This window comes from Curtobacterium citri, assembly GCF_030362955.1.
In the GTDB taxonomy this organism is placed as follows: Bacteria; Actinomycetota; Actinomycetes; order Actinomycetales; family Microbacteriaceae; genus Curtobacterium; species Curtobacterium citri.
In genome coordinates, this window is the sequence record NZ_JAUCML010000005.1 from 114043 (window position 1) to 318806 (window position 204764).

Annotated in this window: 182 protein-coding genes, 1 tRNA gene and 1 other RNA gene (1 of these 184 running past the window's edge); 58 read left to right on the forward strand and 126 right to left on the reverse strand. The window is 72.9% G+C overall.

Features of this window, described 5'->3' with window-relative positions:
• The 12 genes from trpB to QUG92_RS09410 all read right to left on the reverse strand — a co-directional run.
• Positions 1-661, reverse strand: the 5' portion of a protein-coding gene (trpB, locus tag QUG92_RS09355; RefSeq protein WP_289458821.1) for a tryptophan synthase subunit beta. The gene continues 554 nt to the left of window position 1, outside the view; 661 of the gene's 1215 nt are visible here — the first part of the coding sequence; it begins with the start codon at positions 659-661; the stop codon falls past the left edge of the window.
• A 61-nt stretch (positions 662-722) separates the two neighbouring features.
• Entirely contained in the window at positions 723-1523 is an 801-nt protein-coding gene (gene trpC / locus QUG92_RS09360) for an indole-3-glycerol phosphate synthase TrpC (protein WP_182047356.1), read from the reverse strand.
• A gap of 11 nt (positions 1524-1534) precedes the next feature.
• Positions 1535-1774 carry a DUF6704 family protein gene (locus QUG92_RS09365; RefSeq protein ID WP_182047340.1) on the reverse strand — a complete coding sequence of 80 codons (240 nt, stop codon included), beginning with the start codon at positions 1772-1774 and terminating at the stop codon, positions 1535-1537.
• Positions 1771-2532, reverse strand: coding sequence for a Trp biosynthesis-associated membrane protein (locus tag QUG92_RS09370; protein WP_289458822.1), 762 nt, complete (start codon positions 2530-2532; stop codon positions 1771-1773). The genes QUG92_RS09365 and QUG92_RS09370 overlap by 4 nt, the downstream gene beginning before the upstream one ends.
• Complete coding sequence (locus QUG92_RS09375) at positions 2529-4073, reverse strand: anthranilate synthase component I (protein ID WP_182047338.1); 1545 nt, start codon at positions 4071-4073, stop codon at positions 2529-2531. Before QUG92_RS09375 ends, QUG92_RS09370 begins: the two co-directional genes overlap by 4 nt.
• The gene (gene hisI / locus QUG92_RS09380) at positions 4070-4501 is read right to left on the reverse strand and encodes a phosphoribosyl-AMP cyclohydrolase (RefSeq protein WP_289458823.1); all 432 of its coding nucleotides are present in this window, start codon (positions 4499-4501) and stop codon (positions 4070-4072) included. The genes QUG92_RS09375 and hisI overlap by 4 nt, the downstream gene beginning before the upstream one ends.
• Before the next feature lie 25 nt (positions 4502-4526).
• Entirely contained in the window at positions 4527-5324 is a 798-nt protein-coding gene (gene hisF, locus QUG92_RS09385) for an imidazole glycerol phosphate synthase subunit HisF (RefSeq protein ID WP_223246477.1), read from the reverse strand.
• On the reverse strand, positions 5321-6160 hold the full coding sequence (gene hisG / locus QUG92_RS09390; protein WP_289458824.1) for an ATP phosphoribosyltransferase: 840 nt from the start codon (positions 6158-6160) through the stop codon (positions 5321-5323). Before hisG ends, hisF begins: the two co-directional genes overlap by 4 nt.
• Positions 6161-6235: 75 nt before the next feature.
• Positions 6236-6499 carry a phosphoribosyl-ATP diphosphatase gene (locus QUG92_RS09395; protein ID WP_058726551.1) on the reverse strand — a complete coding sequence of 88 codons (264 nt, stop codon included), beginning with the start codon at positions 6497-6499 and terminating at the stop codon, positions 6236-6238.
• 113 nt (positions 6500-6612) lie between these two features.
• Entirely contained in the window at positions 6613-7272 is a 660-nt protein-coding gene (gene rpe / locus QUG92_RS09400; protein WP_069710804.1) for a ribulose-phosphate 3-epimerase, read from the reverse strand.
• A 48-nt stretch (positions 7273-7320) separates the two neighbouring features.
• Positions 7321-8823 carry an RsmB/NOP family class I SAM-dependent RNA methyltransferase gene (locus QUG92_RS09405; RefSeq protein ID WP_289458825.1) on the reverse strand — a complete coding sequence of 501 codons (1503 nt, stop codon included), beginning with the start codon at positions 8821-8823 and terminating at the stop codon, positions 7321-7323.
• Positions 8820-9752, reverse strand: a complete 933-nt coding sequence (locus QUG92_RS09410; RefSeq protein WP_182047334.1) for a methionyl-tRNA formyltransferase — start codon at positions 9750-9752, stop codon at positions 8820-8822. The genes QUG92_RS09405 and QUG92_RS09410 overlap by 4 nt, the downstream gene beginning before the upstream one ends.
• 93 nt (positions 9753-9845) lie before the next feature.
• On the opposite strand from QUG92_RS09410, the gene QUG92_RS09415 reads away from it, so the two are divergent.
• Positions 9846-10301 (forward strand): DUF4383 domain-containing protein, encoded by a 456-nt coding sequence (locus QUG92_RS09415; protein ID WP_182047333.1) that lies wholly within the window; start codon positions 9846-9848, stop codon positions 10299-10301.
• Between the two features lie 106 nt (positions 10302-10407).
• Here the strand turns inward: QUG92_RS09415 and QUG92_RS09420 are convergent, their stop codons facing one another.
• The 14 genes from QUG92_RS09420 to QUG92_RS09485 all read right to left on the reverse strand — a co-directional run bounded on the left by QUG92_RS09420 (position 10408) and on the right by QUG92_RS09485 (position 26818).
• Positions 10408-12459, reverse strand: a complete 2052-nt coding sequence (locus QUG92_RS09420) for a primosomal protein N' family DNA-binding protein (protein ID WP_289458826.1) — start codon at positions 12457-12459, stop codon at positions 10408-10410.
• A 9-nt stretch (positions 12460-12468) separates the two neighbouring features.
• The gene (gene metK / locus QUG92_RS09425; RefSeq protein ID WP_069710800.1) at positions 12469-13683 is read right to left on the reverse strand and encodes a methionine adenosyltransferase; all 1215 of its coding nucleotides are present in this window, start codon (positions 13681-13683) and stop codon (positions 12469-12471) included.
• 5 nt (positions 13684-13688) lie between these two features.
• Positions 13689-13952, reverse strand: a complete 264-nt coding sequence (gene rpoZ, locus QUG92_RS09430; RefSeq protein WP_022906709.1) for a DNA-directed RNA polymerase subunit omega — start codon at positions 13950-13952, stop codon at positions 13689-13691.
• A gap of 61 nt (positions 13953-14013) precedes the next feature.
• The gene (gmk, locus tag QUG92_RS09435; RefSeq protein WP_069711360.1) at positions 14014-14907 is read right to left on the reverse strand and encodes a guanylate kinase; all 894 of its coding nucleotides are present in this window, start codon (positions 14905-14907) and stop codon (positions 14014-14016) included.
• Between the two features lie 59 nt (positions 14908-14966).
• Positions 14967-15863 (reverse strand): orotidine-5'-phosphate decarboxylase, encoded by an 897-nt coding sequence (gene pyrF, locus QUG92_RS09440; protein ID WP_259346263.1) that lies wholly within the window; start codon positions 15861-15863, stop codon positions 14967-14969.
• Positions 15860-19138, reverse strand: coding sequence for a carbamoyl-phosphate synthase large subunit (gene carB, locus QUG92_RS09445; protein WP_182047897.1), 3279 nt, complete (start codon positions 19136-19138; stop codon positions 15860-15862). Before carB ends, pyrF begins: the two co-directional genes overlap by 4 nt.
• Positions 19138-20337 carry a glutamine-hydrolyzing carbamoyl-phosphate synthase small subunit gene (gene carA, locus QUG92_RS09450; RefSeq protein WP_069710798.1) on the reverse strand — a complete coding sequence of 400 codons (1200 nt, stop codon included), beginning with the start codon at positions 20335-20337 and terminating at the stop codon, positions 19138-19140. Before carA ends, carB begins: the two co-directional genes overlap by 1 nt.
• The gene (locus QUG92_RS09455; protein ID WP_182047895.1) at positions 20337-20879 is read right to left on the reverse strand and encodes a PH-like domain-containing protein; all 543 of its coding nucleotides are present in this window, start codon (positions 20877-20879) and stop codon (positions 20337-20339) included. The genes carA and QUG92_RS09455 overlap by 1 nt, the downstream gene beginning before the upstream one ends.
• On the reverse strand, positions 20876-22231 hold the full coding sequence (locus tag QUG92_RS09460; protein WP_289458827.1) for a dihydroorotase: 1356 nt from the start codon (positions 22229-22231) through the stop codon (positions 20876-20878). The genes QUG92_RS09455 and QUG92_RS09460 overlap by 4 nt, the downstream gene beginning before the upstream one ends.
• A complete protein-coding gene (locus QUG92_RS09465) occupies positions 22228-23190 on the reverse strand; it encodes an aspartate carbamoyltransferase catalytic subunit (RefSeq protein ID WP_182047893.1) in 963 nt (320 codons plus the stop codon). Before QUG92_RS09465 ends, QUG92_RS09460 begins: the two co-directional genes overlap by 4 nt.
• Positions 23190-23816: a bifunctional pyr operon transcriptional regulator/uracil phosphoribosyltransferase PyrR gene (gene pyrR, locus QUG92_RS09470; RefSeq protein WP_182047892.1), complete on the reverse strand. Its 627-nt coding sequence runs from the start codon at positions 23814-23816 to the stop codon at positions 23190-23192. Before pyrR ends, QUG92_RS09465 begins: the two co-directional genes overlap by 1 nt.
• 57 nt (positions 23817-23873) lie before the next feature.
• A complete protein-coding gene (gene nusB / locus QUG92_RS09475) occupies positions 23874-24359 on the reverse strand; it encodes a transcription antitermination factor NusB (RefSeq protein ID WP_289458828.1) in 486 nt (161 codons plus the stop codon).
• Positions 24360-24369: 10 nt separating this feature from the next.
• On the reverse strand, positions 24370-24933 hold the full coding sequence (gene efp, locus QUG92_RS09480) for an elongation factor P (RefSeq protein ID WP_069710793.1): 564 nt from the start codon (positions 24931-24933) through the stop codon (positions 24370-24372).
• A gap of 196 nt (positions 24934-25129) precedes the next feature.
• Positions 25130-26818, reverse strand: a complete 1689-nt coding sequence (locus QUG92_RS09485; protein ID WP_289458829.1) for an ABC1 kinase family protein — start codon at positions 26816-26818, stop codon at positions 25130-25132.
• 125 nt (positions 26819-26943) lie between these two features.
• Here QUG92_RS09485 and QUG92_RS09490 point away from each other — a divergent pair, with 125 nt between their 5' ends.
• Positions 26944-27240: a hypothetical protein gene (locus tag QUG92_RS09490; protein WP_182048121.1), complete on the forward strand. Its 297-nt coding sequence runs from the start codon at positions 26944-26946 to the stop codon at positions 27238-27240.
• The gene (locus QUG92_RS09495) at positions 27237-27404 is read left to right on the forward strand and encodes a hypothetical protein (protein WP_182048120.1); all 168 of its coding nucleotides are present in this window, start codon (positions 27237-27239) and stop codon (positions 27402-27404) included. Before QUG92_RS09490 ends, QUG92_RS09495 begins: the two co-directional genes overlap by 4 nt.
• 38 nt (positions 27405-27442) lie before the next feature.
• Here the strand turns inward: QUG92_RS09495 and aroB are convergent, their stop codons facing one another.
• The 9 genes from aroB to QUG92_RS09540 form a co-directional block, all read right to left on the reverse strand.
• Positions 27443-28540, reverse strand: coding sequence for a 3-dehydroquinate synthase (aroB, locus tag QUG92_RS09500; RefSeq protein WP_289458830.1), 1098 nt, complete (start codon positions 28538-28540; stop codon positions 27443-27445).
• Complete coding sequence (locus tag QUG92_RS09505) at positions 28537-29058, reverse strand: shikimate kinase (RefSeq protein WP_182048122.1); 522 nt, start codon at positions 29056-29058, stop codon at positions 28537-28539. The genes aroB and QUG92_RS09505 overlap by 4 nt, the downstream gene beginning before the upstream one ends.
• Before the next feature lie 68 nt (positions 29059-29126).
• The gene (aroC, locus tag QUG92_RS09510; RefSeq protein WP_182048119.1) at positions 29127-30347 is read right to left on the reverse strand and encodes a chorismate synthase; all 1221 of its coding nucleotides are present in this window, start codon (positions 30345-30347) and stop codon (positions 29127-29129) included.
• Positions 30348-30391: 44 nt separating this feature from the next.
• The gene (mltG, locus tag QUG92_RS09515) at positions 30392-31903 is read right to left on the reverse strand and encodes an endolytic transglycosylase MltG (protein WP_289458832.1); all 1512 of its coding nucleotides are present in this window, start codon (positions 31901-31903) and stop codon (positions 30392-30394) included.
• A gap of 89 nt (positions 31904-31992) precedes the next feature.
• Complete coding sequence (ruvX, locus tag QUG92_RS09520) at positions 31993-32442, reverse strand: Holliday junction resolvase RuvX (protein WP_069710790.1); 450 nt, start codon at positions 32440-32442, stop codon at positions 31993-31995.
• A 2-nt stretch (positions 32443-32444) separates the two neighbouring features.
• Positions 32445-35102, reverse strand: a complete 2658-nt coding sequence (gene alaS, locus QUG92_RS09525) for an alanine--tRNA ligase (RefSeq protein ID WP_289458833.1) — start codon at positions 35100-35102, stop codon at positions 32445-32447.
• Between the two features lie 54 nt (positions 35103-35156).
• Positions 35157-35339, reverse strand: a complete 183-nt coding sequence (locus tag QUG92_RS09530) for a hypothetical protein (RefSeq protein ID WP_069710788.1) — start codon at positions 35337-35339, stop codon at positions 35157-35159.
• Positions 35340-35469: 130 nt separating this feature from the next.
• On the reverse strand, positions 35470-36099 hold the full coding sequence (rpsD, locus tag QUG92_RS09535) for a 30S ribosomal protein S4 (protein ID WP_066654559.1): 630 nt from the start codon (positions 36097-36099) through the stop codon (positions 35470-35472).
• Positions 36100-36322: 223 nt separating this feature from the next.
• Positions 36323-37738: a replication-associated recombination protein A gene (locus tag QUG92_RS09540; RefSeq protein WP_411469361.1), complete on the reverse strand. Its 1416-nt coding sequence runs from the start codon at positions 37736-37738 to the stop codon at positions 36323-36325.
• 108 nt (positions 37739-37846) lie between these two features.
• Here QUG92_RS09540 and QUG92_RS09545 point away from each other — a divergent pair, with 108 nt between their 5' ends.
• Positions 37847-38659, forward strand: coding sequence for a peptidylprolyl isomerase (locus tag QUG92_RS09545; protein ID WP_289458834.1), 813 nt, complete (start codon positions 37847-37849; stop codon positions 38657-38659).
• A 135-nt stretch (positions 38660-38794) separates the two neighbouring features.
• A complete protein-coding gene (locus tag QUG92_RS09550) occupies positions 38795-40027 on the forward strand; it encodes a DUF349 domain-containing protein (RefSeq protein WP_182046818.1) in 1233 nt (410 codons plus the stop codon).
• Between the two features lie 102 nt (positions 40028-40129).
• Here QUG92_RS09550 and QUG92_RS09555 read toward each other — a convergent pair whose 3' ends face one another.
• The 5 genes from QUG92_RS09555 to QUG92_RS09575 all read right to left on the reverse strand — a co-directional run bounded on the left by QUG92_RS09555 (position 40130) and on the right by QUG92_RS09575 (position 43460).
• The gene (locus QUG92_RS09555) at positions 40130-41095 is read right to left on the reverse strand and encodes a bifunctional riboflavin kinase/FAD synthetase (RefSeq protein WP_182046819.1); all 966 of its coding nucleotides are present in this window, start codon (positions 41093-41095) and stop codon (positions 40130-40132) included.
• A gap of 10 nt (positions 41096-41105) precedes the next feature.
• Positions 41106-41546, reverse strand: a complete 441-nt coding sequence (locus QUG92_RS09560; protein ID WP_182046820.1) for a hypothetical protein — start codon at positions 41544-41546, stop codon at positions 41106-41108.
• 79 nt (positions 41547-41625) lie between these two features.
• Positions 41626-41991, reverse strand: coding sequence for a hypothetical protein (locus tag QUG92_RS09565; protein WP_182046821.1), 366 nt, complete (start codon positions 41989-41991; stop codon positions 41626-41628).
• On the reverse strand, positions 41988-42947 hold the full coding sequence (truB, locus tag QUG92_RS09570; protein WP_289458835.1) for a tRNA pseudouridine(55) synthase TruB: 960 nt from the start codon (positions 42945-42947) through the stop codon (positions 41988-41990). The genes QUG92_RS09565 and truB overlap by 4 nt, the downstream gene beginning before the upstream one ends.
• Before the next feature lie 66 nt (positions 42948-43013).
• The gene (locus QUG92_RS09575; protein ID WP_182046823.1) at positions 43014-43460 is read right to left on the reverse strand and encodes a hypothetical protein; all 447 of its coding nucleotides are present in this window, start codon (positions 43458-43460) and stop codon (positions 43014-43016) included.
• A gap of 88 nt (positions 43461-43548) precedes the next feature.
• Here QUG92_RS09575 and QUG92_RS09580 point away from each other — a divergent pair, with 88 nt between their 5' ends.
• Entirely contained in the window at positions 43549-44466 is a 918-nt protein-coding gene (locus QUG92_RS09580) for an HhH-GPD family protein (protein ID WP_289458934.1), read from the forward strand.
• Positions 44467-44485: 19 nt separating this feature from the next.
• Here QUG92_RS09580 and rbfA read toward each other — a convergent pair whose 3' ends face one another.
• From rbfA to QUG92_RS09640, 12 genes are all read right to left on the reverse strand, one after another.
• Positions 44486-44938, reverse strand: coding sequence for a 30S ribosome-binding factor RbfA (gene rbfA, locus QUG92_RS09585; protein WP_289458836.1), 453 nt, complete (start codon positions 44936-44938; stop codon positions 44486-44488).
• Positions 44939-45031: 93 nt separating this feature from the next.
• Positions 45032-47872, reverse strand: coding sequence for a translation initiation factor IF-2 (gene infB / locus QUG92_RS09590; protein ID WP_069710780.1), 2841 nt, complete (start codon positions 47870-47872; stop codon positions 45032-45034).
• A gap of 75 nt (positions 47873-47947) precedes the next feature.
• Positions 47948-48265: a YlxR family protein gene (locus QUG92_RS09595; protein WP_069710779.1), complete on the reverse strand. Its 318-nt coding sequence runs from the start codon at positions 48263-48265 to the stop codon at positions 47948-47950.
• Between the two features lie 106 nt (positions 48266-48371).
• Positions 48372-49367, reverse strand: a complete 996-nt coding sequence (nusA, locus tag QUG92_RS09600) for a transcription termination factor NusA (protein ID WP_069710778.1) — start codon at positions 49365-49367, stop codon at positions 48372-48374.
• A 144-nt stretch (positions 49368-49511) separates the two neighbouring features.
• A complete protein-coding gene (locus QUG92_RS09605; RefSeq protein ID WP_289458838.1) occupies positions 49512-51266 on the reverse strand; it encodes a proline--tRNA ligase in 1755 nt (584 codons plus the stop codon).
• A 95-nt stretch (positions 51267-51361) separates the two neighbouring features.
• Positions 51362-52495, reverse strand: a complete 1134-nt coding sequence (gene ispG / locus QUG92_RS09610; RefSeq protein WP_069711351.1) for a flavodoxin-dependent (E)-4-hydroxy-3-methylbut-2-enyl-diphosphate synthase — start codon at positions 52493-52495, stop codon at positions 51362-51364.
• Positions 52496-52545: 50 nt separating this feature from the next.
• Positions 52546-53112, reverse strand: coding sequence for a cysteine hydrolase family protein (locus QUG92_RS09615; RefSeq protein WP_182046826.1), 567 nt, complete (start codon positions 53110-53112; stop codon positions 52546-52548).
• Complete coding sequence (locus QUG92_RS09620; protein ID WP_289458841.1) at positions 53109-54584, reverse strand: purine-cytosine permease family protein; 1476 nt, start codon at positions 54582-54584, stop codon at positions 53109-53111. Before QUG92_RS09620 ends, QUG92_RS09615 begins: the two co-directional genes overlap by 4 nt.
• A gap of 15 nt (positions 54585-54599) precedes the next feature.
• Positions 54600-55934, reverse strand: coding sequence for a M50 family metallopeptidase (locus QUG92_RS09625; RefSeq protein ID WP_182046828.1), 1335 nt, complete (start codon positions 55932-55934; stop codon positions 54600-54602).
• A 156-nt stretch (positions 55935-56090) separates the two neighbouring features.
• Positions 56091-57215: a 1-deoxy-D-xylulose-5-phosphate reductoisomerase gene (dxr, locus tag QUG92_RS09630; RefSeq protein WP_289458843.1), complete on the reverse strand. Its 1125-nt coding sequence runs from the start codon at positions 57213-57215 to the stop codon at positions 56091-56093.
• A 2-nt stretch (positions 57216-57217) separates the two neighbouring features.
• Complete coding sequence (locus tag QUG92_RS09635; protein WP_289458844.1) at positions 57218-58192, reverse strand: FKBP-type peptidyl-prolyl cis-trans isomerase; 975 nt, start codon at positions 58190-58192, stop codon at positions 57218-57220.
• Between the two features lie 6 nt (positions 58193-58198).
• Positions 58199-58675, reverse strand: a complete 477-nt coding sequence (locus tag QUG92_RS09640; protein WP_289458845.1) for an OsmC family protein — start codon at positions 58673-58675, stop codon at positions 58199-58201.
• Between the two features lie 92 nt (positions 58676-58767).
• Between QUG92_RS09640 and QUG92_RS09645 the strand changes: the two genes are divergently transcribed.
• Entirely contained in the window at positions 58768-59760 is a 993-nt protein-coding gene (locus QUG92_RS09645) for an asparaginase (protein WP_289458846.1), read from the forward strand.
• Positions 59761-59783: 23 nt separating this feature from the next.
• On the opposite strand, the gene QUG92_RS09650 is transcribed toward QUG92_RS09645, so the two are convergent.
• The 22 genes from QUG92_RS09650 to QUG92_RS09755 form a co-directional block, all read right to left on the reverse strand.
• Positions 59784-60503, reverse strand: coding sequence for a hypothetical protein (locus QUG92_RS09650; protein ID WP_289458847.1), 720 nt, complete (start codon positions 60501-60503; stop codon positions 59784-59786).
• A 117-nt stretch (positions 60504-60620) separates the two neighbouring features.
• Entirely contained in the window at positions 60621-62297 is a 1677-nt protein-coding gene (locus QUG92_RS09655; RefSeq protein ID WP_289458849.1) for a zinc-ribbon domain-containing protein, read from the reverse strand.
• Complete coding sequence (locus tag QUG92_RS09660; RefSeq protein WP_289458851.1) at positions 62294-64804, reverse strand: transglutaminase TgpA family protein; 2511 nt, start codon at positions 64802-64804, stop codon at positions 62294-62296. Before QUG92_RS09660 ends, QUG92_RS09655 begins: the two co-directional genes overlap by 4 nt.
• A complete protein-coding gene (locus QUG92_RS09665) occupies positions 64801-66141 on the reverse strand; it encodes a DUF58 domain-containing protein (protein ID WP_289458853.1) in 1341 nt (446 codons plus the stop codon). Before QUG92_RS09665 ends, QUG92_RS09660 begins: the two co-directional genes overlap by 4 nt.
• A 65-nt stretch (positions 66142-66206) precedes the next feature.
• The gene (locus QUG92_RS09670; RefSeq protein WP_182046837.1) at positions 66207-67178 is read right to left on the reverse strand and encodes an AAA family ATPase; all 972 of its coding nucleotides are present in this window, start codon (positions 67176-67178) and stop codon (positions 66207-66209) included.
• Positions 67179-67234: 56 nt separating this feature from the next.
• Positions 67235-73069 (reverse strand): Ig-like domain-containing protein, encoded by a 5835-nt coding sequence (locus QUG92_RS09675; RefSeq protein WP_289458856.1) that lies wholly within the window; start codon positions 73067-73069, stop codon positions 67235-67237.
• The gene (locus tag QUG92_RS09680) at positions 73066-74475 is read right to left on the reverse strand and encodes a serine/threonine-protein kinase (RefSeq protein ID WP_289458858.1); all 1410 of its coding nucleotides are present in this window, start codon (positions 74473-74475) and stop codon (positions 73066-73068) included. Before QUG92_RS09680 ends, QUG92_RS09675 begins: the two co-directional genes overlap by 4 nt.
• A 153-nt stretch (positions 74476-74628) precedes the next feature.
• Positions 74629-75450 carry a PP2C family protein-serine/threonine phosphatase gene (locus QUG92_RS09685; protein ID WP_289458860.1) on the reverse strand — a complete coding sequence of 274 codons (822 nt, stop codon included), beginning with the start codon at positions 75448-75450 and terminating at the stop codon, positions 74629-74631.
• Positions 75451-75496: 46 nt separating this feature from the next.
• Positions 75497-76282 carry an FHA domain-containing protein gene (locus QUG92_RS09690; protein ID WP_289458862.1) on the reverse strand — a complete coding sequence of 262 codons (786 nt, stop codon included), beginning with the start codon at positions 76280-76282 and terminating at the stop codon, positions 75497-75499.
• Between the two features lie 2 nt (positions 76283-76284).
• A complete protein-coding gene (locus QUG92_RS09695; protein ID WP_289458863.1) occupies positions 76285-76920 on the reverse strand; it encodes a DUF4192 family protein in 636 nt (211 codons plus the stop codon).
• An 89-nt stretch (positions 76921-77009) separates the two neighbouring features.
• A complete protein-coding gene (locus QUG92_RS09700; RefSeq protein ID WP_353062965.1) occupies positions 77010-77780 on the reverse strand; it encodes a YaaA family protein in 771 nt (256 codons plus the stop codon).
• Positions 77777-78040, reverse strand: a complete 264-nt coding sequence (locus tag QUG92_RS09705) for a F0F1 ATP synthase subunit epsilon (RefSeq protein ID WP_069710760.1) — start codon at positions 78038-78040, stop codon at positions 77777-77779. Before QUG92_RS09705 ends, QUG92_RS09700 begins: the two co-directional genes overlap by 4 nt.
• 1 nt (position 78041) lies before the next feature.
• Entirely contained in the window at positions 78042-79496 is a 1455-nt protein-coding gene (gene atpD / locus QUG92_RS09710; protein ID WP_182046843.1) for a F0F1 ATP synthase subunit beta, read from the reverse strand.
• Between the two features lie 46 nt (positions 79497-79542).
• Entirely contained in the window at positions 79543-80445 is a 903-nt protein-coding gene (locus tag QUG92_RS09715) for a F0F1 ATP synthase subunit gamma (RefSeq protein ID WP_069710758.1), read from the reverse strand.
• Complete coding sequence (gene atpA, locus QUG92_RS09720; protein ID WP_066654625.1) at positions 80446-82074, reverse strand: F0F1 ATP synthase subunit alpha; 1629 nt, start codon at positions 82072-82074, stop codon at positions 80446-80448.
• A gap of 109 nt (positions 82075-82183) precedes the next feature.
• Positions 82184-82978 (reverse strand): F0F1 ATP synthase subunit delta, encoded by a 795-nt coding sequence (locus QUG92_RS09725; protein WP_182046844.1) that lies wholly within the window; start codon positions 82976-82978, stop codon positions 82184-82186.
• Positions 82979-82980: 2 nt separating this feature from the next.
• Positions 82981-83535 (reverse strand): F0F1 ATP synthase subunit B, encoded by a 555-nt coding sequence (locus QUG92_RS09730; RefSeq protein ID WP_066654628.1) that lies wholly within the window; start codon positions 83533-83535, stop codon positions 82981-82983.
• A gap of 9 nt (positions 83536-83544) precedes the next feature.
• Positions 83545-83781 carry an ATP synthase F0 subunit C gene (gene atpE, locus QUG92_RS09735; protein WP_027465781.1) on the reverse strand — a complete coding sequence of 79 codons (237 nt, stop codon included), beginning with the start codon at positions 83779-83781 and terminating at the stop codon, positions 83545-83547.
• 62 nt (positions 83782-83843) lie between these two features.
• Positions 83844-84629: a F0F1 ATP synthase subunit A gene (atpB, locus tag QUG92_RS09740; RefSeq protein ID WP_069710756.1), complete on the reverse strand. Its 786-nt coding sequence runs from the start codon at positions 84627-84629 to the stop codon at positions 83844-83846.
• A gap of 179 nt (positions 84630-84808) precedes the next feature.
• Positions 84809-85312, reverse strand: coding sequence for a Cg1360 family ATP-synthase-associated protein (locus QUG92_RS09745; RefSeq protein WP_083263595.1), 504 nt, complete (start codon positions 85310-85312; stop codon positions 84809-84811).
• Positions 85309-86535: an MraY family glycosyltransferase gene (locus QUG92_RS09750; protein ID WP_069710755.1), complete on the reverse strand. Its 1227-nt coding sequence runs from the start codon at positions 86533-86535 to the stop codon at positions 85309-85311. Before QUG92_RS09750 ends, QUG92_RS09745 begins: the two co-directional genes overlap by 4 nt.
• On the reverse strand, positions 86532-87206 hold the full coding sequence (locus QUG92_RS09755) for an L-threonylcarbamoyladenylate synthase (protein ID WP_069710754.1): 675 nt from the start codon (positions 87204-87206) through the stop codon (positions 86532-86534). The genes QUG92_RS09750 and QUG92_RS09755 overlap by 4 nt, the downstream gene beginning before the upstream one ends.
• 37 nt (positions 87207-87243) lie before the next feature.
• Between QUG92_RS09755 and QUG92_RS09760 the strand changes: the two genes are divergently transcribed.
• Positions 87244-87891, forward strand: coding sequence for an HAD family hydrolase (locus tag QUG92_RS09760; protein ID WP_182046845.1), 648 nt, complete (start codon positions 87244-87246; stop codon positions 87889-87891).
• Positions 87892-87933: 42 nt separating this feature from the next.
• On the opposite strand, the gene prmC is transcribed toward QUG92_RS09760, so the two are convergent.
• The 9 genes from prmC to argS all read right to left on the reverse strand — a co-directional run bounded on the left by prmC (position 87934) and on the right by argS (position 100163).
• A complete protein-coding gene (gene prmC, locus QUG92_RS09765; RefSeq protein ID WP_434533045.1) occupies positions 87934-88809 on the reverse strand; it encodes a peptide chain release factor N(5)-glutamine methyltransferase in 876 nt (291 codons plus the stop codon).
• Between the two features lie 20 nt (positions 88810-88829).
• Complete coding sequence (prfA, locus tag QUG92_RS09770) at positions 88830-89912, reverse strand: peptide chain release factor 1 (RefSeq protein ID WP_069710751.1); 1083 nt, start codon at positions 89910-89912, stop codon at positions 88830-88832.
• 3 nt (positions 89913-89915) lie between these two features.
• On the reverse strand, positions 89916-92153 hold the full coding sequence (gene rho / locus QUG92_RS09775) for a transcription termination factor Rho (RefSeq protein ID WP_289458867.1): 2238 nt from the start codon (positions 92151-92153) through the stop codon (positions 89916-89918).
• Between the two features lie 178 nt (positions 92154-92331).
• Positions 92332-93288 (reverse strand): homoserine kinase, encoded by a 957-nt coding sequence (thrB, locus tag QUG92_RS09780; protein ID WP_289458937.1) that lies wholly within the window; start codon positions 93286-93288, stop codon positions 92332-92334.
• A gap of 32 nt (positions 93289-93320) precedes the next feature.
• Positions 93321-94400, reverse strand: coding sequence for a threonine synthase (thrC, locus tag QUG92_RS09785; protein WP_182046847.1), 1080 nt, complete (start codon positions 94398-94400; stop codon positions 93321-93323).
• A gap of 47 nt (positions 94401-94447) precedes the next feature.
• Complete coding sequence (locus QUG92_RS09790; protein ID WP_289458868.1) at positions 94448-95767, reverse strand: homoserine dehydrogenase; 1320 nt, start codon at positions 95765-95767, stop codon at positions 94448-94450.
• A 47-nt stretch (positions 95768-95814) separates the two neighbouring features.
• Positions 95815-97224, reverse strand: coding sequence for a diaminopimelate decarboxylase (gene lysA / locus QUG92_RS09795; RefSeq protein ID WP_289458869.1), 1410 nt, complete (start codon positions 97222-97224; stop codon positions 95815-95817).
• Positions 97225-97280: 56 nt separating this feature from the next.
• Positions 97281-98036 (reverse strand): DUF2993 domain-containing protein, encoded by a 756-nt coding sequence (locus QUG92_RS09800; protein ID WP_182046849.1) that lies wholly within the window; start codon positions 98034-98036, stop codon positions 97281-97283.
• A 456-nt stretch (positions 98037-98492) separates the two neighbouring features.
• Entirely contained in the window at positions 98493-100163 is a 1671-nt protein-coding gene (gene argS / locus QUG92_RS09805) for an arginine--tRNA ligase (protein WP_289458870.1), read from the reverse strand.
• Between the two features lie 72 nt (positions 100164-100235).
• Between argS and QUG92_RS09810 the strand changes: the two genes are divergently transcribed.
• The 4 genes from QUG92_RS09810 to QUG92_RS09825 all read left to right on the forward strand — a co-directional run bounded on the left by QUG92_RS09810 (position 100236) and on the right by QUG92_RS09825 (position 106526).
• The gene (locus QUG92_RS09810; RefSeq protein WP_289458871.1) at positions 100236-100805 is read left to right on the forward strand and encodes a hypothetical protein; all 570 of its coding nucleotides are present in this window, start codon (positions 100236-100238) and stop codon (positions 100803-100805) included.
• 134 nt (positions 100806-100939) lie between these two features.
• Positions 100940-101011 (forward strand) — tRNA-Arg (locus QUG92_RS09815).
• A 230-nt stretch (positions 101012-101241) separates the two neighbouring features.
• On the forward strand, positions 101242-105189 hold the full coding sequence (locus QUG92_RS09820; RefSeq protein WP_289458872.1) for a Pls/PosA family non-ribosomal peptide synthetase: 3948 nt from the start codon (positions 101242-101244) through the stop codon (positions 105187-105189).
• Positions 105186-106526, forward strand: coding sequence for a M1 family metallopeptidase (locus QUG92_RS09825; RefSeq protein WP_289458873.1), 1341 nt, complete (start codon positions 105186-105188; stop codon positions 106524-106526). The genes QUG92_RS09820 and QUG92_RS09825 overlap by 4 nt, the downstream gene beginning before the upstream one ends.
• On the opposite strand, the gene QUG92_RS09830 is transcribed toward QUG92_RS09825, so the two are convergent.
• Positions 106523-106837, reverse strand: a complete 315-nt coding sequence (locus QUG92_RS09830) for a helix-turn-helix transcriptional regulator (RefSeq protein WP_289458874.1) — start codon at positions 106835-106837, stop codon at positions 106523-106525. The two genes, QUG92_RS09825 and QUG92_RS09830, sit on opposite strands and share 4 nt — an antisense overlap.
• Positions 106838-106882: 45 nt before the next feature.
• On the opposite strand from QUG92_RS09830, the gene map reads away from it, so the two are divergent.
• Positions 106883-107653 (forward strand): type I methionyl aminopeptidase, encoded by a 771-nt coding sequence (map, locus tag QUG92_RS09835; protein WP_289458875.1) that lies wholly within the window; start codon positions 106883-106885, stop codon positions 107651-107653.
• Here map and QUG92_RS09840 read toward each other — a convergent pair.
• Both QUG92_RS09840 and QUG92_RS09845 read right to left on the reverse strand, forming a co-directional pair.
• Entirely contained in the window at positions 107634-108221 is a 588-nt protein-coding gene (locus QUG92_RS09840; RefSeq protein ID WP_289458876.1) for a 4'-phosphopantetheinyl transferase family protein, read from the reverse strand. The two genes, map and QUG92_RS09840, sit on opposite strands and share 20 nt — an antisense overlap.
• 35 nt (positions 108222-108256) lie before the next feature.
• Positions 108257-108460, reverse strand: a complete 204-nt coding sequence (locus tag QUG92_RS09845) for a hypothetical protein (RefSeq protein WP_058729997.1) — start codon at positions 108458-108460, stop codon at positions 108257-108259.
• A 204-nt stretch (positions 108461-108664) separates the two neighbouring features.
• Between QUG92_RS09845 and QUG92_RS09850 the strand changes: the two genes are divergently transcribed.
• The 5 genes from QUG92_RS09850 to QUG92_RS09870 all read left to right on the forward strand — a co-directional run bounded on the left by QUG92_RS09850 (position 108665) and on the right by QUG92_RS09870 (position 114262).
• Positions 108665-110686 carry a TPM domain-containing protein gene (locus QUG92_RS09850; protein ID WP_289458877.1) on the forward strand — a complete coding sequence of 674 codons (2022 nt, stop codon included), beginning with the start codon at positions 108665-108667 and terminating at the stop codon, positions 110684-110686.
• Positions 110687-110779: 93 nt separating this feature from the next.
• Complete coding sequence (locus QUG92_RS09855) at positions 110780-111505, forward strand: PspA/IM30 family protein (protein ID WP_182047462.1); 726 nt, start codon at positions 110780-110782, stop codon at positions 111503-111505.
• 45 nt (positions 111506-111550) lie between these two features.
• Positions 111551-112372, forward strand: coding sequence for an arginase family protein (locus tag QUG92_RS09860; protein WP_069710738.1), 822 nt, complete (start codon positions 111551-111553; stop codon positions 112370-112372).
• 127 nt (positions 112373-112499) lie between these two features.
• The gene (locus QUG92_RS09865) at positions 112500-113903 is read left to right on the forward strand and encodes a dihydrolipoyl dehydrogenase family protein (RefSeq protein ID WP_289458878.1); all 1404 of its coding nucleotides are present in this window, start codon (positions 112500-112502) and stop codon (positions 113901-113903) included.
• Between the two features lie 2 nt (positions 113904-113905).
• On the forward strand, positions 113906-114262 hold the full coding sequence (locus QUG92_RS09870) for a Fe-S oxidoreductase (RefSeq protein ID WP_289458879.1): 357 nt from the start codon (positions 113906-113908) through the stop codon (positions 114260-114262).
• Positions 114263-114412: 150 nt separating this feature from the next.
• Here the strand turns inward: QUG92_RS09870 and QUG92_RS09875 are convergent, their stop codons facing one another.
• Both QUG92_RS09875 and QUG92_RS09880 read right to left on the reverse strand, forming a co-directional pair.
• A complete protein-coding gene (locus QUG92_RS09875; RefSeq protein WP_220456262.1) occupies positions 114413-115222 on the reverse strand; it encodes an ABC transporter ATP-binding protein in 810 nt (269 codons plus the stop codon).
• Positions 115219-116130: a siderophore-interacting protein gene (locus QUG92_RS09880; RefSeq protein WP_289458880.1), complete on the reverse strand. Its 912-nt coding sequence runs from the start codon at positions 116128-116130 to the stop codon at positions 115219-115221. Before QUG92_RS09880 ends, QUG92_RS09875 begins: the two co-directional genes overlap by 4 nt.
• A 78-nt stretch (positions 116131-116208) precedes the next feature.
• On the opposite strand from QUG92_RS09880, the gene QUG92_RS09885 reads away from it, so the two are divergent.
• The 6 genes from QUG92_RS09885 (at position 116209) to QUG92_RS09910 (ending at position 122295) form a co-directional block, all read left to right on the forward strand.
• Positions 116209-117225 carry an alpha/beta fold hydrolase gene (locus QUG92_RS09885; protein ID WP_289458881.1) on the forward strand — a complete coding sequence of 339 codons (1017 nt, stop codon included), beginning with the start codon at positions 116209-116211 and terminating at the stop codon, positions 117223-117225.
• Between the two features lie 62 nt (positions 117226-117287).
• Positions 117288-118832, forward strand: a complete 1545-nt coding sequence (locus tag QUG92_RS09890) for an ABC transporter substrate-binding protein (protein ID WP_289458882.1) — start codon at positions 117288-117290, stop codon at positions 118830-118832.
• A 46-nt stretch (positions 118833-118878) separates the two neighbouring features.
• On the forward strand, positions 118879-119832 hold the full coding sequence (locus tag QUG92_RS09895; RefSeq protein ID WP_289458883.1) for an ABC transporter permease: 954 nt from the start codon (positions 118879-118881) through the stop codon (positions 119830-119832).
• Positions 119829-120698 (forward strand): ABC transporter permease, encoded by an 870-nt coding sequence (locus tag QUG92_RS09900; RefSeq protein ID WP_289458884.1) that lies wholly within the window; start codon positions 119829-119831, stop codon positions 120696-120698. Before QUG92_RS09895 ends, QUG92_RS09900 begins: the two co-directional genes overlap by 4 nt.
• Positions 120695-121516 carry an ABC transporter ATP-binding protein gene (locus QUG92_RS09905; protein WP_289458885.1) on the forward strand — a complete coding sequence of 274 codons (822 nt, stop codon included), beginning with the start codon at positions 120695-120697 and terminating at the stop codon, positions 121514-121516. The genes QUG92_RS09900 and QUG92_RS09905 overlap by 4 nt, the downstream gene beginning before the upstream one ends.
• A complete protein-coding gene (locus tag QUG92_RS09910) occupies positions 121513-122295 on the forward strand; it encodes an ABC transporter ATP-binding protein (RefSeq protein ID WP_289458886.1) in 783 nt (260 codons plus the stop codon). Before QUG92_RS09905 ends, QUG92_RS09910 begins: the two co-directional genes overlap by 4 nt.
• Positions 122296-122428: 133 nt before the next feature.
• Here QUG92_RS09910 and QUG92_RS09915 read toward each other — a convergent pair whose 3' ends face one another.
• Positions 122429-123868 (reverse strand): amidase, encoded by a 1440-nt coding sequence (locus QUG92_RS09915; RefSeq protein WP_289458887.1) that lies wholly within the window; start codon positions 123866-123868, stop codon positions 122429-122431.
• 11 nt (positions 123869-123879) lie between these two features.
• The gene (locus tag QUG92_RS09920) at positions 123880-124803 is read right to left on the reverse strand and encodes an NmrA family NAD(P)-binding protein (protein ID WP_289458888.1); all 924 of its coding nucleotides are present in this window, start codon (positions 124801-124803) and stop codon (positions 123880-123882) included.
• 119 nt (positions 124804-124922) lie between these two features.
• Between QUG92_RS09920 and QUG92_RS09925 the strand changes: the two genes are divergently transcribed.
• The 3 genes from QUG92_RS09925 to QUG92_RS09935 are packed head-to-tail and all read left to right on the forward strand — an operon-like array spanning position 124923 to position 127898.
• Positions 124923-125894: a type II CAAX endopeptidase family protein gene (locus tag QUG92_RS09925; protein WP_289458889.1), complete on the forward strand. Its 972-nt coding sequence runs from the start codon at positions 124923-124925 to the stop codon at positions 125892-125894.
• The gene (locus tag QUG92_RS09930; RefSeq protein ID WP_289458890.1) at positions 125881-127233 is read left to right on the forward strand and encodes a sensor histidine kinase; all 1353 of its coding nucleotides are present in this window, start codon (positions 125881-125883) and stop codon (positions 127231-127233) included. Before QUG92_RS09925 ends, QUG92_RS09930 begins: the two co-directional genes overlap by 14 nt.
• Positions 127230-127898, forward strand: coding sequence for a response regulator (locus QUG92_RS09935; protein WP_182047569.1), 669 nt, complete (start codon positions 127230-127232; stop codon positions 127896-127898). Before QUG92_RS09930 ends, QUG92_RS09935 begins: the two co-directional genes overlap by 4 nt.
• A gap of 13 nt (positions 127899-127911) precedes the next feature.
• On the opposite strand, the gene QUG92_RS09940 is transcribed toward QUG92_RS09935, so the two are convergent.
• Positions 127912-128502 carry an NAD(P)H-dependent oxidoreductase gene (locus QUG92_RS09940; RefSeq protein ID WP_289458891.1) on the reverse strand — a complete coding sequence of 197 codons (591 nt, stop codon included), beginning with the start codon at positions 128500-128502 and terminating at the stop codon, positions 127912-127914.
• A 103-nt stretch (positions 128503-128605) separates the two neighbouring features.
• On the opposite strand from QUG92_RS09940, the gene QUG92_RS09945 reads away from it, so the two are divergent.
• A complete protein-coding gene (locus QUG92_RS09945; RefSeq protein ID WP_289458892.1) occupies positions 128606-130270 on the forward strand; it encodes an ABC-F family ATP-binding cassette domain-containing protein in 1665 nt (554 codons plus the stop codon).
• A 125-nt stretch (positions 130271-130395) separates the two neighbouring features.
• Here QUG92_RS09945 and QUG92_RS09950 read toward each other — a convergent pair whose 3' ends face one another.
• The gene (locus QUG92_RS09950; RefSeq protein ID WP_289458893.1) at positions 130396-131721 is read right to left on the reverse strand and encodes a cytochrome P450; all 1326 of its coding nucleotides are present in this window, start codon (positions 131719-131721) and stop codon (positions 130396-130398) included.
• 115 nt (positions 131722-131836) lie between these two features.
• Here QUG92_RS09950 and QUG92_RS09955 point away from each other — a divergent pair, with 115 nt between their 5' ends.
• Positions 131837-132748, forward strand: coding sequence for a L,D-transpeptidase (locus QUG92_RS09955; protein WP_289458894.1), 912 nt, complete (start codon positions 131837-131839; stop codon positions 132746-132748).
• Here QUG92_RS09955 and QUG92_RS09960 read toward each other — a convergent pair.
• Both QUG92_RS09960 and QUG92_RS09965 read right to left on the reverse strand, forming a co-directional pair.
• On the reverse strand, positions 132741-133259 hold the full coding sequence (locus QUG92_RS09960; RefSeq protein ID WP_289458896.1) for a gluconokinase: 519 nt from the start codon (positions 133257-133259) through the stop codon (positions 132741-132743). The genes QUG92_RS09955 and QUG92_RS09960 overlap by 8 nt on opposite strands.
• Positions 133259-134800, reverse strand: coding sequence for a GntP family permease (locus tag QUG92_RS09965; protein WP_223246472.1), 1542 nt, complete (start codon positions 134798-134800; stop codon positions 133259-133261). Before QUG92_RS09965 ends, QUG92_RS09960 begins: the two co-directional genes overlap by 1 nt.
• A gap of 223 nt (positions 134801-135023) precedes the next feature.
• Between QUG92_RS09965 and QUG92_RS09970 the strand changes: the two genes are divergently transcribed.
• A complete protein-coding gene (locus QUG92_RS09970) occupies positions 135024-135734 on the forward strand; it encodes a FadR/GntR family transcriptional regulator (protein ID WP_289458897.1) in 711 nt (236 codons plus the stop codon).
• A 319-nt stretch (positions 135735-136053) separates the two neighbouring features.
• Here the strand turns inward: QUG92_RS09970 and QUG92_RS09975 are convergent, their stop codons facing one another.
• The 5 genes from QUG92_RS09975 to QUG92_RS09995 form a co-directional block, all read right to left on the reverse strand.
• Complete coding sequence (locus QUG92_RS09975) at positions 136054-136659, reverse strand: GNAT family N-acetyltransferase (protein WP_289458898.1); 606 nt, start codon at positions 136657-136659, stop codon at positions 136054-136056.
• A gap of 40 nt (positions 136660-136699) precedes the next feature.
• Positions 136700-137380, reverse strand: coding sequence for a uracil-DNA glycosylase (locus QUG92_RS09980; protein WP_289458899.1), 681 nt, complete (start codon positions 137378-137380; stop codon positions 136700-136702).
• A 4-nt stretch (positions 137381-137384) separates the two neighbouring features.
• Entirely contained in the window at positions 137385-138104 is a 720-nt protein-coding gene (locus QUG92_RS09985) for a Type 1 glutamine amidotransferase-like domain-containing protein (RefSeq protein WP_289458900.1), read from the reverse strand.
• Positions 138101-138634: a phosphoribosyltransferase gene (locus QUG92_RS09990; RefSeq protein ID WP_223246471.1), complete on the reverse strand. Its 534-nt coding sequence runs from the start codon at positions 138632-138634 to the stop codon at positions 138101-138103. Before QUG92_RS09990 ends, QUG92_RS09985 begins: the two co-directional genes overlap by 4 nt.
• A 140-nt stretch (positions 138635-138774) precedes the next feature.
• Positions 138775-139569: an SDR family oxidoreductase gene (locus tag QUG92_RS09995; protein ID WP_182047579.1), complete on the reverse strand. Its 795-nt coding sequence runs from the start codon at positions 139567-139569 to the stop codon at positions 138775-138777.
• 125 nt (positions 139570-139694) lie between these two features.
• On the opposite strand from QUG92_RS09995, the gene QUG92_RS10000 reads away from it, so the two are divergent.
• The 6 genes from QUG92_RS10000 to QUG92_RS10025 all read left to right on the forward strand — a co-directional run bounded on the left by QUG92_RS10000 (position 139695) and on the right by QUG92_RS10025 (position 147084).
• Positions 139695-140792: an acyltransferase family protein gene (locus QUG92_RS10000; RefSeq protein WP_289458901.1), complete on the forward strand. Its 1098-nt coding sequence runs from the start codon at positions 139695-139697 to the stop codon at positions 140790-140792.
• 168 nt (positions 140793-140960) lie between these two features.
• A complete protein-coding gene (locus QUG92_RS10005) occupies positions 140961-142292 on the forward strand; it encodes a bifunctional o-acetylhomoserine/o-acetylserine sulfhydrylase (protein ID WP_289458902.1) in 1332 nt (443 codons plus the stop codon).
• Positions 142293-142365: 73 nt separating this feature from the next.
• Positions 142366-143565, forward strand: a complete 1200-nt coding sequence (gene metX, locus QUG92_RS10010; protein ID WP_182047582.1) for a homoserine O-acetyltransferase MetX — start codon at positions 142366-142368, stop codon at positions 143563-143565.
• A 176-nt stretch (positions 143566-143741) separates the two neighbouring features.
• Positions 143742-144899 (forward strand): sensor histidine kinase, encoded by a 1158-nt coding sequence (locus QUG92_RS10015; protein WP_182047583.1) that lies wholly within the window; start codon positions 143742-143744, stop codon positions 144897-144899.
• A complete protein-coding gene (locus tag QUG92_RS10020) occupies positions 144896-146218 on the forward strand; it encodes a hypothetical protein (protein ID WP_289458903.1) in 1323 nt (440 codons plus the stop codon). Before QUG92_RS10015 ends, QUG92_RS10020 begins: the two co-directional genes overlap by 4 nt.
• 194 nt (positions 146219-146412) lie before the next feature.
• The gene (locus tag QUG92_RS10025; protein WP_069710716.1) at positions 146413-147084 is read left to right on the forward strand and encodes a response regulator; all 672 of its coding nucleotides are present in this window, start codon (positions 146413-146415) and stop codon (positions 147082-147084) included.
• 116 nt (positions 147085-147200) lie between these two features.
• Here QUG92_RS10025 and QUG92_RS10030 read toward each other — a convergent pair whose 3' ends face one another.
• Positions 147201-148466, reverse strand: a complete 1266-nt coding sequence (locus tag QUG92_RS10030; RefSeq protein ID WP_289458904.1) for an MFS transporter — start codon at positions 148464-148466, stop codon at positions 147201-147203.
• A gap of 382 nt (positions 148467-148848) precedes the next feature.
• Between QUG92_RS10030 and QUG92_RS10035 the strand changes: the two genes are divergently transcribed.
• Positions 148849-149844, forward strand: a complete 996-nt coding sequence (locus QUG92_RS10035; RefSeq protein ID WP_289458906.1) for an AraC family transcriptional regulator — start codon at positions 148849-148851, stop codon at positions 149842-149844.
• 30 nt (positions 149845-149874) lie between these two features.
• Here QUG92_RS10035 and QUG92_RS10040 read toward each other — a convergent pair whose 3' ends face one another.
• Positions 149875-150054: a hypothetical protein gene (locus tag QUG92_RS10040; RefSeq protein ID WP_182047637.1), complete on the reverse strand. Its 180-nt coding sequence runs from the start codon at positions 150052-150054 to the stop codon at positions 149875-149877.
• Between the two features lie 163 nt (positions 150055-150217).
• Here QUG92_RS10040 and QUG92_RS10045 point away from each other — a divergent pair, with 163 nt between their 5' ends.
• Complete coding sequence (locus QUG92_RS10045) at positions 150218-150397, forward strand: hypothetical protein (RefSeq protein ID WP_069710712.1); 180 nt, start codon at positions 150218-150220, stop codon at positions 150395-150397.
• A 70-nt stretch (positions 150398-150467) separates the two neighbouring features.
• Here QUG92_RS10045 and QUG92_RS10050 read toward each other — a convergent pair whose 3' ends face one another.
• Positions 150468-150776 (reverse strand): thiamine-binding protein, encoded by a 309-nt coding sequence (locus tag QUG92_RS10050; RefSeq protein WP_182047638.1) that lies wholly within the window; start codon positions 150774-150776, stop codon positions 150468-150470.
• Positions 150773-152050 (reverse strand): hypothetical protein, encoded by a 1278-nt coding sequence (locus tag QUG92_RS10055; RefSeq protein WP_289458907.1) that lies wholly within the window; start codon positions 152048-152050, stop codon positions 150773-150775. The genes QUG92_RS10050 and QUG92_RS10055 overlap by 4 nt, the downstream gene beginning before the upstream one ends.
• Positions 152051-152111: 61 nt before the next feature.
• On the opposite strand from QUG92_RS10055, the gene QUG92_RS10060 reads away from it, so the two are divergent.
• Positions 152112-152825 (forward strand): YceI family protein, encoded by a 714-nt coding sequence (locus tag QUG92_RS10060; protein ID WP_182047640.1) that lies wholly within the window; start codon positions 152112-152114, stop codon positions 152823-152825.
• A 229-nt stretch (positions 152826-153054) separates the two neighbouring features.
• On the opposite strand, the gene QUG92_RS10065 is transcribed toward QUG92_RS10060, so the two are convergent.
• On the reverse strand, positions 153055-153915 hold the full coding sequence (locus QUG92_RS10065; protein ID WP_289458908.1) for an ADP-dependent NAD(P)H-hydrate dehydratase: 861 nt from the start codon (positions 153913-153915) through the stop codon (positions 153055-153057).
• A gap of 24 nt (positions 153916-153939) precedes the next feature.
• Between QUG92_RS10065 and QUG92_RS10070 the strand changes: the two genes are divergently transcribed.
• From QUG92_RS10070 to QUG92_RS10085, 4 genes are all read left to right on the forward strand, one after another.
• Entirely contained in the window at positions 153940-154578 is a 639-nt protein-coding gene (locus QUG92_RS10070) for an HAD family hydrolase (RefSeq protein WP_289458909.1), read from the forward strand.
• On the forward strand, positions 154575-155657 hold the full coding sequence (locus QUG92_RS10075; protein ID WP_182047643.1) for an NADH:flavin oxidoreductase/NADH oxidase: 1083 nt from the start codon (positions 154575-154577) through the stop codon (positions 155655-155657). Before QUG92_RS10070 ends, QUG92_RS10075 begins: the two co-directional genes overlap by 4 nt.
• A 216-nt stretch (positions 155658-155873) precedes the next feature.
• Positions 155874-157259 (forward strand): hemolysin family protein, encoded by a 1386-nt coding sequence (locus QUG92_RS10080; RefSeq protein ID WP_289458910.1) that lies wholly within the window; start codon positions 155874-155876, stop codon positions 157257-157259.
• A complete protein-coding gene (locus tag QUG92_RS10085; protein ID WP_223246470.1) occupies positions 157256-158350 on the forward strand; it encodes a hemolysin family protein in 1095 nt (364 codons plus the stop codon). The genes QUG92_RS10080 and QUG92_RS10085 overlap by 4 nt, the downstream gene beginning before the upstream one ends.
• 84 nt (positions 158351-158434) lie before the next feature.
• On the opposite strand, the gene guaB1 is transcribed toward QUG92_RS10085, so the two are convergent.
• Positions 158435-159874: a GMP reductase gene (gene guaB1 / locus QUG92_RS10090; RefSeq protein ID WP_289458911.1), complete on the reverse strand. Its 1440-nt coding sequence runs from the start codon at positions 159872-159874 to the stop codon at positions 158435-158437.
• 209 nt (positions 159875-160083) lie between these two features.
• Here guaB1 and QUG92_RS10095 point away from each other — a divergent pair, with 209 nt between their 5' ends.
• On the forward strand, positions 160084-163824 hold the full coding sequence (locus QUG92_RS10095) for a multifunctional oxoglutarate decarboxylase/oxoglutarate dehydrogenase thiamine pyrophosphate-binding subunit/dihydrolipoyllysine-residue succinyltransferase subunit (RefSeq protein ID WP_289458912.1): 3741 nt from the start codon (positions 160084-160086) through the stop codon (positions 163822-163824).
• Between the two features lie 99 nt (positions 163825-163923).
• Here QUG92_RS10095 and QUG92_RS10100 read toward each other — a convergent pair whose 3' ends face one another.
• Genes QUG92_RS10100 through QUG92_RS10110 form a run of 3 tightly spaced genes read right to left on the reverse strand, consistent with a single transcriptional unit; the run spans position 163924 to position 165435 of the window.
• Entirely contained in the window at positions 163924-164364 is a 441-nt protein-coding gene (locus tag QUG92_RS10100) for a GNAT family N-acetyltransferase (protein ID WP_289458913.1), read from the reverse strand.
• Between the two features lie 55 nt (positions 164365-164419).
• Positions 164420-164662 carry a zf-HC2 domain-containing protein gene (locus tag QUG92_RS10105; protein WP_182047647.1) on the reverse strand — a complete coding sequence of 81 codons (243 nt, stop codon included), beginning with the start codon at positions 164660-164662 and terminating at the stop codon, positions 164420-164422.
• Complete coding sequence (locus QUG92_RS10110; RefSeq protein WP_289458914.1) at positions 164659-165435, reverse strand: sigma-70 family RNA polymerase sigma factor; 777 nt, start codon at positions 165433-165435, stop codon at positions 164659-164661. The genes QUG92_RS10105 and QUG92_RS10110 overlap by 4 nt, the downstream gene beginning before the upstream one ends.
• A gap of 126 nt (positions 165436-165561) precedes the next feature.
• Here QUG92_RS10110 and aroA point away from each other — a divergent pair, with 126 nt between their 5' ends.
• From aroA to QUG92_RS10160, 10 genes are all read left to right on the forward strand, one after another.
• Entirely contained in the window at positions 165562-166917 is a 1356-nt protein-coding gene (aroA, locus tag QUG92_RS10115; protein WP_289458915.1) for a 3-phosphoshikimate 1-carboxyvinyltransferase, read from the forward strand.
• A gap of 4 nt (positions 166918-166921) precedes the next feature.
• Positions 166922-168001, forward strand: coding sequence for a ribosome small subunit-dependent GTPase A (rsgA, locus tag QUG92_RS10120; RefSeq protein WP_289458916.1), 1080 nt, complete (start codon positions 166922-166924; stop codon positions 167999-168001).
• A 48-nt stretch (positions 168002-168049) separates the two neighbouring features.
• Positions 168050-169180, forward strand: a complete 1131-nt coding sequence (locus tag QUG92_RS10125; protein WP_289458918.1) for a hypothetical protein — start codon at positions 168050-168052, stop codon at positions 169178-169180.
• A 30-nt stretch (positions 169181-169210) separates the two neighbouring features.
• The gene (locus QUG92_RS10130; protein WP_289458919.1) at positions 169211-170002 is read left to right on the forward strand and encodes an inositol monophosphatase family protein; all 792 of its coding nucleotides are present in this window, start codon (positions 169211-169213) and stop codon (positions 170000-170002) included.
• 521 nt (positions 170003-170523) lie between these two features.
• A complete protein-coding gene (locus QUG92_RS10135) occupies positions 170524-173259 on the forward strand; it encodes a helix-turn-helix transcriptional regulator (RefSeq protein WP_289458920.1) in 2736 nt (911 codons plus the stop codon).
• Between the two features lie 396 nt (positions 173260-173655).
• Positions 173656-175488 (forward strand): glutamine--fructose-6-phosphate transaminase (isomerizing), encoded by a 1833-nt coding sequence (glmS, locus tag QUG92_RS10140; RefSeq protein ID WP_289458921.1) that lies wholly within the window; start codon positions 173656-173658, stop codon positions 175486-175488.
• Positions 175470-175601, forward strand: coding sequence for a hypothetical protein (locus QUG92_RS10145; protein WP_262982029.1), 132 nt, complete (start codon positions 175470-175472; stop codon positions 175599-175601). The genes glmS and QUG92_RS10145 overlap by 19 nt, the downstream gene beginning before the upstream one ends.
• Before the next feature lie 64 nt (positions 175602-175665).
• Positions 175666-176379: a M50 family metallopeptidase gene (locus tag QUG92_RS10150; RefSeq protein WP_083263581.1), complete on the forward strand. Its 714-nt coding sequence runs from the start codon at positions 175666-175668 to the stop codon at positions 176377-176379.
• Between the two features lie 119 nt (positions 176380-176498).
• Positions 176499-177887 carry an O-acetylhomoserine aminocarboxypropyltransferase/cysteine synthase family protein gene (locus QUG92_RS10155; protein WP_289458922.1) on the forward strand — a complete coding sequence of 463 codons (1389 nt, stop codon included), beginning with the start codon at positions 176499-176501 and terminating at the stop codon, positions 177885-177887.
• 2 nt (positions 177888-177889) lie between these two features.
• On the forward strand, positions 177890-179194 hold the full coding sequence (locus tag QUG92_RS10160) for an LLM class flavin-dependent oxidoreductase (RefSeq protein ID WP_289458923.1): 1305 nt from the start codon (positions 177890-177892) through the stop codon (positions 179192-179194).
• A gap of 39 nt (positions 179195-179233) precedes the next feature.
• On the opposite strand, the gene QUG92_RS10165 is transcribed toward QUG92_RS10160, so the two are convergent.
• From QUG92_RS10165 to QUG92_RS10195, 7 genes are all read right to left on the reverse strand, one after another.
• Complete coding sequence (locus QUG92_RS10165; RefSeq protein WP_289458924.1) at positions 179234-180022, reverse strand: hypothetical protein; 789 nt, start codon at positions 180020-180022, stop codon at positions 179234-179236.
• A gap of 175 nt (positions 180023-180197) precedes the next feature.
• Positions 180198-180575, reverse strand: a transfer-messenger RNA (tmRNA) gene (gene ssrA, locus QUG92_RS10170).
• Positions 180576-180706: 131 nt separating this feature from the next.
• A complete protein-coding gene (gene smpB, locus QUG92_RS10175) occupies positions 180707-181183 on the reverse strand; it encodes an SsrA-binding protein SmpB (protein ID WP_069710696.1) in 477 nt (158 codons plus the stop codon).
• A gap of 116 nt (positions 181184-181299) precedes the next feature.
• The gene (ftsX, locus tag QUG92_RS10180) at positions 181300-182214 is read right to left on the reverse strand and encodes a permease-like cell division protein FtsX (RefSeq protein WP_182047800.1); all 915 of its coding nucleotides are present in this window, start codon (positions 182212-182214) and stop codon (positions 181300-181302) included.
• Positions 182211-182969 carry a cell division ATP-binding protein FtsE gene (ftsE, locus tag QUG92_RS10185; protein ID WP_083263579.1) on the reverse strand — a complete coding sequence of 253 codons (759 nt, stop codon included), beginning with the start codon at positions 182967-182969 and terminating at the stop codon, positions 182211-182213. The genes ftsX and ftsE overlap by 4 nt, the downstream gene beginning before the upstream one ends.
• Positions 182970-183041: 72 nt before the next feature.
• A complete protein-coding gene (gene prfB / locus QUG92_RS10190; protein WP_069710694.1) occupies positions 183042-184151 on the reverse strand; it encodes a peptide chain release factor 2 in 1110 nt (369 codons plus the stop codon).
• A gap of 96 nt (positions 184152-184247) precedes the next feature.
• Positions 184248-185411 carry a cysteine desulfurase family protein gene (locus QUG92_RS10195; RefSeq protein ID WP_289458925.1) on the reverse strand — a complete coding sequence of 388 codons (1164 nt, stop codon included), beginning with the start codon at positions 185409-185411 and terminating at the stop codon, positions 184248-184250.
• A 61-nt stretch (positions 185412-185472) separates the two neighbouring features.
• Between QUG92_RS10195 and QUG92_RS10200 the strand changes: the two genes are divergently transcribed.
• The 3 genes from QUG92_RS10200 to glgB all read left to right on the forward strand — a co-directional run bounded on the left by QUG92_RS10200 (position 185473) and on the right by glgB (position 192381).
• Positions 185473-187542 (forward strand): glycogen debranching protein, encoded by a 2070-nt coding sequence (locus QUG92_RS10200; protein ID WP_289458926.1) that lies wholly within the window; start codon positions 185473-185475, stop codon positions 187540-187542.
• A gap of 127 nt (positions 187543-187669) precedes the next feature.
• Positions 187670-189670 (forward strand): alpha-1,4-glucan--maltose-1-phosphate maltosyltransferase, encoded by a 2001-nt coding sequence (locus tag QUG92_RS10205; protein WP_259346253.1) that lies wholly within the window; start codon positions 187670-187672, stop codon positions 189668-189670.
• On the forward strand, positions 189667-192381 hold the full coding sequence (glgB, locus tag QUG92_RS10210; RefSeq protein ID WP_289458927.1) for a 1,4-alpha-glucan branching protein GlgB: 2715 nt from the start codon (positions 189667-189669) through the stop codon (positions 192379-192381). Before QUG92_RS10205 ends, glgB begins: the two co-directional genes overlap by 4 nt.
• 105 nt (positions 192382-192486) lie before the next feature.
• Here the strand turns inward: glgB and QUG92_RS10215 are convergent, their stop codons facing one another.
• Together QUG92_RS10215 and QUG92_RS10220 are read right to left on the reverse strand one after the other, a co-directional pair.
• Positions 192487-193494: a tetratricopeptide repeat protein gene (locus tag QUG92_RS10215; RefSeq protein ID WP_289458928.1), complete on the reverse strand. Its 1008-nt coding sequence runs from the start codon at positions 193492-193494 to the stop codon at positions 192487-192489.
• Positions 193491-195230 carry a DUF8094 domain-containing protein gene (locus tag QUG92_RS10220; protein ID WP_182047881.1) on the reverse strand — a complete coding sequence of 580 codons (1740 nt, stop codon included), beginning with the start codon at positions 195228-195230 and terminating at the stop codon, positions 193491-193493. Before QUG92_RS10220 ends, QUG92_RS10215 begins: the two co-directional genes overlap by 4 nt.
• Positions 195231-195414: 184 nt before the next feature.
• Here QUG92_RS10220 and QUG92_RS10225 point away from each other — a divergent pair, with 184 nt between their 5' ends.
• Positions 195415-197271, forward strand: coding sequence for a coiled-coil domain-containing protein (locus QUG92_RS10225; protein ID WP_289458929.1), 1857 nt, complete (start codon positions 195415-195417; stop codon positions 197269-197271).
• Positions 197272-197371: 100 nt separating this feature from the next.
• Here the strand turns inward: QUG92_RS10225 and QUG92_RS10230 are convergent, their stop codons facing one another.
• The 9 genes from QUG92_RS10230 to rpsB all read right to left on the reverse strand — a co-directional run bounded on the left by QUG92_RS10230 (position 197372) and on the right by rpsB (position 204453).
• A complete protein-coding gene (locus QUG92_RS10230) occupies positions 197372-198115 on the reverse strand; it encodes an alpha/beta hydrolase (protein WP_289458930.1) in 744 nt (247 codons plus the stop codon).
• A complete protein-coding gene (locus tag QUG92_RS10235; RefSeq protein WP_069710687.1) occupies positions 198112-198417 on the reverse strand; it encodes an Rv1322 family protein in 306 nt (101 codons plus the stop codon). Before QUG92_RS10235 ends, QUG92_RS10230 begins: the two co-directional genes overlap by 4 nt.
• Before the next feature lie 13 nt (positions 198418-198430).
• Positions 198431-199450, reverse strand: coding sequence for an aggregation-promoting factor C-terminal-like domain-containing protein (locus QUG92_RS10240; RefSeq protein ID WP_289458931.1), 1020 nt, complete (start codon positions 199448-199450; stop codon positions 198431-198433).
• A gap of 60 nt (positions 199451-199510) precedes the next feature.
• On the reverse strand, positions 199511-200059 hold the full coding sequence (locus QUG92_RS10245) for a DivIVA domain-containing protein (protein ID WP_069710686.1): 549 nt from the start codon (positions 200057-200059) through the stop codon (positions 199511-199513).
• 99 nt (positions 200060-200158) lie between these two features.
• Entirely contained in the window at positions 200159-201169 is a 1011-nt protein-coding gene (locus QUG92_RS10250) for a phosphatidate cytidylyltransferase (RefSeq protein ID WP_259346262.1), read from the reverse strand.
• Positions 201169-201723, reverse strand: coding sequence for a ribosome recycling factor (frr, locus tag QUG92_RS10255; protein ID WP_069710684.1), 555 nt, complete (start codon positions 201721-201723; stop codon positions 201169-201171). Before frr ends, QUG92_RS10250 begins: the two co-directional genes overlap by 1 nt.
• Positions 201724-201768: 45 nt before the next feature.
• A complete protein-coding gene (gene pyrH, locus QUG92_RS10260; RefSeq protein WP_058742043.1) occupies positions 201769-202488 on the reverse strand; it encodes a UMP kinase in 720 nt (239 codons plus the stop codon).
• Positions 202489-202643: 155 nt separating this feature from the next.
• Positions 202644-203471, reverse strand: a complete 828-nt coding sequence (gene tsf / locus QUG92_RS10265; RefSeq protein WP_069710683.1) for a translation elongation factor Ts — start codon at positions 203469-203471, stop codon at positions 202644-202646.
• A gap of 79 nt (positions 203472-203550) precedes the next feature.
• Positions 203551-204453: a 30S ribosomal protein S2 gene (rpsB, locus tag QUG92_RS10270; protein ID WP_069710682.1), complete on the reverse strand. Its 903-nt coding sequence runs from the start codon at positions 204451-204453 to the stop codon at positions 203551-203553.
• Between the last annotated feature and the right edge of the window lie 311 nt (positions 204454-204764).

The following is a 204764-nucleotide window of genomic DNA, read 5'->3' on the forward strand; positions in this document are numbered from 1 at the left end:
GGACCTGCTGGCGCGCCTCTTCACCGATCACCTTGTGGAACTCGCGCACCATCTCCGGGAACGGGTGCGGGCCCGCGACGGTGCCGAGCAGGTAGTGCGTCGAGTCGACGTTCGCCACCCAGTCGCGGAGCGCGTCGTTGATGGCGTCCTTGAGCGTGCGCGACCCGGTCTCGACCGGGATCACCTCGGCGCCGAGCAGCCGCATGCGCGCCACGTTGAGCGCCTGGCGCTCGGTGTCGACGGCGCCCATGTATACGACGCAGTCCATGCCGAACAGCGCGGCGGCGGTGGCGGTGGCGACACCGTGCTGACCGGCGCCGGTCTCCGCGATGAGGCGGGTCTTGCCGAGGCGCTTGGCGACCAGGGCCTGCCCGAGCACGTTGTTGATCTTGTGCGAGCCGGTGTGGTTCAGGTCCTCGCGCTTGAGGATGATGCGCGCACCACCCGCGTGCTTCGCGAAGCGCGGCGCCTCGGTGATGATCGACGGCCGGCCGGTGTAGTCGCGCTGGAGCTCGTCGAGCTCCTGGCGGAACGCCGGGTCGGCCCAGGCCTCGCGGAAGGCGGTCTCGAGTTCGTCGAGCGCGAGCACGAGCGACTCGGGGACGAATCGTCCGCCGAAGTCGCCGAAGTACGGGCCCTGCAGGTCACGGAGTGAGGTCACGGTGGGTCTCCCGGGATGTGCGGCCGTGCCCGGTGCGGGACGGCCGGTGGGGACGGGTCGGTCAGGAGCGCGGGCGGCCGAGGCCGTCCGCTGCGGCGATGAACGACGCGAGGGTGGCGGCAGGGTCGGCGCCCGTGACGAGCGCCTCCCCGACCAGGACGACGTCGGCACCCGCTGCGCGGTAGTGGGCGACGTCGGCGGGACCGGCCACGGCCGACTCGGCGACGCGCACGACCCCGTCGGGGATGCGGTCGGCGAGCGAGCCGAACAGGTCCCGGTCCAGCGAGAAGTCGGTGAGGTCGCGGGCGTTCACGCCGAGGATGCGGGCTCCGGCGTCGAGGCCGCGCGCGACCTCGTCACCCGAGTGCGCCTCCACGAGGACACGCATGCCGAGCTGCTCGGCGAGCTCGTGCAGCTCGACGAGCTGCCGCTGCTCGAGCGCGGCCACGATGAGGAGCACGAGGTCCGCACCGGCAGCGCGGGCCTCGAGCACTTGGTACGGGTCCGCAATGAAGTCCTTGCGGAGCACCGGCAACGCGACGCGCGCCTTGACGGCCTCGAGGTCGGCGAGGCTCCCGAGGAACTTCCGTCCCTCGGTGAGCACGCTGATCGTCGAGGCTCCGCCACGCTCGTAGTCGGCGGCCAGGGACGCGGGGTCCTCGATCGCGGCCATCGACCCGCGCGACGGGCTCGCGCGCTTGACCTCGGCCAGGACCTTCACCCGGTCACCGGGGGCCAGGAACTCCAGGGCGTCGAGCGGCGAGGCCACCCGGTCGAGGTCGCGTTCGACGTCGGAGACCGGGCGGTCGAGGCGACGCGTGGCGGCGTCCTCGAGCGCGCCCGCGACGAGGGTCTCGAGCACGTTCGGCACGACTACTCCGCGTGGTGCTTGGCGACGTACTTCGGGCCGTCGACCCCGTAGCCGGCACGCTTCATGACCGCGCCCACGACGAGCCCGATCACCACGACGGCAGCCGAGGCCCAGACGCCCCACGCCATGTCGAACCAGAAGAACAGCGTCCCGGCCGCGAACCCGATCAGCATGATCACGACGGCGGTCCAGGCGGCGGGCGAGTGGCCTTCGCCGAGTTCTGCGGGCTCAGTGTTGCTCACGGTGCTCCTCGTTCTGCTCCGGCGCCGTCGTCCGATCGGCGCCGGTCCGATCCTACCGTGTCGGCCGTGGGCGACTCCCCCAGCGCGCCGTCCGGACCGGTGGTGCCCCCGACCGGCCGGGCAGCGCCCGGCCCGGTGTCGACGGTGCCTCCCGCGGTCGGGTCGGCTCCGGCGCTCAGGTCGTCCCAGTCGGTGATCGCGTCGCGGTGCTGCGGCGCGGCGGCCCGTGCGTCCGCCGCCGCTCCCGCCGTGGCGGCCGCGTACTTGCGCGTCGGGCCCGGCCACGACCGCTGCACGACGAACACGAGCACCCCGAGGAGCACGGCGAGCACCCCGCCCGCGATGCCGACCGCCGGCCAGACCGTCACGTCGACACGCTCGACCACCTGGCGCACCGCCGCGGTGTCGCTGACGCCGGCGACCTCGCCGACGGCGCCCTTCGACGCACCCACCGGGTCGGTCAGTGCCCCCACGCCGGTCGCGACGACCGCGATGCCGAGCAGCACCTCGACCGCGGCGAGCACGACGCGGAGCACCCGTCCGGCGATCGTCAGCGCCAGGAAGAGCGCCAGGCTCGCGATGGCGAGGGCCGTGTACTGCGGCACCACCGCGGCACCGTCGGCGACGACGCGCGGCACGACCGCCGTCCCCGCGTGCAGGTGCACGGTGAACCAGGTCTGCGTCCACGCGAGCATGACGATGCCCGCGACCGCCAGACCGGCGACGACGACGAGCGGACGGGACCGCGAGCGCTTCACGACCGGACCTCGCGCATGCGGTTGGCGGTGGCGACGGCCCGCAGCGGGGCGGCCGCCTTGTTGACGGCCTCGACGTGCTCGGTGTGCGGGTCCGAGTCGGCGACGAGACCGGCCCCGGCCTGCACCCGTGCGACGCCGTCCTTGATCAGGGCGGTGCGGATCGCGATGGCGAGGTCGGCGTCGCCGGCGAAGTCGAAGTACCCGACCACACCCGCGTACGCCCCGCGCTTCGCCGGCTCGAGCTCGTCGATGATCTCGAGCGCGCGCGGCTTCGGCGCCCCGGACAGCGTGCCCGCCGGGAACGTCGCCCGGAACACGTCGATCGCCGATGCGCCGGGACGGACCGAGCCCTCGACGCTCGACACCAGGTGCATGATGTGGCTGAACCGCTCGACGGTCATGAACTCGGTGACCGCGACGGTCCCGGGACGGCAGACCTTCTGCAGGTCGTTGCGCGCGAGGTCGACGAGCATGAGGTGCTCCGCGCGCTCCTTCGGGTCGGCGAGCAGCTCCTCGCCCAGGCGGACGTCCTCGACCGGGGTGCCGCCACGGGGCCGCGACCCGGCGATCGGGTGCGTGATCGCCCGACCGTCCTGCACCTTCACGAGCGCCTCGGGCGACGCGCCGACGATCCAGAACCGCTCGTCGTCGGTGTCCGCGAGCGCGAGGAAGTACATGTACGGGCTCGGGTTCAGGGTCCGCAGCACCCGGTAGACGTCGAGCGGGTCGGCCGTGACGTCGTGGTCGAACCGCTGCGAGATGACGACCTGGAAGACGTCACCGTCGCGGATGAAGTCCTTCGACCGGGTGACCGCCGCCATGTAGTCGTCGGGCGTGGTCCGGTGCCGGGGCGTCGGCTCGGCGATCTCGAACGCCTCGGCGACGGTCGCGGCGCTCGGCTGCACGAGGTCGGCCTGCATGCGGTCGAGCCGCGCCTGGGCGTCGTGCCACATCGTGTCGGACTCGTCCGTGCCGTCGTTGAGCACGCTCGCGACGAGCAGGACGAGGCCCGTGCGGTGGTCGAGCGCGGCGAGTTCGGAGACGAAGGCGAGCGCCTGGCCCGGCACGTCGAAGTCCGCGGGCGGCACGCTCGGCAGGTGCTCGAGCTGGCGCACGGCCTCCCACCCGATGAAGCCGACGGTCCCGCCGACGAGCGGCGGCGTCCCCGGCACGCGGGGGGTCGCCCAGCGCTCGTGCAGACGGGCGAGCACCTCGAGCGGGGCGCCGTCGAGCGAGTCGACGGCGCGGGACGCCGGGATCCCGGTGTCGATCCAGGCGGCGCGGTCGCCCTCCTGCGTCAGCACGCCGAAGCTCCGGACGCCGACGAACGACCACCGCGACCACAGGCCGCCCTGACCGGCGGACTCGAGCAGGAACGACCCCGGACGACCGTCCGCGAGCTTGCGGTAGACGCCGACCGGCGTTTCGCTGTCCGCGTAGAGGGCGCGGACGACGGGGACGACCCGGTGGTCGGCCAGCAGGCCGTCGAACTCCGGACGGGAGGTCGTGCGCGGCTCCTCGGAACGGGTCGCGGTGCTCATCGGGTCCCCTCCACCACTGCGGTCGCGTCCGCGGTGGCGGTCGCGTCCGGCGCCGCGCCGGGTGCGGACGCGGTGACGGGGTCGAGCGGGTCCACGTCGAAGCAGCGATGTGCCCCGGTGTGGCACGCGGCGCCGACCTGGTGCACGGTGACGAGCAGGGTGTCGTCGTCGCAGTCGAGCGCCGCCCCGCGGACGTACTGGGCGTGCCCGGAGGTGTCACCCTTGCGCCAGTACTCCTGCCGGGAGCGCGACCAGAAGGTCACCCGTCCCTCGGTGAGGGTGCGGCGGAGGGCTTCCCGGTCCATCCAGCCGAGCATGAGGACGTCCTTCGTGGACTCCTCCTGCACGATGGCGGGGAGCAAGCCGTCCGCACCGAACCGCGCGCGGTCGAGGACCGCGTCCGTGCTGGTGCTGGTGCTGTCGGTCATGAGGCTCCTAGCCTACGGCGGACGGTCAGCGGACCGGGTGCCCGGCCGCGCGCAGCGCGTCCTTGACGTCCCCGATGGTCATCTCGCCCCGGTGGAAGACGCTCGCGGCGAGGACCGCGTCCGCACCCGACTCGACGGCCGGGGCGAAGTGCTCGACGCGCCCCGCGCCTCCCGACCCGATGACCGGGACCGGGGACACGGCGCGCACCGCGGCGATGAGCTCGAGGTCGAACCCCTCCTTCGTGCCGTCCGCGTCGATCGAGTTGACGAGCAGCTCGCCGGCCCCGCGCTCGACGCCCTCGCGCGCCCAGGCGATCGCGTCCAGGTCGGACTCCGTGCGCCCGCCGTGCGTGGTGACGACGAAGCCCGAGGGCATCCGGTCGCTGCGCTTGACGTCGAGCGACAGGACGACCGCCTGCGCCCCGAAGCGGTCCGCGATCTCGCCGACCAGGGCCGGGCGCGCGATCGCGGCGCTGTTCACACCGATCTTGTCCGCACCGCACTGCTGCAGGCGCGAGACGTCGTCGACGCTCCGGACGCCGCCGCCGACGGTGAGCGGGATGAAGACCTGCTCGGCCGTGCGCGTGACCGTCTCGTACATCGTCGCGCGGTTCTCGACCGTCGCTCCGACGTCGAGGAAGGTCAGTTCGTCCGCACCCTGCTCGTAGTACCGGGCGGCCAGCTCGACCGGGTCGCCGGCGTCCTGCAGGTCGAGGAAGTTGACGCCCTTCACGACCCGGCCACCCGACACGTCGAGGCACGGGACGACCCGGACGGACACGCCGCCGGCGATCCCGGCGGCTCCCGTCGTCGGGGTGCTCACAGGCGGGCTGCGTGGATCGGGCTGACCAGGATCGCGCGGGCGCCCAGGTCGTACAGCGCGTCCATGATGAGGTTGGCGTCCTCGCGCGGGATCATCACGCGGACCGCCGACCAGTCGCGGCCGTGCAGCGGCGAGACCGTCGGTGACTCGATGCCCGACGCCACCGCGGTGGCCTGCTCGAGCAGGTCCGTCGGGATGTCGTAGTCGAGCATCACGTAGCCGCGGGCGACGAGCACGCCCTGCAGCCGGCGACGGAGGACGTCGATGCCGGGGATGGTCTCGTCGGTCGAGACGAGCAGTGCCGTCGACTCGAGGATGACCGGGCCGAAGATCTCGAGGCCCGCCGCGCGGAGGGTGCTGCCCGTCGAGACGACGTCGGCGACCGCGTCGGCCACACCGAGCCGGACCGCGCTCTCCACGGCGCCGTCGAGCTTGACGAGCTCCGCGGTGACCCCGTGCCGGGCGAGGAACTCCCCCACCAGACCCGGGTAGCTCGTCGCCACGCGCACGCCGTCGAGGTCCTGCAGCTCGGTGAACCGGCCGGGCGTGCCGGCGAAGCGGAACGTCGAGTCGGCGAACCCGAGCGCGTCGACCTCGTGCGCCGCGGACCCGGAGTCGAGCAGCAGGTCGCGGCCGGTGATGCCGACGTCGAGCGCACCCGACCCGACGTACGTCGCGATGTCGCGCGGCCGGAGGAAGAAGAACTCGACGCCGTTGCGCTCGTCGAGCAGGTGGAGCGCCTTCGGGTCACGGCGACCGGCGTACCCGGCCTCCCGGAGCATCTCGGAGGCGATCTCGGACAGCGAGCCCTTGTTGGGCACGGCAATGCGGAGCATCAGGGGGTCTGCTTCCTGTTGGAGGTCGGTGACGGCTGCGGGTCGCAACGGCGCCGGAGCGCGCGTGGCGGGTGCCTACAGATGTCGCCAGACGTCCGCCGGGGTGAGCCCCTTGGCGACCATGAGCACCTGGAGGTGGTAGATCAGCTGCGAGATCTCCTCCGAGGTGCGCTCGTCGCCCTCGTACTCGGCCGCCATCCAGACCTCGGCGGCCTCCTCCACGATCTTCTTGCCGATCTGGTGCACGCCGGCGTCCAGTTCGGCGACGGTGCCGGAGCCCTCGGGGCGCGTGCGCGCCTTCTCGGTCAGCTCCGCGAACAGGTCGTCGAACGTCTTCACGGGGACCAGGCTACCGTCCTGCTCGGGTCCGGCGGACGCACCGTCCGGACGGGAGGCGCTGCCCGACCCCGCCTCGTCGGTCGGGTCGGTCGTCGGTCGGCCTGCGACGGCGGTCACGCGCGGGCCGCCGCGGCCGCCTCGCGCAGGTCCGCGATGCGCTGCGCCGGCTCCCCGCCGTACACGGCGGAGCCGGCCACGAGCGTGTCGGCGCCGCTCCGCACGGCCTCGGGCACGGTGTCGACCGCGATACCGCCGTCGACCTCGAGCCAGACGTCGAGGCCCGAGGCGTCCACGGCGGCGCGGGCATCGGCGAGCTTGGGCATCACGGACGGCATGAACGACTGGCCGCCGAAGCCCGGCTCCACCGTCATGAGCAGGATCATGTCGTAGGCGTCGAGGTGGTGCAGGACCTGCGTGATCGGCGTGCCGGGCTTCACGGCCACGGCGGCGCGGGCACCGTTCGACCGGATCGCGGCGGCCGTCGCCACCGGGTCGTCGGCGGCCTCGAAGTGGAAGGTGACGCTCGAGGCGCCGGTCTCGGCGTACTTCGGCGCCTGCGTGTCGGCGTCCGTGATCATGAGGTGCACGTCGAGCGGCACCGGCGAGACCTCCTGCAGGCGTTGCACGATCGGCAGGCCCAGCGTGAGGTTCGGCACGAAGTGGTTGTCCATCACGTCGACGTGCACCAGGTCGGCGCTCTCGATGCGGTGCAGCTCCCGCTCGAGGTTCGCGAAGTCGGCGGACAGGATGCTCGGCGAGATGCGGATCGTCACCCGGCAACCCTACCGATCCGTCCCCTCGCAGGCCGCAACGGACGCGGGTCAGGCGGTCCGGCGGAACAGCGCGACGAACATCGCGTCCGTGCCGATCCGGTGCGGCCACAGCTGCACCGTCCGACCGTCGGCGACCTGCGGGTCCCGCGCCGCGACCGCGCGGACGACGCCGGCGGTGTCGAGCTGCTCGAGCACGTCGCCGTGCCGCGCCATCAGGGCGTCGACCTGGCCGCGGGTCTCGGCGAGGTGCGGCGAGCACGTGACGTACGCGAGCGTGCCACCGGTCGCGAGTGCCCGGACGGCGGCGTCGAGCAGCTCCGCCTGCAGCGCCGCGAGCTCTGGGACGTCCTCCGGCTGCTTCCGCCAGCGCGCCTCCGGTCGTCGGCGCAGCGCCCCGAGCCCGGTGCAGGGAGCGTCGAGCAGGATGCGGTCGAAGCGCGCGTCACCGGGTCTGCCGAACCGGCGGCCGTCGCCCTCGACGACGGACACGACGTCGTCGCCCGCCACGGTGGCGAGTGCCTTCCGCACGAGGCCGGCCCGGGCGGGGACGAGCTCGTTGGCGACGAGCGTCGCGCCGGCCTGCGCGGCCTCGGCCGCGAGCAGGGCCGCCTTGCCGCCGGGTCCGGCGCACATGTCGAGCCACCGCTCCCCCGCACGCACGTCGGAAGAGCGGGTGAGCGCGAGGGCCGCCAGCTGCGAACCCTCGTCCTGCACGCGGAGTCGACCCGCGGCGACGCCCGGCACGCGCGCGGGGTCGCCGGCCGTCCCGCGGATGCCCACCGGCGAGACCGGGCGGTCGTCCGGCTCGTCGTCGGCGGCACGGACGGGAGGCTCGTGCCCCGCCGCGTCGTCGGCGTCCGTGTCGCCCGCGGTCGGCTCGGGCGGCCGCACCGCGGTCCGCAGGTCGTCCTCCGTCGCGAGCCCCGGCAGCGCCACGAGCTGCACGCGCGGCGCGACGTTGTCGGCGGCGAGCAGCGCGGCGAGCTCGTCGCGCGAGCGTTCGGCGGCCAGGGCGTCCCGGAGCGCCGCCACGACCCACGCCGGGTGCGACCACCGGGTCGCGAGCAGGGCGTCGCCGCCGCGGCCCGCCGTGACGAGGGCGTCCCACTCGTCGTCGGTCTTCGCGGCGACCTTGCGCAGGACGGCGTTCACGAAGCCGGTGGCCCGGCGGGCGCCGACCTCACGGGTGAGCTCGACGGTCGCCGACACCGCGGCGTGCGTCGGCGTCCGCATGCCGAGGAGCTGGTGCACGCCGAGCCGCATGACGTCGAGCACGTCGGACTCGATGTCGTCGACCCGTCGGCCGGACGCGACGCCGACGATCGCGTCGTACCGGCCGAGCATCCGGATCGAGCCGTAGGTGAGCTCGGTCGCGAAGGCGGCGTCGCGGGCGGACAGGCCGGCACGGCGGATGCGGGTCGGCAGGAGCAGGTTCGCGTAGGCGTCGTCCACCTGCACGGCACGGAGGACGTCGAAGGCGACCCGACGCGCGCTCACCGTCCGTGGGCCGCGCTGGCGGTCGTCGGGGCGCCGGGCGTGCGTGCCGCTCACGAGAGGACCTTCCCGTCGAGCGGACCGAGCCCGCGGGCCCAGGCCGCGGCGTCCATCGGCTTCTTCCCCGCGGGTTGCACCTCGAGCAGGGCCAGGGGCTCGTCGGCGGTACCGACGACCAGGCGTCCGTCGACCAGGCCGAGCGCACCCGGGGCGAGGGGCGGGGCGGAGGAGGGCGTGCCTCCCGACCGACTGCTGCGGAGCAGCTTCACCCGCAGGTCGCCGAGGTGGGCGTACGCGCCGGGCTCGGGGGTGACCCCGCGCAGGTGCGCGTGGACGGCCACCGCGGGTCGGTCGAAGCCGACGTGCCCGTCGGCGATGGTCGTCTTCGGCGCGGTGGTCGGCTCGCCGACCTGGTCCGTGGCGACCGCGGTGCCGTCCGCGAGTGCGTCGACCACGCGCAGGACGGTGCCGGATCCGGTCTCGGCCATCGCGGCGAGGACCTCGCCTGCGGTGGCCTCGGGGTCGATGTCGAACGGGTCGCTGGCGTACACCGGGCCGGCGTCGAGGGCCTCGACGAGCTGGAACACCGTCGCGGCCGTGCGGGTGTCGCCGGCCATCACGGCGCGCTGCACGGGTGCGGCGCCGCGGTACGCGGGCAGGGCGGAGAAGTGCAGGTTGACCCAGCCGAGCCGGGGGGCGTCGAGGGCCGGGCGGCGCAGGAGCGCACCGTAGGCGACGATCACGCCGAGGTCCGCCCGCAGGTCGACCAGCTGCCGGGTCACGGCGTCGTCGACGCGGGTGGCCTCGACGACGGGCAGACCGAGTTCCTCGGCTACCTGCGCCACCGGGGTCGGCGTGAGCACGCGCTTCCGGCCCTGCGGGGTCGGCGGACGGGTGAGCACGGCCGCGATCTCGTGGTCCGAGGCCGCGAGACGTCGGAGGGTGGGGACGGCCGCAGCGGGGCTGCCGGCGACGACGAGGCGCATGGGTTCCATCGTCCCACGGCCCGCGCTGTCCGACCGACGCGCCGGTCGTGCGGCTGCGGACGGACCGCGAGGTTCCTGCGTATCGTCTGTGACATGAGTGACGTCACCACATCCACCAACCGCTACGCCGGGTCGTCGATCCAGAAGGTCGCGCTCGTCGTGGGCATCGTCTTCCTGCTCGTCGGCATCGCCGGGTTCGTCCCGGGCCTGACCACCGGTGAGCTCGGCGGCGCGGGACACGCGTCGATGGGGATGCTGCTCGGCATCTTCCAGGTCTCGGTGCTGCACAACATCGTCCACCTGCTCTTCGGTGTCGTCGGGCTGCTCGCGGCCTCGCGTGCCTCCGGGTCGCGCATGTACCTCGTGCTCGGCGGCGTCGTCTACTTCGTGCTCTGGGTCTACGGCCTGTTCACGGCCGGCACGATGTCCGGCGCGAACTTCGTGCCGCTGAACTGGGCGGACAACTGGCTGCACCTCGTGCTCGCGATCGGCATGGTCGCCCTCGGTGTCGTCTTCCCGCGGGAGCGCCGCCGGCCCGCCGGCGCCTGACCGCCGGTCCCCCTCCGCGACACGCAACGTGGGCGGTTCCCCGCAGCGCAGTACCGCTGCGAGGGACCGCCCACGTTGCGTCCTGCGAGACACGCGCTCGCGGCGGTCAGACCTCGGTGAAGGGCTCCGCGTCGTCGAGCCGCACGCGGAGCGTCGGTGCCGCCCGGCGACGGTTGCCCCCGGGGAGCACCCGTCGCGTCGACGAGCGCCGGATCACCTCGGCCTTGAGCGTCGCCGCGACCTCGGCCCCGTGCGCGTAGGGGAACCGCACGATGGCCCGGACGGTACCCGGCGTCGGGTCGTCCGGCACCGGCACGGGTCCGAGCACGTCGCCGACCGTCGCGTCGCCGAGCGCCTCGACCGCGGCGGTCACGGCCTCGTCCGTGCCGGTCAGCGTCGCAACCCGGACCGCCGGCGGGAAGTGCAGGGCACGGCGGTCGACGAGTTCGTCGTGCGCCGGACCGTCCAGCCGCCAGAGCGCCATCGCCGTGGCCAGCTTGCCGCCGATGCCGACGAGGTACACCTCGGCCCCGGGTGCGCCCTTCGCGGCGGCACCGGTCCAGAAGCGCAGGACGTCCTCCTGCACGCGGAGGCCCTCGCGCGCCAGCATCCGCTCGCCGTCGAGCAGGAGCACGCAGGCGTAGCCACCCGGAACGTCGGGCTCCGCCCCGCGGGTGGCGACCACGACGGACGGCCGCGCCGGCACCTCGTCGAGCGGTCGTGACCCGTCGGCGACGACGATCCGCGTGCCCGGGAAGGCCCGGCCGAGCTCGTCCGCGGTGCGCTGGGCACCCTGGCCCACCGGCTTCACGGTGCCGTTGCCGCACGTCGGGCAGCGGAAGCCGACCGCGAGGGCACCGCAGAAGCGGCACTGCGGTGTCGCGTCCCGGTGCGGCTGGCCGAGCGGTCCCCCGCAGATCCGGCAGTGCGCACGCTCCCCGCACTCGGCGCAGACCAGACCGGTGCCGAAGCCGGGGCTCGCGACCTGCACGAGGACGGGACCGTGCTGGCTGGCCTCGCGCGCGGCGCGCCACGCGGTGCTCGGGATGCGGGCCTGCGCGGCGAAGCCCTCGGCGCCGCTCTGCTGCACGGTCGGGATCACCTTCGGCGTCGCGACGCGGTACGGGGTCACGTCGTCCAACCACTGCAGCTCGACCAGGCGTTGCACGTCCGTGCTGCGCGCGTGCGAGACGAACAGGAGCGCCGCGCCCGACTGGGCGGCTCGGACGAGGGCCACGTCGCGGGTGTGCACGTAGGGCGCCCGGGGCTCGACGAACGACGCGTCCCCGTCGTCCCACACCGCGATGAGGCCGAGGTCGGTCGCCGGTGCGTACATGGCCGTGCGGTTGCCGATCGCGACGACCGCGTGCGAACGGGCCTGCAGCAGCGCCTTCGCCCGTGCGCCGTTCGTCTGCTTGGCGTCGAAGCGCACGACCCGCTCGGCGGGCAGCACGGCGAGGAGCGCCCGCTCGAGGTCGGTCACGTCGCGGAAGTCGGGGACGGCGACCACGGCGGACTGCTCCGTGGCGACGGCGCGTGCCGCCGCCTGCGCGATCGTGGCAGCCCAGCCGGGGACCCACACCGCGGCGGTGTCGTCGGCGGATCCGGCCGTACCGGCGGGACCGGCGGCGCCGTCCACACCGGCGGCACCGGACCCCGCTGCCGGGGTGAGCGCCACCGGGTGCGGCACGGCGGCGACCGCAGCGCGACCGCGGTCGGCGACCAGGGCCTCCAGGACGCCCTCGGCGTACCCCGTGACGGGCGGCGCGCCGACCGCCGGGAGCGACCACCCGGGGTCGCGGGCGAGCCACGCCTTCTCGGCGCGCACCTGGCGCGGCGGGACGGCGAGCCGCAGGACGTCGGATGCGACCCCCGCGGCGCGGTCGGCGACCGCCCGCGCGAGCGTCCAGACCTCCGGCGCGAGCACCGGCACCGGCGAGACGACCTGCTCGACCTGGCTGAGTTCGCCGGGCCAGTCCCCTTCGGAGACGACCTCGACGACGTACGCGTCGGACATCCGGGCGCCGGTGCGCAGCGGCACCTTGACGCGCACCCCCGGCACGCAGTCGTCCTCGAGCTCGGCCGGCACCCGGTAGTCGAACAGACGGTCCAACTGCGGGAGCGGCGAGTCGAGGACGACGCGCGCGACGGTGGTCACGCGGTGTGCCTAGACGGCGGCGGCGACGAGTCCTGCGGCGGCGCGGAGTTCCTCGACGCGGTCGAGCTGCTCCCAGGTGAAGCCGGGGAGCTCACGGCCGAAGTGCCCGTACGCGGCGGTCTGGGCGTAGCGCGGCTTGAGCAGGTCGAGGTCGCGGATGATCGCGGCCGGGCGCAGGTCGAAGACCTCGGTGATCGCCGCCTCGATGGTGGCGTCGTCGACGTGGCCGGTGCCGAACGACTCGACGTAGAGCCCGACGGGCTTCGCGCGGCCGATGGCGTACGCCACCTGCACCTCGAGCCGGTCCGCGAGTCCCGCGGCGACGGCGTTCTTCGCGACCCAGCGCAGGGCGTAGGCCGCCGAACGGTCGACCTTCGACGGGTCCTTGCCGCTGAACGCGCCGCCGCCGTGCCGGGAGGCACCGCCGTAGGTGTCGACGATGACCTTGCGACCGGTGAGGCCGGCGTCGCCCTGCGGGCCGCCGATCTCGAAGCGGCCGGTCGGGTTCACGATGACGTCGACGTGCGACGAGTCGAGGTCGACCAGGTCGAGCACCGGGCGGATGACGTGCTCGGTGATCTGCGCGGTGAGCTCGTCGAGCGTGACCGCCGGCGAGTGCTGCGTGGAGAGCACGACGGTCTCGACGGTCTTCGGCACGACGCCGTCGTAGCCGACCGTGACCTGCGTCTTGCCGTCCGGGCGGAGGAAGTCGAGCACACCCGTCTTGCGGACCTCGGCGAGCCGCTCCGCCAGGCGGTGGGCGAGCCAGATCGCGACGGGCATGTACTCGGGCGTCTCGTTCGTCGCGAAGCCGAACATGATGCCCTGGTCACCGGCACCCTGGCGGTCGAGCGGGTCGACCCCGGCGCCGGAACGGCTGTCGAGTGACTCGTCGACGCCCTGCGCGATGTCCGGCGACTGCGCACCGATCGACACCTCGACCCCGCACGTGCGGCCGTCGAAGGAGACCTCCGACGAGTTGTAGCCGATGCCCGTGATGACGTCGCGGACGAGCTTCGGGATCTCGACGTAGCCGGAGGTCGTGACCTCGCCGGCGACGTGCACCAGACCCGTCGTCACCATGGTCTCGACGGCGACCCGCGCGTGCGGGTCGGCCGCGAGCAGGGCGTCGAGGATGGTGTCCGAGATCTGGTCGCAGATCTTGTCGGGGTGCCCCTCCGTCACCGACTCGGACGTGAAGAGGCGCAGGTTGGTGCTCGTCACCGCGGTCAGTCGGTGGGCTGCTGCTGCTTGGTGACGGTCAGCTTGTCCTCGTTGATCTCGTGCAGAGCAACGGACAGCGGCTTGTCGTCGATCGTCGAGTCGACGAGCGGGCCGACGTTGTCGAAGAGCGACCCCTCGTGCAGGTCGGCGTAGTAGTCGTTGATCTGACGAGCACGCTTCGAGGCGAAGATGACGAGCGCGTACTTCGACTCCACCTTGGCGAGCAGGTCGTCGATGGGCGGGTCGATGATGCCCTGGGGGTTGGCCATGGGGTCCTCCTCGGTCGGCGGGCGTCGGGGCGCGCGGGTGCGCGCGACGCGGGAGCACCCGTCAGGGCGCAGAGAACAAGTCTACGACCTCGCGTGCCGCGGTGCCGACATCGGAGTTCACGATCCGCACGTCGAACTCGTCCTGCGCGGCGAGTTCCACCTTCGCCGTCTCGAGACGACGCGCCTGCTCCTCGGCGGACTCGGTGCCGCGGCCGATGAGCCGGCGGACGAGTTCGTCCCAGGTCGGGGGCAGCAGGAAGACCAGGACGGCCTCGGGCATGGCGTCGCGGACCTGGCGTGCGCCCTGCAGGTCGATCTCGAGCATCACCTTGTCGCCGGCGTCGAGCGCGCGGTCGATCGGCGGACGCGGCGTGCCGTACCGGTACGAGTTGTGCACGACCGCCCACTCGAGGAGCTCGCGGTCACGGATCATCCGGTCGAACTCGGCGTCGTCGACGAAGTAGTAGTGCACGCCGTCGACCTCACCCGGACGGGGCTTCCGGGTCGTCGCCGACACGCTGAGGTTGACGTCCGGGTACTGCTCGCGGATGTGCGCACTGACGGTGCCCTTGCCGACCGCGGTCGGTCCGGCGAGGACGACGAGCTTCGACGCGCCGCGCTTCCGGCCGCGGGCGGCGAGCCAGTCGGCCAGCGCGGTCCGCTGGCGGCTGCCGAGCCCACCGAGGCGCTTCGACGGCGCGATCCGCAGCTCGCCCATGACCGCCTCGGCACGCGCCGGGCCGATGCCGGAGATGCTCGTGAGCAGGTCGCGGACCCGCAGGGACTTCTCCGCCGGCAGGTCGGCGTCGGTCCAGGCCGCACGCGCGACCTCGAGGGCGCTGCGCTCCCCCGAGGCGACCTGCGCCTTCACGGCGGCGCGGGCGCGACGCGCGGCGACCGCGGCCCGGGCGGCGGCGACGCGGTCGACCTCCGGTGGGTTGCGGTGCGCCGGCAGGTCGCTGCGGTCCGGGACACCGGCAGCGTCGTCAGCGGGTCCGGGGGTCGTCCCGTCCGTCACGCGGCGGCTCCCAGCGCGGCGCGGATGCGGTCCGCGCGGTCCTGCACGAGGGCGGCGACGCCGTCGGGTCCGTCGGTGAGCAACCCGCGCGACTCGTTGACGAGCACCTGCTCGGCGCGCGAGCCGTACCGGGACCGCAGGTCCTCGATCCGGGCCCCCTGGGCGCCGAAGCCCGGAGCGAGCACCGGGGCGGAGCCGATGGCTGCCGCGTCGATGCCGAAGTCGTTCAGGTCGAGGGTGGCGCCGAGCACGAGCCCGACGTCTCCCAGCGGCTGCTCGCCGCCGGTCCGGTTGTCGTCTGCCACGTCCAAGACGATACCCGCCGCGACGGACCGCCCCGCACGCGGCCCCTCCGCGAGCACGGCGGTCTGCAGCACGCGCGCCTCGGGGTTGCTCGTCGCCGCCAGGACGAAGACACCGGCACGGTTGTCGCGCGCGACGTCGACCGTGCCCGCGAGCGAGCCGTAGCCGAGGTAGGGCGACACGGTCATCGCGTCGGCCCGGAACGGCCCGTCGCGGTCGAGCCACGCCAGGGCGTAGTCGTCACCGGTCGAGCCGATGTCGCCGCGCTTGACGTCGGCGACGGTCAGGAGGCCCGCATCGCGCGCCCGACGCAGGGTCGCGTCGAGCGCCCGGTAACCGGCAACCCCCGCTGCCTCGAAGAACGCGATCTGCGGCTTGACGATCGCGGCCCGCCCGGCTGCCGCGTCCACGAGGACCGCACCGAACGCCGTCAGGCCGGCTTCGTCGCGGCCCAGCCCCCACGCCGCCAGGGTGGCGGCGTGGGGGTCGATGCCGACGCACAGGGGGGAACGCTCCCCCATGGCGGCGGCGAGCCGGACGCCGAAGGAGGGCACGCCTCCCGACTGGGCCGTCGACACGTCGACGGTCACCAGGTGGCGCGCTCGAGCGCGTAGTCCTGCAGGCTGCGGACGCTGTGCGGCGTGCCGATCGTCTCGATGGCCGCAACCGCCGCGCCGAGCTGCGCGATGGTCGTGAACAGCGGCTTGTCCGCCGCGACCGTCGCCGCACGGATCTCGTAGCCGTCGGCGCGGCCGGCGGCACCCGAGGGCGTGTTGATGACGATGTCGACCGCGTCGCGTGCGAGCAGGTCGACGACGCTCTCGCCGCCCTCGCTGTACTTGCCGACGAGCGTGACCTCGATGCCGTTGCGCCGGAGCACCTCGGCGGTGCCCTCGGTCGCGGTGATCGTGAAGCCGAGCTGCTGCAGCCGGTGCACGGGCAGGACGACCTGGCGCTTGTCGGTGTCCGCGACGCTCACGAAGACCGTGCCGCTCGTCGGCAGCCCGCCGTACGCGGCGTCCTGGGACTTGAGGAACGCGCGCGGGAAGTCACGGTCGATGCCCATGACCTCGCCGGTGGAACGCATCTCCGGGCTGAGCACCGAGTCGACGACCTGGCCGTCGTGGGTGCGGAAGCGGCGGAAGGGCAGCACGGCCTCCTTCACCGCGACCGGGGCCTGCGGGGGCACCGACGAGCCGTCGCGCTCGGGCAGCAGGCCCTCGCCGACGAGCGCGTCGATCGACGTGCCGGTCATGATGCGGGACGCGGCCTTGGCGAGCGGGATGCCGAGGGCCTTCGACACGAACGGGACCGTGCGGCTGGCGCGCGGGTTCGCCTCGAGGACGTAGAGCACGCCGGCCCCGATGGCGAACTGCACGTTGAGCAGCCCGCGGACGCCGATGCCACGGGCGATCCGCTCGGTCGCCTCGACGACACCGCGGATCTCCGCCTTGCCGAGTCCGACCGGGGGCAGGGTGCACGCCGAGTCGCCGGAGTGGATGCCGGCCTCCTCGATGTGCTCCATGATGCCGCCGATGTAGAGCCGGTCGCCGTCGAACAGGGCGTCGACGTCGATCTCCACGGCGTCGTCGAGGAACCGGTCGACGAGCAGCGGCAGGTCCGGGCCGATGATCGCCTGGTCGGCCATCCGGTCGAAGTAGTCGGCCAGGGCGGTCGGGTCGTACACGATCTCCATGCCGCGGCCGCCGAGCACGAAGGACGGGCGGACGAGCACCGGGTAGCCGATCTCCTCGGCCACCGCGGTCGCGCTGGCGAGGTCGTGGGCGGTGCCGTTGCGGGGCGCGAGCAGACCGGCCTGCTCGAGGATCGCGGCGAACTGCCCGCGCTCCTCGGCGGAGTCGATCGCGCTCGGGCTGGTGCCGAGGATCGGGATGCCGGCGGCCTCGAGCGGCTTCGCCAGGCCCAGGGCGGTCTGGCCGCCGAGCTGCACGACCACGCCGACGAGCTCGCCGGACGCAGCCTCGGCCTCGATGACCTCGAGGACGTCCTCGGTGGTGAGCGGCTCGAAGTAGAGCCGGTCCGAGGTGTCGTAGTCGGTCGACACCGTCTCGGGGTTGCAGTTGATCATGATCGTCTCGAACCCGGCGTCGCTCAGCGCGAAGGACGCGTGCACGCAGGAGTAGTCGAACTCGACGCCCTGGCCGATGCGGTTCGGGCCGGAGCCGAGGATGACGACCTTCCTGCGGTCGCTCGGGGCGACCTCGGTCTCGGTGTCGTACGACGAGTAGTGGTACGGCGTCAGGGCCGGGAACTCGCCGGCGCAGGTGTCGACCGTCTTGAAGACCGGGCGGATGCCTGCGGTGTGCCGCGCGTCACGGGCCTCCTGCTCGGAGATCCCGCGCAGCGAGGCGATCTGCGCGTCGCTGAAGCCGTGCTCCTTCGCCCAGCGCAGCGTGTCCGCGTCGAGCGTCTCGGCGGCGGCCACCTCGGACGCGACCTCGTTGATGAGCACGATCTGGTCGATGAACCACGGGTCGATCTTCGTGGCCTCGAAGACCTCGTCCGCCGTGGCGCCGGCGACCAGGGCCTGCTGCACGGTCACGATGCGGCCGTCGGTCGGCACCTGGGCCTCGGTCAGCAGGGCGTCCTTGTCGAGCTCCGCCGCCGGGGTGTCCCAGTGGAAGCTCGATCCGCGCTTCTCGAGGCTCCGCAGGGACTTCTGCAGCGCCGTCGCGTAGTTGCGACCGATGGCCATCGCCTCGCCGACGCTCTTCATCGTCGTGGTCAGGGTGGCGTCGGCAGCCGGGAACTTCTCGAACGCGAAGCGCGGGGTCTTCACGACGACGTAGTCGAGCGTCGGCTCGAAGCTCGCCGGCGTGACGCGCGTGATGTCGTTCTCGATCTCGTCGAGGCGGTACCCGATCGCGAGCTTCGCGGCGATCTTGGCGATCGGGAAGCCCGTCGCCTTCGAGGCGAGCGCCGACGAGCGGGACACGCGCGGGTTCATCTCGATGACGATCAGGCGGCCGTTCGACGGGTCGACGGCGAACTGGATGTTGCAGCCGCCGGTGTCGACGCCGACGCGACGGATGATGTCGATGCCGATGTTCCGCATGTTCTGGTACTCGCGGTCGGTCAGCGTCAGCGCGGGTGCGACGGTGATCGAGTCACCGGTGTGCACGCCCACGGGGTCGACGTTCTCGATCGAGCAGATGACGACCGTGTTGTCGAAGTTGTCGCGCATGAGCTCGAGCTCGTACTCCTTCCAGCCGAGGATCGACTCCTCGAGGAGCACCTCGGTGGTCGGGCTCGACTGCAGGCCGTCGCCGACGAAGCGGACCAGCTCCTCCTCGTTGTAGGCGAAGCCGGAACCGAGGCCGCCCATCGTGAAGGAGGGCCGGACGACGAGCGGGTAGCCGAGGTCCTGCGCGTACTCCTTGGCCTCCTCGAGCGTGTGCGCGATGTGGCTGCGGGCGACGTCCGCACCGGACTCGAGGACGAGCTCCTTGAAGAGCTGGCGGTCCTCACCGCGCTGGATGGCGTCGACCTTCGCGCCGATGAGCTCGACGTCGTACTTCGCGAGGATGCCCTCGGCGTCGAGCTTGATCGCGGCGTTGAGCGCCGTCTGCCCGCCGAGCGTCGGCAGGACCGCGTCCGGACGCTCGATCTTGATGATCTCCTCGAGCGAGGCGCTCGTGATCGGCTCGATGTACGTCGCGTCGGCGAAGTCCGGGTCGGTCATGATCGTCGCCGGGTTCGGGTTGACGAGGATCACGCGGACGCCCTCGGCGCGGAGGACGCGGCACGCCTGGGTGCCGGAGTAGTCGAACTCGGCGGCCTGCCCGATGACGATCGGGCCGGAGCCGATGACGAGGACGGAGTTGATGTCTGCGCGCTTCGGCATCAGTTGGCTTCCTTGGTGATGTCGGCGGCCGGGGTGGTCGCGGTGGCGGTCGCGGGGTCGAGCGGCTCGCCGGCTCGGCGCTCACGCACGAGGTCCGCGAACCGGTCGAACAGGTACATCGAGTCGTGCGGACCGGCCGCCGCCTCGGGGTGGTACTGCACGCTGAAGGCGGGCACGTCGAGGGCGCGCAGGCCCTCGACGACCTGGTCGTTCAGCGAGTAGTGCGAGACCTCGACGCGGCCGAAGCCGGCCGGGGACTCGACGACCTCGCCCAGGGGCGCGTCGACCGCGAAGCCGTGGTTCTGGCTGGTGATCTCGACCTTGCCGGTGGCGGTGTCGAGCACCGGCTGGTTGATGCCGCGGTGGCCGAACGGCAGCTTGTAGGTGCCGAAGCCGAGCGCGCGGCCGAGCAGCTGGTTGCCGAAGCAGATGCCGAAGAACGGACGTCCGGTCTTCAGGGAGTCCTGCAGGAGCGAGACCTGCGCGTCGGAGGCGGCGGGGTCGCCGGGGCCGTTCGAGTAGAAGAGCGCGTCCGGGTCGAGCTCCTGCAGCGCCTCGGGCGTGATGTCCTGCGGCACGACGTGCACCTCGAACCCGCGCTCGGCGAGGTAGCGCGTCGTCGACGCCTTCACACCGAGGTCGAGCACGGCCAGCCGGCCGATCTGCTCGCCGACAGCGGGGACCACGTACGTCTCGGGCGTCGAGACGATCGACGAGAAGCTGGCACCGGCCATGCCCGCCTGGTCGCGCACCAGCTGCTCCTGCTCGGCGGCCGACAGCGCCGCGTCGGCACCGCTGAACACGCCGCCCTTCATCGCACCCGCGTCGCGGATCCGACGGGTCAACGCCCGGGTGTCGATACCGGAGATGCCGACGATGCCGTCGCGCACGAGGTGGTCGTCGAGCGTCGCGTTCGCACGGTGGTTCGACACGACGCGGCTGGGGTCGCGCACGACGTAGCCCGCGACCCAGATGCGTCGCGACTCGGGGTCCTCGTCGTTGACCCCGGTGTTGCCGATGTGCGGCGCGGTCTGCACCACGATCTGCCCGGCGTAGGACGGGTCGGTCAGCGTCTCCTGGTAGCCGGTCATGCCCGTGGCGAAGACGACCTCGCCCAGGGTGCGGCCTCGGGCGCCGTACGCCCATCCGTCGTACCGGGTGCCGTCCTCGAGGACCAGTACGGCCCGTTCGCGTGTCATCAGTTCGTCCCTTCGCCCGCGGTGTGCGGGGGTTCGTGCGTCGTCGTCAGCCCCTGCAGGGCGGCGAGTGCTGCTGCGCCGCCCTCCGGGAACCGGAAGTAGGTGTCGAGGTCCGTCGCTCCGGCGGCGCCGGTCGCCGTCCATCGCAGACGGACCAGTCCCCCGGGCTCGACCACCCGATCGATGGCCGTCGTCGCGCGGTCTGCCCCGCGGACGGCGTCGGCCGCGATCCAGCGGTCGTCGGTACCGGCGTGGTGCAGCACCACCCCGGTGTCGTGGACGGTCACGCCGCCACGGCCCCGGAACCCGAGTCCGCCCGCCGTGATCCGTTCGAGCGGCTGGTCGGCGCGGGTCGTCGCGACGGTGAACCCGTCCCACGAACCGGCCGCCGGTCCGAGCCCGGACGGGACCGGGACGGGAGGCACGGTGTCCGCCTGTCTCCTGGCCCGCGTCCGCCAGGTGCGCGCCATCGCGACGAACAGCAGTGCGACGAGGGCGAGGATGACCGCGCCCTCGAGCCACCGCAGTGCGTCGCCGGTCATGCGACCGCCGTCCGGGCCACCATGGCGTGCGCGGCGACGGTGTCCGCGTCGACCAGCGCACCGTCGAGGAGCGTCGGGTACCCCTGGTGGAAGGTCGCGACGACCCGGCCGGGCAGGCGCATGCCGAGGTACGGCGAGTTCTGCGACTGGCCGTACAGGTCGTCGACCGAGAACTCGCGCACGGCGGCGGGGTCGTACAGCGTCAGCTCGGCGGGGGCGCCCGCGACGACGCCGCGACCGTGGCCCTCGACCTGCCCGATGCGCGCGGGTGCCTCGGACAGCACGCGGGCGACGTCGGTCCAGCCGAGCTGCCCGCTCTCGACCACCGCGGCGTGCACGACGCTCAGTGCCGACTCGAGTCCGACCATGCCGTTCGCGGCGGCCGGCCACTCGCAGCACTTCGCCTCGGCGGTGTGCGGGGCGTGGTCGGTCGCGACGATGTCGATCGTCCCGTCGGCGAGGGCCGCGCGCAGGGCGTCGACGTCCTCGCGCGAGCGCAGCGGCGGGTTCACCTTGTACCGGGCGTCGTAGCCGGGGGCACCGTCGACTCCCGCGATCAGGTCCTCGGTGAGCACGAGGTGGTGCGGCGTGACCTCGGCGGTGACGTCGATCCCGCGGGACTTCGCCCACCGGATGACCTCGACGCTGCCGGCGGTCGAGACGTGGCAGACGTGCAACCGCGCCCCGACGTGGTCGGCGAGCAGGACGTCACGGGCGATGATCGCCTCCTCCGCGACGGCCGGCCAACCCGCCAGACCGAGCTCCGACGACAGCCGGCCCTCGTTCATCTGCGCGCCGACGGTCAGCCGGGGCTCCTGCGCGTGCTGCGCGAGCACCCCGCCGAAGCCCTTGATGTACTCGAGCGCCCGGCGCATGAGCAGCGGGTCGGCGACGCAGGACCCGTCGTCCGAGAAGACTCGGACCTTCGCACGGCTGGTCGCCATCGCGCCGATCTCCGACAGGTGCGTTCCCTGCAGCCCCTGCGAGACCGCGCCGATCGGTCGGACCGTGACGTACCCGGCGTCGTCCCCGAGCGCCTGCACCTGCTCGACGACCCCGGCCGTGTCGGCGACGGGCGAGGAGTTCGCCATCGCGTTCACGGCGGTGAAGCCGCCGGCGGCCGCGGCCCGTGAGCCGGTGAGGACCGTCTCCGACTCCTCGGCGCCGGGCTCGCGCAGGTGGGTGTGGAGGTCCACGAGACCGGGCAGGGCGATCAGCCCGTCCGCGTCGACGACCGTGGCGCCGGCCACGTCGAGACCGGACCCGACCGCTTCGATGCGCCGTCCCTCCAGGCGGATGTCGGCACGCGTGCCGTCGACCAGCTGCGCGCCGCGGATGAGGTGGGCGGTCATGCGACGGACTCCTTCGGTTCGTGCTCGCCGGTCAGGGCGAGGTAGAGCACGGCCATGCGGACCGACACGCCGTTCGCAACCTGCTCGACCACCGTCGAGCGGGGGTCGTCGGCGGCCACGCCGGCGATCTCGAGCCCGCGGTTCATCGGCCCGGGGTGCATGATCAGCGTGCGCTCGGACAGCGCGGCCGCGCGGGCGGCGGTCAGCCCGAAGTGCCGCGTGTACTCGCGGGGGTTCGGGAAGAAGGCGTCGTTCATCCGCTCCTGCTGGATGCGGAGGAGCATCACGACGTCCGGGTCCTCGGCGAGGGCCGCGTCGAGGTCGTGGTGCACGGCGGCCCCGAACGGCCGGTCGACGGCGGGCAGCAGCGTGGGCGGCGCGGCGAAGGTGACCTCGGCGCCGAGCGTGCGGAGCAGCCACGCGTTGCTCCTTGCGACGCGGCTGTGCAGGACGTCGCCGACGATCGTCACGCGGACGCCGTCGAGGCCCTGCCCGCGGCTGGCGCCCCCGTGCAACCGGCGGCGCATCGTGAAGGCGTCGAGCAGCGCCTGCGTCGGGTGCTCGTGCGTGCCGTCGCCGGCGTTCACCACGGGAACGTCGATCCAGTCCGCCTCCGCGAGGACCCGCGGGGCCCCCGACGCCGGGTGGCGCATCACGATGCCGTCGATCCCCATCGCGCCCAGGGTCTGCACGGTGTCCTTGAGCGACTCACCCTTCGAGACGCTCGACCCCTTCGCGGCGAAGTTGATGACGTCCGCGGAGAGTCGCTTCGCGGCGGCTTCGAACGAGATGCGCGTGCGGGTGGAGTCCTCGAAGAAGAGGTTCACGACCGTCTTGCCGCGGAGTGCCGGGAGCTTCCGGACCTCGCGGGTGTTGACCTCGGCCATCTCCTCGGCGACGTCGAGGATGCGGATCGCCTCGGAGCGGGAGAGGTCGGCGGTGGAGAGGAGGTGGCGCATCAGGCGTCACCCCCGGGCTGCCGCTCGGGCTGCTCGGCCCGGTCGGCCTGCTCGGCCTGGTCGGGCTGCTCGGCCTGGTCGGGCTGCTCGATCACGACCTCGTCGGCGCCGTCCGTCTCCGTCAGTCGGAGGGTGACCCGCTCGTCGGACGCGGTCGGCAGGTTCTTGCCGACGTGGTCGGCGCGGATCGGCAGCTGCCGGTGGCCGCGGTCGACGAGCACCGCGAGCCGGACCGCCCGCGGGCGCCCGATGCCCTGCAGGGCGTCGAGGGCAGCCCGGACCGTCCGCCCGGAGTAGAGCACGTCGTCGACGAGCACGACGACCTTGCCGTCGATGCCGCTCGTCGGGATGGTCGTGCGGTGCGGCGCACGACCGATGCCGTGGCCGAGGTCGTCCCGGTGCATCGTCACGTCGAGCGTGCCGAGCCGCTGGTCGCGGTCCTCGGCCCACTCGGGTTCGATGTCGGCCAGGACGCGGTCGAGCCGCTCGGCCAGGACGGCACCCCGTGTCGGGATGCCCAGGAGCACGAGGTCCGAGGCCCCGTGGTTGGCCTCGAGGATCTCGTGCGCGATGCGTGTCAGAGCACGCGTGATGTCGGGCTGTTGCAGGACCGTTCTGGTTCCCACGCCGACCTCCTTCCCCGCCTCACCGGACGGACTTAAAGGACGCTGACGTGGTCAACCCTACCGGGACTCCTGGTCCCCTGCGACCGTCCGACCGGACGGTGCGGCGCCGTGGTCGGCAGCCTTCGACGACGGTGCGCGGCCTCCGGCGACGGCACCGAGGACCCCGTTCACGAAGCCGGCCGAGTCGTCCGTCGAGAGCGACTGGGCGAGCTCCACCGCCTCGGCGATCGCGACCGCGTCCGGGACCTCCGGGTTGTACCGGAGCTCCCAGACGCCCATCCGCAGGATGCAGCGGTCGAGCACGGGCATGCGTGCGATGGACCAGCCCTGCGCGTGCTCGACGATGACCCGGTCGATCGCCGCACGGTCGTCGTCGACACCGGTGACGATCTGTCGCGCGTAGTCCCAGCTCGAGGCGCGCTCGGGCTGGTCGAGGTGACGGACCGTCTCCGTGGCGAGGACGTCCGCGATCGGCAGCTCGCGGACCTCCGCCACGTACAGCATGTCGAGGGCGCGCTTGCGGGCCTTCGAACGAGCACTCATCCGGCGTCGCCTAGTTGTTGACGCGGCCGAGGAAGCTGCCGTCGCGCGTGTCGATCTTCACGGTGGTGCCGTTCTCCAGGTAGAGCGGGACCTGGATGCGGTGACCGGTCGCGATGATGGTCGCGTCCTTCGTGCCACCCGAGGAGCGGTCGCCCTGGAGGCCCGGCTCGGTCTCGACCTCGGTGACGATCGACGTGGGCAGCTCGATGTAGAGCGGGTTGCCCTCGTTCATCGCGATGGTGACCATCGCCGACTCGAGCAGGAAGTTCTTGGCGTCGCCGACGACGGTCTCCGAGACGGGGACCTGGTCGTACGTGTCGGTGTCCATGAACACGTAGGACTCGCCGTCCTGGTACAGGTACTGGTAGTCGCGGCGGTCGACGGTCGCGGTGTCGATCTTCGCGCCGGCGTTGAAGGTGCGGTCGACGACCTTGCCCGAGACGACGTTCTTCAGCTTCGTGCGGACGAACGCGCCGCCCTTGCCCGGCTTGACGTGCTGGAACTCGACGACCGACCAGAGCTGCCCGTCGATGATGAGAACGGCGCCGTTCTTGATGTCAGTGGTACTCGCCATGGGTCTTCCGTTCGATGGTGTTGTGAAGGTCTCCCGGACGTGCGTCCGGTCCCGGCATCGGCGGGGAGGTGCCCCGGGCCGACGCCCCGTCGAGTGTAGCGGACCGGCGGCAGCGGGCCCGGCGGGAGCGCGCCCGGCGGGAGCAGACCCGGCGGCACCACCGCACGGCCGCCCCGGCGTCCAGGCGCCGACCGGGTCAGCGTCGTCGCCGCGCCCACCAGGCGTCGACGGCCGCCCAGACGAGGAGCACCACGGCCGTCCCGCCGAGGATCCCCCCGGCGGCGCCGGTCGACAGCACCGCGGTCGGCCGGACCGGTGCCGCCAGGTACACGATCGCCAGCACGCCGGCGCCGGAACCGAGCAGGACGAGCAGCACGCGGCGGACCAGGCCGGACACGACCTCGCGATCGCGGCGGTCCGAGAACAACCGGATGGCGACCGTGAGCTTGCCGGTCTCGATCGCCTCGCCGATCCGGTCGATCCGCCGCGGGAGCTTCCGGATGGTCGACACCACGCCGAAGAGTTCCCGCAGCGCGAGGTCCCGGACGGCCCGGGGCCGGAGCTGGTCCCGGATCTGCCGTCGGGCCAGGTCGCGGGACTCCTCGAGCAGGTCGAAGGACGGCGCGAGGCTCCGGAGGGTCCCCTCGAAGATCGCCAGGGCGCGTGCGGCGGCGACGAAGTCCGGCGGGGGCTTCAGCCGGTACCGGCCGAACACCGCGACGGCGTCGTCCACGGTCTCGACGCCGATGCGCGCGCCCGGGCCGAGCTCGTCGGCCACGAACGCCGCGATGTCCCGCCGGAAGTCCGGTTCGTCCTCGGCGTCGCGCACAGGAGCCATCCGCATCACCGCGTCGGCGATGCGCTCGGTGTCGTCCTGGATGTACCCTGCGAGCAGGTCCTGCACCGTCGAGCGCAGGCCGGGGTCGAGGCGCCCGACCGACCCGAAGTCGATGAGCGCCGGCCGACCGTCGGGCAGCAGCACGACGTTCCCCGGGTGCAGGTCGGCGTGGTAGATCCCGTCGAACACGACCTGCCGGAGGAACGCGTCGAGCACCGCCCGCATCGGCGTGTCGAGGTCCTGCCCGGTCCCCGCGGCGCGGAGGGCGCTGAGCGTCTCCCCCTCGAGGAACTCCATCACCATCACCCGGCGTCCGGACAGCTCGCGGTGCGGCTCGGGGAACGCGACCGCGTCGGGTCGCGCGCTCCGGGTCTGCGCGGCTCGGAGCGCCGTGAGGTTCCGCATCTCGGCCGTGAAGTCGACCTGGCGGACGAGGTCGTCGGCGTACTGCCGGGCGACGTCGGTGACGCCGACCTGCCGTGCCTCGGTGCTGGTCCGTGCCAGGAACCGGACGACACGGAGCGCGATGTCGACGTCGCGGCGCACCGCCACGTCGATGCCGGGTCGCTGCACCTTGACCGCCACCACGGAGCCGTCGCGCAGGGTCGCGCGGTGGACCTGCGCGATGGACGCGGCCGCGACCGGCTCCGGGTCGAACGTCGCGAAGACCTCGTCGACCGGCGCGCCGAGCTCCTCCTCGAGCAACGCCACGACCGCCGCGGGGTCGGCCGGCCGGACGCTGCGCTGCAGGTCGACGAGCCCGTCGGTCCACTCCTCGGGCAGCAGGTCGTCCCGCGTGGAGAGCAGCTGGCCCATCTTCACGAAGCCGCCGCCGGCCTCCTCGAGCGCCGTGCGCAGGTGGTTCGCCTGCCTGCGGCGCAGGTCCGCGGTCTCCGGGTCCCGCGAGAAGTCGAGTCGGCGGAAGGGCAGGAGTTCGTGGCGACGGGCGATGGCGAGCAGCTCGGCGAAGCGGCGGGCTCGGGAGCGCAGGCTGCCGGCGTCGACGTCCTGCCGGCCGAGGTCGCTCAGGCGGGGCGGGGTGGGCACCGGACCAGTCTGCTCCCCCGGCCTGCGGGGCACCCCGCTCCTGCACAGCCGGGAGGCGCGGGCTGCGTTCCACAGGTCGGCCCGCCGCGTGCAGGCGGTCGCGTCCAGCGCGCCACGCTCGTGGCATGGACACAGCACTGATCACCGCGACCATCGCCGCGGCCGCCGCGGTCTTCGCGGCGGTGATGACCTGGAACGCGGCGAAGCGGACTCGACAGTCGAGTGAACGGACCCACGCCTGGACCCGGATCGTCTGGGCAGCACAACTCCATCCCGGCGACCGCGGATACGACATCTCGCGGTCTGTGCTCAGGAGCATCGCGACCCTACGGTGGGCACCGGAGGACGATCGCGAGTTGGCCAGCGAGCTGTCCCAGGCCGTCGAACCCGTCGAACCCGTCAAACCGGAGGAGTACCCGTGAAGTTCCGACGACCGATCATCGTCCCGACCGACGAACACGCCCGTCGCGCCTTCCGCAACGGCGCGACCCTCGAGGAGTGGGCCGAGTTCCGCCGCACCAACATCATCACCGTGTCCATGCACGTGAAGTGGTGGTGGCGCCGAACCCTGCGCAAGCTGCGGTGACCCTGCGCGAGCTCCGGCGACCCGGGCGGCGGGACCGGCTAGACGCCGACCTCCTGGTAGGCCGTGAAGAGCAGGTGGTCCTCCGGCCCCTCGAGCGTGACCGGCTTACCGACACCGTCGAGGATGATGAAGCGGAGCATGCCGGCACGCGCCTTCTTGTCCCGGCGCATGGTGGCGAGCAGGCCATCCCAGCGGCCGAGCCCGTAGGTGGTGGGCAGCTCGAGCGACTCGAGGATCGAGCGGTGCCGGTCCACGGTCGCGTCGTCCAGGTGCCCGGTGAGCCGCGCGAGCTCCGCCGCGAAGACCATCCCGACGGAGACCGCCGCGCCGTGCCGCCACTGGTAGCGCTCGGCGTGCTCGATGGCGTGGCCGAGCGTGTGGCCGTAGTTCAGGATCTCGCGGCGGCCCTGCTCGGTGAAGTCGTCTGCCACGACCTCGGCCTTGAGGGCGATCGCGAGCTCCACCACGCGCCGGAACTCGGGTGTCGTCGGATCGGTCACGCGGGCGACGTCGGCCTCGATCACGTCGAGGATCTCCGGCACGGCGATGAACCCCGCCTTGACGATCTCGGCGAACCCGGTCAGCACGTCGTTCCGGGGCAGGCTGCGGACCAGGTCGAGGTCGGCCACGACGGCGCGCGGGTGGTGGAACGCCCCGACGAGGTTCTTCCCCTCGTTGGTGTTGATCCCGGTCTTGCCGCCCACGCTGGCGTCGACCATGCCGAGCACGCTGGTCGGGATCGCCACGAAGGCGACGCCGCGCAACCACGTGGCGGCGACGAACCCGGCGAGGTCGGTGACGGCCCCGCCGCCGAGCCCGATGACGGCGTCGGTGCGGGTGAAGTCGGCCTGGCCCATGACCTGCCAGCAGAACGCGGCGACCTCGACGCGCTTCGCGGCCTCGGCGTCCGGCACCTCGGCGATGAGCGCGTCGAGCCCGGCCTCGACGAGGACGGCCCGCAGGTCGTTCGCCCGCGCTCCGAGGGTCGGGGCGTGCACGATGAGGACCTTCGCGACGCGGGGCCCGAGGAGCGCCGGGACGGAGCCGAGCAGACCGTTCCCGACGGCCACGACGTACCCGTCCTCTCCGCCGACGCGGATCTCGGTGGTGCCCTCGGGCAGGTTCGACGCGGTCACGGTGTCCCTCCGGTGGTGGTGCCCCGGGCGGTGCCGGTGGCGCTGGTGGCCTGCTGCCCCGTGACCCAGGCGACGACGTCGCGGACCACGTGTGACATGGGCCGACGCGAGGTGTCGAAGGTCGCGTGCGCGAGTTCGGCGTAGGTGGCGGCACGCTCGTCGGCGATGGTCTGCCAGGCGTCGAGCCCGCCCTGCGCGAGCAGCGGACGGTCGCTCCCCGCGATCCGGGCGGCGACGGCCTCGGGCGACACCGTCAGCAGGACGATCCGGGCGCCGACGAGCGCCGCCCGCGTGTCCGGGTGTGTCACCGCTCCCCCGCCGACGGCGATGACGCCTGCCGTGGCGAGGGCGGACCGGACGGCCGCCGCCTCGAGTTCGCGGAACGCGGGTTCGCCCCGCTCGGCGAAGATGCCGGGGATCGGGCCGTGCTCGCGGGCGATGACGCGGTCGGTGTCGGTGAACGGCACGCCGAGCGCCTTCGCGACGCGCTTGCCGACGCTCGACTTCCCGGCGCCCATCGGGCCGATCACGACGACGGGGGCGTCGACGCCCACGCGGTCGGCGGACGTCGCCCCGTCGGCACCGCTCACGACGCGGTGGACGGCTCGGTCGCGTCGGTCCGACGGGAGCGCAGCGTCTCCGGGATGGACGCGAGGTACGCGTCGAGGTTGCGCTTCGTCTCGACCAGGCTGTCCCCACCGAACTTCTCGAGCACGGCGTCCGCGAGCACGAGGGCGACCATTGCCTCGGCGACCACGCCGGCGGCCGGCACGGCGCACACGTCGCTGCGCTGGTGGTGCGCGGAGGCGTCCTCGCCCGTGGCGACGTCGATGGTGTGCAGGGCGTGCGGCACGGTCGCGATCGGCTTCATGCCCGCACGGACCCGCAGGACGGTGCCCGTCGACATGCCGCCCTCGGTCCCACCGGCGCGGTCACTGGTCCGGACAATCTCGCCGTCCTCGCGGTACAGCTCGTCGTGGGCGGCCGACCCCCGGCGTCCGGCGGTCGCGAAGCCGTCGCCGACCTCGACGCCCTTGATGGCCTGGATGCCCATGATCGCGGCGGCGAGCCGTGCGTCGAGGCGACGGTCCCACTGCACGTGGGAGCCCAGCCCCGGCGGGACGCCGTAGAAGAGCACCTCGACGACGCCGCCGAGCGTGTCGCCGTCCTTCTTCGCTGCCTCGACCTCGGTGACCATGCGCGCCGAGGTCTCGGGGTCGGCGCAGCGCAGCTGGTCCTCGTCGAGCCGGTCGACGTCCTCGGGCAGCGGCAGCTCGGTGCCGTCGGGCACCCGCACGGTGCCGACCTGCAGCGTGTGCGCCACGGATCGGATGCCGAGCTCGGCGAGGAACGACTTCGCGACCGCACCGAGGGCGACCCGTGCGGCGGTCTCCCGGGCGGAGGCACGCTCGAGGATCGGGCGGGCCTCGTCGAACCCGTACTTCTGCATGCCGACCAGGTCGGCGTGGCCTGGCCGGGGGCGGGTGAGCGGCGCGCTCCGACCGCGGGACATCTCGGTCGACTCGACGGGCTCGGGGTTCATCACCTCGACCCACTTCGGCCACTCGGTGTTGCCGATGCGGATCGCGATCGGGCTGCCCAGGGAGTACCCGTGCCGGACACCGCCGGAGACGTGCAGCTCGTCCTGCTCGAACTTCATGCGGGAGCCGCGTCCGTAGCCGAGCTTGCGTCGAGCGAGGTCGGTGCGGATGGACTCGAACGAGACCGGGACGCCGGCCGGCAGGCCCTCGAGCATCGCGACGAGTTCGGGTCCGTGGGACTCACCAGCGGTCAACCAACGAAGCATGTCGACCATCCTCCCACAGCGTCACGCCGTGCGACGCGGGTCGGCTACTGGTAGTCGGGGTGGGCGCGGAGCCAGGCCTGGAACTGCGCGACGGCGACCTGGTGCTGCGCGTACGTGTCCGAGAACACCGTCTCGCCCGTCTCCAGGTTCACCGTGACGAAGTACAGCCACTTCCCGGTGGCCTCCTGCGTGACCGCCTTGATGGCCACGTCGCCCGGGTTCGAGATCGGCGCCGGCGGCAGCCCCTTGTGCACGTAGGTGTTGTACTCGTTCCCCGCGTCCGCACGCTCGGCGTCGGTCGTCGTCACGGTGTGCGTGTTCCCGGTGCCGTAGGCCACCGTCGCGTCGGACTGCAGCGGCATGTCGATGTCGAGCCGGTTCTGGAACACCCGCGCGACCTTCGGGTAGTCGGCCGCCAGGCCCGCCTCCTTCTGCACGAGCGAGGCGAAGACGACGACACGCTCCTGGTCGGCCTCGGCGACACCGGCGGCGGCCAGGCGCTCCTTCATCGTGTCGACCATCGACTGGAAGTACTGCTTCGCCGTCCAGCCCGGGTTGATCGGGTACGTCGCGGGGAAGAGCCACCCCTCGAGCGTCGTCACGTTGGCCGGCAGGCCGTACGCGCCGACGTCCTTCGCGGCCGCCGAGACCTCTGCCTCGGACAGCCCGGCCTTCGAGACCATGCCCGCCTCGATGTCCTTCAGCGCCGTCCCCTCGGGGATGACGATCGAGGCCTGGACCCGGTTGTCGCGGTCCTTGAGCGCCGCGAGCGCGGCCTTCGAGCTCATCTCCTTCTTCAGCGCGTAGGAACCGGGCTGGAACTGCACGTCCGGCGAGGTGAGCAGGAGCTTGTAGAACACCTGCGAGCTCTTCACCACGCCGCTGCGCTGCAGGGTCTTCGCGACGTCCTCGCCGATGTCGCCCTGCTTGATCGTGATCGTGACCTTGCCCGAACCGGACCCCGGGTAGTCGTCCGGTTCCTGCGACCCGCCGAACGCGCCGGCGAGCTGCTGGATCTTGGGCGCCGCGAACGCGTACGCGCCGACGCCTGCCGCGAGCACGAGCGCGACGATCACGATGCCCGCGACGAGCGGACCGCGTCGACGCCGCGGCCGCGGCTCACGCGGCGGACGGGAGGACCGGCCGCCGCCGCCACGCCGCCCGCGTCCGCCGTCCCCCGCGCCGCCACCGCCGTGGCCGGCCCCGTCGGACCCGTCGCCGTCCCGGACACCGCCGCCCGCCGCTGCGTCGCGGGGGATCTCGCCGGTCAGGAGTGCCTGGACCTCGGGGTGGAGCTCGTCGTGGTCGGCGGCGACCGGCGCGTCGGCGGGCGAGGACGGACGCTCTCGGCGTCCGGTCGCGGTCGGCTCTGCCGCGGTCGCCCGTTCCGCCGTCGCACGGGCGGCCGCCTCCTCGGCCGCGGCTGCTTCGGCGGCACGGGCGGCCCTGCGGGACTGCGGGCGCTGGTCCGCGGGCGGACCGTCGGGGTCGCGGCGTCGCCGCTCGGCGTCGTTGCCGGGCGCGATGATCGCGTTCCAGTCCAGGTCGTCTGCCACGGGATCCTCGGTCTCTCGGGTCGGGGGCTCCACCTGTGCCCCGTCGGTCCGGGAACGACGGTCTCGCGACCCGCTCCGGGGCCGGTCGGTCAGGGGAGCGTGGCGCCGGGTGCGGCGCTGGACGCTCGCTCGTGGTCGAGCGCGTGTTGCAAGATGATAACAGCGGCCGCTTGGTCGATCACGGCCCGGGACTTCTTCGTGTTCCGCCCCGCCTGGTGCAGCCCGCGCTGCGCCGTCACCGTCGAGAGCCGTTCGTCGACCAGCCGGACGGGTCGGTGCGCGGCCAGGCGCTCGGCGAAGGCCCGGGCGTCCGCCGTCGAGGGGGTGTCGTCGCCCGACATCGACAGCGGCAGCCCGACGACGAGCTCGAGCACGTCGTACTCCTCGGCGAGCTCGAGGATCCGGCGCACGTCGGTGGCCTCGGCGCGGGGCACCGTCTCGACCGGGGTGGCCAGCAGGCCGTCCCGGTCGCAGACGGCGACCCCGATCCGGGCGCGCCCGACGTCGATGCCGAGCCGGCGCCCCGGGCGGATGCCCACGGTCAGCCCGCCAGGCGCGCCGTCACGGCACGCAGTGCCGCCGGGAGCGCGGCCGCGTCGGTCCCGCCGCCCTGGGCGAGGTCCGGCTTGCCACCGCCGCCGCCGCCGAGGACACCGGCCGCCTCCTTCGCGAGCGGCCCGGCCTGCACGCCGGCGGCCCGAGCGGCGTCGTTGGTCGCGACGATGACGACCGGCTTGCCGCCGATGACCGAGCCGAGCACGACGACCGCGGCGCCGTCGCCGAGCTGTCCACGCACTCCGGTGGCGAGCGAGCGGAGGTCGTCGCCGGACTGCAGGCCGTCGACGGTCTCCGCGACGACGGTCGTCGTGCCCACGGTCGACGCCTGCCGGGCGATGGTCGGCACCCGCTGCTGCAGGTTGGCCGACTCGAACTCGGCGATGCGCTTCTGGGCGGTGCGGAGGTCCTCCATCAGGCCCTGCACGCGCGTCGGCAGGTCTTCACGCGGCGCCTTCAGCGCACTCGACAGCTGCGAGACGATGGTCCGCTCGACCGCCAGGTCGCGGAATCCCTCGAGCCCGACGAGGGCCTCGACGCGGCGGTTCGTCGAGCCGACGCTGGACTCCCCCACCAGGTTGACGAGCCCGACCTGCGCGCTCGTGGCGACGTGGGTGCCACCGCACAGCTCGCGCGACCAGGGGCCACCGATGTCGACCATGCGGACCTCGGCGCCGTACTTCTCGCCGAACAGCGCCTGCGCACCGAGCGCCTTCGCCTCGTCGAGCGGCAGCACGCGGGTCTGCACGGCCAGGTCGGAGCGGATCGCGGCGTTCACGACCTCCTCGATCTCGGACCGGGTCGCGCCGGACACCGGCTGCGACCACGAGAAGTCGAGCCGCATGTAGCCCGACTTGTTGTAGGAGCCGGCCTGCAGCGCCTCCGGGCCGAGCACGTCGCGCAGGGCGGCGTTGACGAGGTGCGTGGCGGAGTGCGCCTGCGTGGCGCCGCGGCGGTACTCCGCGTCGACCACCGTCGTGGCGGCGTCACCGACCCCGACCTCGCCCGAGCGCACCTGGACCGTGTGGCTCCACAGCCCGGCGACCGGGCGCTGCACGTCGAGGACCTCGAGGTCGAAGCCGTTGCCGACGATCGAGCCCTGGTCGGCGTCCTGGCCGCCGGACTCGGCGTACAGCGACGTCTCACCGAGGATCACCTCGGCGATGTCGCCGACGACCGCACGGTCCACGCTGACGCCGTCGACGATGATGCCGAGGACCGAGGACTCCGCCTCGAGTGCGTCGTAGCCGAGGAACACGGTCTCGCCCGCGGCGCGGAAGGCGCTGTAGACGCTGAGGTCGGCGAGGGCGGTCTTCTTGCTCTTCGCGTCCGCCTTGGCGCGGGCGCGCTGCTCGGACATGAGCGTCTCGAAGGCACCGCGGTCCACCTGGACCCCGGCCTCCTCCGCCATCTCCATGGTGAGGTCGATCGGGAAGCCGAACGTGTCGTGGAGCAGGAACGCCGTGTCGCCGCCGATCGACGGGGCGCCGTCCTGCTTGGCGCGCTCGACCGCGACGTCGAGGATCGTCGTGCCCTGCGCGAGCGTGCGGAGGAAGGTCTCCTCCTCCGCGTAGACGATCCGGGCGATCCGGTCGTACTGCTCGGCGACCTCGGGGTACGCGCCCTGCATCGCGTCGCGGGAGGCGGGGAACAGCTCCGGGAAGGTGGCGCCCTCGACACCGAGCAGTCGCATCGCCCGGACGGTGCGCCGGAGCAGACGGCGGAGGATGTAGCCGCGGCCCTCGTTGGACGGGGTCACACCGTCGGCGACGAGCATGAGCGAGGACCGCACGTGGTCGGCGATCACCCGCATGCGGACGTCGTCCTCGTGCACGGCGCCGTACTCGCGACCCGAGATCGCCGCGGCGCGGTCGAGGACCGGACGGACCTGGTCGATCTCGTACATGTTGTCGACGCCCTGCTTGATGAACGCGACGCGCTCGAGCCCCATGCCGGTGTCGATGTTCTGGTTGGGCAGGTCGCCGGTGATGTCGAAGTCGACCTTCGACCGCACGTTCTGGATCTGGTACTGCATGAAGACCAGGTTCCAGATCTCCACGTAGCGGTCGTCGTCGGTCGCCGGGCCGCCGTCGATGCCGTACGCGGGGCCACGGTCGAAGAAGATCTCCGAGCAGGGGCCGGCGGGGCCGGGCTGTCCGGTGGACCAGTAGTTGGTGTCCTTGCCGAGGCGCTGGATGCGCTCGTCGGGGAGCGAGGAGTGCGCCTTCCAGAACGCGATCGCCTCGTCGTCGTCCTCGTACACGGTGACCCACAGGTCGTCGGGCGAGAACCCGAGTCCGCCGTCCGACTCGGGGGTGGTGAGGAGCTCCCAGGCGTACTGGATCGCCTGCTCCTTGAAGTAGTCACCGAACGAGAAGTTGCCGTTCATCTGGAAGAACGTGCCGTGCCGCGGGGTCTTGCCGACCTCTTCGATGTCGTTGGTGCGGATGCACTTCTGCACGCTGGTCGCCCGGGGGTACGGCGACGGGACGAGCCCGGTGAGGTACGGGATGAAGGGGACCATGCCGGCGACCGTGAAGAGGAGCGACGGGTCGTCGGAGACGAGGGACGCGGACGGGACGACGGTGTGTCCGCGGTCACCGAAGAACTGGAGCCAACGGCGGCGGATCTCTGCGGTCTGCATGGTGCTTCCTGATTCAGGTCGGCGGGAGTGCGTGGAGCGTGGGTGACGCGGTGGTCAGCTGTCGGTGCGGAGTTCGGCCTCGCGCGAGCGGTACCCGTCGGCGACCGCGCCGGTGAAGGCCTTCGTCCGGTCGTTGACGTCCGCGAAGAAGCGTGCCCCGCCCGGGGTGTTCGCGATCCGGTGCGCTGCGGCGAAGCCGATCACGATGCCGACGGCGACGAAGAACAGCTGCTTCACGGTGCCTCCCCTGCTCGCGCACGCTGGCGGTGCGTGCCCAGACGAGTGTAGTGGCGCGACGACTCCGGGAACGCGGAACGGCGGGCCGCCCTCCTGAGAGGACGACCCGCCGTTCGGGGTGATCGGACGATCAGCGAGCTGCGTAGTACTCGACGACGAGCTGCACTTCACAGGTCACGGGGACCTCGGCGCGCTTCGGGCGACGGACCAGGCGGGCCTGGAGCTTCTCGATCTCGACCTCGAGGTAGCCCGGGACCTTCGGCAGGACCTCGAGGTGACCACCGGCGGCGGCGACCTGGAGGGGCTCGAGGGACTCGGAGCGCTGCTTGACGTGGATCATCTGGCCCTCCTTCACGCGGAAGGAGGGGCGGTCGACGAGCTTGCCGTCGACCAGGATGTGACGGTGCACGATCAGCTGGCGCGCCTGCGCGGTGGTGCGGGCGAAGCCGGCACGGAGCACGAGGGCGTCGAGGCGCTGCTCGAGGAGCTCGACCAGGTTCTCACCGGTCAGGCCCTTCGTCTTGCGGGCCTCTTCGAAGACGATGCGGAGCTGCTTCTCGCGGATGCCGTACTGGGCGCGCAGACGCTGCTTCTCACGGAGACGGACGGCGTAGTCGCTGTCCGCACGACGGCGGGTGCGGCCGTGCTCACCGGGGCCGTAGGGGCGCTTCTCGAGGTAGCGGGCCGCCTTCGGCGTCAGCGGGATGCCGAGCGCGCGCGAGAGGCGGGTCTTGCTGCGGGTGCGTGACTTGGTAGACACAGGGTCCTTTTCTCTGTCTGAACTGAATGACTCGACGGGCACCGTGCGCACGAGTACGCGCGGTCCCGGCGACGGGATCCAGAGGGATGAGCCTGTGGGATCGGACGGCTACAGTCCGAACCTCTGCCCCCGTCCCACCGGAGTGGGACTGTGTCCTCGGCGCAGCCGCACACGAGGACCAGGACGTAGGCTCGGCAATGGTAGCAGGATCTCGGGTGGGGACCTACTCGCCGCGGGTGATCTTCCGGAGCCGCTCGACCCGCGGGCCGAGCTCGCGCTCGAAGCCGTTGCCGGTCGGGGCGTAGTACTCGGTGCCCTCGAGCACGTCGGGCAGGTACTGCTGCCGCGCCACGCCGTGCTCGGCGTCGTGCGAGTACACGTAGCCCTTGCCGTGGCCGAGGCGCTTGGCTCCCGGGTAGTGCGCGTCCCGCAGGTGCGTCGGCACCACGCCCATCCGCCCGGCACGGACGTCGGCGATCGCGGTGTTCACACCGTTGTACGCGGCGTTCGACTTCGGCGCCGTCGCCAGGTACACCACGGCCTCCGCCAGGGGGATGCGCCCCTCGGGCATCCCGATGAGCTGCACGGCCTGCGCCGCCGCGACCGCGATCGGCAGGGCCTGCGGATCGGCCATCCCGATGTCCTCCGACGCCGAGATGATGATCCGCCTCGCGATGAACCGCGGGTCCTCGCCGGCCTCGATCATGCGCGCGAGGTAGTGCAGCGCCGCGTCGACGTCGCTCCCCCGCACGGACTTGATGAACGCGCTGATGACGTCGTAGTGCTCGTCGCCCTGCCGGTCGTAGCGCAGCAGGGCGCGGTCCACGGCCGCGGCGACCGTGTCCGCGTCGACCAGCGGAACCGTCTCGACGCCGTCGAGCGGCGCGTCGCCGTCCTCGTCGTCCCCCTCCGGGTCGCCGGCGCGGGCGGCGACGGCCGACGACGCGGCGGCCTCGAGGGCGGTGAGTGCGCGTCGGGCGTCCCCGGAGGAGAGCCGGACGATCGCCGAGCGTGCGTCGTCGCCGAGCACCACGGACCCGCCGAGGCCGCGGGGGTCCTCGACCGCGCGGTCGACGAGCATGCCGAGGTCCTCGTCGGTCAGGGGCTGCAGGGTGAGCAGGAGCGAGCGGGACAGCAGCGGCGAGATGACGGAGAACGACGGGTTCTCGGTCGTCGCCGCGATGAGGATCACCCAGCCGTTCTCGACGCCCGGCAGCAGGGCGTCCTGCTGGGCCTTGCTGAAGCGGTGGATCTCGTCGAGGAAGAGCACCGTGGTCGACCCGTAGAGGTCGCGGTGGGTGAGTGCCTTCTCCATCACCTCGCGCACGTCCTTCACACCGGCGGTGACGGCGGAGAGCTCGACGAACTCGCGACCGGACTGCCGGGCGATGGCCTGCGCGAGCGTCGTCTTGCCGGTGCCGGGCGGTCCCCAGAGGATCACGGAGACCCCGCCGGGGTTCTCGCGCGTCCCCGTGGCGAGCTGCACGAGCGGACTCCCCCGGCCGAGCAGGTGCTGCTGCCCGGCGACCTCGTCGAGGCTGGTCGGACGCATCCGCACCGCGAGCGGGACGGAACCCTGCGCCAGCCCGGCGCGACCGCCGGTGGTGGGCGCACGCATGCCCGATCTGTCCGCTGCCATGTGTCGATCGTAGGCCGACCCACCGACCTGCCGCGTGCCTCCCGGCCGGGCGCACGACCGGTTCCGCTACGCTCGTCGGCACAGTCGACGAGAGGTCCGATCAGCACCGTGGCACCGAAGAACCAGGCGCGTGACAACCGTGAGGCGCGTGAGCGTCTCCGTCTGTACCAGGCCCGTCAGGGCCTGCACGAGCGGCAGCGTCGCCGTCGTCGGCGGGACGACGTGGTCGGGGTCGGTGTGCTCGTGCTGGTCGCCGCACTCGCGACCGGGTCGCAGTTGGCGTTCGCCGGTGCGCAGGCCCCCCGCGACACCGATGCGTCCGCGTCGGCCACCTCGACGCCCACGCCCTCCGCCAGCGCCACGGCCGGCAACATGGGAGAGGTGCCGAGCAAGGACATCGCCGATGGGAAGCGCTGGACCGGCACGCTCACCCTGAACGAGGACGTCCGACTGGGGATCGAGCTCGACGGCGCGGCGGCCCCGCAGGCGGCGAGCGTCGAGATCGACCTCATCCGCAAGCAGTTCTACCGGGACACCACCTGCCACCGGCTCGCCGACAGCAAGGGCTTCCGGTTCCTCCAGTGCGGCTCGGCGAACGGCGACGGCACGGGCGACGCCGGGTTCGAGTACGGGCCGCTCGAGAACGTGCCGAGCGACGGGGAGTACCCGGCGGGCACGCTGGCGATCGCCCGAGGCGCGTCGCCGTACTCGCAGTCCACCCAGTTCTTCATCGTCTACGGGGACACCACCCTCGACGGGTCGACCGGCGGGTACACCGTCGTCGGCAAGGTCACCAGCGGACTCGACGACCTCGAGTCGCGGATCACCTCGAAGGGCATCCGGTCGGCGGGCTCGGACGGCACCGGGGAGCCGGAGGTCGCGACCACGATCACCGGTGCGACCATCCGGAAGGCCGACTAGCGCCCCGGTCGTCGGCGCGTCGTCCACAGGCCGCACGCGCCGCTGGTCCCGACCGCCCTCCTGTGCAATAGGCTGACGACCTGACCGTGCCGACGGGGACGTCGGCGATGCACTACCACGATCGAGGCGAGACCTGTGGGACCTGACGAAGCAACGACCTGGGGCCGGGTCGACGAGAACGGGACGGTGTACGTCCGGTACGAGGACACCGAGAAGGCGGTCGGTGAGTACCCCGATGCCACCCCGGACGAGGCCCTCGCGTACTTCGCGCGCAAGTACGCCGACCTCGAGGGGCAGGTGAAGATCGCAGAGCAGCGTGTGCAGCGCGGCGCCTCGGCGAACGACGTCGCCCGCACCGTGGAGCACCTCCGCACGCAGGTGTCGGAGGCCCGCGTGGTCGGCGACCTGCAGTCGCTCGAGAAGCGCGTGGCCGCCCTGTCCGAGCAGCTCGGCTCGCTCACGCAGGAACAGGCCGCCCAGGCCCAGCAGGCGCTCACCGACGCGCTCGCGTACCGCGCGGCACTGGTGGACGAGGCCGAGTCCCTCGCCGCCGTCGACCCGGCGCGCGCGCAGTGGAAGCAGATCACCGCGCAACTCGACGACGTGTTCGCCCGCTGGCAGCAGCACCAGCACGACGGCCCGCGCCTCCCGAAGAACGAGGCGAACGAGCTCTGGAAGCGGTTCCGCGCGGCGCGTTCGACCGTCGACCAGCACCGCCGTGCGTTCTACTCGGAACTCGACGCGCAGCACCGCGACGCCCGCAACCGCAAGCAGGAGCTCGTCCAGCAGGCCGAGGCGCTGTCGACCCGTGGGTCCGACGGCATCCCCGCCTACCGGGAACTGCTCGACGACTGGAAGCGTGCCGGTCGCGCCGGCAAGCGCCACGACGACGCCCTCTGGGCCCGGTTCAAGGCCGCGGGTGACGTCCTCTTCGAACAGCGTCACGCCGAGGTCGCGGTGGAGAACGAGGAGTACTCCGCCAACCTCGTCGCGAAGCAGGCCCTCATCACCGAGGCGGAGCCGCTCCTGCAGCAGCGGGACCGGGTCGCTGCCCGTCGCACCCTGACGGACATCCAGCGTCGCTGGGACGAGATCGGGAAGGTCCCGCGTGGCGACGTCCGTCGCATCGAGGACCGGCTCCGCGCCGTCGAGGACCACGTGCGCAGCCTCGAGGACGAGCACTGGAAGGCATCCGACCCGGAGCGCAAGGCCCGGCAGACGGGGCTCGCGAGCCAGCTCGAGGACGCCATCGGCAAGCTGCAGTCGGAGCTCGAGGCCGCGCAGGCATCGGGCGACGCGCGCAAGATCAAGGAGGCGCAGGAAGCCCTCGACGCGCGCAAGATCTGGCTGGACGCGCTCGGCGGCTGATCGGGCACCAGCGCACGCGGTCCGATCCGCTCCCGCACGACCGAAGGCACCTGGCACCACGTGAACACGTGGCGCGAGGTGCCTTCCGTCGTGCGGCGGGTGCTACTGGACCGGCGCAGCCATCCCGAGCAGCAGCCGGATGTCCAGGTCGTCCTGCCGCATCTGCGCCGCGAGTTCGTCCATCGACGAGAAGGCCACCATGCCCCGGACGTACGAGACGAACAGCACCGAGATGGTGTCGTCGTACAGGTCGATGTCGACGTCGAGCAGGTGCGCCTCGATCTGCTTCGCCGGCACACCCTCGAACGTCGGGTTGTTGCCGACCGACACGGCAGCCGGGTAGACCGTGCCGTCGTGCAGCACCCGTGCGGCGTACACACCGTCGGCGGGGACGAACCCCTCGCACGCCGGGTCGAGGTTCGCCGTCGGGTACCCCATCGCCCGGCCGCGCTGGTTGCCGTGCACGACCGTGCTCCGCACCGCGTGCTCGCGACCGAGCAGTCGCGCGGCCTCGGCCACACGCCCGCCACCGAGGAGCTCGCGGATCCAGGTGGAGGACACCCGCCGTTCGTCGGCCGCCCGGACGTCGTCACGCAGGTCCACGTCGTCGATGAGCTCGACCCGGAAGCCGTGCTGCTCGCCCAGCTGCCGCAGCAGGGCGACGTCCCCGGCGCCGCGTGCACCGAAGCGGAAGTCGCTGCCGACGAACACGAGTTCGGCGTGCAGGGTGTCGACGAGGATCTCGGAGACGAACGCCTCGGGTGCCCGAGACTGCAGGTCCTGGTCGAAGCGCAGCAGCAGCATCGCGTCGACGCCGATGCCCTCGAGCAGCTCCCGCCGCTGCGCCGTGCTCGTGAGCGCCGGCGGCACGCGGTCCGGGTCGATGACGCTCAGCGGGTGCCGGTCGAAGGTCACGACGGTCGACACCAGGTCGTGTTCGCGGGCGGCCCGTTCGAGGTGCGCGATGACCGCACGGTGACCGACGTGCACACCGTCGAACTTGCCGATCGTCACCGCGCTCGGACCGAAGCCCTGCGCCACGTCGGCGATGTCGTCGTAGAACTGCACGGCCCCGCCCCTACTCGCCGGCCGTGACGGTGGCGTGCGTCGGCTCCGCGGCGGCAGCGCGGTGGTGCTTGCGCAGCCACCACAGGCCGGCGATCGGCAGCACGAGCGGCGCGAAGACGTACCCGAGGCCGTAGTACGACCAGACGGTGTCGTCCGGGAACAGCTGCCGGTCGACCAGGGACAGCGTGCCGACGACGAGGACCCCCGCCATCTCGAAGCCGATCGTCACGCAGGCCACGCGGTACCACGCCCGCCCGGGCACGATGAGCGCGATCATGGCGACGATGTAGACGACGGCCGCCACCGCGCTGAGCGTGTACGCGAACGGAGCGAACGAGAACTTCTCGATGATCTGGACGACGCTCCGCCCGGTCGCCGCCAGGGCGAGGATGCCGTACACGGCGATGAGGACCCGGCCGACGCCGGTCGCGAGGGAGGATCTGTTCGCCACGGCGTCGAGTCTACCGACGGCCGACGACGCCCGCGGACGCCGGTGTCGTCGCGGACGGACGGCCGGCAGCAGCCGTGGATCAGTTCAGGGCGAACCAGATCTGGTACATGCGGTAGACCATCACCGCGACGGTGAACGCCCCGGCGCCGAGGACCACCGTGCTCCACCGCGTGCGGTCGACGAGCGCCCACAGGATCGCGGCGGGCGGCACCAGGAGCACCGACACCGCGTACACGCCGAACTCGAGTCCGTTGCCCTGCGGCGGGCTGCCGACCGCGGGGAGGACGAGCGAGACCACGCCCTGTGCGACGAGCAGCAGCTCGATGAGCGCGAGCGATCCGACCGTGTAGTCGTTCGGCTTCCACCCGATCAGCCCGACGACCACGGCGAACAGCCCTGCCACCACGGCGACGGTGAGCTGCACCCACATGAACCACTCGATCACGCGTCTGTCCCTGCGCTCGGCCCCGGCACGGACGGCGCCGGGAAGTTGGTGATGACCCGGAGGAGTCCGCGTCGGACGGAGACGAGGCCCACGAGGCGGTCCCCGCCCCCGGCGATCGCGGCCACCGGACCGTCGCTGTCCGGGTGGTCGGCGGCGACCCGCTTGCCGTCGGTCAGGTCCTTCGCGGCCGCCGCGTCGAGCGTCACGACGTCGAACAGCCGTCGGGCGACGTCGGCCGGTCGCTGGAGCGCCCCGGCGACGTCGACGTCGTCGTCCTCGAGGTCGACCGCGTCCGTCACGTCGAACGGCCCGACGGCCGTGCGCCGGAGCGCGACGAGGTGGGCGCCGGTGCCGAGCGCGGCCCCGACGTCACGGGCGAGAGCGCGGACGTAGGTGCCCGACGAGCAGTCGACGACCACGTCGAGGTCGACCACGGTCACCTCGGTGCCGTCCACCGTGATCGTGTGGTCGGTCCGACCGGTGACGTCGAAGCGCGACACGGTCACCGTGCGCGAGCGCAGCACGACCTCCTCGCCCTTCCGCGCGAGGTCGTACGCCCGACGGCCGTCGACCTTGATCGCGCTGACGGTCGACGGCACCTGGTCGATGACGCCCCGCTGGGCGGCGACCGCCCGCTCGATCGCGTCCTCGGACACGTCGGCGTCGAGGACGCCCGTCACGGAGGTCGGCGTGCCGTCGGCGTCGTCCGAGTCCGTGCCGATGCCGAGCCGGATCGTCGCGGTGTAGGTCTTGCCGAGACCGACCAGGTGCGTGAGCAACCGGGTCGAGGGACCGGCGCCGAGGAGCAGGAGCCCCGTCGCCATCGGGTCGAGGGTGCCCGCGTGCCCGATCTTCTTCAGCCCGAGCCGCCGTCGTGCGATCGAGACGACCCGGTGGCTGGAGATGCCCTGCGGCTTGTCGACGAGGAGGATGCCGTCAGGCGCGGTAGCGAGCACCGGACGAGGGTACCAGCGCCGCCCGCACCGGAGCGGGCGCGGGAGACCGCGTCGGGACCTCCTGCGTCAGCAGGCGTCGTTCCACTCGCGACGGGGGTGCTCCGGGTCGGTGACGTCGAGCACCGCGGACGCGGCGATCTTCACGTCGGCACGACGCTCGAGACGGCCGGCCTCCTGCTCGACCCACAGCGACCAGCGCCAGAGGCCCCGGGCGCCCGCTGCGAGGAGCCCCTGTCCGTGCACGACCAGGACGCCCTCGCCCGCACCCGTCGTCCGGAACGGCGTGACGACGTCCGAGCGCAGGACGTCCGCATCGGGCGACGGAGCGGCCGCGGCCATCGCGGAGACGCCGTGCTGCTGGAAGCCCGTGACCAGTGCGGCGGCGACGCGCTCGAGGTCGGTGCCCTCCTGCCCGTCGATGCCGACGACGGTGCGGTTCGTCCCGACCTGCGCGATCACCTCGCCCGCGATCGCAGCCATCGTGTCGGTCTCCTGCGGTGCCCAGCGTGCCATGCACCCACCGTAGGCTGTCGTGGTGAACGCGAGCGCAGCCTCCCGGCCGTCTGTGGACGACGCGGCAGTCGTGGACGACACGGCAGTCGTGGACGACGCGACGACCGCCGACGACACGACGGGCGCGACCCGCCCCGACCTCGCCACCCCGCTCGTCGCCTGGTTCCGCGCCGAGGCGCGGGACCTCCCCTGGCGCCGCCCCGGCTTCCCCGCGTGGGGCACGCTGGTGAGCGAGATCATGCTGCAGCAGACGCAGGTGGCGCGGGTGGTCCCCCGACTGGAGGCGTGGCTCATCCGCTGGCCGACCCCTGCAGACCTCGCGGCGTCACCCCCGGCGGACGCGGTGCGCGCCTGGGACCGGCTCGGCTACCCGCGGCGCGCCCTCGCGCTCCACGCGGCCGCGACGGCGATCGCCGAGCGGCACGACAACGTCGTCCCGCGCGACGTCGACGCCCTGCTCGCACTCCCCGGGATCGGCGACTACACCGCGCGGGCGGTGGCGGTCTTCGCGTACGGCGACCGGCACCCGGTCGTCGACGTCAACGTCCGCCGGGTGCTCGCCCGCGCGGTCCTCGGCCAAGCCGAGCCGGGCCCCGCGAAGGCGAAGCAGGACCTGCCGCTCATGGAGTCGGTGCTGCCGGCGGACCGTGCCGACGCCGCCGCGACGAACGCCGCGGCGATGGAGCTCGGTGCGCTCGTCTGCGTCGCCCGCTCCCCCGCGTGCGACGCCTGCCCGATCGCCGACCGGTGCGCTTGGCGGGCGGCCGGCTACCCCGAGCACGACGGGCCGCGGGCCCCGAAGCAGGCGCGGTTCGCGGGGAGCGACCGGCAGGTGCGGGGCCTGATCATGGCCGAGCTGCGGTCGAGCGACGTGCCGGTTCTGCGCTCCGACATCGACCTCGTCTGGCCCGACGACGCACAGCGGGAGCGTGCACTCACCTCGCTGCTCCGCGACGGACTGGCCGTCGGCGACGATGCGGGTGGGTACACGCTCCCGAGTGCGTGAACGAGCGAGTGAGTGAGGACTAGGCGCGCGCCTCGTCCTCGTCGTCCTCGTCCTCGTCGTCGTGCTTGTACGGGTCGGCGTCGCCGGCGTACTGGGCGCCGGCCGAGGCGGCCCGCACCTGCGCGTCACGGACCTGGGCCTGCGCGAGCAGGTCCTCCATGTGCGCGGACGTCTCCGGCAGGGCGTCGGCGATGAACTCGAGCGACGGCGTGAGCCGGGCCGTGATGTTCTTGCCGACCTCGCTGCGGAGCATGCCCGTCGCGGCCTTCAGCGCCGCAGCGGAGTCGGCGCGCTCCTCGTCGGAGCCGTAGACGGTGTAGAACACCGACGCGTGCTGCAGGTCACCGGTGACACGGACGTCGGTGATGGTGACGAAGCCGAGACGCGGGTCACGCAGGCCCTTGTCGAGCCGTCGAGCGACGACTTCCTTGATGCGGTCCGCCATCTTGCGTGCGCGCTGCGGATCGGCCATGGGGGTCCTCCTGTGGAGATGAACGTCGTGCGTGGAACGGGGACGGGCCCCGGCCTCCCGTGAAGGAGGCCGGGGCCCAGGGTAACCGTGGAACTAGTCGCGCGGCTTCTCGACGAGCTCGGTGGTCTCGATCTCGTCACCGATCTGGATGTCGTTGTACTTGCCCAGACCGATACCGGCCTCGAAGTCCGTGCGGACCTCGGTGACGTCGTCCTTGAAGCGACGCAGCGACTCGATGGCCAGGCCGTCGGCGAGCACCACACCGTCACGGATGACGCGCGCCTTGGCGTTGCGCGTGATCGTGCCGGAGCGGACGATGACACCCGCGATGTTGCCGAACTTCGAGGAGCGGAACACCTCGCGGATCTCGGCGACACCCGACTGGACCTCTTCGTACTCGGGCTTGAGCATGCCCTTGAGGGACTGCTCGATGTCCTCGAGTGCGTTGTAGATGACCGAGTAGAAGCGCACGTCGATGCCCTCGCGGGCCGCACGCTCGCGGGCCTTGACGTCCGGACGGACGTTGAAGCCGACGACGATCGCGTTGTCGATCGTGGCCAGGTCGATGTCCGACTCCGTGATCGCGCCCACACCGCGGTGCAGGATGCGGAGCTGGACGCTGTCGTCGACCTCGATGTCCAGGAGCGACTGCTCGAGTGCCTCGACGGCACCGGAGACGTCACCCTTGATGATGAGGTTGAGCGAGTCGACCTTGCCCTCTTCGAGTGCGCGGGTGAAGTCCTCGAGCGAGATGCGCTTGCGGGCCTTGGCCAGCTGGGCGTTGCGCTCGGCGGCCTCACGCTTCTCGGCGATCTGGCGGGCCGTACGGTCCTCCTCGGTCACCAGGAAGGTGTCACCGGCGCGCGGCACCGACGACAGACCCTGCACCTGCACCGGACGGCTCGGCGTCGCGGCCTTGACCGCCACACCGTTCTCGTCGGTCATCGCACGGACCCGGCCGTAGGCCGTGCCCGCCACGATGGCGTCACCGACGTGCAGCGTGCCGGACTGGATGAGCACCGTGGCGACCGCACCGCGACCCTTGTCGAGTCGGGCCTCGATCGCGACACCGCGGGCGTCCTTGTCGGGGTTCGCACGCAGGTCGAGCCCCGCGTCCGCCGTGAGCAGCACCGCGTCCAGGAGGTCCTGGATACCGACGTTGTTGCGCGCCGACACGTCGACGAACATGACGTCGCCGCCGTACTCCTCGGCCACCAGGTTGTACTCGGTGAGCTGCTGCCGGACCTTCGCCGGGTTCGCGCCCTCCTTGTCGATCTTGTTCACCGCGACCACGATCGGCACACCGGCCGACTGGGCGTGGTTCAGCGCCTCGATCGTCTGGGGCATGATGCCGTCGTCCGCCGCGACCACGAGGATCGCGATGTCCGTCACCTGGGCACCACGGGCACGCATGGCCGTGAAGGCCTCGTGACCCGGGGTGTCGATGAACGTGATCGGACGCTCGATGCCCTCGTGCTCGGTGACGATCTGGTACGCACCGATGTGCTGCGTGATGCCGCCGGCCTCGCCCTCGACCACCTTCGAGTTGCGGATGGCGTCGAGCAGGCGGGTCTTGCCGTGGTCGACGTGACCCATGACGGTGACGACCGGGGGACGCTGCTGCAGGACGGAGTCGTCCTCGTCGGCGTACTCGGCGTCGATGTCGATGTCGAAGCCCTCGAGGAGCTCACGGTCCTCGTCCTCGGGCGAGACGATCTGGATCTTGTAGCCCAGCTCCTCGCCGAGGACCTCGAACGTGGCCTCGTCCAGCGACTCGGTCGCGGTCGCCATCTCACCGAGGTGGAAGAGCACCGTCACCAGGTTGCCGGGCATCGCGTCGATCTTGTCCGCGAAGTCCGAGATGCTCGCACCGCGACGCAGACGGACGACCGTGTTGCCGTCGCCGCGCGGGACCTGCACACCGCCGAGCGACGGCGCCTGCCGCATCTCGTACTCGGCGCGCTTCGTCCGCTTCGACTTGCGGGCACGGCTCTTGCCGCCACCGCGACCGAACGCACCGGCGGTACCACCACCGGGGCCACGGCCACGGCCGCCGCCACCGGCGGGACGCGGGCCGCTGAAGGCCGGACGGGGGAAGCCGCCACCGGCACCCGGGGCACCGCCCGGACGACCGCCGGGGCCGCCACGACCGCCACCCTGGCCCGGGCGCTGCCCGAAGCCGTTGGGACGGTTCGCCTGGCCGGGGCCACCGGGACGCGGCGCACCGGGACGCGGGACGCCCGGGCGCGGCGGGGCCGGACGCGGGATGCCGTTGCCACCACCGGCACCGCCGGCGGGACGCTGACCCATGCCCTGGTTGGACGCGAACGGGTTGTTGCCCGGACGCGGCGGGCGCGAGCCCATGCCCTGGCTCGACGCGTAGGGGTTGTTGCCGGGACGGGCGCCCGGCTTCGGGCCACCCGGCTTCGGACCGGCGGCGGAACCCGGCTTCGGGGCACCGCCGGGCTTGACGGCGTCACCCTTCGGCGCGGACGCCTCGGCGGCCTTCTCGACCTCGGCTGCCTTGCGGGCGGCCTCGGCCTCGGCCTGCCGCTGCGCGACCGACTTCGGGGCGGCCGGCGCGGGCACGTCGGCGGCGGGTGCCGCCTGGACCTCGGGCTCGGCCTGGGGTGCGGGCGCCGGGCGCGCCGGACCCGGGCGGGGACCGCCGGGCTTCGGGGCGCTGGACCGGGGGGTGCCGGACTTCGGGGCACCGGACGCCGCAGCGGCGCTCGGGGCCGCCGGAGCGGCGGGCTTCGACGCCGTCGAGGCGCCGGACGCCTGCAGCGCAGCACGGAGCTTGCGCGCGACGGGGGGTTCCACACTGGAGCTCGGGCCCTTGACGAACTCGCCGAGCTCCTTGAGCTTCTCCATTGCGGTCTTGCTGTCGACACCGAGTTCGGATGCGATCTCGTGTACGCGTGGTTTTGCCACTGTTCTCCTTCACGGGTCCCACCCCGCGAAGGGGGCAGGACTCACTGGATGACGGGTCTCACTTCGAGCCGCTCATCAGTTGTCCATAAGCCGTTCAGCCTGTTCTGTCGTGTCCTGGTGTCCGCCCGACTGCTCGGCTGCGAGGCCGTGCAGGTGGTCGAGCACTGCGGACGTGTCGGGTTCGCGATCCAGCCGGAGCGCCCGGCGGAAGGCCCGGCGCTTGACGGCCAGTTCGTAGGCTTCGACGGTCGGGGTGAGCCACGCCCCCCTGCCCGGCATGACTGCCTTCGGATCCGCCACGACACGACCGTCGCTCAGGGCGACGACACGGAGGAGGGAGGATCGGGGAGCACGGCGACGACTGCCGATGCACGTTCTGACGGGAACCACCATACTCCTTGCCTCCGACGACCGCGATCCGGCGCGCCCGGTCGGGTCACGCCACCAGCGGAACACGTCGGGCGGCGGCCACCGCCCGACGTGCTCCGGTGCCCGCCCCTCAGTCGTCCCCGTCGAGGATGCTGTCGGGCTGGATGTCGATGCGCGCGCCGGTGAGCTTGGCGGCGAGACGGGCGTTCTGCCCCTCCTTGCCGATGGCGAGCGACAGCTGGTAGTCCGGCACGAGGGCGCGGACGGCCTTCGTCGAGGCGTCGAGCACGAACGCGCTCGTGACCTTCGCCGGCGACAGCGCGCTCGCGACGAACGACGACAGGTCCGACGACCAGTCGACGATGTCGATCTTCTCGGTGCCGAGCTCCGTCGTCACCGCGCGGACGCGGGCGCCGAGCTCACCGATGCAGGCACCCTTGGCGTTGACGCCGGGCTCGTTGGCCTTCACCGCGAGCTTCGTGCGGTGCCCAGCCTCGCGGGCGATCGAGGTGATCTCGACGACGCCCGAGGCGATCTCCGGGACCTCGAGCGCGAAGAGCTTCCGGACCAGGCCCGGGTGCGTGCGCGAGACCGTGATCTGCGGGCCCTTCGGTCCGCGGCCGACGCTCGTGACGTACACGCGGATGCGGTTGCCGTGCTTGTACTCCTCGCCCGGCACCTGCTCCTCGGGCGGCAGGATCGCCTCGACCGTGCCGAGGTCGACGTGCACCATCTTCGGGTTCGGACCCTGCTGGATCACGCCCGCGACGATGTCGCCCTCCTTGCCGCGGAACTGACCGAGGATCTTGTCGTCGCCGATGTCCCGCAGCCGCTGGTTGATGACCTGCTTGGCGGCGAAGGCGGCGATGCGGCCGAAGTCGCTCGGCTGGTCGACGGCCTCGCCGACGACGTTGTCGTCCTCGTCACGCTCGGGCACGTACACCGAGACCTCACCGGACTTGCGGTCGAGCTCGACGCGCGCCTGCGGGTCGACGTGCTCGTCGTTCTCGGTGCGGTGCTTCTGGTACGCCGTCAGGATGGCCTGTTCGATGATCCGGACGAGTTCGTCGAACGGGATCTCCCGTTCACGCTCCATGAGTCGCAGGACTGCGAGATCGATCTTCACCGAGGTGCCTCCGTTATTCAGCTGAGTCGCTCCTGCGGGTGGAACTGCGCAGAAGTCGGCCACAAGCGTACCCCAGAACCACGAGACGGACGGGAGGCGCGGTGCCAGCTGGCGCCGCGCCTCCAGTCCGTCAGGGGGTCGCGATCAGATCGCGCGGACCGCCTCGAGCAGTTCGGCGACCGGCACGTCGCGCCGCTCGCCCGAGCGGCGGTCCCACAGCTCGACGACGCCGTCGGCGGCGTTCCGCCCGGCCACGACGACCACGGGGACACCGAGCAGCTCGGCGTCGCGGAGCTTCACCCCCGGCGAGACCTTCGGACGGTCGTCGTACACGACGTCGTACCGCTCGCCCTCGAGGGTGTCGATGAGCGTCGTGGCGAGGTCGTAGGCGACCTGGTCCTTGCCGGTCGCGACGACGTGGACGTCGAACGGGGCGACCTCCTTGGGCCAGGCGAGGCCCTTGTCGTCGTTGTGCGCCTCGGCGAGGATCGCGAGGATGCGCGTCACGCCGATGCCGTACGAGCCCATCGTGACGGTCGCGAGCTTGCCGTTCTCGTCCTGCACCTTCAGGTCGAGCGCCTCGGCGTACTTGCGACCGAGCTGGAACACGTGCCCGATCTCCATGCCGCGAGCGGTCTCGAGCGGGCCGGAGCCGTCGGGCGCGGGGTCGCCCGCGCGGACGTCGGAGACCTCGGCGACGCCGTCGGCGGTGAAGTCACGGCCCATCACGAGCCCGGTGACGTGCACCCCGCGCTCGTTCGCACCGGTGACCCACGCCGTGCCCTCGACGACGCGGGGGTCGACGAGGTACCGGATGCCCGAGTCGCTCTCGGCGCCCAGGACCTGCGGGCCGATGTAGCCCTTGACGAAGACGCCCGGGTGCCGCTTGAAGTCGTCGTCGCCGGCGGCCTCGACCTCGGCCGGGGCGAACGCCACCTCGGCGCGCTTGAGGTCGACCTCGCGGTCGCCGGGGAGCCCGACGACGACGACCTCGCGGGTGCCGTCGAGGTGCGTCAGCGCGAGCACGACGTTCTTCAGGGTGTCGGCGGCGGTCCACGGGGCGCCGTCGCGCGGCGCGACCGCGTTGGCGTGCGCGACGAGCGTGTCGATCGTGGGGGTGTCCGCGGACGGCAGCGTCACGGGCTCCGGCTGGCCGTCGATCGGCAGCGCGTCCGGCACCGGCGTGACGTACGCCTCGACGTTGGCCGCGTAGCCGCCGGCACTGCGGACGAAGGTGTCCTCGCCGACACCGATCGGGTGCAGGAACTCCTCGGACTTCGAGCCGCCCATCGCGCCGGCGTCGGCCTTGACGATGACGTACTCGAGGCCCAGGCGGGCGAAGATCCGCTCGTAGGCGTCGCGCATCACCTGGTAGCTGCGCTCGAGCCCCTCATCGGTGAGGTCGAACGAGTACGCGTCCTTCATGGTGAACTCGCGGCCGCGCAGGAGTCCGGCGCGGGGTCGGGCCTCGTCGCGGTACTTGTCCTGGATCTGGAAGAGCGTGACGGGCAGGTCCTTGTACGAGCCGTACAGGTCCTTCACGAGCAGCGCGAACATCTCCTCGTGCGTCGGCGCGAGCAGGTAGTCGGAGCCCTTGCGGTCCTGCAGGCGGAACATGCCGTCGCCGTACTCGGTCCACCGGTTCGTCGCCTCGTAGGGCTCGCGGGGCAGGAGTGCGGGCAGCAGGACCTCCTGCGCGCCGGCCGCGACCATCTCCTCGCGGATGATGTCCTCGATCTTGTGGCGGACCCGGAGGCCGAGCGGCAGCCACGCGAAGATGCCCGGCGACTGGCGACGGACGTACCCGGCGCGGACGAGCAGCTTGTGGCTCGTCACCTCGGCGTCGGAGGGGTCGTCGCGGAGCGTGCGGAGGAACAGATGGGAGAGCCGTGTGACCACGGACGCAAGCCTAGCGGCGGTGGTCGCGGGACGACGACGGACGGGAGGCACGTGGCGGGGCAGCCAGGCGCCTCCCGTCCGGAAGGGGGTCGGCCCTAGGCCGTGGTGACCACCTGCGGCGTGCCCGGCGCGGCGTCCGGGCCCATCTCGTCCGCGATGCGGTTCGCCTCGGCGATCAGGGTCCGGACGATCTCGTGCTCGGGGACGGTCTTGACGACCTCGCCCTTGACGAAGATCTGCCCCTTGCCGTTGCCGGAGGCGACGCCGAGGTCGGCCTCGCGGGCCTCTCCCGGGCCGTTCACGACGCAGCCCATGACGGCGACGCGGAGGGGCACGGTCATGCCCTCGAGCCCCTTCGTCACGTCGTTCGCGAGCTGGTAGACGTCGACCTGTGCACGGCCGCAGCTCGGGCAGGAGACGATCTCGAGCTTGCGCTCGCGGAGGTTGAGCGACTGCAGGATCTGCAGGCCGACCTTCACCTCCTGCGCGGGCGGGGCGGAGAGCGAGACGCGGATGGTGTCGCCGATGCCCTCGGCGAGCAGGATGCCGAACGCCGTGGCGCTCTTGATCGTGCCCTGGAACTCGGGGCCGGCCTCGGTGACGCCGAGGTGCAGCGGCCAGTCCCCCGCCGCGGCGAGCTGGCGGTAGGCCTGCACCATGACGATCGGGTCGTTGTGCTTGACCGAGATCTTGAAGTCGTGGAAGTCGTGCTCCTCGAACAGGCTCGCCTCCCAGACCGCGGACTCGACGAGTGCCTCCGGGGTCGCCTTGCCGTACTTCTGCAGCAGGCTCGGCTCGAGGGAGCCGGCGTTCACCCCGATGCGCAGGCTCACCCCGGCGTCCTTCGCGGCGCGGGCGATGGCGCCGACCTGGTCGTCGAACTTGCGGATGTTGCCCGGGTTGACCCGGACCGCCGCGCACCCGGCGTCGATCGCCTGGAAGACGTACTTCGGCTGGAAGTGGATGTCGGCGATGACCGGGATCTGCGACTTCTTCGCGATGATCGGCAGCGCGTCCGCGTCGTCCTGGCTGGGGACCGCGACGCGGACGATGTCACAGCCGGACGCGGTGAGCTCGGCGATCTGCTGCAGTGTCGCGTTGATGTTCGTCGTCGGCGTCGTCGTCATCGACTGCACGGAGACCGGGGCGTCGCCGCCCACGAGGACCTTCCCGACCCGGATCTGCCGCGACTTCCGGCGCGGGCTCAGGGTTGCGGGGACTTTCGGCAGACCGAGGTTCACTGCTGGCACGGGCGTCACTCTACGCCGTGCCGGTGACCTCACCCGGTGCTGGTGACCAGGTCGGCGCCGCGGTCGACGACGGTGATCAGCGGGGCGTACAGGCGCATCGCTGCCAGGGCCCGTTCGTGGTCGACGTCGCTCGCGCCGGCGCACGCGTCGGCGACGACCGTCACGGTCGCTCCGGCGTCGGCCGCGGCCAGCGCCGTGCTGAGCACGCAGCAGTCCGTGGAGACCCCGGTGAGCACGAGGTGCGGGTGGTCGCCCACGACGGCCCGGAGGCTCGTCCCCCACTTGCCGAACGTCGGTTCCGTCACGACGGGGACGTCCCGGTGCGCGGCGAACGGCTCGGTCAGCGCGTACAGCGGGTCCGCGTCGGGCACGAGCGCGAACGGCCAGTCACGGTAGTACGGCGCCCAGGCGCCCTGCGGCCGCTCGGGTGCGACGAAGCGGGTGAGCACCGTCCGCCCGACGAACCGGGGCAGCAGCCGCGCGGTGCCGGCCGCCGCGTCGTCGTACCGCGGTGCCGCCCAGGGGCTGTCGCCGGAGAAGACGCGCTGCAGGTCGATCGCGACGAGCCAGGCCTCCGCGGGCACCGTCACGGTCACGCGCCCGCCTCCTGGCGGCGCACGGAGCCGCGTGCGCCGAGCACCGTGCCGACGAAGCCGACGACGAGCGCCACGAGGACACCGAGGTTCGCGTAGGCCCAGGCACCGGTGCGGCCGCCGAGACCGAACGGTCCGAGCAGGTACCCCTGCCAGTTGAGCCAGGCGGGCACCCCGTAGGTGTTCGTCACGAGCCCCCACCCGAGCGCGGTCCCCAGCACCACGAGCCCGATGGCCGACCAGCGGACGTCGCCGTAGCGACCGCGGACGTCGTCGAGCTCGGTGTCGGCGTACGCGCGACGACGCAGCAACACGTCGGCCATGAACACCCCGGCCCATGCGGCGACCGGCACGCCGAGGGTGACCAGGAACGCCTGGAAGGGGCTGACGAAGTCCTTCGCGAAGAACACCACGTAGACCGCGCCCGCGACCATGAACACCCCGTCGACGCCAGCAGCGACGGGCCGCGGGATGCGGACGCCGGCGCTCAGCAGCGCGAGCCCGGACGAGTAGATGTCGAGCACGGCGCCACCCACGAGCCCGAGGATCGCGACGAGGGCGAAGGGGATCAGGAACCAGACCGGCAGGATCGTCGTCAGCGCACCGATCGGGTCGATGCGGATCGCGGCGTCCAGGTCCTTCGACGACCCGGCCAGCAGGACCCCGACGACGACGAGCACGGCCGGGGCGAGCGCTCCGCCGAACGTCGTCCACCAGACCACCCCGCCCGTCGACGACGACCGCGGGAGGTACCGGGAGTAGTCCGCGGCGGCGTTCACCCAGCCGAGGCCGAACCCGGTCATCACGAGGACGAGCGCGCCGACGACGTTCTGCGTGCTGCCGGCCGGCAGCGCCCCGAGGGCACCGGGGTCGATCGACGGCACGGCGAGCACGACGTACACGACCGTCAGCACCGCGGTGACGACGGTGATGACCGTCTGCAGGCGCATGATGACGTCGAAGCCGGCGATGCCCGCACCGACGACGAGCGCGGCCACGACCAGCAGCGCCACGAGCTTCGTCACGACGCCGTCGTCCCAGCCGAGCTCACGGAAGACCGTCGACGTCGCCAGCACGGCGAGCGACGCGAGCGCCGTCTCCCACCCGACGGTGAGGACCCAGCTGAGGAAGGACGGCAGCCGGTTGCCGCGGACCCCGAACGCCGCGCGGCTCAGCACCATCGTCGGCGCCGAGCCCCGCTTGCCGGCGATCGCCACGATCCCGCAGAGCAGGAACGAGAACGCCACCCCGACGACCGACACGACGGTGGCCTGCAGGAGCGAGGTGCCGAAGCCGAGCACGAACGAGCCGTAGCTCAGGCCGAGCACGAACGAGCCGTAGCTCAGGCCGAGCACGGACACGTTCGCGGCGAACCACGGCCAGAACAGGCCCCTCGGTGTGCCCTTGCGGTCGGACTCGGCGATGACGTCGGTCCCCTGCCGCTCCACGGTGCGGACGTCGGGCGCTGTGCTCATTCGCCGAGCGTAGTGCTACCCGAACAGGTTCACCGGTCGCACGATGTCGGCGTAGATCAGGAGCGCGCTCATGCCGGCCAGCAGCACGACGACGACCATCGTCAGGGGCATCGACTTCGCCAGGTCGATCGCGCCCGGGTCCGGCTTGCCGACCAGCACGTACGCCCGGCGCTTCACGGCCTCCCAGAGGGCACCGGCGATGTGCCCGCCGTCGAGCGGCAGCAGCGGCACCATGTTGAGCACGAACAGGCCGATGTTCAGCGACGCCAGCAGGCCGAGGATCGTGTACGCCTTGTCGACCACGGGCACCCCGCTCATCGACGAGACCTCCCCGATCGCACGTCCGACACCGACCACCGACACGGGGCTGTCCTGCGACCGCTCCTGCGCGCCGAACGCGGCGTTCCACACGGCGACCAGGCGCTGCGGCAGGTCGATGATCAGGTGCGCCGACGCCGCGATCTGCGCGCCGGTCGCCGGCAGGACGGCCGCGGGCGACTGCCGCACCAGCGACTGCCCGATGCTCACGCCGACGACGCCGACCCGCTGGGTCTTCGTCGTGCCGTCGGCGTTCTTCGCCGCCGTGCCCTGCTCCGTGACGACGTCGCGCGTGGCGAGCTGCGGGGTGACCTCGAGCGTCCGCCGGACGCCGTCGCGTTCGACCACGACCGTCACGGCCTCGCCGGCCGACCGCTGGAACACCCGGGAGACCTCGGCGATCGTCGGGTCCTGTCGCCCGTCGACCGCGACCACGACGTCGCCGTCGCGGATGCCCGCCTGCTTCGCGGGCGACTCGGCGTCACCGGGTGCGCAGGCCGTCGAGCTGCTCGTCGGCAGGACGCAGTCCACGCTCGACGTGAAGGTCGTGGTCGGGGCGCCGAAGCCGCACAGCAGGACCCCGAACAGCACGATGCCGATCACCAGGTTCATCGCCGGACCCGCGACCATCACGATGATGCGCTTCCACGGGGTGAGCCGGTAGAACGCCCGGGAGTCGTCCCCGCCGGAGTCCGCGATCTGCTCGGCACTCGCCTGGCGGGCGTCCTGCACGAACGCCCCGTACATCCCGGTGTTCGTGATCGCGCTCGGGCGGCCCGACGCGCGGGGCTTGAGCATGCCGACCATCGAGATGTACCCGCCGAGCAGGATCGGACGGATGCCGTACTCGGTCTCGCCCCGTCGGAACGACCAGATCGCCTTGCCGAAGCCGAGCGAGTACTGCGTCACCTTGACGTTGAAGAGCTTCGCGAACGACAGGTGCCCCAGCTCGTGGAGTCCTATCGAGACCAGCAGGCCGACGATGAAGACGACCACGCCGAGGACGAAGAGGAGCACGGATTCGACGGTCACCGCAGCAGGGTACGGGACCCTGCCCATGACGGAGCCGAGCGCGCCCTGAGAGGTCTGCCGTGCCTCCCGACCCCCAGGAGGCACGGATCTCCGCCGGCGCGTCCGTCACCGGACCGCGTGGCGGGGTCGCGACCCTGCCCGCGCCCGCTGGTTGCGTCAGCGGGCCAGCAGGCGGTCCGCGGCGGCGCGCGCCCAGCGCTCGGCGGCGAGGACGCCGTCGAGCGACGGCTCCCCCGCGGTGTGCTCGTCGACCACGCGACGGACGGTGTCGACGATGTCGAGGAACCCGATCGCGCCCGCGTGGAACGCGGCGACGGCCTGCTCGTTCGCGGCGTTGAACACCGCCGGGAAGGTGCCGCCGAGGACCCCGACGTGCTTGGCGAGGTCGACGGCGCCGAACGCCTCGGCGTCGAGCGGCTCGAAGGTCCACGTGCTCGCACGCGTCCAGTCGAGCGGGACCCCGACGCCGGGCACCCGGTCCGGCCACGCGAGCCCGAGGGCGATCGGGAGTCGCATGTCCGGGGGCGACGCCTGCGCGATCGTCGAACCGTCGACGAACTCGACCATCGAGTGGACGATCGACTGCGCGTGCACGGTCACGTCGATGCGGTCGTACGGGATGCCGAAGAGGAGGTGGGCCTCGATCACCTCGAGGCCCTTGTTGACGAGGGTCGCCGAGTTCGTCGTGACGACCAGGCCCATGTCCCACGTCGGGTGCGCCAACGCCTGGGCCGGGGTGACGTCCCGCAGGTCCTGCCGGGAGCGACCGCGGAACGGGCCGCCGCTCGCCGTGAGGACGAGCCGGCGGACCTCCGTGTCCGCGCCGGACCGGAGCGCCTGGGCGATCGCGGAGTGCTCGCTGTCCACCGGCACGATCTGTCCGGGGGCAGCCGCCCGCTGCACCAGCGGGCCGCCGACGATCAGGCTCTCCTTGTTGGCGAGGGCGAGGGTCGCGCCGGTCTCGAGGGCCGCGAGGGTCGGTCCGAGCCCGACCGAGCCGGTGATGCCGTTGAGGACCACGTCCGCCGCGACGCCGCGGACGAGGCGCTCGGCGTCCGCGGCGCCGAACGCGGTGTCGCGGACCCCGAAGCGCGCGGCCTGCTCGGCGACGAGGTCCCGGTTCGAGCCGGCGGTCAGCCCGACGACCTCGAACCGGTCGGGGTTGCGGGCGACGACGTCGAGGGCCTGCGTGCCGATCGACCCGGTGCTGCCGAGGACGACGATACGGCGCCGTGCCGGGGTCTGCTGCGCGGTGGGTCCCGGCCCGGCGCCGTCCGTCACGGTCAGCCCTTGGCGAGGATGTCGACGACGAAGACGAGCGAGGCGTCCTTCGGGATGCCGGAGCCCTCCGGCGGGTTCGACCCGTAGGCGTCCTCCGGCGTGGTCACGATGAGGACCTGCGAGCCGACCTTCTGCCCGACGAGTCCGGTGACGAAGCCCTTGATGAGCGAGCCCTCGGAGACGGTGAACGTGGTCGGGGCGCCCTTCGACCACGAGGAGTCGAACTCCTTGCCGCCGTCGAGCTGCACGCCCTTGTACTGCACCAGGGCGGTGTCGCCGTTCGCGATGGTGTCGCCCGTGCCCTGCTTGAGGACCTCGACCTCGGTCTTCGACGGGGCCTTCGCACCCGACGGGATCGTGATCTCGGGCTCGCCGTCGGCCTTGTCCTCGACCGTCGGCAGCGCCGGGTCCTGGGGCTGCGGTGCGCCGGTCGCCTTCGTCGGGGTCTGCGCGACGACGTCGGCGACGACGACGATGTCACCGCCGGTGTTGAAGCCGAGGGCCGCCGACTGGCCGACGACCGCCACCCGCTCACCGACCTTCGTGCAGGCGAGGAGGGCACCGAAGCCGGTCCCGCCGACCGAGAGCACCTGCGGGTTGCCCTGGTCGAACCCGACCGCGCCGAGCTTCGAGGCGTCGGACGCCTTGTAGACGACGTAGGAGACCTGGGCGAACTCGCCGTCCCGCAGGGCCTTGCCCGACCCCTTCACCACGGTGGTGGCCTGCGGCGTCGAGGCGCTCAGCCCCTTCTCGAACGCGACACCCGGGGCGGAGTCACCGCCCACCGCGGCACCGCTGACCTTGATGCCGTCCGAGGCGGACCCCGGCTCGGGGCACGACGAGATGGGCGTCGCGGAGGCGCTCGACGACGCACTGGGCGAGGCCGAGGCGTCACCCGAGCCGTTCCCGGAGCAGGCGGCGAGTCCCAGCACGACGGCGGGGACGAGGGCGATCGGGAGCAGACGGAGACGCTTCACGGGGACCTATCCTGCCGCACGGACCTTGGTGACGGGCGTGTGGTGGACGGGGAACGCCACGGAGCGCGCGACGAAGCACAGGCGGCCTGCCTCCGCGTGCGCCGCCTCGGCGTCCTCGACGCGGTCGGCCTCGAGGATCGTGACGACCGGGCGCAGGGTCGCTCCGGTCAGCTCCCCCGTGCCGTCGCGGTGCACGTCGAGCGACGTCGACGCCGAGTCCTGGTAGTCGACCACCGTGAAGCCCCGCTGCACGGCGACGTACAGGTAGCTCATCATGTGGCACTGCGCGAGCGCGGCGAGGACGAGCTCCTCCGGGTTCCAGCGGTCGCGGTCACCGCGGAACGCGGGGTCGGCCGACCCGGCGACGTCCTGCTTGCCCGCCGCGGAGATCGTGTGGTCGCGGCCGTAGTCGCGGTAGCCGCTCGTCCCGGTGCCCCGGTCGCCGGTCCAACGGACGGCTACCTCGTAGGAGTGGTCGGTCACGGTGCGCTCCTTCGTGCGTGGTGGTCGAGCACCGACCGTCCCGCGCTCGGTGCGTGCGACGTCGCGGCGTGCCCGCTCACTACGATGACGGCATGACGGTGATCCCCGACGTCCGCACAGACCGCCATCCTCTCACCGCCGAGGGCTCCGTCGAGCTCGCGGTGCTCGACCGGAACGGCTTCGACGAGAGCCGGCACGTCGGTGCCGGTGTCGTCGTCGCGGCGGACGGCACCGTGCTCGACGTCGTCGGCGACGCCGGAGCGAGCATCTACCCGCGCTCGACGATGAAGCCGTTCCAGGCGCTCGCGATCCGCCGCGCCGGTGCCACGTTCAGCGACGAGGAACTGGTGCTGACGACCGCCAGCCACGCCGGCACCGCGGCGCACCAGGCACTCGCGCTGCACATGCTCGAGTCGTTCGACCACGAGGAGTCCGACCTCGGGTGCCCGCCCGACCTGCCGTTCGACCGGGCGACCGCGCGGACGATGCCCGGCCCGCGTCGCCTCGCGATGAACTGCTCAGGGAAGCACGCCGGCATGCTCGCCGCCTGCCGCGTCAACGGCTGGGACGAGGCCACCTACCTCGAGACGGCGCACCCGCTGCAGCAGCGCGTCCGGGAGACCGTCGAGGAGTACACGGGCGAGACCGTCGACGTCGTCGGGACCGACGGCTGCGGCGCCCCGGTCTTCCCTCTCACCCTGCGCGGCCTCGCCCGCGGCTTCGCCGGGGTCGTCGCGCGACGGGACGCGGACACGGCGGCCCTCGTCGACGCGGTGCTCGACCACCCGTGGGTCATCGACGGCGTCGGACGGGCGAACACCGTGACCATCGAACGACTGCAGGTCCTGGCGAAGTTCGGCGCCGAGGGCGTCATGGTCATGGGTCTCCCGGGTGGCGCGGCCGTCGCGGTGAAGACGCTCGACGGATCGCAGCGCGCGGGCACCGTCGCGGCGCTGACGCTGCTCGAACGCAACGGTCTGGTCGACGCCGCGGGCGTGGCGGACGTCCTGGCGGCGACGAGCGAGCAGGTGCTCGGCGGTGGGGTCCCCGTCGGACGGGTCCGACCGGGGGCCGGTCTGCGCTGAGCCGGTCTGCGCTGAGCCGGGCGTCACGGCGTCGCGCTCCCCGGGACCAGCAGGGGCAGCACGGGGTCGATCGGCGTCGGGCCGTCGTCGTGGTGGTGGTCCTGCGTGCGACAGCCGTGGCGGGTCACCTCGACGAGGTGGTCCCAGCGGCGCGGGAGCAGGTGCAGTCCGGGCACGAGGACGACGGTCGTCCGCGGCCGGCCGCCGCCGTCGAGCCGGACCGCGACGGCGGTCCCCGGGGGCAGCGGGGTGCTCGGTGGTCCGGGGACCCCCGCACCGGAGGCTGCGCGGACGACGTTGTCGGGCGCGCTCCCGGTGGCCGCGCCGTCGTCGAGCTGGGCGCGGAGCGCGGTGAACACGCCCTCGGCGAGTGCGCCGGTGCCCACCACCACGACATGGCACGGGGCGGCCGGGTCGGTGGCGACACGCACCGCGTGACCGTCGTCACGGCGGCCGAGCAGGATGCCGGGGCCGGGTGCGGGGTTGGGGTCGGGTACCGAGCCGCCGTGGTCCCGGACGCCGCTGCCCTCCGACGGCTCCGTGACCGGGTCGACGAGCACCACCGGCGGACCCGTCGACGCGCGTCGGTCGGACCGGACGACGACGACATCCAGCAGGGCGCACCACCCGCCGGCCACGAGGAGCGCCGCACGGCCAGAGCCCGGCAGGTCCGCGACCACGCCGACGAGGGCGAGCACGCCCGCGGTACCGACGAGGCACGAGCGGGCGACGGCGAGGGACACGGTCCGAGCGAACCGCCTCCGACCCGTCGCCGAGAACGGCGGGACGCCGGCTGGGGAGCGGGCGAGCGGGTCGGCCTCCTGTGCAGGAGAGTCAGGTCGGCGGGGAACCGCCGACCGTCACTGCACGAGGAAGAACTGCTCGCCGATGTCCACCCGGGCACCACGCTCGACACGGTACCGCCGGCCCGGCTCGCAGCGACGGATCGTGCCGTCGATGTGCCGGACGACCGTGCCGTTGCCCGAGAACCGGTCCGCGACCCACAGGTCGTCCCCGTCGCGGCCGAGCTCGAGGTGCGTCTTCGACACCGACTTCCCGGGGTCGTGCACGGTGAGGAGCTCATCGAAGCGTTCGCCGGGCTGCGGGCGGGGAAGACGCCCGAGCAGGCCGGTCCCCTGCACGGCGGTGCGCTCTCCCGTGCTGAAGTGCAGCACGAACGGCGCGGCGCTCGTGTTCCGGTCGACGATGCGGGTCTCCTCGACGTCCTCGGCATCGGACCCGTCGTCCGCACTCGAGGGCACGGCCGCCGAGGCCACGGAGGGCAGCACCGGCCCGGTCGCACCGGGCACCGGCGGCAGCGGCGCCGCGGTGGGGACGGGCGGGACGCCGTCGAGGGGCGGCACCGAGACGGAGGCGGTCGGGACGGTCGGCGATGCCGGAGCGGGCGGCACCGTCACCGGTGCACCCGGGACCGCGTCGGGCGCGGCGTGCGCGCCGCGGGTCCGGAGGGGCGTCCTCGGGGTGTCCTCGGGCGCTGCCGATCCTGATGCGTCCGGTCCGGGCGCGTCAGTGCGGGGCTCGGGCAGGTCGCTCGGAGGTGCGTCGTCGAAGGTGTCAGCGTGCTCGGGCTCCGAGGGAGCGTCCGCGACTTCCGACGACACGTCCACGTGTTCCGAGGACCCGTCCGCCGGTTCCGACCGCGACTCCGGCTCGGCGTCGTCCACGGGCAGGTGCTCGGCGGCCCAGTCGGGACGGGCCAGCGGCAGCGGCACGACGGGGCCGGTGAAGGCGGCCGTGACCGTCGGTCGGACGGCGCCACACTCGGCGCAGAAGATGTCGTCGGGCTCGAGCGTGTGTCCGCAGACCGGGCACGTCGCCGGTCCGCTGCTCGGGGTGACGAGCGGGGTCGGGGTCCGACGTTCGACGAGCGGCTCGACCACGGCGGTGTCACCGGGCTGCGGACCGTCGTCGTCCCGCGGCTCCTCGGCCACGGGAGGCTCGGGTGCCGCCGAGCCGCGACCGACCCACCAGGACGGGCGCGACGGAGCGGGTGGCTGCGGTGCGGCGGGCGCCCAGACCGGAGCGGCAGCCCGGTCGTCGGCGCCCGCGCGGTCCGCGTCCGCCTCGGTGGTGTCCGCCGCGGTCGCCCCCGCTCCGGGCGTCTGTGCTGCGTGTGTCCGAGCGACGGTGTCGTCCGCCGGCCGGGTCTCGTCGGCGACCGGGTACGCGGCCGGATCGAGCGGCGGTTCCGCGTCCGGTGCGACACCCTGCGTCGGGGTCGGCGCGGGCGGTGCCGCGGGTCGGTCGTCGGGGCGGGGGGCTGGCTGCCGGTCCTCGCCGGTCAGCCAGGCACGGGTGGCCGGGTCGAGGGTGGCCTCGGGCAGCCAGGCCTCGGTGGCCGGGTCCGGGTGCCGACCGTGCTGGTCCGGTTGGCGGAGGGGCGGCGGCGGGGTCTCGTCGAGGGGCGCGGCCTGGACGGGCCGACGGTTCGCCGAGACGGTCACCGAGCGCCCGCACTCACCGCAGAAGATCGCGCCGTCCGGCAGCATCGATCCGCAGTGCTCGCATCTGATCACGGTTCGCCTCTGTCCTCACTCGGCCGTCCACGACGCTCGCCGGCCTTCGGACCATCGTAGTCACGACCTCCGCGACGATCCTGGCCGTCCCCACCGAGCCCGGCACCGACCTCCGGCGTCTCCGGGCGCAGCCGGTCCGCTGCCCGTGCGCCGTGGCGACGGACCGCGGGGCGACGCAGGGACCGGAGGGACACCGCGGCACGCCAGCGCTCGCGTCGGGTGCGCCCCGCTCGGAGGCTCGTGATCGCCTCGTCCGTGGCCGACCACATGCGGTCGGCGGTCCCCGGTTCGACCTCACCGGGCCCGAAGACGCTCCGGTCGGCCAGCGCCGCGAGCCCGATGCCGCCCTCCCCCGGTGCGCCCGCGACGGCCTCGCGCCTCGTGGCCGCCATCACGACGTCGTGCCCGCGGTCGACCAGTGCGTCGCGGTACTCGTCCCAGGCACCGACGACCCGCGCGCGTGGTGTGGGCCCCCGTCGGCGTCGACGACGTCGCAGCCGCTTGCAGAGGACGACGACGGCGAACGGCAGGAGCACGAGTGCCACGAAGCCGAGCGTGGCGAGCACCCACGGCAGGGCGGCGAGGAGGATCTGCAACCAGAGCGGTTGCACGGGAGGCGTGTCCCGGTCGCTCTGGGGCGGGGCCTGCTGGTCCTGGTCCTGCTGCTCGACGGGCGGCGGTGGGACGACGGTCTCCGGCCGCGTGACCGGCTGCGGCGTCTGGTCCTGCTCGTCGGGGATGTCGCGGACGACCGGGTTGGGGTCGACCATCACCCACCCCCACTGCTCGGTGTCCACCTCGACGCGCGCCGTGACGTCCGACCCACGGAACGTGGTCGTCCCGTCGGTGCCGGAGGACGTCGCGACTCCCGAGTCGCCGCCGGCGGTGAAGCCCATCACGACCCGGGACGGGAACCCGAGTTGCCGTGCCATGAGCGCGGCGGCGACGGCGTACTGCTCCTGGTCGCCGATCATGACCGGCGCGGTGAGGAGTTCCTCGATCCGGTCGGCACCGTGTCCCGACCGGCTGGCCCGGTCGTCGCCGACGCCGTGGCTCACGTAGCCCGTCCGCTTGAGCGACTCGATCGCCGCGACGAGCCTGGCACCGTCCGAGCCGCCGTCGGCGGACGTCGCCTCGACCCGCTCCCGCACCGCGTCCGGCACACCGGTCGGGCTCGGCACGGTGGCCGTGCCCGGACGCGCCGACGCGAGCTGGTCGTCGGTCGGCTGGTCCGGCAGCACCGCCCGCAGGTCGTACCGGGTGTCCGCGTCGACGCCACCCACCACGACGGCCGTCCCGGTGGTGCGGTTGTAGGAGAAGGCGCCGCGGTCCCGGTCGGCGTCCGACCCGCGGAAGGTCACCGTCTCGAGGTCGCCGACGGTGGGCAGCCACACGCCGCGGTACCCCTCGACGGCGACAGCGACGTCGAGGTCGGTGCCCCGGACACCGCGCACGTCGACCGAGGTCGGGACGCGCTCGAAAGTGCCCGAGGCGGAGGCTCCGTCGTCGCCCCCCACGCGGTAGACCACACCGTCGTACGTGTCGAGGGTGGCGATCCGCACGAAGCCACCCTGCGGCAGGCCCGTCACCCGCAGCTGGGCGGCGTCCGCCTGGCCGGGCTCCTCGTAGGACCGGAACGCGCTGAGCGGGCTGAGCTCGTCACGCGGGTCGAACGGCTTGACCACGTCGGTCCGCGCGACCGTCCGCCCCACCGACGGCGGAGCCACCAGGCCGAGGCCCGTCGCGACGACCGCGGCCGCCACGATGGTGCCCGTCCCGACGAGGGCGGGTCGCAGCACGGACCGCCACACGGGCACGCGCGCCCCGACCGTCGTCGCCACCGAGACGGCGCGACGCACGTGCCGTGCGGTGAGGGCCCAGACCAGGGCGATGCCGCCGAGCACGACGGCCGTCGCCAGGGCGACGTCCAGTCGGCTGGGTCCGACCACGACCGCGGCAGCGAACAGCACCAGTCCCGGGATGCTCGCGAGCTCCGGACGGGAGGCACGGGTCGCCACGCTCACGCCGACCACCGTGGCGACGAGCGTCGTCACGAAGTACGGCACCAGCAGGGACTCGTAGGACCCGACCGGCAGGCTGACCGTCACGAGTCGCTTCCAGTCGAGCGCCACACCGGCGAACAGGTCGACGAGCCCGGCACCGGTGGGCAGGATCCCGACGGAACGGTCCGGCACCGCCGCCGGGACGCCGGTGAGCGCGAACACCGCGACGGTGAGCGCGCCGACCACCGCGGCGGGCAGGCGGGCGAGGGCGCCGACGAGGGCGACGGCCGTCCCGGCGAGGACCGCGGTCACGCCGGCCGTCACCATCGAGGCGTCGCGGTGGACCGGCCACCAGGCGGTGCTCGCCACCGCGAGCACGAGCCAGGTGGCGAGGGTGCCCCCCGCGGTGCGCAGGGCACCGCGCCGACGCTCGGCCCGACGATCGCCCCGGCGGTCGGTCCGCCGCGTCCGCAGACGCGGAGCGTCCTCGGTCGCCGCGCTCACGCCGCTGCCGATCGGTGGAGGGCCTGCCGGAGGTCGTCGAGGTAGCCGATCGTCACGACCGTCAGCCCGGCGACCCGGAGGAAGCGGGGTTGCGCCTCGGGCTCGCAGGTCACCGCGACGACCTCGACCCCGACGGGGAAGCGCGTGGCGGCGAGCCGGAGCGCCGGGAGCCCGACCTCGGAGCCGACCACGAGGAACGCCACCGAGATGCCGGCGGTGTCGGCGCCGACGATCCGCGCGACCTCGGCGACGGGGAGGCACGAGTCGGAGAGGCCGACCGTGGCGAACTCGTCGAGCAGGCGGGTGGGCGTCACGGTGGGCAGGCGGTGCACGGCGTAGACCGGCCGCTTGGCGTACTCCGGCGTCCGTTCGGAGACGACGACCGACACCTCGCGCCCGTCCCGGACGGCGCGGGTGCCGAGCGACGCCGCGGCGCTCACCGCCAGCTCGAACTCGTCGTCGTCCGCGAACTCGCCGCGGCCGGTCGCCAGGGCCACCACCAGGTGCGATCGCCGGGTGTCCTCGAACTGTCGCACCATCAGCGCGCCCGACTTCGCCGTCGACTTCCAGTGGATCGTGCGCGGGTCGTCGCCCGGCTGGTACTCGCGGACCGCGTGGAACGCGATGTCCGACGGCGACAGGTCGGTCGTCGCCTGGCCCTCGAGGTCGCGGACCAACCCGGTGCTCGTCGACGGGATGGCGATGGTGCGCGGGTGGACGATGACCTGTTCCCGCGCCGTCCAGACGACCTCGCGCCGGACGATGCCGACCGGGTCCGCCCGCACACCCGTGACCGGACCGACGTCGAGCACACCGCGACGCACAGTCGGGACCGGCACCTGCTGCTCGAAGACACCGTCCGGAGCGACCGAGGGGATCGCCACGTCGACCAGGCCGGTGCCGACGGGCACCTCCACCGTGGTCGGGACCGACGGCAGCCGCGCCGGGTTCTCGGCCGTGACGACGACGCCCGCGTCATCGCCCACCGCCACCCGGTGCTGCGGCAGGCGCATGCGGATGAGCAGACGGGACCGTCCGAGCAGCGCGAGCACCGCCACCACGACGAGGACCGTCCCGGCGAAGCCCACCACGACGACCTCGCGCAGTCCGAAGCGGTAGCCCGCGACGAAGGCGACGAGCGTGACGGCGGTCACCGTCCAGCCCAGGCCGGTGACGACGGACGAGACCTCGGCCCACCCGCGGCGGACGAGCCTCCAGGCCGCGGTCCACGCCTTCGCGACCCCGACGACCGCGTCGGCGGCGACCCCGTCCCGGTCCCCCACCAGGCGGGTGCGGACGTTCGTCAGGCCGGCGACCGTGCCGGTCCGCTCGGACACGGCGGAGCTGCGCCGTGAGCGGGTGGCGTCTCGGCGCGAGCGGGTGGCAGCGGGGCGGCGGTCGGTCACGACACCGCTCGGTCGGCGGGCGGCGGGGTCTCGACGAGGAGCTGGGAGACGACGCTGGTCGCGCTGACGCCGTCGAACTCCGCCTCCGCGTCGAGCACCAGGCGGTGCGCGAGCACCGGCACCGCCAGTGCCTTGACGTCGTCGGGGGTCACGTAGTGGCGGCCGAGCACCGCCGCGTGCACGCGAGCAGCACGGATCAGGCCCATCGCGCCGCGGACGCTCACACCGAGGCGGACCTCGCTCGCCCCACGCGTCGCCTCGACCAGGCGGGCGACGTAGTCGGCGATGGTCGGGTCGACGTGCACGGTCCGCGCGAGCGCCGCCATCTCCGTGACCGTCGCTGCGGGGACGACGCTCGCGAGCGGGACCGCGGCGGACGGTGCCGCGGAGGTCTCGAGGAGTCGGACCGTGGCGGCGTGGTCGGGGTAGCCGATCGACGTGCGCATCAGGAACCGGTCGAGCTGCGCCTCCGGCAGGCGGTACGTGCCGGCCTGCTCGACGGGGTTCTGCGTCGCGATGACCATGAACGGTGCCGCCAGGGTGTGGCGTGTGCCGTCGATGGTGACCGCGGACTCCTCCATCGCCTCGAGCAGCGCCGACTGGGTCTTCGGGCTGGCCCGGTTGATCTCGTCGGCGAGCACGATGTTCGCGAACACAGGACCGCGGTGGAAGTCGAACTCCTGCGTGCGCTGGTCGTAGACGCTGATGCCCGTGATGTCCCCGGGCAGCAGGTCCGGCGTGAACTGGATGCGGTTGGTGCTCCCCTGCACGCTCTGCGCCATCGCGCGCGCGAGGCTCGTCTTGCCCGTCCCGGGGACGTCCTCGAGCAGCAGGTGGCCCTCGCTCAGCATGGCCGTGACGGCCAGGCGGATGACGAACGTCTTGCCCAGGAGGACCTGCTCGACGTTCGTCACGATGCGACCGGCGACGTCGGCGAACCAGGCGGCCTGCTCGGGGGTCATGCTCATGCGGGAGGGTCCTCGTTCTCGAAGGGCGCGGGTGGGGCTGCGGGTCCGGCGGCCGGCTAACCGGCGGGCGGGTCGGACGGGCTCGGGTCCGGGGCCGGGTCGGACGGGGCGGACTGGCCCGTGACGTCGCGGACGGCGCCGACCGGGTCCTGGGAACCCCTGACGGTGGCCTTGACCCGGATGGAGGTGTAGCCGTCGGGCACGGCGTCGGTGGTCGCCCACGGAGCACCGGTGTCCGGATTCGTGTCGGAGCAGACCTGGAGGAGGATCGTCCGGCAGTAGGACACCTGGTAGCCGTCCGGTGCGATCCGTCCGTTGTTGTCCGGAGCGTTGATCACGGGCGCCTGTCCCACGACGGCGCTGGCGATGCTCGCACGGGTCGTGTAGGCCGTGGCGCGGACCGCCTCGCCGGACGCGCAGTAGGCACCATCGGTGGCGCAGGAGGTGAAGACGACCGACGTCTCGAGACCGTAGCCACTGCCGGCGCCGATCGACGCGGAGCCGGAGAACCGCACGGGGGTCCCGCCGTTCACCGAGTAGTACAGGAACGGTGACGTCGCGGTCGCGGTCGCACGGAGACCCCAGGTCGGCGCGGTGGCCCCGTCCTGGACCGTGTCGACACTCCCGCTGGGCGCTGTCGGGGTCTGGTAGCCCTGGACGCTCGCGGGCTGCGACGGCGTGCAGAACAGGCCGTTGTCGGCCAGCGCGACGTACCGGTACTGGCTGGTGATGCGGTCGCTCGCCGACGCGCCGGTGAACACCTGCTCTGCGCCCGCCGTCGAGCAGCCGGAGGGGACGGGCGTCGAGCTCGCGTACTTCACGATCCGCCAACCCGCGCTCCCGCCGGCCCAGTCGGACTCCGACGCGCGCAGCGTCACGGCGGTCGCCGACCCGTCCGGCTGCCCGGTGGCGCTCAACTGCGGCGTCGCCGGAGCACCGACGGCGGACCCCGTCGCCGATGCCTCGTTCCACTGCACGGGGCTGCCGTCACGATCGGCCGCGTTCCGGGCCGAGACCCGGACCGTGTACTCGGCACCGCTCTGCGCACCGGTGAACGAGACGCTGGTCGCCGTACCGGCGTTCCGCGTGGTCGAGAGGCCGGGGCCCTGCACGGAGACGACGTAGTTCGACACCGCGGAGCCGCCGCTCGGCGCTCCGACCGCGTTCCAGGACACGTCGAGCTGGTTCGGCGTCGTGCTGCTCGGTTCGACCCGCAGGCCCTTCGGCGGGGCCGGCACGAAGTCGGCGCTGATCGACGCGGAGGTCGCGGACGGTACCGAGTCCCCCACGGCGTTCTGCGCGACGACCGAGAACCGGTACGACGCCGCGGGGTCGAGGCCGGTCACCGTGCACACCGTCGAGGTACCGCAGTCCTTCGCCACACCGCCCGTGCCCTGGAGCCGGTAGCCCGTGATCGGCGAGTTGTTCGACTGCGGGGTCGCCCAGGTCAGGGTCGCCTGGCCGCCCTGGAACGTGCCCGTCCGGGTCGGCGCTCCCGGCGCGTCCGGGACGTCCTGCACCGAGATCGTCACGTCGCCCCAGACGTACCGGGCGGCGTCGTCCGTCGCGTCGGCGACCTGGTACTGCAGGTGGGCGTCGACGGGTGCGGCGGAGTCGGACACGGACACCTGCAGGCGCGACCGGTCGGCGCTCGGCGACACGCTCACCCCGGCGGGCAGGCCGCCGGAGAGACCACGGATCGCCACGACGCGGAGCCGCTCGTCGGGGAACGGGTTCGTCGGCTGGTCGTTGGTCAGGACGTCGATCGTGGACGACTTCCCGCGCTCGACGACCGCGCGGTCCGCACCGGGCTGCACCAGCGGGCGGGTCGAGCCGACGATCCCCACCTGCACGACACCGGCGCGTCCCGCGTTGGCGTCGTCCGCGACGCCGATGCCGATCGACGCGGTGGTGTCCTTCGACGCGGTGTCGGCGACGCTGATCCGGAGCTGCTGGCCCTGGATCGTCGCGGTGGTGCCCGCACCGGGTCGGCTGACGACGGAGTAGCGGAGCTCGCCGAGGTCGTCCGGGTACGGGTAGTCCGTCAGCTTGGCGAGGTCGATCGTGCGGGAGTCCCCGGGCTGCATGTCGATGTTCGAGCCCGAGAACGACGGCGGCTGGTTGGTGCGCGGGGTCACCTTGATGGGCAGCACGAGCGTCGCCACGCGACCCTTGCCTCCGTTGGCACCCGAGCCGTCGGTGACCTCGAACGAGATGGACGCGTTGCCGTAGTAGAGCTTCGACGACGTGAACTGCAGCGTCGACCGGTCGACCACCAGGTCCTTGCCGTCGGCGTGGGTCGCCTTGACCGTGCCACGGTCGGTGAGCTGGGCGGTCCGGCCGTTCGCGGTGACGACGTACCGGTCGAGCGGGATCCGGACCGTGGCCTCGCTCCGGACCGTCACCGGACCCGCGCTGCGGTCGACCTGCGGCAGTGCGTCGTCGAACCCGGGGACGTGGATGAAGCCGTACGACACGACGTCCGGGTGGTCCGACCGCGCGACCGAGAACGGGATGACCTGCGATGCGTCGGTGAGCTGCACGGTGATGCGTCGGTCGCTCGTCACCCGGGCGGTGTCGCCGTACCCGTCGACGACGCCGACGACGAGCCGCGAGGTCGAGCCCTCGGCGAAGAAGACGTTGCGGAGCACGTCGACGGTGACGCTCTGGCGGCGCAGGATGTCCTGCAGGTCGAGGGTCGTGTCCTCGACCTCCGGACGGAGCGGCGGGGCGTCGCGGTCGACGGTCACGGTGAGGAACGCCGTGCTCGACCCACCGCTCGGGTTCGTCACCGTGTAGAGCACGGCGAAGTCGCCCTCGGTCGCTGACTTCGGCGGTGTCACGCGGACCTGGGTGCCCTGCAGCACCCGCGCGGTCACCCCGGCGGCGGTCGGCTCGGCGGTCGTCACCGTCAGCTGCCCGCCCTGCGGGTCCGAGTCGTTCTGGAGCACCCGCACGGTCACCGTGCCGCCGGGTCGGATCGTCACGTGGTCGGCCTGCGCGACCGGGTCCGACGCCTGCTCCGCGCGCGGACTGATGCCGACCCGGACGGTCCCGGTCGCACGTGCCCCGAGGGCGTCGACGACCGTGTAGGTGAACTCGTCCGTCCCCGCGGAGTAGTCCCCCGCCTCGTAGGTGAGCGCGTCGGACGTGACGTCACTCACGGACCCCTTGTCCGGGTTGTCGGCCACGCCCACCAGCTGCACCGAGTCGCCGTCGGGGTCGATGCCGTTCAGCGGCACGGTGACCCGCACCGACTGGCCGGCGACCACGCGGGCCGTGACGGTCTCCGGCACGGGCGGGTTGTTGGTCGCGGCGTCGCGCTCGCGGACCGAGATCGAGACGGTCGCGTCGGCGTACTGCCCGTCCGGTCCGGAGACGCGGTAGACGGCCGTGTGGTTGCCCGGCGTGTCCGGCGCGAGGTACCGCAGCCGGTCGCCGGCGACGAAGAGCAGGCCACCGTCGCCCGGCACGTTCTGCACGAGCTCGGGCTGCAGCGTCAGGGGCTCGCCCTCGGGCTGTGAGTCGTTCGCGAGGACGTCGATCTCCGCGACGTCCCCGACCCGGACGGTCGCGGAGTCCGCCTGCGCGACGGGCGGTTGGATGCGGTCCGGCCGCGGGATCTCGACGACCGTGATCGTGCCCGTCGCGGTGGCCAGCCCGTTGGACTCGGTGTACCGGAACGAGACCGGTCCGTCGAGGGGCGCGGTGAGCGTGACCCGGACGACGTGCTGGTCGAGGATGCTCGCCTGGACACCGGCGTCCCGGGGCAGCCCGTCGAGTGCGGTCACCATGAGCACCCCGCCCGCCGGGTCCGTGTCGGTCGCGGTGACGTCGGTGTCCTTGGTCGACAGCGTGTTCACGAAGACCGTCTTGGGGGTCGTGATCGGCGGCGTCGACGCGTCGGGCGGTGCGAGCACGGTCACGCGCGCGATGCCGCTCGCGGTCTTCGTGCCGTCGGTGACGGTGTACTCGAGCTGGTGGTCACCGGGTCCCGCGCCCTCGACGCGGAAGGTCCCGGCGTCGTACGACGGGGTGACGGTCAGCCCGGACGACGACGACACGCTCGTGAGCGTCACGGTCCCGTTCCCGCCGCGGACGTGCTCGAGCGGGTCGACGGTGAACGCCTTGCCCGCGTAGCCCTGCACGGCGAACGGGTCCGCGAGCAGCGGGACGTTCCCCGCCTTCGCGACACGGACCGTGACCGACCCGCGTCCGCGGTCACGCCCGTCGCTCACGACGACCTGCACGGTCCGGTCGCCGGTCTTCCCGCTCGCGTTGCGGTAGTCGAGCATGCCGTCGGGCGTCGTGGAGACCTGGTCCCCCTCCGCCGACGCGGACTCGAGGTACACCGGGTCGCCGTCGGGGTCGACCCAGTCCGAGAGCACGTCGGTGACCACGTGTCCGTTCTGGACGACGTCGGCCGAGGTGCTGCGGACCTGTCGAGGCGGTTCGTTCTCGGAGTCCGGCCGGACCGTCACCCGGACCGTGGCACTGTCCGAGCCGCCGTTGCCGTCCGTGATCGTGTACGGGAACGAGACCGTGCCCTTCGCGTCGGCCGCGAGGGTGATCTGCAGCCGCTGGCCGTCGCCGACGATCGCCACGCTGCCGACCGCGTCGTCGACGCTGCCGACCTCGCTGATCACGAGCGGGTCGCCGTTGGGGTCGTGGTCGTTCAGCAGCACGGGCAGGCTCGTGGTCCGGCCGGGACGCGCCCCGAGGTCGTCGTCGACCGCGACGGGCGGCTTCTGGTCCTTGTCGACCTGCGGGTCGTCGTCCGACACCCGCTCCTGCTGCTGCTGGTCGTCCTGCTCGACCAGGTCCGACCAGTTGTCGATCAGCTGGCCGCTGCGGTCGATCGCCCAGGACCGGCCGCTGCGGGGGTCGTTCGCCACGACGGTGCGTCCGTTGTGCACGATCTGCAGGTCGTCCGCGCCGGCGGTCTGCGCGAGCCGCTGCAGTCCGGTGCCCTGGCACGAGTCGGTCGCCTGCCCACCGGCCCAGGCGGCGTAGGTGCAGGAGCCGACGACCGCGGGCCGTGCCGGGCGTCCGGAGACCCCGAGCGCGGTCCGGTCGACGGTACCGGACGCCGAGACGCGCACCATCCCGGCGGACCCCGCGACCACGACGTCCGTCGACGAGTCCGAGGAGTGCTGGAGGGCCGGGGCACCACCGATCGCGTCACCGAGGTCGACGACGTCCCCGTCGACGGCGAGCTGACCCGAGGTGCGGTCGAGGACGGCGACGTGGTCGCCGAAGGAGGCGACCTGGAACTCGTGGGCGCGGTCGAAGCGGACGTCCCACCGGCGGTCGACCGTCAGGTCCGCGCCGACGTCGACGAGCGCCGCACGGCCCGTCCGCGGTGAGTAGACGGCGACGTGTCGGTCGGACGCGTCGAACACGGCGTCCGCGCCGAGGGTCAGGTCCGCCCGGGTCGAGGCGTCGAAGTCGGCGAGGTCGGCAGCCGGCGTCGCCCAGAGCTCACCGGTGTCCCCGTTGCCCACCACGGCGGTGTCCCCGGCGAGGAAGACCTGCGGTGAACCGGCCGGCAGCGTGACGGCGTCGCCGACCGTGGCCGCCGCGACGTCGACCCGCGACACGGTCCCCTTGGTGCCGTCGACGCTGTAGACGTCGGCGCCGCGCTGCAGGACGGACAGGTCGTCGCTCGGCGACTCCACCGCGGTGTTGAGCTCGAGCACCGCGGTGTTGGCCCGACCCACGGCGCCGTACTGCGCCGACGGCACCCACACGGTGCCGTCCCCGAGGTCGACGCGCTGCGTGTGGTAGCCGGTCGACACGACGGCCGCGGTCGCGACGACGGCACCGACGAGCACGGAGGCCCCGACGGACACGGCGGCCGAGCGGTGCTTCGCCAGGAACGCGCGGATCACCCGGCGCCGCCGATCGTGCCGCACTGCTCGGCGCTCGCTGCGCCGGTCTTGCCGTCGCGGTTCACCGCGACCGTGATGCACTCCTCGGCACCGGACTCGCCGGAGACGACGAAGGTCGTGCCGGTCTGCTGGCTCGACACCCCGTCCGAGGAGATCACGTACGTGTCGCCCGAGCGGAGTCCCGGGTCCTGCCAGCTGAAGGACACCGAGTCCGCCGTCGCCGCGGCGCGGACGTCCGTCACGGCGGGGATCGAACCGGTGCCGATCCGCGTGACGAGGAGCACGGTGACCACCGCGAGGGCAGCGACCACGACGACACCGGCGGAGCCGGCCCACAGCAGCGTCGACCGGCTGCGTCGGCGGACCCGTGTCGCGGACCCGGTGCGGTGCACGGTCCCCACGCTCTGCACGCCGACGTCCGACCCGCCCTGCAGGGACCGCCGGTTCCGTCGACGAGCACCGACACGCGACGGCGCCTGCAGCTCCCGCACGACGGTGCGGTCACCGTCGGTCGACGGCGTCGTGACGGCCCACGCCTCGACCGCGACGTCTGCGGCGGTCTGCGGGATCCCGAGCTCGGCCTCGACCTGCTGCAGACCGCGGACGAACTCGATCACGGTCGCCGGACGCAACGACACCTTGCGCGACATCGCCGTCGCCAGCAGGCGCTCGAGCGACGGCGGGACGTCCGCCCGCCCGGTCGGGCGCACGCCGCCGCGCTCGATGCGGTCCATGAGGTCGGCGGCACCGTTCTTGCCGCCACGGACCTCGAAGGGGCTGCGGCCCGCGAGGAGGGAGTAGACGGTCGCGGCGAGCGAGTAGACCTCGGACTGGATCGTGCCGCGGGACTCGTCGCCGAGGACCTCGGGCGCCGACCACGGGATCGACATGCCGACCGGTTCGTCGGGGTCGGCGCTGCCGATGGTCGCCGCGATGCCGAAGTCGGAGAGCACGGGGTTGCCGTAGGCGGTCCGCAGGATGTTCGACGGCTTCACGTCGCGGTGCAGGACGCCCTCGCGGTGCGCCGTCTCGAGGGCCGCCCCGATCCGGATGCCGATCGCGAGGACCTCGGACACGGGTACCGGCTCACGGCGGTAGCGCTCGCTGAGCGACGAGGAGCACAGCTCCATCACGAGGTAGGGGCGTCCGTCTGCGGCGATGCTGGCCTGGAAGACGGTGAGGATCGAGGGGTGCGTGCTCAGCCGCGCCATGAGGTTCGCCTCGGCCTGGAACATCTGTCGCACCCGGTCGTCCACGACCTCGTCGAGCAGGACCTTGACCGCGACCTGGCGTCGGGGCATGTCCTGCTCGTACAGGAAGACGTCGGCGAACCCACCGGAGCCGAGGACGTGCACCGGGGTGAAGCCGGCGATGACGGGCGGGTCGGACGGCAGGCGTCGTGCCATGGGTGTCCTTCCCTTCCCCGGCCCGTGGTCGGCCGTGTCGATCGTCGCGGCCAGGCCATTCTACGAAGCGAGTCCGACGCCCCGGGGCGGCCCTGACGCCCTGTGGAGGGCGACCATCCCCCACTTCAGGGGGCACGGACGGCGCGCCGGCCCTCAGTGACGGGGCAGGGTGTCCTCGACGTCGCTGTCCTCGGGAGCCGCGTCGACCTGCACGACGACCACGGTCACGTTGTCGCGCCCACCGGCGACGACGGCGTCGCCGACGAGCCGCTCGGCCAGTGCCTGTGCTCCCGGCACCCGGGCGGCGATCCGTGCGATCCCCGCGTCTCCGAGCTCCTTGGTGAGTCCGTCGGAGCAGATCAGGTACCGGTCGCCGGCACGCAGTGGCAGCGTCCACCAGTCCGGCTCCGGCGGCTCGCCGAAGCCCACCGCCCGCGTGATGACGTTGCTGTCCGGGTGCTGCTCGGCGTCCTCGGCGCGCAGGAGCCCGGCGTCCACCATCTCCTGCACGACCGAGTGGTCCACGGTCACCCGGCGGAGGACACCGCCCTCGATGCGGTAGGTCCGCGAGTCGCCGACGTTGAAGACGAGCGCGGCGGGCTGCCCCTGGGCGGCGACGAGGGCCACGCCCGTCACGGTGGTCCCCGCACCGAGCGCGTTGCCACCGGCGGCACGTTCGATGTCGGCGGTGGCGAGCAGCAGGGCCCGCTGGATCGCCTGCCGCGAGGTGAACGCGCCCTCGACGACCTGGTCGAGCCGCCGGACCACCGCGTCGCTCGCACGGTCGCCGGCGAGGTGCCCGCCCATGCCGTCGGCGACGACGAAGAACGGCGCCCCGACCAGGTAGCTGTCCTCGTTGTGGTCGCGTCGCCGCCCGACGTCCGTCGCGGCGCCCCACGACAGCGTGAGGGTGGCGCCCGCGGCACCGGGGACGTCGATGGCGTGCTCGGTGGCTGCTCGGCCGAGTTCGGTCACGGTGTGTGGGTCGCTCTCTGGTGGGGACGGGCCGGTTGCTCGGTCTTCACGGGACCGACGGGAACGGTGGGAGGCCGTCGTCGGGTCCGACCCGGAGGTGCGGCGACAGGACCTCGATGACGTTGCCGTCACCGATCTCGACGAGCGTACCGGTCAGGACGACGATCGAGGCACCCGACGCCATCCGGAACGGCGCGGACCCCGGCGGGCGCACCACGGTGCCGTTCGTGGACCGGAGGTCGTCGACCACGGCGGCCTCCCCGGCCGCGTGCACGAGCAGGTGCGAGGACGAGACCTGGGTGGTCGGCGACGGCACCGTCACCAGCTCGGGTCCGGCTCCGTGCACCACGCGGGGCGCGGCGGGACGCCGGCCCACCACGACCGGGCGGTCGAGGCGCACGACACGAACGCCGACCCGGATCGACGGCACGCGCGGGGGCGCGACGGGGCCGGACGGGAGGCGCGTGGGGACCCCGACGGACGGGTCGGCGTCCGGTGAGTGCACCGGCTCGAGCCGCGCCTCCGGGCCCGGGACGCGGTCGCCACTCCGGGGTGCCGACGCATGGCCGTCGCGACGCGGACGGACGACCGTGTCGTCGGGCGACGGCACGGCGGGCGGGCGGACCCCGACCGCAGGACGGATCACGGTGTCACCGAGCGGGTCGTCGTCCACCGCGCGGGCCTCGTCGACCGCGCCGGCCTCGACGTCGGTCCGGCGCGGCCGCAGCACCGTGTCCGCCACCGCGGCGGCCGCCCGGTCGTCGCCCTCCTGCGGGGCGTGCGCGCGCAGCACCGTGTCGTCGTCGTCCCCGCGTGCCGGCTCACCCACCATGGTCAGTCCACCGTAGACGATCCCGTCCGCCCCGTGGCGCTCCCCCACCACGCCGGCTCGTGTCCGGACCGCACGGCGCGGAGCACCAGCCAGGCGAAGGGGTCGTCCGGTCGGGTGTCGAGCGCGTGCCGCGCGCGGACCTCGGCGCGGGCGGAGGACCCGACCGCCCAGGCGCACCACGCTCCGAGCGCGAGCGCGCCCGCTGCACCGATCCCCACGTCGCCTCCGACGGCGCCGTCCGCACGCCACGTCCGCCAGGCCGAGGCACAGCGCGCACCCGCCACCCGCAGGCGCGCACGATCGGGCACCGGGCCACCACCCCCGAGCGCCGGTGGTGTCGGATCGCGGAACGGATCGAAGGGGACGACCGTGCGCGGGTCCGGGTCGTCGCACGCCGCGAGGAACCCGACCAGGGCGAACCGCGTGGCGAGGGCGCCGCACGCCGTCGTCACCACGACCGCACGCCGACGGTCGAGCTCCTGGTCGAGCTCGTGGTCGACCAGCCCGTCCCGACCAGCCGGTCCGCCCGTGGCGGGCGCGACCAGCGAGGCGCAGGCCGCGCGGAGGGTCACCGCCGCCGCGATCTCGCGGGGCCAGCGCACGTGGGTGGAGGAGTGTCCGTCTCTCGTCGAGGTCATGCACGAGATCGTGACGGAGGACGGGCCTCCCGGCTGGCTGCGCTCGTCCACCTGTGGAAGGGGACCACGCCCGCCGGTCCTGTGCAGGATCAGGCCCGCACGGGCTCCAGGCTCTCGGCGACGAGGTCCCAGCCGTTCACGGTGCGTTCCAGCACCACGTCGTGGGCGCGCGCCCAGGCGACGAGCGCGTCGACGTCGTCGACGTCCTCCGCGGTGCGGCCGAGCAGCGCCACCAGGCGCCCCTTGGCGGTCTTGTTCCAGTGGTTGAGCGCCTTCCGACGCCCACCGGCGTCGACGCTCACGACGCGCAGGGCCAGCGCCCCGGCCACGGGTCCGAGGGCTCGGTACCCCTCCGACCGCAGGTCGAGGACCAGGCCGTCGCCCCGGGTGCCGAGCGCACGCGTCGATGCCTCCGGCCAGTGCTTCGCGAGGCGCAGGGCGCCGAGCCGGGAGTCGTGGGACAACCGGTACGCGGGGATCGCGTCGCCGGCACCGATCGGGCCGAACATCGCCGACTGCACGACGACGTGGTCCGACCACCACCCCCGCGTCCGATCGTCCGCGGCGGACGCGTCCAGCGGGTCGTACAGCACCCCCGTGTACCGCTCGATCGCCGGCATCGTCGGCGCGGTGTCGAGCTCGAGGTTCCGGAGGCGCTCCTCGACCGACCGCGGACCGAGCTTCAGGGCCGTCCGCGCGGTGGACTCCTCGGAACTGACGGAGCGGGCCGCGGTGATCACCGCGGCCCGCTCGTCGGACAGTTCCGGGAAGGACAGCGCACCCAGGTCGAGGGCGCGTGCCGGGTCCCCGCCCTCCCGCTTCGTCTCGGACGGCGGGAGGAGGACGGTCAGTCCGGTCAGGACGCCAGCGCGGCCTGGCGCGCGACGATCGTGACCGTGTCGTGCTCGACCGACAGGAAGCCGTCCTCGGCGTCCGCCGTCACCGTCGAGCCGTCGGCCCGGGTGATGCGGACCTGGCCCTGCGCGAGGGTGGCGAGCAGCGGCTCGTGCCCCGCGAGGATGCCGATCTGGCCCTCCGTCGTACGTGCGACGACCATGGTGGCGTCGCCCGACCAGACCTCCCGGTCGGCCGAGACGACGCTCACGGTGAGTGCCGCCATGTCAGCGGTTCTCCTTCTGGATCTGCGACCACTTCTCTTCGACGTCGTTGATGCCACCGACGTTGAAGAAGGCCTGCGTCGCCACGTGGTCGAACTCGCCGTCGGCGATCGCGCGGAAGGACTCGATCGTGTCCTTGAGCGGGACCGTCGAACCCTCGACACCCGTGAACTTCTTCGCCATGTACGTGTTCTGCGAGAGGAACTGCTGGATGCGACGTGCGCGCTCCACCGTGATCTTGTCCTCTTCGGAGAGCTCGTCGACACCGAGGATCGCGATGATCTCCTGCAGTTCCTTGTTCTTCTGCAGGATCTGCTTGACGCGCGTCGCGGTCTCGTAGTGGTCGGCGCCCAGGTACCGGGGGTCCATGATCCGCGACGTGGAGGTCAGCGGGTCGATGGCCGGGTACAGACCCTGCGACGCGATCTCACGCGAGAGCTCGGTCGTGGCGTCGAGGTGCGCGAACGTGGTCGCCGGAGCCGGGTCGGTGTAGTCGTCGGCCGGCACGTAGATCGCCTGCAGCGAGGTGATCGAGTGACCACGCGTGGAGGTGATGCGCTCCTGGAGCACACCCATCTCGTCGGCGAGGTTCGGCTGGTAGCCCACCGCGGACGGCATGCGACCGAGCAGCGTGGAGACCTCGGAACCGGCCTGCGTGAAGCGGAAGATGTTGTCGATGAAGAGGAGCACGTCCTGCTTCTGGACGTCGCGGAAGTACTCCGCCATCGTCAGCGCCGACAGGGCCACGCGGAGACGCGTTCCCGGCGGCTCGTCCATCTGGCCGAACACGAGGGCCGTCTTGTCGAAGACCCCCGCCTCCTCCATCTCGCCGATGAGGTCGTTGCCCTCACGGGTGCGCTCACCGACACCGGCGAACACCGAGACACCGCCGTGGTCCTGCGCGACGCGCTGGATCATCTCCTGGATGAGGACGGTCTTGCCGACGCCCGCACCACCGAAGAGGCCGATCTTGCCACCCTGCACGTACGGGGTGAGGAGGTCGATCGACTTGATGCCGGTCTCGAACATGGTGGTCTTCGACTCGAGCTGGTCGAAGGCCGGCGCCTTGCGGTGGATCGGCCAACGCTCGGTGATCTCGAGCTTCTCGTCGGTGTTGAGCACGTTGCCCAGCACGTCGAAGACCTTGCCCTTGGTGACGTCGCCGACGGGGACCGAGATCGGGGCGCCCGAGTCACGGACCTCCTGACCACGGACCAGGCCGTCGGTCGGCTTCAGCGAGATGGCGCGGATCAGGTCGTCGCCGAGGTGCTGCGCGACCTCGAGGCCGATCTCCTGCGACGAGTCACCGATGGTGATCGTCGTGTACAGGAGGTTGTACATCTCCGGGATCGCGTCGTGCGGGAACTCGATGTCGACGACGGGACCCGTGACACGGGCGATCCGGCCGACACCGGGCGCCGACGACGTCTCGACCGCGGTGGTGGCGGTGTCGGTCATGGCTGGTGCCTTCCTGAGGGGTTCTGTCCGCGAGCTTCGCGGACCACTACTTCTTCTTCGACGAGAGGGCGTCGGCGCCGCCGACGATCTCGGAGATCTGCTGGGTGATCTCGGCCTGACGCGCGTTGTTCGCGAGACGGGTGAACTCGCTGATGAGCGAGTCGGCGTTGTCACTGGCGGACTTCATGGCCTTCTGCCGGGCGGCGTGCTCGGAAGCGGCCGACTGCAGCATGGCGTTGAAGATGCGGCTCTCGATGTAGACCGGGAGCAGCGCGTCGAGGACGGCGTCGGCATCGGGCTCGAACTCGTAGAGCGGCAGGGGCTCGCCGTTCGACGGCTCCTCCACACCCTCGACGACCTCGAGCGGGAGCAGGCGCACGACCTGCGGCTCCTGGGTCGCCAGGCTGATGAACCGGTTGAAGACGATGTGGATCTCGTCCACGCCGCCCTCCGCCGTGTCCTGGAGGAACTTCGACACGACCGCGTCGCCGATCTCCTTCGCCGTCGAGAACTCGGGCTGGTCCGTCCCGCCGATCCACTGCCGCTCGGAGGGACGCTCGCGGAACGCGAAGTACCCGACCGACTTGCGACCGACGAGGTAGAACACGACGTCCTTGCCCTCGCTGCGGAGCAGGGAGGCGAGCTCCTCGCCCTGCTTGAGGACGTTCGAGCTGAACGCGCCGTTCAGGCCGCGGTCCGAGGTGAACAGCACCACGGCTGCACGGGTCGACGACTCGGGCTCGGTGGTCAGCACGTGGTCGACGTTCGAGAACGTCGCCACGGCCGACACGGCACGCGTCACGGCCCGCGAGTACGGACCGGACGCGGCCATGCGCGCCTGTGCCTTCTGGATCCGCGACGCCGAGATCAGCTCCATCGCGCGGGTGACCTTCTTCGTGGTCTTCGCCGACTTGATGCGCTGGCGGTAGACCCGGACCTGTGCCGCCATCTAGCGACGACCCTTGACGATCTGCTCCTGGTCGACGTCCTCGGCCTGGGCCGCGTCGAACGACTCCGAGCCGAGCGTCTTGCCGTCGCTCGTCTGGAAGCCCTTCGTGAAGGCGTCGATCTCACGGTCCATCGCGGCGACGGTCTCGTCGCTGAGCTGGTTCGTCTCACGGAGGGTGGTCAGGACGTCGGAGTTGCGACGCAGGTGCTCGAGCAGCTCGGCCTCGAAGCGGAGCACGTCGGGGACGGGCACCTCGTCGAGCTTGCCGTTCGTGCCGGCCCAGATCGAGACGACCTGCTCCTCGACCGGGTACGGCGAGTACTGCGGCTGCTTGAGGAGCTCGGTCAGGCGGGCACCACGGTCCAGCTGACGACGCGACGCCTGGTCGAGGTCGGACGCGAACATCGCGAACGCCTCGAGCGAGCGGTACTGCGCCAGCTCGAGCTTGAGCGTGCCGGAGACCTTCTTGATCGACTTGACCTGAGCGTCACCACCGACGCGCGACACCGAGATGCCCACGTCGACGGCCGGACGCTGGTTCGCGTTGAACAGGTCCGACTGCAGGAAGATCTGGCCGTCAGTGATCGAGATCACGTTGGTCGGGATGTACGCCGACACGTCGTTCGCCTTGGTCTCGATGATGGGCAGACCCGTCATCGACCCGGCGCCGAGGTCGTCGGACAGCTTCGCGCAACGCTCCAGCAGACGGGAGTGCAGGTAGAAGACGTCGCCCGGGTACGCCTCGCGGCCCGGCGGACGACGCAGGAGGAGCGACACCGCACGGTAGGCCTCGGCCTGCTTCGACAGGTCGTCGAAGATGATGAGGACGTGCTTGCCGCCGTACATCCAGTGCTGGCCGATGGCCGAACCGGTGTAGGGGGCGAGGTACTTGAAGCCGGCCGGGTCGGAGGCCGGGGCGGCGACGATGGTGGTGTACTCCATCGCACCGGCGTCCTCGAGCGCGCCCTTGACGGAGGCGATCGTGGAGCCCTTCTGGCCGATGGCGACGTAGATGCAGCGGACCTGCTTGTCCTCGTCGCCCGACTCCCAGTTGGCCTTCTGGTTGATGATCGTGTCGATCGCGATGGCCGTCTTGCCGGTCTGGCGGTCGCCGATGATCAGCTGACGCTGACCGCGGCCGACGGGGATCATCGCGTCGATGGCCTTGATCCCGGTCTGCAGCGGCTCGTGGACCGACTTGCGGGACATGACGCCCGGGGCCTGGAGCTCGAGGGCACGACGGCCCTCGGCCTGGATCTCGCCGAGACCGTCGATCGGGTTGCCGAGCGGGTCGACCACGCGACCGAGGAAGCCGTCGCCGACCGGGGCCGAGAGGACCTCGCCGGTGCGGGTGACCTCCTGGCCCTCCTCGATGCCGCCGAACTCGCCGAGCACGATGGCGCCGATCTCGTCCTCGTCGAGGTTCTGCGCGAGACCGAGGGTCCCGTCCTCGAAGCGGATGAGCTCGTTCGCCATGACGCCGGGCAGGCCCTCGACGTGCGCGATGCCGTCGCCCGCGTCGGTGACGTGCCCGACCTCGGCCGTGGAGGCCTTCGTCGGCTCGTAGTTCGAGACGAAGTCCTTCAGGGCATCACGGATCTCATCGGGGCTGATGGTGATGTCTGCCATGGGATTTTCCTTGTAGGTTTCCGGGGCCCTGCGGCTCCGAGAGGGTGATGCTGCCCGGTGAGGGACAGTTCCCGTTGTGGACTTGGAGGGGTCGGCTTCGACGGTACGCTCAGCCGGCCAGCTGGAGCCGGAGCTCCGACAGGCGCGTGGACACCGTGCCGTCGATGACGTCGCCACCGACCTGCACGCGCATCCCGCCGACGACCGCGGGGTCGACGACCTGGTTGACGCTGACGTCCTTGCCGTACCGCTCGCTGATGCCGCGGGCGACGCGAGCCGCCTGACCGTCCGAGAGCGGGGCCGCGGTGGTCACCGTGGCGACGAGCTTGCCGGCCTGGTCGGCCACGATGCGCGAGGCGTCGCGGACGATCTCACCGATGCGGCGGCCGCGGGGCTGCTGCACGAGGTGCTCCAGGATCGCGGTGGTCTGCGCCGAGACCTTCGAGCCGACGAGCCGCTGCACGAGCGCACCCTTCTCCGACGGGCTGCCGAGCTTGGTGCCCAGCGCCAGTTCGAGGGCCGCGTCCGAGCGGACGGCGGTCTCGAAGGAGAACAGCTCGGCCTCGATCGACGTCTCCGACGACGCGGTGCCGGCGACGGCGCGGATGCCCGCGTCCTCGACACCCGCGAGCAGGTCCGACGGCGAGGACCAGCGTGAGCCGGCCACCGCGGTCAGCACCGCACGCGTCGCCTCGGACTGGCCGGCGAAGACGCGGTCGATGACGACCTTCTTGCCGACGACGTCCGCGGTCGGGTCCGCCAGCAGGCCGAGCAGCTGGGAGGAACCGGCGATCGCACGCCCGGCGGAGAGGATCTCGGTGCCCGTGGCGAGGTCGACCGACCCGCCGAGGTCAGCGAGGACCGCCCGCGTGGACGAGAGTGCGGACCGCGTGGCGCTCCGCATGCTCAGCGCTCCCCGGCCGGCTGGCCCTGGGACGCCTCGAGGTCGGCGATGAAGCGGTCGACGACCGCAGCCGACTTCGCGTCGTCCCGGAGGGACTCGCCGATCACACCGGAGGCGAGGTCGAGGGCGAGGGTGCCCACCTCGCTCCGCAGCGACTGGAGCGCGCTCTGCCGCTCGGCCTCGATCTGCGCCTGGGCGTTGGCGGTGATGCGTGCTGCATCGGCCTGCGCCTGCTCGCGGACCTCGTTGCCGATCGCGGTCGCGTCGGCACGGGCCTGCTCACGGATGCGCGAGGCCTCGGCACGCGCGTCGGCGAGCTGCTTGTTGTACTCGTCGAGTGCAGCGGCGGCCTGCTCCTGAGCGGCCTCCGCCTTCTTGATGCCACCCTCGATGGCCTCGGTGCGCTCATCGAGCATCTTCGTGATGCGCGGCGTCACGACGCGCCACATCACGAGGAAGATGATGACGAAGGCCACCGCGGACCACACGATGTCGTACACCGGTGGGATCAGCGGATTGTGGGTCTCCTCCGCCGCGATGATGAGTGCAGTCTGCATCGAGAAGCCTTAGTTGGTGAAGATGAAGTACGTCGCGATACCGATGAAGGCCAGGGCCTCCGTGAAGGCGATACCGATGTACATGAGGGTCGTCAGACGGCCCTGGAGCTCGGGCTGGCGAGCGACGGACTCGATCGTCTTGCCGACGACGATGCCGACGCCGATGGCCGGGCCGATCGCAGCGAGGCCGTAGCCAACCGTCGCGATGTTGCCGTTGATCTCCGCGAGAACGGTCGTTGCGTCCACGTGTTTTCCTTTCGAGTGCGGCCCGACGGATGTCGTGCCGTATGGGGGTCAGAAGGGGTCGGTCAGTGCTCGTCGGCCAGCGCGAGCTGGATGTACACCGCGGTCAGGAGCATGAAGACGTACGCCTGGAGCAGTGCGACGAGGATCTCGAAGAAGCTGAACGCGATGCCGAACGCCAGGGTCCCGATGCCGAACAGCTTGAAGAGGCTGTCGGCGTCGAAGAAGAAGAACCAGGTGGCGGAGAAGAACAGCACCAGCAGGAGGTGGCCGACGACCATGTTCATGAGGAGTCGCAGCGTCAGCGTCACCGGACGGAGCACGAAGGTCGAGACCAGCTCGATCGGCGTCACGATGATGTAGAGGTACCACGGCACACCGGGCGGGAAGAGCGCGTTCCGGAGGAACGTACCCGGGTGCTTGCGGAGGCCCGCGTAGATGAACGCGACGTAGGCGACGACCGCGAGGATCAACGGCATGGCGATGCGGCTCGTGCCGGCGATGTTCATGAACGGGATCAGACCCGTCAGGTTCATGAACAGCACGCCGAAGAAGATCGTCGCCAGGAGCGGCAGGAAGCGCTTGCCGTCCTTCTCGCCCAGGTTGTCGAAGGTGTTGCGACGGACGACGTCGAACGCGTACTCGATGAAGGCCTGTCCGCGGTTCGGGACCAGCTTCAGCGCGCGCGTCCCGACGAACGCGAAGACGAGCAGCACGGCCACCGCGAACAGGCGGATGAGGACGATGCGGTCCATCTCGATCGGGGTCCCGGCGAAGAAGATCGGGTCCGGGAAGAACTCGTTGATCGACGGACCATGGAATTCGGCGGCCTTGCTGCTCCCCGCCGCCACGGCGTTACCCGCGGCGGTGAGGGACAGGGGAAGAGCGTGGGATAGCAGCGCTGTCTCCTGTGTCGGCGCGCGCAGACGTTGCACGCGATGGTGGACGTTGTGGAGGCTCGTCCGCCCCGAGCAAGGCTCCGGACGCGGACGACCAGAAGCCTATCAGGTGCGAGAGCCTTCTCGGGCTCTCAGGCCCGGGGGGTGTCGTTCCCAGCGGCGCCGGAGCCGCTCGGCGCGGACGGGTCCGGGTCGCCGGGCAGGCTGACCCCGATCGGGATGCGGGCCTTCGCCACCGCGACGACGTCGATCACGAGCGACCCGACGACACCGGCGATGATGACGACCGCGAGCACCGGGAAGTCGACCCACGTGCGGTCGCGCAGGGCGATGAGCACCACGAGGAAGAGCACGAACTTCAGCAGCCAGGTGCCCATCACGATGCCGAAGAAGGCGCCCGAGATCATCTGGCCCTTCGACACCCGGAGGGCCACGAGCACGGACACCGCGGTCAGGCCGAGGAACACCACGCTGAGGACGGCGCCGAGCAGGCCGCCGGCGAGGCCGGGCGTGCCCGCGAGGACGAGCCCGACGACTCCCCCGACGACCGCCAGCGCGACGGCCAGGACGGCCGCCCAGACGAGGATCCGGCGGAACACGGGCCGCACGTGGTCGAGGGCGTTCGGTGCGGTCACGAGGGGTCTCCAGGGATCGTACGGTCGTTGGCGGCGCGGTCGAGGGGGTCGAGGCTGGCGTCGACCACGGTGTTCGAGCGGGTGGCCGCCTGCGCGGCGAACTCGGCGCGCTTGCGGCCCAGCGGGGCGAAGGTCGCGACGGCACAGACGGTGAACCCGACGGCGACGACCGTCACGACCCAGTACCACTCGACGAAGAGGAACAGCAGGCAGCCGACCGCGACGGTGGCGGTCCAGGCGTAGAAGACGAGCACCGCGTGGAAGTGCGAGTGCCCCATGTCGAGCAACCGGTGGTGCAGGTGCTTCCGGTCCGCGGAGAACGGCGACTTGCCGGCGCTGAGGCGCCGGGTGACGGCGAGGCCGAAGTCGAGGATCGGCACGATGAGGATCGCGAACGGCAGCAGGATCGGGATGAACGCCGGCAGGAGCGCCTGGCGGCTCTGGATCACGGCCGGGTCGATGTTGCCCGTGACCGACACCGCGCTCGTAGCCATGAGGAAGCCGACGAGCAGCGCGCCCGCGTCGCCCATGAAGAGCTTCGCCGGGTGCCAGTTCAGGACGAGGAAGCCGCAGCAGGCCCCGACGAGCACCGCCGTCAGGAGCGAGGGCAGGTTGAAGAAGAACTCGGTCTGCACGACCACGCGGTTGATGAAGAACGTGTAGAGGAAGAACACCCCGCCCGCGATGATCGCGACGCCGGCGACCAGGCCGTCGAGGCCGTCGATGAAGTTCACCGCGTTCATCACGAGCACCACCGCGAGCACGGTGAAGATCAGGCTCATGTACGACGACCCGACGCCCAGCGTGTTGCCGATCGGGAGCGAGACGATCGCCACGCCCTGCCAGGCGAGGATGCCCGCGGCGATGATCTGCCCGGCGAGCTTGGTCATCCAGTCGAGGTCCCAGATGTCGTCCGCGACCCCCAGGACGACGATGATCGTTGCCCCGGCGAGCACGGCCAGCACCCGCCCCGGTTCGGAGAACACCAGGCGGAAGTAGTCGGTGCCGGCGATCGAGGGGAAGAGGAACCAGGCCGCGAGCAACGAGACGATCACGCCGAGGTACATCGCGATCCCGCCGAGCCGCGGCGTCGGGGTCCGGTGCACGTCGCGCTCACGGACCTTCGGGTACCAGCCGTACCGCAGGCCGAGCTTCCACACCGCCCAGCTGCACACGAAGCTCACGACGGCCGCGATGGCCCCCGCGAGCAGGTAGTACTTCACGTGACGAGGTCGGCTCCGACGACCCGGACGACGTCCTCGTCGGCGATCACCCCGTGCCGGACGATGCGGAGCTTCCCGCCCGTCGACAGCCCGGTGGCGTCGACGATCGTGGAACCGGTGGACGCCGCGTGGCCGTCGTGCAGTCGGAGCGGGCCGCCGTCGAGGTAGACGGACACGCTGTCGCCGAGCATGGCCTCCGCCTGGTCGACGTCCATCGCCGCGGGGTCGCCCGTCGAGTTGGCGGACGACACCGCGAGCGGGCCGACCTCCTGCAGGAGTTCGAGCGCGATCCGCGAGTCGGGCATCCGGAGCGCCACGGTGCCCCGGGTCTCCCCCAGGTCCCAGTCGAGCGACGGCTGGGCGCGCAGGATCACGGTCAGCCCGCCCGGCCAGAACTCGTCGACGAGGTCGCGGACCTGCTGCGGGATGTCCGTCGCCAGCGCCTCGAGCGTCGGCGGGCCCGGGATGAGCACGGGCGGCGGCGACTGCCGCGTGCGGCCCTTCGCGTCGAGCAGCCGCTGGACGGCGCTCGCGCTGAAGGCGTCCGCGGCGACGCCGTAGACGGTGTCGGTGGGGACGACGACGAGCTCGCCCCGTCCGAGTGCGGCACGAGCGAGCCGCATCCCGGTCAGGAGCCCGTCGGGGTCGGTGCAGTCGTATCGGGAGGCCATGACTCGACGATGATAGTGCGCCACAATGGGTGGCATCGTGAACGAGACGCCCGCGCCCCGACTCCTGTTCCTCTTCGACATGGACGACGTGCTCGTCCGCTACGACTGGCGGGTGCGGATGACCGCCCTCGCCGAGTACACCGGGCACTCGTTCGAGGAGATCCGGCGTCGGTGGTGGGACCGCGGCGACGAGGCGCGTGCGGAGGCGGGCCACTTCCCCGACGGCGACGCCTACCTCGCGGCCTTCACCGAGGCGATGGGGTGCGCGGTGCCGGAGGCCGACTGGGCCCGCATCCGCGGCGCCGCGATGACGGAGCTGCCCGAGCGGATCGAAGCGGTGCGCATCGCCGCCGACCACGGTCGGGTCGGTCTGCTCACGAACAACGGACCGCTCGCCGGCCGGTGGATCGGTCGCTGGGCCCCGTCGCTGCCCCCGCTCTTCGGCGAGCACCTCGACACCACGAGCAACTTCGGTGCGCGCAAGCCCGAGCCCGCGGTGTTCGAGCGGGCGCTCGCGCACCACGGCGTGCCGGCCGAGCGTGCGTTCTTCGCCGACGACATGCCCGTCAACGTCGAGGCGGCCAGGAGCGTCGGCATCCACGCGGTCCTCGTCGAGGAGCACACCGACCTGCGCCGGGCGGTGCGTGCCTTCGTCACGGCCCAGGAGCGCGTCACCACCGCCTGAGCGGCACGGGCAGGCCGGACGGGAGGCCCGTCGAGCGTCCGCCTAGCGGGTCGCGGTGGTCGTGCGGTCGCGTCCCGTCAGGTCGACGTGCGTCTCCGGGGACCGGAACCCCCGGCGCGCCAGCACCGCGCGCACGCCGGCACCCTGCTGCTCTGCGTGCTCGATCACGAGCAGGCCGCCCGGCACGAGCAGCCGCCGGGCCGTCTCGGTGAGGGCCCGCACGGCGTCGAGGCCGTCCGCTCCCCCGTACAGCGCGAGCGCCGGGTCGTGGTCGCGGACCTCCGGGTCCACGGGCACCATGTCGTCCGGCACGTACGGCGGGTTCGACACGACGACCGACACCGTGCCGTCGAGCTCGGGCAGCGCGTCCGCGAGGTCGCCCTCGACGAGTCGAACGGTCCCACCGTGGGCGTCCACGTTGCGCCGCGTCCACGGCAGTGCCTCGGGCGACCGCTCGACCGCGTACACCACGGCGTTCGGCACCTCGGTGTCCATCGCGATCGCGATCGCCCCGCTGCCGGAGCCGAGGTCGACGGCCACGGGCGACGGCACCGCGGTCGCGCGGAGCGCGTCGATGCCGAACTGCACGACGCCCTCGGTCTCGGGCCGGGGCACGAAGACGCCCGGTCCGACCGCCAGGGTCAGCGCGCGGAAGTACGCCTGCCCCGTGATGTGCTGGAGCGGTTCACGGGTGACGCGTCGGGCGACCGCGTGGCGGAAGCGCTCGACGTGCTCCGGGGCGATCGCTCCCCCGGTCATCGCCCGGGCCTGCACCGCGCCCCGGGAGGTGTCCGTCGCCCACGCGAGCAGCAGCTCGGCGTCCACTCGTGGGGTCGGGACGCCGGACGCGACGAGCGCCGCGGTCGCCTGTTCGAGCAGGCGATCCGCGGCGGCCGGGACGGGCGTGTCGGACGTGATGCGTGCCTCCAGGCCGGCAGTCAGGCGTCCTGGTCGCCGATGGCGGCGAGCCGAGCCTCTTCGTCCGCCGAGATGGCGGACTGCACGACGGGCTCGAGCGCACCGTTCATCACGCGGTCCAGGTCGTACGCCTTGTACCCGGTGCGGTGGTCCGCGATCCGGTTCTCCGGGAAGTTGTACGTGCGGATGCGCTCCGAACGGTCCATGCCGCGGATCTGCGACTTGCGCGCGTCCGAGGCGATGGCGTCGAGCTCCTCCTGCTGCCGCGCGAGGATGCGGGCCCGGAGGACGCGCATGCCGGCCTCACGGTTCTGCAGCTGCGACTTCTCGTTCTGCATCGCCACCGTGATGCCCGTGGGCAGGTGGGTGATGCGCACGGCGGAGTCGGTCGTGTTGACCGACTGCCCGCCCGGACCGGAGGACCGGTAGACGTCGATCTTGAGGTCGTTCTGGTTGATCTGGACCTCCTCGGGCTCGTCCACCTCGGGGAACACCAGCACGCCGGTGGTCGAGGTGTGGATGCGCCCCTGCGACTCGGTGGCCGGCACGCGCTGCACGCGGTGCACGCCGCCCTCGTACTTCAGGTGCGCCCAGACGCCCTGGGACGGGTCGGTCGCGTTCGACTTGATCGCGACCTGCACGTCCTTGTAGCCGCCGAGGTCGCTCTCGGTCCGCTCGAGGAGCTCGACCTTCCAGCCCTTCGTCTCGGCGTAGTGCGAGTACATGCGCAGGAGGTCGGCCGCGAAGAGTGCGGACTCCTCGCCGCCCTCACCGCCCTTGATCTCCATGATGACGTCGCGGCCGTCGTCCGGGTCCCGCGGGATGAGCAGTCGACGGAGACGCTCCTGGCGCTCCGACAGCTGCTCCTGGAGTGCCGGGACCTCGTCCGCGAACGCCTCGTCCTCGCGGGCGAGCTCCTGGGCGGCGGCGAGGTCGTCCCCCGCCGCCTGCCAGGCCTCGTACGCGGCCTTGATCTGGTTGAGCTCGGCGTACCGCCGGTTCACCTTCTTCGCGCGGGCCGCATCGGCGTGGAGCGCGGGGTCCGACAGCTGCTGCGTCAGGTCCTCGTGTTCCGCCAGCAGCCCTGCCACCGACTCGAACACGCGTTACTCCTGGTGGCCGTTGCCGTGGTGACCGTTGGTCGCCGGCACCGACTTCTGGATCTGGACCAGGAACTCGACGTTCGACTGCGTCTCCTTGAGGTTGCGGAGGACGACGTCGAGCGCCTGCTGCGGGTCGAGCCCCGCGAGTGCCCGGCGCAGGCGCCAGGTGATCGCGACCTCGTCCGCGGAGAGCAGCTGCTCCTCGCGCCGGGTACCGGAGGCGTTGATGTCCACGGCCGGGAAGATCCGCTTGTCAGCGAGGTGCCGGTTGAGGCGGAGCTCCATGTTGCCGGTGCCCTTGAACTCCTCGAAGATCACCTCGTCCATCTTCGACCCGGTCTCGACGAGCGCGGTGGCGAGGATGGTCAGCGAGCCGCCGTCCTCGATGTTGCGCGCGGCGCCGAAGAAGCGCTTCGGCGGGTACAGCGCCGCCGAGTCCACGCCGCCGGAGAGCACGCGGCCCGAGGCCGGGGTCGCCAGGTTGTATGCGCGGCCCAGACGGGTGATCGAGTCGAGGAGCACGACGACGTCGTGTCCGAGCTCGACGAGGCGCTTCGCACGCTCGATGGCGAGCTCCGCGACCGTCGTGTGGTCCTCGGCCGGACGGTCGAAGGTCGAGGCGATGACCTCGCCCTTCACCGAGCGCTGCATGTCGGTGACCTCTTCGGGCCGCTCGTCCACGAGCACGACCATGAGGTGCGCCTCGGGGTTGTTCTTCGCGATGGCGTTCGCGATCGCCTGCAGCACGACGGTCTTGCCGGCCTTGGGGGGCGACACGATGAGACCACGCTGGCCCTTGCCGATCGGCGACACGAGGTCGATGATGCGGGTCGACAGCTTCTGCGGCTCGGTCTCGAGGCGCAGGCGCTCGTTCGGGTACAGCGGGGTGAGGTCCTGGAAGTCGACGCGCGCGGCGGCCTCCTCGGCGGTCTGGCCGTTCACGGTGTCGACCTTGACCAGGGCGTTGTACTTCTGGCGGCCCTGCTGCTCGTCGTTCCGCGGCTGCTTGATCGACCCGACGACCGCGTCGCCCTTGCGCAGGTGGTACTTCTTCACCTGGCCGAGCGAGACGTAGACGTCGCTCGGGCCCGGCAGATACCCGGTGGTGCGCACGAAGGCGTAGTTGTCGAGCACGTCGAGGATGCCCGCGATCGGGATGAGGACGTCGTCCTCGGTGATCTCCGGCTCGAACTCGTCGTTCTGGCCACCACGACCGCGCTTGCGGTCGCGCTGACGACGGCCCCGACCGGTGTCGGCCTCGTCCTGCTGCTGACCGTTCTGCTTCTGCTGGCCGTTCTGCTGCTGACCGTTCTGCTGGCCGTTCTGCTGGCCGTTCTGCTTCTGCTGACCGTTCTGCTGGCGGTCGTCCTGCTTGGCGTCGCCGGAGCGCTGGTCGTCCTGCTTGCCGTTCTGCTTCTGCTGGGCAGCCTGCTGCTGCCCGCCCTGCTGGTCACCGTTCTGCTGCTCGGTGCCGTCGGCGTTCTGCCCGCGACCACGACCGCGACCCCGGCTGCGACGACCGCGGCGGGAGCCGCCCTCGCCCTGCTGGTCGGACTGGTCGCCCTGGTCGCCCTGCTCCGGGGCGGAGGTGGGCTGCTCGGCGGAGGCGACACGGGCCTCCTGGCCGGCGTCCTGCTGCTGCGCGTCGTCCTGCTGCTGCTCGGGCGCCTGCTGGGCCGCGTCCTGTCCGCCGCGACGGCCGCGACGACGGCCGTTCTGCGCCGCCTCGGCCGCGTCCTTCTCGGCACGGACCTGGTCGAGGCCCGCGAGCAGGTCCTCGGTACCGGTGTGGCCGTGGTTGGTGTGCTCGGCGGCCGACGTCGGCTCCGCGGTGACGGTGCCGCTCGACGAGGCACGGCGCGACCGGCGGCCGCGCGCAGGCTGCTCGGCCTGCTCGGTGCCGGGCTGCTGGGCGTCGTGCTGCTGGGCGTCGGGCTGCTGCTCGGCGGCGGGCTGCGCCGTCTCGACCGGCTGTGCGGAGGCGTCCTCAGCAGCCGGCGACGTCGCCGGGGCGGCCAGCGTCGGCTGCTCCGTGGCGGCGGGCGCTTCGGCTGCCCCGGGGGCCGCTGCCTCGTCGCCTGCCGGGCGCTTGTCCTCGATCGCCGCGATGAGGTCGCCCTTGCGGAGCTTCGAGAGCCCGGTGATGCCGAGCGAGGATGCGATGCGCTGGAGCTCCGGCAGGCGGAGTGCGCGCAGGTCGCTGGGGATCTCCACCGCGGTGGAGTCGTTGACGTTCGTCAAGGTCGGTGTTTCCTTTCGGACCGCAGAACGCGGAGAGTTTCCACCGTCACGGCGCTGGGATGCGCTGCGTCCGTCGTTCAGACGACGGACCGGGATTCGGTGTTCTGAAAGAGAGTGCCCCCGCGCACCGGACCCTGCGCCAGCAGCGGATCAGTCCAGGGCGGATGATTCCTTGCGCCTACGCGGGATCGGCTTCGAGCGCCGAGTGCGGCACCACTGTAGCACCACCGAGGTCCACGGCCAGCATGAGCGCCCGCCAGTCCCCCTGCGCGTGTCGCTGCACGAGGTCGGCGGCCGTCAGGCGCTGCGACGGGTCGCTGCCGAGCACGAGCAGGCTCGGTCCGGCGCCGGACACCACCGCGGCGAGCCCGTGCTGACGGAGGAGGGCGATCAGGGCGTCGGTCTCCGGCATCGCGCTCGCGCGGTACGACTGGTGCAGCCGGTCCTCGGTCGCCGCGAGCAGGAGCTCGGGGCTCTGGATGAGCGCCGCGACGAGGAGGGCCGAGCGGGACACGTTGAACGCGGCGTCCTCGTGCGGCACGCTCGCGGGCTGCAGTGAGCGGGCGAGCTTCGTCGACAGCGTCGAGGCGGGGACGAACACGACGGGCGACACACCGCGGTGGACGAGCAGTCGCTTGACGGCGGGCCCGTCGGCCGTCATCCAGGCGATGGTGAGGCCACCGAAGAGCGCCGGCGCGACGTTGTCCGGGTGCCCCTCCATCTCGGTGGCCAGGGTGAGGAGCGTCGAGGCGTCGAGGTCGACGATCCCCTCGAGCAGGCCGCGCGCCGCCATCAGGCCGGCGACGATGGCCGCCGCGGACGAACCCATCCCGCGGCCGTGCGCGATGGCGTTCACGGCGTGCAGGTCGAGCCCGGGCTGCTCCACCCCGGCGTGTGCGAGCCCGCGACGGACCGCCTGGACGACCAGGTTGGTGTCGTCCGTGGCGACCTCGCCGGCGCCGACGCCCTCGACGGTCACCGTCGCGCCGGGCTCCGGCCGGACGCGCACGACGACCTCGTCGTACACGGAGAGCGCGAGGCCGAGCGAGTCGAACCCGGGGCCGAGGTTCGCCGAGGTCGCCGGGACGCGCACGCGGACCGCCCGTCCGGCCGGTACAGCACTGCGGGCGGTCATGCCCTCCCCCGGTCCGGACGAGCGGTCGGTGCTCACGCGGGGCCGACCAGTCCGAGGACCTCCGCCACCGACTTCGTGTCCACCGGGACGCTCGTCGGGGCGACCTCGCCGCCGTCCGCCGTGCGGAGGGCCCACTGCGGGTCCTTCAGGCCGTGACCGGTCACCGTGATGACGACCTTCGCCCCCTTCGGCACGACACCGGCGTCCGCGCGCTCGAGCAGCCCGGCGACACCGATGGCCGACGCCGGCTCGACGAAGACGCCGACCTCGGCCGACAGGATCCGGTGTGCGGCGAGGATGCCCTCGTCGGTGATCGCGCCGAAGTAGCCGTCGGTCTCCTCGCGGGCGTCGAGGGCGTACTGCCACGAGGCCGGGTTGCCGATCCGGATCGCCGAGGCGATGGTGTCCGGGTGGCGGACGACCTCGCCGGAGACGATCGGCGCGGACCCGGCGGCCTGGAAGCCGAACATGCGGGGCATCCGGGTCGACCGGCCCGCGGCGACGTCCTCGCGGTACCCGCGGGAGTACGCGGTGTAGTTGCCCGCGTTGCCGACCGGCAGGAAGTGGAAGTCCGGCGCGTCACCGAGCACGTCGACGACCTCGAACGCGGCGGTCTTCTGGCCCTCGATGCGGTCGTTGTTCACCGAGTTGACGAGGTGCACCGGGTAGTTCGCCGCGAGATCACGGGCGATGTCGAGGCAGTCGTCGAAGTTGCCCTGGACCTGCAGCAGCTGCGCGTCGTGCGCGACGGCCTGGCTGAGCTTGCCCATCGCGATCTTGCCCTCGGGCACGAGCACCGCCGCGGTGATGCCCGCGTGCGTGGCGTAGGCGGCGGCCGAGGCGCTCGTGTTGCCGGTCGAGGCGCAGATGACGGCCTTCGCGCCGTGCTCGACGGCCTTCGAGATAGCCATCGTCATGCCGCGGTCCTTGAACGACCCGGTCGGGTTCATGCCCTCGAACTTGACGTACACGTCCGCGCCGGTGCGCTCCGACAGGCGTCGCGCCGGGATGAGCGGCGTCCCGCCCTCGCCGAGGGTGACGACGGGCGTCGCCTCGGTGACGTCGAGACGGTCGGCGTACTCGCGCAGGACTCCCTGCCACTGGTGGGCCATCAGGCTCTCCTTGTTCGGTGTGTTGCTCGGGCTCCGCGGACCGGGGCTCAGGCCCCGACGACCCGCAGGACGCTGGTGGTCTCGACGACGACGTCCTCGTTCCGGAGCGCGACGACCGTGGCGGCCAGGTCGGACTCGCGGGCGAGGTGCGTGCCGATGACGAGGGTGGCGGTGCCGGGCGTGCCGTCGCCCGGGTCGGTCGCGGCGGACTGCTCGACGGTCTGCACGCTCACGCCGTGCTTCGCCAGCACGCCCGCGACCGTGGAGAGCACGCCGGGGGCGTCCGCCACGTGGAGCGTGATCTGGTAGCGGGTCCGCACGGTGCCGATCGGGAAGACGGGCAGTGCGGACTGGGTCGACTCCGCGATGCCGGGGCCGCCGATGACGTGCCGACGCGCGGCGGACACCAGGTCGCCCAGCACGGCCGACGCCGTCTCGACGCCGCCGGCACCCGCGCCGTAGAACATGAGGTCGCCGGCCGCCTCGGCCTCGACGAAGACGGCGTTCTTCGCGCCGTGCACGCTCGCCAGCGGGTGCGACTCGGGCACGAGCGCCGGGTACACGCGGGCGCTGACGCCCTCGACGCCGTCCGCGTCGGTCAGGCGCTCGGCGGTCGCGAGGATCTTCACGACGTAGCCGGCCTTGCGCGCGGCACGCACCTGCTCGATCGTCACGTCGGTGATGCCCTCGCGGTGCACGGCGGCCAGCGGCACCGAGGTGTGGAACGCGAGCGAGGCCAGGATGGCCGCCTTCTGCGCGGCGTCGTAGCCCTCGACGTCGGCGGTCGGGTTGGCCTCGGCGTACCCGAGCTCCGTCGCGGTCGCCAGGGCCGCCTCGAAGGTCGAGCCCTCGCGGTCCATCAGGTCGAGGATGAAGTTCGTGGTGCCGTTGACGATGCCCATGATGCGCTCGATGCGGTCACCCGCGAGCGAGTCGTGCAGCGGCCGGATGATCGGGATCGCACCGGCGACGGCGGCCTCGTAGTAGAGCTGCGCGCCGACCTGCTCCGCCGCGGCGAAGAGCTCGGGGCCGTGCGTGGCGAGGAGCGCCTTGTTGCCGGTGACGACGTCCGCGCCGGACTGCAGCGCCTGCAGCACGAGGGTGCGAGCGGGCTCTATGCCACCGATGAGCTCGACGACGATGTCGGCCCCGAGGATGAGCGACTGCGCGTCCGTCGTGAAGAGGTCCTTCGGCAGGTCCACGTCGCGCGGGGCGTCCAGGTCGCGGACCGCGATGCCGACGAGCTCGAGCCCTGCGCCCGCACGGGATGCCAGCTCGTCACCGTGCTCGAGGAGCAGGCGGGCCACCTGGGAACCGACGGAACCGGCTCCGAGCAGCGCGACGCGGACGTTGCGGTATTCGATCATGTGGTGCGCATTCCTGTGGGTCGGGTGTCAGCCCGGTTCGGTCGGGGTCAGCGGCCGGAGCCGGCGACGACCCCCGTGTCGCGGGCGAGCAGGTCGTCGATGGACTCGCCACGGACGAGGATACGGGCTGTGCCGTCGGCGACCGCGACGACCGGCGGGCGACCGACGTGGTTGTAGTTGCTGGAGAGCGACCAGCAGTAGGCCCCGGTCGCGGCCACGGCGAGCAGGTCACCGCGGTGCACGTCACCCGGCAGGTACTCGTCGTGCACGACGACGTCCCCGGACTCGCAGTGCTTGCCGACCACGCGGGTGAGGATCGGTGCGGCGTCCGACGTCCGCGCCAGTCGCGCCGTGTAGTCCGCGCCGTAGAGGGCGGGGCGTGCGTTGTCGCTCATGCCGCCGTCGACCGAGACGTACGTGCGTGTGGCCGACACCCCGTCGTCCGACTCGAGGGCCACCGGCTTGATCGTGCCGACGCGGTAGAGCGTGATCCCGGCCGGGCCGACGATGTAGCGACCGGGCTCCACGGCGACCTCGGGGACGGGGATCCCCCGCTCCGCGCAGGCCTCCGCGACGATGCTCGCGAGGGCCTCGGCGACGTCCTCGGGCGCGAACGCGGAGTCCCCCTCGGTGTAGTCGATGCCCCAGCCGCCGCCGAGGTTGAGCTCCGGCACCGGACCGGACGCCACGAGTTCGGCGTGCACGTCCATCAGGCGTCGCGCTGCCTCGCGGAAGCCGGACTCGTCGAAGATCTGCGACCCGATGTGCGAGTGCAGCCCGACGAAGGCCAGCGAGGGCTCGGCGCGCACCGCGGCGGCCGCGTCGACCGCCTCGGAGAGCGGGATGCCGAACTTCTGGTCCTCGCGCGCGGTGGCGAGGTACTCGTGGGTGCTCGCGTGCACGCCGCTGTTGATGCGGATCCGCACGCGCTGGACCGTGCCGGCCTCGGCGGCGGCACGGGCGACGCGGCCGATCTCCTCGTGACTGTCGAGCACGATCGTGCCGAGTCCGACCTCGACGGCACGCGCGATCTCGGCGTCGGACTTGTCGTTGCCGTGGAAGCCGAGCATCGCCGGGTCGGCACCGCCGGCGAGGGCGACCGCGAGCTCACCGGCCGTGCAGACGTCGAGCCGCAGCCCCGCTTCCGTCATCCAGGCGGCGACCTGCGTCGTGAAGAAGGCCTTCGCCGCGTAGTACACGTGTGCCCGCGTGCCGATGCGCTCGAACGCCTCGGTGAAGGCGGTGCGCACGCGGGCCGCGCGGCCCTGCACGTCGCGCTCGTCGACGACGTAGAGCGGCGAGCCGAACTGCTCGACGAGGGCGGACGCGGTGTTGCCGCCGACCACGAGCTCGCCGTCGTCGGTCCGCGTCGCGGAGGCCGGCCAGATCCGCGCTGTCAGCGCGGAGGCGTCGTCCGGCGTCCGCAGCCGCGGCGGGGCAAGGGGGTTGGCGCTCACGGGACCCGATCCTAGCGAGCCGGGACGAGCCTCCCGGCCGGTGTTACGCCCGCCGGTCAGCCGCAGCTGCCCACGGTCCGGAGGCCCTGCTCGGTGAGCGGCAGCGTGCCGGCCGTGACGCGCACGGTCGCCTGCCGGGCGGTGATGTCGAGCGAGCGGATGCGCAGCTGCTCCGGCAGGAACCGCGCGGTGCAGACCTGGACCGGCACGTCGGTGACCCCGGGGATCGAGTCGACGCCGAGCCCGAGGTCCGGGTTGGTGATGCGGACGTTCCGCGGGGTGATCGTGACGCCGCGGCCGTCGGACTGCGTGGTGACGGCGCCGGTCGCCGCGTAGGAGATGTCGTACCCGAGCACCGCGGTCGACCCGGACAGCTCGACGCCGTCGTCCACCAGGCGGAGTCGCTGGAACAGCGGGCTGTACTTCGCCAGGTCCTTCACGCTCGTCGCGGCGAGGGTCACGTGCCCGTCGACGTCGTGCACGTCCCCCTGCCCGTCGACCGGCACGTCGCGCGCGGTGACGTCGGCGGCGAGCGGCACACCGTCCACCGTCAGGCGGTCGGAGGTGATGTGCACGTCCGCCAGGGTCCCGGCGAGCAGCTGCGGGATGACGATGCCGTCCGCGTGCGCGGTGACCTCGCCGGTCGCACCCTCGGGCAGCGACTGCTCGACCTGGTCCGCGATGATCCGGTCGACGACGCCGCGCAGGACGAACTCGGCGACCACCGCGAGGACGGCGAGCACGAGCACCACGACGACGAGGACGACGGGCCAGCGACGGCGCTTCCGGGTGGGCTCGGTGGCTGCGGACATGCGTCCCACCCTGCCAGGTGCTCCCCGCGGCCCGGCTGGGGGCGGGGTGGGCGCCCGGTGGGCGCGGGCGCGGCGGCGCGGGGTGCGGACGCGACGCTGCTCCGGCCTGGAGGCGCGGGACGGGACCGCCACGCGCCTCCCGTCCGACCGTTCCTTCCCATGACGCGCGCGATGCCTGGCGGGATCGGGCGTACCGGGTCGTGCGGAACCGCCGGGTACGCCCGGAACCACTCGGTACGCCCGGAAGTACCCGGAAGGCCGCCGCGGCGCGGGGCGCGACCCTGCCCCGGCCTGGAGGCGCGGGTGCGGCCCGCCCCGCACGTCACGGCCGCCGCAGGGTCGCGTCCCCGCGACGTGGCGCGTGCCGCCCGCGAACAACGGGAAGCGCGTCGCGCCACGCAATTCCGTGGCGCGACGCGCTCGTCGTTGTGCAGGCGCAGCGGGCGCCGCGCCGCGCTACATGCGCTCGGGTGCGGTGACCCCGAGGAGGGTCAGGCCGTTGCGGACGACCTGCCCGGTGGCGTCGTTCAGCCAGAGGCGCGTGCGGTGCAGGTCCGTCACGGCCTCGTCGCCGAGCGGGGTCACGCGGCAGGCGTCGTACCAGCGGTGGTACAGCCCGGCGAGCTGCTCGATGTACCGCGCGATGCGGTGCGGCTCGCGGAGCTCGGCAGCCTGGCGCACCACCCGCGGGTACTCCGCAAGGGCGCCGAGCAGCGCGCCCTCGGTGTCGTGCGTGAGCAGCGACGCGTCGAACGCCGAACGGTCCACGCCCGAGGCGGCGGCGTTGCGTGCGACCGACTGCGTGCGGGCGTGGGCGTACTGCACGTAGAAGACCGGGTTGTCGTTGGTCCGCTTCGTGAGCAGGTCGAGGTCGATGTCGATCGCGGTGTCGCTGGCGAACCGGACGAGGGCGTACCGGCCGGCGTCCACACCCACGGCGTCGACGAGGTCCTCCATCGTGACGATCGTGCCGTTGCGCTTCGACATGCGCATCGGCTCGCCGTCCTTGAGCAGGTTGACCATCTGCCCGATGAGGATCTCGAGGTTCGTGCCCGGCTCGTCGCCGAACGCCGCGCACATCGCCATCATGCGGCCGACGTAGCCGTGGTGGTCGGCGCCGAGCATGATGAGGTTCCGCTCGAAGCCGCGCTCGCGCTTGTCCAGGTAGTACGCCAGGTCACCGGCGATGTACGCGGGCTGCCCGTCGGACTTGATCACGACCCGGTCGCGGTCGTCGCCGAAGTCGGTCGTGCGGAGCCAGAGCGCGCCCTCGGCCTCGTACATCTTGCCGAGGGACTGCAGCCGCTCGATGGCGCGCTCGACGGCCTTGGACTCGTGCAGCGAGTTCTCGTGGAAGAACACGTCGAAGTCGACGCCGAAGTCGTGCAACGACGACTTGATGTCCGCGAACATGAAGTCGACGCCCTCGCGGCGGAACAGCTCCTGCGCCTCGTCCCGCGGCAGGTCCGTGACGTCGGTGCCGGCCGGCAGCGTCGCGATCACCCGCGCGGCGATCTCGGCGATGTAGGCGCCGCCGTAGCCGTCCTCCGGGGTGGGCTCGCCGAGCGCGGAGGCGACCAGCGACCGGGCGAAGCGGTCGATCTGCGCGCCGTGGTCGTTGAAGTAGTACTCGCGGGTGACGAGGCCGCCTTGCGCCTCGAACACGCGGGCGAGGCTGTCGCCCACGGCCGCCCAGCGCACGCCACCCATGTGGATCGGGCCGGTCGGGTTCGCGGAGACGAACTCGAGGTCGATGCGGACGCCGTCGTAGAGGTCGCCACGCCCGAACGCCTGCGCCTGGTCGACGATCGTGCGGGCGATCTCGCCGGCCGCGGCGGCTTCGAGCGTGATGTTGATGAAGCCGGGACCGGCCACGTCGACCGAGGCGACGCCGTCGAGCTCGGTCAGCTCGCCCGCGATCTCGGTCGCGAGCTCACGCGGGTTCGTGCCGAGGCGCTTGGCGAGCTGCATGGCCGCGTTCGACGCCCAGTCGCCGTGCGCGCGGTTCTTCGGACGCTCGAGGGCCACGTGGGACTCCCCGATCGTCACGGTGTCGGACGCGCCTCGTCGCTCGACGATCCCGGTCAGGATCGACAGGTACGCGGCGGAGAGTTCGGCAGGAGTCACGAGGGTCGAGTCTACCGGGACACCCAGGTGCCTCGCGGGCCGGTGCCGGTCGCCGTGCAGCATCATGTCCGGATGACCACCCGCAGCCGTGCCCGGGCGATCACCGTCGCCGCCCTCACCGTCGCCGCGTCCGCCCTCCTGTCGGGCTGCACCGGCGCCCGCGACACGGCCCCGAGCGCCACGGCGACGCCCATCGGCACGGCCGTGCGGCAGTCCTGCGCCGACCTGCTGCCCGCCGAGGCGCTGGCCGTGTACGGGAAGACCTTCCGGCAGGACACCGACTGGCGTCCGGGGAAGGGCACGCCCGCGGCCACGATCGAGCGCCAGCGCGGGCGGGTCTGCCGCTTCGTCGCCACCGACGACCCGGGCACCACCGTCACGCTCGCGGTCGCGCACCTGCCTGAGAAGTCGCTCACCACCCTGAAGGACGCCCTGTACGACCGCGGCGGCTCCGTCCCGACCTACCGCGTCGAGGGGTACTACGCCCTCGCCGACGGGGTCGGCCGCGCGGACGCCTTCCCCGACCCGTACTGGATCACCACCGAGTCGACGCTCTTCACGGAGCCGGGCGGGGCGCAGCCCGTCGTCGACGCGGTCCGCGCCGTCCTGCAGCCGACCGCCTCGGCGAGCCCGACGGGCTGAGCCGGCCACCGCCGGACGGGAGGCGCGGCGCGACCCCGCCCCGCGCCTCCCGTCCGGCGGTCCGCGCGACACGGGCGCGACACGCGCTGTCGGGACCGGGTCACCGGACCTGCTACGGTTGGTGTCACCCACGAGCCCCCATAGCTCAGGGGATAGAGCACTGCCCTCCGGAGGCAGGGGCGGAGGTTCGAATCCTCCTGGGGGCACAGGAAACTCCCGCGCAGGACGAGGTCCTCGCTGCGCTCGGTCCGCGTCGCGCGACGTCGCGTGCGGCGACCCTCCCCCGTGGTCGAGCCCGGCTCCTGCGTCCCGATCGGCCGCGCGCGATGTCGCCTGCGGCGACCGTCACCCGTCGTCGAGCCCGGCTCCTGCGTCCCGATCGGCCGCGCGCGACGTGTTTCCGTGCGCGACACCCGGCGTCAGTAGGATCCGCGCGATGAGCACCGGCACCACCGACACCCAGGCGGAACTCGCGCGCGGCGAGCACGCCCCGGCACCGCGCACCCTGCTGGACGTCCTCGAGGCGACCGCGGCCGCGCACCCCGACGCCCTCGCGCTCGAGGACCCGGCCGGGACGATCGACACCGTGACGCTCCTCCGGCTCGTCCGGGAGCAGGCCGACGACCTCGCCACGCGCGGCGTCCGTCGGGGCGACCGGGTCGGCGTGCGGATCCCCTCGGGCGGCCGCGACCTGTACCTGTCCATCCTGGCCGTGCTCGCCGCCGGCGCCGCCTACGTGCCGGTCGACGCGGACGACCCCGAGGAGCGCGCCGCCCTCGTCTTCGGCGAGGCCGGCGTGGTCGGCGTGATCGGTGCCGGCGGCGTCCTGCGGCAGGACGGCACACCGGACGCGGCGCCCTCGCCGGTCGTCGACCCCGCCGCACGCGCCGAGGCCCCGACGACCGAGGACGACGCCTGGATCATCTTCACCTCCGGCTCGACGGGTGTGCCGAAGGGCGTCGCGGTGACGCACCGGTCCGCCGCCGCGTTCGTCGACGCCGAGGCACGCATGTTCCTGCAGGACGCGCCGATCGGCCCCGGCGACCGGGTGCTCGCCGGCCTGAGCGTCGCGTTCGACGCCTCGTGCGAGGAGATGTGGCTCGCGTGGGGCCACGGCGCGTGCCTCGTGCCGGCACCGCGCTCGCTCGTCCGGACCGGCGTCGACCTCGGTCCGTGGCTCATCGCGCACGGCATCACGGTCGTCTCCACGGTCCCGACGCTCGCGGCCCTGTGGCCGGACGACGCCCTCGAGCAGGTCCGCCTGGTGATCTTCGGCGGCGAGGCCTGCCCGCCCGAGCTCGCGGCCCGCATCGCCTCGCGCGACCGCGAGCTCTGGAACACGTACGGTCCGACCGAGGCCACGGTCGTCGCGTGCGGTGCCCTGATGGACGGCAGCCAGCCGGTGCGCATCGGGCTGCCGCTCGACGGCTGGGACCTGGCGGTCGTCGACGACCGGGGGCAGCGGGTGGCCCCCGGTGGCGTCGGCGAACTCGTGATCGGCGGTGTCGGCCTCGGACGCTACGTCGACCCGGCGAAGGACGCCGAGAAGTACGCCCCCTTCCCCGAGCTCGGCTGGGAGCGGGCGTACCGGAGCGGCGACCTCGTCCGGTACGACCCCGAGGGCCTGGTCTTCCAGGGTCGCGCGGACGACCAGGTCAAGCTCGGCGGCCGCCGCATCGAGCTCGGCGAGGTCGACGCGGCCCTGCAGGGCCTCGACGACGTCGCCGGCGGCGCGGCCGTCGTGCAGCGGACGCCGGCCGGCAACCAGGTCCTCGTCGGGTACGTCGCCCCGGTCGCCGGCGCGACGATCGACACGACCGCCGCGAACGCCCGACTCCGCGAGGAACTGCCGGCGGCCCTCGTGCCGCTGCTCGCCGTGGTGGAGTCGCTGCCGACCCGGACGTCCGGCAAGGTCGACCGGGCCGCGCTCCCCTGGCCGCTGCCCGGAGCCTCCGACACCGCACTGCTGCCGGACACCGTCGCGTGGATCGCCGAGCGCTGGTCCGCGATCCTCGGCGTGCCGGTGACGAGCGTCGACGACGACTTCTTCGCGCACGGCGGAGGCTCGCTGACCGCGGCGCAGCTCGTGTCCGCGATCCGCGAGCGCTTCCCCACGACGACCGTCGCCGACGTCTACGACCACCCGCGGATCGGTGCGCTGGCCGCCGCGCTCGACGACGCCGGCCCGACCGCCGCCGCACGGCGACCGGTCCGCCCGGTGCCGCCGACCACCGGGCTGCTGCTCACCCTGCTCGGCCTGCCGGTCCAGGTGCTCCGGGGCCTGCGGGTGCTGACCTGGACGGCGCTCGTCGCCGCGGTGCTGCACGCGACGACCCTGCCCGTCCTGCCGGTGCTGCCGTGGTGGGCGCTCGTGGTGGCCCTGCTGCTCTTCGTCACACCGATCGGCAAGATGGCCGTCACGGTCGTCCTCGCCCGCCTGCTGCTCGCCGGTGTGCGTCCGGGCGACCACCCCCGCGGCGGGTCCGTGCACGTGCGCGTCTGGCTCGCGGAGCGCATCGCCGAGGCCGTCGACGGTCCGTCCACCGCGGGAGCGCCGTGGATCAGCTACTACGCGCGGGCGCTGGGTGCCCGGATCGGCCGCGACGTCGACCTGCACACCCTGCCGCCGGTCACCGGCATGCTCACCGTCGGCAAGCGCGCGTCGGTCGAGCCCGAGGTCGACCTCGTCGGGCACTGGGTCGACGGCGACCTGTTCCGGCTCGGCCACGTCCGGGTCGACGCGGACGCCGTCGTGCACAGCCGCTCGACGCTCCTGCCCGGGGCGCACGTCGGCGAGGGCGCCGAGGTCGAGGCCGGGTCCGCCGTCACCGGCAGGGTGCCCGACGGGGAGCGCTGGGCCGGTTCCCCCGCGGAACGCGTGGGGTCGGCGCGTCACGGCCGGGAGGCGCGTCCCCCGGCCCGTCGTCGCTGGCTCGCCGCGTACGGGGTCGCGTCGGTCGTCGTGGCCGGCCTGCCCGTCGCGGGCGTCGCGGCGGGCCTGGCGGTCGCCGTCGTGCTCGTCGGGCCGGCCGGCACGCTCGGCACCGCGGTGCTGCGCGGGCTCGCGGCCGTCCCGCTCGCGACGCTCGTCGCGGGCACGGTCTACGCGGTCCTGGTGGTCGCTGCGGTCCGGCTGCTCGCCCTCGGCCTGCACGAGGGCCGGCACCCCGTGCGGTCGCGTCCGGGCTGGCAGGCGTGGTGCACCGAGCGCGTGCTCGACGCGGCGCGCACGCTCCTGTTCCCGCTCTACGCCTCGCTGGTGACACCGCTGTGGTTGCGGGTGCTCGGTGCGCGCGTCGGACGGGACACCGAGATCTCGACGGTGCTCCTCATCCCCTCGCTGACGCAGATCGCCTCGGGCGCGTTCCTCGCCGACGACACGATGGTCGCGACGTACGAACTCGGCGGCGGCTTCGTGCGCATCGGCCGCTCCAAGGTCGGACGACGGGCGTTCCTCGGCAACTCGGGCATGACCGGGGCCGGGCGCTCGGTGCCGCGCGAGGCGCTCGTCGCCGTGCTGTCCGCCGTCCCGAAGAAGGCCAAGCGCGGGTCCTCGTGGCTCGGGTCGCCCCCGGTCCGCCTGCGCCGTGCGACCACCGAGTTCGACGAGGAACGCACCTTCCGCCCGCCGCGCCGGCTCAAGGTCGCCCGCGGGTGCTGGGAGCTCCTCCGCCTGGTCGCGCCGATGGTCTCCGCGGCGATCGCCCTCGGCGTCGCCGGTGCCCTCCTCGCGCTGTGGTCCACGGTCGGCATCGGGTGGACCGTGCTCCTCGCCGGGCCCGTGCTCATCGTCGCCGGCGCCGTCGCGGCGGCCGTGTCGACGCTCGCGAAGTGGGTGTTCGTCGGCCGGATCGAGGCACGCGAGCACCCGCTCTGGTCGTCGTTCGTGTGGCGCAACGAGGTGCAGGACACCTTCGTCGAGACGGTCGCGCGCCCGTGGTTCGCCGAGCAGGCGACCGGCACCCCGGCGCTGGCGGCGTGGCTGCGGAGCCTCGGCGCCCGCATCGGGCGCGGGACCTGGATCGAGACCTACTGGCTCCCCGAGGCAGACCTCGTGGCCATCGGCCACGGGGCGGCGGTCGCGCGCGGCACGGTCGTGCAGACGCACCTGTTCCACGACCGGGTGATGCAGCTCGACACGGTCCGGCTCGACGACGGCGCGACCCTCGGACCGCACAGCGTCGCGCTGCCGGCGGCGGGGATCGGTGCCGGTGCCACGGTCGGACCGGCGTCGCTCGTGATGCGCGGCGAGCAGGTCCCCGGGGGCACGCAGTGGGCGGGCAACCCCATCGCACCGTGGGCGTCCGCGCCGCCGGTGCCGGTCGCGGAACGCACCACCGCCGCCCAGGACGACGGCGTCGTGGCAGACTCGACGGCACCGTGAAGCCGAACCCCGACGCCGACCCGTACACCCCGCACAGCGGCGACCGGCGGTGGAGCGCCCGGCACTACGAGCTCCGCCTCGGCTACCGCGTCGCGACGAACCGCCTCGACGCCACCGCCACCGTGCACGGCCGTGCCGTCGAGCAGCTGGACCGGATCGTCCTCGACCTGCACGGGCTGCGGGTCGACCGGGTCGACGTCGACGGCACCCGCGCGACCAAGGTGTCGACGTCCACGCACAAGCTCACGGTGACGCCCGCGGAGCCGGTCGCCGCCGGGGCGGACTTCTCGGTGCACGTCCGGTACCGGGGCGCGCCGCACCCCCTGCGGAGCCCCTGGGGCCAGATCGGCTGGGAGGAACTGACCGACGGCGTCATCGTCGCCGCGCAGCCGACCGGCGCCCCGTCGTGGTTCCCCTGCAACGACCGCCCCGACGACAAGGCGACCTACCGGATCGAGATCACCGCGGAGACGGGCTACGACGTGGTCGCGAACGGCGACCTCCTCGGGCGCGAGCGCGGTCGGGCGGGCACCACCTGGACCTGGGCGGTGACCGAGCCGATGGCGACGTACCTGGCGACGGTGCAGATCGGGCGGTACCGCACGACCGCGCTCCGCCGTCCCTCCGGCGACGCGCTGCCCGACGTGACCGTGCACCACCCGGCGGACCTCGCGGCCGCCGTGCGGACGGACTTCGGGCGCGTGCCCGACATGCTCGCGCTCTACGCGGACGTCTTCGGTCCGTACCCGTTCTCGTCGTACGGCGTCGTGGTGACCGACGACGAGCTCGAGATCCCGCTCGAGGCCCACGGCCTCGCGGTGTTCGGGCGGAACCACGTCGACGGCGAGCACGGCACCGACCGGCTGATCGCGCACGAGCTCGCGCACCAGTGGTTCGGCAACTCCGTGACCGCGGCGCGCTGGCGCGACATCTGGTTGCACGAGGGCTTCGCCTGCTACGCCGAGTGGCTGTGGTCGGAGCACCGCGGGGGCGACTCCGCGGACACGCTCGCCGACCGGTACCGCGACGGGCTGCTCGCCGGGCCGCAGGACCTCGTGGTCGCGGACCCGGGCGCGGCCGACATGTTCGACGACCGCGTCTACAAGCGCGGTGCCCTCGCGCTGCACGCGGTGCGTCGGACCTTCGGCGACACCGCGTTCACCACGGGTCTCCGCGCGATCACCGCGGAGCACCGGCACGGCTCGGTGGCGCCGACGGACGTGTTCGCGGCGTTCGCTGCGGCGGCGGGCGTGACGGAGCTCGCGGTGCGTCGGGTCACGGGTCCGTGGCTCGACGAGCCGGGCGTGCCCGCACTGCCGACCGGCGGCTCGGCCTAGCGACGGGCGGACCCGGCCGCCGGCGCCCTCGCGGGACGGGCAGGCCGGACCGTCCCACCGCCGGACGGAGCGGGCTGGACCTCGGCCCAGAGGGCGTCGAGGGACAGCCCGACGACCCCGGCCAGCGCGGCGATCGTCGCGAACGACGGGGTCGCGATCCGGCCGGTCTCGATCTTCCGGAGGGTCTCGGGCGAGACGCCGGCGGCGAGGGCGACGTCGAGCATCGACCGGTCCGCACGCGCCGAGCGGAGCAGCGCACCGAGCCGGCGGCCGCGTTCGAGCTCGTCGGGACTGAGCGGGAGTCGGACCATGCTCCGATGATAGTACCGGCCGGACAGTACCGGTACGATCATCCCGTGATCGAGATCCTCTCCCCCGCCGAGGTCGACCGCGCACGCCGGACCGGTGCGCTCGTCGGCACGATCCTGCAGACCCTCCGTGCGCGCACGGGCGTGGGCACGAACCTGCTCGAGATCGACCGGTGGACCCGGACGATGATCGAGGACGCCGGTGCCGAGTCCTGCTACGTCGACTACGCGCCGTCCTTCGGACGCGGGCCGTTCGGGCACCACGTCTGCACCGCCGTCAACGACGCCGTGCTCCACGGGCTCCCCCACGACCGGGACCTCGCGGACGGCGACCTGCTCACGCTCGACCTCGCGGTGTCGCTCGACGGCATCGCCGCGGACGCCGCCGTCAGCTTCGTCGTCGGCACGGCCGACCCGGCGGACACCGCGATGATCGAGACGACCGAACGCGCCCTCTCCGCCGGCATCGCCGCGGCCCGACCGGGTGCACGGACCGGTGACCTGTCCCACGCGATCGGTAGCGTCCTCGCTGCCGCCGGCCACCCGGTCAACACCGAGTTCGGCGGCCACGGCATCGGGTCGACGATGCACCAGGACCCGCACGTGTCGAACGCCGGACGACCGGGCCGCGGCTACACCCTGCGCCCGGGGCTGCTCCTCGCGCTGGAGCCGTGGGTGATGGCGGACACCGACGAGCTCGTCACCGACCCGGACGGCTGGACCCTCCGGAGCGCCACGGGGGCCCGCACCGCCCACACCGAGCACACGATCGCGATCACCGAGGACGGCGCCGAGGTGCTCACCCGACCGGGGGTGTGACGCGGTCCTCGACCTCGACCGGCAGCCCGCCGGCCGCCACCGCGAGCACGGTGCCCGGCGCGGGCCACAGCACGGTGACCGGCTGCACGCGTCCCGCGAAGCGTGCGACCGAGCGCTCGAGGTCGACCGCCACCGCGGTGGGGTCGACACGCAGGCCCCGGCCGTCCCGCTTCAGCACGGCCTCCTTCACGGCCCAGGCAGCGGCTCGGTCGGCGTCCCCGCCGAGCCCTCGTCGTTCGGCCGGCCCGAAGGCGTCCAGCGGCGCGGCCGCGACACGGGCGACCTGCTCGAGGTCGATGCCGAGCGCCACGTCGGTGACGGCGGTCCCGCGGACGACGGCGAGGGCGGTCGCGCCGCCCGTCCGCGCGGTGCTCACGGGCACGGCGCGTCCGGCGGCGGTGGCCCAGGGTCGGCCGTGGTCGGTCGACCCGCAGTGCGGACAGGTGCGCCCCGCGTGCACGGCGGCCACGTCGACGGCCGCAGCGGACGCGACGGCGGCGAGCAGGGCCTCCCGGTCGTCGCCGGACGGGACGATCGTCACCAGGACGGCGGGGGTCGGACGGGCCACGCGGCGAGCGTAGCGGGCGGCCCCGCCGCCGGCGGTCAGGCGTGCGTCAGTGCGATCAGCGCGACGTTCATGGTGCTGTAGGCGCCCTCGGACCGGGTGGCCTGGCGGACGCGACCCCGCAGGACCTCGTAGCGGCCGTCCTGCTCCCGGACGAACCCGATGACGCCGCTCGCCGGCGTCGAGACGCGGTGGTAGCCGTCCTCCAGTGGGACGACCTCTGTGCTCGTCGTGCGCTCCATGGTGCTTCCTTCCGCTCGTCGTCGAACGATGGCCTCCACCATACCCCGGTCCGGGGTACAAGCCCTCCACAAGTCGCCCATCACCGGGGGTTCTCGGAGCATCCACCCGTTGTGTGCGTCGCCTGGATAGCATCGGGGCCACGGCTCCCCCGCGGGGCCGCACCGAGGGTGCCGACGGCGCCCCCGCCGACGGACGGAGGACGGATGCGAGCGGTCCACGACGGATCGAGCACGGACGACACCGGAGCGGACCGGTCACCCCGGCGACCGAGGCCGCGCGCTCGGGGCGGGCGGGCCGCACGGCTCGCCGCCCGCCTCGGGAGCCTGCTCCTCGCCGCCGGACTCGTGCTCGCACCCGCCGCAGCCGCGCACGCCACCGACCCGGTCGACCTGGGCGGTGCGTACGTCGTCGACGAGGCCGGCGTGCTCAGCAGCAGCCAGCGGAGCGAGGTCGAGCGGGCCGTCTCCGACCTGTACGACCGCACGCAGACGCAGCTCTACGTGGTCTACGTCCCGACCTTCACGAACCCGAGCGACCACACCGCCTGGGGCGACGCCCTCATGGAGCGCAACCAGATCGACTCGGACGCCATCGTCCTGTCCGTGGCGGTCGACGACCGGATCGCGGACATCCAGCAGACGAACGAGACCGCGCTGTCCCGCGGGGACGTCGAGTCGGCGTACCAGGACGACGCCGTCCCGCAGCTGCGGAACGGCGACTGGGCGGGGGCCGCGGTGGCCCTCGCCGACGGACTCGTGCAGACCCAGGCACCGGCGGACCTCACGTGGCTCTGGGTCCTGCTCCTCGTGGTCGTCGTCGGTCTCGTGGTCGTCGTGCTGGTCGTCCGCACCCGCAACAAGCGCCGGACGGCCGAGGCCGAGCGGGCGCAACAGGCCTCGCTCGCCGGGCTCGAGCGGAAGGCCGGCGGCGCACTCGTGACGATCGACGACGAGCTCCGCACGGCCGAGCAGGAGGTCGGGTTCGCCAGCGCGCAGTTCGGCGAGGACGCCGCGAAGCCCTTCGCCGAAGCGGTGGCCGCCGCGAAGCGCTCGGTGCGGCAGGCCTTCTCGTACCAGCAGCAGCTCGACGACGAGGTGCCGGACTCCCCGCAGCAGCGGGCGCAGTGGGCGAACGACATCATCGCGATCTGCGAGCGGGCGCACGCGTCGATCGAGGAGCAGACCGAGGCGTTCGACCGGCTCCGCGCGCTCGAGGACGGCGTGGAGGACGCCGCGACGGCGCTCGCGTCGGCGGTGGCCGCGGCGCCGGCCGACCTCGACGCGGCCCGTCGCGCACTCGAACGGGTCCGTGGGCAGTACACCGGCAGGACCCTCGCCACGGTCTCCGACAACGTCGCCCAGGCGGACCAGGTGCTCGGCTTCGCCACCGAACGTTCGCAGGCGGCGACCGCGGCCATCGCCGCGGGCGACAAGGGCGAGGCGGTGATCGCGGTCCGGGACGCCCAGCACGCCCTCGCGCAGGTGCAGCAGCTGACCACCAGCGCGACCGGAGCGGAGCGCACCTTCTCCGAGGCGTCGGCGCGGGCCGAGGCGATGCGCGTCGACATCGAGGGCGACGTCGCCGCGGCGCGTGCGATGCGCTCGGCCGACCCGGCGCTGGCGGGAGCCGTGACCCGCGCCGACACCGTGCTGCGGCAGGGCCTCGACCCGCGCGACCCGATCGCCGCGGTCGACGTCCTGACGCGAGCGAACACGGACATCGACGCCGCGCTGGCCGCGGCACGCGGTGCGCAGGAGCAGCGCCAGCGGGCGCAGCGGGCCCTCGACGACGCCCTGCGCGACGCACGAGCGCGCATCAGCCAGGCGCGGGACTTCATCTCGGTCCGACGGGGCGGTGTCGGGACGACCGCACGGACCCGGCTGTCCGAGGCGGAACGGGCACTCGACGACGCGGTGGACCTCGCGACGACCGATCCCGCCAGTGCCGTCCAGGCAGCGCGTGCCGCGGAGCAGTACGCGGCGGCTGCGATGGACGCGGCGAACGACGACATGGGCGGGTGGCCCGGCCAGGGCGGGGGCGGCGGCAACGGCGCACAGCTCGGCGGACTGGTCACCGGCATCGTGCTCGGCGGCCTGCTCGGCGGCCGCGGCGGCAGCTTCGGCGGCGGCAGCTTCGGCGGCGGGTCCTTCGGCGGGGGCGGCTTCGGCGGCGGAGACGGCGGCGGTGGCGGGGGCGGCGGCTTCTCGGGCGGCGGCCGCTTCTGAACGCCGTTCCACCGACCGCCGCGGCCTGACCCGGCCAGCGGCGCAGCACGACCGAACCAGCACCACAACGGACCTTCCACGAAAGGGAAAGCAATGGCAAAGCAGACCATCTTCGGCCGGATCTCCTCGCTCATCCGGGCGAACGTGAACCAGATCATCGACGACGCCGAGGACCCGCAGAAGATGCTGGACCAGCTCGTGCGCGACTACTCGAACAACATCGCGGACGCCAAGACCGCGATCGCGCAGACGATCGGCAACCTCCGCCTGCTCGAGCAGGACCACGAGGAGGACAAGCGCGCCGCGACCGAGTGGGGGCAGAAGGCCGCGAACGCCTCCGCCGCTGCCGACAAGTACCGCGCGGAGGGCAAGACGGCGGACGCCGACAAGTTCGACAACCTCGCGAAGATCGCCATCGGTAAGCAGCTCGCCGCCGAGCAGGAGGTCAAGGACAACGAGGGACCGCTCGCCACGCAGAACGAGCAGGTCGAGAAGCTGAAGTCCGGGCTCGCGGGCATGGAGCAGAAGCTCGAGCAGCTCAAGGCCAAGCGCGACACCCTCGTCGCACGGCAGAAGACCGCCGAGGCGCAGTCGAAGGTGAACGACGCCATCGGCAACATCGACATCACCGACCCGACGAGCGACCTGAACCGCTTCGAGGAGAAGGTCCGTCGCGAGGAGGCGAAGGTGCTCGGCCAGCAGGAACTGCAGGCGTCGAGCCTCGACGCGCAGTTCGAGAGCCTCGAGGACGTCGGCCGTGACGCCGAGGTGGAAGCCCGGCTCGCCGCGCTGAAGAACGGCGGATCCAGCTCGATCTGAGCCGGTTCCCCGGACGACGCCGGACCGTGCTGACAGACTGAGACGATGCAGTTCCTCGTCGTCGGTCAGTGGCAGGGTTCGGCGTCGTCGCGCGCGATGCGCCTCGGCGACGGAGCGCAGGCCATCGCAGCCGATCTCCCCCGTGCCGCCACCACCGTCGTCGACGTCCCCGCCGGTGCCGGGGACCGCCTCGAGACCGCCGTCGCCCGCTACACGGCGGTCCGCGCGGTCGCCGAACGCGTCGCGGAGGAGGCGGGTGTCGCGAGCGAGCCCGTCCTCGTCGTCGGCGGCGACGGATCGAGCGTGCTCGGCGCCACCGTGCTCGTCCGACCGGGCACCGCGTTCGTCCGCATCGCGGGCTCCAGCGGGTACCGGTCGCTGAACCGCGCGCAGCCGGTGGCGGCGGAGACCGCCGTGCTCCGGCTGCTCGTCGACCGGTCGGACGAGCTGTTCCCCGACCTGCCGACCGTCGACCCGGCGGCCGTCGTCGTCGCCGGCATCCGTGGGACGGACGACGCCGAGCTCGCCGCGCTCGACCGCATCGGCATCACCCACCTCGACGTGGACGCGGCCACCCCGGACGCGGTCGCGGCGGCCGTGGACGCCACCGGTGCCGAGGGGGTCTTCGTCCACGTCGACCTCGACGTCCTCGACCCGGCGGAGGTGGACGGGCTGCTCGAGCCGGTGCCCTTCGGTCTCGATGCCGCCGGGCTCGTGGAGCGCATCCAGGCGGCCACGCGCGGTCGCCGGCTGGTCGGTGCGGCCCTGACCGGGTTCGCGCCGGTCGACCCGGACCGCGCGGTCGACGACCTCGGCGTGATCCTCCGCGCGGTCGGCGCCCTGACGACGGCGTCACGCGCGGCCTGACCGGTCCCCGCACCCGGCGCGCACCGACCGGTCCCCGCGGCACGCACTGACCGGTCCCCGCGTCCGGCACGCCGGTCCCCGCACCGCACCCGGCCGATGCACCGTCGCCCCGCGTACGTTCGGGAGCATGACGGACTACGACCTCATCGTGATCGGAGCCGGCGCTGTCGGCGAGAACGTGGCGGACTACGCCCACAAGCGCGGCCTGTCGGTCGCCGTGGTCGAGGCCGAACTGGTCGGCGGCGAGTGCTCCTACTGGGCGTGCATGCCGTCGAAGGCCCTGCTGCGCAGCGGGCACGCGGTCGCCGCCGCGAAGCGCGTGGACGGAGCCGCCCAGGCGGTCACCGGGCACGTCGACGCCGCGAAGGTGCTCGCCCGTCGCAACTCGTTCACCTCCGACTACCAGGACGACAGCCAGGTCGCGTGGCTCGAGTCCTCCGACATCGCCCTCATCCGCGGCCACGCCCGCATCACCGGCGAGAAGACCATCGAGGTCGGCGGCGAGGAGTACACCGCGACGGCCGCCGTCGCGGTCGTCACCGGTTCGCTCCACCAGCTGCCGGACGTCCCGGGGCTCGCCGACGCACAGCCGTGGGGAACCCGCGAGGGCACCAGCGCCCAGGAGGTCCCGGAGAGCCTGCTCGTCATCGGCGGCGGCGTCGCCGGCTCGGAGCTCGCGACCGCGTGGGCCTCGCTCGGCTCGAAGGTCACCCTGGTCGCCCGACACGGTCTGCTCGGCGGCATGGAGCCCTTCGCCGGTGAACTCGTCGCCGACGCGATGCGCGAGCTCGGCATCGACGTGCGCACCGGCGTCAGCCCGACACGCGTCGACCGCGACGAGCACGGCCTCGTGACCACGACGCTCGACGACGGCACCACGGTGGTCACGAGCGAGGTGCTCGCCGCGACCGGCCGCAAGGCCCACACCGCCGACCTCGGCCTCGAGACGGTCGGACTGACCGCCGGTGACTGGCTCGAGGTCGACGACACCATGCTCGTGCAGGGCACCGACTGGCTCTACGCCGTCGGCGACGTCAACCACCGCGCGCTCCTCACCCACCAGGGCAAGTACCAGGCGCGCGCCGCCGGCGAGGCGATCGCCGCCCGCGCCCAGGGCCGTCCCGTGCACACCGAGCCGTGGGGCGCCCACGTCGCGACCGCCGACCACGCCGCAGTGCCGCAGGTGACGTTCACCGACCCCGAGGTCGCGAGCATCGGTCTGACCGAGGACGCGGCCCGGAAGCAGGGGCTGAACGTCCGCGCCGTCGAGTACGACCTCGGTGCCGTCGCGGGCTCCGCGCTGCAGGCGGACGGCTACACCGGCCGGGCGAAGATGGTCGTCGACGAGGACCGCGGCGTCGTCGTCGGCGTGACCTTCGTCGGACAGGACGTGGCCGAGATGCTGCACGCCGCCACGGTCGCCGTCGTCGGCGAGGTGCCGATCGACCGCCTCTGGCACGCCGTACCGGCCTACCCGACCATGAACGAGGTCTGGCTGCGCCTGCTCGAGACCTACGGCCGCCCGGAGTAGGGGTGCGCAACCCGCTCCTCGACTCCCCCGCGTCCCGCGCCGGGTGGTTGTTCGCGACCGCCGTCGGGCTCGCGGTCGGCGTGCCGCTCTCGATCGGGCGCGTCCGGGTCGAGGACGGGTTGGTCGTCTGCACGGGCCTGCCGCGCTGGGTCTTCCGGCGCGGCGGCACGTGCGTCGGCTCCGTGTACCTGACGCGCGACAACGACGGACCGCGGGTGCTCCGCCACGAGCGCGTGCACGTGGCGCAGTGGCGGCGCTACGGCATGCTCATGCCGCTGCTGTACGCCGTCGCCGGACGGGACCCGCTGCGCAACCGCTTCGAGGTCGAGGCCGGCCTGGAGGACGGCGGCTACCGCTGACCTTCCGGTCCCGACCGCACCGAGCGGGCCGGAACTGAGCGGGCAGGTTCCGTCACGCTCGGTGCGCAGCACCGACCGGAACCGCCCGCCCGGCGGACGTGAGCGGCAGGTCCTGCCCACTCGCGAGCAGCCCGCGGCTGCGCGGCGACCTCAGGCCGCGCGACGCCGCGGCACCACGAGGGGCGTGCCGGTCTCCGGGTCGGGGACGACCACGCACGGCAGCCCGAAGACGTCCTCGACCAGCTCGGACGTCAGGACCGCCGCCGGGGTCCCCTGCGCGACGATCGCCCCGTCGCGCATCGCCACCAGGTGCGTCGCGTACCGCGCGGCCTGGTTGAGGTCGTGCAGCACCGCGACGACGGTCCGTCCCGCGGCGTGCAGGGCCGAGGCGAGCTCGAGCACGTCGTACTGGTGGGCGATGTCGAGGAACGTCGTCGGTTCGTCGAGCAGGACGATGTCGGTCTCCTGCGCCAGCACCATGGCGATCCAGACCCGCTGCCGCTGTCCGCCGGAGAGCTCCCCCACGCTGCGGTCGGCGAGTGCGACCGTGTCGGTCTGCTCGAGGGCGGCCTGCACCGCGCGGCGGTCGGACCCGGACGACGGGTGCAGCAGGTCCTGGTGCGGGAAGCGCCCGCGGGACACGAGGTCGCGGACGGTGATGCCCTCGGGTGCGATCGGCGTCTGCGGGAGCATGCCGACCCGGCGCGCGACGGCCTTCGGGCGGTAGGAGGTGATGGGGGCGCCGTCGAGGAACACCGTGCCCGCGCTCGGGGTGAGGGTGCGGGCGAAGGCCTTGAGGAGCGTCGACTTGCCGCAGGCGTTCGGTCCGACGATGACGGTCAGCTCGCCGTCCGGCACGTCCACGTCGAGCGCGGAGACCACGACGCGGTCGTCGTACGCGAGCGTCAGGCCACGGACGCCGAGCGCAGTCGTCGGGAGCGGTGGCAGATCGGTGTTCAGTGCTCGGCCTTGCCGTGCCGCCAGTACCCCATGAACGCGACCTGCTCCCGGTCGAGCCCGACCCCGCGCACCAGGTGCCGACGGAGCTCCTTGACGCAGCCGGCCTCGCCCGCGATCCACGCGTACACGAGCCGCTCGTCGACGGGCGCCGGCACGTCCCAGAGCACCTGCTCGTCCACGTCCACCTCGGAGAGCTCGACGCCGGACGGGTCGACGGCACCGGGGGCGGACGCGCCGACCACGACGTCCGAGGCCCACGCCTGCACCTGGTCGGTCATCCGGACGCCGTGCGAGGCACCGTTCCGGGCGATCCACCGGACCTCGACCCCGGCGGGCGCGGTCACGGGCAGCCGGTCGGCGTCGGTCGGGACCTCGATGAAGACGTGCCCGACGGCGGTGACGTCGAGCGCCTCGAGGATCGCGCAGATGGCCGGTGCGGCGGTCTCGTCGCCGGCGAGCAGGATGCGGGTGGCGCTGCCCGGCGCGAACTCGGCGGCGCCGCTCGGCAGCTCGGCGGGCGACGACGGCACGGCCGGGCCGACGATCCGCAGCTCGTCGCCGACGCGGCACGACGACACCCAGCGCGACGCGGGGCCGGTGTCACCGTGGGCGACGAAGTCGATGTCGAGCTCGTGGGCGTCGGGGCGGAACGACCGCACGGTGTAGGTCCGCAGCGGGTTGCGCTCCGCGTCCGGCAGGGTACGCCAGGCGCCGTACCAGTCGTCGCCGTCGGGCAGGTCGGTGAACCCGTGCCCGGGGATCGGCAGGACGAGCTTGATCCGCTGGTCGAGCCCGACCGCCGAGAAGTCGGCGAGGGCGTCACCGGTGAGCGTCACCCGGACGAACGACGGGGTGAGCGCGGTGACGGCCGCCACGCGGACGGAGAAGACGCGGTACCGGGCTGCCACGAGAACGAGTATGGCATGCCTCACCTAACCCTTCCAGGGTGGAACGGGGTACCGCCCCCGGGTGCGAGGATCGGAACCGTGCACGAACCCGACGACGAATTCGCTGACCTGGCCGCGCTCGCAGCGGCGAGCGGGGTGGCGGAGCCGCTACGCGCCTCCCGGCAGGTGGTCCGGACCGACGACGGTCGCGAGACCGCCGCGATCCGGTGGGACGCGGCGGACGGACGGGAGGCGCGGATCACCTACCTGCACGGGCTCGGCATCGACGCGCACAGCTTCGACCAGACCGCGATCGCGGTCGGCGAGCCGGCGGTCGCCCTCGACCTGCCCGGGCACGGCCGGTCGTCGTGGCGGGACGACGCGGACTACGGCGCCACCGCGACGGCACCGCAGGTGCTCGCCGCGCTCGACGCGCTCGGGGTGCCGCCCGGCGTCGTCGTCGGGCACTCGCTCGGTGCGATCCTCGCGGCACGGCTCGCGGCGACGGCGCCCGAGCGGGTGACGGGGCTCGTGCTCGTCGACATGTCGCCCGACTTCGCGCAGCGGGCGGTCGACCGGATCGCCCGGGCGCTCGAGGACGAGACCCCGTTCGCCTCGCTCGACGAGGTGGTCGACCGCGCGGTCGAGGCACGCGTCGGCGACGACCGGGCGGTGCTCCTGCGCGAGGCGCGGCACACCACGCGGCTCGGCGAGGACGGCCGGCTCGTGCGGCGGCACCACTTCCCGCACCTGGCCGGCCGGACCGCGTCGGTCGGCCGGTTCGCCGACGCGTGGCCGGACCTCGAGGCCCTGGACGTCCCGCTGCTGCTCGTCCGCGGCGACCGCGGGTACGTCTCACCGAAGCTGCACACCGGGTTCACGGAGCGGCTGCCGGACGCGGAGGTCGTCACCGTCACGGCCCGGCACGCCGTGCAGAACCAGGCACCCCTCGAACTGGCGGCGGCGATCCGGGCATGGGGCGAGCGGCACGGAGTGTTGCAGCCGGTGACGTCGCTGCAGCCCGACGGATCGTCGCTCCTGGATGGGTCGATGCACCCGGACGGGTTGTTGCACCCCGTACAGGAACCGTCGCCGGACACCCCCGAGCGCCGGTAACCTCGTGCGAGCGCGACGCGACGACCGTCGACGGCATGCGCCCGGAAGGAACCCACACACCCATGAGTCCGCTCCTCCCCCGCACCGGGACCCGCACCGGAACCCGCGCCGGGACCCGCTCGGCACGTCTCGCCCTGGCCGCCACCGCGGTCGCCGTCGTGTCGGCTCTGACGCTCACCGCCTGCTCGGGCTCCTCGGACGACCGCGGCGGCGCCGACGCCACCGTGCGCGTCGGGCTCGTGCTCGAGCCGACCAGCCTCGACATCCGCAAGCAGTCCGGGGCGGCACTCGACCAGGTGCTCATCGACAACGTCTACCAGGGACTGGTCGGCCGGACGGCGGACGGAGAGATCCGCGACGTGCTCGCGTCGCGGCACGAGGTGTCCGCCGACGGCAGGACCTACACGTTCACGCTGCGGAAGGGCACGACCTTCCAGGACGGCAAGCCCGTCACCGCCGCCGACGTCGTCTGGTCGCTGCAGCAGGTCAAGGACGACGCCGGCTACGTCGACTCGGCGAAGCTCGCCGGGGTCACCTCGATCAGCTCGCCGTCGGACGGGGTCGTCGAGCTGCGGCTGGCGAAGCCCGACTCCGACCTGCTCTTCACCCTGACCGGTCGCGCGGGCCTGGTGCTCGAGCAGGCCGCGCGGAACGACCTGTCCGACAGCGCGAACGGCACCGGACCGTTCGAGGTGTCCTCGTGGAAGCAGGGCGACTCGCTGACCTTCAGCCGCAACGACGACTACTGGGGCACCGAGCCGAAGGTCGCGAAGATCGTGTTCCGGTACATCACGGACCCGTCGACGGCCGTGAACGCGATGGCGAACGGCGACCTCGACGTGCTCAACCCCGTCGACGGCACGCTGCAGGGCCAGCTGCAGGGCAACCCGGACATCGCGCTCCACCGCGGCAGGACGACCGACAAGTACACGCTCGCGTTCAACGACGCCCGCGCACCGTTCACCGACGTGCGGGTGCGGAAGGCCATCCGGCAGGCGATCGACCCGAAGGCCCTCATCAAGGCCGTCGGCGGAACGGGCGTCGAGCAGGGCGGCCCGATCCCCGAGCTCGACCCGGGCTACGAGGACCTCACCGCGATCGACGCGTACGACCCGGCCAACGCGAAGAAGCTCCTCGCCGAGGCGGGGAAGCCCGACCTCGACCTGACGCTCACCTACGCGAACGTCTACCCGGCGACGATCGGCGACGTGCTCAAGTCGCAGCTCGCCGACGTCGGCATCACGCTGAAGGTCGAGCGCGTCGACTTCGCCACGTGGCTGTCGCAGGTCTTCCAGGACAAGGACTTCCAGCTGTCGATGGTCGACCACGTCGAGGCACGGGACTTCGGCAACTGGGCGAACCCGGACTACTACTTCGGCTACGACAACGCGGAGGTGCAGGCGCTGTACGCCGAGTCGCTCGCCGCGACCTCGGAGACCGCGAAGGTCGAGGCGCTCCGCAAGGCCGCCCGCATCGTCAGCGAGGACGCCGCCGGCGAGTGGCTGTACACCGCGACGGAGATCACGGCCGTGCGCAAGGGCGTCACCGGGTTCCCGGTCGACGGCGGGAACTCGCGACTCGACCTGTCGAAGCTGGCGCTCGGGTGAGCCCGGCTCCACGGGACGGGGCGCCGTTCCCCGTAGCATCGGGGACGTGACCCGGTTCCTCGTCGGGCGACTGCTCCTGCTCGTCGTCGGCCTGCTCGTCGCGAGCATCATCGTGTTCGCGACGCTGCGCGTGCTGCCCGGCGACGTCGCGCAGGTCGTCGCCGGCACCGAGTCGACGCCCGCGCAGGTGGAGCAGCTCCGGCAGCAGCTCGGCCTCGACCGTCCGGTCGTCCTGCAGTACCTCGACTGGATCGGCGGGGTCCTGCGCGGCGACCTCGGACGCTCCCTGGTGACCAACGGCGCCGTCGGCCCGGAGATCGCGCAGAAGCTCGCCGTGACCCTGCCGCTCGCAGGCATGTCGCTCGTGGCGGCGCTCGTGATCGGGGTGCCGCTCGGTGTGCTCGGCGCGGTGCTCCGGCGTCGCGCGGGCGGTGCCGTGATCGGCTTCCTCGCGCAGGCCGTCGCCGCGGTGCCGGTCGTCTGGGCCGGCATGCTCCTCATCGCCCTCTTCGCGGTGACGCTGCACTGGCTGCCGACGCAGGGCTTCCCGCTCGACGGGTGGGACGAACCCGGACGGGCGTTCTCCTCGCTCGTGTTGCCGGCGCTGACGATCGGCGCCGTCGAGGGTGCGGTGATCCTGCGCTTCACCCGCTCGGCGACACTGTCCGTGCTCGACGCCGACCACGTCCGCACCGCCGCGGCCGTCGGGCTCACCCGCACGCAGGCGCTGCTCCGGCACGGCCTGCCGTCGGTGGCGCTCACCGTGCTGGCCGTGCTCGGCGTGCAGATCGCCGGGCTCCTCGTCGGCGCGGTCGTCGTCGAGCAGCTGTTCTCGCTCCCCGGCGTCGGCCGCATGCTCGTGACCGACGTCGGCCGTCGGGACGTCACGAAGGTGCAGTCGGAGCTCCTCGTCCTCACCGGCCTGGTGCTGCTCGTCGGCTTCGCGGTCGACGTCGTGCACCGCGCACTCGACCCGCGGCAGCGGGAGGTGGGCGAGTGATCCGCCGCCTGCTCGCCCGGCCGACGGGGTGCTTCGCCGTGGTCGTCCTCGGGCTCCTCGTCGTGCTCGCCGTCGTGTCGCTGTTCTGGACCCCGCAGGACCCCTTCCGCGCGGACCCGTTCCGGCAGTGGGCCGCGCCCGGTCCGGCGCACTGGTTCGGCACCGACGCCGCGGGCCGGGACATCGCGAGCTACCTGCTCGCCGGCACCCGCACGACCGTGCTCGTCGCGCTCGGGTCCGGGGTCGTCGCGAGCGTCGTCGGGATCGTCCTCACCGCGGTCGGCTCGCTGACCACGCGGTGGGTGCGCGAGGGCACGGCCGTGCTCCTCGACATCCTCGTCGCGTTCCCGACGCTCCTCACCGCGATGCTCCTGACCGCGGTGTTCGGCGGCTCCCTCGGCGTCGTCGTCGTCAGCGTCGGCCTGTCCTTCGGTGTCTCGATCGCCCGCGTCACCCGCGGGGAGATCCGCCGCATCGCCCGGAGCGACTACGTCGTGGCCGCCCGGGCGTCCGGGGTCGGTCCGCTCGGCGTGCTCACCCGGCACCTCGTGCCGAACGCGGCGCCGCTGTTCACGGTGCAGCTGTCGCTCGCGATGGCGACCGCGGTCCTCGCCGAGGCCGGGCTGTCGTACCTCGGGTACGGCGCCGGGTCGGACACCGCCTCGTGGGGCAACCTGCTCGCCGACCTCCAGACCTACATCGGCGTGCACCCCTGGAGCGCCACCTGGCCGGGCGCCGCGATCGCCCTCGTCGTCGCCGCCCTGTCGCTGCTCGGCGACGCGGTGCGCGACGCGACGGACCCGCGCCTCACCACCGGGGACCGCGCGTCGAGCAGCACGACGACCATCCCGGGGGTGACGGCATGACCGACGCGACCACCCACCGGACCGAGCGCGACGGACTCGAGGTGCGCGGACTGACGGTCCGCATCGCGGGGCGGACGGTCCTCGACGACGTCACGTTCACCGTGCCTCCCGGCCGGCGCGTCGGCGTCATCGGCGCCTCCGGGTCCGGCAAGTCCATGACCTCGCTCGCCCTGATGGGGCTCGAGCCCACCGGGGCGGAGGTCACCGGCAGCATCCGCCTCGACGGCACCGAGCTCGTCGGCCTGCGCGACCGCGAGCGATCCCGGCACCGCGGTGCCGGGATCGGCATGGTGTTCCAGGAGCCGGGCACGGCGCTCGACCCCCTCCGCCGCGTGGGTGCGCAGGTCGCCGAACCCCTCCGGCTGCACCGCGGCCTGGACCGTCGTGCGGCGGCCACGGCGGCCGTCGCCCTCGCGGACGCCGTCGGGCTGCCCGATCCGGCCTCGCTCCTGCGCCAGTACCCGCACCAGCTGTCCGGCGGGCAGCGGCAGCGGATCTGCATCGCGATGGCGATGGCCGGCTCCCCCGCCTACCTGGTGGCGGACGAACCCACGACCGCCCTCGACGTGACCACCGAGGCGCGCATCCTCGAGCTGTTCGCGCGGCTCTCGACCGACCGCGGCACCGGCATGCTCTTCGTGACGCACGACCTGGCGGTGCTCGCGCGGATCGCGGACCAGGCCGTCGTGCTCGACCACGGACGGGTCGTCGAGCAGGGTTCCGTCCGTGCGCTCCTCGACGCACCCCGGCACCCGGCGACGGCCGCCCTCGTCGACGCCGCCCGTGCCACCGCGCGATTGACCGGAGGCTCCGCATGACCGACGCGCTGCGCGCCAGCGGGCTCCACCGCACCTACCGGCTGCCGCGCCGGGGACCGTTCGAGCCCGGACCGGTGCGCACCGCGGTGGACGGCGTCGACCTGACGGTCGCCACCGGGTCGCGGCTCGGGATCGTCGGCGAGTCCGGGTCGGGCAAGTCGACGCTGGTGCGCCTGCTCGCCGGCCTGGAGGCGCCCACCACGGGCACCGTGACGGCCGGCGGACGTCCGGTGGTCGCCTCGGCCTCCGCGCGCACCATGCGCTGGTTCCGCCGCGAGACCGGGATCGTGTTCCAGGACCCGTACGCATCGCTCGACCCACGGATGCGCGTCGGGGCGATCGTCGGCGAGCCGCTGCGGGCGCTCCGGGTGCCGGGCCGGCACGCCGAGCTCGTTCGTGCGGTGCTCGAGCGGGTCGACCTGCCCGCCGACGCCGTCGACCGGTACCCGCACGAGTTCTCCGGTGGGCAGCGGCAGCGGATCGCCATCGCGCGGGCGGTCGTGCACGGGCCGCGGGTCCTGTTCGGGGACGAGCCGATGAGCGCCCTCGACGTGGTCGTCCGTGCGCGCGTGATCGACCTCTTCCGGTCGCTCGCCGACGACCTCGGCCTGACGCTCGTGCTCGTGTCGCACGACATCGGCGTGGTGCAGCGGCTGTGCGACACCGTCGCGGTGCTGTCGGCCGGGAGGATCGTCGAGCAGGGACCGGTGTCGCTCCTCGACGACCCGCAGCACGCGGTGACGCGGGCGCTCGTGGCGGCGGCGCCGACGCTGCCGTAGGCGCGCCGGGCCCCTGCGTCGCCCGGCCCGGTCCGGCGGGCGGCGGTCGGTCGGTTGGCCAGCGCGCCGTCTGCGACGTTCCACGTGTCGATCGACGCGCGCGACGTCGCAGACGCCGCACCTCAGCCCCGCGTCACCACTGCGGCGGGTGGCGCCGCTGCCAGCGCAGCCGGCGTTCGAGCTGGGCGCCGATCGCGAGCAGGACGCGCTCACCGCCCGGTCGCCCGACGAGCTGCACGCCCATCGGCAGCCCGGCACCGTCGTGGTGTCCCTCCTCGGTGACGCCGACGGGCAGCGTGATCGCGGGCAACCCCGACACGTTCGCCATCGACGTCCACGGCGAGTACGCGCACTGCCGCCGGAAGTCCTCCTCCGGGTCGTCGCCGTACCAGCCGAGCGGCCGTGGGGTCAGCGCCAGGGTCGGCGTCAGCACGGCGTCGAAGGGGTCGAACGCCCGGATCAGGCCGGCCGAGAACGTGTCGAGGGTCGCGGTGGCGTCGAGCACCTGCTCGGCGGTCAGCCGTCCGGCACGTTCGACGAGCCACGCCACGAGCGGGGTCAGCTCGGACCGGTCGAGGCCCGGCACGCGCAGCAGCCCGGCGGCACTCGACTCCCACGCCGTACGGAAGGCGTCGGCGTACGGCAGCCGGGGCATCACCACTTCCTCCACCCCGTGCCCGACCTCGCCGAGCACCCGCACGGCGGTCGCCACCGCAGCCCGGGCTGCCGGGTCGACCACGACGTCGACGGTCTCGTCCCACGGCGACCCCTCGAGCACCCCGACGACGAACCGGCCCTCGCCCCGGACGGCGGCGGCCGTGAAGGGTCCCTCGCCGACCTCGGGGGTGACGAGCGCGTACGGCGACGGCTCCGGCAGCCCGGTCGGCGCCACGAGGGCGTCGAGGAGCATCCCGGCGTCGGCCACGTTCCGCGTGATCGGTCCGGCGACGCTCAGCCCACCGACACCGGAGCGCCCGGGCATCGACGGCACCCGCCCCCGGCTCGGCTTGAGCCCGACGAGTCCGGTGGCGGCGGCGGGGATGCGCACCGAGCCCCCGCCGTCGGTGCCGACCGCCGCGGGCAGGAGTCCGGCCGCGACGGCCACCGCCGTGCCGCTCGACGACCCGCCCGGCGCCCGTGCCGTGTCGTACGGGTTGCGGGTCGTGCCGAAGCGGGTCTCGGACGACGAGGACATGCCGAACTCCGGCGACGTCGTCTTGCCGAGGCTCACGGTCCCCGCCGCGGCGAGCGCCGCCACCAGCGGATGGTCGGCGGTCGCGGGCGTCACCGGCAGCGCGGTCGAGCCGTGCCGTGTCGGGACCCCGGCCCGGTCGTACAGGTCCTTGTCCGCGGTGGGCAGGCCCCACAGCGATCGGGAGGTCGGTACGAGCGACCCGAGCCGTTCCGCCCGCTCACGCGCGGCGTCGGCGGTGACGGTGACGAACGCCCCGAGGGACGGGTCCAGCCGCTCGATCCGGGCGAGGTAGTGCTCGGTCACCTCGAGCGCCGTCGCGTCCCCCCGGCGGATCCAGTCCCAGAGTTCCTGTGCGGCGAGGTGGTGGAGTTCGAACACGGTCCCCGAGCCTAGGCGGACGCCGGTGCGTCGAGGTGCGCTGCGAGGACGTCCCGCACGCTCGTCCAGCGGTGCGGCCCGTAGCGGTCGTTCGCCACGTGGTGCAGCTCGGCCTCGCCGCTGAACATGCTGACGAAGTACTGCATCCCCTGCCACGCGGGGAACGGTTCCTCGTCCCCGGCGCTCGACAGCCGTCGGCCGATGCGTGCCATCCCGGAGAGGGTGCTCGCGGTCCCGGCCCACTGCGTCCGGAAGCGCGTGCCGGTGAGCTGCGACAGGGTGTCCGCGACGCTCCTGGCCGTCACCCGGTCCCCGGCGACCTCGACGTACCGCGGTGCGTCCGGGTCGAGCGCGGCGAGCGCCGTCACCCGTGCGGTGTCGTCCTTCGTCGTGAAGTCGAGCACCTGGTCGGCGGACGACCAGTACAGGACCGTGCGACGGTCGAACAGGATCATCGGGGCCTGTCCGGTGAGCATGTCGGTGAAGGCACCGTTCAGGACCGAGGTGGCCCGGACGGGTGCGGCGTCGACGGTCGCGGCGAACTCGCGGCGCAGCTCGAAGTTGCGGTTGGTCCCGGGGGTGATCGCCCGGTAGTCGGCGGAGTAGTCCGACGGGACGAACCGCGGCACCCCGGCGGAGACGGCCGCGCGGAGCAGCGCGGTCTGCGCGTCGACGATCACGGACCGGGTGCCGCTCACCGCGGCGACGGCGACGTCGACCCCGGCGAGCGCCGACACGAGCGCGTCGTGGTCGTCGTAGGCGGCGCTGACGACCGACACCCGGTCGGACGCGGCGGCGAGCCGATCGGCGGCGGGCGAGGAGCCCGACCGGGTGAGCACCCGGACGCGCACGTCGGGGTCGTGGTCGAGGAGTGCGCGGACGATGCGCGCACCGAGGTCGCCGGTGGCGCCGGCGACGAGGACGGTGGTGGTCATGTCCCCGACGGTACGCACGTGCGGCGGTCGCGGCACCGGCTTGCATCCTTCGGTGGAGGTCCCGGGATGCGTCCCTCCGCCGGTCGTCCCGGCGGACGGCCGTTCCTAGCGTGGACGGCATGACGAACACCACCGAAGTCCGGCCCGGCGCCGGCACCGTCGTCCCCGAACGGACGGGGGTCGCGGGCCTGGTCTCCCGGCACCCGCTCGCCTCCTTCGCCACCCTGGCGCTCGGCCTCAGCTGGCTCGCCTGGGTGCCGTACATCCTGAGCCCGCACGGTCTGGGCGTGTGGGACCTGCACTTCCCGGAGTTCCTCGGCACCGCGCAGTTCACCGGCGTCCTGCCCGGGGCACTCCTCGGTCCGCTCGGCGGCGCCTTCGTCGTCACGGCGATCGCCGACGGTCGGCCGGGGCTGCGGCGGTGGGTCGGTCGCCTCTGGCGCTGGCGGGTCGCCTGGTACTGGTACGCACTGGCCCTGGTCGGCGTCCCGGCGCTCATCGTCCTGACGGGCCTGCCCTTCTCGGGCGGGAACGTCCAGGCGCCGCCCGCCCTCGCCCTGCTCGCCCTCGTGCCGGGTCTCGTGGTGCAGCTGTTCACCACGGGTCTGTCGGAGGAGCCCGGCTGGCGTGACTTCGCCCTCCCCCGCCTGCAGGACCGCTTCGGACCGCTCGGTGCCGCCGCCGTGCTCGGCCCGCTGTGGGCGCTCTGGCACATGCCGCTGTACCTGTCGGACTGGGGCGGGTGGCCGGACGCACACTGGTCGGAGCCGGTCGTCTTCGCGCTCTTCACGATCACCTTCAACGTCGTCATGACGTGGGTCTTCAACCGGACCGGTGAGAGCCTGCCGGTCGCGCTCCTGCTGCACGTCGGGGTGAACAACACGATCTCGACCCTCTGGGCCGACATGTACCCGGGGATGACCGCCGGCACGATGATGCAGGGGCTCACCATCGTCTCGACGGTGGCCGCCGCGGTCCTGCTGGTCGCCACCCGTGGTCGGCTCGGGTACGACCGCCGGCCGGGAGGCACGGATCGCCTCCCGACGCCGGCCCCCGCCCGCCTCGTAGGATCGAACGATGGCACCCGCTGAAGCGAGTGCGGCTCGCGTCGCCGCCGACTCCCGCACCGCGCGGGTCGGCGGCGACCGTCGCCTCCGTCGGAACGACGTCCTGGTCGCCGTCGCGACCGCCGTCGTCTCGCTCGGACTGCTGCTCGGGCTGCCCTTCCTGGACCGGATCGACCCGGACACCGTCGGTCCACGCCTCGACGCCCCGACGGTCGGCAGCGGGGCCTGGCTGCTCGCCGCCCTCGGGCTCCTCGTGCAGTCCGCGGTCCTGCTCGCCGCGCGACCCGCCCCCCGGGTCTCCCTCGTCGCGGTCGCCGCGGTCCCGGTCATCGCAGTGTCCGCCACCCACGAGAGCAGCGACGTGTTCGGCCTGGCCGCGCTCCCGGTCGTGGTCGCCGTCGTCCTGACCGCCCTGCGCGTCCCGTTCGGACGGCTCTGGCCGGCACTGGTCGTCGCGGCGGGTCTCGTCGCGACGGGCACCGCGGAGAACTGGATCCTCCTGCACGGAGCGCTCTCGGGCCGCCCCGTGTCGGCCGCGGTGCTCGACGCCGCACCGCAGGGGTTCACCCAGGCGGTCGGGGCCGTCGGACTCCCGCTTGTCGTCGCCCTGGTCGTCCGGTCGCGGCGCGACGTGCGGGCGGCACGGGAGGCCGAGGTCGCTGCCCGCACCGCCGAGGCCTCGGCCGTCGTCCGCGAGCAGGATGCCCGCGTCGACGCCGCCGTCTCGCGCGAACGGACCGCGATGGCGCGGGAGCTGCACGACATCGCGGCGCACCACCTGTCCGGCATCGCCCTCATGTCGGCCGTGATCGACCGGCAGATCGACACCGACCCGGCCGCCGCCCACGAGGGCGTCCGCCAGGTGCGGGAGCAGAGCACCGCGGTGCTCGAGGACCTCCGTCGCCTGGTCGGCCTGCTCCGCGACGACGCCCCGGCCGAACGCGCCGTGGAGACCGTCGCCGGGATCGTCGACCTGGTCGAGCGCGCCCGGTACCGGTCCGCGGTGCGCCTCGAGGTCCTGCCGGGCGACCGCGAGCTGGCCGACGGCGTGGGGCCGCTCGCGCAGCTCGCCGCGTACCGGACGGTGCAGGAGGCACTCGCGAACGCGGCCCTGCACGCTCCGGGGGCCGAGGTGACCGTCACCGTGGACGACCGCGACGACGAGCACCTGATGCTCACCGTCGAGAACGGGGCGCCCGCCGCACCGGCGTCGGGGAGCACGGCAGCGGGTGGGAACGGACTGCGCGGCATGCGCGAGCGGGCGGACCTGGTGGGGGCGCGCCTCCAGACCGGTCCGACGGAGACGGGAGGCTGGTCGGTGACGCTGGGACTCGGACGTGAGTCGGCGGAGGTGCCCCGGTGATCCGGGTGCTGGTGGCGGACGACCAGCCGCTGGTGCGGGCGGGGATGTCGGCCCTGCTCGCGGCCGAGCCCGACGTCGAGGTCGTCGGTGTGGCGGCGGACGGCGGCGAGGCCCTCGCCCTGGCGCGGAGTACCCGACCGGACGTGGCGGTGCTCGACATCCGGATGCCGGTGCGGAACGGCATCGAGGTCGCCCGCGAGCTCTGCGCGCCCGACGCCGACCCCGCCGTGCCCGTACTGATGCTGACGACGTTCGACCTCGACGACCTGGTGTTCGGCGCGCTCGAGGCCGGGGCGTCCGGGTTCCTGCTCAAGGACGCCGAGCCCGACGTGATCGTCGACGCCGTCCGGCAGGTCGCCGCGGGCAACGGCACCATCGACCAGACCCTCACCCGGCGGGTCCTGCGGGAGTTCGTGTCGCGGCGGAGCCTCCAGCCGGTGACCGGCGACCGGGCGTCGGAGGTGCTGACCGCGCGCGAGCGGGACGTGCTGCTGCTCCTCGCGCAGGGGATGTCGAACGAGGAGATCGCGGCGGCACTCGTCGTCGAGGTGTCCACGGTGAAGTCCCACCTGGCGCGGATGCTCCCGAAGCTCGGAGTCCGGTCGCGCCTGCAGGCCGTGGTGTGGGCGTACCAGAACCGGGTGGTGGCGGTCCCCGAGGGGTAGCTGGGCGGAGCGGTCACCCGCCGACCGCGGCCACGACGGCGTCGACCGCGGCCGTCACGGCACGCTCGCGCACGACGGGGTCCTCGTGCTCGGACTCGTGCACGAACGTGGTGGCCCCACGGACCGCGCCGCAGTAGTCGACGACGCCGTGCTCGAGCTGCGTCCGGAGTGCCTCGCCGTACCCGTGCCGCTCGTACACCCCGGCGTCGTCGCCGGCGATCGGGACGAGGTGCACCGTGAGCCGTCCGAGCCGACGCTCGATCCGTCCGTCGTCCCCGACGCCGAAGGCCCACCCGTTCACGAACACCCGGTCGAGCCACCCCTTGAGCAGCGCCGGGACGGACCACCACCAGACCGGGAACACGAGCACGAGGTGGTCCGCCCGGTCGAGCCGTGCCTGCTCGGCCGCCACGTCGGACGCGGGGTCCTTCCCGGTCCGGTACGTGTGCCGGTCCGCCGCGGTGGAGCGCGGATCGAAGCCCTCGGCGGCGAGGTCGGCGAGCTCGACCGGGCCGGACGCGGCGAGGGCGTCGCGGAGGCGCCGAGCCACGGCGAGCGTCAGCGAGTCGGGGTCGGGGTGGGCGGTCACGATGAGGGTCGGCACGACCCCATGATGCCGAGGCACGGTGGACGGACACCGCGCCGGACGGGAGGCGCGCGGCGGGCCAGCACCGCGCCTCCCGTCCGACCCGTGGGACGATTGCCGGATGACCGCCACGCTCGTCGCCAAGGACCTCGCCGGCGGGTACGCCGTACGCACGCTCTTCGAGGGTCTCGATCTCACCGTCGCCCCCGGTGACGTGATCGGTCTGGTCGGGGTGAACGGTGCCGGCAAGTCGACGCTGCTGCGCCTGCTCGCCGGGGTCGACGAGCCCCTCGCCGGCACCGTGTCGACGAACCCGCCCGACGCCTTCGTGGGCTGGCTCCCGCAGGAGCACGAACGCGTCGTGGGCGAGACCGTCGCCGCGTACGTCGCCCGCCGCACCGGGTGCGCCGACGCCACCGCCGACATGGACCGCGCAGCCGAGGCCCTGGGCGACCCCGACGCCGAGGACGCCGCGGCCGACCGGTACTCCGTCGCGCTCGAGCGCTGGCTCGCGTCCGGTGCCGCCGACCTCGAGGAACGACTGCCCGTGGTGCTCGGCGAACTGGGTCTGGACGTGACGGCGGACGGCGCAGGCGTCGGACCGGACTCGCCGATGACGGCGCTGTCCGGCGGGCAGGCGGCCCGGGTGGGACTGGCCGCGCTGCTGCTCTCCCGCTTCGACGTGGTGCTCCTCGACGAGCCGACGAACGACCTCGACCTCGAGGGGCTCGACCGGCTGGAGCAGTTCGTCCGCGGCCTCCGCGGCGGCGCCGTGCTGGTCAGCCACGACCGCGAGTTCCTCGCCCGGTCGGTGACGGCGGTCCTCGAGCTCGACCTCGCCCAGTCGTCGCACCGGCTGTTCGGCGGCGGGTACGAGGCGTACCTCGAGGAGCGCGAGATCGCCCGCCAGCACAAGCGGGACGCGTACGACGAGTACGCCGCCACGAAGGCCGACCTCGTCTCGCGCGCCCGGACGCAGCGCGAGTGGTCGAGCCAGGGCGTGCGGAACGCCATGAAGAAGGCGCCGGACAACGACAAGATCCGCCGGAAGGCCGCGAGTGAGTCGAGCGAGAAGCAGGCGCAGAAGGTGCGGCAGATGGAGTCGCGCATCGCCCGGCTCGACGAGGTCGAGGAGCCCCGCAAGGAGTGGCAGCTCGCCTTCACCATCGGCAGCGCCCCGCGCTCGTCGGCGGTCGTCGCCACCCTGTCCGACGCGGTCTACGAGCAGGGCGACTTCACGCTCGGCCCGGTGTCGCTGCAGGTCTCCGGTGGCGACCGCATCGGCATCACCGGTCCGAACGGCGCCGGCAAGTCGACGCTGCTCCGGGCGCTGCTCGGCCGCACCGCGCCGACGACCGGGTCCGCGTCCCTCGGGTCGAGCGTCGCGGTCGGCGAGGTCGACCAGGCCCGCGCGGCGTTCACCGGCGAACAGCCCCTCGCCGCGGCGTTCGAGGACCTGGTCCCCGAGATGACGACGGCCGACGTCCGGACCCTCCTCGCGAAGTTCGGGTTGAAGGCCGACCACGTCGGACGCCCCTCGTCGGCGCTGTCCCCGGGCGAGCGGACGCGCGCTGGTCTCGCCCTGCTGCAGGCCCGCGGCGTGAACGTGCTCGTGCTCGACGAGCCGACGAACCACCTCGACCTCGCCGCGATCGAGCAGCTCGAGCAGGCGCTGGAGTCCTACGACGGCACCCTGCTGCTCGTCACCCACGACCGGCGGATGCTCGACACCGTGCGGTTGGACCGGCGGTGGCGGGTCGAGGCGGGTCGCGTCACCGAGGGCTGAAGAGGAAGGTCGGGCGCGCTCCGCTCAGCGGCCACGCGAAGCGTTGCGCGGGGCGCGCCGACCGAGCCTGCGAGGGAGGACCGTGGCGGGGTCCGCCACGCGCCTCCCGACCGACACCGGTGCCGTCAGTGCGCGGAACGGTGGAACGGGCAGCCGCCGGAGCGGCCGGTGGCCGCGCCGCGGCGCGCGACGCGTCCGCCGGACGCCGGCTTCGTCGGCATACGCCGACGGTCGACGTCGAGCCCGGTGTCGAGCACCTCGAGCCGGGGGTCACCGAGCACCGCGACCGCGGTGGCGAGGGCCGCGACCGCGACCTTCTCCCCCGGGCACCGGTGTCCGGTCGCGACGTCCGCGCCGCCGTGGGGCACGAAGGTCCGCACGGCCTCGACGTCGTCCCAGCTCGTGACGTCGAGCCAGCGCGACGGGTCGAACCGGTCGGCGTCCGACCACGAGCGGTCGTCGGTGTCCGTGCCGAGGACGTCGAGCACCACCCGGCCGCCGGCGCGGACGCGCTCCCCGTCGAGCTCGACGTCCTCGGTCGCCCAGGCGGGCAGCACGGGCACGAACGGCGCGGTGCGGCGGATCTCCTGCGCGAACGCGACGGCAACGGGCCCGTCGACCAGGGAGCCGCGCTCGACGGTCTCCTCGGCGATCCGCCGGCGCCACTCCGGCCGGTCGTGCAGCTCCTTCGCCGCGAACGCCACGAACCGGGCGACGGCGATCGCGGGTCGGATCGAGTTCTGCAGCTCGATGCCGGCGGTCCGCGGGGGCAGCAGCGCACCGTCCTGGTCGCGGTGCCAGGCCCACTCGTGGAGCGCCGTGCCCGCCGCGGGGTGCAGGCGCTCGCCCCGGACGGCCTCGACGAGCCGGGCTGCGTGCCGGTCCGACCAGTGCCGGTTCAGCGCCGCGAGCAGGTACTCCGGTGAGTAGGGCACGCCGAACCCGTCGACGACCTGCGCGAGCTTCGCCGCCCACCGGGTCTTCGCGGCGGCCGTGCCGGGCAGGCCCGCCCACCGCATCACCGCGCGACCGATCGCACCGACCGCGGCGTCGTAGGCGCTCCGGCGTCCGCCCGCGAGCCAGGCGTCGCGCTCGCGGGACCACTCCTCGGCGAGGAAGGGCGTGAGGCGGCGGACCTGCTCGTCCTCGTAGGCGACGTCGACGAAGGTCGCCTTGCGGTGCCGGTGCTCGGCGCCGTCGAGCGAGTGCACCGACCCGACCCCGAACAGGGTGCGCTGCACGAGCGCCGGCATCGCCCCGTGCCGTCGCGTGCGGGAGCCGTCGTAGAAGAGGTCGACGCCCTCCTCGCCGCGCACGAGCAGTGCGGGCTTGCCGAGCAGCCGGAAGGGGACCGCACGGGCGTCCGGTCGCGTGCGTCGCCAGAGGTGCGCGCCGAAGCCGTAGCCGCGGGTCAGGATGCCGAGGGAGTCGTCGATGGCCATGCCGCCCATGCTGCCGACCGCTCGGTGTCCGTCGGGTCAGACGGGAGCGGCCCGGCGTCGTCACGACGCGCCCGCGCGGTGCGGTCGCGGCCGCGATGTGGTGCACTGGTCCAGGGAGGGGCACATGCGACGCAGGACCTGGGGCATCACGATCGGCGCGGTGGCGGCCGCCGCGCTCGCCGCCGTCGGGATCGGTGCGGCGGTGCAGCCGTCGGCCCCCGTCGAGACCGCTGCCGCGCGCAGCACGGCGACCCCGACCCCGACACCGAGCCCCATCCCGACGCTCCCCGCGGTCCCGGCGGCGGCGTCCGAGGCCGAGCTCGCCGCCCTCCCCCTCGCCTTCCACGACGCGGTCGTGCCCGAGCTCCTCGACGGCAGCCACGTCCGGCCGGACAACCGCTGGGAGATCGCCACGCCGAAGCAGCGGCTCGTCGCGCTGTACGCCGACGCCGCGCCCGACGCCCGCCCGGTGGCGACCCTCGCGTCGACCGTGTCCACCATCGACACGCCCGCGGCGACCGCGGTCTGGGGCCGCTCGGCGGGACAGGACGGCGGCATGGTCCTCGTGTCGACGCCGGCCCGGAACCGGACGCCGGGCGACGGCGGTGACCCTACCGCGCCGAGTGCCACCTTCGCGTGGGCCCGTGCCGCCGACTTCACGATCGCCCCGACGGACCGGATGATCCGGGTCGACGTCCAGGCCTCGACGGTGTCGGTGGTCGCCAGGGACGGCTCCGTGTCGGCGACCGAGGCGGCCCGGCTCGGCACCCCGGACGACCCGACACCGACCTCGACCGCCACCTACGTCGAGGCCGCCTACGTCGACGCCCGCGTGACCTACACGCAGGGCAACCCGATCATCCTCACCGGTGCGCACTCCTCGCGGATCCCGCAGTACGGCGGCAACGCGGCCCTGACCGCCCTGCACTACTACCCGGACCCGACCGGCAGCTCGCACGGGTGCGTGCGGATCTCCGCCGCGATGACGACGACCCTGTCGCAGCTGCCGGTCGGGACGGCGATCTGGTTCAGCTGACCGGCTGCAGGCCGAGGCGCACGACGACCTCGGCGGCCTCCTCGTCGGGCGACCGGTCCGCGGCCACCGTCAGGTGCGCCTCGTCCGGCTGCGGCGGTTCGAGCGTCGCCAACTGCGAGGCGAGGAGCGACGTCGGCATGAAGTGGCCGGACCGGGCGGTCATCCGCTGCTCGATGGTCCCGGTGTCACCGGCGACGTGCACGAACACCACGCCGGGCGCCCGCAGCACGTCCCGGTAGGAGCGCTTGAGCGCCGAGCAGGTCACGACGCCCGGGGTCCCCGTGTCGAGGTGCTCCCGGATCCAGGCCGCGACGAGGTCGAGCCACGGCCAGCGGTCGTCGTCCGTGAGCGGTGTGCCCGCATGCATCTTCTCGACGTTCGCCGCCGGGTGCATGTCGTCGCCCTCGGCGAGGTCCCACCCGAGCTGGTCGGCCAGGGTCGCGGCGAGGGTCGACTTGCCCGAGCCGGAGACGCCCATGACCACCAGGACCCGTGCCTCGGCGCCCGGCATCAGAAGAACACCCCGGCGATGAGCACGCCCACGAGGCCGATGACCGAGATGAGGCACTCGAGCACCGTCCACGTCTTGAACGTCTGGCCGACGGTGGTGCCGAGGTAGCCCTTGACGAGCCAGAACCCGGCGTCGTTGACGTGCGACAGGAAGACCGAGCCCGCGCCGATCGCGAGCACCAGGAGCGAGGTCTCCGGCGTCGACAGGTCTGCGGCGATCGGGGCCATGATGCCCGCCGCCGTCACGGTCGCGACGGTCGCCGAGCCGGTCGCGACGCGCACGAGCGCGGACACCACCCACGCGACGAGCAGCACCGAGATGCCCGACTCCTGCACGGCGTCGGCGATCACACCGCCGATCCCGGTGTCGATGAGGACCTGCTTGAACCCGCCGCCCGCGCCGACGATGAGCAGGACCCCGGCGACCGGGGGCAGGGCGTCCTCGAGCGACTTCGCGACCGCGCTCCGGCCCATGCCGCCCCCGATCGCGAAGAACACCATCGCGAAGACGGTCGCGATGCCGATCGCGATGATCGGGCTGCCGAGGAAGTCGAGGAGCGAGACCCACGCACCGGCGGCGTCGGGAGCGGTCGCCTCGCGGACCGCCTGGGCGAGCATGAGGACGACGGGCAGCAGGATGCCGACGAGCGCGACCGCGAACGACGGGCTGCGCGGTTCGCTGATCACGCGGGTGAAGTCGCTCTTGCCGTTCGGCAGCGACGCGGTGTCCTGCGTGGCGGGGCCGCGGCGTGCCTCCCGGCCGGCGTGCGCGGGGTCGGACGACCCGGACCCGCGCGACCCGAACATGTCCGGCGCGGGGATGTCGACCCACCGTGCGGCGAACCGGGCGAAGACCGGGCCGGCCAGCACGATGACCGGGATCGCCAGCACGATGCCGAACGCGAGGGTCGTGCCGAGGTTCGCGCCGACGGTCGACACCGCGACGAGCGGGCCGGGGTGCGGCGGGACGAACGCGTGCATCGTGGACAGGCCGACGAGGGCGGGCACCGCGATCTTCATGATCGGGACGTCGCTGCGCTTGGCGACGAGCACGATGATCGGGATGAGGAGCACGAGACCGACCTCGAAGAACATCGGCAGGCCGATCAGTGCGCCGATGAGCGCCATCGTCCACGGCAGCGCGGCCTTCGACGAGCGCCGCACGAGGGTGTCGACGACCCGGTCCGCGGCACCCGAGTCGACGAGCATCCGACCGAACATGGAGCCGAGGCCGACCAGGATGCCGACGCTCGTCATCGTGGCACCGAACCCCGTACCGAAGCTCGTGACCGCCTTGTCTGGGGCGAGACCGGCCCCGATGCCGACGCCGAGCGCACCGATCGTCAGCGCGACGAACGGGTGCACCTTGAGCCAGGTGATGAGCACGATGATCACCACGATGCCGAGCAGCGCCGCGGTGATCAGCTGTCCGATCGGACCGGAGGGGTCGACGGTCTGCGTGCCGCCGCCCTCGGCGGCCAGGACGGTCAGCCCGTGCAACGTGTCGACCGGCGCGGTTCCTCCGGTGGGTGCGTGAGGCATCGGTGCCCCTTCCTGGAGCCGCCGCTTCGCGGCTCCGTCGCCTTCGTGTGGGTGTCGTGAGGCCCGGGACGTCGCGTGCGACGCCCGGCCCGAATAATCTGACAAATCAGACTCTACTGCCATCCGCCGCGCGGCACCCGCCCTGCGGCGCAGTCTGCCGCTTCGATGGAGACCGCGTCACACCGGCGCGTCCGACGTCCCGCACCGCACAACCGGAGGAACGATGACCACCGCCCGCGGGCTCCACGCCCACGTGCTCGAGACCCTCGGGCAGCGCATCGTCGACGGGGTGCTGGCACCGGGGGCGGTCGTCCGGCCGGAACTGGTCGCGTCCGAGTTCGGCGTGTCGCGGTCGGTCGTCCGCGAGGCCCTGCGCGTCCTGCAGTCGCTCGGCCTCGTCGAGCCACGGCAGCGCGTCGGCACCCAGGTCCTCCCGACGACCTCGTGGGAGCTCCTCGCGCCGACGGTCATCCGGTGGCGCGGAGCGTCGCCGGCGTACTTCGTGCAGCAGCGGGAACTCCTGGAACTGCGGCTCGGCGTCGAACCCGTGGCAGCGGCACTCGCGGCCGAGGTGCGGAGCGGACCCGCCCCCGGCGCCGCCGTGCTCGAGGCGGCCCGTGCCATGCTCGACGCCTGCGCGCGCGAGGACAGTCGCGCCTACCTGGAAGCGGACGTCCGCTTCCACCGTGCGCTCCTCACCGGGTCGGGCAACGCCGTGTTCGCCCACTTCGCCGGCACCGTCGAGGCGCTCCTGCGCACCCGCACCTCGGAGTCGCGGGACACGATCACGCGCTGGACGCTCGACGCGGCGGTCCGGCACGAGGCGGTGGCGCTCGCGGTCGTCGCCGGGGACGCCGCGGCGGCGGGCACGGCCGCCACGGCGCTGCTGCGCGTCACGCGCGACGAGTTCATCGCCGAGGCGCCCGGGTCCTGACCCGGTCCGCCGGCGACGGCCCGCCGCCCGCGGGTCGTTCCGGGCGTACCCGGTCGTTCCGGGAGTGCCTGGTCGTCCCGAGAGACCCGGCACGCCCGATCCCACCAGCCACCGCACGCGAGATGGGAAGGAACGGGCGGACGGGAGGCGCGTGGTGGCCCCGGCCCCGCGCCTCCCGTCCGCCCGTGGGTCACGACGCGAGACGGTGGCGTCGACGCGAGACGCCGTCCAGGGAGCCGAGACGCCGCACGCCCGGCGGCGTCTCGCCGCGCTCGGCGGCGTCTCGCGGCGACGGCGGAGTCCCGCGCCGCTCCCGGCGTCAGCGCCGGGTGCGGAAGAGCCGCGGCCCGCGCAGACGGAGCCGCATCGTCACGGTGCCGAGCCAGCGGTCGTACTTGAAGCCGACCTTCCCCATGCGGCCGACCTCCTCGAAGCCGAGCCGCTCGTGCAGGCGGATCGAGGCCTCGGCCTGGCGGTCGGCGATGACGGCGATGACCTCCCGGACGCCGGCGGCGCGGCACTCGTCGAGCAGCGCCGCCATGAGCGCCCGGCCGAGCCCCTTGCCACCGGAGGCGGCACCGAGGTAGATCGAGTCCTCGACCACGTGGTTCGACCGGTCGCGGGGGTTCCACGGGTCGACGAGCGCGTAGCCGAGGATCTGGCCCGAGGGGTTCTCGGCGACGAGGAAGGGCAGGCCGCGGCGACGCACCTCGTCGTAGCGCTGCTTCCACCGGGCGAAGGTGAAGGCGGACGGGTCGAAGGTCACCGACGAGTTCCGGACGTAGTGCGTGTGGATCTCTCGGACGTCGGGCAGGTCCCGCGGTTCGGCGGCACGGATCGTGTACGTGAACGCCGCCTCGGCGGCCACGGGCGCACGCAGGTGGCGGGGCAGGACACGCCGGCGCTGGTATTCCTCCTCGAGCACGGGACCGAGCCTACTGTCCACCACCCCGACGGCACCGCGGTCAGGCGGGCAGCGTCCAGTCGACGGGCTCGGCACCCTGCGCACGGAGCAGCGCGTCGACCTGCGAGAACGGCTTGCTGCCGAAGAACCCGCGCGACGCACTCAGGGGCGACGGGTGCGCGGACGCCACCACGGGGGTGTCACCGAGGAGCGGCCGGACCGAGGCGGCCTGCGCGCCCCAGAGCACGGCGACGAGCGGGGTGCCACGGGCGACGAGCGCGCGGACGGCCTGGTCGGTGACCGCTTCCCACCCCTTGCCGCGGTGGCTGCCGGCGGCCCCGGCCTCCACGGTCAGCACCCGGTTGAGCAGCAGCACGCCCTGCTCGGACCATGCTCGGAGATCACCGTGCTCCGGGGGCGTCACGCCGAGGTCGTCGTGCAGCTCCCGGTAGATGTTCGCCAGGCTGCGGGGCACCGGTCGGACGTGCGGGTCGACCGCGAAGGAGAGCCCGATCGGGTTGCCGGGCGTCGGGTACGGGTCCTGCCCGACGACGAGGACCTTCACGTCGGCGAACGGCTGCGTGAACGCGCGGAGCACGTTCTCCCCCGAGGGCAGGTAGTGCCGACCGGCGGCGACCTCTTCGCGGAGCCAGTCGCCCATGCGGTGGACGTCGTCCTCGACGGGCGCGAGCGCCTCGGCCCAGCCGGGGTCGACGAGCTCGGCGAGCGGACGGGGTCGCACGCGCCTAGGCGCCCATGGTGGCGACGGAGACGGTCTCGTCGCCGGCCACGACGCGCCAGACGCTGCCGGTGCCGCGGACCTCGAGTGCGCCCTCGCCGACGACCAGCGCGGTGTCCTCGTCGACGGCGAGCCCGGCGGTCACGAACTCGGCCTCGGCCGCCGCGATCAGCCGGGCGAGCGTGCCGGCCTGCACGGCGTGCACGTCGATGGTCAGGTCGACGAGCCCGAGGCCCTCGCGCAGCTCGACCTCGTCGAGACCCTCGGAGGCCTCCTCGGGGCAGACCTCGACGCCACCGATGCGCCAGCCGCCCACCAGGGCACGGTCGGCGGCGACCATCGCGCCCGCCGAGTAGCCGAGGTACGGCAGGCCGTCGGAGACGAGCAGCCGGATCTGGTCGACGAGCGGCTGGATCGCCTCGAGGTAGTGCGGGGTGACGCCGCCGCCCACCACGAGTGCGTCGACGTCGCTCAGGACGGTCGTGGCGAAGACCTCGCCCGGGGCGACCTCGGTCACCAGGACCTCGGCCTGTCGAGCGCCGCCGAGGGCCTCGGCGATGTCCGCGGTCGACGACGGCGAGGCACCGGAGGCGCCGGCCACGGAGAGCAGGGCGATGCGGGGCACGCTCCGCCCGACCGCGGCGGAACGGGCGGTGGCCTCGGCGAGGAACGGCGCGGCGACGTCCGCGGCGACGAGGGGCCCGCCGCCGACGAGGTGGATGCTCACGACTCGGCCGTCACCGGTGCGAGGGCGCTCCACGGGAAGGTGATCCACCCGTCGACACGGCGCCAGACGTGGTCGGGCTCGAGCACGGTGCCGGGCTTCGAGTAGAGGCAGGCGCTCCGGACGTCGGCTCCGGCGTTGCGGATGATGTCGACGACCAGGCGCAGCGTGCGGCCTGAGTCGGACACGTCGTCGACGACCAGGACGCGCTTGCCGGCGAGGCTCGGGGCGTCGAGCGCGGGCGACAGGATGACGGGCTCCTCGAGGCGCTGCTCGACGTCCGTGTAGAACTCGACGTTGATCGAGCCGCACTCCTTGGTGCCGAGCGCGTACGCGACCGCGCCGGCGATGATCAGCCCGCCGCGGGCCACCGCCACGACGACCTCGGGCTCGAAGCCGGACGACAGGACGTCCTTGGCGAGCAGCCGAGCGGCGTCGCCGAACTCCAGCCAACCGAGCACCTCGGGCCCGCTCGTCACGGTCACGGTCGAGGGAGCCTGTGCGGCTGACCCGGGTTCGCTGCTGATCGGCATCCGCCCACGGTACCGGCAGGGACCCCGCCGCCGCGACCCGTGCACCACCGCCGCGCGTGCCGGGACGCCCGCGCTCGTTCGACCCGCGCACCGGCAGCGGCCGTTGCACCGACCGGTGCCGCGGTGCCGGGCGGCCGCGCTCAGCTGCGCGGGGTGAGCGGTCCGCGCGCGAGCTTGTGCTGGGCGGACTGGGCGACGGGCCGCACGGTGACCAGGTCGAGGTTGACGTGCGCCGGCAGCTCGACGGCGTGCACGATCGCCGCGGCGACGTCGTCGGCCACCAGCGGCTCCGGCACGTCGGCGTAGACGGCGGCGGCCTTCTCCCGGTCCCCGCGGAAGCGCGTGAGGGCGAACTCGTCGGTCTTCACCAGGCCCGGGGCGATCTCCACCACGCGGAGCGGCTCACCGTTCAGCTCGAGCCGGAGGGCGGCGACCAGCGCGTGCTCGGCGAACTTCGCGGCGTTGTACCCGCCGCCGTTCTCGTAGGCCACGTGCCCGGCGGTGCTCGTCACGGTGACGACGTCGGCCACACCCGCGGTCGTCGCACGACGGCGGAGCTGCGGCAGGAGCGCGGCGGTGACGCGCTTGGTACCGATGACGTTCACCTCGAACATCGCGCGCCAGTCGTCGACGTCGGACTCCTCCACGCTCGCCGAGCCGAGTGCGCCACCGGCGTTGTTGACGAGGACGTCGGCGCCGCCGAGCCCGTCGACCCGCTCGGCGAGCGCCGCGACCGCGTCGGCGTCGGTCACGTCGGCCACCAGCACCTGGGCACCGGTCTCCGCGGCGAGCGCCTCGAGCTTCTCCAGCCGACGGGCGACGGCGAGCACCTGCCAGCCGTGCGCGCGGAACAGCCGGACGGTGGCGGCGCCGATGCCGGAGCTCGCGCCGGTGACGACGGCGAGGCGCTCGGTGGTGTCGGGACGAGACGGCATTGGTCCTCCAGGGGGTCGGCCTCCCACCGTACCGATCCGGCGAGCGGGCGGGCCCCGGCCCGGTCCGGCGAGCGCGCGGGCCCGGCGCGGCCCGCCGGGCGGGCCGTCCGGTACCGTGACCGACCATGACGACGGACGCCGCTCCCCCAGCGCCCGCGGCCCCGGCGACGCCGCTCGAGCCCGGCCGCGCGCCCCGCCGCATCCCGATGTGGGACACGGCGCGCTTCGTCGCGGTCACCCTGGTCGTCGTCGGGCACGCGATCCAACGGCAGACGGCCGGCAGCGAGCACGCCCTGGCGCTCTACACGTTCATCTACGCCTTCCACATGCCGGCGTTCGGCGTGATCAGCGGGTACTTCTCGTCCGCAGCCACGCCCACCGCCGCCCGGATGCGTCGGACCTTCACGGACATCGTCGTGCCGTACATCGTCATGCAGACGATCTGGACCGTGGTGCAGGCCGTGGTCGAGGGCGGCAAGGAGTTCAACCCGACGAAGCCGACCTGGACGCTGTGGTTCCTGCTCGCGCTCGGGATCTTCCGGCTGATCCTGCCGTACCTGGCGATCCTGCGGTGGCCGCTCGTCTGGGCCCTGGCGCTGAGCGTCGGCGTCGGGTACCTCGACAACGTCGACTCCACGTTCTCGCTCGGTCGCGCGATCAGCCTGCTGCCGTTCTTCCTGCTCGGCTGGCAGGTCAAGGAGTGGGGCGTCTTCGACCGCTGGTACGAGGCCCCGCGGCGCACCGTCGTCCGGGTCCGCGTCGCGGCCGCGGCGGTCTTCGCCGCGTGGGCCGCGGCGTGCCTGCTCTTCATCCCGCAGTTCGCGGACTTCGACCTGCACCACTGGTTCTTCTACGACGACTCGTACTCGGGCCTGGGCGAGGACGCCTGGTGGGCGGGTGGCGTGCGGCTCGGCCTGGTGCTGCTGGCGACGCTGCTGACGGCGTCGTTCCTGCTGCTGGTCCCCCGCCGCACGGTCTGGATCACCCGCTTCGGCGCCGCGACGATGTCCGTCTACCTGCTCCACACGTTCGTGCTCTACCCGATCCGCGAGTCCGGGATCCTGGCCGGCGAGCACTCCGCCTGGCCGTACGTGCTCCTCATGGTCGCGGTCGCCTGCGCGGTCAGCCTGTTCCTGGCGCAGCCGTTCGTGCGGCGCGGGATGCGGTGGCTGCTCGAGCCGAGGGTCGACTGGCTGTTCCGCCGGGACGTCGCCGGCCGCTGACCCGGACGGGAGGCGCGGCCCACGTCCGGCGCGCGCGTTACGTCGTGCGGCGGGCGCGCTGGTGCCCGGCCGGTCACCTGCGTACCGTGACGGACGTCGCAGCGCCGCACCGGGCCTCCCGGCCGGCACCCGCGACCCGACGACCGCCAGGACCCGACAGGAGCACCGATGAGCACGAACGACGCCGCCGCCTGGCGGTTCGAGACGACGCAGGTCCACGCCGGCGCGCAGCCCGACCCGACGACGGGCGCGCGGGCGACGCCGATCTACAAGACGACCTCGTACGTGTTCGAGGACTCGGACCACGCCCGCGACCTCTTCGCGCTGGCGCGGCCGGGCAACATCTACTCGCGGATCATGAACCCGACGAACGACGTCGTCGAGCAGCGGATCGCCGCGCTCGAGGGCGGCACGGGCGCGCTCCTGGTGTCGAGCGGCCAGGCGGCGGAGACCTACGCGGTGCTCAACATCGCGGGTGCCGGCGACCACATCGTGTCCTCGTCGTCGATCTACGGCGGCACGTACAACCTGTTCAAGTACACGCTCGCGAAGCTCGGCATCGAGACGACCTTCGTCGAGGACCAGGACGACCTCGAGGAGTGGCGCCGCGCCGTCCGACCGAACACGAAGCTGTTCTTCGCGGAGACGATCGGCAACCCGCGCATCAACGTCCTCGACATCGCTGGCGTCAGCAGCGTCGCGCACGAGTCCGGGCTGCCGCTCATCGTCGACAACACGATCGCGACGCCGTACCTCATCCGGCCCTTCGAGCACGGGGCCGACATCGTCGTGCACTCGGCGACGAAGTTCCTCGGCGGTCACGGCACCGTGATCGGCGGCGTCATCGTCGACGGCGGCCGCTTCGCCTGGTCGGAGCACGCCGAGCGGTTCCCGGAGTTCAACTCCCCCGACCCCTCGTACCACGGTGCCGTGTTCGCGCAGGCCGTCGGCAACGAGCTCGCCTACGTCGTGAAGGCCCGGGTGCAGCTGCTCCGCGACCTCGGCGCGTCGAACTCGCCGGACACCGCCTTCGCACTGCTGCAGGGCATCGAGACGCTGTCGCTGCGCATCGAGCGGCACGTGTCGAACGCGCAGGAGATCGCCGAGTGGCTCGACCGGCACCCGGACGTCGCGTCGGTGTCCTACGCGGGCCTGCCCACCTCGCCCTGGTACGCCGCGGCGACGAAGTACGCCCCCCGGGGCGTCGGTGCGGTCCTGTCCTTCGAGCTGAAGGGCGGCGTGTCCGCCGGGCGGGCGTTCGTCGACGAGCTGCGGCTGTTCTCGCACCTGGCGAACATCGGCGACGTGCGCTCGCTCGTGATCCACCCGGCGTCGACGACCCACTCGCAGCTGACGCCCGAGCAGCAGTTGACCACGGGGGTCACCCCTGGGCTCGTGCGGCTGTCGGTCGGCATCGAGAACGTCGAGGACCTGCGTGCCGACCTCGAGGCGGGGCTCGCTGCGGCGCGGGCCGTCTCGCAGGAGGGCCAGCGCGCCTGACGCCCCGGCCGGGCGGAGCAGGGGTGACGTAACACGGCGGAGGTGGGGCGCGCCTCCCGGCAGACTGGACGCGATGGACTGGCAGACGATCCCCGAGGACTCGGTCCCGTCCACCCTCGTGCCCGGATCCGAGCTCGGGACGCTCGGCAAGCCGCCCGCCACCGGCGCCTGGCGCCCCGGCGACCACCCCGGCTCGCGGCGGTTCGCCTCGCTCGGCGAGCAGTGGGTGCGCGGCGGCCGCATCCCCTCGGTCCGGGTGGCGTACGAGACCTGGGGCGAGCTGAACGCAGCGCGGGACAACGCGGTCCTCGTCCTCCACGCGATGACCGGCGACTCCCACGTCGCCGGCCCGCCCGGACCCGGGCACCGCACCGCCGGGTGGTGGGGGGACGTCGTCGGGCCGGGGCGCGCGATCGACACCGACCGGTGGTTCGTCGTCGCACCGAACGTGCTCGGCGGCTGCCAGGGCACGACCGGCCCCTCGTCCGTGGCGCCGGACGGCGTCGAGTGGGGCTCGCGGTTCCCGTTCGTCACCGTGCGCGACCAGGTCGCCGTGCAGGCGCAGCTGGCCGACCTCCTCGACATCGACGTGTTCGCGGCGGTGGTCGGCGGCTCGATGGGCGGCATGCACGCCCTCGAGTTCGCCGTCACGCACCCGTCGCGCGTGCAGCGGCTCGCCGTCCTCGCGACGACCGCGCAGACGACGGCCGACCAGATCGCGGCGAACTCGCTCCAGCGCGCGGCGATCCAGACCGATCCCGCCTACAACGGCGGTGACCACCACGAGGCCGACGCGGGCGAGGGTCCGCACCGCGGGCTGTCCCTCGCGCGACGGATGGCGCTCATGACCTACCGGGCGCCGGACGAGCTGAACGGACGCTTCGCGCGGTCGTGGCAGAGCGACGTCTCCCCGCTCGGCGACGACGGACGATTCTCGGTGGAGAGCTACCTCGACTTCCACGGCAACCGGTTCACTCGACGGTTCGACGCCGCGTCGTACGTCGCCCTCACCCACGCGATGGACTCGCACGACGTCGGCGCCGGGCGGGGCGGGGTCGCGGCGGCACTCGGTCGGGTGACGGCGCGGACCCTGGTGCTCGGGGTGTCGAGCGACCGGCTGTTCCCGCTCGAGGACCAGCACCGGATCGCGGCCGGCGTCCCGGACACGCTCGACGGCGACCGCGCCGCGGTGCTCGAGAGCGAGTTCGGGCACGACGGGTTCCTCATCGAGCACGAGGCGGTGGGGGCGCACCTCCGGCGGCTCCTGGACTGAGCCGCAGGCGGTTCCGCCCGGTAACGATCCCGCAGCCATCCGAATCCCGCAGCGCGCCGAACACCCCTCAACGGGTGCCCCTCGTGGAATGATGTCGTCGGAGGCCCCTGAAGGGGGCTCGGTTTCCCGCCGAACACCCGCTCCACATCCGCTTGACGTCACCAACCAGGACATCGATGGACTTCATCGCACAGGAACGCGACCGCTTGCTGCGGTCCACCACCCGTGTCGTCGGCGTCACGTGTGCCCTGGTCTCCGTCGTCGGGATCGTCAGTTCGCTGGCCGTCCCCCTCGTGCCGCTCCTCGGCGGCCTCGCCTGCGTCGCGGTCCTCATCGCGGCCCTCCTCGTGTTCGGCACGAACGGATCCGTCTGGTGGACCGCCCTCGCGCTCGCCGCCGGGCTGGGCGCCCTCGCGCTCCTGCTCGTCGGTGCCGACCCGGACGTGCGGACCGTCGTGGCCAGTGCCGTCGTGCCGCTCGCCGCCGGTTCGCTGTCCGCACCGCTCATGGCGCAGCGGGGCACCCCGGTCGGTCTCGCGATGACGATCGTCGCGGGCGTCGCGGCGGTCGGCGTGGTCGCGTGGGCGTCCGGCGGCCCCCTGTCCGGTGCGACCGGCGGGGTCGTGCTCGGCTGGGTGCTCGTCGCGGTCGTGTCGGTGTGGATCGCCCGGAGCATCCCCCGGGTCGCCCGGCGCATCATGAGCATCGGCACCGCCCACCGCGCCGAACGCCAGGCCAGCGAGACCGAGGCACAGCGCCGGCAGGGCGCACGCCTCCTCCACGACACCGTGCTCGCGACGCTCACGCTCCTCGCGCACTCGGGCGTCGGCGTCTCCGAGCAGGCCATGCGGGAGCAGGCCGCCGAGGACGCCAGGCTGCTCCGACACCTCCGCCTCGGCGCGACCCCGCAGCCCCAGCAGTCCGGCGACTACTCCCTCACCCGCGAGGAGGAGTCCCCCCTCGGACAGACCCTCGAGTCGGTGAAGCAGCGCTTCGGCCGGATGGGGCTCGAGGTCAGCTGGCACGGCACCGGCCAGGTCCTGCTCCCGTCGCACGTGCTCGACGCGTTCCTCCTCGCGCTCGGCGAGTGCCTGGAGAACGTCCGTCGGCACGCCGGCGTCGGCGAGGCGCACGTCACGATCGTGCACGACCAGGAGACCGTCCGCGCGATGGTGACGGACTCCGGCGTCGGCTTCGACCTCGACGCGGTCAGCGCGGAACGCCTCGGCTTCAAGGAGAGCGTGGTCAGCCGGCTCCGCGAGGTCGGCGGCGACGCCAAGCTGTTCTCCGCCCCGGGATCGGGCACCACCGTCGTCCTGGAGGCACCCCGATGACCCGCGTCCCCGAGGACACCATCAGCCGCGGACTGCCCGGCGACACCGTGCAGCAGGCACCACGGACCCGGCGCGAGGCCCGCGAGCGCTACCGCGGGAGCGAGCGGCGTCAGGCCCGCGGACTCCCCTCGACCTCGACGGGCGCGCGGTCGCTGCGGCAGGCCGCGAAGCCGGGCGCCTCGCTCGGCGCCGGCTACCTCGGGCTCGGCGCGGCGGTCCTCGCCGCGATCGAGGCCGTCGCGGGACTGGTGTTCTTCGTCGCCCGACTGCCCGAGTACGCGAACCCCTGGCTCCCCGCCGCGGCGTGGGCCCTCTACCTGGTCGCCGCGGTCGGCGTCGGGCTGAGCCTGATGACCTACGGCGAACGGCTGACCGGCACCGCGTTCGGCCTGATCTGCGCCGTGCTCGCCTGTGTCGTGACGCTCGACTTCATCGGGATCTTCCCCGAGCACGACATCGCCCACTCGGTCAGCGCGGCCGTCGCCGCGGGCTTCGCACTGCTCCCGGTCGCGGCGCTGCGTCCCGCCCGCGAGGTCGCGGCCGCGATCGCCGTGCTCGGCCTCGCCTTCGCCGTCGTCGCCGTCCTCTCCACCCCGATCACCTCGGACACGCTGCCCGGGATCGTCTCCCTGCTGGCCCTGGTGGTCGTCCCGCCCTCGCTCGCGCTCTACGTCGTGCACCGGTTCCGCCAGCTCGTCCAGCGCGAACTCGACCGGGTGCTCGTGCAGAGCAACGTGCAGGCGCCGCAGTTCGCGGTCGGCATGCTCGCCTCGGACGAACTGGCCCGCCTCGACCTGGCCGCGGAGAAGCTCCTCGACGCCGTCGCGAACGGCTCCGACCCGCTGCCGCTCTCGGACGCCTCCGCGTCGGTCGCCGCGTCCCTGGCCACCGAGCTCCGGCTGCACCTCATCGAGGGGCGCCGGGAGACCTGGCTCTACCACGCGATCACCGAGTCCGACCACCTGGGACGCTCCGTCAGCGTCGCCGACCCGCAGTCGCTCGCCGGGCACCTGACCCCCGCGCAGCGCGACGGGCTGCTGCAGGCCCTCTGGCAGATGGTCGGGGACGGCCGTCCGAACCACCCCGGCTCCCCGGTCGTCTCCGTGACGCTCGGGCCCATCGGCTCGGACGGCCACCCGGTCTCCGACGAGCGGATGGACGTGCCGATCGTGTTCGAGTCCCGCGGGGTCCCCCGCCGCCGACTCGGACCGACGGCGTGGAGTGCGCTGCAGCGCGTCGGCCCCTACACGGACTCGGTCCGCGACGGGGTCCTCCACATCGTGTCCCACTGCGTCGTCGACCGACACCCGACGATGTAGCGAGACCCGCGACGGCACGGCACCAGCACGACCAGCACCAGCACGACCGGCACCACCGAACGACCAGTCACACCGCACGACCCGCACCACCGCCCGGCCGGGCCCGATCTGCCGGACACCCGCTCCACCTGCCCGACCAGAACGGCCCGTCCACCTAGGATCGGCCCCGCACCTCCTTCGAGAAAGGACGCCTGATGGCGACTCCAGAGGAACCGATCCGACTCGCACTCGTCGACGACCACCGGATGCTGCTCGGCGCGCTGACCGAGTGGATCCGCAGCGCCGCGGACGACATCACGCTCGTCGCCGCGGTGACCACCTGGCCGGAGCTCCTCACGAGCCCCGCGTTCCCGGTCGACGTGGTCCTGCTCGACCTCGACCTCAAGGACTCGATCCCGGTCTCGCTGAAGATCTCGACGTTGAAGACGGCCGGCGTCAAGACCGTCGTCATGAGCACGTACTCGGAGCCGAACGTCGTCCGTGAGGCCCTGGCCTCCGGTGCCCTCGGCTACCTCGTCAAGAGCGAGGACGCCGACATGATCGTCGAGGCGATCCGTGCCGCCCAGCGCGGCGAGCAGTACGTGTCCGCGGAGCTCGACCTCGCGATCAACAGCGGCGACGTCGGCGGTGTCCCGAAGCTCAGCGCGCAGGAGCGTCGCGTGATGGCGCTCTACGGCGGTGGCGAGCCCGTGAAGAGCGTCGCCTACCAGCTCGGCATCTCCGAGGAGACCGCCAAGAGCTACCTCAAGCGCATCCGCGAGAAGTACCGCGTCGCCGGCTTCGACGTCGGCACGAAGGTCGCGCTGCGGAAGCGTGCGATCACCGACGGCATCATCGTGCAGGACGGCAGCCCCGTCGGGCTGTAGCGGTCGGTCCGGTACCGGACCACACGACGGACGGGAGGCCCGTGGCGACACCGCCACGGGCCTCCCGTCCGTCGTGTGGACGCGCCTACCGCCGACCGGTCGCCGCGGCCGGGCGCTCAGACCGTCGGGACCGGCGCGGTGATCGGGCCGGTGGACGGCGAGGACGACCGCAGCGCCGTTCGCCGGTCCGTCCGCCGTTCGACGCCGTAGCTCACCATCGTGACGAGCAGCCCGAGCAGCGCGAGCACGATGCCGAGCCACGCAGGCGCCAGGAAGCCGAACCCGGCCGCGATGACCGCACCGCCGAGGGCCGCACCGAGCGAGTTGCCGATGTTGAACGCCGAGTGGTTGAGCGCCGCCGCGATGGTGCGCGCGTCACCGGCGACGTCCATGAGCCGCGACTGCACCGCCGGCGGGATCGCCGACGAGGTCGCGCCGAGCAGGAACGCCCCGAGGAACACGCCCCAGACCCACTGCGCCGTGAAGACGGTCACGAGCAGCGCCCCGATCAGCGCGAGCATGCCGATGTAGATCGTGCGCTTGACGCTGTGGTCGGCGAGGTGGCCGCCGAGCACACCGCCGACGACCATGCCGAGACCGACGACCACGAGCACGAGCGGCACCGCCGACTCGGGCAGCCCGGTCACGCTCTGCACGAGCGGCGAGATGTACGAGTAGACCGCGAAGAACCCGCCGAACCCGACGGCCCCGAGGCCCATCACGATCCAGACCTGCGGCGACCGGAAGGCCCGGAGCTCCCGGCCGATGGTCGCGTGCGCGTCGGCGGCGCTGCGCGGCACGAAGGCGGCGACGGCGAGGAACGTCAGCACGAACAGCAGCGAGACGACACCGTAGGCGATCCGCCAGCCGGCGTTCTGCCCGATCCAGGTGATCGCGGGGACGCCCACGACGTTGGCGATCGACAGCCCGAGCATCACCATCGCGATGCCCTTGCCGCGCTTGCCCGGACCCATGATCTCGCCCGCGACGATCGACGCGATGCCGAAGTACGCACCGTGGGGCAGCCCGGCCACGAACCGGGCGACGAGCACGAGGCCGAAGCTCGGCAGGACCGCGCTCGCGATCGTCGCGACGACGAAGCCGACGAGGAGCACGAGGATCAGGCCCTTGCGCGGGAAGGTCGCCGAGATCGCGGCGATGGTCGGGGCGCCGACCACCACGCCGAGCGCGTAGGCGCTGACGAGCCACCCGGCGTGCGCGACGCCGGCTGCCGGGTCGGCGACGTACTGCGTCGGCAGGAGCGCCTCGGCGATGTTCGGCAGCAGTCCCATCGCGACGAACTCGGTCGACCCGATGGCGAAGCCGCCGAGCGCGAGGGCGATGAGCGCGAGAGCGCGCTGCGTCGGGGTGGTGAGCGTCATGCGACCTGTTCTCTGACGGGAGGAGCGGAGCTGGGTTCCGGAACGCCGGCCTGCGGACCGGCCGGGCACGCGTGTCACCACGCGCGGGGACCGTTCCGCGTGCGTCGCGCGAGGTCATCGCCCGGTGCGGCTGCGCGCAGGGACGGCCCGGTTCGGCGTCGAACGACCGGACCACGTCCTGGTGCCCCGGTCAGAGCAGTGTAGACCGCTCCAAACCGTCGACGGAAGGCGACTGGCCGAATCGATTCGACGCCTGCCCGACCGCAGGGACCCGGCCGCGTGCACCGGCACGGGCCCATCGCCATCCGCCGAGCGCGGGAACACCGTCGATGTGCGAGACGCGGCGCTCGGTCGACCGGATCCCACTGGGTAGAGTCGCCGCATGACCGGGCGACCTGCCGAACTGTTCGCGTCCCACCCCGTGGCGGCGACGACGACCGCGGACGACGCGACCGCGGCGCTCAGCGAGGTGTTCCTCCCCGTGCAGGTGGAGTCGGCGGACCGCTCCCCCGCCGTCCGCATGCACCTCAACGCACTCCGCGTCGGACGGATCACCTTCGGGTACATGCGCTTCCGCGAGGCCGTCCGGATCCGGACCGCCGAGCCCGTCGAGTACCACCTCGACGTACCCGTGCAGGCACGGATGACCGCACGGACAGCAGGCGGCCCGGCACTGCACGGCTCGGAGCAGACGGCCGGGGTCTTCATGCCGGGGCGCCCGGTGGACCTCGACTGCAGTGACTGGTTCGCACAGGTCGCGGTGATGATCCCACGACAGGAGCTGCAGACGGAACTGGAGCTCCTGTTGGACGCTCCGGTGTCCGACCCGATCGAGTTCGACCCCGCGTTCGCCCTCGACACCGCGGGCGGCCGCGCCGTGACCCAGGCACTCCGCCTGGTCGAGGAGGCCTCCGGGCGGTCCGACGGCCCGCTCGCCCACCCGCTCGCGGTGCGGGCCCTCGAGCAGGTGTTCCTCCACAGCCTGCTGCTGGGGCAGCCGCACGACCACTCGGCTGCGCTCGCGGTCCCGCGGGGCGGGTCCGGTGCCCGATCGGTGTCCTGGGCCGTCGAACTCCTCCGCGACGACCTGGCGCGGCCGTGGACCGTCGGGGAGCTCGCCGCCGCCGCGTGCACGAGCGTCCGGAGCCTCCAGGAGGGATTCCGACGGTCGCTGGACACGACGCCGATGGCGTACCTGCGACGGCTGCGGTTGGAACGGGTCCGCGAGGACCTGCTCACCGCGGCCCCCGACGGCGTCACCGTCACCGAGGTCGCCACGCGCTGGGGCTTCCTGCACGTCAGCAGGTTCGCCGGCGCGTACGGAGAGCGGTTCGGCGAGCTGCCGTCGGAGACGCTGCGGCGCGCTCGGCGTTCCTGACGGTCGTGCCGGTGGGGTGCGACTCTGCGGTCAGGCCGCGCGACGCTCCACGGAGCGGGCGGCCCGGGGTGCGATCTCGGGCACCTCGTCGCGGTGGACCCACCCGGCCGCGCACTCGGTGCAGGTCGCCCAGGCACCGTCACCCTGCTCGTCGGAGTCGATGACGACCGTCTGCAGGTCGCAGTCCGGGCACCAGCCGTCGTGCATCATGTGGCACTCCTCGTTGTCGCAGTCACCGTGGTCGAGCTGCGCAGTGCGGCCCGGTGCGCACCATGAGACACCCGCCCACCGACATCGACGGGATGCCTCCGGCGTGTCGCGTACCTCCCAGCGTGCCTGCACTCGACGCGCTCGTTCGCGTACGCTGTTCGCCATGGGGTGGTGGATCGTGACCGGGATCGTCGTGCTCGCAGCGGTGGGCCTGTGGCTGTGGATGCACCACCTGACCGACCTCGGTTCGCGGTCACGTCGCTACGACGGGAGCGACCCCGAGATCGCCGAGGCGCTCCGGCAGGCGGAACGCGACCGCAACAACGGTCGCATGTACCCCTGACGCGCCGATCGACGCCGGTCGGCGTGCGCGACGAGTCGAGCGCCACGAGCCGAGCGCCACGAGTCCGGCGCTACGAGTCGAGCGCCGCTTCGAGCCGCTCGAGCTTGCCGTCGATCTCGCCGGTGTGCCCGGGGCGGATGTCGGCCTTGAGCACCAGCGACACCCGGGTGCCGTACGCGGCGACGGCCTCGGTCGCCCGCTTGACGACGTCCATGACCTCGTCCCACTCCCCCTCGATCTCGGTGAACATCGACGAGGTGCGGTTCGGCAGCCCGGACTCCCGGACGACGCGGACCGCGGCGGCCACGGCGTCGTGCACGGAGCCGTCCGACGCTGCGCTGGGACCACCGGACGGGGCGAGGGAGAACGCGACGATCATGCGTCCATCCTGCCCCCGGCGACGTCCCGCCGCGCCGACCGCGCCTCCCCCGCATCGGCGCGGCGGTGCGAGGACCCAGGCCCGAGGCGCACCAGGACGACGACCGCCCAGACGAGCACCGCGACCTCGAGCAGGTTGCGCACCGTGAGCACGAGGACGATCCACGGCTCGACCGCGAGCAGCTGGTCGTAGTAGCCGGGGTAGATCACCTGCGTCAGCACGGCCATCGGCAGCACACCGATCGCGACGGGCAGGAACCGACGGGCGCTCGGACGACCGGCGACGAGCCCCCACACCACCGGCACCGCGTACCAGCCGACGTACTGCGGCGACCCGACCTTGTTCGTGGCGATGAGCGCGGCGACGAACAGCAGCGCGAGCACCGGCCCGACCTCGGCCCGGCGGGCACCGCGGTGGACGGCGAGGAGTGCGGCAGCCACCCCGCCGAGCACGACCAGGGCCATGAGCGGCGTCGAGAGGGCCGCGGCGGCATGGGTACCAGCACCGGACACCTCGAAGGTCAGGATCTCGCGGTCGTAGTACACCGCTGCGCCCGGCACGCCGAGCGCCGCCGCCCACATGAAGGGCGTGGCGAGCGGCGCCTCGATCTGCAGCGCACGGTCGCTCTGCTCGCCGACGAAGGACAGCAGGTGGGGCGCGCCGCCGTAGAGCACGTCGACCAGGACGACCAGGCCGGTGACGACCGCGGCGCCGGCGACGACCGTCCCACGGTGCCCGCGTCGGAGCAGGAGCAGCACGCCCACCAGGGCGGCCGGCCAGACCTTGGTCCACGCGGCGGCGGTGAACAGGGCGGAGGCCACCGCGGGCCGGGTCACGACGAAGGCGACGCCGACCAGGGCGAGCGCGGTCGCCACGGTGTCGATGCGTCCGAGCGCGATCGGGCCGAGGGCGAGCAAGAAGAGCAGCCACCACCACACGACGCGGACGCCGGACGCGCGGAAGCGCCAGAGGAAGGCGCACGCCACGGCGTCGAGCACCACCATGAGCGCGAGCCACCCGGTGCCGATCGCGGCCGTCCCACCGAGCGCGGCCGCCGCCATGGGCACGATCGCGAACACCGGGTACACCCAGTCGGTGTCGACCCCGACCCACGAGTGGTCGACGCGCCCGACCTCGATCCAGCGCCGGTACGTGATGAGGACGTCGCCCAACGGCTGGTTCGGCACGGTCGTGGCGAGCCACCAGAGCAGGCCGTGCACGAGCAGGAACGCCAGGGCGAACCCGACGACGCCGACCCACCGGGACCTCTGCACCGGACGAGCGTAGCGGGGAACTGCCAGCCACTCCTGAGGAGGACGTGTCACCGTTCTGCTCGTGACCTCCGAACCGCAGCGCCCCCGCAGCCGCAAGCCCCTCGTCTGGGCCGGTGTCGTCCTCGTCGTCGCCGTGCTCGCCGTCGTCGGCGTCGCCGTCGGGACGAACGTGTACTCGTCGAACGAGAACGCGAAGGCGTCGGCGGCACCCTCCGTCGCCGCCAGCCGCGCCCCGTCCACCCTCGACGCCGCGGACCTGTCCGGCGACTGGGCGATCGGCGGTGACTCGGAGGCCGGGTACCGCGTGCACGAGGTCCTCAACGGCTCCGACGTCACCGTCACCGGTCGGACGGACAGCGTCAGCGGTTCCGCGACGGTCGACGGCAGCGCGATCACCGCGGCGACCGTCACGGTGCAGGTCGCGGACATCGCCACCGACTCGGCGCAGCGCGACTCCTACTTCCGCGACTCCGCCCTCGACGTCGCGGCCTTCCCCGAGGCGACGTTCACCCTCACCGAGCCGGTCGCGGACGCCGTGCCGAGCGGCTCGGGCACGACGACCGTCGAGGCGTCCGGCGAGCTGACCCTGCACGGCGTCACCAAGGCCGTCCGGGCCGAGCTCCAGGTCGGCCTGAGCGGCGACGGCGTCGACGTGTCCGGGTCGGTGCCGATCACGTTCTCGGACTTCGGCGTGCAGGCGCCCGACCTCGGCTTCGTCAAGGTCGACGACGCCGGCGCGGTCGAGTTCCTGGTGCACGCGACCCCCGCCTCCTGACGCGACCCCGCGTCCCGACGCGACCCACCGCCGGACGGGAGGCGCGTCACGGGTCCGCCCCGCGCCTCCCGTCCGGTGAGCGGACACCGACACGACACGGCACGCGTCGATCGACGCGTGTCACGTCGGACCATGCGCACGAACCATGTGCAGACGCACCGTGCGACACCGCACGTGTCGATCGACGCGCGCGACGTCGCAGACCCTGCGCCGCACACCGCCCCGCCGGCTACCCCCGCGCGTCGCCCTCGACGACGAGGTCCCGCACCACACCGGGCAGCTGCTCGATCAGCGCCGTCATCGTGAACGGCCCGCCGCGGGACGCCCGGCGTGCCGCGAGTCCGTGCACGACCGCAGCCGTCGCGGCGAGGTGCGCCAGGTCCGACGGCGAGAGCGACGAGCCGTCGGCCTCCGCGGAGCCCTGCCGCGTCGCCACGAGTGCACCGAGCACCCCGCCGAGCACGTCACCGGCCCCCGCGGCGGCGAGCCACGGCGTCGCCGAGGTCGCCACGAGCCGCACCGAGCCGTCCGGGGTCGCCACGTGCGTCGCCGACCCCTTCAGGAGGACGACGCTCCCGGTGCGCTCGGCCGCGCGGAGCGCCGCTGCCGCCGGGTCCGCCTCGACGTCCTCGCGCGAGGTGTCGAGCACGGGCGCGAGCTCCCCCGCGTGCGGGGTCAGCACCGCGAGCGGCCCGAGGTCGACGAGCGGGATCGCGCCGGCGTCGACCACGACGGGGACCCCGTCGTCGGAGGCATGCCCGAACGCCGCCGCCGTCGCCGGGTCGAGCTCGCCGAGCGACCCGGCGGAGATCCCCGACCCGACGAGCCATGCCTGCACGCGACCCGTGCCCGAGACCACCTCGGGTCGACGGCTCAGCACGTGGTCGGTCGCCCGTGCGGGACCGACGTACCGGACCATCCCGACGCCGGTGTGGACGGCGGCGTCGACGCCCATGACGGCGGCGCCGGGGTAGCGGTCCGAGCCGGTCGCGACGCCGAGGACCCCGCGTCGGTACTTGGTGGACTCGCCGTGCGGGGCGGTGGTCCAGGCGGCGGCGTCGGCGGGGGCGAAGGGGACGGAGTCGTTCACGACCGCCACGTTACGGTGGAGCGCATGAGCCTGTTCCTGCCCGGTCGCGTGGTGGTCTTCGACTACGGCGAGGTGATCAGCAGGACACCGCACGGCGCGTGGGACACCCTCGTCGCGATGACCGGGGTGCCGGCCGACGAGCTGCTGCCCGTCTACCAGGAGCTCCGGCACGACCTGGACCGCGGCGACCTGTCGGTCCTCGACTACTGGCGGGCCATCGGTGCCCGGACCGGGCGCAGCTGGACGGTCACCGACGTCCACCGCTTCTGGGCGGTCGACTTCACGGGGTGGTTCGAGGTCGAGCCGGAGACCCTGGCGGTGGTGGAGGAGCTCCACGACGCCGGTACGCGCCTGGCGATGCTCTCGAACGCCGGCTTCGACTTCGGGGACCCGTACCGGCGATCGCCGATGGGCTCGCTGTTCGAGACGGTCGTCGTGAGTGCCGAGGAGCACGTCCTCAAGCCCGACCCGTCCGTCTACCGCACCACGTGCGAGCGGCTGGGAATCACGCCCGAGCAGATGGTGTTCGTCGACAACAGGGCCGAGAACGCCGCCGGCGCGGACGCGATCGGGGCGGTCGGCCACCACTACACGTCGCCGACCGCGCTGCGGACCTTCCTGCAGGAGCTGGCGGCACGGACCGCCGAAGGAGCACCCGCGTGACGCACGCCCTGTTCGAACCCATCACGATCCGCGACCTCACCGTCCGCAACCGACTCTGGGTCTCGCCGATGTGCCAGTACTCGGTCGAGCAGCAGGACGGGGTCCCGACGGCGTGGCACCTCGTGCACCTCGGCGGGTTCGCCAAGGGCGGCGCGGGCGCGGTGGTGGTCGAGGCCGCGGGCGTCGTGCCCGAGGGCCGGATCACGCCGCAGGACGTCGGGCTGTGGAACGACGAGCAGCGCGACGCCTTCCGGCCGATCGTCGACTTCCTGCACGCGCAGGGCGCCGCCGCGGGCATCCAGCTCGCGCACGCCGGGCGCAAGGCCTCGACGTACCGCCCGTGGAACGACGTGCAGGGCAGCGTCCCCGCGTCCGAGGGCGGCTGGCAGACCGTCGCCCCGTCCGCCGAGGCCTTCGACGGGTACGCCACCCCGCGCGAGCTCGAACCCGAGGACATCCGCGTCGTCGCACTGGCCTTCGCTGCCGCCGCGCGCCGCGCCGTCGAGGCCGGCTTCGACCTCGTCGAGCTGCACGCGGCCCACGGCTACCTACTCCACCAGTTCCTCTCGCCCCTGAGCAACCACCGGACGGACGGCTACGGCGGCTCGCTCGAGAACCGCGCACGTGCGCTCCTCGAGACGGTCGACGCGGTCCGCGCCGAGGTCGGCGAGGGCTTCCCGGTGGTGGTCCGCTTCTCGGCGACCGACTGGACCGACGGCGGCCTGACGGTCGACGAGGTCGTGCAGGTCGCCCGCTGGGCCGCCGAACACGGCGCCGACCTCGCCGACGTCTCGACCGGCGGCAACGTCGCGCGGGCGGCGATCCCGGTCGGACCCGGCTACCAGGTGCCCTTCGCCGAGACCGTCCGCCGCGAGGCCGGCATCGGCACGATCGCGGTCGGGATGATCTCCACCGCGTTCCAGGCCGAGCAGGTCGTGGCGACCGGGCAGGCCGACGTCGTCATGGTCGGGCGCGAGTTCCTCCGCGACCCGTCATTCGCCCTGCGCGCGGCCGCCGAGCTCGGCGTCGCCCTCGACTACGAACCGCAGCAGTACCACCGGGCCCGCGTCACGGCGTAGGCCGGTCCGCGCGGCGCGACCCGTGCCTCCCGTCCGCGTTCACCGCACCGGGCGGGAGGCGCGGGTCGGCTCCTGTACGTCCTCTCGGCTTCCCCTGCCTCCAGCCGCTACCATGTTCCTCACTGTGGACGATCCTCCGAATTCCTCTTCGCCTTCCCACTCATCCGGCGCTCACTCGGTGAGCAGCCCCTCCTCCCCTGCGTCGGGAGGTGGAGAATGAGTCCCATCGACGTCGTCATGCTGGTCGGCGGCATCCTGCTGACCCTCGGCACCGGCGTGTTCGTCGCCTCGGAGTTCGCGCTCGTCAACCTCGACCGCGCCGAGGTCGAGGCCCGACGCGACCGCGGCGAGTCCGGCCTGTCCCCCGTCATCGGCGCGCTGAAGGTCACCTCGACGCACCTGTCGAGCGCCCAGCTCGGCATCACGCTGACGACCCTGCTCACGGGCTACCTGCTGGAGCCGTCGATCGCGACGCTGCTCGAGGCCCCGTTCCTCGCGCTCGACCTGCCCGAGGCGATCGTCGAGACCGTCGGCTCGATCGTCGCGCTCGTCATCGCGACGCTGCTGTCGATGATCCTCGGTGAGCTCGTGCCGAAGAACTTCGCGCTCGCGCTCCCCCTGCAGACCGCGAAGCTCGTGGTCCCGCTGCAGATCGCGTTCACCACCGTGTTCAAGCCCGCCGTGGCCCTGCTCAACGGCACCGCGAACGCCGTCCTCCGCTCGATGGGCATCGAGCCCCAGGAGGAGCTGTCCGGGGCCCGGAGCGCCGAGGAGCTCAGCTCCCTGCTGCGCCGCTCGGCGTCCGAGGGGTCGCTCGAACAGGACACCGCGACGCTGCTGCAGCGCACCATCGCGTTCTCCGAGCTGAGCGCCAGCGACGTGATGACGCCGCGCCCGCGGCTCTCCACGATCCGCGTGTCCGAGTCGGCCGAGGAAGTCGTCGCCCTCGCCCGCCGCACCGGCTTCAGCCGCTTCCCGGTCATCGAGGAGGACGCGGACGACGTCGTCGGCATCGTGCACGTCAAGCAGGCCGTCGCGGTCCCGCGCGAGAAGCGCCCGGAGGTGCCGGTCGGCGCGCTCATGACCGAGGCGGAGCGCGTCCCCGAGACGATGCCGGGCGACACCCTGCTCGCCGAGGTCCGCAGCCGCGGCTACCAGATGGTGATCGTCGTCGACGAGTACGGCGGCACCGCCGGGGTCGTCACGCTCGAGGACCTCGTCGAGGAGATCGTCGGCGAGGTGTCCGACGAGCACGACCGCGCGCGCATCGACGTCGTCCGGTCGCGCGGGTGGCTGACGTTCCCGGGCCTGCTCCGCCCCGACGAACTGGCCGACCGCGCGGGCGTCACCGTCCCCGAGGACGGCCCGTACGAGACCGTCGGCGGCTTCGTGATGTCGACGCTCGGTCGACTGCCCGTCGTCGGCGACGAGGTCGCCCTCGAGGACGGCGTGTTCCGCGTCGAACGCCTCGACGGTCGCCGTGTCGACCGCATCCGCTGGACCCCGACCCACCCCGACCCGACGCCGACCGGCAGCACCGCCACCGCGCAGCGCCCGGCCACCGGGATCATCATCCCCGCCACGAAGGAAGGCTCCCGATGAGCGCCGCGTCCGTGCACGACGGCCTGGTCCTCGCCGCCGGTGAGTCCGGTCCCGCCGGTTCCGACTGGTGGGGCATCTTCTGGCTCGTCGTCCTGCTGCTCGGCAACGCGTTCTTCGTCGCCGCGGAGTTCGCCGTGATCTCGGCCCGACGGTCGCAGATCGAGCCGCGCGCCGAGGCCGGGTCGAAGGCGGCGCAGATGACGCTCTGGGCGATGGAGCACGCCACGCGCATGCTCGCCACCACGCAGCTCGGCATCACGGTCTGCTCGCTCCTCATCCTGAACGTGTCGGAGCCGGCGATCCACCACCTGCTCGAGGTCCCGCTCGGCCTCACCGGCTGGAGCGTCGAGGTCATCGGCATCGTCGCGTTCGTCTTCACGCTGCTGCTCGTGTCGTTCCTGCACGTGGTGTTCGGCGAGATGGTCCCGAAGAACATCTCGTTCTCGATGCCGGACCGCGCCGCGCTCGTGCTCGTCCCGGCGCTCTGGTACATCGGCCACGGCCTGCACTGGGTCGTCGTCGGCCTCAACTCGGTCGCGAACGGCGTCCTGCGGCTGTTCAAGGTCGAGCCGAAGGACGAGGCCGTCAGCGCCTTCACGGTCGAGGAGGTCCAGACGATCGTCGAGCAGTCGCGTCGCGAGGGCACCCTGACCGACGACGGCAAGCTCGCGATGGCGTTCGAGTTCACGGAGAAGAAGGTCCGCGACGTCGCCGTGCCGATGTCGGACCTCGTCACCCTGCCGGAGGACGCCACCCCCGAGGACGTCGAGCGGGCCGTCGCCCAGCGCGGCTTCTCGCGGTACGTCCTCGTGGCCGAGGACGGCGACCCGACGGGCTACGTGCACGTCAAGGACGTCATCGACCTGCGACCGGACGAGTTCGACGTGCCGGTCCCGCCGAAGCGCATCCGGCAGCTCATCTCGCTGTACACGGACATGGACCTCGAGGACGCCCTGGCGACCATGCGGGCAGCCGGGCGGCACGTGGCGCGGGCGTTCGACGCGGACGGCCGCACCGTCGGCGTGCTGTTCCTCGAGGACATCCTCGAGGAACTCGTCGGCACCGTCGAGGACGCGACCCGACGGCGGTAGACCCCGCCACGTGGAGAACGGGAGGCGCGGTGCCAGCTGGCACCGCGCCTCCCGTCCGTCTGCTGGTCGCGTTCTGCGGCAGCGCTACCAGCTCACGGGGAGCGGCTTGCCCTCCTCGTAGCCGGCGGCCGACTGGATGCCGACCAGCGCGCGCTCGGCGAACTCGTGCAGCGACGAGGCGCCGGCGTACGTCGCCGAGCTGCGGATGCCCGTGGTGATCATGTCGAGCAGGTCCTCGACGCTCGGGCGCTCCGGGTCGAGGTAGATCGTCGACGACGAGATGCCCTCGGCGAAGAGCGCCTTGCGCGCCCGCTCGTACGGGTCGAGCCGCTCGAAGCGCTCGCGCACGGCCTTCGCGGACGCCATGCCCCAGCTCTCCTTGTACGCCTTGCCCGCGGAGTCGCGGCGGAGCACCCCGGGCGCCTCGAGCGTGCCGGCGAACCACGAGCCGATCATCACCGCCGAGGCGCCGGCGGCCAGGGCGAGTGCGACGTCGCGCGGGTAGCGCACGCCACCGTCGGCCCACACGTGCGCGCCGAGCGACCGTGCGGCCGCCGCGGTCTCGAGCACGGCGGAGAACTGCGGGCGCCCGACCGCGGTCATCATGCGCGTCGTGCACATGGCGCCGGGGCCGACACCGACCTTGATGATGCTCGCGCCGGCGTCGACGAGGTGTGCCACGGCGTCCGCGGTGACGACGTTCCCGGCCACGATCGGCAGGCCGAGGCCGAGCGCGGACACCGTGCGGAGGGCGCGGAGCATGCCCTCCTGGTGGCCGTGCGCGGTGTCGAGGACGAGGACGTCGACGCCGGCCGCGGCGAGGGCCTCCGCCTTCGCGGCGACGTCGCCGTTGATGCCGACCGCGGCCGCGACGCGGAGGCGTCCCTCGCCGTCGACGGCGGGCGTGTAGATGTCCGAGCGGATCGCGCTCGTCTGGCTCGTGGTGCCGACGACCCGGCCGTGGCGCACCACCGGGGCGAAGTCGACCTCGGCCGCCGAGAGCACGTCGTACACGTGCCGCGCGGTGCCGGCGTCGTCCGCGTCGATCGCGGTGGACGCACCGTGCAGCAGGTCCCCGAGCACGGCGTCCGCACCGGCGGTGCCGAGGCGGGCGGCCGGGACGCAGCCGAGGTACTCCCCCGCCGCGTCGCGCACGACGACCCCGCGACCGGCGACCGGCAGCAGCTGCTCGAGCGCCTCGGACACCGTGGTGTCGGCGCCCATGTCGTAGGCGGTGTCAAAGTCGACCGGCTGCTCCTTGACCCACCGGATGGCGGCGGCGAGGTCCTGCAGGTGCATGTCCTGCGGCAGCACGCCCAGTCCGCCGCGACGGGCGAGGGTGGCGGCGAGGCGCGGTCCGGTCACCGAGTTCATGTTGGCGCTGACGATCGGGATCGTCGCTCCCGTGCCGTCGTTCGTGGCGAGGTCCACGTCGAAACGGCTCGTCACGCCGGAGCGGCTCGGGACGAGGAAGACGTCGGAGTAGGTCAGGTCGTGCGTCGGCCGCGTCTTGTAGAACCTCATGCCCTCAACTGTACGGCTCCGGCGATCCCCGGCAGCCGTCGATCCGCGGGCGTCGGCGGGCGACACGCGCGGACGACGACGGGACCGGCGGCACGCGTCGACGGTCACCGAACGGTCACGGCCGAGCGGCTAGGCTGGCGTCCAGTGCGCGGCAGGGCTGCCCGCACGACACACACGAGCATCTATCGACGGAGAGTGGGCGATCGGCTGTGTCGAGCCAGACGACGGGTACGGACGAGACCGCGGGCGAATTCGGGGCGAACGAGTGGCTCGTCGACGAGCTGTACGAGCAGTACGTCGCCGACAAGCACTCCGTGGACGAGTCCTGGTGGCCGGTCCTCGAGAGCTACCACCGCTCCCAGACCGCCGGCACCCCGGCAGCCGCGTCGGCTCCGCAGTCGCAGTCGACCACGCAGACGCAGTCGACCACGCAGCAGCCTGCGACCGGTGACGCCCCGGCCGAGGCGAAGCCCGCCGGGTCGATCCAGGCGCGGACCACGTCCCGCCAGCCGACGCCGCAGCCGATCCCGGCCGAGGCGAACGACGCCGCGGACGACCACGAGGAGACCCACGAGGACGTCGCGACCCCGCTGCGGGGCATGGCGAAGACCCTCGCGTCGAACATGGACGCCTCGCTCACGGTGCCGACCGCGACGAGCGTGCGGACCATCCCCGCGAAGCTGATGATCGACAACCGGATCGTCGTCAACAACCACCTGCGTCGGGCCCGCGGCGGCAAGATCTCGTTCACGCACCTGATCGGCTGGGCGATGGTCGAGGCGCTCAAGGACTTCCCGAGCCAGAACGTCTCCTACGAGGAGCGCGACGGCAAGCCCTTCGTCGTCACGCCCGCGCACGTGAACCTCGGCATCGCGATCGACGTCCCGAAGAAGGACGGCACCCGCTCGCTCCTCGTGCCGAGCATCAAGCGTGCCGAGACCCTGACGTTCGGGCAGTTCCTCTCCGCCTACGAGGACCTCGTCAAGCGCGCCCGTGACAACAAGCTCACGCCGGCCGACTTCCAGGGCACCACGATCTCGCTGACGAACCCGGGCGGCATCGGCACCGTGCACTCGGTCCCCCGCCTGACGAAGGGCCAGGGCTCGATCATCGGCGCCGGGGCGCTCGAGTACCCGGCGCAGTTCCAGGGCTCGGCGACGAAGACGCTCGTCGAGCTCGGCGTCGGCAAGACCATCACGCTGACCAGCACCTACGACCACCGCGTCATCCAGGGCGCCGGGTCGGGCGAGTACCTCAAGAAGGTGCACGAGCGCCTGATCGGCGAGCACGGCTTCTACGAGGGCATCTTCTCGGCGCTGCGCATCCCCTACAAGCCGATCCAGTGGGCGAACGACATCAACGTCGACCTCGCCCACCGCGTCAACAAGACGTCGCGCGTCCAGGAACTCATCAACAGCTACCGGGTCCGCGGGCACCTCATGGCGGACATCGACCCGCTCGAGTACCGCCAGCGCACGCACCCGGACCTCGAGATCGAGAACCACGGGCTGACGTTCTGGGACCTCGACCGCGAGTTCGTCACCGGTGGCCTGGCCGGCACCACGAACGCGCCGCTGCGCGACGTGCTCGGCATCCTCCGCGACGCGTACTGCCGGACCGTCGGCGTCGAGTACATGCACATCCAGGACCCGGAGCAGCGCCGCTGGGTGCAGGGCCACATCGAGGTCCCCTACTCGAAGCCGTCGAAGGACGAGCAGCTGCGGGTGCTCGGCAAGCTCAACGAGGCCGAGGCCTTCGAGACGTTCCTGCAGACGAAGTACGTCGGCCAGAAGCGCTTCTCGCTCGAGGGCGGCGAGTCGACCATCGCGTTCCTCGACACGCTCATCCAGCAGGCGTCCGCCGCCGGGCTCGACGAGGTCGCGATCGGCATGGCCCACCGCGGCCGCCTCAACGTGCTGACGAACATCGCCGGCAAGACGTACGGACAGATCTTCCGCGAGTTCGAGGGGTCGTCCCTGCCGGGCTCGGTGTCGGGCCAGGGGTCGGGCGACGTGAAGTACCACGTCGGCACCGAGGGCGTCTTCCGCGCCTCCGACGGGTCGAGCATCCCGGTGACGATCGCGGCGAACCCGTCGCACCTCGAGGCCGTGGACGGCGTGCTCGAGGGCATCGTCCGCGCCAAGCAGGACCGCACCCCGCCCGGCACCTTCGGCGTGCTGCCGGTGCTCGTGCACGGCGATGCGGCGATGGCCGGCCAGGGCGTCGTGGTCGAGACCCTGCAGATGTCGCAGCTCCGCGGGTACCGCACGGGCGGCACGGTGCACCTGGTCATCAACAACCAGGTCGGCTTCACCACGCCGCCGGAGTCGGCCCGCAGCTCGGTGTACTCGACCGACGTCGCCAAGACCATCCAGGCGCCGATCTTCCACGTCAACGGGGACGACCCGGAGGCCGTGGCCCGCGTGGCCGAGCTCGCCTTCGCCTACCGCGAGGAGTTCCACCGCGACGTCGTCATCGACCTCATCTGCTACCGCCGCCGCGGGCACAACGAGGGCGACGACCCGTCGATGACGCAGCCGCTCATGTACAACCTCATCGAGGCGAAGCGCTCGGTCCGCACGCTGTACACCGAGGCCCTCGTCGGCCGCGGTGACATCACGCAGGAGGAGTACGACGAGGCCCACCGCGACTTCCAGGACCGCCTGGAGCGCGCGTTCGCCGAGACGCACGAGGCGCAGACCGGGACGATGCCGGTGATCACCACCGACGACGACGGTGCGGTCGACGGCCTCGAGCGTCCGAGTGCCCAGCGCGACGACACCGAGGTCGAGGTGCACGAGACCGCGATCCCCGAGGAGCTCGTCCGGGCCATCGGCGACGCGCACAGCAACCCGCCCGCCGGGTTCTCGATCCACCCGAAGCTGCAGCAGCTGCTCACCAAGCGCACGGAGATGACCCGCTCGGGCGGCATCGACTGGGCGATGGCCGAGCTCATGGCGATCGGTTCGGTGCTCGTCGAGGGCAAGCCCGTGCGGCTCGCCGGCCAGGACGCCCGGCGTGGCACCTTCGTGCAGCGCCAGGCGGTGTTCCACGACCGGATCAACGGTCAGGAGTGGCTGCCGCTGGCGAACGTCGCCGAGGACCAGGCCCGGCTCTACATCTACGACTCGCTGCTCAGCGAGTACGCGGCCATGGGCTTCGAGTACGGCTACTCGGTCGAGCGTCCCGAGGCCCTGGTGCTCTGGGAGGCGCAGTTCGGCGACTTCGCGAACGGCGCGCAGACGATCATCGACGAGTTCATCTCGTCCGCCGAGCAGAAGTGGGGCCAGCGCTCCGGCCTGGTGCTCCTGCTCCCGCACGGCTACGAGGGCCAGGGGCCGGACCACTCGTCGGCCCGCATCGAGCGCTACCTGCAGCTCTGTGCCGAGGACAACATGATCGTCGCGCGTCCGTCGACGCCGGCGTCGTGGTTCCACCTGCTGCGCCGTCAGGCGTGGGCGCGGCCGCAGAAACCGCTCGTCGTGTTCACCCCGAAGGCGATGCTCCGCCTGCGCCAGGCCACGAGCCCGGTCGAGGCGTTCACCGGCGGCACGTTCCAGGAGGTCCTCGACGACGACCGCGTGGTCGACCGGGGCGCCGTGCGCCGCGTCGTCCTGCACTCGGGCAAGGTGCACCACGACCTGCGTGCCGAGCTCGACAAGTCCGGTGCGACCGACGTCGCCCTCGTCCGGCTCGAGCAGCTCGCGCCGCTCCCCCTCGGTCAGCTCCTCGACGTGCTCGCCGGGTACCCGCAGGCCGAGGTCGTGTGGGCGCAGGAGGAGCCGGAGAACCAGGGTGCCTGGCCGTACGTCTGCATGAATCTGTCGCCGCACCTGGATGGTCGGCCGCTCTCGGTGGCCGCACGCCCCGCGAGTGCCGCGCCGGCGACCGGGTCGTCGAAGCGTTCCGCGCAGGAGGCGTCGGACGTCGTCCGCAAGGCGCTCGGCTGACCGAGCGCACCAGACGAGCCAGACGAGACAGACGAGGCGCAGCAGCGCCCCGGAACGGACGACGCGCCCCGTGGCAACGGGGCGCGTCGTCCGTTCCGACTACCGGAGCTTCGTGTACCGGACGCCCGACTCGTGGTAGCCGCGCTTCTGGTAGAACCGGTGCGCGCTGTCGGTCGCGGCGGCCGACACCGCGCTGAGACGGTGTGCTCCCTGCGCGGCGGCCCACGTCTCGAAGACGTCGATGAGCGCCGAACCGGTGCCGTCCCTCCTGGCAGCCGGGTCCACGACGAGCAGCAGGAGCTGCGCCGTCGGTTCATCGCTGGCGTAGGACCACGTCACCTGCGCGCCCGCCACCGCGACCGCGCGACCGTCGGCACCACGGACGAGCCACGTGCGGTGTCCCGCCTCCGGGACCAGCCGCTCGAGCCGTGCGCGCATGGCGGGCTCGTCGACGACGTGCCCGAGCAGGCGGACGAGGGCGGTGACGTCGGCGACGTCCGTGTCGGACCAGGTGGTGATCGACTCGGCGGTGAGGGTCATGGGGCCGACCCTAACGACGGCACCGTCCGTGTGACGACCCGTGCGCCCGCGACGGCTAGTGGGTCGCCTGCTCCACGCGGATGCGCGCCAGGATCTCCGACCGGAGCTGGTCCGGCGCGGTCTCCCTGCAGGCACGCTTCACGGTCTCCATGAGGACGACGCCGACGCGGTGCTCGCTCGTGCAGTCCTCGCAGGTCTCCATGTGCTCGCGGATGTCCGCGGCGTCGGCGCCCCGGAGCTCGTCGTGGAGGAACTCCTCGAGCTCGGCCTTGGCCTTCGAGCAGTCGCAGCCGCTCATCGTGCGTCCTTCCCGTCGGTGCGACCAGCGGTCGCAGGTGTCTTCCGGCCGCGTCCACGCATCGTCGCCGTCGACGCTGCGTCCGGGACGATGCCGGTCTCGCGTGCGTGGTCCGCCAGGAGCCCCCGGAGGAGCCGGCGACCACGGTGGAGACGGCTCATGACCGTCCCCACGGGGGTCTTCATGATGTCGGCGATCTCCTGGTAGGAGAAGCCCTCGACGTCCGCGAAGTACACGGCCATCCGGAAGTCCTCGGGGATCGACTGCAGCGCGTCCTTCACGGCGGACGACGGCAGGTGGTCGATCGCATCGGCCTCCGCGGAGCGCGCGGAGATCGACTGCGTGACGCTCTCCGCGCCGCCCAGCTGCCAGTCCTCGAGCTCGTCGATGGTGCCCTGGTAGGGGTTCCGCTGGTTCTTCCGGTACGTGTTGATGAACGTGTTCGTGAGGATCCGGTACAGCCACGCCTTGAGGTTCGTGCCCTGGCGGAACTGCCGGAACGCGGCGTACGCCTTGACGAAGGTCTCCTGCACGAGGTCGGACGCGTCGGCCGGGTTGCGCGTCATCCGCATCGCGGCGCCGTACAGCTGGTCCATGAACGGGAGCGCCTGGTCCTCGAACAGGGAGCGGAGCTCGGCCTCGGACACCGTCTTCTCGTCGGCCGGCTCGGGCTCGGTGCCGTCGAGATCCGCCCCCTCGGACACCGCGTCGAGCTGGGCCTCGGTCTCCTCGACCAGGTCGTGCGGTGCTGCCTGCGGTTCGTCGGTCGTCATCACGGTCGAGTCTAGGCCGGGTCGGCCGTCGAGCGTCGTCCGCACGGGCGGCAGAGCCGTCCGTGTGCGTTCCAGGGTCGCTGTCGCCAATGGTCCTCCCGCTGCGTTCAGTACCCTGGTGAACCGATGGCCGAGTCGACGCATTCCCACCACCCTGATCCGTGGATCGCACCCCGCGCACGCGGGCCGCTGCACGGCGACGTCGCCCTGCCCGGCTCGAAGTCGCTGACGAACCGGGAGCTCGTGCTCGCCGCCCTCGCGGACGGCCCCTCGACGATCCGGCTCCCCCTGCACTCGCGCGACTCCGCGCTCATGGTCGCGGCGCTGCGGCAGCTCGGCGTCGGCATCGAGGAGGTCGAGCCGGCGGGCACGCAGCCGAACCCCTACGGCCCCGACCTCCGGATCACGCCGGCGCCGCTGCACGGCGACGTCGCGGTGGACTGCGGCCTCGCCGGCACCGTGATGCGCTTCCTCCCGCCGCTCGCCGCGCTGGCCACCGGCCCGGTCACCGTCGACGGCGACCCGTACGCCCGGAAGCGTCCGATGGGTGCGGTCATCGGTGCCCTCGCCGACCTCGGCGTGGACGTCACGGACGACGGCGACAGCGCGATGCCCTTCTCGTTCACCGGCACCGGCTCGGTGCGGGGCGGTCGGCTGACGATCGACGCGTCGGCCTCGTCGCAGTTCGTCTCCGGCCTGCTCCTCTCGGCACCGCGGTTCGACGAGGGCCTGCACCTCACGCACGTCGGCGACCGCCTGCCGAGCCTGCCCCACATCGACATGACCGTCGAGGTGCTCCGTGCCCGCGGTGTCCGCGTCGACCAGCCGGCCGTCGGCGAGTGGGTCGTGCACCCCGGGCCGATCGCCGCCCGTGACGTCACGATCGAGCCGGACCTGTCGAACGCGGCGCCGTTCGCGGCGGCCGCGCTCGTGGCGGGCGGCACGGTCCGCATCCGCACGTGGCCGACCGCGACCACGCAGGTCGGCGCCGACCTCGAGACGCTCCTGCCGCTGTGGGGGGCGACCGTGACGCGTGACGGTGACGACCTGGTGTTCGACGGCGGCGTCGGGGTGGCGGGTGGGGCCCCCCTGCCGGGTGTCACGCTCGACCTGACCCGCGGGGGCGAGCTCGCCCCCGCGCTGGTCGCGCTGTCGGCGCTGGCCGACGGACCGAGCGAGATCACCGGGATCGGGCACCTGCGCGGCCACGAGACGGACCGGCTCGCCGCGCTCGCGGCGGACGTGAACCGGTCGGGAGGCTCGGTGCAGGAACTCGACGACGGCCTGCGGATCACGCCCGCTCGCCTCCACGGCGGCGACTGGGCCGCGTACGACGACCACCGGATGGCGACCGCGGGGGCCCTCGTGGGCCTCGTCGTCGACGGCGTCGCCGTCGACGACGTCGGCTGCACGGCGAAGACGCTGCCGCAGTTCCCGGACCTGTGGGCGGACCTCGTGGCGACCGGCACGAAGGGGGCGTGAGACCGTGAGCTGGTGGGACGACGTCGACGGCGACGACACCGACGAGGACGAGCCGTACGGGCAGTACGGGCAGTACGAGTCGAAGGTGCGCATCCGGCCGAACCCGAAGGGCAACCGCCCGCGCACGAAGGTCCGGCCGACCCACGACGACGCCCCGGTCGGCTGGGTGACGAACGTCGACCGCGGGCGCTTCGGCGTCCTCGTGACGGAGGGCGCGGGGTCGGACGCGGCCGGCGAGCGGGTCATCACCGCGACGAAGGCGCGCGAGCTCGGCAAGAAGTCGGTCGTCACGGGTGACCACGTCTCCCTCGTCGGCGACGTGTCCGGCGACCCCGGCTCGCTCGCGCGGATCGTCAGGGTCGCGGAGCGTTCGACGCTGCTCCGCCGCAGCGCGGACGACACCGACGAGGTCGAGCGCGTCATCGTGGCGAACGCCGACCAGATGCTCGTCGTCGTCGCCGCGGCCGATCCCGAACCGCGCACGCGACTGATCGACCGGTACCTCGTCGCGGCGTTCGACGCGGGGCTCGACCCGGTCCTCTGCATCACGAAGACCGACCTCGCGGACCCGACCGACTTCCTCGCGCACTTCGCGTGCCTCGACCTGCGGATCGTGACGAGCCGGTCCGACGACGTGCCGTTCGACGCCCTGCACGAGGTGCTCGACGGCAAGGTCACCGTCACGGTCGGCCACTCGGGCGTCGGCAAGTCCACCCTCGTGAACGCGATCACCGGGTCCACCCGCGCGACGGGCGTCGTGAACGCGGTGACCGGCCGCGGGCGCCACACCTCGTCGTCGTCGATCGCCCTGCGGGTCCGCGACGGCGGGTGGATCATCGACACCCCGGGCGTCCGCTCGTTCGGCCTCGGGCACGTCGAGCCGGCGAACGTGTTCCGCGCCTTCGCCGCGCACGCCGTCCCCGTCCGCGAGCCGGCCGACGGCATCCCGCTCGACCAGGCGCACGACTGGGAGATCGTCGACCGCGTGCAGGACGGCGAGCTCGGCCCGACGGGCGTCGAGCGCCTCGACTCGTTCCGGGCGCTCCTGACGGGCATGGGCGGCGAGGACCCCGGGACCGACTGAGCCCTCGGCGGGTGGGTCGCGGGCGCGGCGGGTGTACCGTTGCTCCCCGTGCCTGAAGTTGCAGAGAACAACAATGCGCGCGTGCCGCACCCCCACCACGCCGACCACGCCGTGCGTGCGGACCGCCACGGCGCCCGGACGCCCGCGGTCCTCCGGCCGGAGCACCTCGGCAGCACGCTCCGGTCGTTCGGGTCGCACGTCCTCGTCCCGCTCTTCCTCGCGGTCGGGATGACCCTCGCCTACCTCGGCGCGTTCCACGCCCCCACCCCGCACGAGCTCCCCGTCGGCATCGTCGGTCAGGGCCCCACGGCGCAGGTGTTCGCCCAGACCGTCACCGACGAGTCGGACGGCGGGCTCGTCGCCCACGTGGTCCCGACCACGACCGCGGCCGAGCGCGCCGTGCGGGACCGCGACCTCGCCGCCGTGTACGCACCCGGCACGTCCGGTGCGACGCTCTACGTCTCGACCGCGGCGAGCGAGACCACGGCGTCGGCGGCCGAGAAGGCGTTCCTGCCGATCGCATACGAGCAGCACCTGCCGTTCACGGTCGAGGACGTCGTGCCCACGGGCAGCGAGGACACCACCGGCCAGGGCCTGTTCTTCCTGCTCGTCGGCCTGAGCGTCGGCGGCTACGCCTCGGCCATCGCGGTGGCCGCCGCGGCCGCCCGGCTCCGTGCGCTCTGGACCGTGGTCGTCGGCGCCGCCACGGCTGCGGTGGTCGCCGGCATCGGCGTCGTGGTCGCCGGTCCGCTCTACGGGGTCGTCCCGTCGCACCGGTGGGAGGTCTTCCTCGTCGCCTGGCTCTACGACGCCGTGATCATCGCGCTCGGCGTCGGACTGCACCCGCTGCTCGGGCGGTGGACGACGCCGATCCTCACGATGCTGTTCGTGATGCTCAACTTCACGAGCTCGGGCGGCATCTTCCAGCCGGCGTTCCAGCCCGGCTTCTTCGCGGCGCTCAACACGTTCTGGAGCGGTGCCGCGTGGCTCGCCGCGGCGCAGGACCTCGTGTACTTCCCGGCGGCGTCGCTCGCCCGCCCGCTGGTCGTCCTGGCGCTCTGGCTCGTCGTCGCCGTGCTGCTCGGCGTCCTCGTGCACGGGCTCGCCGCCCGACGCACGCGGCTCGCCCGCGAGCGCGCGGTCACCCGGCTCGAGGAGGAGGAGGTCGTGGCCGCCTAGCCGCCGGGCCGAGCCGCTAGCCTGGCCTCCGTGGACCTCAGCGCCGACCTGGACTTCGCCCGCTCGCTCGCCGACACCGCCGACGCGATCAGCCTCGAGCGGTTCCGCGCCGCCGACCTGCACGTGTCGACGAAGGCCGACAGCACGCACGTCACCGACGCCGACCAGGCGGTCGAGCGGGCGCTCCGCGAGCGGCTCGCCGCCGAGCGGCCCGACGACGCCTTCCTCGGCGAGGAGACGACGGCGGACACCGGCGCGGACGCCGTCAGCGAGGGTCACCGGCAGTGGGTCGTCGACCCGATCGACGGGACCGCGAACTACCTGCGGGGCGTGCCCGTGTGGGCGACGCTGATCGCCCTCGCCGTCGACGGACGACCGGTGCTCGGCGTCGTCAGCGCCCCGGCCCTCGGCAAGCGCTGGTGGGCGGCGGAGGGCCTCGGCGCGCACTCCACCGACGGTCCGTTGCGCGTCTCCGGCGTCGCGGAGCTCGCCGACGCGAGCCTCAGCTACAACAGCATCCAGCAGTGGGACGAGGACGACCGGCTCGACACCCTCGTCGCGCTGTCCCGGAAGGTCTGGCGGACGCGGGCCTACGGCGACATGTGGTCGTACATGCTCGTCGCCGAGGGGGTCCTCGACGTCGCGGGCGAGCCGGACCTCAAGCCGTGGGACATCGCCGCGCTCGTGCCGATCGTCGAGGAGGCCGGCGGCCGCTTCACCTCGCTCGACGGCGACCCCGGGCCCTGGCACGGCAGCGCACTCGCCACGAACGGCCTGGTGCACGACGCCGTGGTCGAGGTCATCCGCCGCTCGGACGCCTGAACCGTTCCGCGCCGAGCACCGGCGGTGTACCCCGCTTGTCCCCCTCGACGAGCCACCCATCCCCGTGAGACCCCCCGTCCGGGGGCACGGGGGGTGTCCCGGGGGGCATGCACCCCCCGGACTGGGGACACGCCCGTCGGACAACGTGCTTACGGACCGGTCGAGGCCGTTCGTCGCCTTTGTTATCGTGCTCACAGGCGACCGGTGGGAGTCGCCCGGATTCCCTAGATCCGGGCTCCGTCCCGCGGGTCGTGCGTTTCGTCCGAAAAACCCTAACCCGAGGGGTGGTCCAGACGATGACTTCATCGTTCCCAGGCGGAACCGAGTGCACCCTCACTCGTCGTCCGCGTTATCTCACCGACAGCCCTGGTGCGCGCTCCGTCGCCGCCTCGCGTCCGTCCGTCGCACCGGTCACCCGCCGTGCCGACGACCGGACCCCGTCCGTCGCCACGGTCACCCGCCGTGCCGTCGACCGGACGCCCTCCGTACGTCCCGTCCCCGGACCCGGAGGCCGGTGAGTCATGGCACTCACCGGTCGCCGTCTCGAGGTCGACCGGATCACGACCCTCGCAGCACTCCCTCGTGAGTCCGCGATGGTCGTCGTCGGCGACCCTGGTTCCGGGCGCAGCAGCGTCCTCGACGCGGTCGCCGACCGCGTCCCCCTCCCCGTCGTGCGGGTCGGTGTCAACGGGAGCGAGTCCCGTTGGCCCCTGGCCGGCGTGACCTCCCTGTTCACCGCGCTCGACGACCCCCGAGCCACCGCCCACATCGCCCACCTGCTGCAGGCGGGCGCTGCCGGGACCGGTGCGCCGTCCGGTCTGGCAGCCGCGCACGACTTCCTCGAGGCCGTGCAGACCCTGACCCTCCCGCCGACGGTCGTCCTCATCGACGACCTCGACCGGATGGACGAGGACAGCCAGGAGCTCATCGCGTTCCTCGCCGGTCGGCTCGCCGGCACCGCGCTCCGCCTGGTGGCCACGGTGCGCTCGGTGCCGTCCGGCAGCCCGCTCGCCGCGCTGCCGATGCTGCGCCTCGAGCCGCTCGCGGCCGACGACGCACTCGTCCTCGCCAGGAGCATGGCGCCCGAGGGCGCCAACGACGGGGTCCTCGCGATCCTCGCCGACGCCACCGGGGGCAACCCCGGGGTGCTCCGTGAGCAGTTCGAGGCGCTGAGCCACGCGCAGCTCACCGGAGCGGAGCCGCTCGTGCTGCCGCTGCGCCCGACCGCGACGACCGAGGCGATCGCCGCGTCGACGCTCGAGCGTCTCGACGGTGTCGCCGCCGGTGGCACGCGGACCGACGGCGCCGACGCGGGACGTGATCTGGACGTCCTCGCCCGGCTCGCACTCGTGCCGGTGGCCCGGACCACCGGGTGGGACCGCGACGCCCTCGACGACCTCGCCGACGCGGGGCTCGTGGTGGTCCGCGGACAGTCCGCGACCGTCCGCGACCCGCTCGTCCGGTCGGCGCTGTACTGGCGCATGACCGCGCGGTCCCGCCGGTCCCTGCACACCGAGCTCGCCTCGGCGAGCGCCGACGTCGACCCCCGTGCCGCCGCCTGGCACCGCAGCTTCGTCGACGACGTGCCCGACTCGGTCGCGCTGCTCGAGGCCGCCGCGGCACACGTCGCCGACGGTGCGCCGCACGCCGCGGTCGCCCTGGCGGAGCGTGCCCTGCACGTCGGCTCGGGCTGCGAGGACGAGCGCGCCGCGCTGCTCCGCGTCGCCGAGGCGATGCTCGCGCAGCGCCTGCTGGGCCTGGCGGCGCGCTACCTCGCCGCCATCCGTCCGTTCCGGCGCCAGGAGGACGAGGTGCGGCGGCTCCGGCTGCTGTACTCGGTCCAGTACCTGCGCGGCGAGACCGTCCACGCGGACGAGCTGCTCGTCCCCGTCGCGGCGGGAGCACCCGAAGCCCCCGCCGTCGCCGGACTCCTGGCGATGGTCGCGAGCTTCCGCGCGGAGACGTGGGACCTCGAGCAGGCCAGGGACCTCCTCGCCCGCGTGGAGCAGCTCGGACCGGTGCTGACCCCGCACACCGCGGAGATCGCGGGCGCCGTGCAGTGCCTGGTGGCCGCGGTCGACGGCACCCTGCCGGCCGACACCGAGCTGTACGACGGACTCGCGACCGCGCGGCTCCTCGCGATGTCGGACCCCGCCCTGCTCCTGGTGGCGCACGCCCTGAGCATCGCCGAGCGCGCCCGCAGCGCCCGGCGGGTCTTCGCCCTCGTGCTGGCCCGCAGCCAGGACACGCAGACCGTCTGGGCCGAGGGAGCCCGGTACCTGACGGCGGAGAACGAGCTGCGGTCGGGCAACTTCCGGCAGGCCCTCCGCGCGGTGGACGCGTGGGAGGCCGGTGCCGGGGCCGCCCAGCGTGTCCGGGAGCCCTCGCGGGTCGTCGCGATCGCGTGGCGGCACTTCGCCGAGGGACGTTCGTACGAGGCGCTCGAGGTCGTCGACCGGTGCCTGGCACTCCGCTCGACGGCGCTCCTCTGGGGCACGACGGCCAAGCTGCACGCGCTGCGCGGTCGGGTGCTCCTGCTCGACGGCAGGGTCGAGGAGGCCGTCGTGGCACTCGAGGCGGCCGACGCGGTCGGTCGGTCCCTGCGGAACCCGGCGGTGCTCCGGCACCTCGGGGACCTCGTCGAGGGGTACGTCCGCTCCGGCCGGATCGACGACGCCCGTTCGGCGACGGCCCGGCTCGCGGCCGACCACCACGCACGACCGTCGCGCTGGGGTGCCCTGGTGCTCGCACGGAGCCTGGCGCTCGTCGCCGACGACACCACCCGCGAGACCGCACGGCGTCGGGCGCTGGAACTGTTCCAGCCGCACGACTCGCAGTACGAGCGCGCGCGCACGTTCGCCGCGCTGGCGGTCGTCGGCACCGTCGCGGAGCGTCCGCGGCTCGGTGCCGCCGCCGCGGCGGCCTACGAGGCAGCGGGGCTCCGGCGCCCGCTGGCGACGCCCCAGGCCCCGGCCGCGATGCCGTCGTTCGGCGTGCCGACCTCGCTCCGTTCCGGCCCGACGCCGTCCGCGCCGGTCCCCGGGACGCCGCGGAGCGCTCCGGACGCGTCGGCGGTGCTCACGTCGCTGACGGCCGAGGAACGTGCCGTGGTGCAGAAGGTGACCGAGGGCTACCGCAACCGGGAGATCGCGTCGTCGCTCTTCATGTCGCAGCGGACGGTCGAGCTCCGGCTGACGCAGATCTACCGCAAGGTGGGTGCACGCTCGCGCTCCCACCTGGTGGCGCTGCTCACCTGACCGGTCGCGACCCGACCACGCGACGGGAGGCCCGGTGCCGGCTGGCACCGGGCCTCCCGTCGCGTGGTGGAGGGCGTCCGCCCCGGTGCCGGGTTGCGGGAGACCGCACCGTCCGCCGCCGCGTCGCACCGCGACGGCGGTGAACCGCAAGAGCGGGCGGCGGGTGTTGTCGCGACGGTGGCGCCGGGTGAGGCTTCTCCTGCACCGACCGCCGTGCCCTCCCCGGAGGGCCAGCCCGCACCCCGAACGTCCGGTACCCGAACCGTCGTCCCGGGTCCGTCCCCGCCTGATCCGCGGACGGACACGGCCGACGGTCCCGGACACGCGGCAGACCCGACGGCGGTCGGTGCCGCTCCCCTCGACCGACCCCGCGGTCCCCACCCGAACGGACACCAGATGTGCGGCATCATCGCGGCCCGTGTCAGTGACGACGCGACCCCCTTCCTGCTCGACGGTCTCGAGCGCCTGGAGTACCGGGGGTACGACTCGGTCGGCATCGCCGTGCGGACGGCGTCCGGGAAGCTCGAGACGGTCCGCTCGGTGTCCCGCGTCGGCGACCTCCGTGCGCTGGTCGCCGCGCGCGCCGACGCCGCCCCCGCGTCCGACGCCCGTTCCGGTGTCGGCATCGGGCACACGCGCTGGGCCACGGACGGTGCCGTGCGCGAGGAGAACGCGCACCCGCACGCCGACTGCTCGGGGCGCATCAGCATCGTGCACAACGGGACCATCGACAACGCCCACCAGCTCCGTGCCACCCTCGAGCGGCAGGGGCACGTGTTCCGGTCCGACGTCGACTCCGAGGTGATCGCGCACCTCGTCGAGCGGGCCCTGGGCGTCGACCCCGACCTCCTCCTGGCCGTCCACATCGCGGTCGCGCAGCTCGAGGGGTCGTGGGCGATCGTCGTCCTCGACGCCCGGGACGGCCGGATGGTCGCCGCGGCGGACCGTTCCCCGCTCGTCGTCGCACGGTCCGACCGCGGTGACTTCGTGTCGAGCGACGTCGGTGCCATCGCGGAGTGGTGCGAGACCTTCGTCCCGCTGCGCGACGGCGACGTCGTGGAGCTCGGCGAGGCGTGGAGCTGGTCGTCGGAGGGCGTCGCGGTACCGGTGCCGTTCCCGACCGCCTCGCCGTTCGCGCCGAGTGCGCTCGAGCTCGGCGACCACCCGGACCACATGGCGAAGGAGATCGGCGAGCAGCCGGAGGTCGTCGCGGCGCTGCTCGACCGGGTCCGACGGCGGACCGCGGACGGCAGCACCTGGGTCGGGCTCGGCCTGCCGCCGTTCGACCGGTTGGCGGTCGTCGCGTGCGGGACGTCCCTGCACGCCGGGCAGGTCATCGCGGGCACGCTCCGCACGCTCGGCGGCGTCCCCACGGACATCGTCGTCGCGAGCGAGGTGGACCACGTGGTCCTCGCGCCGGGGACGCTCGTGGTCGCCATCAGCCAGTCCGGCGAGACCGCCGACGTCCTCCGCGCGCTCGACCGGCTCGACGAGCGGCACCCGGTGCTCGCGCTGACGAACAACGTGCACTCGTCCCTGGCCCGGCGGGCCGACGCCGTCCTCGACTGCCACGCGGGACCGGAGGTCGGCGTCGCCGCGACGAAGACCTTCACGGCCCAGGTCCTGGTCGGGGTCACCGCCGTGGTGTCCGCCCTCGTCGCCTCGGGTCGGCTCGAGGCGAGCCGTGCGGCCGCCCTCGTCGACGAGCTGGCGGAGCTGCCCGAGCGGATGGCCACGGCCGCGGCCGTCGCCGCCGACCGGGTGCCCCTGCTCGCGACCACGGTGCGGGACGCCCCCGGGTTCCTCTTCCTCGGCCGCGGACCCGGACTCCCCTACGCGGCGGAGGGAGCGCTGAAGCTCGAGGTCCTGAGCTACCGCTGGGCCGAGGCGTACCCGGCCGGCGAGCTGAAGCACGGCCCGCTCGCCCTCGTCGACGAGGGCACCCCGGTCGTCGTCGTCGACCACGGTGACCCGCGCCTGCAGTGGGCGGTCGCCGAGGTACGGGCGCGGGGCGGCTTCGTCGTCACCGTCGGCGGCGAGGGCACCGACCTGCCGGCGCTCCCCCGACGCACCGACGCCGCCGACCTGGCGTGGGGACGCTCGACCGCACCGTGGGGTCCGATCGAGGCCGTCGTGCCGCTCCAGATGCTCGCCCGCGAACTCGCGCTGCAGCTCGGCTGCGACGTGGACAAGCCCCGCAACCTCGCGAAGTGGGTGACGGTCGAATAGCCAGGCACACGCACACCAACAAGCTCACGGTGTTCCTCGCCGTGCTGGCGGGCCTCGCGATCGTCGCGACCGTCGTGGTCGTGGTGCTCGTGGTCGTCGACGCCATCACCTAGACGACCACGGGCCGGCGGGTGCACGCCCAGACGTCTCCCCGTCGGGGCCTGCGATCCTGGTGCCTTGACCGCAGCAGCCCCGCCCCTCGTGTTCGTCGCCGTCCTGGTCGGCGCCGTCCTGCCGTTCGTCCCCCTGCTCGGCCGGGTCGCGCGGATCGCCGCGACGATCGTGCACGAGGTCGGTCACTGCGTCGTCGTCGTGCCGTTCGGCGGTCGCATCGACCGCATCGACCTGCACCCCGACGGCTCCGGCGAGGCCTGGGTACGCCTCGGCAGGGTGCCCGGCGGCATCCGCTGGCTCGTCCGGGTCCTCAACCTGTTCGCCGGGTACAGCGCCCCGCTCTGGGCGGGCGTCCTGCTCGTGACCGGGGTGCTCGAGGGCTCGCGGTGGCTGCCGGTCGCGGTGCTCGCGGTCGTCGGGCTCGTCGCCCTGGCGTTCGTCCGGAACTGGTTCGGGCTGCTCGTGGTCGTCGGGTTCGACGCGCTCGCGCTGTGGGTCGCGCTCCGCCCGTCGGAGGCGACCGTGCTCGTCGTCGCCGCGGTCGGTGCGGCGTTCGTGGTCGACGGGCTCCGGTCGCTCGTGCACGTCGCCCGGTGGCTCGCCACGGGGGCACGCGTGCAGACGGACTTCCACATCGCCGCCGCCGAGATGCGGGTGCCGGCCGTGCTCTGGTTCGTGCTGTTCGTCGCGGTGAACGGCGTCGTGGTCTGGCTCGCTCGCGAGCCGCTGCTGGCGACCTGGGACACCGTCGCGGCCGGGGTGCGCGCGCTGGTCTGACGCACCGCCGTCGCTGCGCGAGCGGGGGCACCCGCGGACGTAACCGGACGCCGCACAACGGCACGCCGTCGCGCGGGCTGCGAGAGTACCCGCACGACCCAGGACACCAGGAGGGGACCATGACGGACGACGGCCACGGCTTCGCGACCGAACAGGTGCACGGCGGCTTCCTGCCCGACACCGCGCACGGTGCACGGGTGCCCGCGATCCACATGTCGTCCGGGTTCCTCTTCGAGGACTTCGAGCAGGCCCGCGACCGCTTCGCCGGCACCGACGACGGGTACACGTACACCCGGCTCGGCAACCCGACGAACGCCGACGTCGAGCGCCGCGTCGCCCTGCTGGAGCGGAGCCCCGAGGCGATCCTCGTCGGCAGCGGCCAGGCCGCTGTGACGGTCGCGCTGCTCGGGCTGCTCGAGGCCGGCGACCACGTGGTGAGCGCCCGGAGCATCTACGAGGGCACCAAGGGCCTGCTCCTGCAGAACCTCGCACGCCTCGGCATCGAGGTCGACTTCGTCGCCGACCAGCGCGACCTCGACGCGTGGGCGCGCGCGGTCCGACCGAACACGAAGCTCTTCTTCGCCGAGACGATCCCGAACCCGAAGAACGACGTCCTCGACATCACCGGGGTCGCCGACACCGCGCACCGGGCCGGGGTGCCGCTCGTCGTCGACAACACCCTGGCGACGCCGTACCTCGTCCGGCCGGTCGAGCACGGCGCCGACGTCGTCGTGCACTCCGCCTCGAAGTTCCTCTCCGGGCACGGTGCCGGCCTCGGCGGGCTCGTCGTCGACGGCGGCCGGTTCGACTGGTCCCGCCACCCGGAGCGCTTCGCGCACCTCACGACACCGGACCGGGCCCTCGGCGGACAGAGCTACGTCGAGCGGTACGGCAGCCGGGCCTTCGTGGTCTACGCCCGCGACGTCGTCGCGTCCCGGATTGGCCCGTCGCCGTCGCCGTTCAACGCGTTCCTGCTCCGCCAGGGCATCGAGACCCTGTCGCTGCGCGTCGAGCGCCACAGCGCGAACGCGCTGGCCGTCGCGTCCTTCCTGGAGCAGCAGCCGGAGGTGACGAGCGTCGACCACGCGGGTCTCGCCTCCAGTCCGTACCACGACCTCGCCCAGCGCTACCTGCCCCGCGGGGCCGGCTCCGTCTTCGCGTTCACGCTCGCCGGTGGCGAGCCCGCGGCTCGCGCGTTCATCGACGCGGTCGAGCTGTTCAGCCGGATGACCCACCTCGGCGACGTCCGCTCGCTCGTGCTCCACCCGGCGACCACGACGCACGCCGGGCGCACCGCGGCCGAGCGGGCGGACCTCGGGATCGGCGACGGGCTGGTCCGCCTGTCGATCGGCATCGAGGACGTCGCCGACCTGCTCCGCGACCTCGAGCGCGGCCTCGCCGCAGCGCGCGCCGTCACCGGCCGGGAGGCACGCCCCGCCCCCGCCTCGGAGGTCGCCTCCCTCGCACACACGGACCCGCAGGGCCACGTCGTGGTCGAGGAGGTCTGAGCATGGGCGACCTGCAGCACTTCGGCTACTTCTTCTCGCGGGGCTTCGGCCCGCAGGCGTGGGGTCGGGCCGACTGGGACTGGGGCCACGACTGGACGAAGCCGGCCCTGTACCAGCAGTCCGTGCGTGCGCTCGAGGACGCCGGCATGGACCTCGTCATCGCCGAGGACGCGATCTCGCTCGGCAGCCCGGCGACCCTCGACCTGCGCATCCGGCAGGCGTACGGCGGCCCGAAGCACGACCCGCTGCTCCTCGCGCCGTACCTCTTCGCGGCGACGCAGCACATCGGCATCGCGCCGACCGTGAACGCGGGCATCACGCCCCCGTACCTCGCCGCCCGGCAGGCGGCGACGCTCGCGCACCTGTCCTCGGACCGGTTCGGACTCAACGTCGTCACGGACACGGGGAGCGCCCGGCACGTCGGTGCGGCCCCGCTCCCCCACGACGCCGCGTACGACCGCGCCGAGGAGTGGATCACCCTGCTCCGTCGGCTCTGGCGCTCGTGGGGCGACGGGTACGTCGGCGACCCCGCCGACTGGCACTTCGCCGACGGCGACGCCCTCGACGCGTTCCACCACGAGGGCGCGTACTTCACCGCGGACGGCCCGCTCAACGCGCTGCCGCTCGACGCCGACCCGGTCGTCGTCTCCCCCGGTGGCTCGGGCCGCGGCCTGGGCTTCGCCGGCACGCACTCGGACGTCCAGCTCGCGCTGGCACCGCTGACGGCCGCCGCGGTCCGCTCCTACCGTGAGAAGGTCCTGACGGCCGCGGCGGACGCTGGGCGGAGCGCCGGCGATCTCCGCGTGCTGTTCGTGCTGAAGCCCGTGCTGGTGCCCTCCGTCGAGGAGGCCGACCGGATCGTCGAGGCGTCACGACACCCGTCCGACGACGACCTGCGCGCCGCGGCCGTCGCGTGGTCGAGCGACTCGGAGACCGACCTGCTCGCCCTCGACCTCGACGCGCCGATCCCGGCCGGTACCTTCGGCGACCACGTGTCCGCCGGGACGATCCGCGGGCTGGTCGGGGACACCCCGGACGCGCCGCTCCGCGAGCTCCTCACGCGGAAGGCCCGGCTCGGTCGGATCAGCGCGCACGAGGGCTTCGTCGGGACGGCCGAGGAGTTCGCGGACTTCGCGGAGGAGCTCGGCGCGGACGCCGACAACGACGGCTTCATCCTGTCCGGTGACCTGCACCCGGCGCAGGTGTACCGGATGACGGGCGACCTGGTGCCGGCGCTCCGGCGTCGCGGGCTCCTCCGCCGCGAGTACGGCGACGGGGGCCTGCGGGCGAACCTGTTCGACTTCTGACCCGCAGCCGCACCCGCACCCGCTTCTCCGCGCTCGGGCTCACTGCTTCTTGTCGGACTTCTTCTTGTCCTTCTTCTTGTCCGACTTCTTCTTGTCCGACTTCTTCTTGTCCTTCTTCTTGTCCTTCTTCTTCGCGTCGGCCTTCTTCTTCTTGTCGGACTTCTCCTCGTCGGGCTGCGCCTCGTCGTGCTGCTCCTCCGCACGGGGAGCACGCACACCGGAGGGTGCGAGACCGTCGACGGGCTCGACCACCACGGCGCTCCCGGAGTCCGCGAGCACCTCGACGGGCTGCTCCTCGACGACGGGCGCCAGCGCGTCCTCGACCCGCTCGACCACCAGCTCGGCGCCGTCCTCGGCGAGCCGCAGCAGCGCCTGCGCCGCGCGGACCTTCGTGGTGGTCCGGCGCGCCAGGACGTCCGCGCGCGCTCCCTCGAGGAACGCGCGGAGCGAGCGCTCGACCGTGGAGCGCCCCCGCGGAGCGGACCGGTCGAGGCGGTCGAGCTCCCCGGCGGTGCCGGCGACGTCGTCCGCGACCGCCTCGTCGCGCACCGAGGCCACGAGTGCCGCGACGGCCGCAGCCGCCCGCTCCACCGCGGCGGAGTCCTGGTCGAGCACGACGAGCATCTCGAAGACGTCGCCGTACGACACCGTCTCGAGTCGCACCGGCTCGGCGGTCCGGCCACGCAGCACCAGCCGCTCGTCGGGCGTGGGCAGCCACGCGACCACGGCGGCGACGGTCGCGACGGAGCCGACCAGCCGCTCGTACTCCGCCAGCCCCAGACGGTCCTGCTCTCGCAGACGGACTCGGATCGCGATCTCCTGCACCACGCGTGGGCCTCTCGTTCGGGAACGACGCGGGCTCGCCCCGCGTCTGCACCGAACGGTAGTCCTCGACACCCGCAGGAACAGCGAACGCCCCGTCGCCGTCCAGGGGACGGCGACGGGGCGCTCAGGCGGGGACCTCCCGCGAGGATCAGCGTGACAGCGGTCCGACGACCGGCGATGGTGGAGATGGGGGGAATCGAACCCCCGTCCATCGCTGCGGTTCGACGTCTTCTACGGGCGTATCCGGATGAGGCGTTCTGCTCGGCCCCGTCCTTTGCTACCGGCTTCTAGGACGACGGGCCCAGTCCCAGTGCAAGTCCCGCACGGCCCTGAGGCGCAACCGTGCAGCAAGTCCTCTGGATGACGCCGGAACTCAGGTTAGAAGACGATCACCTGGCCGACGGACTTCATGTGCTGGGCTGCTTACGCAGCGAGAGCGAAGTCAGTGCGCTTGGAATTGGCACTTGTTGTTTTCCACGGATCGTTCACGAGATGACCGTGGGTCCTCGGCCCGCTTCCCGTCGGCACACAGGCAATGTCGAAACCGATCATCCCCGTACGGGCCGGACGTGCGAACCGCTGTCACGCTGTTGATTTGCCAACGCTCCCCGTGAGGAGCGGACCCCAGCCTAGCGGGGTGTGCTGGACGATGCCACCGGTGTTCGCCGAGGGCTCACCCCGCCGCGCTCACTCGCCGAGGCGGTTCCGGGACCGCATGGCGCGCTCGGCCTCGCGCTTGTCGGTCTTCTCGCGCAGCGCCTGCCGCTTGTCGAACTCGCGCTTGCCCTTCGCGACCGCGATCTCGACCTTGGCGCGCCCGTCGTGGAAGTAGATCTGCAGCGGCACGAGCGTGTAGCCGCCCTGCGCCGTCTTGTGCGAGATCTTGACGATCTGCTGCTTGTGCAGGAGCAGCTTGCGCTTCCGTCGCGGAGCGTGGTTGTTCCACGTCCCCTCGGTGTACTCGGGGATGTGCACGGAATCGAGCCAGGCCTCGCCGGCGTCGATGAACGCGTAGCCGTCGACCAGCGACGCCCGCCCCTCGCGCAGGGACTTCACCTCGGTGCCGGAGAGCACCATGCCCGCCTCGTACGTGTCCTCGATGAGGTAGTCGTGGCGCGCTCGACGGTTGGTCGCCACGATCTTCTCGCCGCGTTCCTTCGCCATGATGGCTCCCTTCGGTGTCCGGGGCCGACCCCGGTGCTGCTGTGCGCAGCCCTACAGCCTAGTGAACACGACGACCGCGGCGCACCTTCCCGGCGCGCCGCGGTCGAGGTGTCCGGTCAGACGCGCAGGTACCGGCGGATGGCGATGAAGGCCGACACTCCGGCCAGGAGCACGCCGATGACGATCACCGCGGGCACGACGACGGCCGCGTCCCCCATGCCGATGAACGCCGTGCCGGAGAAGCGCTGTGCCAGGTAGTTCCGGACGAAGAACCACACCACGGCGACGATCGCCCCGCCGGCCAGGACGGCACCGATCGCCGCGGCGATGACGCCCTCGAGGACGAACGGTGTCTGGATGAACCGGTTCGACGCGCCGACCAGGCGCATGATGCCGAGCTCCCGCCGTCGGCTGAACGCCGACAAGCGGATGGTCGTGGCGATGAGCAGGACCGCGGCGACGAGCATGAGCGAGGCGATGCCGATCGCCGTGTACGACGACGCGTTGAGCAGGTTGAAGATCGGCTGCAGGTACCCGCGCTGGTCGACCACGCTCTGCACGCCGGCGACCTTCGACAGGCTCTCCACGAGGACGTCGGCCTGCGACGGGTCCTTCAGGTTCACCCAGAAGGTCTCGTTGAGGTACTCGGGCTTGACGAACTCGGTCGCCGGAGAGTCCTTGAACTGCTGCTTGAACCGGTCGTACGCCTGGTCCTGGTCCTCGTAGTACGTCTTCTCGATGTACGGCTTGAGGGTCGAGGACGCGAGCTGTGCCTGGACCTGGTCGCGCTGGTCCTCGGTGGCCTTCGCGCCGGTGCAGTTGCCCGTGGTGTCCGTGTCGGTGCACAGGTACACGGCGACCTGCGCCCGGTCGTACCAGTAGCCCTTCATCTGGTTGATCTGCATCTGCAGCAGGATCGCCGTGCCGACGAAGGTCAGCGAGATGAAGGTGACGAGGACGACCGACACGACCATCGACGCGTTGCGCCGCAGGCCCGAGCCGACCTCGGCCATGACGAGTCCGAGCCTCATCGGATGAGCCCCGGGATGGTCTGGATGCCCGTGGTGTTCGAGACGCCGGAGCCGCGCTGGATGGGGAGGGCCTGCGTCTGGTACCCGCCGGACTGCTCGTCGCGCAGGACGGTGCCGTTCGAGAGCTCGATGACCCGACGCTGCATCTGGTTGACGATGCTGGCGTCGTGCGTCGCCATGAGCACGGTGGTGCCTCCCTGGTTGATGCGTTCGAGGAGCGCCATGATGCCCGCCGAGGTCGTCGGGTCGAGGTTGCCGGTGGGCTCGTCGGCCAGCAGGATCGCCGGCTTGTTGACGACGGCGCGGGCGATCGCGACGCGCTGCTGCTCGCCGCCGGACAGCTCGTGCGGCATGCGGGTGGCCTTGCCGGCCAGACCGACGAGCTTGAGCACGTCCGTCACGGCCTCGCTGATGAAGCCCTTGCTCTTGCCGATCACCTGGAGCGAGAACGCCACGTTGTCGAAGACGTTCTTGTTCGGCAGGAGACGGAAGTCCTGGAAGACCACGCCGAGGTTGCGGCGGAAGTACGGGACCTTGCGCGACGACAGCGCGCCCAGGCGCTGCCCGAGCACGTGGATCTGGCCGCGGGAGGGCTTCTCCTCCTTGAGCACGAGGCGCAGGAAGCTCGACTTCCCGGAGCCGGATGCGCCGACGAGGAAGACGAACTCACCCTTGAGGATCTCGAGGGAGAGGTCGTCGAGCGCAGGACTCGGGTTGCCCGAGTAGACCTTGGTGACCTGGTCGAATTTGATCATGACCGGATCAGGGTAGGTCGGGTCGGTCGGAAGTCAACCGAGGCGCGCGGCTCACCTGCCCCGCGAGGGTGCTCAGGAATCGTCGCCCTGCTTGCGCCAGCGGATGCCGGCGTTGATGAAGCCGTCGAGGTCGCCGTCGAACACGGCCGACGGGTTGTTGACCTCGTGCTCGCTGCGCAGGTCCTTGACCATCTGGTACGGCGCGAGGACGTAGGAGCGGATCTGGTCGCCCCAGCTCGCCGTGATGTTGCCGGCGAGCTCCTTCTTCTTCGCGTTCTCCTCCTCCTTCTTCAGGAGCAGCAGGCGGGACTGCAGGACGCGCATGGCCGCGGCGCGGTTCTGGATCTGCGACTTCTCGTTCTGCATCGAGACGACGGTGCCGGTCGGGATGTGCGTCAGGCGGACGGCGGAGTCGGTCGTGTTGACCGACTGGCCGCCGGGGCCGGACGACCGGAAGACGTCGACGCGGATGTCGTTCTCGGGGATGTCGATCACGGCGGTCTCCGGCATGAGCGGGATCACCTCGACCGCGGCGAAGGACGTCTGGCGCTTGCCGGCCGCGCCGAACGGCGACATGCGGACGAGGCGGTGCGTGCCGGCCTCGACCGAGAGCGTGCCGAAGGCGTGCGGCGCGTCCACCTCGAAGGTCGCCGACTTGATGCCGGCCTCCTCCGCGTAGGAGGTGTCCATGACGGTCGTCTTGTAGCCGTGCTGCTCGGCGTACCGGAGGTACATGCGCAGCAGCATCTCGGCGAAGTCGGCCGCGTCGACGCCACCGGCGCCCGCGCGGATGGTGATGACCGCCGGACGGTCGTCGTACTCGCCGTCGAGGAGCGTCTGCACCTCGAGGTCGCCCATCGTCTTCTGGATGGCCTTGAGCTCGACCGCGGCCTCGTCTGCCGACTCCTGGTCGTCGCCCTCGTTGGCCATCTCGACGAGGACCTCGAGGTCGTCGATGCGCTGCTCGGTGTCCGTGATGCGGCGGAGCTCGGCCTGCTTGTGGGAGAGCGCGCTCGTGACCTCCTGCGCGTGCTCGACGTCGTCCCAGAGGTCCTGGGCGCCCGCCTGCTCGCTGAGTTCGGCGATCTCGCGCTGCAGCCGGTCGACGTCGACGACCGAGCGGATGTTGCCGAAGGTCTCGCGGAGGGCGGACAGCTGCTCGGTGAAGTCAAGTTCGACCATGGTCCCCGATCCTACCGGCGTGGCCGTGCGGCGGCCGACCGTGGCTCGACGGGCGGCTCGACGGACGGGAGGCACGGTGCGCGCCCGCCCCGTCGGTCACCGTCCGAGCAGCGGGGCCCTGGACGCCATCCCGGCGCGGCCCGCGCGGGCGACCGCGTCCGGCAGCGCCGCGAGGAACGCGTCGACGTCGCCCTCGGTCGTCGTGTGGCCGAGCGTGATCCGGAGCGCCCCGCGGGCATCCTCCTCGGACAGCCCCATCGCGAGGAGGACGTGGGACGCCTCGGGGACGCCGGCCTGGCACGCCGACCCCGTCGACACGGCGACCCCCGCCGCGTCGAGCAGGAAGAGCAGCGAGTCGCCCTCGCACCCGGGGAAGGTGAAGTGCGCGTTGCCGGGCAGCCGGTCGACCGGGTCTCCCATGAGCACCGCGGACGGCACGGCCCGGGCCACGCCCGCGACCAGGCGGTCGCGCAGCGCCGAGCCGTCGTGGAGCCCCGCGCCCGCCGCGACCCCGAAGGCCGCCGCGGCCGGCGCGTCCTGCGTGCCGCTGCGGACCTGGCGCTGCTGTCCGCCGCCGTGGATGAGCGGTTCCACCGTCGCCCGTCGACCGAGCACGAGCGCGCCGATGCCGACCGGCCCGCCGATCTTGTGCGCGGACACGCTCAGGGCGTCGAGACCGGACCCGGCGAAGGACACCGGGACCTGCCCGTAGGCGGCGACGGCATCGCTGTGCACGGGCACGCCGGCGGCGTGCGCGAGCTCGACGATCCGGGTGACCGGCTGGAGGGTGCCGACCTCGTTGTTGGCCCAGAGGAACGTGACCAGGGCGACGTCCGAGGCGTCGGCGAGCCGTGCCTCCAGACCGGCGAGGTCCACGCGACCCTGCGCGTCCAGCGGGACCACGTCGACGACCGCGCCCTCGTGGCGCGCGAGCCACTCCACCGTGTCGACCGTCGCGTGGTGCTCCCCCGCGGGGACGACGATGCGCGGGCGGGGCCGGTCCTGCTGTCGCGCCCAGAACAGGCCCTTGACGGCGAGGTTGATGCTCTCGGTGCCGCCCGAGGTGAACACGACCTCCACCGGTTCGGCGTCGAGCGAGCGTGCGACCGCGGCGCGACCGTCCTCGAGGAGCATCTTCGCGCGCTGACCGGCGCTGTGGATCGACGACGGGTTGCCCACGGTTGCCAGCGCCTCCGTGAAGGCGGCGAGCGCCTCGGGTCGGATCGGCGTCGTCGCGGCGTGGTCGAGGTAGACCGACATGACTGCACCTCCGTGGTCGTGCGTTCCCAGGATAGCCGCGGCTCCTCGTACCCTGGTCGTCATGCCCAGCACCGCGACCGACGAGACCCCCGGCTTCCGCCTCGGCGACGGCGACCCCCGGTTCACGGTGCGCTCGGCGACCGCGACCGCGGTGGCCCTCGTGGTCCGTTCCGCCGACGACGGCCGGACGACCGAGCACCGCCTCGAGCGCGAGGCGGACACCGACCGCTGGACGACCCGCACCCCGGACGTCCGCCCCGGGGACCGGTACCACCTGCTCGTCGACGGTCCGGAGGGTCCCCGCCACGACTTCGACCCGACCCGTCCGCTGCTCGACCCGGCAGCACGCGGGATCGAGCCCGCGGACCCCGGTGATGCCCACGGGCGCTGGACGGGCGTCGTGGTCGACGAGTCGTTCGACTGGGGCGACGTCGGCAAGCCCGACGTGCCGCGCGACCGCGCCGTCGTGTACGAGGCGAACGTCCGGACCCTCACGGCGGCGAACCCCGACGTCCCCGAGCACCTCCGCGGTACGTACGCGGGGGTCGCGCACCCGAGCACGATCGCCCACCTGCGGCGCACCGGCGTGACGACGCTCGAGCTCCTGCCGGTGCAGGCGTTCGACACCGAGGCGTGGCTCCGGGCGGCCGGGCGCGAGAACGCGTGGGGCTACAACACGCTCGGCTTCTTCGCACCGCACGCGGCGTACGCCTCCGCCGATGCCCGTGCCGCCGGCGCGACGGCGGTCCTCCGCGAGTTCAAGGGGATGGTGCGGCTCCTGCACGAGGCGGGCATCCAGGTGCTGCTCGACGTCGTCTACAACCACACCGCGGAGGAGGGCCCCGGCGGTCCGACGACCTCGCTGCGCGGCATCGACGGCGCGAACCGGTACCGCTGGACCGAGGACGACGCCGCCTACTACGACACGACCGGCTGCGGGAACACCCTCGACACCTCGGTGAAGGCGACCGCGGACCTCGTCGTCGAGAGCCTGCGCTACTGGGCGCGCGAGGTGCAGGTCGACGGCTTCCGCTTCGACCTCATGGCCTCGCTCGCCCGCGACGGCCGGCACGTCTTCGACCCCGCGCACCCGCTGCTCGAGCGGATCCGGCAGCACCCGGACCTGCAGGACGTGCTCGTCGTCGCCGAGCCGTGGGACGTCGGACCGGACGGGTGGCGGACGGGCGCCTTCGGCGTCGGCACGAGCGAGTGGAACGACGGCTTCCGGGACACCGTGCGGCAGTTCTGGCTGACCGACATCGCCGAGGAGCGCCGGAACGGCACGCCCCACGCGGGCATCGGTCGGCTCGCCGACGCGATGACCGGTTCGCGCAGCACGTTCGGGCAGGAGCGCGGCCCGCTCGCGAGCATCAACTTCGTCACCGCCCACGACGGCTTCACCCTGCTCGACCTCGTCTCGCACGACCGCAAGCACAACGCCGCGAACGGCGAGGACGGCCGGGACGGGTCCGACGACAACCGGTCGTTCAACCACGGGATCGAGGGGGACACCGCCGACCGCGGGGTCCGCGCGGCCCGGGGACGGTCGATGCGGAACCTGGTCGGGACGCTCCTGCTCTCGGCGGGCGTGCCGATGCTCACCGCCGGCGACGAGCGGAGTCGCACGCAGCACGGCAACAACAACGCCTACGTCGTCTCCGAGGACCTGACGCCCGTCGACTGGACGGACGACGAGGACGCGGAGGCGATGACCGAGGCGGTCGCCGCACTCACCGGGCTCCGCGCCGCGCACCCCGCACTCCGGCCCACGCGCTTCGGCGTCGAGGGGCAGGAGACCCCCGGCGCGACGCGGATGTCCTGGTACGGGCCGGACGGGCAGCCGATGACGACCGCCGGGTGGGACCAGCCGATCCACCGCGTCGTCCAGTACTTCGCCGAGTCCACACCGGCACCGGCACCGGACGGGGCGCACGGGCCCGTCGACCGGGTGCTCGTCGTCGTGCACGGCAGCGGCCGGACGCGCGACCTCACCCTGCCGGCGCGTGAGGACGTGAGCGGGTACCGGCTGGCGTGGTCGAGCGAGAAGCACCGCGACCACGAGCGGCTCCGGCCGGGCGGACAGGTCTTCACCGCGTACGGGCCGGGCATCCACCTGTTCGAGGTCGCGTAGGGCGCTCACCGCGCAGACGTCTCACGCCGTGCTCGTCTCCCCCGCACGGGCTCCCCGGCGCGCCCGACCGCGCACCGCGGACGCGATCCGGGGAACGTGGACCCGCCAGCCGGGTAGCGTCGGCTCCGTGGCCACCGCAGACCGACCCCGCCGACCGAAGATCGGACGCATCCCGATCACCCAGCTCGCTCCGACGACCCCGAACGGGTTCCCGGGCAAGGCGTTCGACGGCGAGGTGATCACGTTCGGCGCGACCGTCTTCCGCGAGGGCCACGGGATCATCGGCGCCGACCTCGTGCTCGAACGCCCCGACGGCGGTACCCGCACGGTGCCGATGCTCCTCGGCGCGCCCGGCACCGACCGGTACGAGGCGACCGTGCAGGTCGACCACGTCGGCGTCTGGACCTGGCACGTCGAGTCCTTCTCCGACGACTGGGCGACCTGGCTGCACGCCGCGCGACTCAAGATCGCTGCCGGCGTCGACACCGAGGCGACGCTCCTCGACGGGGCCGTCCTGCTCGACCGTCTCGCCGAGGAGACCGACTCCACCGCCGCCGTCCGGGCGGCCGAACGGCTCCGGGACACCGCGCTCGAGCCCGCGGACCGTCTGGCTGCCGTCGACGACCCGCGCATCACCGGTGAGGTCGAGGACTCCCCGCTCACCTCCCTCCGCACCCACTCCCCCGTGCAGCTGCTCGACGTCGAGCGCCAGCGCGCCGGCGTCGGCGCCTGGTACGAGTTCTTCCCCCGCAGCGAGGGCGCGAAGAAGAACGCCGACGGGACCTGGAAGAGCGGGGACTTCCGCACCGCCGCCCGTCGCCTGCCGGCCGTGGCACGCATGGGCTTCGACGTGGTCTACCTGCCGCCGATCCACCCGATCGGCACGACGGCCCGCAAGGGGCCGAACAACACCCTGACCCCGGGACCGGACGACCCCGGCAGCCCCTGGGCGATCGGTGCACCTGAGGGCGGTCACGACGCCATCCACCCGGACCTCGGGACCGAGGAGGACTTCCGCGAGTTCGTCGAGACGGCGAAGAACACCGGGATGGAGGTCGCGCTCGACTTCGCCCTCCAGTGCTCCCCGGACCACCCGTGGGTGCAGCAGCACCCGGAGTGGTTCACGGTGCGCGCCGACGGGTCGATCGCGACCGCCGAGAACCCGCCCAAGCGGTACCAGGACATCTACCCGATCCAGTTCGACTCCGACCCCGACGGCATCGTCGCCGAGGTCCACCGGGTCCTGCGCCACTGGATCGCGTTCGGGATCCGCATCTTCCGCGTCGACAACCCGCACACGAAGCCGCTCTGGTTCTGGGAGCGGGTCATCCGCGAGGTCCGCGACGAGCACCCGGACACGGTGTTCCTGGCCGAGGCGTTCACCCGTCCGGCGATGATGCGGGCGCTCGCCGAGGCCGGGTTCCAGCAGTCCTACACGTACTTCACGTGGCGGAACACGAAGGAGGAGATCGAGGAGTACTTCTCCGAGCTCAGCCACGAGACGAGCGCCTACCTCCGCCCGAACCTGTTCGTGAACACCCCGGACATCCTCACCGAGTACCTGCAGTTCGGCGGCCGCGCCGGCTACAAGGTGCGCGCCGCGCTCGCCGCGACCGGCGCCCCGACGTGGGGCATGTACGCCGGCTACGAGCTCTTCGAGGACGTCGCCCGACCGGGCTCCGAGGAGAACATCGACAACGAGAAGTACGAGTACAAGCCCCGCGACTTCGCGCTGGCCGAGGCCGAGGGCGCGAGCCTCGCGCCCTACGTCACGATGCTCAACCGCTTCCGGCAGGCGCACCCCGCGCTCCGCCAGCTGCGGAACCTCCACGTCCACCACGCCGAGGACCCGGCGATCGTCGTCTACTCGAAGCACCTGCCGGGCGCCTTCACCCGCTCCGGCCGTGACGACACCGTCATCGTCGTGGCGAACGTCGACCCGCACTCGGCACGCGAGACCACGGTCCACCTCGACCTCGCCGCCCTCGGGCTGCCGACGGAGCAGGCCTTCGACGTCCGCGACGTCGTGACCGGCGAGCGCTGGGTCTGGGGTTCGTCGAACTACGTCCGGCTCGACGCGTTCCAGGAACCCGTGCACCTGCTCGTCGTGGAGGGACCCCACCGATGACCGACCGCGACCCGAAGGGGAACCCGCCGATGGGCTCCGACCGACCGAACCCCGCCACCCCCGCCCGCGGACAGGGACCGAGCGTCCCGCCGGTGCCGCCGCCCCCGCCGCCCGTCACCCGGGTGCGGGCGCCCGGTGCGGTGCCCGCGAACGACGAGACGGGTCCGCGGTACGAACCGCGGGCCTCCGCGCCGGGCGAGGACCTGCCCGGCGCCGCTCCGGCCGCTCCGGAGACCCCGGACCGCGGGGTCGAGGAGTCGGCCACCCTCGCCGGTGGGGAGCGCCCGGAGTCGGGCGGGGCTCCGACGAGCGGGACCGGCACCGGTGCCCACGTGGCGACGACCCCCGACGCCACCCCGACCCCGTCCCCCAGTGCACAGACGTCCGCCGACGACGGTGCCGACGCGCCGCTGTCCGAGGGCGGCCGCCACGTCGTCCCGACGGCTGCCGAACTGGTCGAGGGCGCGCCCGACGCGCCGGCCGCGGCTCCCGCGGATTCGGCCCCCGCTGCCGGCGCCGCACCGGTCCCGGCCGGCGCGCCCCGTCCGGCCCCGGTCGAGGAGTGGCTCCGCCGACAGGTCGCCGAGGGCCGCTGGTCCCAGCCGCACGACGTCCTCGGCCCGCACCCCGTCGACGGCGGCACCAGCGTGCGCGTGGTCCGACACCTCGCCACCGCGGTGCGCCTGGTCCGCCTGGACGGCGACGACATCGAGCTCGAGTCCGAGGGCGACGGCCTCTGGGCCGGTGCCACGGCCGACACGCTCGGGCGCTACCGCGTCGAGGCGGACTACGACCTCGACGACGCGTCGGACGCGGACGACGCGACCTGGACCACGGACGACGCCTACCGCTTCCCGCCCACGATCGGCGAGCTCGACCTGCACCTCTTCGGCGAGGGCCGTGACGAGCAGCTCTGGCAGCACCTCGGCGCCCACGTGCGCACGGTCGACGGCGTCGACGGCGTCGCGTTCACGGTCTGGGCGCCGCGCGCCACGGCCGTCCGCGTCATCGGCGACTTCGAGGGTTGGGAGGGCCGCACCACCGCGATGCGACACCTGAACGACCTCGGCGTCTGGGAGCTGTTCTGGCCCGGTGCCCTCGAGGGGCAACGGTACAAGTTCCAGATCCTCACCGACGGCGGCTGGGTCGAGCGCGCGGACCCGTTCGCGCGCCGCACCGAGGTCCCGCCGCTCACCGCCTCGGTGATCACCGACTCCCGGTACGAGTGGTCCGAGGGCGACCGCGCCTGGATGGAACAGCGCGCGGCGACGACCACGCACGACAAGCCGATGAGCGTCTACGAGGTGCACCTCGGTTCGTGGCGCCCGGGGCTCTCGTACCGCGAGGTCGCCGACCAGCTGATCGGGCACGTGCAGTACCTCGGCTTCACGCACGTCGAGTTCCTGCCGCTGTCCGAGCACCCCTTCGGCGGGTCCTGGGGCTACCAGGTCACGGGCTACTACGCGCCGACGGCCCGGTTCGGCTCGCCCGACGACCTCCGGTACCTGATCGACCGGCTGCACTCCGCCGGCATCGGCGTGATCATGGACTGGGTCCCCGGGCACTTCCCCAAGGACGAGTGGGCGCTGGCGAAGTTCGACGGCCACGCCCTGTTCGAGCACCCGGACCCCCGACGCGGCGAGCAGCTCGACTGGGGCACCTACGTGTTCGACTTCGGGCAGCCGCAGGTGCGGAACTTCCTCGTCGCGAACGCGCTGTACTGGATGGAGGAGTTCCACATCGACGGGCTCCGTGTCGACGCCGTCGCCTCGATCCTCTACCTCGACTACTCGCGCACCGAGTGGCTGCCGAACATCCACGGCGGTCGCGAGAACCTCGAGGCGATCTCCTTCCTGCAGGAGACGAACGCCACCGCGTACAAGCGCTACCCCGGCATCGTCATGATCGCCGAGGAGAGCACGTCGTGGCCGGGCGTCACCCAGCCGACGAGTGCCGGCGGCCTAGGCTTCGGGCAGAAGTGGAACATGGGCTGGATGCACGACTCGCTCGAGTACGTGCAGCGCGACCCGGCGTACCGCGCGTACCACCACGACGAACTGACCTTCTCGTTCGTCTACGCGTTCAGCGAGCAGTTCACCCTGCCGATCAGCCACGACGAGGTCGTACACGGCAAGGGCTCCCTCTACGGCAAGATGCCGGGCGACGAGTGGCAGAAGCTCGCGAACGTCCGCGCGTACCTGTCCTTCATGTGGGCGCACCCCGGCAAGCAGCTCCTCTTCATGGGCCAGGAGTTCGCGCAGGTCGCCGAGTGGTCCGAGGAGCGCGGGCTGGACTGGTGGCAGGCGGACGACCCGGGACACAACGGCGTCCAGCGGCTGGTCGCCGAGCTCAACCGGGTCTACCGGGAGACGCCGGCGCTGTGGACGCACGACGCCACCGCCGACGGCTTCGAGTGGATCGAGGGCGGGGACGCGCCGCACTCGACGATCGGGTTCCTGCGGAAGGCCGGTGACGAGCGGCTCGCGGTGTTCGTCAACTTCTCCGGCGTACCGGTCGAGCGGCGCTTCGGTCTGCCGACCGCCGGCGAGTGGGTCGAGGTGCTCAACACCGACGCCACCGAGTACGGCGGCTCCGGTGTCGGCAACCTCGGTTCCGTCACCGCCGAGGAGACGCCGTGGGCCGGCCGACCGGCCTCGGCGCACCTCGTCGTGCCGCCGCTCGGCGCGGTCTGGCTGCGGCTCACGGACTGACGCCCCACAGGACCGACCCACCACACGACGGACGGGAGGCCCGGTGCCAGCTGGAACCGGGCCTCCCGTCCGTCACATGGTCGCGTCGCGCGACGGCCGCTCGCGTCAGTACAGCGCGCTCGCCAACCGTCGCCGCGCGACGGCGACCCGGGGGTCGTCGACACCGATCAGCTCGAAGTACTCGACGAGCCGCACGCGCAGTGCCTCGCGCTCCGCACCGAACACCGTCGGCACGAGGTCGAGCAGCCGCCCGAAGGCGTCCTCGACGTGCCCGCCGCTGACGTCGAGGTCGGCGACGGCCATCTGGGCCTCGACGTCCTGGGGCGCCGACGCGGCCGCGCTCCGGAGCTCGTCGGCGGTCCGGCCGTCGAGCCGGGCGAGCAGCGACACCTGCGCGAGCCCCGCGACGGCCATCTGGTCGTTCGGGTCCTGCGCGATCGCGGTCCGGTACTCCTGGACCGCGGCGGCGTAGTCGCCCCGTTCGATCGCGTCGTACGCGGCCTGGTGGTGCGGCGGCAGCGGCTCGGGCTCGGGCTCACCCGCGGGCTCGGCGGCGGACGCGCCGTCGACCGTCACGCGGCCCGTGACGCCGTTCTGCTCGGCGGCGGCGACGACCTGCTCGAACACGTCGCGCACCTCGGCCTCGGGCAGTGCGCCCACGAACAGGCCGAGCGGCCGGCCGCCGATGACCGCGGCGACGGTCGGGATCGACTGTGCCTGGAAGGCCTGCACCAGCTGCGGGTTCGTGTCGGCGTCGACCTTGGCGAGCACCACGCGGCCGTCGTACTCGGCGGTGAGCCGCTCGAGGATCGGCGACAGCTGCTTGCAGGGGCCGCACCACTCGGCCCAGATGTCGACGATCACCGGCACGACCGAGGACAGCTGGAGCACGTCCTGGAAGGTCTGGTCGGTGACGTCGAGCACGAGCGACGGGACGGTCAGGTCACCGGCTGCGGGGGCACCCGCCGGGGCTGCCCCGGTCGGGGCGATCCCGGGCTGGCCGCCCGCCGTCGACGCCGGTCCGGGCTGCGCCGGCCGCTGTGCGCGGTCGACGAGGGATGACAGGTCGACGGCTCCGCGGAGACCGGACGGGGTCGGGGGGACGTTGGTCATTGCACCTCACTCGCTGCGGTCAGGCCCTGCGTGAACCCGAGCAGGACCACCTTCTCATCACTGCCCACCGGCGGCACGGAGAAGAGCAGCTGCACGCTGTACGTGGCGCTGACCCCCTTCGTGCTGGAGTCGACGCCGGAGAGCGCCTTCACGGCACCCTCGGTGTTGACCTCGGCGCCCTTCGCCGTCGGGGTGACCTTCTCGATCTCGTCGAGGTCGGCGGACACGAGCGCGCCGGCCCCGTCGGTCGCGATGGCGATCGCGCTGTCGTCGGGGACCTCCGACGAGTACTCGATCTTCGCGGTGTCCGGCAACGAGTCGGCCTTCTTGTCCTTGTACGCCTTGCCGATGGTCGACCGGAGGCCGTCGCCGTCGGACGCGAAGAGCGAGGCGGACTCGCTGTCGGCGTCCTTCGACAGGACGTCGCCGTACGCTGCCGCGATGTCGTCGGGCGCGATGCGCAGGAGCTTCGTGTCCCCGGCGAGCTGCGCGGCGCCGAGCGACGTCGGTGCCAGGCTCGGGATCTCCGCCGCGGCCTCGAGCGACACGTCGTAGGCGACCTTGTAGTCGTCCCGCGCGCTCTCCTGCACGAGCGTCAGGGCCTGCGGAGCGGTCTTCGCACCGCAGTCCTCGGCCACGACCGTGAACACCGTGCGCGGCCAGCTGTCGGTCTGCTGCGGGAGCGCGACGCAGACCTGCTCGGCGGAGATCGCCGGCGGGGCGTCCACGTCGGCGTCCTTCGCGCGGATGGCGTAGTTCGCCTTCCGGAGCTCGAGCGCGGCGCCGGTGAAGCGCGACTCGAGGAGCGAGGCGTCACGGTCGCCGTCGGCCTTCGACGCGACCTCGGCGACTCGCTGCACGATCCGGCGGATCTGCTGCGAGGTGGCCGCCGTCGGGGTCGTGTCCTCGGCGGCGCCGGTGGCCGAGGCGGTCGGGGTCGGCGTCGCGGCCGCACCGCCGCCCTGCGGCCAGTAGTCGGACGAGCATCCGGCGAGGCCGAGCGCGCCGACGACCAGGATCGGCACGACGACGAACGGTCGGCGTCCCCGACGTGCACGGGCCGGCACCTGGGCGCCGGCCGCTGCGGCACGACGCGATGCCCGCACGCGCGGCGGACGTGAGCCACCGCTGCGGCGACGGGGACCCCGGCCGCGGCGCTGGTGGAGGAACGCCCAGACGAGCAGCGCGATGCCGCCGGCCAGGAAGAGCCCGCCCGCCACGAGCAGCGGTCCGACCGAGGGCGTCGCGGTGTCGCGCGGCCAGGTCACGGAGACGTCCGTGGGGGCGGCCGCCGAGCCGTCGCTCAGCACGACCATCGACACGTCGGCGGGCAGGCGCACGGTGAACTGACCCGCCCCGTCCCACTCCTGGTACCAGAGGTCGCTGCCGGAGGGGTCGGGCACCGAGTCGCCGCTCCCGGTCGTCCTGCCGACCAGGCGGTCCTGCTCGGCGTCGAAGCGCAGCGTGGTGTGCTTCGCGTCGCCGACCCAGGCCTGCACGTCGCTCGTGCGCCCGTAGGCGGCGAAGACCTTGCCGGAGCCGGAGACGTTGATGCGCTGGTAGCCCGGGTTCGCGGTGAGCGTCGACCCGGGGATGACGGTGACCGGCGCGGACGCCGAGCTCGACGACTGCGCCACCAGGGACGACGGCGGGGCGAACACGGTGCGTTGCCCGACCGCGAGCGCGACGAGCAGCAGACCGATGACGAAACTGACGATCGCCAGGACGAATCGCACGGATCTTCTCCCTACCGCGCCGGGGTGGGGGGATCGGCGCGCGAATCAGCGCTCCAGGATAGCGAGCGACCCTGGACGTCGCATCCCCCACCGCTGGCCGCGGTCTCAGTCCCGGTCGGAGGGCCGCCGCTAGGATCGTGCCCGGGCCAGGTGCTGGCCCTCCGCCGACCCCGAGGAGCAACACGTGGCGAACGACGAGGCCGAGTTCGGGACCGAGCTGCGCGGGTACCGCCGCGACGACGTCGATCGCTCCCTGAACGAACTCCGTCGCGAGCTCATCAAGTCGAACACCGACCGCGCCGAGGCCGCCAAGGAGATCCGTCTCCTGCAGGCCCGCGTCGCCGACCTGCAGAGCGAGCTCGACGAGGCCGGCACGCCCACGTACAGCGGACTCGGGACGCGCCTGGAGTCCACGCTCCGGGTCGCTGAGGAACAGTCCACCCGCCTGATCAGCCAGGCCGACATCGACGCCCAGCGACTCCGCGCCTCCAGCCGCAACGAGGCCGAGCGGCTGCTGCGCGAGGCCCGGCAGGAGGCCTCCGAGACCCTCGAGGACGCCCGTTCCCGCGCGACCGACGAACTCACCCGTGCCCGCGCGGAGTCGGCGGACACCATCGAGCGGGCCCGGTCCGAGGCGGGGCTGCTGACGCAGGACGCCCGCAACGAGGCCGCCGCCGTCCGTGGCGCAGCCGTCACCGAGGCCGCGGAGGTCCGTTCCGTCGCGATCCGCGAGACCGACGCCCTCCGTGCCCGCGTCGCACGCGAGACCGCCGAGCTCCGCGAGGACGCGCAGCAGGCCGCCGAGGCTGCACGGACCGCCGCGGCCGAGCTCGACCGCGAGACCGAGCACCGGCGCAGCGTGTTCGAGGCCGACCACACGCGACGCACGGAGGACCTCGCCCGAGAGGAGGAGACCCGCCGGGCCGCGCTCGAGCGCGAGGTCGCCGAGGGTCGGGCGGCGTGGCAGCGCGAACGCGACGAGCAGCAGCGCGCACACGCCCTCACGCTCGAGACCGAGCGCGCCGAGCTCGACGCCGAGGCAGCACGCCGCCGCAGCGAGCTCGACGCCGAGGTCGGGGACCGCCGCCGTGCCCTCGACGAGGAGCTCGCCGCCGCTCGCGCCGGGTGGGAGCGCGAGGTCGCCGAGGCCCGCACGGCACTCGACCAGGAGCTACAGGCCGCCCGTGCCCAGCTGCGGGTCGACGAGGAGCAGACCCGGATCGAGAACGAGCGGCTCGTGCAGGAGACCGCCGAGCGCATCGCGGCCGAGCTCGAGGAGCACCGCAGCCGCATCGCGCGCGAGCGGGCCGAGGCCGCCGACGCCGCCGAACGCGCCGCGCGGGAGCACGCCGACGAGCTGGCCGCGCGTCGTGAGCGCGAGCACGCGGAGGTCGACACCGAGATCGCCGACCGCCGCGTCGCCGAGCTCGCCGGCCTCGAGGCCGAGCGCACCGCCCTCCGTCAGGAGATCGACACGATGCGCGCCGACCTCGAGCGGGACCGCGACGCGGTGCGCGCCGAGATCGCCCGGGAGCGCGACCAGGCCGCCGCTGCGCTCGAGTCGGAACTCGCCGCCCGACGCGACGACGCCGAGCAGGAGTACCTGCAGAAGCACCACGAGACGGTGGCCGAGACGCAGAAGTACCTCGACGAGGCGAACCTGCAGCTCGCCGAGGCGACCCGCCGCGCCACCGAGGCCCGGGAGCGCGCCGAGCGGCTCCAGCAGGAGGCCGACGACCTCGAGCGATCGAGCACCGCGCAGGCGCAGGAGCGTGCCCGCACCCTGGTCGCCGAGACGCAGGAGCGGGTGCACCGGATGATCGCCGAGGCCGAGCAGCGCAGCGCAGCCGTCGTCGCCGAGGCCGAGGACCGTCTCGCGGCGATCCGCACCGAGCGCGACGCCGTCGCCGGGTACCTCGAGAACCTGCGCGGCGTCCTCACGCACGCGACCGGCCTGTTCGACGGTCCGGCAGTGGCCGACCCGGCCGACGCGACCGGCCCCGACCATACGACCGGCGCTGAGGACGGCGCGCGGCGCTGAGACCGGGCCACCGCACGACGCGAGCCGGACGGGAGGCGCGACCAGCGCCTCCCGTCCGGCTCGCGTCGTCGAGGGGCCGATCAGAAGGCCGGAAGCGGGATCAGCCGTCGACGTGCGTCGGGAGCGGCGCGCTGCCCGGCACCACGAGGTCCGCGACCGCGTCGAGCACGATGCGGACGTACCGCTCCCCCACCCACAGGTGCTTCGCCCCCGCGACCGGCACGACCCGGACGTTCGGAGCGACGGCGAACCGCTCGACGGCCTCGTCCGGCCGCAGGAAGTCGTCGTGCTCCGGCACGAGGGCGACGACGGGGACCTCGACGTCCGCCCACCGTGCCAGTTCCGCCTCCGACGTGCGGTGCAGGGGCGGGGACAGCAGGACGACGCCGGCGACGTCGCCGGACGCGACGTGCTCGAGCGCGTGCTTGAGGACCACCTCGGTCCCGAACGACCAGCCGAGCAGCCACGGCGTGGGGAGGCCGCGCGCCACGGTCTCGTGCACTGCGGCGCGGAGGTCGAAGCCCTCGGACACGCCGTCCCCGAAGACACCCTCCGACGTCCCGCGGGGCGAGGTCACCGACCGGAAGTTGAACCGCAGCACCGCGATGTCCGCGAGGGCGGGCAGCCGGGCCGCGGCCTTCTTGAGCACGTGCGAGTCCATGAAGCCCTGCGCGGTGGGCAGCGGGTGCAGGGTGACGAGGGTGCCCCGGGCCGGGCGTCCGAGCGGCTCGGCCAGCTCCCCCACGAGCGTCAGGTGGTCGTCCGTGACCAGCTCGACGTCCGTGCGCCGTGCCGGGAGCTCGGTGCCGGACCGGATCTCCGTGCGCGTCTCTTCGGTGCTCACGCGATGCTCCAGCAGTGGTTGTGCCAGTGACGCCGCGATGCCAGGTCGGCCTCGTCGCCCAGGACCCCGTCCGCACGCCAGACGACGACGTGCGCGGTCCCCGGGAGCACCGTGCCGCCGCAGCCCGGGCAGACGTACTCCTTCTGCGCGGACGCCGACGAGATCGGCTGCACCGTGTACTCGCGCCCACGACGGAACTCTGTCCGCCGCCAGGAGCTCATCAGCCGGTCGAGCCCGGTCTCCTCGTCGACCGACTCCGGCCCGACGCCGCGGGGCCGCCGCGGTCGGTTGCTGCGCGGCACCCCCGGGCGCCGATCAGTACCAGTTGTTGGCGACGCTGTGCGCCCAGGCCCCGCACGGGGTGCCGTAGACGCCGGAGATGTAGTTGAGGCCCCAGGTGATCTGCGTGGCCGGGTTGGTCTGCCAGTCGGCACCGGCGGACGCCATCTTGCTGCCCGGGAGCGACTGCGGGATGCCGTACGCACCACTCGGGTTGTAGGCGTTGACCCGCCAGCCCGACTCCTTGTTCCACAGCGAGACGAGGCAGTTGAACTGGTCGGAACCCCACCCGCGGTCGGCCACCATCTGCTGGGCGATCGCCTGCGCGCTGCCCGGGTCGGGCGTCGCCGCCGCTGCCGCGAGGGTGTTCGAGGGCTCGACCGTCTTCGCCGTGCCGTCCTTCGCCGCGTCGGTGTCCGTCGCGTCCGCGCTGTCGTCGGTCGCGGGCGGTGCGGTGACCTTCGGCTTCGGGACGGTGACGCCGTACCCGTCGCGGGTCAGGTCGAACGCGGCGTACGTGCCGTGCGCGGTGTACTGCTGCGGCTCGACCGGCGCCTTGACCAGCACCGGAGCGGTGACCGCCGCCTGCGCGACGTCGGGCTGCATCGGGTTGAAGAGCGATCCGCCCACGAACCCGAAGACGGCCACGAAGGACAGCACGGGGATGGTGCCCCGGCCGCGGATGACCGAGTTGACGGTGCGCGGTGCACGCTCGACCGGCACGACGGCGCGGCCCTGCTCGACTGCACGACCCTGCTTGACGGCGCGGACGCCGAGCGGACCGCGGGCGGTGTCGGCGGGAGCCGGACGCGAGAGGACCGCGCCGGTCGGCACCGGCCCGGTCGCCGGCGACCCCGCGGTGGAACGGGTGGTCGCGGGCGCGCTCAGCGGGGCGGACGGCAGCGTCGCCGTCTCGACCTGCGGAGTCGCGTGGAGGACCGCGTGCTCCGACGTGCGGAGTCGGTCACGTGCCGCGCGGCGCTCACCGACGACCGGACGGTCGAGGTGCTCGCGGGTACCGCGGTCGGAGCTGAGATCTGCCGTGTGCCTGCCCATGAGTCCGTCCAGGATAACGGAACGGTCACGGGGAGGGAAGCACCGGTCCCCCGCGCGTCGTCAGCGGACCGCGAGCATGACCTCGACGACCGCGTCGAGCAGCGCGTCGACCTGCGCTTCGCGGTAGCCGCCGTGCTTCGGCCGGAAGACGACCGACCGGACCTCGGTCAGGCTCAGCGGCTTGCCGTCGCGGAAGTAGCCGGCCAGTCGCTCGGCGAACGCGTCCACGTCCTTCGGGTGGTACCCGGTGCCGAGGAAGCTCGTCCGGGCGAAGCGCTGCCCGGTGGGGCGCTCGAGGCGCGCGACGACGTCCGAGGCCTTGCCGCGGGCCTCGGCGTACCAGGCCTTCTGCCCGACCTCCGCGACCTCGCGCTCACGCTCCCGGGCGGCGAAGGCGTCCTCGAGCCGTTCGAGCGCGGCGTCGACGTGCGCCGTGGAGTACCCGCCCTTGCGCATCGAGAAGGCCGTGGCGCGGATCTTCGCGGCCTCGATGCCGGGCGCCGTGTCCGCCGCGGTGTACGCACGGCGGGCGTCCTCGAGGAACCGGTCGACCTCGTCGACGTCGTACCCGAGTGCTCGGCGGTCTGCGGTGGGGAAGGTGGTGGCCACGGCGACATTCTGCCAGCACCGGAGCCTGGCGCCACCTGGACGCGCGAACTCGCCGCACAGGCTGCGGAGGGGCGCTCGAGGGATCCGTCAGTGGATGATTCAGTGGACGATGACGAGGTACATCACGTAGCCGACGGCCGCCGACGGCAGGATGCTGTCGATCCGGTCGAGCAACCCGCCGTGACCGGGCAGGAACGACGAGATGTCCTTGATCCCGAGGTCGCGCTTGATCATCGACTCGGTCAGGTCGCCGAGCGTCGCGGAGCCCGAGATCAGCACGCCGAGGACGACGCCGGTCCACCAGGGCAGGCCGAGCATGAGCCAGGTGACGAGGATGCCGACGAGGATGCTCGCCGCGACCGAGCCGGCGAAGCCCTCCCACGTCTTCTTCGGGCTGATCCGCGGCGCCATGGGGTGCTTGCCGAGGTTCAGCCCCGTCGCGTAGGCACCGGTGTCGACCGCCACGACCACGAGGATGAACGCGATCACCCAGAGCGGGCCGCTCGGCTGCGCCGACAGCAGCACCACGCAGGCACCGAGCAGGCTCACGTACGCCTGGGCGAACAGGCCGTTCGTCAGGTCGCGGACGACGTGCCCTGCCGGTGGCTTCTCGCGGGCGACGGCCACCTCGACCAGTCGCCAGAGCGACACGAGGACGATGCCGCCGAGCAGCGTGAACAGCGCCGCGACCTGCCCGCCCAGGAAGGCGGCGGGCACGATCGCGACGCTCACCGCGACGCTCGGGATGCGCGGGACGTCTCGACCCGCGAAGCGCATGGCGCTCGTGAGCTCGTAGACGGCCACGCCGAGCAGGAACGCGGCGACGACCATGAACGACGGCGTCCACAGTAGGAGCGACCCCAGCATGACGACCGCGAACGCCAGGGCGATCCCGATCGCCGCGGGCAGGTTCCGGCCGGTCCGCGCCGTCAGGGCCTCGTTGCGCGCACCGAGGTCGGCCTTCCGCTGCCGGAGCTGCGCCTCGAAGTCGGCGCGTGCCGCACGGGCACGGGCGTCGAAGTCCTGGCGGAGCCCCTTCTTCGCGGTCGACTCGGACGCTGACGGGCGCGGTGGGGTGGGGCGGTCACCGCCCGGCTCGGGGAGACGCATCAGACCTCGAGGAGTTCGGCTTCCTTCTTCTTCAGCGCGTCGTCGATCTGGTCGACGTGCTTCTTCGTCAGGCTCTCGAGGTCCTTGTCGCCACGGCTGATCTCGTCGTCCGAGATCTCGCCCTTCAGCGCGTCGAGGTCGTCCTTGGCCTTGCGGCGGATGTTGCGGATGACGACCTTGTGGTCCTCGCCCTTGCCGCGCACGAGCTTCACGAACTCCTTGCGGCGGTCCTGCGTGAGCTCCGGGATCGTCACTCGGACGATCTCGCCGTCGTTCGACGGGCTGGCGCCGAGGTTCGGGAACGTCGCGATCGCGCGCTCGATCTCCTTGAGGGCCGACTTGTCGTACGGCGTGACGATGAGCGTGCGTGCCTCGGGCGTCTGGAGCGACGCGAGCTGCGCGAGCGGCGTCGGCGTGCCGTAGTAGTCGACCGGGATCTTCTGGAAGAGGGCGGCGTTGATGCGTCCGGTACGGACGGTCGCGAAGTCGTCCTTGGCGACGTCGACGGCCTTCGCCATCTTCTCGGTGGCTTCGGTCAGGACATCACTGATCACGGTGGTTCTCCTTCGGTACTGCGTCGAGTCTAGTCAGCGTGCGGGTCAGTTGCTGACGACCGTGCCGATGCGCTCCCCACGGATGGCGGCGGCCACGTTGCCCTCGCCCTCCATGCCGAAGACGTGCATCGGCATGCCGTTGTCCATGCAGAGCGAGAACGCCGTCGCGTCGACGACCTTGAGGCCCTGCAGCAGCGCGTCCTGGTAGGTCACGTGGTGGAGCTTCTCGGCGGTGGCGTCCTTCTTCGGGTCGGCCGTGTACACGCCGTCGACGCCGTTCTTCGCGACGAGGACCTCGTGCGCGTCGATCTCGAGCGCACGCTGCGCCGCGACGGTGTCGGTCGAGAAGTAGGGCAGGCCCGCGCCGGCACCGAAGATGACGATGCGGCCCTTCTCCAGGTGGCGCTCGGCGCGACGCGGGATGTACGGCTCCGCGACCTGGGTCATGCTGATCGCTGACTGCACGCGCGTGGCGGCACCGGCCTGCTCGAGGAAGTCCTGGAGCGCGAGCGCGTTCATCACGGTGCCGAGCATGCCCATGTAGTCGGCACGACCGCGGTCCATGCCGCGCTGCGACAGCTCGGCGCCACGGAAGAAGTTGCCCCCGCCGACCACGATCGCGACCTCGACGTCCTGCGCGGCCGCGGCGATCTCCTTGGCGATGGTGCTGATGACGTCCGGGTTCACCCCGAGGGACCCGGCTCCGAACGCCTCCCCCGACAGCTTCAGCAGGACCCGGCGGCGTCCGGTCTTCTCGTTCGTCATGTGGCGCACCCTTCGTCGAATGTCTCGTGGGAATCTACCCGGCCGCAGCCGGTCCGGCAGAGGAGGTCGTGCCTCCCGGCTGGGTCCGCGCGTGTCGCAGCGCGCAGAAAACGGGGCCCGGAACCGATGTGGTTCCGAGCCCCGTCACGGGTTCTTTACGCGCCGACCTTGACGCGGGCGAAGCCCTGGATCGTGATGCCGGCGTTCTCGGCGGCCTTCGCGACGGACAGCTTGTTGTCCTTCGCGTAGTCCTGCTCGAGGAGCGCGACCTGCTTGCGGTAGGCGTTGAGGCGACCCTCGACGATCTTCGGGAGGGCGGCCTCCGGCTTGCCCTCCTCGCGCGTGATCGCCTCGACGGTCGCGCGCTCCTTCTCGATCGCCTCGGCCGGGATCTCGTCGCGCGTGAGGTACGTCGGGTTGGCGAACGCGACGTGCTGCGCGATGGAGCGCGCCTCGGCGGCGTCGGAGCCCGAGTAGGCGATGACGACGGCGATCTGCGGCGGCAGGTCCTGGCTGGTCTTGTGCAGGTAGACCTCGAAGGCGTCGCCCTCGACACGGGTGACCGTGCGGAGCGCGAGCTTCTCGCCGAGCGCGGCGGCGGCCTCGTCGATGACCTCGGCGACCGTCTTGCCGTCGAGCGGCGCGGCGTTGCCGGCCTCGACGTCGGACGCACCGGCGGCGGCGACCGCGGCGACGACCTTGTCGGCGAGGGTGGTGAACTTCTCGTTCTTCGCGACGAAGTCGGTCTCGCTGGCGAGCTCGACGACGGTCGTGGCGCCGCCCTCGGTCGACGCGACGACGACACCCTCGGAGGTCGCACGGTCGTCGCGCTTGGCGACGGCCTTCGCGCCCTTGATGCGGAGGAGCTCGACGGCCTTGTCGTAGTCGCCGTCGGCCTCGACGAGGGCGTTCTTGGCGTCCATCATGCCGGCCCCGAGGTCCTCACGGAGCTTCTTCACGTCAGCAAGGCTGTAGTTGGCCATTGACTGGAGTCCTTTCTGGACTGTGTGTGTTCGAGAGAAGGAAGGGGCGCCGAGCCGTGCGGCTCGGCGCCCCCGGTGGTCACTCGGCCGGGGTGGCCTCTGCGGCGGCGGCGGCTTCGGCCGTCGGCTCCGCGTTCTTGTCGGCGTCGGCGATCGGCTCGCCGATCTCCTTGTCGGCGACCTGCGCGTCGGCGTCGTTCTCCTGGACCGTCGCGCCCTCGCCCTGCGTCTGGCCGGCGAGGAGCTCCTGCTCCCACTCGGCCAGCGGCTCGGCCTCTTCCTCGTCGCCACCGTTGTGGCGGGTCTTCAGGCCCTCGGCCGCCGCGTCGGCGACGATGCGGGTGAGGAGGCCGACGGAGCGGATGGCGTCGTCGTTGCCCGGGATCGGGTAGGTGATCTCGTCGGGGTCGCAGTTGGTGTCGAGGATGCCGATGACCGGGATCCCGAGCTTCTGCGCCTCGTCGACGGCGAGGTGCTCCTTCTTCGTGTCGACGATCCAGAGCGCGCTCGGGGTCCGTGTGAGGTTGCGGATACCACCGAGGGTCTTGTGGAGCTTGTCCAGCTCGCGCTTCTTGATGAGGAGCTCCTTCTTGGTGAAGCCCTTCGTCGTGTCGTCGAAGTCGATCTCCTCGAGCTCCTTCATGCGCGCGAGGCGCTTGGAGACCGTCTGGAAGTTCGTGAGCAGACCGCCGAGCCAACGCTGGTTGACGTACGGCTGGCCGACGCGGGTCGCCTGCTCGGCGATGGAGCCCTGCGCCTGCTTCTTGGTGCCCACGAAGAGGATCGTGCCACCGTGCGCGACCGTCTCCTTGACGAAGTCGTACGCGCGGTCGATGTAGGCCAGCGACTGCTGCAGGTCGATGATGTGGATGCCCGAGCGCTCGGCCAGGATGAAGCGCTTCACCTTCGGGTTCCACCGACGGGTCTGGTGTCCGAAGTGGACGCCGCTGTCGAGCAGCTGGCGGATGGTGACGACGGCCATGCCGTGCCTCCTCGTTTCTCGGCGCACAGCTGTCGGGCCGTGCGCACGGTTGCGGTTGTGTCGGTCGCGACCCGGTGGTCGTGACCCCTGGCGTCCTGTCCGCACGGCCGCCCGCTCGTGGGAGCAGGACCGGTGGCCGGTGGGAACGCGAGTGGACGCGCGAAGTCAGCGCGCTGGAGCGCGCTGCGGTGGCAATGCTAACAGACGGGAGGCGGGGGGGGGGGGCGGCCCCCCCCCCCCCCCCCCGCAGGGGGGGGGGCGCCCCCCCCCCCCCCGCGCGGCGGCCGGCGCGCCCCCCCCCGGGGTTGCCC

Coding starts and splice junctions, on each gene's coding strand:
- efp (WP_069710793.1), bottom strand. CDS start 24,933: ATGGCGAGTACCACTGACATCAAGAACGGCGCCGTTCTCATCATCGAC.
- QUG92_RS09725 (WP_182046844.1), bottom strand. CDS start 82,978: ATGCGGAGCGCCACGCGGTCCGCACTCTCGTCCACGCGGGCGGTCCTC.
- QUG92_RS09730 (WP_066654628.1), bottom strand. CDS start 83,535: ATGCAGACTGCACTCATCATCGCGGCGGAGGAGACCCACAATCCGCTG.
- rpsB (WP_069710682.1), bottom strand. CDS start 204,453: ATGGCCGTCGTCACCATCCGCCAGCTGCTCGACAGCGGCGTCCACTTC.
- QUG92_RS10025 (WP_069710716.1), top strand. CDS start 146,413: ATGGCGACTCCAGAGGAACCGATCCGACTCGCACTCGTCGACGACCAC.
- QUG92_RS09830 (WP_289458874.1), bottom strand. CDS start 106,837: ATGGTCCGACTCCCGCTCAGTCCCGACGAGCTCGAACGCGGCCGCCGG.
- QUG92_RS09930 (WP_289458890.1), top strand. CDS start 125,881: ATGGCACCCGCTGAAGCGAGTGCGGCTCGCGTCGCCGCCGACTCCCGC.
- aroC (WP_182048119.1), bottom strand. CDS start 30,347: ATGCTTCGTTGGTTGACCGCTGGTGAGTCCCACGGACCCGAACTCGTC.
- QUG92_RS09690 (WP_289458862.1), bottom strand. CDS start 76,282: ATGGTGGGTGAGCCGGCACGCGGGGACGACGACGACACGGTGCTGCGC.
- QUG92_RS09460 (WP_289458827.1), bottom strand. CDS start 22,231: ATGACCGCCCACCTCATCCGCGGCGCGCAGCTGGTCGACGGCACGCGT.
- pyrH (WP_058742043.1), bottom strand. CDS start 202,488: ATGACGAACGAGAAGACCGGACGCCGCCGGGTCCTGCTGAAGCTGTCG.
- QUG92_RS10215 (WP_289458928.1), bottom strand. CDS start 193,494: ATGACCAACGTCCCCCCGACCCCGTCCGGTCTCCGCGGAGCCGTCGAC.
- smpB (WP_069710696.1), bottom strand. CDS start 181,183: ATGGCGAAGGAACGCGGCGAGAAGATCGTGGCGACCAACCGTCGAGCG.
- thrB (WP_289458937.1), bottom strand. CDS start 93,288: ATGACCGCCCGCAGTGCTGTACCGGCCGGACGGGCGGTCCGCGTGCGC.
- prfB (WP_069710694.1), bottom strand. CDS start 184,151: ATGGTCGAACTTGACTTCACCGAGCAGCTGTCCGCCCTCCGCGAGACC.
- QUG92_RS10100 (WP_289458913.1), bottom strand. CDS start 164,364: ATGACCCTCACCGCCGAGTCGATCACCACCTGGTCCGACACGGACGTC.
- QUG92_RS10085 (WP_223246470.1), top strand. CDS start 157,256: ATGAGCGCCGCGTCCGTGCACGACGGCCTGGTCCTCGCCGCCGGTGAG.
- QUG92_RS10020 (WP_289458903.1), top strand. CDS start 144,896: ATGACCCGCGTCCCCGAGGACACCATCAGCCGCGGACTGCCCGGCGAC.
- QUG92_RS09960 (WP_289458896.1), bottom strand. CDS start 133,259: ATGCCGGGCGCCGAGGCACGGGTCCTGGTGGTCATGGGCGTCTCCGGC.
- QUG92_RS09375 (WP_182047338.1), bottom strand. CDS start 4,073: ATGAGCACCGCGACCCGTTCCGAGGAGCCGCGCACGACCTCCCGTCCG.
- QUG92_RS09620 (WP_289458841.1), bottom strand. CDS start 54,584: ATGAGCACAGCGCCCGACGTCCGCACCGTGGAGCGGCAGGGGACCGAC.
- QUG92_RS09505 (WP_182048122.1), bottom strand. CDS start 29,058: ATGGGCGCCGGGAAGTCGAGCGTCGGCAAGCGCGTCGCGAAGGCGCTC.
- QUG92_RS09855 (WP_182047462.1), top strand. CDS start 110,780: ATGGCAAAGCAGACCATCTTCGGCCGGATCTCCTCGCTCATCCGGGCG.
- tsf (WP_069710683.1), bottom strand. CDS start 203,471: ATGGCCAACTACAGCCTTGCTGACGTGAAGAAGCTCCGTGAGGACCTC.
- hisI (WP_289458823.1), bottom strand. CDS start 4,501: ATGACCGACAGCACCAGCACCAGCACGGACGCGGTCCTCGACCGCGCG.
- QUG92_RS09410 (WP_182047334.1), bottom strand. CDS start 9,752: ATGCGCCTCGTCGTCGCCGGCAGCCCCGCTGCGGCCGTCCCCACCCTC.
- QUG92_RS09575 (WP_182046823.1), bottom strand. CDS start 43,460: ATGGCACGCTGGGCACCGCAGGAGACCGACACGATGGCTGCGATCGCG.
- QUG92_RS09965 (WP_223246472.1), bottom strand. CDS start 134,800: ATGCCTCACGCACCCACCGGAGGAACCGCGCCGGTCGACACGTTGCAC.
- hisG (WP_289458824.1), bottom strand. CDS start 6,160: ATGCTCCGCATTGCCGTGCCCAACAAGGGCTCGCTGTCCGAGATCGCC.
- QUG92_RS09645 (WP_289458846.1), top strand. CDS start 58,768: ATGACGGTGATCCCCGACGTCCGCACAGACCGCCATCCTCTCACCGCC.
- atpA (WP_066654625.1), bottom strand. CDS start 82,074: ATGGCAGACATCACCATCAGCCCCGATGAGATCCGTGATGCCCTGAAG.
- guaB1 (WP_289458911.1), bottom strand. CDS start 159,874: ATGAGGTTCTACAAGACGCGGCCGACGCACGACCTGACCTACTCCGAC.
- QUG92_RS09680 (WP_289458858.1), bottom strand. CDS start 74,475: ATGGCACGACGCCTGCCGTCCGACCCGCCCGTCATCGCCGGCTTCACC.
- QUG92_RS09950 (WP_289458893.1), bottom strand. CDS start 131,721: ATGGGCGGCATGGCCATCGACGACTCCCTCGGCATCCTGACCCGCGGC.
- QUG92_RS09455 (WP_182047895.1), bottom strand. CDS start 20,879: ATGACCGGCGACGCACTGCGGTGGCTCGAGGGCGCGGTCATCCTCGCC.
- QUG92_RS09845 (WP_058729997.1), bottom strand. CDS start 108,460: ATGGAGCGCACGACGAGCACAGAGGTCGTCCCACTGGAGGACGGCTAC.
- QUG92_RS09860 (WP_069710738.1), top strand. CDS start 111,551: ATGCAGTTCCTCGTCGTCGGTCAGTGGCAGGGTTCGGCGTCGTCGCGC.
- rbfA (WP_289458836.1), bottom strand. CDS start 44,938: ATGGCCGATCCGCAGCGCGCACGCAAGATGGCGGACCGCATCAAGGAA.
- QUG92_RS09850 (WP_289458877.1), top strand. CDS start 108,665: ATGCGAGCGGTCCACGACGGATCGAGCACGGACGACACCGGAGCGGAC.
- QUG92_RS10030 (WP_289458904.1), bottom strand. CDS start 148,466: ATGACGCTCACCACCCCGACGCAGCGCGCTCTCGCGCTCATCGCCCTC.
- thrC (WP_182046847.1), bottom strand. CDS start 94,400: ATGGCCCACCAGTGGCAGGGAGTCCTGCGCGAGTACGCCGACCGTCTC.
- QUG92_RS09970 (WP_289458897.1), top strand. CDS start 135,024: ATGACCACCGCCCGCGGGCTCCACGCCCACGTGCTCGAGACCCTCGGG.
- QUG92_RS10005 (WP_289458902.1), top strand. CDS start 140,961: ATGAGCACGAACGACGCCGCCGCCTGGCGGTTCGAGACGACGCAGGTC.
- QUG92_RS09705 (WP_069710760.1), bottom strand. CDS start 78,040: ATGGCGGCACTCACCGTGAGCGTCGTCTCGGCCGACCGGGAGGTCTGG.
- QUG92_RS09820 (WP_289458872.1), top strand. CDS start 101,242: ATGAGCACCGGCACCACCGACACCCAGGCGGAACTCGCGCGCGGCGAG.
- QUG92_RS09920 (WP_289458888.1), bottom strand. CDS start 124,803: ATGACCACCACCGTCCTCGTCGCCGGCGCCACCGGCGACCTCGGTGCG.
- QUG92_RS09925 (WP_289458889.1), top strand. CDS start 124,923: ATGACGAACACCACCGAAGTCCGGCCCGGCGCCGGCACCGTCGTCCCC.
- QUG92_RS09695 (WP_289458863.1), bottom strand. CDS start 76,920: ATGACCTCGACGAGAGACGGACACTCCTCCACCCACGTGCGCTGGCCC.
- QUG92_RS09810 (WP_289458871.1), top strand. CDS start 100,236: ATGACCACCCGCAGCCGTGCCCGGGCGATCACCGTCGCCGCCCTCACC.
- glmS (WP_289458921.1), top strand. CDS start 173,656: ATGTGCGGCATCATCGCGGCCCGTGTCAGTGACGACGCGACCCCCTTC.
- QUG92_RS09490 (WP_182048121.1), top strand. CDS start 26,944: ATGGACACAGCACTGATCACCGCGACCATCGCCGCGGCCGCCGCGGTC.
- QUG92_RS09890 (WP_289458882.1), top strand. CDS start 117,288: ATGAGTCCGCTCCTCCCCCGCACCGGGACCCGCACCGGAACCCGCGCC.
- QUG92_RS10240 (WP_289458931.1), bottom strand. CDS start 199,450: ATGGGCAGGCACACGGCAGATCTCAGCTCCGACCGCGGTACCCGCGAG.
- aroA (WP_289458915.1), top strand. CDS start 165,562: ATGGCCGAGTCGACGCATTCCCACCACCCTGATCCGTGGATCGCACCC.
- alaS (WP_289458833.1), bottom strand. CDS start 35,102: ATGCAGACCGCAGAGATCCGCCGCCGTTGGCTCCAGTTCTTCGGTGAC.
- QUG92_RS10155 (WP_289458922.1), top strand. CDS start 176,499: ATGACGGACGACGGCCACGGCTTCGCGACCGAACAGGTGCACGGCGGC.
- QUG92_RS10135 (WP_289458920.1), top strand. CDS start 170,524: ATGGCACTCACCGGTCGCCGTCTCGAGGTCGACCGGATCACGACCCTC.
- ftsE (WP_083263579.1), bottom strand. CDS start 182,969: ATGATCAAATTCGACCAGGTCACCAAGGTCTACTCGGGCAACCCGAGT.
- atpD (WP_182046843.1), bottom strand. CDS start 79,496: ATGACCGACACCGCCACCACCGCGGTCGAGACGTCGTCGGCGCCCGGT.
- carB (WP_182047897.1), bottom strand. CDS start 19,138: ATGCCGAAGCGCGCAGACATCAACTCCGTCCTCGTCATCGGCTCCGGC.
- QUG92_RS09670 (WP_182046837.1), bottom strand. CDS start 67,178: ATGAGCATGACCCCCGAGCAGGCCGCCTGGTTCGCCGACGTCGCCGGT.
- carA (WP_069710798.1), bottom strand. CDS start 20,337: ATGACACGCGAACGGGCCGTACTGGTCCTCGAGGACGGCACCCGGTAC.
- ftsX (WP_182047800.1), bottom strand. CDS start 182,214: ATGAGGCTCGGACTCGTCATGGCCGAGGTCGGCTCGGGCCTGCGGCGC.
- QUG92_RS10035 (WP_289458906.1), top strand. CDS start 148,849: ATGACCGGGCGACCTGCCGAACTGTTCGCGTCCCACCCCGTGGCGGCG.
- metX (WP_182047582.1), top strand. CDS start 142,366: ATGGACTGGCAGACGATCCCCGAGGACTCGGTCCCGTCCACCCTCGTG.
- QUG92_RS09990 (WP_223246471.1), bottom strand. CDS start 138,634: ATGCCGATCAGCAGCGAACCCGGGTCAGCCGCACAGGCTCCCTCGACC.
- QUG92_RS09995 (WP_182047579.1), bottom strand. CDS start 139,569: ATGCCGTCTCGTCCCGACACCACCGAGCGCCTCGCCGTCGTCACCGGC.
- QUG92_RS09905 (WP_289458885.1), top strand. CDS start 120,695: ATGACCGACGCGACCACCCACCGGACCGAGCGCGACGGACTCGAGGTG.
- QUG92_RS09865 (WP_289458878.1), top strand. CDS start 112,500: ATGACGGACTACGACCTCATCGTGATCGGAGCCGGCGCTGTCGGCGAG.
- QUG92_RS10070 (WP_289458909.1), top strand. CDS start 153,940: ATGAGCCTGTTCCTGCCCGGTCGCGTGGTGGTCTTCGACTACGGCGAG.
- glgB (WP_289458927.1), top strand. CDS start 189,667: ATGACCGACCGCGACCCGAAGGGGAACCCGCCGATGGGCTCCGACCGA.
- QUG92_RS09755 (WP_069710754.1), bottom strand. CDS start 87,206: ATGGCCTCCCGATACGACTGCACCGACCCCGACGGGCTCCTGACCGGG.
- QUG92_RS09540 (WP_411469361.1), bottom strand. CDS start 37,738: ATGGCAGCGGACAGATCGGGCATGCGTGCGCCCACCACCGGCGGTCGC.
- QUG92_RS10080 (WP_289458910.1), top strand. CDS start 155,874: ATGAGTCCCATCGACGTCGTCATGCTGGTCGGCGGCATCCTGCTGACC.
- QUG92_RS09800 (WP_182046849.1), bottom strand. CDS start 98,036: ATGTCCGCAGCCACCGAGCCCACCCGGAAGCGCCGTCGCTGGCCCGTC.
- QUG92_RS09415 (WP_182047333.1), top strand. CDS start 9,846: ATGAGTGACGTCACCACATCCACCAACCGCTACGCCGGGTCGTCGATC.
- QUG92_RS10000 (WP_289458901.1), top strand. CDS start 139,695: ATGACGACGGACGCCGCTCCCCCAGCGCCCGCGGCCCCGGCGACGCCG.
- QUG92_RS10015 (WP_182047583.1), top strand. CDS start 143,742: ATGGACTTCATCGCACAGGAACGCGACCGCTTGCTGCGGTCCACCACC.
- QUG92_RS09910 (WP_289458886.1), top strand. CDS start 121,513: ATGACCGACGCGCTGCGCGCCAGCGGGCTCCACCGCACCTACCGGCTG.
- nusB (WP_289458828.1), bottom strand. CDS start 24,359: ATGAGTGCTCGTTCGAAGGCCCGCAAGCGCGCCCTCGACATGCTGTAC.
- QUG92_RS09465 (WP_182047893.1), bottom strand. CDS start 23,190: ATGCGCCACCTCCTCTCCACCGCCGACCTCTCCCGCTCCGAGGCGATC.
- QUG92_RS10160 (WP_289458923.1), top strand. CDS start 177,890: ATGGGCGACCTGCAGCACTTCGGCTACTTCTTCTCGCGGGGCTTCGGC.
- QUG92_RS10195 (WP_289458925.1), bottom strand. CDS start 185,411: ATGTCGGTCTACCTCGACCACGCCGCGACGACGCCGATCCGACCCGAG.
- QUG92_RS10040 (WP_182047637.1), bottom strand. CDS start 150,054: ATGATGCACGACGGCTGGTGCCCGGACTGCGACCTGCAGACGGTCGTC.
- QUG92_RS09955 (WP_289458894.1), top strand. CDS start 131,837: ATGCGACGCAGGACCTGGGGCATCACGATCGGCGCGGTGGCGGCCGCC.
- QUG92_RS10250 (WP_259346262.1), bottom strand. CDS start 201,169: ATGCGTCTCCCCGAGCCGGGCGGTGACCGCCCCACCCCACCGCGCCCG.
- rpoZ (WP_022906709.1), bottom strand. CDS start 13,952: ATGGCCAACCCCCAGGGCATCATCGACCCGCCCATCGACGACCTGCTC.
- QUG92_RS09790 (WP_289458868.1), bottom strand. CDS start 95,767: ATGATCGAATACCGCAACGTCCGCGTCGCGCTGCTCGGAGCCGGTTCC.
- QUG92_RS10110 (WP_289458914.1), bottom strand. CDS start 165,435: ATGACGACCGACGAACCGCAGGCAGCACCGCACGACCTGGTCGAGGAG.
- QUG92_RS10045 (WP_069710712.1), top strand. CDS start 150,218: ATGGGGTGGTGGATCGTGACCGGGATCGTCGTGCTCGCAGCGGTGGGC.
- QUG92_RS10105 (WP_182047647.1), bottom strand. CDS start 164,662: ATGAGCGGCTGCGACTGCTCGAAGGCCAAGGCCGAGCTCGAGGAGTTC.
- QUG92_RS09945 (WP_289458892.1), top strand. CDS start 128,606: ATGACCGCCACGCTCGTCGCCAAGGACCTCGCCGGCGGGTACGCCGTA.
- QUG92_RS10200 (WP_289458926.1), top strand. CDS start 185,473: ATGCCCAGCACCGCGACCGACGAGACCCCCGGCTTCCGCCTCGGCGAC.
- QUG92_RS09715 (WP_069710758.1), bottom strand. CDS start 80,445: ATGGCGGCACAGGTCCGGGTCTACCGCCAGCGCATCAAGTCGGCGAAG.
- QUG92_RS09595 (WP_069710779.1), bottom strand. CDS start 48,265: ATGGTGGTTCCCGTCAGAACGTGCATCGGCAGTCGTCGCCGTGCTCCC.
- QUG92_RS10050 (WP_182047638.1), bottom strand. CDS start 150,776: ATGATCGTCGCGTTCTCCCTCGCCCCGTCCGGTGGTCCCAGCGCAGCG.